Annotated in this window: 205 protein-coding genes, 2 tRNA genes and 1 pseudogene; 128 read left to right on the forward strand and 80 right to left on the reverse strand. The window is 63.7% G+C overall.

Annotation, left to right across the window (positions count from 1 at the left end):
- From LQ956_RS03280 to glgB, 3 genes are all read right to left on the reverse strand, one after another.
- Positions 1-567: type I restriction-modification system subunit M N-terminal domain-containing protein (locus LQ956_RS03280; RefSeq protein WP_238629481.1), on the reverse strand; the 567-nt coding region annotated here is incomplete at its 3' end.
- Positions 568-713: 146 nt separating this feature from the next.
- Positions 714-789: transfer RNA gene (locus tag LQ956_RS03285), tRNA-Ala, on the reverse strand.
- 58 nt (positions 790-847) lie between these two features.
- Positions 848-3,025, reverse strand: a complete 2,178-nt coding sequence (glgB, locus tag LQ956_RS03290) for a 1,4-alpha-glucan branching protein GlgB (RefSeq protein ID WP_238629482.1) — start codon at positions 3,023-3,025, stop codon at positions 848-850.
- 193 nt (positions 3,026-3,218) lie between these two features.
- On the opposite strand from glgB, the gene glgC reads away from it, so the two are divergent.
- The 3 genes from glgC (at position 3,219) to malQ (ending at position 7,803) form a co-directional block, all read left to right on the forward strand.
- Positions 3,219-4,484, forward strand: coding sequence for a glucose-1-phosphate adenylyltransferase (gene glgC, locus LQ956_RS03295; protein ID WP_238623482.1), 1,266 nt, complete (start codon positions 3,219-3,221; stop codon positions 4,482-4,484).
- Complete coding sequence (locus LQ956_RS03300) at positions 4,474-6,225, forward strand: glycoside hydrolase family 57 protein (RefSeq protein WP_238623483.1); 1,752 nt, start codon at positions 4,474-4,476, stop codon at positions 6,223-6,225. Before glgC ends, LQ956_RS03300 begins: the two co-directional genes overlap by 11 nt.
- 66 nt (positions 6,226-6,291) lie before the next feature.
- The gene (malQ, locus tag LQ956_RS03305; protein ID WP_238623484.1) at positions 6,292-7,803 is read left to right on the forward strand and encodes a 4-alpha-glucanotransferase; all 1,512 of its coding nucleotides are present in this window, start codon (positions 6,292-6,294) and stop codon (positions 7,801-7,803) included.
- Here malQ and LQ956_RS03310 read toward each other — a convergent pair.
- The 11 genes from LQ956_RS03310 to bchF form a co-directional block, all read right to left on the reverse strand.
- Positions 7,788-11,402, reverse strand: a complete 3,615-nt coding sequence (locus LQ956_RS03310; protein WP_238629483.1) for an EAL domain-containing protein — start codon at positions 11,400-11,402, stop codon at positions 7,788-7,790. The two genes, malQ and LQ956_RS03310, sit on opposite strands and share 16 nt — an antisense overlap.
- Positions 11,403-11,424: 22 nt before the next feature.
- On the reverse strand, positions 11,425-12,030 hold the full coding sequence (gene bchJ / locus LQ956_RS03315) for a bacteriochlorophyll 4-vinyl reductase (protein WP_238623249.1): 606 nt from the start codon (positions 12,028-12,030) through the stop codon (positions 11,425-11,427).
- A gap of 15 nt (positions 12,031-12,045) precedes the next feature.
- Complete coding sequence (gene puhE / locus LQ956_RS03320) at positions 12,046-12,915, reverse strand: putative photosynthetic complex assembly protein PuhE (protein WP_238623250.1); 870 nt, start codon at positions 12,913-12,915, stop codon at positions 12,046-12,048.
- 52 nt (positions 12,916-12,967) lie between these two features.
- Positions 12,968-13,462, reverse strand: a complete 495-nt coding sequence (gene puhC, locus LQ956_RS03325) for a photosynthetic complex assembly protein PuhC (RefSeq protein WP_238623251.1) — start codon at positions 13,460-13,462, stop codon at positions 12,968-12,970.
- The gene (gene puhB, locus LQ956_RS03330; RefSeq protein WP_238623252.1) at positions 13,459-14,142 is read right to left on the reverse strand and encodes a photosynthetic complex putative assembly protein PuhB; all 684 of its coding nucleotides are present in this window, start codon (positions 14,140-14,142) and stop codon (positions 13,459-13,461) included. The genes puhC and puhB overlap by 4 nt, the downstream gene beginning before the upstream one ends.
- Complete coding sequence (puhA, locus tag LQ956_RS03335; RefSeq protein ID WP_238623253.1) at positions 14,139-14,969, reverse strand: photosynthetic reaction center subunit H; 831 nt, start codon at positions 14,967-14,969, stop codon at positions 14,139-14,141. The genes puhB and puhA overlap by 4 nt, the downstream gene beginning before the upstream one ends.
- 26 nt (positions 14,970-14,995) lie before the next feature.
- Positions 14,996-16,432, reverse strand: a complete 1,437-nt coding sequence (locus LQ956_RS03340) for a BCD family MFS transporter (protein ID WP_238623254.1) — start codon at positions 16,430-16,432, stop codon at positions 14,996-14,998.
- On the reverse strand, positions 16,429-17,148 hold the full coding sequence (gene bchM, locus LQ956_RS03345; RefSeq protein ID WP_238623255.1) for a magnesium protoporphyrin IX methyltransferase: 720 nt from the start codon (positions 17,146-17,148) through the stop codon (positions 16,429-16,431). The genes LQ956_RS03340 and bchM overlap by 4 nt, the downstream gene beginning before the upstream one ends.
- Positions 17,149-17,281: 133 nt before the next feature.
- Positions 17,282-18,889, reverse strand: coding sequence for a ferredoxin:protochlorophyllide reductase (ATP-dependent) subunit B (gene bchB / locus LQ956_RS03350; RefSeq protein WP_238629484.1), 1,608 nt, complete (start codon positions 18,887-18,889; stop codon positions 17,282-17,284).
- Between the two features lie 4 nt (positions 18,890-18,893).
- Positions 18,894-20,156 carry a ferredoxin:protochlorophyllide reductase (ATP-dependent) subunit N gene (locus LQ956_RS03355; protein WP_238629485.1) on the reverse strand — a complete coding sequence of 421 codons (1,263 nt, stop codon included), beginning with the start codon at positions 20,154-20,156 and terminating at the stop codon, positions 18,894-18,896.
- Positions 20,153-20,656, reverse strand: coding sequence for a 2-vinyl bacteriochlorophyllide hydratase (bchF, locus tag LQ956_RS03360; RefSeq protein WP_238622628.1), 504 nt, complete (start codon positions 20,654-20,656; stop codon positions 20,153-20,155). The genes LQ956_RS03355 and bchF overlap by 4 nt, the downstream gene beginning before the upstream one ends.
- A 328-nt stretch (positions 20,657-20,984) precedes the next feature.
- Between bchF and LQ956_RS03365 the strand changes: the two genes are divergently transcribed.
- The 6 genes from LQ956_RS03365 (at position 20,985) to fni (ending at position 27,036) form a co-directional block, all read left to right on the forward strand.
- Entirely contained in the window at positions 20,985-21,905 is a 921-nt protein-coding gene (locus tag LQ956_RS03365; RefSeq protein WP_238629486.1) for a cobalamin B12-binding domain-containing protein, read from the forward strand.
- A 96-nt stretch (positions 21,906-22,001) separates the two neighbouring features.
- On the forward strand, positions 22,002-23,372 hold the full coding sequence (ppsR, locus tag LQ956_RS03370; protein WP_238622630.1) for a transcriptional regulator PpsR: 1,371 nt from the start codon (positions 22,002-22,004) through the stop codon (positions 23,370-23,372).
- A 119-nt stretch (positions 23,373-23,491) separates the two neighbouring features.
- Positions 23,492-24,391, forward strand: a complete 900-nt coding sequence (gene chlG / locus LQ956_RS03375) for a chlorophyll synthase ChlG (protein ID WP_238622631.1) — start codon at positions 23,492-23,494, stop codon at positions 24,389-24,391.
- 117 nt (positions 24,392-24,508) lie between these two features.
- Positions 24,509-25,705 carry a geranylgeranyl diphosphate reductase gene (locus tag LQ956_RS03380; protein ID WP_347402071.1) on the forward strand — a complete coding sequence of 399 codons (1,197 nt, stop codon included), beginning with the start codon at positions 24,509-24,511 and terminating at the stop codon, positions 25,703-25,705.
- A 10-nt stretch (positions 25,706-25,715) separates the two neighbouring features.
- The gene (locus LQ956_RS03385) at positions 25,716-25,979 is read left to right on the forward strand and encodes a hypothetical protein (protein WP_238629487.1); all 264 of its coding nucleotides are present in this window, start codon (positions 25,716-25,718) and stop codon (positions 25,977-25,979) included.
- 4 nt (positions 25,980-25,983) lie between these two features.
- Positions 25,984-27,036 carry a type 2 isopentenyl-diphosphate Delta-isomerase gene (gene fni, locus LQ956_RS03390; protein ID WP_238622634.1) on the forward strand — a complete coding sequence of 351 codons (1,053 nt, stop codon included), beginning with the start codon at positions 25,984-25,986 and terminating at the stop codon, positions 27,034-27,036.
- Positions 27,037-27,201: 165 nt separating this feature from the next.
- Here the strand turns inward: fni and LQ956_RS03395 are convergent, their stop codons facing one another.
- The 4 genes from LQ956_RS03395 to LQ956_RS03410 form a co-directional block, all read right to left on the reverse strand.
- Positions 27,202-28,689, reverse strand: coding sequence for an alpha/beta hydrolase (locus LQ956_RS03395; RefSeq protein WP_238629488.1), 1,488 nt, complete (start codon positions 28,687-28,689; stop codon positions 27,202-27,204).
- On the reverse strand, positions 28,689-29,381 hold the full coding sequence (locus LQ956_RS03400) for an HAD family hydrolase (RefSeq protein WP_238622636.1): 693 nt from the start codon (positions 29,379-29,381) through the stop codon (positions 28,689-28,691). Before LQ956_RS03400 ends, LQ956_RS03395 begins: the two co-directional genes overlap by 1 nt.
- 42 nt (positions 29,382-29,423) lie before the next feature.
- Positions 29,424-30,137 carry a bifunctional 2-polyprenyl-6-hydroxyphenol methylase/3-demethylubiquinol 3-O-methyltransferase UbiG gene (gene ubiG, locus LQ956_RS03405; protein WP_238629489.1) on the reverse strand — a complete coding sequence of 238 codons (714 nt, stop codon included), beginning with the start codon at positions 30,135-30,137 and terminating at the stop codon, positions 29,424-29,426.
- An 84-nt stretch (positions 30,138-30,221) separates the two neighbouring features.
- On the reverse strand, positions 30,222-31,559 hold the full coding sequence (locus tag LQ956_RS03410) for a TRZ/ATZ family hydrolase (RefSeq protein ID WP_238622638.1): 1,338 nt from the start codon (positions 31,557-31,559) through the stop codon (positions 30,222-30,224).
- Positions 31,560-31,661: 102 nt separating this feature from the next.
- Here LQ956_RS03410 and mtnA point away from each other — a divergent pair, with 102 nt between their 5' ends.
- The 17 genes from mtnA to LQ956_RS03495 all read left to right on the forward strand — a co-directional run bounded on the left by mtnA (position 31,662) and on the right by LQ956_RS03495 (position 51,142).
- Positions 31,662-32,717, forward strand: a complete 1,056-nt coding sequence (gene mtnA / locus LQ956_RS03415; protein WP_238622639.1) for an S-methyl-5-thioribose-1-phosphate isomerase — start codon at positions 31,662-31,664, stop codon at positions 32,715-32,717.
- A 196-nt stretch (positions 32,718-32,913) separates the two neighbouring features.
- Positions 32,914-35,484, forward strand: coding sequence for a DNA gyrase subunit A (gyrA, locus tag LQ956_RS03420; RefSeq protein WP_238622640.1), 2,571 nt, complete (start codon positions 32,914-32,916; stop codon positions 35,482-35,484).
- 122 nt (positions 35,485-35,606) lie between these two features.
- Positions 35,607-36,689: a 3-phosphoserine/phosphohydroxythreonine transaminase gene (gene serC / locus LQ956_RS03425; RefSeq protein WP_238622641.1), complete on the forward strand. Its 1,083-nt coding sequence runs from the start codon at positions 35,607-35,609 to the stop codon at positions 36,687-36,689.
- Between the two features lies 1 nt (position 36,690).
- Positions 36,691-37,854 carry a phosphoglycerate dehydrogenase gene (locus LQ956_RS03430; protein WP_238622642.1) on the forward strand — a complete coding sequence of 388 codons (1,164 nt, stop codon included), beginning with the start codon at positions 36,691-36,693 and terminating at the stop codon, positions 37,852-37,854.
- A 29-nt stretch (positions 37,855-37,883) separates the two neighbouring features.
- The gene (gene pheA / locus LQ956_RS03435) at positions 37,884-38,975 is read left to right on the forward strand and encodes a prephenate dehydratase (protein WP_238622643.1); all 1,092 of its coding nucleotides are present in this window, start codon (positions 37,884-37,886) and stop codon (positions 38,973-38,975) included.
- Between the two features lie 84 nt (positions 38,976-39,059).
- Positions 39,060-40,181, forward strand: a complete 1,122-nt coding sequence (gene hisC / locus LQ956_RS03440; protein WP_238622644.1) for a histidinol-phosphate transaminase — start codon at positions 39,060-39,062, stop codon at positions 40,179-40,181.
- A complete protein-coding gene (locus LQ956_RS03445) occupies positions 40,178-41,035 on the forward strand; it encodes a prephenate dehydrogenase (protein ID WP_238622645.1) in 858 nt (285 codons plus the stop codon). The genes hisC and LQ956_RS03445 overlap by 4 nt, the downstream gene beginning before the upstream one ends.
- Positions 41,036-41,064: 29 nt before the next feature.
- A complete protein-coding gene (gene aroA, locus LQ956_RS03450) occupies positions 41,065-42,393 on the forward strand; it encodes a 3-phosphoshikimate 1-carboxyvinyltransferase (protein WP_238622646.1) in 1,329 nt (442 codons plus the stop codon).
- A complete protein-coding gene (gene cmk, locus LQ956_RS03455) occupies positions 42,393-43,079 on the forward strand; it encodes a (d)CMP kinase (protein ID WP_238622648.1) in 687 nt (228 codons plus the stop codon). The genes aroA and cmk overlap by 1 nt, the downstream gene beginning before the upstream one ends.
- Before the next feature lie 99 nt (positions 43,080-43,178).
- The gene (rpsA, locus tag LQ956_RS03460) at positions 43,179-44,864 is read left to right on the forward strand and encodes a 30S ribosomal protein S1 (RefSeq protein WP_238629490.1); all 1,686 of its coding nucleotides are present in this window, start codon (positions 43,179-43,181) and stop codon (positions 44,862-44,864) included.
- A gap of 88 nt (positions 44,865-44,952) precedes the next feature.
- Positions 44,953-45,252, forward strand: a complete 300-nt coding sequence (locus tag LQ956_RS03465; RefSeq protein ID WP_238616609.1) for an integration host factor subunit beta — start codon at positions 44,953-44,955, stop codon at positions 45,250-45,252.
- Positions 45,253-45,292: 40 nt separating this feature from the next.
- Positions 45,293-45,586: a LapA family protein gene (locus tag LQ956_RS03470; protein ID WP_238623311.1), complete on the forward strand. Its 294-nt coding sequence runs from the start codon at positions 45,293-45,295 to the stop codon at positions 45,584-45,586.
- 5 nt (positions 45,587-45,591) lie between these two features.
- The gene (gene lapB / locus LQ956_RS03475; RefSeq protein WP_238629491.1) at positions 45,592-46,788 is read left to right on the forward strand and encodes a lipopolysaccharide assembly protein LapB; all 1,197 of its coding nucleotides are present in this window, start codon (positions 45,592-45,594) and stop codon (positions 46,786-46,788) included.
- Positions 46,789-46,843: 55 nt separating this feature from the next.
- Positions 46,844-47,566 (forward strand): orotidine-5'-phosphate decarboxylase, encoded by a 723-nt coding sequence (pyrF, locus tag LQ956_RS03480; protein WP_238623313.1) that lies wholly within the window; start codon positions 46,844-46,846, stop codon positions 47,564-47,566.
- 110 nt (positions 47,567-47,676) lie between these two features.
- The gene (locus LQ956_RS03485) at positions 47,677-47,961 is read left to right on the forward strand and encodes a ComEA family DNA-binding protein (protein ID WP_238623314.1); all 285 of its coding nucleotides are present in this window, start codon (positions 47,677-47,679) and stop codon (positions 47,959-47,961) included.
- Between the two features lie 156 nt (positions 47,962-48,117).
- Positions 48,118-49,005, forward strand: coding sequence for a UTP--glucose-1-phosphate uridylyltransferase GalU (gene galU / locus LQ956_RS03490; protein WP_238623315.1), 888 nt, complete (start codon positions 48,118-48,120; stop codon positions 49,003-49,005).
- A gap of 238 nt (positions 49,006-49,243) precedes the next feature.
- On the forward strand, positions 49,244-51,142 hold the full coding sequence (locus LQ956_RS03495) for a hypothetical protein (protein WP_238629492.1): 1,899 nt from the start codon (positions 49,244-49,246) through the stop codon (positions 51,140-51,142).
- Positions 51,143-51,148: 6 nt separating this feature from the next.
- Here LQ956_RS03495 and LQ956_RS03500 read toward each other — a convergent pair whose 3' ends face one another.
- The 3 genes from LQ956_RS03500 to LQ956_RS03510 all read right to left on the reverse strand — a co-directional run bounded on the left by LQ956_RS03500 (position 51,149) and on the right by LQ956_RS03510 (position 56,584).
- The gene (locus tag LQ956_RS03500; RefSeq protein ID WP_238629493.1) at positions 51,149-53,113 is read right to left on the reverse strand and encodes a TonB-dependent receptor plug domain-containing protein; all 1,965 of its coding nucleotides are present in this window, start codon (positions 53,111-53,113) and stop codon (positions 51,149-51,151) included.
- Positions 53,114-53,319: 206 nt separating this feature from the next.
- Positions 53,320-53,997, reverse strand: coding sequence for an arylesterase (locus tag LQ956_RS03505; RefSeq protein ID WP_238623512.1), 678 nt, complete (start codon positions 53,995-53,997; stop codon positions 53,320-53,322).
- 76 nt (positions 53,998-54,073) lie between these two features.
- A complete protein-coding gene (locus LQ956_RS03510; RefSeq protein ID WP_238629494.1) occupies positions 54,074-56,584 on the reverse strand; it encodes a sensor histidine kinase in 2,511 nt (836 codons plus the stop codon).
- Positions 56,585-56,611: 27 nt separating this feature from the next.
- Between LQ956_RS03510 and LQ956_RS03515 the strand changes: the two genes are divergently transcribed.
- The 4 genes from LQ956_RS03515 to LQ956_RS03530 are packed head-to-tail and all read left to right on the forward strand — an operon-like array spanning position 56,612 to position 61,119.
- Positions 56,612-56,842 carry a hypothetical protein gene (locus LQ956_RS03515; protein WP_238629495.1) on the forward strand — a complete coding sequence of 77 codons (231 nt, stop codon included), beginning with the start codon at positions 56,612-56,614 and terminating at the stop codon, positions 56,840-56,842.
- 51 nt (positions 56,843-56,893) lie between these two features.
- The gene (locus LQ956_RS03520; protein ID WP_238622879.1) at positions 56,894-58,327 is read left to right on the forward strand and encodes a hypothetical protein; all 1,434 of its coding nucleotides are present in this window, start codon (positions 56,894-56,896) and stop codon (positions 58,325-58,327) included.
- A 13-nt stretch (positions 58,328-58,340) separates the two neighbouring features.
- Entirely contained in the window at positions 58,341-59,390 is a 1,050-nt protein-coding gene (locus LQ956_RS03525; RefSeq protein WP_238622880.1) for a caspase family protein, read from the forward strand.
- Positions 59,377-61,119, forward strand: coding sequence for a hypothetical protein (locus LQ956_RS03530; protein ID WP_238622881.1), 1,743 nt, complete (start codon positions 59,377-59,379; stop codon positions 61,117-61,119). The genes LQ956_RS03525 and LQ956_RS03530 overlap by 14 nt, the downstream gene beginning before the upstream one ends.
- Before the next feature lie 43 nt (positions 61,120-61,162).
- Here LQ956_RS03530 and LQ956_RS03535 read toward each other — a convergent pair.
- Both LQ956_RS03535 and LQ956_RS03540 read right to left on the reverse strand, forming a co-directional pair.
- Positions 61,163-61,238, reverse strand: a tRNA-Asn gene (locus LQ956_RS03535).
- A 57-nt stretch (positions 61,239-61,295) separates the two neighbouring features.
- Positions 61,296-62,480: a pyridoxal phosphate-dependent aminotransferase gene (locus LQ956_RS03540; RefSeq protein WP_238629496.1), complete on the reverse strand. Its 1,185-nt coding sequence runs from the start codon at positions 62,478-62,480 to the stop codon at positions 61,296-61,298.
- A 134-nt stretch (positions 62,481-62,614) separates the two neighbouring features.
- On the opposite strand from LQ956_RS03540, the gene uvrB reads away from it, so the two are divergent.
- From uvrB to LQ956_RS03555, 3 genes are read left to right on the forward strand one after another with little or no spacing between them, the layout of a single operon-like run.
- Complete coding sequence (gene uvrB / locus LQ956_RS03545) at positions 62,615-64,633, forward strand: excinuclease ABC subunit UvrB (RefSeq protein ID WP_238622883.1); 2,019 nt, start codon at positions 62,615-62,617, stop codon at positions 64,631-64,633.
- A complete protein-coding gene (locus LQ956_RS03550) occupies positions 64,630-65,847 on the forward strand; it encodes a L,D-transpeptidase family protein (protein ID WP_238629497.1) in 1,218 nt (405 codons plus the stop codon). The genes uvrB and LQ956_RS03550 overlap by 4 nt, the downstream gene beginning before the upstream one ends.
- Before the next feature lie 57 nt (positions 65,848-65,904).
- Positions 65,905-67,530 carry a methyl-accepting chemotaxis protein gene (locus LQ956_RS03555; RefSeq protein ID WP_238629498.1) on the forward strand — a complete coding sequence of 542 codons (1,626 nt, stop codon included), beginning with the start codon at positions 65,905-65,907 and terminating at the stop codon, positions 67,528-67,530.
- Between the two features lie 277 nt (positions 67,531-67,807).
- Here the strand turns inward: LQ956_RS03555 and frdD are convergent, their stop codons facing one another.
- From frdD to frdA, 4 genes are read right to left on the reverse strand one after another with little or no spacing between them, the layout of a single operon-like run.
- Positions 67,808-68,170: a fumarate reductase subunit FrdD gene (frdD, locus tag LQ956_RS03560; protein ID WP_238629499.1), complete on the reverse strand. Its 363-nt coding sequence runs from the start codon at positions 68,168-68,170 to the stop codon at positions 67,808-67,810.
- Positions 68,170-68,568 (reverse strand): fumarate reductase subunit C, encoded by a 399-nt coding sequence (locus LQ956_RS03565; RefSeq protein ID WP_238622149.1) that lies wholly within the window; start codon positions 68,566-68,568, stop codon positions 68,170-68,172. Before LQ956_RS03565 ends, frdD begins: the two co-directional genes overlap by 1 nt.
- Positions 68,568-69,320 carry a succinate dehydrogenase/fumarate reductase iron-sulfur subunit gene (locus LQ956_RS03570; RefSeq protein WP_238622150.1) on the reverse strand — a complete coding sequence of 251 codons (753 nt, stop codon included), beginning with the start codon at positions 69,318-69,320 and terminating at the stop codon, positions 68,568-68,570. Before LQ956_RS03570 ends, LQ956_RS03565 begins: the two co-directional genes overlap by 1 nt.
- A 12-nt stretch (positions 69,321-69,332) precedes the next feature.
- Positions 69,333-71,093, reverse strand: coding sequence for a fumarate reductase (quinol) flavoprotein subunit (frdA, locus tag LQ956_RS03575; protein ID WP_238622151.1), 1,761 nt, complete (start codon positions 71,091-71,093; stop codon positions 69,333-69,335).
- A 414-nt stretch (positions 71,094-71,507) separates the two neighbouring features.
- Between frdA and LQ956_RS03580 the strand changes: the two genes are divergently transcribed.
- Entirely contained in the window at positions 71,508-72,791 is a 1,284-nt protein-coding gene (locus tag LQ956_RS03580) for a GGDEF domain-containing response regulator (RefSeq protein WP_238622153.1), read from the forward strand.
- A gap of 314 nt (positions 72,792-73,105) precedes the next feature.
- Complete coding sequence (gene hemP, locus LQ956_RS03585; protein WP_238622154.1) at positions 73,106-73,249, forward strand: hemin uptake protein HemP; 144 nt, start codon at positions 73,106-73,108, stop codon at positions 73,247-73,249.
- A gap of 316 nt (positions 73,250-73,565) precedes the next feature.
- Here hemP and LQ956_RS03590 read toward each other — a convergent pair whose 3' ends face one another.
- Positions 73,566-73,862, reverse strand: a complete 297-nt coding sequence (locus LQ956_RS03590; protein WP_238622155.1) for an Lpp/OprI family alanine-zipper lipoprotein — start codon at positions 73,860-73,862, stop codon at positions 73,566-73,568.
- Between the two features lie 420 nt (positions 73,863-74,282).
- On the opposite strand from LQ956_RS03590, the gene nagZ reads away from it, so the two are divergent.
- From nagZ to LQ956_RS03610, 4 genes are all read left to right on the forward strand, one after another.
- The gene (nagZ, locus tag LQ956_RS03595; protein WP_238629500.1) at positions 74,283-75,329 is read left to right on the forward strand and encodes a beta-N-acetylhexosaminidase; all 1,047 of its coding nucleotides are present in this window, start codon (positions 74,283-74,285) and stop codon (positions 75,327-75,329) included.
- Between the two features lie 126 nt (positions 75,330-75,455).
- Positions 75,456-75,824: a DsrE family protein gene (locus LQ956_RS03600; protein ID WP_238622157.1), complete on the forward strand. Its 369-nt coding sequence runs from the start codon at positions 75,456-75,458 to the stop codon at positions 75,822-75,824.
- A 29-nt stretch (positions 75,825-75,853) separates the two neighbouring features.
- Positions 75,854-76,411 carry a hypoxanthine-guanine phosphoribosyltransferase gene (locus tag LQ956_RS03605; RefSeq protein ID WP_238629501.1) on the forward strand — a complete coding sequence of 186 codons (558 nt, stop codon included), beginning with the start codon at positions 75,854-75,856 and terminating at the stop codon, positions 76,409-76,411.
- A 101-nt stretch (positions 76,412-76,512) separates the two neighbouring features.
- Positions 76,513-77,265: an S-methyl-5'-thioinosine phosphorylase gene (locus LQ956_RS03610; protein WP_238622159.1), complete on the forward strand. Its 753-nt coding sequence runs from the start codon at positions 76,513-76,515 to the stop codon at positions 77,263-77,265.
- Positions 77,266-77,328: 63 nt separating this feature from the next.
- On the opposite strand, the gene moeA is transcribed toward LQ956_RS03610, so the two are convergent.
- The 7 genes from moeA to LQ956_RS03645 form a co-directional block, all read right to left on the reverse strand.
- Positions 77,329-78,594, reverse strand: a complete 1,266-nt coding sequence (moeA, locus tag LQ956_RS03615) for a molybdopterin molybdotransferase MoeA (RefSeq protein WP_238622160.1) — start codon at positions 78,592-78,594, stop codon at positions 77,329-77,331.
- A 3-nt stretch (positions 78,595-78,597) separates the two neighbouring features.
- Positions 78,598-79,608, reverse strand: a complete 1,011-nt coding sequence (gene moaA, locus LQ956_RS03620) for a GTP 3',8-cyclase MoaA (protein WP_238622161.1) — start codon at positions 79,606-79,608, stop codon at positions 78,598-78,600.
- A 43-nt stretch (positions 79,609-79,651) separates the two neighbouring features.
- Positions 79,652-80,269, reverse strand: coding sequence for a molybdenum cofactor guanylyltransferase MobA (gene mobA / locus LQ956_RS03625; protein ID WP_238629502.1), 618 nt, complete (start codon positions 80,267-80,269; stop codon positions 79,652-79,654).
- A 47-nt stretch (positions 80,270-80,316) separates the two neighbouring features.
- Positions 80,317-81,216, reverse strand: a complete 900-nt coding sequence (locus LQ956_RS03630; RefSeq protein ID WP_238622163.1) for an AEC family transporter — start codon at positions 81,214-81,216, stop codon at positions 80,317-80,319.
- 13 nt (positions 81,217-81,229) lie between these two features.
- Positions 81,230-82,675 carry a TolC family protein gene (locus tag LQ956_RS03635; RefSeq protein WP_238629557.1) on the reverse strand — a complete coding sequence of 482 codons (1,446 nt, stop codon included), beginning with the start codon at positions 82,673-82,675 and terminating at the stop codon, positions 81,230-81,232.
- A 241-nt stretch (positions 82,676-82,916) separates the two neighbouring features.
- Positions 82,917-86,030, reverse strand: coding sequence for an efflux RND transporter permease subunit (locus tag LQ956_RS03640; protein ID WP_238629503.1), 3,114 nt, complete (start codon positions 86,028-86,030; stop codon positions 82,917-82,919).
- On the reverse strand, positions 86,030-87,235 hold the full coding sequence (locus tag LQ956_RS03645; protein ID WP_238629504.1) for an efflux RND transporter periplasmic adaptor subunit: 1,206 nt from the start codon (positions 87,233-87,235) through the stop codon (positions 86,030-86,032). Before LQ956_RS03645 ends, LQ956_RS03640 begins: the two co-directional genes overlap by 1 nt.
- 413 nt (positions 87,236-87,648) lie before the next feature.
- Between LQ956_RS03645 and pabB the strand changes: the two genes are divergently transcribed.
- Together pabB and LQ956_RS03655 are read left to right on the forward strand one after the other, a co-directional pair.
- Entirely contained in the window at positions 87,649-89,070 is a 1,422-nt protein-coding gene (gene pabB, locus LQ956_RS03650; RefSeq protein ID WP_238629505.1) for an aminodeoxychorismate synthase component I, read from the forward strand.
- A gap of 106 nt (positions 89,071-89,176) precedes the next feature.
- Positions 89,177-90,832: a methyl-accepting chemotaxis protein gene (locus tag LQ956_RS03655; protein WP_238629506.1), complete on the forward strand. Its 1,656-nt coding sequence runs from the start codon at positions 89,177-89,179 to the stop codon at positions 90,830-90,832.
- A gap of 62 nt (positions 90,833-90,894) precedes the next feature.
- Here the strand turns inward: LQ956_RS03655 and LQ956_RS03660 are convergent, their stop codons facing one another.
- Entirely contained in the window at positions 90,895-92,280 is a 1,386-nt protein-coding gene (locus LQ956_RS03660; RefSeq protein WP_238622168.1) for a GTPase/DUF3482 domain-containing protein, read from the reverse strand.
- Positions 92,277-93,794 carry a DUF2868 domain-containing protein gene (locus LQ956_RS03665; RefSeq protein WP_238622169.1) on the reverse strand — a complete coding sequence of 506 codons (1,518 nt, stop codon included), beginning with the start codon at positions 93,792-93,794 and terminating at the stop codon, positions 92,277-92,279. The genes LQ956_RS03660 and LQ956_RS03665 overlap by 4 nt, the downstream gene beginning before the upstream one ends.
- 284 nt (positions 93,795-94,078) lie before the next feature.
- Between LQ956_RS03665 and LQ956_RS03670 the strand changes: the two genes are divergently transcribed.
- Complete coding sequence (locus LQ956_RS03670; protein WP_238629507.1) at positions 94,079-95,080, forward strand: alpha/beta fold hydrolase; 1,002 nt, start codon at positions 94,079-94,081, stop codon at positions 95,078-95,080.
- Here LQ956_RS03670 and lexA read toward each other — a convergent pair.
- The 3 genes from lexA to LQ956_RS03685 all read right to left on the reverse strand — a co-directional run bounded on the left by lexA (position 95,072) and on the right by LQ956_RS03685 (position 97,519).
- On the reverse strand, positions 95,072-95,671 hold the full coding sequence (gene lexA, locus LQ956_RS03675) for a transcriptional repressor LexA (protein ID WP_238622171.1): 600 nt from the start codon (positions 95,669-95,671) through the stop codon (positions 95,072-95,074). The two genes, LQ956_RS03670 and lexA, sit on opposite strands and share 9 nt — an antisense overlap.
- A gap of 128 nt (positions 95,672-95,799) precedes the next feature.
- Positions 95,800-96,579, reverse strand: coding sequence for an ABC transporter permease (locus tag LQ956_RS03680; protein ID WP_238622172.1), 780 nt, complete (start codon positions 96,577-96,579; stop codon positions 95,800-95,802).
- Between the two features lies 1 nt (position 96,580).
- Positions 96,581-97,519 carry an ATP-binding cassette domain-containing protein gene (locus LQ956_RS03685; RefSeq protein WP_238629508.1) on the reverse strand — a complete coding sequence of 313 codons (939 nt, stop codon included), beginning with the start codon at positions 97,517-97,519 and terminating at the stop codon, positions 96,581-96,583.
- Between the two features lie 336 nt (positions 97,520-97,855).
- Here LQ956_RS03685 and LQ956_RS03690 point away from each other — a divergent pair, with 336 nt between their 5' ends.
- The 4 genes from LQ956_RS03690 (at position 97,856) to LQ956_RS03705 (ending at position 100,180) form a co-directional block, all read left to right on the forward strand.
- On the forward strand, positions 97,856-98,758 hold the full coding sequence (locus tag LQ956_RS03690; protein WP_238629509.1) for an NAD(P)-dependent oxidoreductase: 903 nt from the start codon (positions 97,856-97,858) through the stop codon (positions 98,756-98,758).
- A 74-nt stretch (positions 98,759-98,832) separates the two neighbouring features.
- Complete coding sequence (gene ubiG / locus LQ956_RS03695) at positions 98,833-99,636, forward strand: bifunctional 2-polyprenyl-6-hydroxyphenol methylase/3-demethylubiquinol 3-O-methyltransferase UbiG (protein ID WP_238629510.1); 804 nt, start codon at positions 98,833-98,835, stop codon at positions 99,634-99,636.
- Complete coding sequence (locus LQ956_RS03700; RefSeq protein ID WP_008932661.1) at positions 99,621-99,758, forward strand: hypothetical protein; 138 nt, start codon at positions 99,621-99,623, stop codon at positions 99,756-99,758. Before ubiG (LQ956_RS03695) ends, LQ956_RS03700 begins: the two co-directional genes overlap by 16 nt.
- Before the next feature lie 68 nt (positions 99,759-99,826).
- Positions 99,827-100,180: a metalloregulator ArsR/SmtB family transcription factor gene (locus tag LQ956_RS03705; RefSeq protein WP_238622176.1), complete on the forward strand. Its 354-nt coding sequence runs from the start codon at positions 99,827-99,829 to the stop codon at positions 100,178-100,180.
- A 1-nt stretch (position 100,181) separates the two neighbouring features.
- Here the strand turns inward: LQ956_RS03705 and LQ956_RS03710 are convergent, their stop codons facing one another.
- From LQ956_RS03710 to LQ956_RS03720, 3 genes are all read right to left on the reverse strand, one after another.
- Positions 100,182-100,370 carry a hypothetical protein gene (locus tag LQ956_RS03710; protein ID WP_238629511.1) on the reverse strand — a complete coding sequence of 63 codons (189 nt, stop codon included), beginning with the start codon at positions 100,368-100,370 and terminating at the stop codon, positions 100,182-100,184.
- Positions 100,371-100,433: 63 nt separating this feature from the next.
- Positions 100,434-101,261, reverse strand: coding sequence for an ion transporter (locus tag LQ956_RS03715; protein WP_238622178.1), 828 nt, complete (start codon positions 101,259-101,261; stop codon positions 100,434-100,436).
- A 112-nt stretch (positions 101,262-101,373) separates the two neighbouring features.
- Positions 101,374-102,318: an L-lactate dehydrogenase gene (locus LQ956_RS03720; RefSeq protein ID WP_238629512.1), complete on the reverse strand. Its 945-nt coding sequence runs from the start codon at positions 102,316-102,318 to the stop codon at positions 101,374-101,376.
- A gap of 542 nt (positions 102,319-102,860) precedes the next feature.
- Here LQ956_RS03720 and LQ956_RS03725 point away from each other — a divergent pair.
- Positions 102,861-103,286 (forward strand): FHA domain-containing protein, encoded by a 426-nt coding sequence (locus tag LQ956_RS03725; RefSeq protein WP_238621947.1) that lies wholly within the window; start codon positions 102,861-102,863, stop codon positions 103,284-103,286.
- Positions 103,287-103,642: 356 nt separating this feature from the next.
- On the opposite strand, the gene LQ956_RS03730 is transcribed toward LQ956_RS03725, so the two are convergent.
- Genes LQ956_RS03730 through LQ956_RS03740 form a run of 3 tightly spaced genes read right to left on the reverse strand, consistent with a single transcriptional unit; the run spans position 103,643 to position 107,517 of the window.
- Positions 103,643-104,257: a Maf family protein gene (locus LQ956_RS03730; RefSeq protein ID WP_238621946.1), complete on the reverse strand. Its 615-nt coding sequence runs from the start codon at positions 104,255-104,257 to the stop codon at positions 103,643-103,645.
- Positions 104,257-106,080 (reverse strand): sodium-extruding oxaloacetate decarboxylase subunit alpha, encoded by a 1,824-nt coding sequence (gene oadA / locus LQ956_RS03735; protein WP_238629513.1) that lies wholly within the window; start codon positions 106,078-106,080, stop codon positions 104,257-104,259. Before oadA ends, LQ956_RS03730 begins: the two co-directional genes overlap by 1 nt.
- A gap of 18 nt (positions 106,081-106,098) precedes the next feature.
- Positions 106,099-107,517: an acetyl-CoA carboxylase biotin carboxylase subunit gene (locus LQ956_RS03740; RefSeq protein ID WP_238629514.1), complete on the reverse strand. Its 1,419-nt coding sequence runs from the start codon at positions 107,515-107,517 to the stop codon at positions 106,099-106,101.
- 123 nt (positions 107,518-107,640) lie between these two features.
- Here LQ956_RS03740 and LQ956_RS03745 point away from each other — a divergent pair, with 123 nt between their 5' ends.
- From LQ956_RS03745 to pgsA, 10 genes and pseudogenes are all read left to right on the forward strand, one after another.
- Positions 107,641-108,186, forward strand: a complete 546-nt coding sequence (locus tag LQ956_RS03745) for a YceD family protein (RefSeq protein ID WP_238629515.1) — start codon at positions 107,641-107,643, stop codon at positions 108,184-108,186.
- Between the two features lie 80 nt (positions 108,187-108,266).
- Positions 108,267-108,458 carry a 50S ribosomal protein L32 gene (gene rpmF, locus LQ956_RS03750; protein ID WP_238621942.1) on the forward strand — a complete coding sequence of 64 codons (192 nt, stop codon included), beginning with the start codon at positions 108,267-108,269 and terminating at the stop codon, positions 108,456-108,458.
- A 195-nt stretch (positions 108,459-108,653) separates the two neighbouring features.
- Positions 108,654-109,682, forward strand: coding sequence for a phosphate acyltransferase PlsX (gene plsX, locus LQ956_RS03755; protein ID WP_238621941.1), 1,029 nt, complete (start codon positions 108,654-108,656; stop codon positions 109,680-109,682).
- A complete protein-coding gene (locus tag LQ956_RS03760) occupies positions 109,679-110,650 on the forward strand; it encodes a beta-ketoacyl-ACP synthase III (protein WP_347402057.1) in 972 nt (323 codons plus the stop codon). Before plsX ends, LQ956_RS03760 begins: the two co-directional genes overlap by 4 nt.
- A 90-nt stretch (positions 110,651-110,740) precedes the next feature.
- Complete coding sequence (locus LQ956_RS03765) at positions 110,741-111,208, forward strand: CYTH domain-containing protein (protein WP_238621940.1); 468 nt, start codon at positions 110,741-110,743, stop codon at positions 111,206-111,208.
- Between the two features lie 81 nt (positions 111,209-111,289).
- Positions 111,290-111,574, forward strand: a pseudogene (locus tag LQ956_RS03770) (response regulator); the annotation flags it as partial.
- Positions 111,575-111,758: 184 nt separating this feature from the next.
- Entirely contained in the window at positions 111,759-111,932 is a 174-nt protein-coding gene (locus LQ956_RS03775) for a response regulator transcription factor (RefSeq protein ID WP_238630362.1), read from the forward strand.
- 8 nt (positions 111,933-111,940) lie between these two features.
- On the forward strand, positions 111,941-112,591 hold the full coding sequence (locus LQ956_RS03780; protein WP_238621938.1) for a uracil-DNA glycosylase: 651 nt from the start codon (positions 111,941-111,943) through the stop codon (positions 112,589-112,591).
- Positions 112,588-114,423, forward strand: a complete 1,836-nt coding sequence (gene uvrC / locus LQ956_RS03785; RefSeq protein WP_238621937.1) for an excinuclease ABC subunit UvrC — start codon at positions 112,588-112,590, stop codon at positions 114,421-114,423. Before LQ956_RS03780 ends, uvrC begins: the two co-directional genes overlap by 4 nt.
- A gap of 3 nt (positions 114,424-114,426) precedes the next feature.
- Complete coding sequence (gene pgsA / locus LQ956_RS03790; RefSeq protein WP_238621936.1) at positions 114,427-114,981, forward strand: CDP-diacylglycerol--glycerol-3-phosphate 3-phosphatidyltransferase; 555 nt, start codon at positions 114,427-114,429, stop codon at positions 114,979-114,981.
- Between the two features lie 28 nt (positions 114,982-115,009).
- Here pgsA and aceK read toward each other — a convergent pair whose 3' ends face one another.
- Positions 115,010-116,764, reverse strand: a complete 1,755-nt coding sequence (gene aceK, locus LQ956_RS03795; RefSeq protein ID WP_238621935.1) for a bifunctional isocitrate dehydrogenase kinase/phosphatase — start codon at positions 116,762-116,764, stop codon at positions 115,010-115,012.
- A 360-nt stretch (positions 116,765-117,124) separates the two neighbouring features.
- Here aceK and aceA point away from each other — a divergent pair, with 360 nt between their 5' ends.
- The 6 genes from aceA to LQ956_RS03825 all read left to right on the forward strand — a co-directional run bounded on the left by aceA (position 117,125) and on the right by LQ956_RS03825 (position 122,405).
- The gene (aceA, locus tag LQ956_RS03800) at positions 117,125-118,435 is read left to right on the forward strand and encodes an isocitrate lyase (RefSeq protein WP_238621934.1); all 1,311 of its coding nucleotides are present in this window, start codon (positions 117,125-117,127) and stop codon (positions 118,433-118,435) included.
- Positions 118,436-118,554: 119 nt separating this feature from the next.
- Positions 118,555-119,049, forward strand: coding sequence for a ribonuclease E activity regulator RraA (gene rraA / locus LQ956_RS03805; RefSeq protein ID WP_238621933.1), 495 nt, complete (start codon positions 118,555-118,557; stop codon positions 119,047-119,049).
- Between the two features lie 116 nt (positions 119,050-119,165).
- On the forward strand, positions 119,166-121,028 hold the full coding sequence (dnaX, locus tag LQ956_RS03810; RefSeq protein WP_238629517.1) for a DNA polymerase III subunit gamma/tau: 1,863 nt from the start codon (positions 119,166-119,168) through the stop codon (positions 121,026-121,028).
- A gap of 80 nt (positions 121,029-121,108) precedes the next feature.
- On the forward strand, positions 121,109-121,435 hold the full coding sequence (locus LQ956_RS03815) for a YbaB/EbfC family nucleoid-associated protein (RefSeq protein WP_238621931.1): 327 nt from the start codon (positions 121,109-121,111) through the stop codon (positions 121,433-121,435).
- A gap of 3 nt (positions 121,436-121,438) precedes the next feature.
- Positions 121,439-122,035 (forward strand): recombination mediator RecR, encoded by a 597-nt coding sequence (gene recR, locus LQ956_RS03820; protein WP_238621930.1) that lies wholly within the window; start codon positions 121,439-121,441, stop codon positions 122,033-122,035.
- A gap of 25 nt (positions 122,036-122,060) precedes the next feature.
- Positions 122,061-122,405, forward strand: coding sequence for a histidine triad nucleotide-binding protein (locus LQ956_RS03825; protein WP_238629518.1), 345 nt, complete (start codon positions 122,061-122,063; stop codon positions 122,403-122,405).
- 31 nt (positions 122,406-122,436) lie between these two features.
- On the opposite strand, the gene rsgA is transcribed toward LQ956_RS03825, so the two are convergent.
- Positions 122,437-123,324 (reverse strand): ribosome small subunit-dependent GTPase A, encoded by an 888-nt coding sequence (gene rsgA, locus LQ956_RS03830; RefSeq protein ID WP_238621928.1) that lies wholly within the window; start codon positions 123,322-123,324, stop codon positions 122,437-122,439.
- Positions 123,325-123,348: 24 nt separating this feature from the next.
- Positions 123,349-123,687, reverse strand: a complete 339-nt coding sequence (locus tag LQ956_RS03835; RefSeq protein ID WP_238621927.1) for a 4a-hydroxytetrahydrobiopterin dehydratase — start codon at positions 123,685-123,687, stop codon at positions 123,349-123,351.
- A gap of 155 nt (positions 123,688-123,842) precedes the next feature.
- Between LQ956_RS03835 and orn the strand changes: the two genes are divergently transcribed.
- The gene (orn, locus tag LQ956_RS03840) at positions 123,843-124,388 is read left to right on the forward strand and encodes an oligoribonuclease (protein WP_238621926.1); all 546 of its coding nucleotides are present in this window, start codon (positions 123,843-123,845) and stop codon (positions 124,386-124,388) included.
- A 6-nt stretch (positions 124,389-124,394) separates the two neighbouring features.
- Here orn and LQ956_RS03845 read toward each other — a convergent pair whose 3' ends face one another.
- Both LQ956_RS03845 and nadB read right to left on the reverse strand, forming a co-directional pair.
- Positions 124,395-125,219: a sulfurtransferase gene (locus LQ956_RS03845; protein WP_238621925.1), complete on the reverse strand. Its 825-nt coding sequence runs from the start codon at positions 125,217-125,219 to the stop codon at positions 124,395-124,397.
- 15 nt (positions 125,220-125,234) lie between these two features.
- On the reverse strand, positions 125,235-126,869 hold the full coding sequence (nadB, locus tag LQ956_RS03850; protein ID WP_238621924.1) for an L-aspartate oxidase: 1,635 nt from the start codon (positions 126,867-126,869) through the stop codon (positions 125,235-125,237).
- Positions 126,870-127,168: 299 nt separating this feature from the next.
- Here nadB and rpoE point away from each other — a divergent pair, with 299 nt between their 5' ends.
- The 6 genes from rpoE to LQ956_RS03880 all read left to right on the forward strand — a co-directional run bounded on the left by rpoE (position 127,169) and on the right by LQ956_RS03880 (position 131,625).
- Positions 127,169-127,744: an RNA polymerase sigma factor RpoE gene (gene rpoE, locus LQ956_RS03855; protein ID WP_238621923.1), complete on the forward strand. Its 576-nt coding sequence runs from the start codon at positions 127,169-127,171 to the stop codon at positions 127,742-127,744.
- A 26-nt stretch (positions 127,745-127,770) separates the two neighbouring features.
- Entirely contained in the window at positions 127,771-128,403 is a 633-nt protein-coding gene (locus LQ956_RS03860; protein ID WP_238629519.1) for a sigma-E factor negative regulatory protein, read from the forward strand.
- 4 nt (positions 128,404-128,407) lie between these two features.
- A complete protein-coding gene (locus LQ956_RS03865; RefSeq protein WP_238629520.1) occupies positions 128,408-129,406 on the forward strand; it encodes a MucB/RseB C-terminal domain-containing protein in 999 nt (332 codons plus the stop codon).
- On the forward strand, positions 129,403-129,879 hold the full coding sequence (locus tag LQ956_RS03870; RefSeq protein WP_238621920.1) for a SoxR reducing system RseC family protein: 477 nt from the start codon (positions 129,403-129,405) through the stop codon (positions 129,877-129,879). Before LQ956_RS03865 ends, LQ956_RS03870 begins: the two co-directional genes overlap by 4 nt.
- Positions 129,880-129,940: 61 nt before the next feature.
- The gene (locus LQ956_RS03875) at positions 129,941-131,386 is read left to right on the forward strand and encodes a DegQ family serine endoprotease (protein ID WP_238629521.1); all 1,446 of its coding nucleotides are present in this window, start codon (positions 129,941-129,943) and stop codon (positions 131,384-131,386) included.
- A complete protein-coding gene (locus LQ956_RS03880; RefSeq protein WP_238621918.1) occupies positions 131,383-131,625 on the forward strand; it encodes a glutaredoxin family protein in 243 nt (80 codons plus the stop codon). The genes LQ956_RS03875 and LQ956_RS03880 overlap by 4 nt, the downstream gene beginning before the upstream one ends.
- Before the next feature lie 6 nt (positions 131,626-131,631).
- On the opposite strand, the gene LQ956_RS03885 is transcribed toward LQ956_RS03880, so the two are convergent.
- Positions 131,632-132,138, reverse strand: coding sequence for a hypothetical protein (locus tag LQ956_RS03885; protein WP_238621917.1), 507 nt, complete (start codon positions 132,136-132,138; stop codon positions 131,632-131,634).
- A gap of 197 nt (positions 132,139-132,335) precedes the next feature.
- Here LQ956_RS03885 and lepA point away from each other — a divergent pair, with 197 nt between their 5' ends.
- The 8 genes from lepA to acpS all read left to right on the forward strand — a co-directional run bounded on the left by lepA (position 132,336) and on the right by acpS (position 139,147).
- Positions 132,336-134,159 carry a translation elongation factor 4 gene (gene lepA / locus LQ956_RS03890; RefSeq protein WP_238621916.1) on the forward strand — a complete coding sequence of 608 codons (1,824 nt, stop codon included), beginning with the start codon at positions 132,336-132,338 and terminating at the stop codon, positions 134,157-134,159.
- Between the two features lie 56 nt (positions 134,160-134,215).
- Positions 134,216-135,007: a signal peptidase I gene (gene lepB / locus LQ956_RS03895; protein ID WP_238621915.1), complete on the forward strand. Its 792-nt coding sequence runs from the start codon at positions 134,216-134,218 to the stop codon at positions 135,005-135,007.
- Between the two features lie 338 nt (positions 135,008-135,345).
- Positions 135,346-135,717, forward strand: a complete 372-nt coding sequence (locus LQ956_RS03900; protein WP_238621914.1) for a DUF4845 domain-containing protein — start codon at positions 135,346-135,348, stop codon at positions 135,715-135,717.
- A gap of 3 nt (positions 135,718-135,720) precedes the next feature.
- Positions 135,721-136,410 (forward strand): ribonuclease III, encoded by a 690-nt coding sequence (gene rnc, locus LQ956_RS03905; protein ID WP_238621913.1) that lies wholly within the window; start codon positions 135,721-135,723, stop codon positions 136,408-136,410.
- Positions 136,411-136,423: 13 nt separating this feature from the next.
- On the forward strand, positions 136,424-137,332 hold the full coding sequence (era, locus tag LQ956_RS03910) for a GTPase Era (RefSeq protein WP_430733395.1): 909 nt from the start codon (positions 136,424-136,426) through the stop codon (positions 137,330-137,332).
- Positions 137,329-138,030, forward strand: a complete 702-nt coding sequence (gene recO, locus LQ956_RS03915) for a DNA repair protein RecO (protein WP_238621911.1) — start codon at positions 137,329-137,331, stop codon at positions 138,028-138,030. Before era ends, recO begins: the two co-directional genes overlap by 4 nt.
- Positions 138,027-138,776: a pyridoxine 5'-phosphate synthase gene (locus LQ956_RS03920; RefSeq protein WP_238629522.1), complete on the forward strand. Its 750-nt coding sequence runs from the start codon at positions 138,027-138,029 to the stop codon at positions 138,774-138,776. The genes recO and LQ956_RS03920 overlap by 4 nt, the downstream gene beginning before the upstream one ends.
- On the forward strand, positions 138,767-139,147 hold the full coding sequence (acpS, locus tag LQ956_RS03925) for a holo-ACP synthase (RefSeq protein ID WP_238621909.1): 381 nt from the start codon (positions 138,767-138,769) through the stop codon (positions 139,145-139,147). The genes LQ956_RS03920 and acpS overlap by 10 nt, the downstream gene beginning before the upstream one ends.
- Here acpS and LQ956_RS03930 read toward each other — a convergent pair.
- Together LQ956_RS03930 and LQ956_RS03935 are read right to left on the reverse strand one after the other, a co-directional pair.
- Complete coding sequence (locus tag LQ956_RS03930; protein ID WP_238629523.1) at positions 139,134-141,863, reverse strand: response regulator; 2,730 nt, start codon at positions 141,861-141,863, stop codon at positions 139,134-139,136. The genes acpS and LQ956_RS03930 overlap by 14 nt on opposite strands.
- A complete protein-coding gene (locus tag LQ956_RS03935; RefSeq protein WP_238621450.1) occupies positions 141,863-142,765 on the reverse strand; it encodes a hypothetical protein in 903 nt (300 codons plus the stop codon). Before LQ956_RS03935 ends, LQ956_RS03930 begins: the two co-directional genes overlap by 1 nt.
- Positions 142,766-142,948: 183 nt before the next feature.
- Between LQ956_RS03935 and cysM the strand changes: the two genes are divergently transcribed.
- Genes cysM through LQ956_RS03955 form a run of 4 tightly spaced genes read left to right on the forward strand, consistent with a single transcriptional unit; the run spans position 142,949 to position 146,163 of the window.
- On the forward strand, positions 142,949-143,839 hold the full coding sequence (cysM, locus tag LQ956_RS03940) for a cysteine synthase CysM (RefSeq protein ID WP_238629524.1): 891 nt from the start codon (positions 142,949-142,951) through the stop codon (positions 143,837-143,839).
- Positions 143,836-144,636: a 3'-5' exonuclease gene (locus LQ956_RS03945; protein ID WP_238621452.1), complete on the forward strand. Its 801-nt coding sequence runs from the start codon at positions 143,836-143,838 to the stop codon at positions 144,634-144,636. Before cysM ends, LQ956_RS03945 begins: the two co-directional genes overlap by 4 nt.
- 22 nt (positions 144,637-144,658) lie before the next feature.
- On the forward strand, positions 144,659-145,993 hold the full coding sequence (rlmD, locus tag LQ956_RS03950) for a 23S rRNA (uracil(1939)-C(5))-methyltransferase RlmD (RefSeq protein ID WP_238621453.1): 1,335 nt from the start codon (positions 144,659-144,661) through the stop codon (positions 145,991-145,993).
- A gap of 20 nt (positions 145,994-146,013) precedes the next feature.
- On the forward strand, positions 146,014-146,163 hold the full coding sequence (locus LQ956_RS03955) for a hypothetical protein (protein ID WP_238621454.1): 150 nt from the start codon (positions 146,014-146,016) through the stop codon (positions 146,161-146,163).
- A gap of 12 nt (positions 146,164-146,175) precedes the next feature.
- Here LQ956_RS03955 and dapD read toward each other — a convergent pair whose 3' ends face one another.
- The 4 genes from dapD to map all read right to left on the reverse strand — a co-directional run bounded on the left by dapD (position 146,176) and on the right by map (position 151,805).
- The gene (gene dapD, locus LQ956_RS03960) at positions 146,176-146,997 is read right to left on the reverse strand and encodes a 2,3,4,5-tetrahydropyridine-2,6-dicarboxylate N-succinyltransferase (RefSeq protein WP_238621455.1); all 822 of its coding nucleotides are present in this window, start codon (positions 146,995-146,997) and stop codon (positions 146,176-146,178) included.
- 58 nt (positions 146,998-147,055) lie between these two features.
- Positions 147,056-148,255, reverse strand: coding sequence for a succinyldiaminopimelate transaminase (gene dapC / locus LQ956_RS03965; protein ID WP_238621456.1), 1,200 nt, complete (start codon positions 148,253-148,255; stop codon positions 147,056-147,058).
- Between the two features lie 72 nt (positions 148,256-148,327).
- Positions 148,328-151,021, reverse strand: coding sequence for a [protein-PII] uridylyltransferase (glnD, locus tag LQ956_RS03970; RefSeq protein WP_238629525.1), 2,694 nt, complete (start codon positions 151,019-151,021; stop codon positions 148,328-148,330).
- Between the two features lie 10 nt (positions 151,022-151,031).
- A complete protein-coding gene (gene map / locus LQ956_RS03975) occupies positions 151,032-151,805 on the reverse strand; it encodes a type I methionyl aminopeptidase (protein WP_238621458.1) in 774 nt (257 codons plus the stop codon).
- A 257-nt stretch (positions 151,806-152,062) separates the two neighbouring features.
- Here map and rpsB point away from each other — a divergent pair, with 257 nt between their 5' ends.
- The 13 genes from rpsB to lpxA all read left to right on the forward strand — a co-directional run bounded on the left by rpsB (position 152,063) and on the right by lpxA (position 164,859).
- Positions 152,063-152,824 carry a 30S ribosomal protein S2 gene (gene rpsB / locus LQ956_RS03980; protein ID WP_238621459.1) on the forward strand — a complete coding sequence of 254 codons (762 nt, stop codon included), beginning with the start codon at positions 152,063-152,065 and terminating at the stop codon, positions 152,822-152,824.
- 69 nt (positions 152,825-152,893) lie between these two features.
- On the forward strand, positions 152,894-153,769 hold the full coding sequence (gene tsf, locus LQ956_RS03985) for a translation elongation factor Ts (protein WP_238621460.1): 876 nt from the start codon (positions 152,894-152,896) through the stop codon (positions 153,767-153,769).
- Between the two features lie 119 nt (positions 153,770-153,888).
- Positions 153,889-154,617 (forward strand): UMP kinase, encoded by a 729-nt coding sequence (gene pyrH, locus LQ956_RS03990; RefSeq protein ID WP_238621461.1) that lies wholly within the window; start codon positions 153,889-153,891, stop codon positions 154,615-154,617.
- A 5-nt stretch (positions 154,618-154,622) separates the two neighbouring features.
- On the forward strand, positions 154,623-155,180 hold the full coding sequence (frr, locus tag LQ956_RS03995; protein WP_238621462.1) for a ribosome recycling factor: 558 nt from the start codon (positions 154,623-154,625) through the stop codon (positions 155,178-155,180).
- 22 nt (positions 155,181-155,202) lie between these two features.
- Positions 155,203-155,955 carry a polyprenyl diphosphate synthase gene (uppS, locus tag LQ956_RS04000; RefSeq protein ID WP_347402046.1) on the forward strand — a complete coding sequence of 251 codons (753 nt, stop codon included), beginning with the start codon at positions 155,203-155,205 and terminating at the stop codon, positions 155,953-155,955.
- A complete protein-coding gene (locus LQ956_RS04005) occupies positions 155,948-156,772 on the forward strand; it encodes a phosphatidate cytidylyltransferase (protein ID WP_238621464.1) in 825 nt (274 codons plus the stop codon). Before uppS ends, LQ956_RS04005 begins: the two co-directional genes overlap by 8 nt.
- A 79-nt stretch (positions 156,773-156,851) precedes the next feature.
- A complete protein-coding gene (ispC, locus tag LQ956_RS04010) occupies positions 156,852-158,066 on the forward strand; it encodes a 1-deoxy-D-xylulose-5-phosphate reductoisomerase (protein WP_238629526.1) in 1,215 nt (404 codons plus the stop codon).
- The gene (gene rseP / locus LQ956_RS04015) at positions 158,063-159,424 is read left to right on the forward strand and encodes an RIP metalloprotease RseP (protein WP_238621466.1); all 1,362 of its coding nucleotides are present in this window, start codon (positions 158,063-158,065) and stop codon (positions 159,422-159,424) included. Before ispC ends, rseP begins: the two co-directional genes overlap by 4 nt.
- Positions 159,425-159,430: 6 nt before the next feature.
- A complete protein-coding gene (bamA, locus tag LQ956_RS04020; RefSeq protein ID WP_238621467.1) occupies positions 159,431-161,728 on the forward strand; it encodes an outer membrane protein assembly factor BamA in 2,298 nt (765 codons plus the stop codon).
- Between the two features lie 79 nt (positions 161,729-161,807).
- Entirely contained in the window at positions 161,808-162,341 is a 534-nt protein-coding gene (locus LQ956_RS04025) for an OmpH/Skp family outer membrane protein (RefSeq protein WP_238621468.1), read from the forward strand.
- Between the two features lie 15 nt (positions 162,342-162,356).
- Entirely contained in the window at positions 162,357-163,415 is a 1,059-nt protein-coding gene (gene lpxD, locus LQ956_RS04030) for a UDP-3-O-(3-hydroxymyristoyl)glucosamine N-acyltransferase (protein ID WP_238621469.1), read from the forward strand.
- A 209-nt stretch (positions 163,416-163,624) separates the two neighbouring features.
- Positions 163,625-164,071 (forward strand): 3-hydroxyacyl-ACP dehydratase FabZ, encoded by a 447-nt coding sequence (gene fabZ / locus LQ956_RS04035; RefSeq protein WP_430733394.1) that lies wholly within the window; start codon positions 163,625-163,627, stop codon positions 164,069-164,071.
- Positions 164,068-164,859: an acyl-ACP--UDP-N-acetylglucosamine O-acyltransferase gene (gene lpxA / locus LQ956_RS04040; RefSeq protein ID WP_238621471.1), complete on the forward strand. Its 792-nt coding sequence runs from the start codon at positions 164,068-164,070 to the stop codon at positions 164,857-164,859. Before fabZ ends, lpxA begins: the two co-directional genes overlap by 4 nt.
- Positions 164,860-164,960: 101 nt before the next feature.
- Here the strand turns inward: lpxA and LQ956_RS04045 are convergent, their stop codons facing one another.
- The 7 genes from LQ956_RS04045 to LQ956_RS04075 form a co-directional block, all read right to left on the reverse strand.
- The gene (locus LQ956_RS04045) at positions 164,961-165,137 is read right to left on the reverse strand and encodes a hypothetical protein (protein ID WP_238621472.1); all 177 of its coding nucleotides are present in this window, start codon (positions 165,135-165,137) and stop codon (positions 164,961-164,963) included.
- Between the two features lie 10 nt (positions 165,138-165,147).
- On the reverse strand, positions 165,148-166,068 hold the full coding sequence (locus LQ956_RS04050) for a PH domain-containing protein (RefSeq protein ID WP_238629527.1): 921 nt from the start codon (positions 166,066-166,068) through the stop codon (positions 165,148-165,150).
- Positions 166,069-166,117: 49 nt separating this feature from the next.
- The gene (locus LQ956_RS04055) at positions 166,118-166,387 is read right to left on the reverse strand and encodes a hypothetical protein (protein WP_238621474.1); all 270 of its coding nucleotides are present in this window, start codon (positions 166,385-166,387) and stop codon (positions 166,118-166,120) included.
- Positions 166,362-168,224, reverse strand: coding sequence for a Na/Pi cotransporter family protein (locus LQ956_RS04060; RefSeq protein WP_238621475.1), 1,863 nt, complete (start codon positions 168,222-168,224; stop codon positions 166,362-166,364). The genes LQ956_RS04055 and LQ956_RS04060 overlap by 26 nt, the downstream gene beginning before the upstream one ends.
- A 6-nt stretch (positions 168,225-168,230) precedes the next feature.
- Positions 168,231-169,385, reverse strand: a complete 1,155-nt coding sequence (gene lpxB, locus LQ956_RS04065) for a lipid-A-disaccharide synthase (protein ID WP_238629558.1) — start codon at positions 169,383-169,385, stop codon at positions 168,231-168,233.
- A 31-nt stretch (positions 169,386-169,416) separates the two neighbouring features.
- Positions 169,417-170,511: a DegT/DnrJ/EryC1/StrS family aminotransferase gene (locus LQ956_RS04070; RefSeq protein WP_238621476.1), complete on the reverse strand. Its 1,095-nt coding sequence runs from the start codon at positions 170,509-170,511 to the stop codon at positions 169,417-169,419.
- Positions 170,512-170,578: 67 nt separating this feature from the next.
- The gene (locus LQ956_RS04075) at positions 170,579-171,541 is read right to left on the reverse strand and encodes a Gfo/Idh/MocA family protein (protein WP_238621477.1); all 963 of its coding nucleotides are present in this window, start codon (positions 171,539-171,541) and stop codon (positions 170,579-170,581) included.
- A 117-nt stretch (positions 171,542-171,658) separates the two neighbouring features.
- On the opposite strand from LQ956_RS04075, the gene rnhB reads away from it, so the two are divergent.
- From rnhB to recD, 7 genes are all read left to right on the forward strand, one after another.
- Positions 171,659-172,264: a ribonuclease HII gene (gene rnhB / locus LQ956_RS04080; RefSeq protein WP_238621478.1), complete on the forward strand. Its 606-nt coding sequence runs from the start codon at positions 171,659-171,661 to the stop codon at positions 172,262-172,264.
- Positions 172,265-172,629: 365 nt separating this feature from the next.
- Positions 172,630-176,145, forward strand: a complete 3,516-nt coding sequence (gene dnaE / locus LQ956_RS04085) for a DNA polymerase III subunit alpha (RefSeq protein WP_238629528.1) — start codon at positions 172,630-172,632, stop codon at positions 176,143-176,145.
- A 79-nt stretch (positions 176,146-176,224) separates the two neighbouring features.
- Entirely contained in the window at positions 176,225-177,181 is a 957-nt protein-coding gene (gene accA / locus LQ956_RS04090) for an acetyl-CoA carboxylase carboxyl transferase subunit alpha (RefSeq protein WP_238629559.1), read from the forward strand.
- Between the two features lie 85 nt (positions 177,182-177,266).
- Positions 177,267-178,535 carry a tRNA lysidine(34) synthetase TilS gene (tilS, locus tag LQ956_RS04095; protein ID WP_238629529.1) on the forward strand — a complete coding sequence of 423 codons (1,269 nt, stop codon included), beginning with the start codon at positions 177,267-177,269 and terminating at the stop codon, positions 178,533-178,535.
- A gap of 52 nt (positions 178,536-178,587) precedes the next feature.
- Entirely contained in the window at positions 178,588-182,055 is a 3,468-nt protein-coding gene (recC, locus tag LQ956_RS04100) for an exodeoxyribonuclease V subunit gamma (RefSeq protein ID WP_238621493.1), read from the forward strand.
- Positions 182,056-182,069: 14 nt separating this feature from the next.
- The gene (gene recB / locus LQ956_RS04105) at positions 182,070-185,846 is read left to right on the forward strand and encodes an exodeoxyribonuclease V subunit beta (protein ID WP_238629530.1); all 3,777 of its coding nucleotides are present in this window, start codon (positions 182,070-182,072) and stop codon (positions 185,844-185,846) included.
- Positions 185,846-187,963 (forward strand): exodeoxyribonuclease V subunit alpha, encoded by a 2,118-nt coding sequence (gene recD / locus LQ956_RS04110; protein ID WP_238629531.1) that lies wholly within the window; start codon positions 185,846-185,848, stop codon positions 187,961-187,963. Before recB ends, recD begins: the two co-directional genes overlap by 1 nt.
- Positions 187,964-188,133: 170 nt before the next feature.
- On the opposite strand, the gene LQ956_RS04115 is transcribed toward recD, so the two are convergent.
- Together LQ956_RS04115 and LQ956_RS04120 are read right to left on the reverse strand one after the other, a co-directional pair.
- Entirely contained in the window at positions 188,134-188,490 is a 357-nt protein-coding gene (locus LQ956_RS04115) for a 2Fe-2S iron-sulfur cluster-binding protein (RefSeq protein WP_238621483.1), read from the reverse strand.
- Positions 188,491-188,529: 39 nt separating this feature from the next.
- Positions 188,530-188,814, reverse strand: a complete 285-nt coding sequence (locus LQ956_RS04120) for a 2Fe-2S iron-sulfur cluster-binding protein (protein WP_238621484.1) — start codon at positions 188,812-188,814, stop codon at positions 188,530-188,532.
- Between the two features lie 428 nt (positions 188,815-189,242).
- Here LQ956_RS04120 and dacB point away from each other — a divergent pair, with 428 nt between their 5' ends.
- The 3 genes from dacB (at position 189,243) to LQ956_RS04135 (ending at position 193,442) form a co-directional block, all read left to right on the forward strand.
- Complete coding sequence (dacB, locus tag LQ956_RS04125; RefSeq protein ID WP_238629532.1) at positions 189,243-190,673, forward strand: D-alanyl-D-alanine carboxypeptidase/D-alanyl-D-alanine endopeptidase; 1,431 nt, start codon at positions 189,243-189,245, stop codon at positions 190,671-190,673.
- A gap of 291 nt (positions 190,674-190,964) precedes the next feature.
- Positions 190,965-191,240, forward strand: a complete 276-nt coding sequence (locus LQ956_RS04130; protein ID WP_238621486.1) for a late competence development ComFB family protein — start codon at positions 190,965-190,967, stop codon at positions 191,238-191,240.
- Between the two features lie 9 nt (positions 191,241-191,249).
- On the forward strand, positions 191,250-193,442 hold the full coding sequence (locus LQ956_RS04135; RefSeq protein WP_238621487.1) for a YgiQ family radical SAM protein: 2,193 nt from the start codon (positions 191,250-191,252) through the stop codon (positions 193,440-193,442).
- 71 nt (positions 193,443-193,513) lie between these two features.
- Here LQ956_RS04135 and LQ956_RS04140 read toward each other — a convergent pair whose 3' ends face one another.
- Positions 193,514-193,699: a PLD nuclease N-terminal domain-containing protein gene (locus tag LQ956_RS04140; RefSeq protein ID WP_238621488.1), complete on the reverse strand. Its 186-nt coding sequence runs from the start codon at positions 193,697-193,699 to the stop codon at positions 193,514-193,516.
- A gap of 164 nt (positions 193,700-193,863) precedes the next feature.
- Between LQ956_RS04140 and LQ956_RS04145 the strand changes: the two genes are divergently transcribed.
- Together LQ956_RS04145 and LQ956_RS04150 are read left to right on the forward strand one after the other, a co-directional pair.
- Entirely contained in the window at positions 193,864-194,064 is a 201-nt protein-coding gene (locus tag LQ956_RS04145; RefSeq protein ID WP_238621489.1) for a tautomerase family protein, read from the forward strand.
- Positions 194,065-194,071: 7 nt separating this feature from the next.
- Entirely contained in the window at positions 194,072-194,320 is a 249-nt protein-coding gene (locus LQ956_RS04150; RefSeq protein WP_238629533.1) for a hypothetical protein, read from the forward strand.
- A gap of 24 nt (positions 194,321-194,344) precedes the next feature.
- Here LQ956_RS04150 and LQ956_RS04155 read toward each other — a convergent pair whose 3' ends face one another.
- Together LQ956_RS04155 and LQ956_RS04160 are read right to left on the reverse strand one after the other, a co-directional pair.
- A complete protein-coding gene (locus tag LQ956_RS04155) occupies positions 194,345-195,127 on the reverse strand; it encodes a ParA family protein (RefSeq protein WP_238629534.1) in 783 nt (260 codons plus the stop codon).
- Positions 195,128-195,221: 94 nt separating this feature from the next.
- A complete protein-coding gene (locus LQ956_RS04160; protein WP_238623246.1) occupies positions 195,222-196,055 on the reverse strand; it encodes a tetratricopeptide repeat protein in 834 nt (277 codons plus the stop codon).
- Positions 196,056-196,419: 364 nt separating this feature from the next.
- Between LQ956_RS04160 and phoB the strand changes: the two genes are divergently transcribed.
- The 6 genes from phoB to ppx all read left to right on the forward strand — a co-directional run bounded on the left by phoB (position 196,420) and on the right by ppx (position 202,710).
- On the forward strand, positions 196,420-197,112 hold the full coding sequence (gene phoB, locus LQ956_RS04165; protein WP_238623245.1) for a phosphate regulon transcriptional regulator PhoB: 693 nt from the start codon (positions 196,420-196,422) through the stop codon (positions 197,110-197,112).
- 9 nt (positions 197,113-197,121) lie between these two features.
- Complete coding sequence (gene phoR, locus LQ956_RS04170) at positions 197,122-198,480, forward strand: phosphate regulon sensor histidine kinase PhoR (RefSeq protein WP_238629535.1); 1,359 nt, start codon at positions 197,122-197,124, stop codon at positions 198,478-198,480.
- Positions 198,481-198,583: 103 nt separating this feature from the next.
- Positions 198,584-199,264 carry a TIGR00153 family protein gene (locus tag LQ956_RS04175; RefSeq protein ID WP_238623243.1) on the forward strand — a complete coding sequence of 227 codons (681 nt, stop codon included), beginning with the start codon at positions 198,584-198,586 and terminating at the stop codon, positions 199,262-199,264.
- 35 nt (positions 199,265-199,299) lie between these two features.
- Positions 199,300-200,550, forward strand: a complete 1,251-nt coding sequence (locus LQ956_RS04180) for an inorganic phosphate transporter (RefSeq protein WP_238629536.1) — start codon at positions 199,300-199,302, stop codon at positions 200,548-200,550.
- A gap of 34 nt (positions 200,551-200,584) precedes the next feature.
- Positions 200,585-201,115 carry a SixA phosphatase family protein gene (locus LQ956_RS04185; RefSeq protein ID WP_238623241.1) on the forward strand — a complete coding sequence of 177 codons (531 nt, stop codon included), beginning with the start codon at positions 200,585-200,587 and terminating at the stop codon, positions 201,113-201,115.
- A 95-nt stretch (positions 201,116-201,210) separates the two neighbouring features.
- Positions 201,211-202,710, forward strand: coding sequence for an exopolyphosphatase (gene ppx, locus LQ956_RS04190; RefSeq protein ID WP_238623240.1), 1,500 nt, complete (start codon positions 201,211-201,213; stop codon positions 202,708-202,710).
- A 3-nt stretch (positions 202,711-202,713) separates the two neighbouring features.
- On the opposite strand, the gene ppk1 is transcribed toward ppx, so the two are convergent.
- From ppk1 to LQ956_RS04210, 4 genes are all read right to left on the reverse strand, one after another.
- Positions 202,714-204,786 (reverse strand): polyphosphate kinase 1, encoded by a 2,073-nt coding sequence (gene ppk1 / locus LQ956_RS04195; protein WP_238623239.1) that lies wholly within the window; start codon positions 204,784-204,786, stop codon positions 202,714-202,716.
- 25 nt (positions 204,787-204,811) lie between these two features.
- The gene (gene argF / locus LQ956_RS04200) at positions 204,812-205,747 is read right to left on the reverse strand and encodes an ornithine carbamoyltransferase (RefSeq protein WP_238629538.1); all 936 of its coding nucleotides are present in this window, start codon (positions 205,745-205,747) and stop codon (positions 204,812-204,814) included.
- A gap of 10 nt (positions 205,748-205,757) precedes the next feature.
- Positions 205,758-206,936 carry an acetylornithine transaminase gene (locus LQ956_RS04205; protein WP_238629539.1) on the reverse strand — a complete coding sequence of 393 codons (1,179 nt, stop codon included), beginning with the start codon at positions 206,934-206,936 and terminating at the stop codon, positions 205,758-205,760.
- 275 nt (positions 206,937-207,211) lie between these two features.
- Positions 207,212-207,796: a superoxide dismutase gene (locus LQ956_RS04210; RefSeq protein ID WP_238622626.1), complete on the reverse strand. Its 585-nt coding sequence runs from the start codon at positions 207,794-207,796 to the stop codon at positions 207,212-207,214.
- 294 nt (positions 207,797-208,090) lie between these two features.
- Between LQ956_RS04210 and LQ956_RS04215 the strand changes: the two genes are divergently transcribed.
- On the forward strand, positions 208,091-210,010 hold the full coding sequence (locus tag LQ956_RS04215; protein ID WP_238629540.1) for a methyl-accepting chemotaxis protein: 1,920 nt from the start codon (positions 208,091-208,093) through the stop codon (positions 210,008-210,010).
- On the opposite strand, the gene LQ956_RS15085 is transcribed toward LQ956_RS04215, so the two are convergent.
- Positions 210,000-210,110: a hypothetical protein gene (locus tag LQ956_RS15085; RefSeq protein ID WP_430733396.1), complete on the reverse strand. Its 111-nt coding sequence runs from the start codon at positions 210,108-210,110 to the stop codon at positions 210,000-210,002. The genes LQ956_RS04215 and LQ956_RS15085 overlap by 11 nt on opposite strands.
- Before the next feature lie 185 nt (positions 210,111-210,295).
- Between LQ956_RS15085 and LQ956_RS04220 the strand changes: the two genes are divergently transcribed.
- The 3 genes from LQ956_RS04220 to LQ956_RS04230 are packed head-to-tail and all read left to right on the forward strand — an operon-like array spanning position 210,296 to position 213,902.
- Positions 210,296-210,664 carry an arsenate reductase gene (locus tag LQ956_RS04220; RefSeq protein WP_238629541.1) on the forward strand — a complete coding sequence of 123 codons (369 nt, stop codon included), beginning with the start codon at positions 210,296-210,298 and terminating at the stop codon, positions 210,662-210,664.
- Positions 210,661-211,518, forward strand: a complete 858-nt coding sequence (gene hslO / locus LQ956_RS04225) for an Hsp33 family molecular chaperone HslO (protein ID WP_238629543.1) — start codon at positions 210,661-210,663, stop codon at positions 211,516-211,518. Before LQ956_RS04220 ends, hslO begins: the two co-directional genes overlap by 4 nt.
- Before the next feature lie 56 nt (positions 211,519-211,574).
- A complete protein-coding gene (locus LQ956_RS04230; RefSeq protein WP_238622623.1) occupies positions 211,575-213,902 on the forward strand; it encodes a Tex family protein in 2,328 nt (775 codons plus the stop codon).
- 46 nt (positions 213,903-213,948) lie between these two features.
- Here LQ956_RS04230 and metK read toward each other — a convergent pair whose 3' ends face one another.
- Genes metK through LQ956_RS04245 form a run of 3 tightly spaced genes read right to left on the reverse strand, consistent with a single transcriptional unit; the run spans position 213,949 to position 216,794 of the window.
- Positions 213,949-215,106 (reverse strand): methionine adenosyltransferase, encoded by a 1,158-nt coding sequence (gene metK / locus LQ956_RS04235; protein ID WP_238622622.1) that lies wholly within the window; start codon positions 215,104-215,106, stop codon positions 213,949-213,951.
- 45 nt (positions 215,107-215,151) lie between these two features.
- Positions 215,152-215,985 (reverse strand): SAM-dependent methyltransferase, encoded by an 834-nt coding sequence (locus tag LQ956_RS04240; RefSeq protein WP_238622621.1) that lies wholly within the window; start codon positions 215,983-215,985, stop codon positions 215,152-215,154.
- Positions 215,982-216,794, reverse strand: a complete 813-nt coding sequence (locus tag LQ956_RS04245) for a glycine/sarcosine N-methyltransferase (RefSeq protein WP_238622620.1) — start codon at positions 216,792-216,794, stop codon at positions 215,982-215,984. The genes LQ956_RS04240 and LQ956_RS04245 overlap by 4 nt, the downstream gene beginning before the upstream one ends.
- 925 nt (positions 216,795-217,719) lie before the next feature.
- On the opposite strand from LQ956_RS04245, the gene LQ956_RS04250 reads away from it, so the two are divergent.
- From LQ956_RS04250 to ispF, 11 genes are all read left to right on the forward strand, one after another.
- The gene (locus LQ956_RS04250) at positions 217,720-218,262 is read left to right on the forward strand and encodes a flavodoxin (protein WP_238622619.1); all 543 of its coding nucleotides are present in this window, start codon (positions 217,720-217,722) and stop codon (positions 218,260-218,262) included.
- A gap of 230 nt (positions 218,263-218,492) precedes the next feature.
- On the forward strand, positions 218,493-219,251 hold the full coding sequence (locus LQ956_RS04255; protein WP_430733397.1) for a MotA/TolQ/ExbB proton channel family protein: 759 nt from the start codon (positions 218,493-218,495) through the stop codon (positions 219,249-219,251).
- Positions 219,241-219,636 (forward strand): ExbD/TolR family protein, encoded by a 396-nt coding sequence (locus LQ956_RS04260; RefSeq protein WP_238629544.1) that lies wholly within the window; start codon positions 219,241-219,243, stop codon positions 219,634-219,636. Before LQ956_RS04255 ends, LQ956_RS04260 begins: the two co-directional genes overlap by 11 nt.
- A gap of 6 nt (positions 219,637-219,642) precedes the next feature.
- Positions 219,643-220,071, forward strand: coding sequence for an ExbD/TolR family protein (locus LQ956_RS04265; RefSeq protein ID WP_238622616.1), 429 nt, complete (start codon positions 219,643-219,645; stop codon positions 220,069-220,071).
- Positions 220,071-220,829 (forward strand): energy transducer TonB, encoded by a 759-nt coding sequence (locus LQ956_RS04270; RefSeq protein ID WP_238629545.1) that lies wholly within the window; start codon positions 220,071-220,073, stop codon positions 220,827-220,829. Before LQ956_RS04265 ends, LQ956_RS04270 begins: the two co-directional genes overlap by 1 nt.
- A gap of 116 nt (positions 220,830-220,945) precedes the next feature.
- Positions 220,946-222,598, forward strand: a complete 1,653-nt coding sequence (pyrG, locus tag LQ956_RS04275; RefSeq protein ID WP_238622614.1) for a CTP synthase — start codon at positions 220,946-220,948, stop codon at positions 222,596-222,598.
- Entirely contained in the window at positions 222,595-223,434 is an 840-nt protein-coding gene (gene kdsA, locus LQ956_RS04280; protein WP_238622613.1) for a 3-deoxy-8-phosphooctulonate synthase, read from the forward strand. Before pyrG ends, kdsA begins: the two co-directional genes overlap by 4 nt.
- Positions 223,435-223,454: 20 nt before the next feature.
- Positions 223,455-224,735: a phosphopyruvate hydratase gene (gene eno, locus LQ956_RS04285; RefSeq protein ID WP_238622612.1), complete on the forward strand. Its 1,281-nt coding sequence runs from the start codon at positions 223,455-223,457 to the stop codon at positions 224,733-224,735.
- 100 nt (positions 224,736-224,835) lie between these two features.
- The gene (ftsB, locus tag LQ956_RS04290; protein WP_008933031.1) at positions 224,836-225,129 is read left to right on the forward strand and encodes a cell division protein FtsB; all 294 of its coding nucleotides are present in this window, start codon (positions 224,836-224,838) and stop codon (positions 225,127-225,129) included.
- Positions 225,126-225,824, forward strand: coding sequence for a 2-C-methyl-D-erythritol 4-phosphate cytidylyltransferase (gene ispD / locus LQ956_RS04295; protein ID WP_238629547.1), 699 nt, complete (start codon positions 225,126-225,128; stop codon positions 225,822-225,824). Before ftsB ends, ispD begins: the two co-directional genes overlap by 4 nt.
- Positions 225,825-225,922: 98 nt before the next feature.
- Positions 225,923-226,402 carry a 2-C-methyl-D-erythritol 2,4-cyclodiphosphate synthase gene (ispF, locus tag LQ956_RS04300; RefSeq protein WP_238629548.1) on the forward strand — a complete coding sequence of 160 codons (480 nt, stop codon included), beginning with the start codon at positions 225,923-225,925 and terminating at the stop codon, positions 226,400-226,402.
- A 4-nt stretch (positions 226,403-226,406) separates the two neighbouring features.
- Here the strand turns inward: ispF and fdxA are convergent, their stop codons facing one another.
- Together fdxA and mutS are read right to left on the reverse strand one after the other, a co-directional pair.
- Positions 226,407-226,730: a ferredoxin FdxA gene (fdxA, locus tag LQ956_RS04305; protein ID WP_238622609.1), complete on the reverse strand. Its 324-nt coding sequence runs from the start codon at positions 226,728-226,730 to the stop codon at positions 226,407-226,409.
- 102 nt (positions 226,731-226,832) lie between these two features.
- Positions 226,833-229,439: a DNA mismatch repair protein MutS gene (mutS, locus tag LQ956_RS04310; protein ID WP_238629549.1), complete on the reverse strand. Its 2,607-nt coding sequence runs from the start codon at positions 229,437-229,439 to the stop codon at positions 226,833-226,835.
- Between the last annotated feature and the right edge of the window lie 256 nt (positions 229,440-229,695).

Below are 229,695 nucleotides of genomic sequence, written 5' to 3' on the forward strand. Positions count from 1 at the left end.
CAGGGTCTGGACGATGGACGGGGGGGTGAAGAACTCGCCATTGTCGTGGGCGCCCTGCTTGGAGAACTCGGCCAGGAAGTATTCGTAGATGCGGCCGAAGACGTCGCCCGAGGCCGTGCGCAGCGCCTCGGTGTCAAACTTGCGCATCATGCTTTCGAGCAGTTCCTCCTCGAAGCGTTCGTAGTCCTTGGGCAATTGGCCGGCCAGGGGCGGGAAGTGCTCCTCGACGGCTTCCATGGCGGCGGTTAGCGCCGCGCCGAGGTTGCCGTCCTTGGGCTGGTCCAGAATGACGTCGTAGCGGGCAGCTTCAGGCAGCATCATTGCCCGGCGGCGGGTGAAGTCCGCCTCGACCAGTGGCCGATCCGGCATCTTGCCGGCTTCCTGATCCGCCTTGATGGCAGCCAGTGCCTCGTAGTACCGGTTGGTGGCCTGGCGCAGAAACAACAGGCCCATGATGGGCATGAAGTATTCATTCGACGCCAGCCCGGAATTGGCGCGCAGGTCGTCGGCCATCTTCCAGAGGTCGGCGTCGAATTGGGTGATGTCGGTTAAGTGATCAGCAATCACGGTCAGTTCCAGTTATGCGCTGATGCTCCCGCTCTGGTGAGGTGGGCAGGCAGGACAAGCATTTGCAGGATTGTGGGAGGCAGCGTGGGAACGAAAAAAGGCCCGGCCGTAACTTTTGCTGAAACGGACGGGCCTTTTCGTTTGACTGGTGGAGCGGATGGGAATCGAACCCACGACCTCAGCAGTGCGATTGCTGCGCTCTCCCAACTGAGCTACCGCCCCATGGGGTTGAAAGTATACTCCAGGGTTCCGGCTTGTCACCAGAGGCGGTAGCGAGGCCTCAGCCGGCAATCGGTTGGAGCAGGATGCCTGCCAGCGGGGGCAGGGTCAGCACCACGGAGTAAGGTTTTCCCATCCAGGGGATGTCTTCGGCCTCCACTTCCAGGTTGCCCAGGTTGCCGCCGCCGTAGTAGTGGGAGTCGGAGTTGAAGATTTCCCGGTAGCGGCCGGGTGCCGGTACGCCGATGCGATAGCCTTCCCGAGGTATCGGGGTGAAGTTCAGGACGCTCAGGATAAACTGGTTGCCGTCCTCGGTCTTGCGCAGGTAGCTCAGGACCGACTGAGCGGCGTCGTGACAGTCGATCCAGTCAAAGCCCTGCCATTCGAAGTCGAGGTGGTGCAGCGCGGGTTGTTCCCGGTAGAGATGGTTGAGGTCGGCGACCAGGCGCTGAACACCTTCGTGGAAGGGGTACTGGAGCAGGTGCCATTCCATTTCCTGGGCGGCATCCCATTCGTTGCCCTGGCCGATCTCGCAGCCCATGAACAGCAGTTTCTTGCCCGGGTAGCTCCACATGAGGGTGTAGAGCAGGCGCAGGTTGGCAAAGCGCTGCCATTCATCACCGGGCATGCGGTAGAGCAGGGAGCGTTTACCGTGGACCACTTCGTCATGGGAGAAGGGCAGCACGAAATTTTCGGTGAAGGCGTAGAGCAGGCCGAAGGTGAGCCGGTCGTGGTGGTAGTGGCGGTGGATGGGATCCTTGTTGAAGTAGTCCAGGGTGTCGTTCATCCAGCCCATGTTCCATTTCATGGCAAAGCCCAGCCCTCCCAGCCAGGTGGGGCGGGTGACCTGAGGCCAGGAGGTGGATTCCTCGGCGATGATCAGGGCACCGGGATGGCGACCCTGGACATTACTGTTCAGTTCACGCAGGAACTCGATGGCCTCCAGGTTTTCGTTGCCGCCGAACTTGTTGGGTACCCACTCGCCCGGTTCCCGGGAGTAGTCCAGGTAGAGCATGGAGGCCACGGCGTCCACCCGCAGGCCGTCGATGTGGAATTCCTCCACCCAATACATGGCGCTGGAGACGAGGAAGTTTTTCACCTCGTTGCGGCCGTAGTTGAAGATCAGAGTGCCCCAGTCCCGGTGCTCGCCCAGGCGCGGGTCTTCATGTTCGTACAGGGCGCTGCCGTCGAAGCGGGCCAGCCCGTGGGCATCCTTGGGGAAGTGTCCCGGCGCCCAGTCCAACAGCACACCGATGTCGTGTTCGTGACAGAGGTTGACGAAATAGCGGAAGTCATCCGGTTCGCCGAAGCGGCTGGTGGGGGCATAGTAGCCGGTGGTCTGATAGCCCCAGGAGCCGTCATAGGGGTGTTCGGTGATCGGCAGCAGTTCCACGTGGGTGAACCCCATGCGGGTGACATAGGCCACCAGCTCACGGGCCAGTTCCCGATAATTGAGGAACTGGCCGTCTGCATCCCGGCGCCAGGAGCCCAGATGCACTTCGTAGACGGACATGGGACGATGCAACCAGGCCTCGCTGCCGCGATTCGCCAGCCAGGCTTGGTCGGACCACTGGAAGCGGCTGGGGTGGCTTACCACCGCCGCAGTGCGCGGACGCAGTTCGAAGCGTTGACCGTAAGGGTCGGCCTTGAGCAGGATGGCGTCGGTGTCGCGGTTGCGGATCTCGTACTTGTAGAGGGCGCCGGGCGCCATGCCGGGGATGAACAGCTCCCACACCCCGCTGCCGCCGCGTACCCGCATGGGATGGCAGCGGCCGTCCCAGCGGTTGAAGTCGCCGACCACGGACACCCGTTCCGCGGCGGGTGCCCAGACCGCGAACCGGACGCCCTGAATGCCGTCTACTTCATGAAGATGGGCGCCCAGGAATCGGTAGGCGTGCCAGTGGCGCCCTTCGTTGAACAGGTGGATGTCGAAGTCCGGCACCTGGGGGGCGAAACAGTAGGGGTCGTAGGCAATCTGCTCGTGGTCATGACCATCACTCCATCGTATGCGATAGTGTGAGGGCAGGGCGTCGCGGGGGCCGCGCCACTCGAACAGCCCCTGTTTGCCGACGGGCTTCATGGGGGCGTCGAGTTCCACGATGCCGGCTTCACGGGCGAAGGGCAGCAAGGCACGCACCACGCACTGGCCCGCTTCCATGTGACGGCCCAGAAAGGCAAAAGGGTCGTGATGCCGTGAGTCAAGGATACGCTTGAGGTGTTCGTTGTACGATGTAGGCATGGGACGTTCCGTGGCTGGTGCGGCAATGTGGCGGCACTTTCCGTGGCTGTAGAAATGATGTAATAGATTCGAAACAGGGACAGCGCACTATGATAAGTGGGTCATTTGAGGGTCAAAGGTACTTGTCCGAGTCAGACCTTAGCATGGGCGCCATGACCGAGTCCCCCATTCACCCGGGTCCGGGAAAGTCAGCATGAAACCACAATCTCAACGCTTCGTCAGTCGTATCACCCGTGACACCTTGGCATTGATCCTCGCCGGTGGGCGCGGTTCCCGCCTCAAGCAGCTGACCCTCTGGCGGGCCAAGCCGGCGGTGCCCTTCGGCGGCAAGTTCCGCATTATCGACTTTCCGCTTTCCAACTGTATCAATTCCGGGATCCGTCAGGTGGCGGTACTCACTCAGTACAAGTCCCATTCCCTGATTCAGCATATTCAGCGTGGCTGGGGGTTTTTGCGCGGCGAATTCGGTGAGTTCGTGGAACTGCTGCCGGCCCAGCAGCGTATCGAGACCTCCTGGTACGAGGGTACGGCGGATGCGGTCTACCAGAATCTGGACATCATCCGTGACCATAATCCCAGCTATGTGCTGATCCTGGCTGGTGACCACATCTACAAGATGGACTATGGCGACATGATTGCCTACCACGTCGAATCCGGTGCCGACATGACCGTAGGGTGCCTGGAGGTGGATCTGGAAACCGCCAAGGGATTCGGCGTGATGGCGGTGGACGGGGATGGTCGGGTGCGCCGGTTTGCGGAAAAGCCGTCGCAACCCCAGAGCATTCCCGACAATCCGGACAAGGCCCTGGCCTCCATGGGGATCTATGTCTTCAACACTCGCTTCCTGTTCGAGCAACTGATCAAGGATGCGGACACGCCCGGCTCCAGCCACGATTTCGGCAAGGACATCATCCCCAATGTGATCAAGTCCTACCGGGTGATGGCGTACCCCTTCCGGGACGTGCAGACCGGCTCTCAAGCCTATTGGCGCGACGTGGGCACCATCGATTCCTACTGGCAGGCCAATCTGGAACTGATCGGTGTGACGCCGGAACTGAACCTCTACGATATGGACTGGCCGATATGGACCTATCAGGAGCAGCTACCGCCGGCCAAGTTCGTGTTCGATGATGATGATCGCCGCGGCATGGCCGTGGATTCCATGGTGTCGGGGGGGTGCATCATTTCGGGAGCTCAGGTGCGGCATTCTCTGCTGTTTTCCAACGTGATCGTCAATTCCTACAGCCAGGTTACCAACTCCGTGGTCCTGCCCGATGTGGAGATCGGGCGTTATTGCCGGATTCACAAGGCCGTGATCGACAAGGGTTGTCGGATTCCCGAAGGCATGGTGGTCGGCGAAGACCCGGCAGAAGATGCCAAACACTTCCATGTCTCCCAAGGCGGCGTGACCGTGGTGACACCTGAAATGCTCGGTAATATCACCCGCTATGCCCGCTGATTCCCTCCGGAAGGACCCCGTGGCTCTCAGGCTGGTGCTGTGCTGGCACATGCACCAGCCCGAGTATCGCGAGGCAGGCACGGGGCGTTACGCCTTGCCCTGGACCTATCTGCATGCCATCAAGGACTATGTGGATATGGCCGCTCACCTTGAAGCGACGCCCGGCGCTCGGGCCGTGGTCAATTTTGCCCCGGTGCTGCTGGAGCAGATCAGGGATTATGCCGTTCAGGTGGCTGCCTTTCTGCAGCAGGGCAAACCCATCTCCGACCCGGTACTGGCCTTGCTGGGGGCACAGTCGGCTCCTGCCGGTGCCACCGAGCGCATGCAGTTGGCCGAAGCTTGCACGCGGGCCAATCGCAAGCGTCTGATCGAGCCCAATCCGGATTATCGAATGCTGGCCGACATGTTGCCCTGGCTGCGTCAGCAGCCGGATGCCGCGATCTATCTGGGGGATCAGTATTTTTTTGACCTGGTGACCTGGTATCACCTGATGTGGATGGGGGAAACGGTGCGCCGTTCCGATCCCCGTATCGAACCCTTGATGAAGCAGGGGCGGAATTTTACCCCCGGGCAGCGCCGGATGCTGATGGAAGTCATCGGCGAACTGTTGGGGGAAGTGATTGCCCGCTATCGGCGCCTGGCCCATACGGGGCAGGTGGAGTTGTCTTTCACTCCGTATGCCCATCCCATCATGCCGCTGTTGCTGGACCTGACATCCGCGCGGGAAGCGGTCCCGGAAACGGCACTGCCCGAGGCGCCATTCTATCCGGGTGGGGATGAGCGGGTACGCTGGCATGTTGCCCGTGGCATGGCCGTGTTCGAGGAACATTTCGGTCTGCGGCCTGCCGGCTGCTGGCCTTCGGAAGGTGGAGTCAGCGATGCAACCCTGCGGTTATTAGCACAGGAAGGTATCCGATGGGCAGCTTCCGGTGAAGGGGTGCTGGTGAATTCCCTGCGCGCATCGTCCGGGCCGCAGCCCCCGGCAGCGAGTCGCTCCTGGCTGTATCGTCCCTATCGCTATGATGCCGAATCCTTGGCGGTTTTTTTCCGGGATGATGGTCTGTCCGATTCCATCGGCTTTCGTTACGCGGACTGGCATGGCGATGATGCCGTTGCCGACTTCATTCATCAGCTGGAGCAGATCGCCGAGCAGTTGGCCCGTACCCGTCGGCCCGGTGATCCGACGCCGGTGGTGTCCGTCATTCTCGATGGCGAAAATGCCTGGGAATACTATCCCAACAATGCCTTCTACTTTCTTTCCGCCCTGTACCCCAGGTTGGTGGATCATCCGGCCATCGAACTCACGACCTTCAGCGAAGCCCTTGATGAGGGAGGACCGCCCTTGTCGGCATTGTCGCGGGTGGTGGCCGGTAGCTGGGTCTATGGTAACTTCGAAACCTGGATCGGATCCGCGGACAAGAATCGGGGTTGGGACATGCTGATCGATGCCAAGGTCCAGGTGGATCGGGTCTTGGCGGAGGGCCGGTTGACGCCGGCTGAAGAAGCCGCCGTGCTTGATCAGCTGGCGGTCTGTGAGGGCTCTGACTGGTGCTGGTGGTTCGGTGACTATAATCCTTCGTCAGCGGTGGGTCTGTTCGAGCGTCTCTATCGCCAGCACCTGACCCGCCTGTACTTGCTCATGGGCGCTCCTCCCCCTGGTTACTTGTCGCATGCCGTGAGCCGGGGTAGCGGGGAACCGGTCGCAGGCGGCGTCATGCGGACCGGTCAGAAAACCGTATGAAGATGGTTCAAGGTTCTCCTGTTGTCGGTCCAGGCACTTCCGTGCCGCCGGCTGGAGTCAGTCACAATGGACGGAGGCAACGTGTCCGAAACCGTTCCTGAAGCCCGGTCATTTCTGGACCGGCGCCGTGCCGGCATACTGCTGCACCCCACTTCGCTTCCAGGAACCGCCGAGCAGGGCACTCTGGGGCATGAAGCCCATCGGTTCATCGAGTTTCTTGAGGCCTGTGGTGTGACTGTCTGGCAGGTTCTGCCCCTGAATCAGCCGCATGCCGGCGGATCGCCCTATCAGTGCATGTCGGTCCATGCCGGCCATACCGGTCTGATCTGCCTGGATGAATTGCACCATCGGGGCTGGTTGTCCGAAGCATCCTCCAAGTATCGGGAACAGGGGCTGAGAAATCCCTATGGCTGCCCTGCGCTGCAGGAGGCCAGGGTGGGTTTTGAGGCCCATGCCGACCCCGATGAACGGGCCGGATTTGCCGCGTTCAAGTCACATCATGCGTACTGGCTGGAAGACTATGTGCTTTATCTGGGTCTGAAGGCCGAGCAGGGGCAGGCGCCTTGGTGGGAATGGCCCGTGCCCTTGCGTGACCGGGAGGATAAGGCCCTGGAGACGGCCAGGCAACGGCTTGAAAGGGTGCTGGAACAATACCGTTTTGAGCAATTCCTGTTCTATGGCCAGCTTCGGGCAGTGAAGCAGCACGCCAACCGCAGAGGGATTCTGCTGTTCGGGGACATGCCCATCTTCGTGGCCAGCGACAGTGCTGATGTTTGGACCCATCGCCGGCTCTTTGATCTGGACGCACAGGGGCTTCCCAACTGTGTGGCCGGCGTGCCCCCTGACTATTTTTCGGCCACGGGGCAGCGCTGGGGAAATCCTCACTATCACTGGCGGAACATGGCGACTGAAGGGTTCCAGTGGTGGATTGAGCGCATCAGTGCCGCCCTGGAAATGGTTGACCTGATTCGCATCGATCATTTCCGGGGGTTTGAGGCCTACTGGTCGATTCCGGCCGACGAGGAGACCGCGATCAACGGTCATTGGGTGCCGGCGCCGGGCAAGGCCCTGTTCGACACCCTGCGGGAACGGTTCGGTACGTTGCCTTTGGTGGCGGAGGATCTTGGCGTGATCACCCCCGAGGTGGAGGCCTTGAGGGATCAGAACGGCTTGCCGGGGATGAAGATCCTGCAGTTTGCCTTTGAAGGCGGTGCTGCCAATCCCTATCTGCCCCATCATCACGAGGAAAACTCGGTGGTGTATACGGGTACTCACGATAACGACACGACGCTGGGCTGGTACGCCGGCTGTGACGCGGCGCTGCAGTCCCGGGTGAGGGAATATCTTGGGTATCCCGATGAGTCCATGCCATGGCCCCTGGTACGCAGTGCGCTGGCCTCGGTGGCGCGCCTGGCCGTCCTGCCGATGCAGGACGTACTGGAACTGGATGGTTGTCATCGCATGAACACCCCCGGCACCCAGGAGGGTAACTGGCGCTGGCGTTTCTCCTGGGACCAAGTGCCCGACACCCTGGCCGGACACCTTCGGCACATGATGACGCTCTATGGGCGGGAGTGATCCGGGATCGAGTGGTTTATGGTTGTTCCCTCTTTGAGCAGACCACCGATGATGTCTTCCGGCTGTGGGTGACTGAACAGGAAGCCTTGCCCTCGTGTACAGCGGTGGCTGATGAGAAAATCCCGTTGCGCCGGGGTTTCCACTCCTTCCGCGACGACATCCAGACCCAGATTGAGGCCCAGCCCGATCATGGCATCGACGATGGCTGCGGCTTGCCTGCGTCGTGACGGGTCCCGCTCCAGCCCCGCAATGAAGGACTGATCGATCTTCAGCCCATGGACTGGCAGGTTGCTCAGATAGCTCATGGAGGCGTAGCCCGTCCCGAAATCATCCAGGGACAAGGTAAATCCGACCGCTTTCAATTCCGACAGGATGACCTTCGCGTCATCCATGGAGCGCATGGCAGTGCTTTCGGTAATCTCGAACTCCAGCAAGCCGGGGTCGACCTGGTAATGCGACATCGTTGCACGGATATCGGCAACCAGTTCCTGCTTGTAGAGTTCCTGCGTGGTCAGATTGATGGCAACGGGCACGATGGGAATGCCGGCTTCGCGCCAGCGCCGGATTTGTTCACACGCCTTGCGTAGTACCAGGGGTCCAAGACTGAGGATGAGACCGCTGCTTTCCGCTGCCGGTATGAAACGGCTGGGAGGCAGCAGCCCTTGTTCCGGGTGAAGCCAGCGTACCAGCGCTTCAAGGCTCTGGATCCGGCCGGTGGTCATGTCGACCCGTGGTTGAAAATGCAGCAGGAACTCATCGCGTTCCAGGCCCCGGCGCAAGGCCTGCTCCAGCTGAAATTGTTCCTTGAGTTGCTTGTCCATGCTGGGGGTGAAGAAACAGTAGGCGCGTTCCCCGCCGTCGTTCTTGCTGCGGTGCAGGGCGGCATCGCCCCGGCGCATGAGTTCGTCCACGGTATCCGCATCCCCCGGGAAGAGGGCGATGCCGGTGCTGGCGGTGACCACCAGAGACTGGTCATGGATGTTCAGAGGTTGTTCCATCAGCTGATTGATGCGCTCAGCCAGATGCAGGGCATCCTGGGTCTGTGCCATATGCGCCTTGAGCAACAGGAAATGGTCTCCCCCCAGCCTTGCCAGGCTGTCTTCCTTGCCGAGCAGTCCCTTGAGTCGCCCGGATAGAATTCGAAGCAATTCATCCCCGGCGGCATGTCCCAGGGAATCATTGACGCGCTTGAGGTCATCGACATCGATGGAGAAGATGGCCAAATGATGCCTGTTGTGTCGGACCTTGATCATGGCCTGCTGAATGCACTCTCTCATCACGGACCGCTTGGGCAAGCCGGTGAGCGGGTCATAGTGAGCCAGGTAGCTGAGCTGCTCCGACAGGGCCTTGCGATCACTGAGGTCTTCGGACATCTTCACGAAATGGGTGATCTCCCCCTGGGCATTTTTCAGTGGCGTTAATGCCGCCTGTTCCCAGAAACGCTCCCCTGATTTCTTGCGAACGGACAGTTCCCCGCTCCAGATCCTGCCTGCGGACAGGTCATGCAGGATGTCATCAAGGCTGGGGGCCGTTGCTGAAGGTTCATCCGGATGGATCAGCGCAAGGGGATGCCCCTGGATTTCGTCACGACTGAAACCGGTCAGCTGACTGAAACGGGCGTTGATGTATTCGATCCGGGCTTCCCGATCGGTAATCAGCACGATACTGGGGCTTTGCTCCACCACCAGCGCCAGGCGCTGGATGCGACTCTGTTGCCGGTTTTGCTCGGTGATATCGACCAGTCCGCCGTACAGATGGAGGCGCTCAGGTTCATGTGGTGATTGGATGCATTCCGTGGTGGCCCGCACCCAGCGGGGCGGGCCGATTTTGCTGCGCAGGCGCAATTCACAGCAGGAAGCCCGGCCGGGCTCAAGCTCAAGGATTTCCCGCTTGAAGACCGCCTGGTCCTCATCCATGACCAGGAATCCCCAGAAACCTCTGGCATGGATGTCTGCCGTGCCATATCCGGTCATGGACTGGATGGAGTCAGTGATCCAGTCGATGTGCAGCTCACCCTGATCATTTTTTCGGCACGAATAGGCGATGTCACTGGTGACGGCACAGATATGACGATAGCGTGCCTCGCTTTCCTGGAGCTCCTGCTGGGCACGACAGCGGATGATCATGCCGGCCAGATTTTCCGATACGACCCGCATCTGGTCGGGCTGTTCTTGCCAGTGGTGGTCCGGCAGCTGTCCGAAGGTTTCAAGCAGGAGCACGCCAAGGATTTCACCGTCGCTGATCATGGGCACCAGCCGGACCGAGCGGGCGTTGTCAGGGCTCAGCAGTCGATGTTCCCGGGCAAACTCGGGAGGTTGCCCGGGACCTTTTTCCAGCAGCAATACGTCGCGGGCACGCATGCGCTGGGTGGTCCAGGGCAGTTGGGTGGCGTGCAGTTGTTGCGCCGGACCGGGGCCGTGCTCATCGCCTGCCAGGCCGGACCAGTGATGGGTGAGTTCCAGGGCATTTCGATCTGCGGAATATTCCAGGATGCGGCATCGGTCCGCCTGGAAAAAATGCCCGATCTGTTGCAGCGCTTCCACCACGGCTGGGTCGAGGTGTTCAATGCGGGTGTTCACGAACAGGGACGAAATATTGGCCAGCATGGCCTGGAAGCGCAGTTGATGCTCCAGGGAGGCCTGCGCCTTCTGCCGGTCGGTGATGTCCCTGTTGATACCCCGATAACCCATGAACTGACCGTGGGCGTCCAGCACCGGATTACAGACATGCTCGACCCAGCGGGTCTCGCCTCCCTGGGTCAGGATGCGAAACTGCAGCGGGGTATTGGGTGCTTTGTCCGCGGCGCTCCTGTGTGTCTGGTAGCGGGGCAGGTCATCCGGGTGGATGATACGCTCCATCAGTCCGGAATCATTCATGAAGTCTTCCGAGCTGTAGCCGGTGATGCGCGCACAGGCCGGAGAAATATAGCGAAACTCCCCATCATGACCGAGCCAGAAATCCCAATCAGGGGAAAAGGCCGCCAGGATGCGATAATTGTCCTCACTCTCCTGCAGGCGGGCATAGGATTCCAGCAGAGCATCACGCTGCTGTATGAGCAGGGTCTGGTCCACGATACTGCAGATGAAACCGGGCTTGGCACCATCCGGTTCCGGCAGGCGAATCAGCGCAACATCGGCGATCAGGGGGCGGCCGTCGGTTCGCCGGAGGCGCACGGCCTGGCAGTCTGCCCGCCCATCATGGCGTGCCCTTTCCAGGGCGTTTTCCAGGAAACTTCTGTGCTTTGCCTCTGATAGCTGGGTAAACAGTCTTCGGTTGAGTGCCAGACACCGGTGAGCCGCACTGTTGGCGTCCTGCAGAAAGCCGGCCCAGTCGATCCGCAGGACCGGCAGCGGCAGTTCCTGATAGAGGCGGCTGAATCGGCTCAGGGCCAGTTCCGCTGCTTCCTGGCTCTCCAATAATGCCTCCTGCTGAATGCGCAGTTCGGCATGGTAGATATGCAGTTCCTCCAAGAGCGTCTCAACATCCAGGTCACCTCGTTTCAGAGCGAACAGGGTGCTGTCAAAACTGTGATCCCGCAGGATCTGCTTGGCTCGTTCGCGCAGGGTGGTGGCGTTGAGCAGAGGCATCTTGGAGGCCATGAATTATCCAAAGACCGCAGTATCAAAGGTCCCAGGTTACGACAAACAGACAATCGGGCGCACCCATGGCGCAGCAGGCCGTTTCCCGAACGACGGTGTTTTTGTGGACCAGTGATTGGAAAAGATGTTCAAAGGTTGCCGCGTAGTAATCACAGACCGGCTCATGGCTCTGGATTTCCTTGCAGATGGGGCCACCGGTAATACGCAGTTCCAGGGTCCGGCCGTGGTCGACCTGGAAGCGGCCGCTGCCGGTAAAGGTCCAGGCATTGCGTGAAATGGCGGCGAGCAGGATGCGACTCGCCGGTTTGGCGGGCAGTAGCCTGAGCAGTGTCTGAACGGGTTTGGGGATACGGTTGGCCAGCAGATACTCGGCGGTCAGATGCCCCGCTTCACGGGATACCGACCGTGCGTCCTCGGGGGTGAGGGTTTCCCGCATGACTCGATGCAAGGCGGTAACACCTTTTTCGTCCACCATCCGGGTGGGCGGTTCGGATAGATAATGGGCCAGCCCGGCAGTTTCGAAGATCCGCACAGTGACGGAATCCCCTTGCTGGCGGGTCAGTGCCTGGGCCATACGGGTGATGGAGTTGGGGCCGATGGTACCTGGGATATGTGCGTGCGCTGTCATGGATGTTGAGCAGGTTCAGGAGCGAAAACGACTCGGGCCGGCAGCAAGACCAGTCCCTGGAGACTCCTTGTCAGGGTCATTGGCCACCGGGATGTTGGGTCGGATTGGGCGAAAGCAGGGCTCAGGCTGACGGGAGCGTAGTGCCCAGTTCCACAGCGCCTGCGAGGGCATGGGCAGCACCAGAAACCAATGTTCCAGGATAGCCAGAATCATCAGGATGGCCAGAAATGTTGCCATGGTGGCCTGGTGTGCGGAGACTTCGGGGCTCATGGCAGTCTGAACCAGTAGAACCGCAACCACCGTGGACACGGTGACTGAAACAGGGAACAGCAGATTCATGGGGCGCTTGCGGAAGTAACTCTCCAGATAGCGCAGGTGATCCGGCAGCCATTCTTCGTTGAGATTACGCACACCCAGAAAGACATTCAGCTTGGTGCTGGTGCGCATGACCCAGAGAATGAGGAAGGTGTACAGGCCCATCTGATTGGGGCTCCCCCAGGTCACCCATAGAATGGCGGCGGCACTGACCAGCAGTGCCAACTCGTGGTGGATGATGGCTTGGGTGGCATAGAGGAACCGTCGCCGGCCGCGGGCATTGTCCGGGCAGCGGGTGCGTCGGGAGCCTGTGATCAGCCCCATGAGGAAGCTCATTTCCACCCAGCCCCAGATCAGGATGGCGCAGGTGAAGGCGATATAGGCCCCGGCTACGGAAACATCCTGACTGGTGGCAGCCAGGCCGTACAGGGCCACGGCACCGAGGAGGGTGGCGCCGAGCATGCTCCAGCGATAGGTATGACGGGGGAGTCCGTCCAGATAGATGATCGCCCCGGTGCTGAACCACCAGAGGAAGACCACGTAGAGAATTGGCAGGCCGAACTGTGTCACGGATTCAGTTTACCCGGTTTCGCGGCCTTGCGCGCAGCAAGGGCTGCTGTGGTCAGGAATCCCTGGCAGCGTCCAGAAGCTTGCCGAATGCGGCGGCGTTGGTGGAGCCGAAGGCATTGAGTTCGTAGCGCAGGCCGGTGGCGGGATCCTCAAGGGTCAGGCTGCCGTTGGACCATCGTGTCAGGCGCAGGGGCGAGGGATCACGCTTTTCCGCCTCGGTACGGCGATCAAGGGCGATGATGCGGACAACGGTGCGCATGAATCCGCCTTCAGCGGGGCTGAGCACCTGAAGCACCTGATCGTTGGAAGCATCCAGAACGGCCAGGTAGCCGCCGGGACGGTCTTCGGTACGCAGATTCAGGGTTTGTATCGCAGCGCCCCGGGACTCGCTTGAGTCGGTGAGCTCTGCCTGGAGAGGGGCCGACCTGGTGGCGGTGGCGCTGGCGCCGAGGTAGTACACCCCGACTCCCAGCACCACCACCAGGACGCACACTCCGGTGAGTACCAGCGTCTTTCTGGATCGATGGCTCGCCGGATTCTTGCTCATGATGCAGTCTGGTTTGAAGTCTGGTTGGTAACGGTACTGCGTGCGGAACCGGACAGCATGCCCGTCAGCTCCGGTCTGGCAGTGGGATCCGCCGGCACATATTCACCATGGATTGCCTTGCCCAGCAGCTCGGCGACACGCTTGGCATCGGGTATGCAACGCATCATGGGCTGAGGGGTGAGCAGACGCCAGGGGCGAACATGGGGCCACATGATCAGGTAGGACACCCGTTCCGATGGTTCCAGTACCAGAGAAATATCACCCGTCCCGTCGGAATAAGCCTTGAGTGAAGCCGACTGGATTACCCGGTAAGGGAGGTTTACCGACAGCTGGATGGCAACCCCGAAGCGGATGACGATACGACGATTCGTGATGGTATAGACCGTGGCTCGCGCCATCAGCCACGCCAGCAGGTAGAGCAGGGCTACCGCGGTCACGGACAGGGTAAAGACCAGGGCAATGGAACCCAGTGCCTCCGGAATGGAGGCCCCTTGCATCAGGCTGTAGCTGCCCCGGGCGGCAAGAAAGATACCCAGATAGACCATGACCTTTCTGACATGAAAGGCCCGCCGGGCGAGGGCGCCCCACAGGGGGGCGCCTTGCCACAGTATGTGCTCCCCCTCGGGGGGGAGCTCGGGCAGACCACGGATCGGTTCAGGAGCGTGGTCGTCGTGACTCACAGGAAGGCTTCCCTGCGTTCCTTGGAGGCATAGAAGTGACCACCGCCGAAGTAGGCCATGATGCGGTCTTCTTCCAGGCGGGTAACGGACTCGGCGTTACGGATCACAGGGGCGTCGGCAAAGTGATGGGACATCACGGATACCACGCGAACCTCGAAGGGACGACCGTCGATCATGCGTTCACCCAGGCCGGCACCAGCCTTGGCCTTGGCGGCACGGGCCACCTTGGCAAGGAACATCGGCACCAGCACGGTACGGCTGGCGATATCGGAATTGACTTCCACTTCCAGGTAACGGGGCATGGCTTCGGAGCGGTCCACCCAGATGTCGCGCACGGTACCGGCCACCTTGCCGTCGGCCGCATAGACGGGCATGCCGCGGGGATCGGGGTCACGGGAGGGCACACCGAAGCCGTGGCTGGTGACGCGCATGGGGACGATACGGGGCGTGCCGTCCATGGTGACGTCGGGCTCGTCGGCGCGCTGTGCCCAGGAGGCGGGGCCAACACCGTCGATCATGGGGTTGCCGGTGGGCTCCAGCGGGGAACCGGGGAACTTGTTGGCCGGCTTGGCATGGACTTCACGGGTGTCGGGGTTGCCGTTGGCGATGATGATGGCGCCGCCGTCAGCGGTCAGGAATTGCTTGGGACCCGGCGCGGGCGGGAAGCCCTGGACCGTGATGTAGGGGGAACGATCAGATTCCAATGGGTACCCCTCCCGCTTGTTTTCGCGGTGGAGGTAATAGACTAGGCCTGCAAAGAAGAACCAGAAGACGTACAGCGTGACTTGCGCGACATCCATATATTCAGTAATGGCACCGGTTGGCATTGCATTTCCTCCAGGTTTCGAGTGGCTTAGCCGGGGAAGTCGGCCATGCCGAACCTCGATGAAGATTGCTCTCGGGAAACGCTCTTGCTGCGCACGAGCGGTCCGATCGCGATGAGTGTGGCAAACAACAACACTATTTCAATATGGTAGACCACCGCATAGCCAATTTCCGGACCGGTCAGGGACGGACCCAGCAGTTCCCTGCTGGTCATGGCATTGACGACGTCGCGGATCACACCCCCCAGGATGATTCCCAGACCCAGGGCGGTTGCCTGAACGGCGCCCCAGGCACCCAGCGCGATACCGCTTTGTCCACCATTCTCCCGGCTCATGGCCGCAATCAATGTGCCCACGGCGAAAAAGCCTGTACCGAAACCGATGCAAGTGGCACCGATCCGGAACAGCAACGCCGAATCCATGGGTGCTGCAAGGATCACCGCCGTGAACGCACCAATGCCGATCAGTGCGCCCAGGGCCGAGAGCCGATAAGGGTTCCCGCCGCGGTTGAGCCACCAGGCCGCAAGGGCCAGGGAGGCCAGGGTGCCGCCCGCAAGTAAAGCCGTCAGTGTCGTCGTGGCACTGACGGACAACCCCAGAATTTCTCCGCCGTAAGGCTCCAATAATATGTCCTGCATCTGGAAACCGGCCGTTCCCAGCCCCACCACCACGAGAAAGCGCGCCGCATGGCTTTGACTCATGTAATTGCGCCAAGCCTCCTTGAAAGGCTGTCGCGGTGCGTTTTTCGAGGTGCGTGCAGGGTTACGCGCCTCTTGTTTCCATAATGCCAGACAATTTACAAGGAAAGTCACGACAGCCGCGCCTTGTATGACCTGGATCAGTTTCATTTCGCTGAAATCGATCAGGAGGGCACCGAGGGTGAGTGCGCTGATCAGCATGCCCACCAGCAGCATGGTGTAGAGCAGGGCGACCACCCGTGGGCGCTTGTCTTCCGGGGCCAGATCGGTGGCCAGCGCCAGCCCCGCGGTCTGGGTGGTGTGCAGGCCGGCGCCGGTGAGGAAGAAGGCAAGTGCGGCCGCCGCGGGGCCGGCCCATTCAGGCCCCATCTCGCCGCCGGTGGACATGAGCAGCAGGGCAAAGGGCATGAAGGCGAGGCCGCCGAACTGCATCAACGTCCCTATCCAGATATAGGGGACACGTCGCCAGCCCAGGGCGGAACGATGGGTGTCGGAGCGGTGCCCGATCAGGACGCGGAAGGGCGCGACCAGGACGGGCAGGGCGACCATCAGGGCCACCAGGGCCGCTGACATGCCCAGTTCTACGATCATGACGCGGTTGAGGGTGCCGGTCAGCAGGACGATGGCCATGCCCACGGAGAGCTGGAACAGGGACAGGCGCATCAACCGGGCCAGGGGAAGGTCCCGGGTGGCCGCGTCGGCGAAGGGCAGAAAGCGCGGCCCTACACGGGACAACGCCTTGGCGATCTGTCGACTGACGGTTTTCACGTCACATCATTCCTGCCTGTGCTCAGTTCCAGCGCCTGGGAAGTATAGAACCCCTTGGAAATGCGATGGGTCCGCATGGGTTTCCAGCCGTCGAGGGCAGGTTCGGCGGCAATCAGGCGCAGCAGCTTTTTCTCGGAGACGGGCTCGATGGCGGGGGATCGGTCGCTCTTGGGGAAGATCTTGCCCACGGCATGCATGACGGCCAGGGCCGGGGTGCGGGGGGCGAAGGTGAACAGCAGTCCGGCATGGGTGCGTGCGGCCAGGACGGAGAGGGCCTGGACGATGTCCTGAGACTGGTAGTGGATCAGGGAATCCATGGCCACCACGTAGTCAAACTCCCCCAGTTTGGGGTCCAGGTAGTCGCCTACATGGAACTTGATCTCGCCGGTGCCCAGATCCTCGGATTCGGCGCGCTCGCGGGCCATGTCCACCAGGTTCTGGGACAGGTCGATGGCGATCACGTGGGCGCCGCGCCGGGCGGCCTCCACGGAGAGCATGCCGGTGCCGCAGCCCGCATCCAGTACCCACTTGCCCGTGAGGTCCTGGGGCAGCCACTCCAGCAGGGTGTTGCGCATCTGCTCCCGGCCGGCGCGTACCGTGGCACGGACGCGACCCAGAGGGGTGTCGGAGGTCAGTTTTTTCCAGGCATCGACGGCGGTCCGGTCGAAGTAGGTTTCCAGCTGGCCGCGTCGCTTCTGATAAGAGGAAGAGGGCATCAGGCAAATCCGTGTCAGTCAAAAATAGGCAGCGTAGGTCCCGATTATAGTAGCCGACGGGGAAGTCCTCATCCCCGCCGGCCATCTATCCTGATCAGGGACAGGGCATGCATGGAGCTGGTGTCGGTATGCGTCACCGGCCAAAGTGTGCCTTGGCGTCGTAGAGGGTGTCGATTTCGATACGGCTGATCCCCCGTTCCTTGGCGAAGCGTTCGGTATTGCGTCGTGCCTTGCCGCGCACGAAGAAGGGGATCTTGCGCAGTTCCTTTTCCGCATCCGGCGACCAGACCGGCTCGCCGTCCGTCGGCGCCGCCTCAGGCTCCGGTTCCTGAATGTTCGCGGTGGGGCTTGCGGCCGCAGGGGTGGTTCCGACAGTACGGGTTTCCGTTGGCGCACTGGCGCCCAGGTGGGAAGGCCCGGCTTCGGCGTGGAATTCAAAGTCTTCGCGGAACATGCCCAGCAGGTGTTCTTCCAGCCCCATCATCAGGGGGTGTACCCAGGTGTCGAAGAGCACGTTGGCCCCACCAAAGCCCATCTGCGGGGCATAGCGGGCGGGGAAGTCCTGCACATGGACCGGCGCGGAGATGACGGCGCAGCCCACGCCCAAGCGCTTGGCGATGTGCCGCTCCATCTGAGTGCCCAGGACCAGTTCCGGGTGCAGTTCAGCCACCTGGGCTTCCACTTCCAGATAGTCGTCGGTAATCAGGGGCTCGATGCCGTATTGCTTGGCCGCCTCGCGCACCTCCCGGGCAAATTCGCGACTGTAGGTGCCCAACCCTACTACGGTGAAGCCGAATTCCTCGGTGGCGACCCGCGCCGCGGCCACCGCATGGGTGGCATCACCGAAGATGAACACCCGTTTCCCGGTGAGATAATTGGAGTCCACCGAGCGTGAGTACCAGGGCAGGCGGGAATCAGCGTCCCGCAGGGCAGGCTCCGGGTCGACGCCGGCCAGTGCGGCCGCTTCGGCAATGAATTCGCGGGTGGCGCGGACCCCGATGGGCACGACCTTGGTGAAGGGCTGTTTGAACATGCGTTCCAGCCACTTGGCGGCGGTGGCGGCGATCTCCGGGTAGAGGACCACGTTGAAATCGGCTTCGCCCAGGCGTGTGATGTCCATCGGTGTGGCACCCATGGGGGCGGTCACATGGACGTCGATACCGAGGGTGTTCAGCAACCGGGTGATTTCCTGAACGTCATCCCGGTGTCGGAAACCCAGGGCCGTGGGACCCAGGATATTGCAGCGCGGCCGTTGTCCTTCAGGGCGGGCGGGACGCTCGGCGCCCGGTGCGGGGGCATGTGAGCCCGCCAGACCGCGCACGAGCTGGTAGAAAGTCTCCGAGGCTCCCCAGTTTTCCTTGCGCTGGTAGGAAGACAGCTCAAGCGGGATGGCGGGGACAGGCAGGCCCAGACCCTTGGCCAGACCGCCCGGATCATCCTGAATCAGCTCTGCGGTACAGGACGAACTGACCAGCATTGCCTGGGGCTTGAAGCGCGCGCAGGCCTCCCGGGCCGCTTCCATGAACAGCTCGGCCGTGTCCTGGCCCAGATCACGTCCCTTGAAGGTGGTGTAGGTCACCGGTGGACGCTTGTCGCGTCGCTCGATCATGGTGAACAGCAGATCCGCGTAGGTGTCACCCTGCGGTGCATGAATCACATAATGGAGGCCTTCCATCCCGGTGGCCACGCGCATGGCGCCCACATGGGGTGGGCCTTCATAAGTCCAGACCGTCAGTTGCACGACATCAGACTCTCAGTTTGGCCTTCCGCAGCAGCGGACGGGCGAAAAGTTCAGCAAGGTCAGCCGCCTGGTCGTAGCCCTGGATGGGCGTGAAGACCAGTTCGATCGACCATTTGGTGGTGATGCCTTCGGCTTCCAGCGGATTGGCCAGGCCCAAGCCGCAGACCGCCACATCAGGCTGTGCGGCCCGGCAACGGTCGAGCTGGTTGTCCAGGTGCTGACCTTCGCTCAGGGTGATGCCTTCGGGCAGCAGTTCCAATTCTTCCGCCAAGTGCCGGCGGTGCAGGTGCGGGGTGCCGATCTCCAGCAGTTCCATGCCGGCTTCCCGGTGCAGGAAACGGGCCAGCGGAATCTCCAGCTGGGAATCCGGGAACATGAACAGGCGTTTGCCTGCCAGCTGTTCACGCATGCGGGCCATGCCGCGGCGGGCGCGTTCAATGCCGGGAGCGGTCACCTTGTCGAACCGTTCCGCGGCGACACCGAAGGTGTCCGCCACCGCCCTGAGCCAGCGGGTGGTGCCTTCCTCGCCCAGGGGGAAGGGAGCGGCAATGCGGGTGGCGCCCCGCTTTTCCAGGCAGCGCGCGGTATCCGCCAGGAAGGGCTGGGCCAGGATATAGCGGGTATTGGGACCAACGGCTGGCATCTCGCGGGAGTTGCGGGCCGGCAGGAACTGCACCCGGGTGATGCCCATGTCTTTGAACAGGCGCATGAACTGATCTTCCACCACGTCCGCCAGGGTGCCTACGACCAGCAGGTCGGGTGCGCTGTCGGCGGGGGCCTGCGGCAATTCAGGGACCAGCGCCGCCAGGCAGGTATCTTCTCCCTGGGTGAAGGAGGTCTCCAGACCGCTGCCGGAATAGCTCAGGACGCGCACCTGGGGCAGGTGCTGCCGGGTTAGACGAGAGGCGGCCTTTTCCAGATCCAGCTTGATGACCTCGGAGGGGCAGGAACCCACCAGAAACAGCATGCGGATGTCGGGACGCCGTTCCAGCAGGCGGGCCACCACACGATCCAGCTCTTCGTTGGCATCGGCCAGACCGGCCAGGTCCCGTTCCTCGATGATGGCGGTGCCGAACCGGGGCTCGGCGAAGATCATGACCCCCGCCGCCGACTGCATCAGGTGGGCGCAGGTCCGTGAACCGACGATCAGGAAGAAGGCATCCTGGATCTTGCGGTGCAGCCAGATGATGCCGGTGAGGCCGCAGAACATGGAGTTCTGCCCCCGCTCACGGATGACGGGGATGTCCCTCAGTTTCTCGGCACTCATTTGGCGGCCCCTTCGGTCGAAGCAGCGGCCTGCAGACGGGCGGCGCGCAGCTTGATCAGAAACTGGGCGGCGTTGATCACGTAGACGGCATAGGCCACCAGAGCCAGGTACATCTGCTGCTCGGTGCTCAGGAAATTCCAGAACAGGGACACCATGTAGACCGTGTGCAGGGCAATTACCAGCATGCTCACCATGTCCTCCCAGAAGAAGGCCTTGGCGAACAGGTAATGACCGAACACCACCTTTTCCCAGATGGCGCCGGTGACCATGATGGTATAGAGAATGAGTGTCTTGAGGACGATGGAGGCATGCGCCAGCCACAGTCCTTCGCCGGTCATCAGATAGCGCACGACCAACCAGGCGCTGACGATGAAAACGACGAACTGTAGTGGTGCCAGGATACCCTGGACCAGTGTCCAAGGCGTCTCGTCGCGACGCCGACGTTCCTCGGGAGTATAGAGTGGGCGGGGCTTGCGCTCACCGGCTCCAGCATGCTGCATTGCGCCTTTCTCCAGACAGCTCAACGTGGTGGCGTGAGTTTGTACAAGGGTCCCGGGTTTGTCAATTAAAGTAGACGTAAGCATTGGTTGACAATACCGCGGCGGGCAACCATGATTTTCGTGGGTAAAAAAGCGCCTTCGTCCTGCTAGACTGCGCGTTTCAGGTGCCGGGAGAACGATTGCGGTTGCCCGGCATTGACCGACCGTCGCCGCCACGGTGGCTTTCAGACATCCTTGGGAGGGGTTGATGGTGACTGCGAGACGACCGGCCAGTCGCGATGGGGGGGTGCCGACCCGTGGTCCTGTTGGGGAAGTGATGGATGCGCGCATGCTCGACGGACACGGCCCTGACGTGGACGGACGATCCCCGCGGAACGGTGAAACCGCGGATTCGCTGCCGGACCAGGATACCGTGCGGCTCAGAACCGAGCTTTCCCGGGTCATAGAAGGTGAGATCATTCCCCGCCTGATGCTGGCGCATCGCACCCGTGCCAATGGCGACGGGCGCCGCGCGGACGCCTCAAAGGGGCGGGGGTCCGTGACGCTCGGACCCGACGCAGCGCCCATCAACGTACAGTCGGTGGAGGAGTTTGCCCGTCTGGTCATGGAGCACGATACCGCTGCCGCCTCATCCTATGTGGATATGTTGCGTGCACGAGGGGCCTCGCTGGAGATGATCTTCATGCAGCTGCTGGCGCCTACGGCCAAGCGCCTGGGAAGGTTGTGGGAGATCGATCAGGCCGATTTTACCGAAGTCACTGTGGGTCTTTGCCGGCTTCAGCATGTCCTGCGGGAGTTGGGGGGTATTTTCGAGGGAGAACTTGGGCGCGATTCGCCCAGCCAGAAGCGGGTACTGATGACGCCTGTTCCCGGTGAATACCATACCTTCGGTCTTCTCATGGTCTCTGAATTCTTTCGTCGTGCGGGTTGGGAAGTCACCTGTGACCCGGCCATCGGCGCCGCTGAACTCAATCATCTGGTGCATCAGGAATGGTTCGATGTGGTGGCCCTGTCCGTCAGCTGTGGACCGCTGTTGGAACGGGTATCCGGAACGATCAAGGGAATTCGTCGCGCCTCCCGTAACCCCTCCGTCGGGATACTCATGGGCGGGCGCCTGTTTGCGGAGAATCCCCAACTGGTCTCCGTGGTGGGGGCCGACATGACGGCGGCGGATGGGAATGAGGCAGTTCGGCGGGCCGAAGAGATGCTGGTCCGGCGGGTGGGTCGTGTGAGTCAGCAGGTTTACTGACGTGATCCGGATAAGGATTTGATACCGATAAGCGTGGAACGAGTGAAGCAGTTCAAAGCCCCAAAGCAGTCGCTCGGGGAACTGAAGCCCGATCAGATGGCGTCGTTGATTGCGGCGGCGGCGGACGTTTCTCTTGTCCTGGATGACGCAGGCGTCATCCAGGATCTTGCCTTTGGCAGCGATGAACTGTCCATGGAGGGTTACGGCCAGTGGTTGGGCAAGCCCTGGGTCGATACCGTCACGCTGGATAGTCGCAACAAGATTGAAGCTCTGCTGCGGGATGCCGGTGCCGTTGGCAGTACCCGCTGGCGCCAGGTCAATCACCCCTCGGGGCGAGGGGTGGATGTGCCGGTCATGTACTCTGCCGTCAGGGTGGGGGATGACGGGCGCGTGGTGGCCATGGGCAGGGACCTGCGCAGCATTGCCGCTCTGCAGCGTCGATTGGTGGAATCCCAGCAGTTGATGGAGCGGGAATATTCGCGTCTGCGACATGCCGAGACCCGCTATCGTCTGTTGTTTCAGGTGGCCTCCGAAGCCGTGCTCATCATGGATGCCGCCACCCATAAGGTGGTGGAGGCCAATCCCGCCGCCGGTGAACTGCTGGGGGAAAGCCTGGCCAGGATGGTCGGCAAGGTGTTTCCGGAAGGTTTTGATCTGGAAAACACGCAGTCCATCCAGGACATGCTGGCCACGGTGCGTGCCACCGGTCATGCGGCGGATGTCAGTGTGCGTTCCCTGGGGGGAGGGCGCGAATTCGTCGTCGCCGCCTCTCTGTTCCGTCAGGACAACGCCTCTCATTTTCTGGTCCGATTGCGCTGCCCGGTACTGGATGCCCTATCCTCGGTGGGTCCACAGATGCATTCCCAGGTGCTGGCCATGGTGGAGCGGGCGCCCGATGGTTTTGTGGTCACCGATCTCAGTGGCCGCATCCTGACCGCCAATCCGGCTTTCCTTGAGCTGGTCCAGATGCCGACCGAAGACCAGGTGCGTGGCCACTCTCTGGGGCGATGGCTGGGGCGGCCCGGTGTTGATCTGAGCGTCCTGGTCGCTAATCTGCGTGAACATGGTTCCGTGCGGCTCTTCAGTACCGCATTGCGAGGTGAATACGGCTCATCCGCCGAGGTGGAGATTTCCGCCGTGGCGGTGCTGGATACGGATACTCCTTGTCTGGGCTTCACGATCCGCAGTGTGGGGCCGCGCATGTCCCGCGATGCCGTGATTGCCCGGGATGGTCCCCGCTCCGTGGAACAACTCACGGAACTGGTCGGACGCGTACCGCTCAAGGACCTGGTGCGGGAGAGTACCGATATGATCGAGCGGTTGTGCATTGAGGCCGCCCTGGAGCTGACCAATGACAACCGGGCCTCGGCCGCCGAGATGCTCGGACTGAGCCGGCAGAGCTTCTATGTGAAACTCAGGCGTTACGGCCTGGGGGATCTGGCCCCGGAAAATGAAGACAAGCCATAGCTGCGAGAATGGGCCCGCGGACGGCTTGATGCGAGTGTCCATCATTCATTACTTATGGCGCCTCCAGGCAGTGTAAATGAAGCTTGACGATCCTGTTGGCCGCGTATAATTTACCCGCCATGTCGATTCCAGCACCCCGCGCAGTCCTTGAACTGCTCAAGCCCGTCACCTGGTTCCCGCCCATGTGGGCCTTTGCCTGTGGCGTCGTCTCATCCGGTGTCGCTCTGCAGGAGCGATGGTGGCTCATCATCGTCGGTGTGGTCCTGGCGGGTCCTCTGATCTGCGGCACCAGTCAGGCGGTCAATGACTGGTTTGATCGTCATGTGGACAAGATCAACGAACCCCATCGTCCCATCCCCTCGGGGCGGATTCCCGGACGCTGGGGGCTTTACATCGCCATCATCTGGACCATCCTGTCCCTGCTGGTGGCCACGGTGCTCGGCATCTGGGGTTTTCTGGCCGCGCTCTTCGGCATGATCCTCGCCTGGGCCTACAGTGCCCCGCCCACCCGTCTCAAGCGCAACGGCTGGTACGGTAACTCCGCCGTGGCCATCTGCTATGAAGGGGTGCCCTGGTTTACCGGCGCGGTGGTCATGACCGTGGGTACGGCTGCCGCCGGCTTCCCCGACTGGCGCATCGTGGCGGTGGCCCTGCTGTACAGCATCGGCGCCCACGGCATCATGACCCTCAACGACTTCAAATCCGTGGAAGGGGATACCCGCATGGGTCTGGGGTCCCTGCCGGTACAGTTGGGCGTGGAGCGTGCCGCTCGCCTGGCCTGCTGGGTCATGGCCCTGCCGCAGGTGGTGGTGATCGCGCTGCTGTTCTCCTGGGGTGCCATGTGGCATGCCCTGGTCATCGCCGTATTGCTGGCCGTTCAGGGCGGACTGATGCTGCGCCTGCTCAAGCAGCCCAAGGCGCTGGCACCCTGGTATAACGCCACCGGTGTCACGCTCTACGTGAGTGGCATGATGATCACTGCTTTCGCCCTGGGCAGCATGAATCTGATGGCATCGTGATCAGCGCCTTGCCAGGGTAGTTTTCGGGGGGGAGTCGAGGCGGACGGGTTCGCCGGACTCCCCTTTTTTTGTGACTTTTTTCCGTGGTGCGGTAGCTAGCCGCGGAGCCGGACAAAGGTGAATCAAATGGCTGAAATGGAAACCTATGATGTGGTCGTGGTCGGTGGCGGTCCCGCGGGGGCGACGGCCGCCACCGATCTGGCCAAAGCCGGACGCAAGGTCCTGCTGTTGGACCGGGAAGGGCGTATCAAGCCCTGTGGTGGCGCCATTCCACCCATCCTTATGACCGAGTTCGACGTGCCGGAAGAGGTGCTGGTGGCCAAGATTCGCTGCGCCCGCATGTTCTCTCCCTCGGATCGCAAGGTGGACATGCCCATTGATGGCGGTTACGTGGGTATGGTGGACCGCAAGACCTTTGACCCCTGGCTGCGCGAACGGGCCGAGCAGGCCGGTGCCGAGCGCCGTGTGGGTACCTACGAGAAGATCGACCGCGACGCCGACGGTACCGCCGTGGTGCGTTACAAGAATGCCGACGACGAAGTGGTGGGTGTGCGCGCCCGGGCCGTGATCGGTGCCGACGGCGCCCGCTCTTCCGTGGCCCGCCAGGAAGTCCCCGGTGCCGACAAGATTCCCCACGTGGCCGCTTATCACGAAATCATCAGCCGCCCCACCAACCCGGAGGCGGAATATGATCCCGAGCGCTGCGACGTCTATTATCGCGGTTCCCTGTCTCCCGATTTCTATGCCTGGGTGTTCCCCCACGGCGATACCGTCAGCGTGGGGGTCGGCTCCGCCCATCGCGGCTTCTCCCTGAAGGGTGCCGTGGATGAGTTGAGAAAGGCCGCCGGCATGGAAGACTGTGAGGTTCTGCGCCGTGAGGGTGCTCCCATCCCCCTGTACCCCATGAAGTGCTGGGACAACGGTCGCGACGTGCTGCTGGCCGGCGATGCCGCCGGTGTGGTGGCTCCCGCCTCCGGCGAGGGCATCTACTACGCCATGCTGGGCGGGCGTCTGGCGGCGGAGGCCGTCCACAGCTTCCTCGCTTCCGGCAAGCCGGCGGACCTGAAACTGGCCCGCAAGCGCTTCATGAAGCTGCATGGTCAGGTTTTTTGGGTGCTGGGGATCATGCAGCGCTTCTGGTACATCAGCGACAAGCGCCGCGAGCGGTTCGTGGCCATCTGCCGCGACAAGGATGTACAGGATCTGACCTGGCAGTCCTACATGTACAAGAAGCTGGTACGGACCCGCCCCCTGGCCCAGATCCGTATCTTCTTCAAGGATATGGGCCATCTGCTGGGCCTGTCCAAGGTCTGAGGGCTGATCCATGGCCCAGTGGTTTGCTTCCGGTCTGGTTGTCGATCTGATCATCCTGGCCATGGTCCTGGAGGCAGGCCTCTTGGGCCTTTGGCACCGCCGTACCGGGCGGGGGATTGCCTTTGCCCGGCTCTGGTCCTTCCTGCTGGCCGGCGTGACCCTCATGCTGGCCCTGCGGGCGGCGCTGACCGGCGCGGAGTGGTACTGGATTTCCTTCTGGCTGCTGACGGGGTTCGTGGCCCATGCGGCGGATCTGTGGCAACGCATGCGGTGAACCCATGGATGCCAGGACACTCAAATCCGCCTCGTTGCGTGACCCTCGTTCCAAGGGTCGGCACATCAAGGCCTGTCTGACCGAACGGGTGCTTTACCGCAGGACTACCGGCCTGGAACGCTTTGACTTCGTGAGTCAGGCCTTGCCTGACATCGCTCTGTCGCAGATCGATCTGTCCGCCACCCTGGCGGGGCACACCCTGTCCGCCCCGCTGATGATTGCGCCCATGACCGGTGGCGATCGCCGTGCCCTTGTGATCAACCACCGTCTGGCCCGGGCGGCGCAGCGTTGGGGCCTGGCCATGGGTGTGGGGAGCCAGCGGGTGGCCATCGAGGACGGCAGTCGGGCGCGTTATTTCGAACTGCGCAGCCAGGCGCCCACCGCCCTGTTGTTTGCCAACTTGGGGGCGGCCCAGCTGGTGAAGGGGTGGGGCAGGGACGAGGCCCTGCGGGCGGTGGAAATGATCCGTGCCGACGCCCTGTTCATCCATCTCAACCCCATCCAGGAAGCCATTCAGGGGGGGGATCTGGATTTTCGCGGTGTCGGAGAACGGTTGACCCGACTCTGTGAAGCCCTCAAGGCCGCCGGTGTGCCGGTGTTCGCCCGGGAGGTGGGCTTTGGCATCAGTGAGCCGGCCGCCCGACAATTGCTGGCCTGCGGCGTGTCCGGTATCGACTGCGCCGGGGCCGGCGGTACATCCTGGGCACGGGTGGAGTCACTCTGCGCGGATTCCGAGCGGGAGCATCTGATGGGAGAGCGTTTCGGTGAATGGGGGATTCCCACCAGCGACAGCATCCTCAATGTGCGGCGGGTTTCCCGGAGCCTGCCCCTGATCGCCTGCGGCGGCTTGACCAACGGCATCGAGCTGGCCAAGGCCCTGGCCCTGGGGGCGGATGTGGGGGGCATGGCTAGGAGCATGCTGGTGAAGGCCTGTCAGGGGGAGGACGCCCTGAACCGTTTCATTGCCGACACCCTGGACGAACTGCGGATCTGCATGTTCGGTACGGGGGCCGCCACCGTGGCGGCGTTGCGGGGCACGGTAGTGCCCTGTCGATAGTTCCTTGGTGCATACCTGCGGGCACAATCCCCGCAGCGGCTCACCGGCTGGTCAATGTTTGAGGTCTTTCAGGACTTCATGCGGAAGGAGCGGGAAAGGGAACGCAAGGCTGCGGTGTCCCGAAAGTGGTTCTAGACGCTCGGATTTCAGCCGGAGTGGGGTGGGTCAAATCAGCGGAAACATCATGGTCAGGGTCCAGCCCAGGAAGGCGGCCATGGCCAGCCCCCCCGCCCATGGACGCTGCACCGGCAGGCTTACCAGCAGGGGCAGGGCCAGCATCACCGGCAGCAGGGGCAGGATGATGAGCAGGAACATCATGCCGTCCACCACGGCGGCGGCGACGCCGACGGTTACCATAGTCACTAGGGTGATGCCCAGGCCAACACCGAAGCCCCGAATGCCTTCCTGTCCCAGCAGGGCGGTGGACAGGGCCACGGCCCAGGGCAGGATCAGCAGGGTCAGTATCGGCAGATAGGGTAGGCGGTGCAGCGGTGGCCACCAGGCCAGCCAGACCTTGGCGCCGAGCACGCCGAAGGCCAGCATCAGCACGCCGAACAGGGCCACCCCCCAGCCCAGGTCCGACCACTCCGGGCGGGGCGGGCGGGTACCCAGGGCCAGCCAGAAGAGCCCGGCCAGGGCCAGCCAGAGGGCGAACTGGGGGCTCACCAGGATGCCCCCCAGTCCATCCAGATAGATCACCTCGCCGATACCGATCAGGGCCACGCTGGCCCCGATGCCGCTCAGGGCGGCGCGCAGCAGGGGACGGCGGGTGTGATCCAGCCAGTCCGGATGCATGCCCAGCAGGGAAGGGGATTCCCGGCGTGTGAACAGGGGGACCAGGGCGCGCCACAGGATCAGGACCGCCAGCAGGTGCAGTAGCCACCAGGCCAGGGTGGGGTTGGGGTCGGCGGCTGGGAGCGAAAGATCCCAGGCCTGGGCAAACCACCCCAGGGAGGCGGTGTGGGCCTCATGGCGGAACAGCACGCCGATGTGTTCGGCATGGGGGATGACGGTGAGGGTGCGGGCGGTGCCCTGCAGGGTGTCGCCACCCTCGCCGCCGGCCTGTTCCAGCAGGGTCCGGGCCGCTGCCAGGAAGGGGCCTTCCCAGGCGCCGGCCATGAGCATCAGGTTGCGGGGGCTGTCCGGGCCGACCTCGCTCTGACCGGGGGAGACGGCCACCACGGCACTCACATCGTTCAGGCGAAGCTTGCCGGCATCAATGGTGGCCCCGGCACCCAGGGAGTGGCCCAGCAGCCCAAGATGTCGGTGATCCACTTCCGGCCGGCTCAGCAGCAGGTCCAGGGCCGTCTGCACGTCCCGCTGGAACTGCTCGGGATCGTTCCACCAATCCAGCGGTGTCTGGTTGCGGCCATGGCCGCTCAGGTCCGGCAGGGCCACCACGACCCCGGACCGGGCCAGGGTCAGGGCCCAGTGACGCATCAGACGTTCGGAACCGGCAAAGCCGTGGGCCATGACCACACCCGGGGCCGGTTCGCTCACGGCGGGCAGCAGCAGGGTGACGGGGACGCCGTCCCGGGTGAGGGACAGGCTCTGCACGCCCCGTTCGGCGGCCAGTACCATCCACCAGGCCAGGGCCATGAGCAGCACCGCCATCAGGGCGGCGCCCAGACGCAGGGGGCGATGCCCGTTCATCACGAGATAGCCCCGAGCCGGGACGCGGCAGGGAGCCAGGGGAGGATCTGTTCCGGGTGATCGATGGCGGCATCGGCGCCCCAGGTGGTGGGCGCCTGGGTCTCATCGATATAGCCGTAAAGGGCGATGAGGGTGTGGGTCCCGGCGGCGCGACCGGCCTGAATGTCCCGCTCTGCGTCACCCACGTAGAGGCACTGGGCTGGTCGGCAGGCGGCCTGTTCGCAGGCCAGCAGCATGGGCAGGGGGTGGGGCTTGCGCTGCGGCGTGGTGTCGCCGCTGATAACGGTGACGGCGCGCCGGTGCAGATTCATGGCGCGGACCAGGGGATCGGTGAGCCAGGCCGGCTTGTTGGTGACGATGCCCCAGTTCAGCCCCAGGTTTTCAATGGCCTGGAGCAGGGCATCCATGCCCGGGAACAGGCGCGTCTCGTGACACAGGTGGTGTTCGGAATAGAGGATGAGGAAACGCTGCCTGAGGGTTTCGAACTGATCGCCTTGGGCGTCGGGAAAGGCCAGTCTGACCAGGGCCGCACCGCCGTGGGAGACCTGGTTGCGGACGACCTCAAAGGGCAGTGCGGGCACGCCCTGTTCCCGTTGCAGGGCGATCAGGGCGGCGTACATGTCGGGCGCGGTGTCCGCCAGGGTGCCGTCCAGGTCGAACAGCACGGTACGCAGGGGTTCGCGGCTGGGCATGGGCTGGTGTTCCCGGTTGGGCTTGGGCTGGATTGCTTCGGCTTATGCCGTGCGGATGGCGTGGGCCAGATAGTTGACGTCCACGCCGGGACCCAGGCGGTAGGTGCCGGAAAGCAACTGGTAGTGCATCCCCATTAGTTCCTTCAGGGTCAGACCGGCCTCGCGCATCCACTGTTCCATCTCCGAGGGGCGGACGAAACGGGCGTATTCATGGGTGCCCTTGGGCAGCATGCGCATGAGGTATTCCGCGCCCAGGATGGCCATGGCAAAGGCCTGGGGGGTGCGGTTGAGAGTGGCGAAAAAGACATGACCACCGGGTTTGACCAGGCGGGCGCAGGCGTGGATCACGGAACCCGGGTCGGGGACGTGCTCCAGCATTTCCATACAGGTGACCACGTCGAAGGCGCCGGGCATGGTTTCCGCCAGCACCTCGGCGGAGGTCTGCCGGTAATCCACTTCCAGGCCGGATTCCAGCAGGTGCATGCGGGCCACGCCCAGACCGGCCTCGCTCATGTCGATACCGGTGACCTGGGCGCCGCGCTGGGCCATGGCTTCGGAGAGCAGGCCACCGCCGCAGCCCACGTCCAGGACCTTGAGTCCCTTGAGTCCGCCGCAGCCTTCGTCGACGTAGTCCAGGCGCAGGGGGTTGATCTCGTGCAGCGGGCGGCATTCACCGTTGGGGTCCCACCAGCGGTGGGCCATGTCACCAAACTTGGCGATCTCGGTGGCGTCGACGTTGTGATGGGTCTCGGACATGGGATATCGGTCTAGTGGGATGATGGGGCATTGTACTCACGGCGGCGATGTTTTATCCACACGGGCCTGCCCGCCGGCAACGGATCATCCCGAGGTGGCCTGATGATCCGCCCGGGCGATCTTCTCCTGCCAATCCCCGATCCGCCGGTGCAGATCGGTTTCGTCAATGGTGGTGAGCTGCCGATCCCGTAGCAGGGGCCGTCCCGACACCCAGACATCACTCACCTGATGGCGGCCGCAGGCGTAGATCAGGTGGGACACCGGATCGTAGACCGGCCGACATTCCAGGTCCTCCATGAACACCGCGGTGATATCCGCATTCTTGCCGGGGACCAGCGAGCCGATCTCATCGGCCAGCCCCAGGGCGCGGGCACCATGGAGGGTGGCCATGCGCAGGGCGGTGTGGGCAGGCAGGGCCGCGGCGTTGCCACTGACTCCCTTGGCCAGCAGGGCGGCGGTACGCATCTCGCCGAACATGTCCAGGTCATTGTTGCTGGCGGTGCCGTCAGTGCCCAGGGCCACGTTGACCCCGGCCTCCAGCAGGGCCTGTACCGGGCAGAAGCCGGAGGCCAGCTTGAGATTGGATTCGGGGCAATGGACCACGTGGGTGCCGGCCTGCGCCAGGTGAGCGATCTCCGCCGGTTCCAGCTGGGTCATGTGAACGGCCATGAGATTGGCGCCGCTCAGGCCCAATCGGGCCAGCCGCTCCAGGGGGCGGACGCCGAAGCGGGCGGTGGCCTCGTTCACCTCGTGGGCGGTTTCATGGACGTGCATGTGGATGGGCAGGTCCAGCTCATTGGCCAGGGTGACCAGCCGCTTCAGGGGTTCGTCGGAGACCGTGTAGGGGGCATGGGGGGCAAAGCAGAAGGAGAGCAGGGCATTGCCTTTATGGCGGTCATAGATCTCCAGGCCCTTGGCGATGTATTCGTCGCCGTTGGCGGCCCAGCTACTGGGGAAATCGATGACGATGAGGCCGATGGCGGCTCGCAGCCCTGCCTGTGAGGCCACCTGGGCAGTGGTCTCCGGGAAGAAGTACATGTCATTGAAGCAGGTGGTGCCGCCGCGGAGCATCTCGGCGGCGGCCAGCAGGCTGCCGTCGCGGACGAAGTCCTCGCCCACGAAACGGCCTTCGGCAGGCCAGATGTGGTTCTGCAGCCAGTCCATCAGGGGCAGGTCGTCGGCCAGGCCCCGCAGCAGGGTCATGGGGGAATGGGTATGGGCATTGATCAGGCCGGGGATGAGGGCATGCCGGCCCAGGTGCCGATGGGTGTCGGCCTGGTAGCGTTGCTCCGCCTCCGAGGTGGGCAGCAGATCGAGGATGCGGCCCTCGTGGATGACCAGGGTATGGTGATCCAGGACCTGATTGTCCGGTTCCACCGGGATGATCCAGCGGGCGGAGATCATTTTTTCGACGTTTTTCATGTCCGAAAAGATAACTTCACCCTGCAACGGCGGGCAAGCGGCACGTGGGTATTGATCCAGCGCACTGGCAGCAAAAGCGTGCCGGACATACAATCCCGCCCCATGAACACACACTCCCACGACTCCATTCGTGCCGTGCAGTGGACCGGCACCCACCTGCGCCTGCTGGATCAGCGGCGTCTTCCCCATGAATCCGTCTATCTGGATATGGATACGGCCCCGGAAGCCGCCGTGGCCATCCGCGATATGGTGGTGCGCGGCGCCCCGGCCATCGGCGTGACGGCAGCCTATGCGGTGGTCCTGTCGGCCCGCCAGGCCTGGGCTCGTGATCCTTCCCGCTGGCGGGATGCCATGCAGGCGGACCTGCAGACCCTGGCTGCCTCCCGGCCCACCGCCGTGAACCTGTTCTGGGCCCTGGCCCACATGCGTCGCCTTATGGACCGTCTGCCCGACGGCGTTGACCCTACCGCCGAGTTGCTGCTGGAGGCGGAGCGCATCCATCACGATGACATCGAAGGCAACCGTCATATGGGCGAGCTGGGTGCCGCCCTGATCGAGCCCGGTAAGGCCGTATTGACCCATTGCAATACCGGATCGCTGGCCACCGGCGGGTACGGCACCGCCCTGGGCGTGATACGCAGCGCCTATGCCAAGGGGCTGATTCCCCATGTCTACGCCGATGAAACCCGCCCCTGGCTGCAGGGTTCACGCCTGACCGCCTGGGAGCTGGTGCAGGACGGCATTCCGGTGAGTCTGCTCTGCGAGGGCGCCGCCGCCAGTCTGATGCGGGAAGGCCGGGTGAGCTGGGTGATCGTGGGCGCGGACCGCATCGCCGCCAATGGGGATGCCGCCAACAAGATCGGTACCTACGGACTGGCCGTGCTGGCCCGCCACCATGGGGTGCGTTTCATGGTGGTGGCCCCCACCTCCACCATCGACATGGACGCGGCCGACGGCAGCGCCATTCCCATCGAACAGCGGGGTGCCGAGGAGGTGCTGGAGCTGGCCGGGAAGCGAGTGGCGGCTGAAGGGGCGGGGGCCTGGAACCCGGCCTTTGACGCCACCCCCGCCGAGCTGATTGATGCCATCATCACCGAACGCGGCGTGGTGGAGCAGCCGAATCGGGAGAAGATGCAGGCATTGATGGGCGGGTGTTAGTTGCCGCGCCCATCCCGGCATGATTGCCCCGGTGTCGTTTCCTGTCGGCCCGGCCGAGCCTGGTCGATGTCGCCGGATTTCAGACCTTGAACGAGAACGGGAAAGGGCCGGCAGACCACTAGCCGGCCCGGCGTTGTGGTATGATCGCCCGCTTGTTCTGACCCATTTTCCGCCCATCATCACGCCCAGAGACTGAATGGCCGAATTCGCCAAAGAAATCCTCCCCGTCAATCTCGAAGACGAGATGCGCCAGTCCTATCTGGACTACGCGATGAGTGTCATCATCGGGCGCGCCCTGCCCGACGTGCGGGACGGACTCAAGCCGGTTCACCGCCGTGTCCTCTTCGCCATGCGCGAGTTGGGCAATGACTGGAACAAGCCCTACAAGAAATCCGCCCGCGTGGTGGGTGACGTGATCGGTAAATATCACCCCCATGGTGATTCCGCCGTCTACGACACCATCGTGCGCATGGCCCAGCCCTTCTCCATGCGGTACATGCTGGTGGACGGGCAGGGTAACTTCGGTTCCGTGGACGGCGATGCCCCGGCCGCCATGCGATACACCGAAGTCCGCATGGCCCGGATTGCCCATGAAATGCTGGCGGATATCGACAAGGAAACCGTCGATTTCGTCGACAACTACGACGGCTCCGAGTCGGAACCCTCGGTCTTCCCCGCCCAGTTGCCCAACCTGCTGATCAACGGCTCGGCCGGTATCGCGGTGGGCATGGCCACCAACATCCCGCCCCATAACCTCAATGAGGTGGTGAACGCCTGCATTGCCCTGATCGATGATCCGGAGCTGGCCATCGACGGGCTGATGGAGCACCTGCCGGGGCCGGATTTCCCCACCGCCGGTACCATCAACGGCGATCGGGGCATCCATGAGGCCTACCGCACCGGCCGCGGCCGCATTTATGTGCGTGCCCGCACCGAGATCGAGACCGATGAACGCACCGGGCGCCAGTCCATCATCGTCACCGAGCTGCCCTACCAGGTGAACAAGGCCCGTCTGCTGGAGCGCATCGCCGAGCTGGTCAAGGAGAAGAAGCTCGAAGGCATCAGCGAGCTGCGGGACGAGTCCGACAAGGACGGCATGCGCATGGTAGTGGAACTCAAGCGCGGCGAAGTCCCCGAGGTGATCATCAACAACCTCTACCAGCACACCCAGATGCAGAACGTGTTCGGCATCAACATGGTAGCCCTGGTGGATGGTCAGCCCCGTCTGCTGAACCTCAAGCAGATCCTGGAGGCCTTCCTGAGCCACCGCCGCGAGGTGGTCACCCGGCGCACCATTTATGATCTGCGCAAGGCCCGTGAACGGGCCCATGTGCTGGAAGGCCTGGCGGTAGCACTGGCCAATATCGACGAGGTCATTGCCCTCATCAAGGCCTCCGGTAGCCCCGCCGAAGCCAGGGAAGGGCTGCTGGCCCGGGCCTGGCATCCGGGTGCGGTGACCGGCATGCTGGAACGCGCCGGTGCCCTGGCTTCCCGTCCTGAGGATTTGGCCTTCGAGCTTGGCTTCAAGGACGACGGCTACCATCTGTCCGAGGCCCAGGCCCAGGCCATCCTGGACCTGCGTCTGCACCGCCTGACCGGGCTGGAGCAGGACAAGATCGTCGCCGAATATCGGGAACTGCTGGATCGCATCCATTACCTGCTGGAGATCCTCGGCAGCCCGGACCGTCTGATGTCGGTGATCCGCGAAGAACTGGAGGCGATCCGTGAGCAGTACGGGGATACCCGCCGCACCGAGATCCTGAGCACCCAGCTCGACCTGACTCTGGAAGACCTGATCACCGAGGAAGACGTGGTGGTCACCCTTTCCCATGCCGGTTACGCCAAGTATCAGCCCCTGAGTGCCTATCGTGCCCAGCGCCGGGGCGGCAGGGGCAAGACCGCCACCACCTTCCGCGAGGAGGACTTCGTGGATCGTCTGGTGGTGGCCAACACCCATGACACCATCCTGTGCTTCTCCAGTCGCGGCAAGGCCTACTGGCTCAAGGTCTATGAATTGCCTCTGGGCAGCCGCATCGCCCGGGGCCGCCCCATGGTCAATCTGCTGCCCCTGGAAGAAGGGGAGCGGATCAACGCCATCCTGCCGGTGCGCGAGTACCGTGAGGATGTCTACGTCTTCATGGCCACCAGCGAAGGTGTGGTGAAAAAGACCCCGCTGGTGGACTTCTCCCGGCCCCGTTCCAACGGCATCATCGCCGTGGGCCTGCGGGATGGGGACTGGCTGGTGGACGTGAAGATCACCGATGGCCAAAAGGACGTCATGCTGCTCACCTCCGCCGGCAAGGCCATCCGCTTCAACGAGGATTCCGTCCGTGCCATGGGGCGGACCGCCAGCGGTGTGCGTGGTGTGAAGCTTGCTGAGGACCAGCAGGTGATTTCCTTGATCATCGTCGATCAGGGCACCATCCTGGTGGCCACCGAGAACGGCTACGGCAAGCGCACCCCGCCCGAAGATTTCCCGCTCCACGGCCGTGGTGGTCAGGGCGTAATCGCCATCCAGACCGGCGGCCGCAACGGCAACGTGGTCGGCGCGACCCTGGTGGGTGATGAGGACGAGGTCATGCTCATTACCAACGGCGGCACGCTGGTGCGGACCCCTGTGGCCGAGATCTCCGTGCTGGGCCGCAACACCCAGGGCGTGAGACTCATCCGTCTGTCCGATGACGAGAAACTGGTGGAACTGGCGCGGGTGGAAGGTCTCAATGGGGAAGGCGAGGATGAGGCCGCGCCCGAGGACGCCGATGTCTGAGCCTGGTAAAACTCAAGAAACATGATGCAGGGGCGGCCCTTGGCCGCTCCTGTGGTGAGTGCCGCCCCCCATCCGGGCGCCGGCACCCTGCATTCTGTTGTGATCCAACCCTGGAGCAAACCATGACACGTGTCTATAACTTCAGCGCCGGCCCCGCCGTGTTGCCCGAGCCGGTGCTGGAACGCGCCCGCGAAGAAATGCTCGACTGGAACGGCACCGGCATGTCGGTGATGGAAATGAGTCACCGTGGCAAGGCCTTTGTCTCCATTGCCGCCCAGGCGGAACAGGATTTGCGGGATCTGCTGCAGATCCCCGCCAATTACAAAGTGCTGTTTCTGCAGGGGGGGGCCACCGGACAGTTCGCCGCCATTCCCATGAACCTGTTACGGGGCAAGACCCGGGTGGATTACGTGAACACCGGCGCCTGGTCCAAGAAGGCCATCTCCGAGGCCAAAAAATATGCGGACGTGAGCGTGGTGGCCACCGCCGCCGACAGCCACTTCTCCACCATCCCGGCCTTCGAGACCTGGCAGCGCAGCAGCGATGCCGCTTATCTGCACTACACCCCCAACGAGACCATCGGCGGGGTGGAGTTCCACTGGATCCCCGAGACCGGCGACGTGCCCCTGGTGGCCGACATGTCCTCCAACATCCTGTCCGGCCCCCTGGATGTCTCCCGCTTCGGCCTCATCTACGCCGGCGCCCAGAAGAACATCGGTCCTGCCGGTCTCACCCTGGTGATCGTGCGTGAAGACCTGTTGGGTGAGGCGTTGCCCTCCACCCCCAGCATCTTCGACTACCAGGTGCAGGCGGAAGCCGAGTCCATGTCCAACACGCCGCCCACCTATGCCTGGTACCTGGCCGGACTGGTATTCCAGTGGCTCAAGGAGATCGGTGGTCTGAAGGTGATGGACGAGATCAATCGTCGCAAGGCCGAGAAGCTCTACAAGGCCATCGACAACTCCGCCTTCTACACCAATCCGGTGGACGTGGCCGCCCGTTCCCGCATGAACGTGCCCTTCACCCTGGCGGATCCCGATCTGGACGGCCTGTTCCTCAAAGAGGCCGAGCAAGCGGGGCTGACCACCCTCAAGGGCCACCGCTCCGTGGGTGGCATGCGTGCCAGCATCTACAATGCCATGCCCGAGGCCGGTGTCGATGCCCTGGTGGAATTCATGGTGGACTTTGAACAGCGCAAGGCCTGACATGTACAAGATCCTCACCCTGAACAACATCTCCCCCAAGGGCCTGGACCGGTTCGGCCATGAGCGCTACGAAGTGGCCTCCGAGATCAGTCAGCCCGACGCCGTCATGGTGCGTTCCTTCAACATGCACCCGATGGAGATCCCCGCCGGTCTCAAGGCCGTGGGCCGGGCCGGTGCGGGGGTGAACAATATCCCCCTGGAGGCCATGACCGAGCGGGGCGTGGCGGTCTTCAATGCCCCCGGTGCCAATGCCAACGCGGTGAAGGAACTGGTGCTGGCGGGCATGCTGCTGGCGGCCCGCAACATCTGCCAGGCCTGGGACTACACCCGCAATCTGGCCGGGGATGACGAGACCCTGCACAAGCAGGTGGAGGCGGGCAAGAAGCAGTTCAGCGGCTTCGAATTGCCGGGCCGGACCCTGGGCGTGGTGGGTCTGGGGGCCATCGGGGTGCTGGTGGCCAACGCCGCCCGCGCCCTGGGCATGAACGTCATCGGCTTTGACCCGCACATCACCGTGCGCGCTGCCTGGCAGCTGGACGCCGGCGTGCAGCAGGCCCTGAGTGTGGATGACCTGCTCGCCCGCTGCGACATGGTGACCTTCCACGTCCCCTTGAACAACCATACTCGCCACCTGCTGAACCGGGAGCGGCTCCACGCCATGAAGGATGGGGCCGTGGTCCTGAACTTCGCCCGTGAAGGCATCGTGGACGAGGTTGCCGTGCTGGAGGCCCTGGAGGCGGGCAAGCTGCGCAGCTATGTGTGCGATTTCCCCAGCAACACCCTCATGGGCAAGGCCGGGGTGATTGCGCTGCCGCACCTGGGGGCTTCCACCCTGGAGGCAGAGGAGAACTGCGCCGTCATGGTGGCGGACCAGTTGCGCGAGTACCTGGAACACGGCAATGTGCGCAATTCCGTGAACCTGCCGGAGGTGGTGCTGCCTCGGGCCGGCAGGGCCCGCTTGGCGGTCATCAACCGCAATCTGCCGGACATGGTGGGCCAGATCTCCCATGTGCTGGGGCAGAACAACATCAATATCGTCCACATGGTGAATGAATCCCGCGCCGGGGTTGCCTACAATCTCATAGACGTGGAAGACGAGATCGGTGAAGAAGCGGCCCGTGCCATCGCGGGCATTGACGGCGTGTTGCGGGTCCGCGTCCTGTAACAGGTCCCACGAGTAGAACGGGTCAAGACATGAGTGGTCAGGACGGGGAGACGCTGGACGGTATTCGCCGGCGTATCGATGCGCTGGACGATGAGATCATGCGTCTGATCAGTGAGCGGGCCGACTGCGCCCAGGAAGTGGCCCGCATCAAGCGGGCCGCCGACCCCCGGGCGGAGTTCTACCGTCCGGAGCGGGAGGCCCAGGTGTTGCGCCGGATTCAGGCGGCCAATCCCGGCCCCCTGAACAGTGAGGAAATGGCCCGTCTGTTTCGGGAGATCATGTCCGCCTGCCTGGCCCTGGAACAGCAGTTGTCCATTGCCTTCCTGGGGCCGGAGGGGACCTTCACCCAGGCCGCCGCCCTCAAGCATTTCGGGCATTCGGTCAACACCGTGCCCATGAATGCCATTGATGAGGTATTCCGGGAGGTGGAATCCGGCAGTGCCCACTACGGGGTGGTGCCGGTGGAGAACTCCACGGAAGGGGTGGTGACGCACACCCTGGACCGCTTCATGCAGTCACCCCTGAGCATCTGCGGTGAGGTGGAACTGAGGATCCATCACCATCTGCTGTCCGTTGTCGGCGAACTGCCCCAGGTGGAGCGGATCTATTCCCATCAGCAGTCCCTGGCCCAGTGCCGGGAGTGGCTGGATGCCCGTTTGCCCCATGCCGAGCGGTTGCCCGTGAGCAGTAACGCCGATGCGGCCCGGCGGGCGGCCAGAGAGCCGGGGGCCGCGGCCATTGCCAGTGAGGCGGCGGCGGAACTCTACGGTCTTAACGTGCTGGCGGCCAATATCGAGGATTCGCCGGACAACACCACACGGTTCCTGGTGATCGGCCCCCGTTCCAGTGGCCCCTCCGGCAATGACAAGACCTCGCTGCTGATATCGGCTCGCAACCGTCCGGGCTCGCTCCACGGCCTGCTCTCACCCTTTGCCGACAACGATGTGAGCCTGACCCGGATCGAGTCCCGACCTTCTCATTGCGTGAACTGGGAATACGTCTTTTTCATGGACATCGAGGGTCATGCCCAGAATGCCCACGTGGCCAAGGCCCTGGTGGAACTGAAGCAGGAAGCGGAACTGGTCAAGGTGCTGGGTTCCTACCCCAAGGCCGTCCTGTAGGTCCCGTATTCGGGAGTCGGAAGCACATCATTCCACGGCCGGTTAATCTTGTGACGGCCGCCAAGAATCAACTCCGGAGACAACATGAGCTGTGACTACCGTGCCCTGGCCAATGTCGGGGTTCAGAGCCTGATGCCTTACCAGCCCGGCAAGCCGGTGGAGGAGTTGGAGCGGGAACTGGGTATCCGCGAGAGCATCAAGCTGGCCTCCAACGAAAACCCTCTGGGTCCCAGTCCTCGTGCCATCCAGTCCCTGGGGGGGCTGCTGGACGGCCTGGCCCTGTATCCGGATGGCGGCGGTTTTGCCCTGCGTCGGCGTCTGGCCGAGGTGCTGGGGGTGGAACCGGCCTGCATCACCCTGGGCAACGGCTCCAACGACGTGCTGGAACTCATCGCCCGGGCCTACCTGTCCCCCGGTCGCAATGGGGTCTTCTCCGCCCATGCCTTTGCCGTCTACCCGCTGGTGGTGCAGGCAGTGGATGCCGAGGCCCGCATCGCCCCCGCTAATCCCGTGGGCCATGCGATGCCCTATGGCCATGACCTGGCCGCCATGGCGGACCGGGTGGATGCCCATACCCGAGTGATCTTCGTGGCCAACCCCAATAACCCCACCGGCACCTGGCTGGACAGTACCGTGCTCAAGGCCTTCATCGCCGCCCAGCCGCGAGAAGCCCTGGTGGTGGTGGACGAGGCCTATTTTGAGTATGTGGAAGAGGCCGAATATCCTGATACCACCCGCTGGCTGGCGGAATTCCCCAATCTGGTGGTAACCCGCACCTTCTCCAAGATCCACGGCCTGGCGGGCCTGCGCATCGGCTATGCGGTCTCCAGCCCGGCAGTGGCGGATATCCTTAACCGGGTGCGTCAGCCCTTCAACACCAACACCCTGGCGCAAGCCGGTGCCCTGGCGGCCCTGGAAGACGACGCCCACGTGCGAGAATCCGTCAAGGTGAACCGGGAAGGCCTGGCCTTCCTGACCGAGGCCTGTCGTGAGCGGGGCCTGGGGTTCATCCCTTCCGTGGGCAACTTCCTGTGCATCGACGTGGGCCGGGAAGCCGGGCCGGTGTATCAGGCCCTGCTCCACCAGGGTGTGATCGTGCGCCCCGTGGCCGGTTACGGCCTGCCCGATCACTTGCGGGTGACGGTGGGACGTGCCCACGAGAACCGGCGTTTCATCGACGCCCTGGATCAGGTGCTGGCCCGGTGATTCGTCGTCTGACTATTTTCGGTGTCGGCCTCATCGGCGGCTCCCTGGCCCTGGCTCTGCGTCAGGCCGGCACCTGCCGGGAAGTGGTGGGGTGTTCCCGTTCCGAGGATCATCTGCGCCATGCGGTGGAACTGGGCGTGATCGACCGTTACAGCCTGGACCCGGCAGAGGCGGTGGCCGGCGCCGACATGGTGGTGCTGGCGGTGCCCTTGGGGGCCATGTGTGGTGTCTGCGCCTCCATCCGCGACCATCTGGACCCGGAGGCCGCCATCACCGATGTGGGCAGTGCCAAGGGCAGCGTGGTGGATGCGGTGCGGGAGGGGTTTGGTGAACTGCCCCATGGGTTCGTGCCCGGCCACCCCATTGCCGGTACCGAGCGCAGCGGCGTTGCGGCGGCCTTCCCGACCCTGTTCCAGGGGCGGCGGGTGATCCTCACCCCGCTGGAAACCACGGATATCAGCGCCTTGGCCAAGGTGCGCACCATGTGGGAAGAAACCGGTGCCGTGGTGGAGAGCATGTCCGTGGCCCACCATGACGAAGTCCTGGCCGCCACCAGCCATTTGCCTCATCTGCTGGCCTTCGGCCTGGTGGACAGCCTGGCCCGTATGGGGGAGCGGGACGAGATTTTCCGCTATGCCGCCGGTGGTTTTCGGGATTTCACTCGCATCGCCTCCAGTGATCCGGTGATGTGGCGAGATATCTGCCTGTCCAACCGGGAAGCGATCCTGTCGGTGATGGCCCATTACCAGGAAGACCTGAGCATGATCACCGAGGCGGTGTCCCGTGGGGATGGCGATCGGCTGCTGGAGATCTTTCAGCGTGCCAAGGCGGCTCGGGATCGGTTCAGTGAGTGAGTGTTTTTTGATGGATTTGGGGTGACTAGATGACACACAGCAGCACGATGGAATTTCTGGTGGAACCGGGCGGGCGGCTTGAGGGCCGTTGCCGTGTTCCGGGTGACAAATCCATCTCCCACCGGTCCATCATGCTGGGCGCGCTGGCGGAAGGCATCACCGAAGTGAGTGGTTTTCTGGAGGGGGAGGACTGCCTGGCCACCCTCAAGGCCTTTCGCGCCATGGGGGTTCGGATCGACGGCCCCGAAGCCGGACGGGTGACCATCCACGGCGTGGGCTTGCAGGGTCTGAAGACGCCCGACGCCCCTCTGGACTTGGGCAATTCCGGGACATCCATGCGCCTGATGGCCGGCCTGCTCGCCGGGCAGTCCTTCGACACCGTGCTCACCGGCGATGCGTCCCTGAGTCGTCGGCCCATGCGCCGTGTCACCGAGCCGCTGTCACGCATGGGTGCCCGCATCGACACCGGCCCCGAAGGTCGTCCACCCCTGACCATCCATGGCGGGCAGTCGCTGGAGGGCATTGACTATGAGATGCCCGTGGCCAGTGCGCAGGTCAAATCCAGTCTGCTGCTGGCCGGTCTTTACGCCCAGGGTCGGACCTGCGTGACCGAGCCGGCACCGACTCGGGATCACACCGAGCGCATGCTGACAGGCTTTGGCTATGGTGTGGCCGGCGACCAGGGTCGGGTCTGCCTGCAGGGCGGGGGACGTCTTGGAGCCACGGCCATCGATGTGCCCGCGGATATCTCTTCTGCGGCCTTCTTCCTGGTGGGGGCGAGCATCGCGCCCGGCTCCGAACTGACTCTGGAGCACGTGGGTGTGAATCCGACCCGTACCGGCATCATCGACATCCTGCAACTGATGGGTGCCGACATCCGCCTGGAAAACCCTCGCGAAGTGGGGGGGGAGCCGGTGGCCGACTTGCTGGTGCGTGCCGCGCCCCTTAAGGGGATCCGCATCCCCGAGGCCCTGGTGCCCCTGGCCATTGACGAATTCCCCGCCATCTTCGTGGCAGCCGCCTGCGCCGAGGGGGAAACAGTACTCACCGGTGCCGAGGAACTGCGGGTCAAGGAAAGCGACCGTATCCAAGTGATGGCGGACGGTCTGGCCGCCTGCGGTATCCGGGCCCGACCCACGCCGGACGGCATCGTGATCCAGGGTGGCCGGTTTCAGGGTGGTGTGGTGCAAAGCCACGGCGATCATCGTATTGCCATGTCCTTTGCCATGGCGGCATTGCGCGCCCAGGGATCCATCCGTATCCAGGATTGCGCCAACGTGAACACCTCCTTCCCGGGGTTTGCCCAGTTCGCCGGTCGGGCAGGGCTGAACATCCACGTCATGGGGGAGGTCGCATGATGTCCGTGCCCGTGATTACCCTGGATGGTCCCGGTGGCTCCGGCAAGGGGACGGTGAGCCGTCTGCTGGCCGAGCGGCTGGGCTGGTCCTTCCTCGATAGCGGTGCCCTGTACCGTCTCGTGGCCCTGGGCGCCCTGCGTCGGGAGATTGCGTTGGATGATGTGGCGCAGGTGTCCGCGCTGGCCCGTCATCTGGATGTGTGCTTCGAGTTGGATGACACCGGCACCCCCAGGGTGCGTCTGGACGGCGACGTGGTGGGCGGCGAGCTGCGGACCGAAGCCTGCGGCGATGCCGCCTCAAAAGTGGCCGCGATCCCTTCGGTCCGACAGGCCCTGTTGGACCGACAACGGGATTTTCGCAGCGCCCCGGGGCTGGTGGCCGACGGCCGGGACATGGGCACGGTGGTCTTTCCGGATGCGCCATTGAAGGTTTTCCTGACCGCGGACACACAAGAGAGGGCCCGGCGTCGCTACCTGCAGTTGAAGGAGCAGGGGCTTAGTGCTAACCTGCCAGCCCTCATAGAAGAATTGGCCGAACGTGATCGGCGCGATGCGGAGCGGGCCGTGGCCCCGCTCAGGCCCGCAGAGGATGCCATTGAGGTGAACTCCACCCACATGAGTATCGATGCGGTCCTGAACGAGATCCTCGCATTGGCGGCGAAACGCGGCCTGGTGACAGCTGTGTGACCACGGTCCGGGGCAGGCAAGCCCGGGATCCTTTTTGAATAACCGGTCTGCAACGGGATTGTGCAGGCCTAAATACTATTTTGCAGGTTCAACCAACCCATGACTGAAAGTTTCGCGCAACTGCTCGAAGAGAGCTTGTCCTCCATCGAGATGCGGCCCGGCTCCATCTTGAATGGCACCGTCATCAACATCACCAACGATATGGTGGTGGTGAATGCCGGCCTCAAGTCCGAGGGCGTCATCCCCATCGAGCAGTTCTACAACGAAAAGGGTGAGCTGGAAATCCAGATCGGCGATCTGGTGGAAGTGGCCCTGGAGTCCCCCGAAGACGGCTTCGGCGAGACCCGCATGTCCCGCGAGAAGGCCAAGCGTGCCAAGGCCTGGGAACGCCTCGAAGAGGCCATGGAGAAGGACGAGACCATCGCCGGTATGATCAGCGGCAAGGTCAAGGGCGGCTTCACCGTGGAACTGGGTGATATCCGCGCCTTCCTGCCGGGCTCTCTGGTGGACGTTCGCCCCGTGCGCGACACCGCCTACCTGGAAGGCAAGGAACTGGAGTTCAAGCTCATCAAGCTGGACCGTCGCCGCAACAACGTGGTGGTGTCCCGCCGCGCCGTGGTGGAGAAGGAATACAGCGCCGAGCGCGAAGCCCTGCTCAAGAACCTGCAGGAAGGCATGGTCCTCAACGGTATCGTCAAGAACCTCACCGATTATGGTGCGTTCCTGGATCTGGGCGGTATCGACGGCCTGCTGCATATCACCGACATGGCCTGGAAGCGGGTCAAGCATCCTTCCGAAGTGGTCAACATCGGCGACGAGATCCAGGTCAAGGTCCTCAAGTTCGACCGTGAGCGCAACCGCGTCTCCCTGGGCCTGAAGCAGCTGGGCGAAGATCCGTGGGAAAACATCACCCGTCGCTATCCGGTGGGCACCCGTCTGTTCGGCAAGATCACCAACATCACCGACTACGGCTGCTTCGTGGAAGTGGAGGACGGCGTCGAAGGTCTGGTGCACGTCTCCGAGATGGACTGGACCAACAAGAACGTGAACCCCGCCAAGGTCGTGGTCGTGGGCGAAGAAGTGGAAGTGATGATCCTCGACATCGACGAGGAGCGTCGCCGCATCTCCCTGGGCATGAAACAGTGTCAGGCCAATCCCTGGGACGAGTTCGCCGCCATGCACAACAAGGGCGAGAAGGTCTCCGGTGTGATCAAGTCCATCACCGACTTCGGCATCTTCGTGGGCCTGGAAGGTGGTATCGACGGTCTGGTTCATCTCTCCGACCTGTCCTGGAACATGCCCGGCGAAGAAGCCGTGCGCAACTTCCGCAAGGGTGAAGAGATTGAGGCCGTGGTGCTGTCCGTGGATCCCGAGCGTGAGCGTATCTCCCTGGGCCTGAAGCAGATGGACAAGGATCCCTTCTCCAACTTCGTGGCCGAAAACGCCAAGGGCTGCATCATTAAGGGCGTTGTGAAGGAAGTAGACGCCAAGGCTGCCGTGGTGGATCTGGGTGACGGTGTTGACGGCATCCTGCGTGCCTCCGAACTGTCTCGTGACCGCGTCGAAGATGCCCGCTCCGTGCTGACCGTCGGCGAGACCGTGGAAGCCAAGTTCGTGGGCGTGGATCGCAAGAACCGCACCGTGACCCTGTCGATCAAGGCCAAGGAAAGCGACGAAGAAGCCGAAGTGATGCAGGACTACAGCGGCTCCTCCGCAGCCACCACATCGCTGGGTGCGCTGTTGAAGGAACAGCTGGCCGGCAGCGGCGATTCCGAGAAGAAGTAAGGCTCGCGCCATCATCCCCGGATGCAATCCATCCGGGGATCTTTGCGTGCAGAGAGTCATGGTCGTGTAACATGCAAAGGGCAGGACGATGACGAAATCGGAACTCATCGATATACTGGCTCGCAAGCAGAGCCATCTTGCGTACAAAGATGTTGAGTTATCGGTCAAGACCATACTCGAACAGATGAGCCAGGCACTGGCCACCGGAGACCGGATCGAGATTCGCGGTTTCGGCAGTTTCTCGCTGCACTTCCGGCCGCCTCGGGTAGGGCGTAACCCCAAAACGGGTGAGACCGTGTCTCTGCCGGGGAAATACGTGCCTCACTTCAAGCCTGGCAAGGAATTGCGGGAGCGGGTCAATGAGCCGGAAAAGGCCGGGATCCGCTGACGTGGCAACACACTAATGTCCACAATCGGGAAAGCAGCCCATGAGTCGAGTCATTCTTCCGTTGGTTCTCATCCTGGCCGTTGTTCTGGGGGCCAGTTTTACGATTCTTAATGCCGGGGAGGTGGATGTACACCTGTACCTGGAAAGTTTCCAGGTGCCGCTGTCCATCGTAGTCTTCGTCAGCATGCTGCTGGGGGCCATACTCGGGGGTTTGGCCTGCAGTGGTCTGGTGATGCGCCGCGGTCGTGATGCGCGCTTGCTGCGCAAGCGCTGCAAGCGTGCCGATGATGAAATCGCCAGACTGCGTGCACTGCCCAGCAACAGCAAGGTGTAATTTTCATGATGGAACTCCTGTGGCTGCTGCTGCCGGTAGCGGCAGCCTCGGGATGGTTGGCGGCCCGTCGTACGGCTCGGCAAGACTCCGAGCCCGAGCGGGCCGTTGCCTTTTCCAGCCATTACATCAAGGGCCTCAACTACCTGTTGACTGAACAGTCGGATCGCGCCCTGGAAGTGTTCATCGACATGGTGGATGTCGATCCGGAGACGGTGGAGACCCACCTGATCCTGGGTAGCCTGTTCCGCCGCCGAGGGGAAGTGGACCGGGCCATCCGCATCCATCAGAACCTGGTGGAGCGTGAGAACCTGGACCCGGCACAGCGTGCCAATGCCCTGATGGAACTGGGACGCGATTACATGAAGGCCGGTCTGCTGGACCAGGCCGAATCCCTGTTCAAGGAACTTATCCAACTGGGTTTTCTCCAGGCGGAGGCCTACCAACGCCTGCGTGCCCTGTATGAGCGGGAGCGGGACTGGGCCAACGCCATTTGGGCCAGTGAGCAGTTGTGTGAATTTTCCACCGATCCGCAGAACCGTCACATCGCTCAGTACCATTGTGAACTGGGCGAGACGGCGCGATCCAAGGGCGACGCCCCTGATGCGGGTCGGCACGCCCGCAAGGCTTTGAGCTTTGATCGGGATTGCGCCCGCGCCGGCATCCTCATGGGCGATCTGGCCCTGGATGATGCCAATCCGCGACTGGCGGTGGAGCACTACGGTCGTGTGATGCGTCGCGATGCCGGATTCACCTCCCTGGTGCTCCCGCGTATTCGGGACGCCTTCATCCGGCTGGAGGATGCCGAAGGTCTGGAATCCCTGCTGACGGAACTGCGCGACCAGCATCCGTCGGAGGCCACGTCCCTGGCGCTGGCCCAGGCCCTGGAAGCACGGGGACGTCTGGATAGTCTGGACACGCTGCTGCGGGAAGAAATGGCCCGGGATTCGGTACCCTTGAAACTCTTGCCGGTCTATCTTCGCCTCAAGGCACAGCGTAATGGCACTGCGGCTGATGCCTTGCCGGTGGCGATCCAGGTGCTGGATCGATATCTGGAAGGGCATGTCCGCAACACCTGTACCCAATGCGGATTTCAGTCCCGTACCCATTTCTGGCATTGTCCCAGCTGCCAGGGCTGGGCCACCATCCGCCCCATCGACAGTGTGATCGAACAGCGTCCGGAAACCTGTCTGACGCCCTCTTGAGCTGGGTGGCGCACTGTCCTGTTTTCCGTTTTTCATCACGAGGTTTGTCTAGATCATGTCCCAGATTTCCTCCGGCCCGCGGGTCATCGTGGCCCTGGACTATCCCGATGCCGATGCCGCACTGGCCGTGGCGTCCCGGCTTAACCCGTCACAGTGTCGGCTGAAAGTCGGTTTTGAGCTGTTTGTCAGTGCCGGTCCGGCCCTGATCGAGCGTCTGCATGCCCTGGATTTCCAGGTGTTCCTGGACCTCAAGTTCCATGACATCCCCAATACCGTGGCCGGTGCCTGCCGTGCCGCTGCACGCCTGGGGGTCTGGATGGTCAACGTGCATGCCGCGGGTGGTCGGCCCATGATGGCGGCGGCGCGGGAAGCACTGGAATCCGTGGTGACCACAGGGCAGCGTCCGCTGCTGATCGCGGTGACGGTGCTGACCTCCATGGATGAGGCCGATCTGGCCGGTTGTGGCGTGAACCGCACGGTGCCGGAGCAGGCCCATTATCTTGCGGCCCTGACCCACGCGGCCGGACTGGATGGGGTGGTCTGCTCCGCCCATGAAGCCGGTGCACTCAAGTCGGCCTTTGGTGAGCCATTCCTGCGCGTGACGCCGGGGATCCGTCCGGCGGATGCGGCACTGGGCGATCAGAAGCGGGTGATGACCCCGGGAGAAGCCATTTGTCTGGGGTCCAGCCATCTGGTGATCGGTCGTCCCGTGACCCAGGCTCACGACCCTGCTGCCGTGCTGACGGCGATCAATCAGGAGATCGCCGCCGCGGCTTGAACCCGAGGGGGAATTGGGCGATAGTGTCGTCGCGGGTACAACGGATTGCAGGAACACACGACCCGCTTTGAACCATGGAACGCCAAGGAAATCCTCAAGGAGGCAACGGTATGAAACGTCTGACGTCCCTGATCGTCCTTTTCTCCCTGCTGTTCACCGCCACCGGCGCTTGGTCCGCCGGGCCGGTGAACGTCAACGAGGCGGATGCCCAATCCCTGTCCCGTACCCTGACCGGCGTGGGACTGACTCGGGCCGAGGCCATCGTCGCTCATCGAGAGCAGCACGGCCCTTTCACCTCCGTCCATCAGCTGATGCAGGTGCCGGGTATCGGCCCGCGTACCGTGGAGCAGAACCTGGACCGGATCGAGTTGGGTAGCCACGCGCAACAGGATTGATCCTGCCCGCAGCGCCGGGATCATCCGCGCATCTGCCGGGAAGCACAGAGAAGGGGCGGCCATTACCGCCCCTTCTCTGTTTTGTGTCATCTCATCCACCTATACTGAGTAATTCCGGAACTGAATCCATACAACTCGACCAACGAAGACGTGCTTATGCAAAAAAAGATAAGGAAGGCAGTTTTTCCCGTGGCCGGGATGGGCACTCGCTTCCTGCCCGCCACCAAGGCCAATCCCAAGGAAATGTTGCCCGTGGTGGACAAGCCCTTGATCCAGTATGCCGCTGAAGAGGCGGTGGAGGCGGGCATCGATGTACTGGTATTCGTCACTGGACGCAACAAGCGCTCCATCCCCGATCACTTCGACAAGGCCTACGAGCTGGAGAAGGAACTGGAAGAGCGTGGCAAGGAGAAGATGCTGGAGGTCGTGCGCAACATCCTGCCTGCCGGCGTGACCTGCGTCTATATCCGCCAGGCGGAGGCCCTGGGCCTGGGGCATGCGGTGGGCTGCGCCCGGCCGGTGGTGGGGGATGAGCCCTTTGCCGTCATCCTGGCCGACGACCTCATCGACGGCGCGGGGCAGGGGGCATTGAAGCAGATGGTGGAAGTCTACGAACAGCATGGTTGCAGTGTCCTGGGCGTGGAAGAAGTCCCGCCCAGTGAGACGCAGAAATACGGCGTGGTCACGCCTGAGCCGTTGTCTGAACGTCTGTGGAATGTCAAAGGTATCGTGGAAAAGCCTGCCCCTGAAGTGGCGCCTTCCAACATGGCCGTCGTAGGGCGCTACATCCTGACCCCCCGTATCTTCGATCTGCTGGAAACCACCCAGAGAGGGGCCGGCGGCGAGATCCAGCTGACCGATGCCATCTCGGATCTGCTGGCCGAGCAACAGGTACTGGCCCATCGGTTCAACGGCACCCGCTATGACTGCGGCAGCAAGCTGGGCTACCTGCAGGCAACGGTGGAATACGCACTGAAACATCCTGATCTCAAGGATGACTTCCGGGAGTATCTGCTGGGGACTGTCTGTAGTCGGGGAATCTGAATTCAGGAATCAGGCCACACGCCGGTCGATGTCCTTCAGGAAACACTGAACAAGTCCGCTGCCCTCACTCCCGCTCCGCTGCCGTCACTCCCGCGGAAGCGGGAGTCCGGAATTTTCGGTAGTCTGTGGCCGAATTCCCGCTTCTGCGGGAACGACTTGTTCAGAACATCCTTATCCGTGAATTATCAAGCCATGAGGGCGGTACGGCGTGCCGCCCTCACCAAGCATCGGTCGGGAAGTGAGCTGGTTCAGATTTTTGCAACGATCCACCCGGTCCAGGGAAAACACCGTCTCCCTGGGTCGACGGGATGATGAGCGTTACGAGCGCTGGTCCAGGGCCGTCAAGCGTACGCGTGTCTCCCGCAACCTGCTGAACATTGCGTGGACGGCAGGCCCGGTGACCGTGCTGGGTCTTTCCGGCGGTTACTACATCGGCTATGGCCGCCCCCCTTCCATCGAGTTGGTGACCTATTTCGTCAGCTTCACCGTGCTGTCCGGCCTGATCGGTCTGATTGCCAAGATCGTCTATGACAGCGTTCACGGTTCCGCCAAGGAACAGGCACAGGCCGATGTCATGGAGGCCGTCGACAAGCTGGGGGATCTGATCCTGGCAGTCCGGGACCTGGCCATGGAGGGGCTGGATCCTGAAGTCCGCCGCCGCGAGGCCGCCGTGCAGTTGCTGCAGCGGGTGGATCTTTCGCCCGAAGGGGTGGCCTTTGCCTGCGAAGAGCTCACCGGCAGTCAGCCGCTGGGACGCTGGCTGGCCCAGATCGATACGTTTCGTCGGGCAGGCCTGTATTCCCGTATCCGCGACATCCATCAGGAAAGGGGCGAGGCCTTTGAGAGTATCGTCACCGATCTCAGGCAGATTGCCCCTGTCGCCGCGGGTATCCTGAGAGAACGCTATCTGGGCAGCGCCCCTAAGCTGCAACAGGGTGTGCCTCGGGATGAATTCTTTCTGGAAAGGGTCATGGCTGCCATCGAGCAGGACAATCCCCTGCTGATGACCACCGCCGATGTGGAAGCCATGCTGGTGCTGGCGTTCGAGCTGATCAACGGGCGCGAGATTCCCATGCTGATGTTCAGCTATACCGGCAAATGGCGCCTGGCGGGGGCACTGGATCAGATGGAAGCGGCCCGCAGTCGTTACCGTATTGCCCAAGCAGCCGCCAGCAATCGAATTCGTGCCCTGGCTTCCTGGTTGGTGGAGGTGGACCTGCTGGCCTACGAGGAAGTACCCGAGGGGTTGTCGTCCCATCTGCTGGTGGAGCGGGTGGTTCAGGCACTGGATGAGCTGACCACGCTGGTGGATGATCTGAGCAGGGTCCTGCTGGAGAACCACCTGGAACCCCGGGGTGATCTACGACGCCTGGCGGAAAATCTGGCCACGGCACTGCGCCTGTACCGGACCGCCTATGAGGCGTTTCAGGAGGTGGGGCGTGTCCACGCGGAATTGCTCAGGGCGTCGGAGTCCTGGGAGACACTCACTTCCCGTGACCTGGATGATTCGGAACAGCTTCGCGTAGGGCCGGGTCGTCGCGGGCTTCGTATTGTGGAGAGGGTGGTCAGTCTGGATGAGGACGCTCGCGAGGCGGTCTGCCAGCATCTGGTGAGTTATCTTCACGGCGAGCATCTGGAAAAACGGGGTCGGCGTTTCTTTACCCGTCGGGATGGCCGGCGGCGGCTCCTCACCCTGGATGGTGCCAGGCAGTTGGCGGTTGAGGTGGCCCTGGCTCTGGAGCCGCACATCGGTCTGTCTCGTCCCGAGATACAGCGGGGTGTGGGCGCGACCCAGGCCAGCTACCTGGGCAGTTTGGAACCCGGCATGAGTGCCCAGGAAAAACGCGTCCTGGGCGAGGCCATGGTCCTGGAGGTGGAACAGGACATGAGTCGGGCCGCGGAGCGTCTGGCCTTGGCACTGGTGAAACACTACCGGGTGAGGTTGACGGATGCGGCCCGGGAGTTTCTCATCGAGACCTACGGCGCCCGCCCCCAGGTACTGAGCATGATCTCCCAGAGCCACCTGGATGAGATGCCCCGGATCAGTCTGTTGAGCCTGCGCCCGCCGGTGGTATCCAGTCCGCGACGGGACTGGTATCGCGGTCTGGTAAGGGCGCGCAGAGTGTTGCCGGACTGATCACCATTAGAAGTTCAGCTGGAGCGACACGGCACCTCGTGTCTCCCGGCGATTGGCAGGCCAACTGGGGCTGTCAGCACCGCGACCGGTAAAGCCGCTTGCAAGCAGATCGTCCACGTGCAGCCCGATCTTCGCCTGCTCTCCCAGCGATCTTTGCAGACCCAGACGCAGGAAGCCGTCACCGGCGCCTAGAGGCGCGGCCAGTGGGTCATCCAGCCATTTCACATCGGCATGGTGGTAGTACTGGAACGACAGGGTCCAGGCATCGGCGGGTGTGTAGTAGCCGGCAAGATTGAAGATATGGTCCGGAACCGAGTCTGCATGGAGCCTGGTATCCGGTCCGGCGCTGCGGCTGTCCAGCAGGGACAGTCCCCCGCTCAGGCGAAAGTGGGGGTTGAATCGGTAATCGATCTGCATCTCCACCCCCTGGATAGTCAGTTTGCCCAGATTGCTGATGACGGCGGTGAAGTCCGCGGGCATCTGCCCCAGGGGGATCTGGATCAGTCGATCCACCTCGTTGTGAAAGGCCTTGATGTCCAGGCTGCCCCGACCATGATCAAACAGCAGGTGACCGCCCAGTTCCAGGGATTGGATGACCTCGGCCCGGATATGCTCATCCGCGATGAAGGTCAGACCGCCTTCGCCGGGCCGAATCCCGATCGGGGTGGGGAAGACGGCCTCGATCTCCGACTCGATGAGGCTCGGGGTGCGTATGGCACGGGAGGCCACCAAGCGCAGGCTCAGGTCACTGGTGGGGAGGAAGATCAGGGCTGCCCGCGGCATGAATTCATCCCGGATCAGGTCATTGGCCTCATACATCCCGCCCAGATTCAACAGCCAGCGTTCCGCAGGCATCCACTCCAGGTTGGCGAACAGACGCTGGATGCGGTTTTCCACGGCACCGGCCGTCCTGAAATAGTAGGCAGAGCGGGCGGCGTCCTCGCGCAGTCCGCCTCCCCATACCATCCGGATCCGGGGATCCAGTTGACGATGCCATTCCACTTCCAGATCATGCCGCCGGTTGCGCACGCCCTGATCCACATCGACCCACAGGCCCGAGGCAGGGTCACGCAGTGGGTATTCATCGATCAGGTCATACTGTTCAAAGTAATACTGCAGGCGATAGCCTGCATCGGGGTCGGCATGGCCCTCCAGAACGGCATGAAGGTGTCCGTACCTGAAACCGAGATCTCTGGAGGGAATCAGCAGGTTGTTGCCGGTCTCCAGGCCCTTGTCCACGTGCGTCAGGCCGGCGTTCACCGTCAATGACCGGGAGCCCGTCAACTCCCGGTCCAGCCGCCCCTTCAGGGCCGTGCGCTCCCACTGGTCGCGGTTGCCGGGAAAGCCGTCATCCTCCGCATGGGACAAGGACAGACGGTAATGTTGCCTGTCCCCCAGGCTGCCCCCCTGACGCAGGGAGACATCACGGACACCGTGGGTGCCGATCCGGGTCCGGACCTGCGTCCCCGGGGTATCGGCGGCGTGGCGGGTCAGGATATTGATGATCGCAAAGAAGGAATTGGAGCCATAGGCGGCGGAATTGGGGCCACGAACGATCTCGATGCGTTCGATGTCATCCAGAGGCAGGGCCAGGTCACCCCACTGGGCACCGCCGTTGGTGGGGCTGTAGATGGAGCGGCCATCCACGAGCACTTGCAACTGGCGAACGAACATGCCCCCCAGTCCATGGTAACTGACGATGCGTCGATTGCCGTCGTGATGGCTGACCAAAAAACCGGGCACCATGCTTAGAACATCGGCAATATGCCGGGCATTGCTGTGTTCCAGCCAGTCCCTGTCAATAATGGTGACCGTCGCCGGGGCCTCGATCTGGGGTTGCTGCATGCGCGTGGCGGTGAGTGCCACGGGCAGTTCCATGAAAAAGTCCTGTTCCGACAATGTCCGAGTGTCGGCCGGTACGCCCGTGGGGAGCAGTAGCGCGATGCACAGGAAGCGCTGCATCTTGGTCATGAGGCAAGTTCCTGATCTTTCCTGAGCCGTTTTCGTGGGGATGCGCACTTGCCATTTTGGGTTTATTTTGTGATGCGCTTCTCAAAAACTCGGATTATAGCTTTTTTATGCCCGATGAAATGGGCTGCCATGGGCCGCGGGCCCCATGCTGGCTCCGAGGTTTGGTGGTGCAGGCGAGGTGTCTCCGCTCGCTGCAATGGCAAGTCTCAGAGACCGCCGGCTCCGGTCAAAGTCTGCTTGATGTATTCGGCCAGCACTCGATAGCCATCCCCATTGGGATGAATGGGATCGGCCTTGAGATCATCCCGGGACAATATATGAGCCAGTGCACGGTTTTCCAGAGGAATCCCGAATTCCGCCGCCAGCGTTTCGTAGGTCTGGGCATTTCGCAGACGCAGCAGGGTAGGGGCGGGCACGGCCACCAGCATGACCTGGATACCCCGTTCCTGGGCTGAGTGGATCATGGTGGCCAGGTTACCCTGTTTCTGGTCCATATCCATGCGGCGGAGCATGTCGTTACCGCCATGGATCAGTACCAGCAGATCCGGTCTGTGGTCGTCCAGCAGCCGTGGCAGCCGTTCACGTCCCTGACGACTGACTTCGCCGGGCACACCGGCATTGATGACCTCAAGGCCCGTCAAACGGGCCAGATGGGCGGGATAGCTTCCATCTCGCGGGGCGCCGGTGCCGAAGGTGAGACTGTCGCCGAAGGCCAATATCACCGCATCCTCGGGCAACGGCAGCATGGCCGGCGGGGCAGGGGAGCAGGCTGCGAGGAGGATCGCAAGGAGCAATGCCGGCAGGTAGCCTGAACGGCGGCGCGGGTTACAGGGAATTCGGGCTTGGCGCGCGGTGTTTTCCGGGGAGTGGCGAGGATATGTCATGGGTTTTTGCCTTGGGTAATGACGAGACTATGCCTCGGGCGGGAAAACCGCAACCCGCCGTAGAGGAGTCCGACCGCTACGCCCCCTGAAGTGCCTTGACGGATACGGCCGGCTCGGTGCATTTTGCCGGCGCCGTGCTGTCCGCAGCGGGAAGTTCGATCCAGAACAGGCTTCCCCGTGGTTCCCGATGGGCGGCACCGACCCGCCCGTTCATGAGTTCGATCAGCTGTTTGCAGATGGCAAGGCCGATACCTGTGCCCTTGATATCGGGTGCTTCCCTTTCATGAAGCCGGGTGAAGGAGTGGAAAAGGCTATCGAGCCGCTCCGGGGGGATGCCCAGGCCCGTATCGGAGACCGTGATTCGGACCATGCGGCGGTTCGTATCCGCCTCGGCATGAATCCACACCTCCCCCCGGGAGATATTGTATTTGATCGCGTTGGAGACGAGGTTCAACAGCACCTGCTTGAGACGCATCTGGTCCGCCAGCACGCAAAGGGGCTGGGAATCGTGATGAATCCGGATATCTTGCGCCTTTGCCAGAGGACGCATCAGCGCAATACATTCTTCGATGAGGATATCGAGAGACTGTGGAGACAGGTTCACCCGGATTGCACCGGATTCGATGCTGGAAAGGTCCAGAACTTCTTCGATGAGGCTCAGGAGGTGTTTTCCCGCGCCAAGAATTTCCTGCACGCATTGCCTGTGATCCTCCGTCAGATCGGGATCGGTTTCCAGCAACTGCGAGAAACCCAGCACCACGTTCATGGGGGTGCGCAGTTCATGGCTCATGCGGGACAAGAACTCGGATTTTGCCTGACTGGCCTTTTCCGTCCGGGCCTGACTCAGCGCCAGTTCCCGAGTGCGCAGCGCCACCAGTCGTTTGACGTAGAGTTGTCGTGAACGCAGGACAAAGGCCATGAAGGCAGCCAGCAGGCTCATGAGGGCTCCAAGCAGACCCACTGCCCAGATCCCATAGTTCTGATGGTTCAGGAAAAACTCTTCATTTGGCCTGGCGACCAGCACATAGCTCTGATCATATTCCAACAGGGGATAGGTCCTGACGAAAGGGGTGCTGAACTGAATATGGCCCGGATCCGGGGCGCGGTTTTCCGTGGCGGGATGCTGGGCCAGCAGGGAGGGGGCAGCGTCCTGATCCAGGGCCATCAGTTGCAGCGTCATTTGTGCCACCGTGGTGTCGTGCATGCCGATGACCTTCTCCAGCGCGTCCTGGAAAAGCATGGCGGCGGCCACAACCCCCTGAGGGTCTGAATCGGCCTCGCCGCCCTGATGGGTTCGGTGATTGACCCGCTTGAATATCAGGCTGCCCCGTTCATCCTGAGCAGAATCCAGGTACAGCAACGAGACGGGGTGGGTGCCGATGACCCTGCCTGTACTGACTGCGCGCATCAGGGCAATGCGATGACTCCTGTGGGAGCCCATGTCAAATCCCAGGGTGGACCAGCCTTTGCCCGGCGGCTCAATATAGAGTGCCGGATAGTGGATTCTCAATGAATCCTCGGGCACCAGACGAATGCCGTCCACAGGGTTGTATTCATGGAGCCGGAATCCGGGCAGTCCATTGATCCGGGCCTGAGCCTCCGTGAGGAGGCGGGTGTCCGGCGTGACCCTGGGTACCCACATGTAGGCCTGAAGCGGGGAACGTTCCGTCAGCGGGCGAACGTAGTCAATAAAATCGAGGCGACCGTCCGCACCGTGAACTTCCATGAAACGCGCCAGTACATGCAGATCGTCCGATGCCCTTTGAAACACTTCGCGGAGTCGCTGCGCATACTGCGAGGCTTGCCGATCGAAGACTCGGAGCTGTTCCTGTTCGGTGATCTGTCGCGCCAGAAGCGTGCCAAGGGCCGTGAACAGGAGGCCGATGATCAAGGTGGTGACGACGATAGCTGCCAGTTCCCCCTGTTCCTGGTGGTCTTGATTCTGTTCGACCGGCCTGAGTGCCCGGACGATCGCCACGGCAAAGATGAGCAGAAGCAGGCCGGCAACGCCCAAGCCGGGCAGCCATGTCCGCATCAGGTTGCGATCCCGCAGATCCGTGGGGATCTCCAGGCTGACGATCAGCAGGACCTCGCCGGTACGGGGATGGAGGATGGGCGCCAGGGCGCGGGTGTAATGGCCGTATTCGTCCGCATGCCTGTCGGTAAAAAGCGCTTGACCGGTGTTGATGATGGTCTGCAGATCGTCTGATGATCCCTTGTAGGGTTCTCCCTGCCGCCCGGCATCGGGCGGGGCATGGCTTTCCGGTCCGTACAGGAACATGCCTTCGCGGGGGATGATCGTGACGATCCTCAGGTGTGAGTGCAGCGCCGCAAACGATTTCAGCTGTCTTGTGATGCCGTCCAGTACCGGGGTGCGTTGTCGCAGATTCCCCCTTGCCATGGCTTCGGCATCTTCCCAACCCAGCGCCGCGGCAAGTTGGGTCACCTGGTTCAGAAGGCTTTCCTGGAGGGTATGAGTCGCAATGTTGGCCTGCCACAGGGAGAGGGCCAGCACCAATATGATCAGTGCGCCGCCGACCAGTCCCAGGGACAGGGCCACTCCCCTGCGCTGTGAAAACCAATCCATGATGGTGTTTTTTTCCTGGAATGCTCGATGGAGGGCACGATTACACAAGATATATTTTTTGACTGTAAAAATAAATTCAAAAAATTTGCAGCAGTGGTTTCCAGTTCTATTCGCCGCTTTTTAAGTAATATTGAGATTTCAAAAATGGAGATGTCGCAAATGATCAGTCAGCGCATTGTGGTGGTCTGCCCTACCGGAAATGGGGCAGGGCGGGGTGGCGTCCTTGACAGTGGGCCGGAGGGCAACTTAACTCAGTAGAGCAAGCGGATCGTGAGTCAGTCCCATGTGTCTTTCGACGGGTACGCAGCCATGCCCATATTCAGCGGATTGAACTACGTCAATGTGGGTCCCCGTGGGCACTTCACGCCCAGTGGGGCGATCAGGACCACGCCCGACGACATCGACGCCATCTTCTCTCATCTGGCGACCCATCAGATCAATAAGCTGGTCATCCACTTCCACGGCGGTCTGGTGCGGGAATCCGCAGGTCTGGAGGTGGCCCGCAAGCTGACACCCGTCTATACCCGGGCGGAAAGCCACCCCGTGACCTTCATCTGGGAGACGGGCCTGCTCGAAACCCTCTCCCGCAACCTGACCCGGTTGCACGAGACCCGGCTCTTCACGAATCTGCTTACCTATGTGGTTCGGCATGTGGCCAAGCGACTGGGTGGCGGTATCGGTGCCAAGGGTCCGGGAGAGGTCATGAGCGATGAAGAAATCCTGGCGGAATTGTTGCGAGACGATGCCTTCGACCGCTTCGATGCCGGTGCCCGGGGCGGTGCCCGGGGGATCCGCGTGGAGGATCTGCCCCTGATCCAGGATGAGATCGAAGCGGAAGTGGCCCTGGAGATGGAAGCCGATGCCACTTTGGTTGATTTGCTGGACAGCGGCATGGCGGAGACCGAATACCTGAAGCCTGACGTGATGGGCGCCCCCTCCACCGGTGCCGCCAAAGGGATCGTCAGCACTGCCCGCCTGGTCAAGGCCGTGGCGGTGGTTTCCTTCCAGGTGCTGCGACGTTTTGTGCGGGGCACGGATCACGGTCTGTACCCCACCGTGGTGGAGGAGATCCTGCGGGAACTCTACTTGGCCGATTTCGGTGCCTGGGTGTGGGGCGGAATGAAGCAGGTCGCCCAGGACATGTGGTTACCCAATGGGGCGGCGATCACCCAGGACAGTCACGTGGGGACCTATTTTCTTGAAAAACTATCCGCTTATCAGCAGGCCCATCCGGGATTCATCGTCGATCTGGTAGGTCACAGCGCCGGTGCCATCGCCATCTGTGAGATGTTCAAGGCCGGCGTGCGGAGTCAGTTGCCGTTGACGGCGCGCTGGCTGATCTTCCTGGCTCCCGCCTGCCGCACGGATCTGTTCCTGGAAGAGGTGGTCATGCGCCCGGAGCGGTTTGCACATTTTCGCATGTTCACCATGAAGGACGCCCTGGAGACCCAGGACAGGCTGGTGCCCGGCATCTACACCCGGTCTCTGCTGTATTTCATCGCCGGAGCGCTCGAAGACGAGCCGGGAGTCGGGATCGCGGGACTGCACCGGCAGTCATCGGGACAGGCGCCCTACGATGAAGGCATGTACCGGCAGGTCCGGACATGGCTGGATCAAGGGCACCGGCGGGTCCTTTCCTCCACCGGCCAGGTCCCACCCGGGCTGATCAGTCATGCAGCCCGACACGGGGATTTTGACGACGACGAAGCCACCCGGGACAGTCTGGTGGCGCTGATTTCGTGACGAGGCCGGTCTCGTGTCCCGACAGCCCCTTGACTATGCACTGGTGATCGGCATCAATCATTACCCCTGGTATGGCGATGGTAGCCGTTCTTTGCAGGGGGCCATCCAGGATGCGGAAGACGTGGCCGAGTGGCTGCTGGACCAGCAGACCGGAGGTGGATTGGCGGCGCATCACCTGAAACTCGTCACTTCCCGCCTGGATCCTCTGGCACCGGCCAAGCAAGATATCGACGACGCCCTGCAAATCCTGGTGAAACAGGCCAGGGACGAGGGTGCCCGCCGTTTCTACTTTTATTTCAGCGGCCATGGTCACGTGAGTGGCGAGGTTCGCCACGATGTGGCGCTTTGTCTGCCAAGCTGGTCCCGGGACCGCCGTCATGCCGCCCTGAGTTCCTGCCGTTATCTGGATTATCTTCTCAAGTGCACCCCCTTCACCGAGATTGTCGTCATGCTCGACTGCTGCCGGGTGCGCCAGGTGGCGGCCATCGGCAATGCCTCCGATCTGGATTGCCCCCTGCCGGCTGGGCTGCCGCGCAGCGTTTTCGTGGCCTATGCCAGCGAATTTCTCAAGGCGGCCTTTGAGGGTGGTAGTACCGCGCGGGGTGATGAGTCCGGGGCAGAGGAGGACGATGAGGTCATGGAGGTGCGGGGCTATTTCACACGGGCACTGCTCTCAGGTCTGCTTGCCGGGGCCGCCCGGCCGGAGGGCGGGGTGACCGCCAGGGGGCTCAAGCAGTACCTGGAAGTCCACGTGGAACGGATGAGCGATTTCAGGCAGCGGCCCCAGATCCCCCTGGACATGAGTGAGGATGTGGCAGACAGCATGCTGTTTGGCAGCGCGCTTCCCGAATCCAATGTGGAGATCCATTTTGCCGCGGACCGACATGGCATGATCGAACTGATCGGTCCCACCGCCGAGGTGCTGAAACGGGACGATGTGTCCACGGGGCCGTGGCAGGTGCGACTTGAACAGGGGCTGCATGTGCTGCGGGAGGTGGACACGGAACAGGAGCAGTTGTTGCGATTCATGCCCACGTCCGGAGTGACCCATGTGCAGTTCTGAAACCAATGGCCTGTTCCAGTCTCTGCGCGCCTCAAGTCCTGATCCCGGTGACGTTCATGAACTTGGAGTGCGGGTGGTGGATGCCCGTGGACAGATATCCATGGATACACGCATCACCCTTCTCAATGGCTGGGATGTGTCCACTGCCCAGGGACAGGGACAACTGAAGGCCACCCTTCCTAAAGGGTTGTATACCCTGCGTCTGGAGCGTGCCGGTGCGGTGCGGGAAAAGACCCTGCAGCTCACTGCGGAACTGCAGCTCCAGGAGCATGAACCGCGACGGGAGTCCGGGTTGCCCGCCTTCGACACGGTCGATGTCCACGAATACTACGCCTATACCGCCAGAGATCTCAGCCATCGGGATACCGATAGCAAAGGTGTCTTGCTGGCCGGGCATGACGGTAGCGACAGGGGCCGGTTGTTCCTGTTCGTCCGGGCCGCTCGGCGGGGCGCCCATGGCGGCAGGGATATTGCGGCCGCTCTGTCCCTGCACGCGCTGGACGGCCGGTTGCTGACCGATTTCGGCGCTGAGGTGATCGTCAAGGATGAGAACGATGGCTGGATGGCCTTTTCAGCCCCCGTTGCATCGGGAAGCTATGTTCTGCGTTTCAGTGGGCTGGGGGCCATGGAAATGCTGGTGACGGTATTTGACGGCTGGGAGACTCAGCTTTTCATCCCCTTTGAACATCGGCCGCGCCTTGAGCGTGGCAGCCTGCTTCTGGCCCGGGCAGGGCAGGGCTTCGATCCCGATGACCGTGCGGCACAGGCCGTCGACGCCGGGCTGGCGGGTCTGCGGGATGGTGTAGACCTGCTGCCCCGGACAGAACGGGACATGCTGCTGATGGGCAAGTTCGACAACCCCATGCTGGGCCTCATCGGTGCCCATCTGCTGTTGCTGGATTCTGCGCCGGACTGGCCGCTGTTCCAGACCGTGCTCGGCAATCTGGAGGGGCTGTTGCCCGGAGCCATGGACGTGCACGCCCTGCGCCTGGCGGCCACCCTGCGACAAGGTGGCGATTTGCCGGATCTGGCCGTGATATCCCCGCCCATGCTCAGCCGGGGACTGGCTGCGATCCTGGAGGCCAGCGGTGTCAGGCCCGAGATCGTCCCCGAGGGTGGCTTCATCGAGAGGATTTCCCCCTATCTGCAGTCGGGGTCCAACTGGACCAACTGGAGCCTGGAGGGAGGCGGGGATCCCCGGCAGTTCAGTCGCCTGGCCGATGCCGAACTTGATTCAACACTGACCCCTGAAGTGGAGCAGGGGGTGGGATCTCCGGGAGTCGCCGTCGCCATGGAGGCGCTGGTGGCCATCGGTGCCGCAGGACGGGTGCTGCCCTCGGTACTGTCGAATATCGCTCCGGCCACCGGCGCCGGCCTGTCAGAAGTGTTGACCGAGATCGCGCGGCCGGGGGTGAAACAGGTCCTGGAATGGGCTCACACCCGGGGAGGCGCAGTAACCCGCAAGGTGGCCCATCAACTGGTCATGGACGGCATTGACGCTGCGTTGCGCAAGGCCGTGCAACGATCACCGCTTCACGCCCCAACAGCTGATTTGCCCCCGTGGGTCCTGTCGCTGCTGGCGGAGATCCATGGGCGGGGCGCACCGGTGGATCTGGCGGCCGTTGCCCGCGAGGCGCATTTGCCCCTGGGCCTGCTGCAGCGGGCCCTGGACAGGCCGGCAACGGTATCCGGGCAGACGCCGGGCGGTGTGCCGCCGGAAGGGAAGTAGAATAAAAAAAAGCCCGGACGATTGTCTGGGCTTTTTTTATGCCTGGCTCCCCGGGACGGGCTCGAACCGCCGACCTAGTGATTAACAGTCACCCGCTCTACCGACTGAGCTACCGGGGAATTGCTTTGGAAGCCCGGCATAATACGGATCCTGCCGGGCTTCGTCAACACCTTTTGTTAGCCTTCCACCGCGCGGGCGATTCTTTCCACCGCCTGCTTCAGGTTGTCCATGCTGGTGGCGAAGGAAATGCGCACGTGACCTTCGGCACCGAAGGCGGAGCCGGGCACCAGGGCCACGCCCACCTTGTCCAGCAGGTACTCGGAGAACTTCACGTCGCTGTCCATGCCCAGCTTCTCCATCGCCCCCTTGACGTTGGGGAAGGAGTAGAACGTGCCGTCGGAGGGCAGGCATTCCACGCCGGGGATGGCGTTCAGGGCCGCCACCAGGTAGTCATGACGCTGCTCGAAGGCCTTGCACATCTCGCCCACACAGCCCTGGTCGCCGTTGAGGGCGGCCTCGGCGGCCTCCTGGGCGATGGAGGTGGGGTTGGAAGTGCTCTGGGACTGGATCTTCTTCATGGCGGAGATCAGGGCCTTGGGGCCGCCGGCATAGCCGATGCGCCAGCCGGTCATGGCATAGGCCTTGGAGACGCCGTTGAGCACGATGGTGCGTTCATACAATGCCGGGCAGGCCATGAGGATGTTCACGAAGGGCGCGCCCCGGAACATCATGTGCTCGTACATGTCGTCGGTGGCCACCAGCACATGGGGATGACGCAGCAGCACTTCGGCCAGGGCGGCCAGTTCCTCGCGGCTGTAGGCCACGCCGGTGGGGTTGGAGGGGCTGTTGATCACCACCAGGCGGGTGCGCGGGGTGATGGCGGCTTCCAGCTGCGCGGGGGTCATCTTGAAACCCTGGGACTGATCGGCGGAGACGATCACCGGCTGGCCGTCGGCCAGCAGCACCATGTCCGGGTAGGAGACCCAGTAGGGCGCAGGGATGATGACTTCGTCGCCTTCATTCAGCAGTGCCTGGGCCAGGTTGAAGAAACTCTGCTTGCCGCCGCAGGAAACCAGGATCTGGTCGGGTTGGAAGTCATGACCGTTGTCACGCTTGAATTTGTCGATGATGGCCTGCTTCAGGCCGGGGGTGCCGTCCACCGCGGTATAACGGGTCTTGTTGTTGCGGATGGCGGTGATGCCGGCTTCCTTGATGGGATCCGGCGTATGGAAATCGGGCTCGCCGGCACCCAGGCCGATCACGTCGCGGCCCTGGGCCCGCAGCTGGGCGGCAAGGGCGGTCACGGCCAGGGTGGGGGAGGGCTTGATGCGCTGAACGCGGGAAGAGAGCTTGATGTCCAAGGCGATGTCCAGGGAATGCGTGTGTGGATGGGGTTCTGCGTGTGCACACCCGGCGGGGGTGCAAGGGCGCGTACAGGAAAGACGCGCCGAGTCAAGGTAGGATGATACTGAAACCCGGTGGATAAGATAAGCCCATGGACTCATGTTTCCAGCTCAAGACCCCATACACCCCGGCCGGCGACCAGCCTGCCGCCATCGCGCAGTTGCTTGATGGCCTGGACGCCGGACTGGCCCATCAGACCCTGCTGGGGGTGACCGGCTCCGGCAAGACCTTCACCATTGCCAACGTCATTCAGCGCGCCCAGCGTTCGGCCATCATCCTGGCTCCCAACAAGACCCTGGCGGCCCAGCTCTATGGGGAGATGAAGGAGTTCTTCCCGGACAACTCGGTGGAATACTTCGTCTCCTACTATGACTACTACCAGCCGGAGGCCTATGTCCCGTCTTCGGACACCTTCATTGAGAAGGACTCCGCCATCAACGATCACATCGAGCAGATGCGCCTGTCCGCCACCCGCGCCCTGCTGGAGCGCCGTGACGCCATCATCGTCGCCAGTGTGTCCGCCATCTATGGCCTGGGTGACCCCCGCGCCTATCTGCAAATGGTGTTGCACCTGAAGCGCGGCGATGTCATCGACCAGCGCCTGATCCTGCGCCGCCTGGCGGAACTGCAATACACCCGCAACGACCTGGAGCTCAAACGGGGCACCTATCGGGTGCGGGGCGAGGTCATAGACATCCACCCGGCGGAGTCGGACCGGGAGGCGGTGCGCATCGAACTCTTCGACGAGGAGATTGAGCAGCTCTCCTATTTCGATCCCCTCACCGGGGAGGTGCTGCGTCGGGTGCCGCGCCTGACCATCTACCCCAAGACCCATTACGCCACCCCCCGGGAGACCCTGCTGGCGGCCATCGAACAGATCAAGGACGAACTGCGGGACCGCCTGGAGGTGCTGCGCCGGGCGGATCAACTGGTGGAGGCCCAGCGCCTGGAACAGCGGACCCGCTTTGATCTGGAAATGATGCTGGAACTGGGCTACTGCTCGGGGATCGAGAACTACTCCCGCTACCTGTCCGGACGCAACGCCGGGGAGCCGCCGCCCTGTTTCCTGGACTACCTGCCCGATGATGCCCTCCTGATCATCGACGAGAGCCACGTCACCGTGCCCCAGCTGGGGGCCATGTACAAGGGGGATCGGTCCCGCAAGGAGACCCTGGTGCAATACGGTTTCCGGCTGCCCTCCGCCCTGGACAATCGGCCCTTGCGCTTTGAGGAGTTCGAGGCCCTCTCGCCCCAGACCATCTTCGTCTCCGCCACGCCCGGCTCCTATGAGCAGGAAAAGGCCGGCCAGGTGGTGGAGCAGGTGGTGCGTCCCACCGGGCTGGTGGACCCGGCCGTGGAAGTGCGCCCCGCCGCTACCCAGGTGGATGATGTACTCTCCGAGATCCGTCTGCGGGTGAAGGCGAACGAGCGGGTCCTGATCACCACCTTGACCAAGCGCATGGCCGAGGATCTCACCGATTATCTGGGTGAGCACGGGGTCCGGGTGCGCTACCTGCATTCGGACATTGACACCGTGGAGCGGGTGGAGATCATACGCGACCTACGCTTGGGAGAATTCGACGTGCTGGTGGGGATCAACCTGCTGCGGGAGGGGCTGGACATGCCGGAGGTGTCTCTGGTGGCGATCCTGGACGCGGACAAGGAAGGCTTCCTGCGCTCGGAGCGTTCCCTGATCCAGACCATTGGCCGGGCGGCCAGAAACCTCAACGGCAAGGCCATCTTGTACGCGGATACGATCACCGGCTCCATGCGTCGGGCCATGGACGAGACGACTCGCCGCCGGGACAAGCAGATTGCCCACAATCAGGCCCATGGCATCACCCCCAGGGGGGTGCAAAAGCGCATCGCCGATATCATGGAAGGGGCCTATGCCGGCGGTGCCATGGCCGCGCCGAAACGCCATGCCAAGGTGGCCGAAGAAGAAGTACGCTATGCACGGCTGTCAACCCGGGACATGCTCAAGGAGATCAGTCGCCTGGAGGCGCGCATGCTGGAACATGCCCGTAATCTGGAATTTGAAGAAGCGGCCCGTCTGCGGGACGAGGTCGCACGTCTGCGTGAGGGGATGTTGGGGGTGGTGGAATCATGAAGTCCAGGATCTTGTCTGTCCTGACCCTGCTGGGGGCATGGGCATGGAGTCTTTCCGCCGGTCTGGGAGCAACGACCCTGTCGCTGCAACCGGGCTCGGATCTGGTGGGCGAGTTGCGGCATGTGGAGGCCCGCCATGAGCATACCCTGATCGACATCGCCCGCAGCCATCAGGTGGGGTTCGAGGCCATTCGCAACGCCAACCCGGACCTCAACACCTGGATCCCCGGCGAAGGGGCCAGGGTGCTGCTGCCGCTGCAGTTCGTGCTGCCGGATGCGCCGCGGCGGGACATCGTCATCAACCTGCCTGAGATGCGCCTGTACTACTTTGCCGCGGACGGCAAGCAGGCAATGTCCTATCCCGTCAGCATCGGGCGCATGGACTGGGACACCCCCCTGGGCACGCTGAAGATCACCGAAAAGCGTGAAAATCCCACCTGGACCCCCCCCCAATCGGTGCGGGAGTCCTACGCGGCCCAGGGCAAGAGCCTGCCGGCGGTGGTGCCGCCGGGACCGGACAACCCCATGGGTGAGTTCGCCATGCGGCTGAGCCGCCCCAGTTACCTGATCCACGGCACCAACTGGTCCACCGGCATCGGCATGCGCGCCACCCATGGCTGCATCCGCATGGACAATAACGACATCCGCACCCTCTATGGCCGGGTGCCGGTGGGGACATCCGTCAATATCGTCAATCAGCCTTTCAAGGCTGGCTGGAAGGGGGATGTCCTGTACCTGGAGGCCCACCCACCCCTGGAAGAGTTCAAGGCGGATCACAGCCTTACCCCGGCCGTCCAGCGCATCATGGCCGCGGTGGGAGAAAAACCCGCCCGGGTGGACTGGGAGCGGGTACGCCAAGTGGCCGAGGCCGCCACCGGTGTGCCTCAGCCCGTGGGCTATCGGGGCGAGCTGACGGCCTTGCCCGAGCTGCGTCTGGGGCAGCGTCCCGCGCCGGCGCCGGCACCGGAAGCTGTCGCCGGGGACTGGTTCGTGCAGATGGGCAGTTTCAGCGAAGCCGACCGCGCCCGGATGCTGGGCACCCGGCTGGAGCAGGATGGCTTTGCCGTGAGTGTTTCCGAGTTCAGAAAGGGAGAACGGCGGATGTACCGGGTGCTGCTGGGGCCGGTGGAAGACCGGACAGCCGCCACTGCGCTGGGTGAACAAGTGGCCCGCCGAACGCTGATCGAAGGCATGGTGATACAGCTGCCGCGCTGATTCAGTGGTAATTTGTAGCCCCTGCCCACCAAGTAACACTGAACCGACGGAAACCTGATGACGGCTTCTCAACTGACCATTGGTCGCAAGCTCGGCTTGTCTTTTGGCATGGTGCTGCTTTTATTGCTGGGTATTGCCTTGATCGGTTGGAACGGGCTCCATCGGGTCAGCGAGGCCAATACCCATGCGGCCGAGATCTACGAGCAGGCCATCTTCCAGGTGCAAAAGGAGGTGGATCACCTGGTCTGGGTCAACGGTTTGGCCAATGTCTTCGTCCTGGGTAGCCGCTTTACCGGTCAGCTCGATCACACCCGATGCGATTTCGGGCAATGGTATTACGGTTTCAAGGACAGCGCGGCCTATCAGGCGGCAGCAAGTGATTTTCGCCGTACCTTTGATGCCATCGAAATGCCCCATATCCAGCTGCATCAGACCGCGTTGCGCATCCTGCGCACGGTGGAGAACGGCAATACGCAGGCGGCCCTGGCAGTTTACCAGGACCACACGCTGCCTCATCTGGAGACCCTGCGTCGCCTGCTGACGGAGCTTGGTCAGGCACTGGAACGGGAACGGGACCAGGCCATGGAGCAGGCCCGGACTGCGGCATCGACAGCAACGTTCATCATGGCTGTGACCGTCTTGGCGGCCTTGCTGGCGGCGGTGTTGCTGGGCTTCATGCTCACCCGCGGTATCGTGAATCCCCTTCGGCAAACCACGCATCATCTGCGTGCCATCGCCGAAGGTGACGGGGATCTGACCCGACGTCTGCCCGTTTCTGGCAAAGACGAGATCACGGATCTTTCTTCCGCCTTCAACGCCTTTGCCGATCGCATTCATGCCCTGGTACGGCAGGTGGTCGGGGCCTCGGCACAGCTGGCGTCCGCGGCGGAGCAGCTATCGGCCTCCAGTGAAGAGACCCGGGAACAGGTGCAGCGCCAGCAGTCGGAAGTGCAACAGGTGGCCACCGCCATGAACGAGATGGCGGCCACGGTGCAGGAAGTCGCCCGCAATGCCGCCGAGGCCGCCGTCATGGCTCGAACCTCCGATTCCCAGGCGCAGGCCGGGGGGCGTGAGGTGGATGAGTCCATTCGTACCATCCGGGAGTTGGCCGCGGAAGTGGAGCGTACCGCCGTTGTGATTGGACGGCTTTCCAAGGACAGCGACGAGATCGGCAAGATCCTGGATGTCATCCGGGGGATCGCCGAGCAGACCAACTTGCTGGCCCTCAACGCCGCCATCGAAGCGGCCCGGGCCGGCGAGCAGGGGCGGGGATTTGCGGTGGTCGCCGACGAGGTCAGGACCCTGGCTTCCCGCACCCAGGCTTCCACCAACGACGTCCAGGCGATGATCGAACGCCTCCAGAGTGGAGCCGGCGAGGCGGTTCAGGTCATGGAGCAGGGGCGCGGCAAAGCCCGCCAGGGGGTGGAGCAGGCGGGCAAGGCGGGCGAATCCTTGAACGTCATCACCCGCTCCATCGGCACCATCAATGACATGAATGCTCAGATCGCCAGCGCTGCGGAAGAACAGTCCGCCGTGGCCGAGGAGGTCAACCGCAACGTGGTGAACATCAGTGACGGCGTTGAGCATGCCGCCACCGGTTCCAGACAGATCGCCGCCGCCAGCGATGAGCTGGCCCGGCTGGCCGCTGAGCTGCAGGAGCGGGTCGGGCAATTCAAGGTTTAGTTTCGTCCGCTTGCCGAAAGCTGTTGTTCTTTGTCACCACGCCCGCTCTTTGCCATGACTCCCGCTCTCCTGCCGGGGTACTCCCGCCCCTTGCCATGACTCCCGCCCTCTTGCCGTCACTCCCGCGAAGGCGGGAGTCCAGGGGTTTCACTCCGTGGCCTGGATTCCCGCTTTCGCGGGAATGACGTGTTGGGGGTGTCTCCGGGGATGACGTGTCTGGGGGGCGTCTCCGGGCATGACGTTTTCGGAAGTGGCGTTCGTAAAGTGCTTGCCGCCCTCAGAACACCACCAGCATTCCCGCCAGCAGCAGGGCCGCCCCGGAGCCGGCGGCGGCGCTGCCGTAGCAGGCCAGCATTATCTTTTTCGAGGCGGGGATGCCAAGGTCATGCAGGGTGTGGTAGATGCGGTGGGCGCCGTGGAACAGGAACAGGCTGATGACTACCGCCAGGCCCAGGGCCGGCAGGGGATGGCCGAACAGGCTGCGCAGGGTGTCGTAGTGCATGGCGTCGGGACCGAAACCCAGGCCCATGGGGACGAGGATGCCGATGATCAGGACCAGCATGGTGCCCAGCAGGGCGGCGAAGACGCCGCCGGCGCCGAACAGGGACCAGACGATGGGTTCGTGGGAACGGGTTCTCATCACAGAAACCTCATGGCAAGCACCAGCAGGATCAGGGAGGCGATGCCCCAGGCCCAGAGGGCGGCGCGGAAAATCATCCGGTCAGGGACCGATCGGCCTCGGAATCGTATCGGGGGGGTGGTCAGGGGCATGACCTTGAACCAGGTCCAGGCATGGAAGGCGAAGGCCGCCAGGGCCGCCAGATGGAAGATCACCGACACCGGCGACTGCAAAAAGCCCCGCCACAGGTTGAAGGCGGCCTCTCCCAGCACCAGGCAGACCATGCCGGCGAGCAGGAACAGGGCGTAGGCCGCCACCATCACGCTGGTGCCTTCCCGCAACAGGTAGCGCCGGTAGGCGGGATGGCGCATCCACCAGCGGTTCATGGGACGGACGTAGGTCTTGGGTGCAGGCGTCATCACGAACCCCTCCCGAAGGGCGCCAGGAAGCGCAGGAAGTAATCCTGGGTGCTATTGATCTTGTTGCGGTTGATGGCCCGGGCCGGGTCCACGTGCTTGGGGCAGACCTCCGAGCACAGCCCCACCAGGGTGCAGCCCCAGACGCCTTCCTCGGCATTCACCACCTCCATGCGGGTTTTTTGTCCGGCATCCCGGGAGTCGGCGTTGTAGCGGGCCAGCAGGGCCAGGGCGGCCGGTCCGGTGAATTCATTGTTGAGGCCGTACTGGGGGCAGGCGGCGTAGCAGAGCAGGCAGTTGATGCACTGGGCATACCCCAGGTAGTCCTCGATCTGCCGGGGTGTTTGCAGGTTGGGGCCGTCCTCCGGGGTGAGCGGCTGGGCCGGGACCAGGTAGGGCGTGACGGATTCCAGCTTGCCCAGGAAGTCGCTCTGGTCGATGACCAGGTCCTTGACGATGGGAAAGTGTTCCAGGGGTTCCACCCGAATGCGGGCCGGATAGTAGTCCCGCAGGAAGCTCTGGCAGCTCAGGATGGGCTGGTGATTGACCATGCAGCCGCAGCTGCCGCAGATGGCCATGCGACAGGACCAGCGGAAGGTGAGGCTGCCGTCCAGGTGGTCCTTGATGTATTGCAGCCCTTCCAGTACCGACATCTCGTCGGTGAAGGGGACCTCATAGGTCCGGTAATGGGGGGCTTGGTCCTGCTCGGGATCATAACGCAGGCACTCGATCATGATGGTGCGGGTCTGGCTCACGGTATCCCCCGGTTATGACTGGTTCTGGGCGGCGCCGCCGTAGACCCGCGCCCTGGGTTGGGAGCGGGTGATGGTGACCGGGCTGTGGGTCACACGGGGCGGGGCGTCGCCCTGGCTGTGGATGAGGGAATGACACAAAAAGCGTTCGTCGTCCCGGGCCTCGAAACCGTCGATGCGCATGTGGGCGCCGCGGGATTCCTGTCGCAGCAGGGCGGCATGGGCCATGGCCTCGGCCACCTGCAGGGTATGGCTCAGTTCGATGGCGGTGAGCCATTCGGTGTTGAAGGCACGACTTCGGTCATCGAGGGCCACCCCGGCCCGGAACTGTTCCCGCAGCTCCGCCAGTTGTTCGCAGGCCCGTGCCATGCGCGGCCCTTCGCGGACGATGCCGACGCCGGCTTCCATGATCTCGTGCAGACGTTGGCGCAGCCGGGCCACCCGGGTGCCGCCTTCCCGGCGCAGCATGTCCAGGTGCACGGCGGCCCGGCTTTCGGCCTGGGCCTGGAGCGCGGCGGAGGCGGCATGGGTTTCACGGGCATGGCGGGCGGCGGACAGGCCGGCGGCGCGGCCGAAGACCAGCAGTTCGGCCAGGGAGTTGGAGCCCAGACGATTGGCGCCATGGATGCCTACGCTGCTGCACTCGCCGGCGGCGTAGAGGCCGGGCAGCGGCGTGGCGCCGTGGACGTCGCAGAGTACGCCGCCCATGGTGTAGTGCACGGCGGGCCGCACCGGAATGGGGGCGGTGACCGGGTCCACGGCGGCAAAGGTGCGGGCCAGTTCGCAGATCATGGGCAGGCGCTCCATGATCTTCTTCTCCCCCAGGTGGCGCAGGTCCAGATGGACCGCGGTGCCGTGGGGGGTCTGCAGGGTCCGGCCGGCCTGATCCTCGTGCCAGAAGGCCTGGGACAGACGGTCCCGGGGACCGAGCTCCATGGCGCGGGGACGGGGCCACGGGTCCAGGGGACCCAGGCCGTAGTCCTGCAGGTAGCGGTGGTCATCCTTGTTGAGCAGGATGCCGCCTTCGCCGCGGCAGCCTTCGGTCATGAGGATGCCGCTGCCGGGCAGGGCGGTGGGGTGCCATTGCACGAACTCCATGTCCCGCAGGGGGACGCCCTGGGCGTAGGCCATGCCCATGCCTTCGCCGGTGACGATGCCGGCATTGGTGTTCTGGCCGAAGACCCGGCTGGCGCCGCCGGTGGCCAGTACCGCCGCCTTGCACTGGAACAGGACCGGTTCGCCGGTGGCGATGCACAGGGCCAGCACGCCCTGCAGGCGACCGTCTTCCACCAAAAGGTCGGTGCAGAAGAACTCGTCATGGCGCCGGATGGCGGGGAATTGCAGCGAGGTCTGGAACAGGGTGTGGAGGATGTGAAAGCCGGTCTTGTCCGCCGCAAACCAGGTACGGGGGGATTTCATGCCGCCGAAGAAGCGCACGTTGATGCTGCCGTCGTCCCGGCGGCTCCAGGGGCAGCCCCATTGTTCCAGCTGGATCATTTCCCGGGTGCACTGGCCGACGAAGTAGTCCACCACATCCTGTTCGCAGAGCCAGTCGCCGCCGGAGACGGTGTCGTCGAAATGCTTATCCAGGCTGTCGTCCGGGTGGATCACCCCGGCGGAGCCGCCTTCGGCGGCGACGGTGTGGCTGCGCATGGGGACGACTTTGGAAACCAGGGCCACGGAAAGCCCCGGGGCTTCCTGTGCCACGGCGATGGCGGCCCGGAGTCCGGCACCTCCGCCGCCGATGATGACCACGTCGGACTGGATGACCTGCATGGATGAATCCCGTTGTGGATGGTGTGCAAGCACTTTAGCAGGATTCCTCGCGGTCACACTTCCTGACAGGTCAAAAAGGCGCGAGATTCCGCCGACCACCTCCTGTTCTTCCAGCCTTGTGCCGAAGGAGCAGTTGTCCGCCCTGGTCTTGGTCTAATATATGGGGCTAAGTTTGCCTGGTCCCTGATGCCGTGAGCGGCAAGGGAAACCCTGAACAAGTCTCCTGTCGTCACTTCCGTGAAGGCGCGAATCCGGAATGTGGAGTCTGTCGCTGGATTCCCGCTTTCGCGGGAATGACGTATTCAGAACACCCCAAGGTGATTCATGGCAAGTCGGGAATGACGTATTCAGAACACCCCAAGGTGATTCATGGCAAGTCGGGAATGACGTATTCAGAACACCCCAAGGTGATTCATGGCAAATGATGTAGGCAAGCGGGGCCATACCCTGCTGATCGTGGAAGACAGCCGCTCGGTGGCGGGCCTGCTGGCGGATCGCATCGGCCTCATCAATGGGGTGACGGTTCTGGTGGCCGGTACGCTGGAAGAGGCGCAACAGATGGTTTTGGCACGCAAGGACGAGCTGTTTCTGGCCGTGCTCGACCTCAATCTGCCCGATGCCCCGGATGGCGAGGTGGTGCCCTGGGTGCTGTCCCAGGGGGTGCCGGCCCTGGTGCTGACCGCCGGTCTGGATGACAACGAGCGCGATGGCCTCATGGACATGGGCATCGTGGACTATGTGAATAAGACCAACCCCTCTGAAATCGAGCATGTGGTGCGCACGGTGGAGCGCATCTATCGCAATCGCCATGTCAGTGTGCTGGTGGTGGATGACTCCAACTCCGCCCGGGCCTATCTGATGGAGCTGCTGCGCCGCTACGGTTATCGCCTGCGGGAGGCCCGGGATGGGGTGTCCGCCCTGGCACAGTTGGCGCAGCATGAGGACATCCGGCTGGTCCTGTGCGACCAGAACATGCCGGGTATGGATGGTGTCACGCTCATCGGCCGTATCCGTCAGCGCTACTGCCGCAGCCATCTTTGCATCATCGGCATGTCCCATTACGGTTCGGGCATGCTCTCCGCCCGCCTGCTCAAGGCGGGTGCTAACGACTTCATTAACCGCCCTTTTCTGGAAGAGGAGTTCTTTGTCCGTGTGAATCAGAACGTGGAGCTGATCGAACTGATCCGCAGCATGGAGGAGAGCGCCAACCGGGACCCACTGACCGGTCTGTACAATCGCCGTTATCTGGCCGATGCCGGCGGGATGCTGTTCGATGCCGCCACTCGGACGGGCCATGGTCTGGCGGTGATCCTGATGGATCTGGATCATTTCAAGAGCGTCAACGATCGCTTTGGTCACTTTGGCGGCGACGAAGTGCTCCGCAAGGTGGCTCACCATTTGACGGACATCACTCGCAGTTCCGACATCGTGGCCCGTTACGGGGGAGAGGAGTTCTGTGTCGTGGCGCAGGATATGGATAACCGCAAGGCGCGGGTGCTGGCCGAGAAGCTTCGGGCCGGGATTGCCGGCCTGTGCCTGACGATCAAGGGACAGGCCGTGCCGCTCAGCGCAAGCCTGGGGATGGCGGTACATCTCGGCAGCGGACTGGAGGACATGCTGACCCGGGCCGATCGACTGCTCTATGAGGCCAAATCCTCGGGCAGGGATCAGGTACGTATGGAGCAAGAGAACCCGTGACTGCAATCAGAATTCTTCTGATCATCCTTGCGTTGCCATCTTGGTCCCGGGGCGGGATGCCCCTGAGGAAACACTGAACAAACCCTTGCCGTTGGATTCCCGCGTGCGCGGGAGTGACGCATTCAGAGTACGTTCACGAGCGCGATAGAGTTTGACAGTAATAACGATTATCAATAACAATTCTCTGCCAGTTGATTGAACATCGGTCCTGCAGTCGCGCGCGGCTGCCTGGATTCTGACGCAGAGAGAGTGTCCTGATGCAGCAGGAGCAAAAACACCGCTTGACCGGGGGGAAGAGGACGCCGGAGGACGGCGTGGAACCGGTATCTTCCCAGGGGGGCAGGCTGCTTTCCAGCAGGGACCTGCTGGAGGGCCGGCGTCAGTTGCAGATCGAGCACCAAGGGGCGGTCTATACCCTGCGGGTCACCAGCAAGGGGAAGTTGATTCTCACCAAGTGAGGTGTCCGGCCCTTGCTCACATGAATCAAGGGCCGGGGTGGATCTCAGGATCGGCCTAGAAATCCACGTTCATGGCAACCCGCAGCCCGCGAGGTTCCAGCAACTGGTTGTAGACGTTGCTGAAGGCCGTTTGGCCGTATTGTTCTTATTCTCATTTATTGTTTTTTGATCCGTCAAATTGTGTTCCAGGCACTTGCACCGCCCTGAAACGGTTTTGGTGGGGCACAAAAGGAAAGCCCGCCATGAGGCGGGCTTTCATCAGGGGCAGGCAGTCGCGGCCGGCAAGAGGGCCGCGCTGTGAAATCCGGGGCGGGAATTACTTGCCGGGGCGCTGGTAGGTACGCTCCATGCGCTCGATCATCTCGCGCAGGCGGGCATTTTCCTGCAGGGCGCGGTCAGCCTTGCGGTTAGCTTCGTTGGCGGTGCGGTTGGCCTGGTCGGCGCCGGCCTTGGCGTCGTTGGCGGTGCGCAGAGCCTGGTCGCTGGTGACCTTGGCGTTGTCGATCAACTGGCGGTTTTCTTCCAGATTTCTGGTCGTGGCACAGCCCGTGGTCAACACCAGCGTCAGGACCGCTGCTGAAGCCATGGCCACTTTGAACATTCCTTTCTGCATTGGAACCTCCGGTCAAGCTGGGTTGTAGGATTGGGAATTGAATTCTAACAGGAGGCTTTAAGTATCCATAGTATCCCCTCGAAAGATATTTAATCGGTCACAAAATACCGGACTAAAAGAAAGTGGTCTTTGCACCACGTTGGGGCGTTATTTGCAGCATTGCCTGAAAAAAGAGCATTTCATTCAATGTGTTGGCATCAAAATGGAACTGCCGCGCCATTTTTTTATGGCATGCTTTGTGCTTTTCTTTCAAGCGTCTGACATCCGGTTCTCTTGGCCATGTCGGTCATCGTTTACTCCTCCTGCTTGCGGGGTGCCTCGGCACCCCGTTTTTTTGTCTTCGGCTTTCTTGTCCAGTGACGTGAAACCCGTGGGGATTTGGTTACAATTCCCGCTTTCCGAGCCGGGAGAGTGTGCGTCATGCCCCTTGGGCCTGTGATGGTGGATCTGGAAGGCACGTCCATGACGGCCTGGGAGCGGCAGTTATTGAAGCGCCCCGGGGTGGGGGGCGTGATCCTGTTTACCCGCAATTTCGAATCCCGCGAGCAGCTCACCGCCCTGGTGGCCGAGATCCATGCCGTGCGGGATCCCCATCTGCTGGTGGCGGTGGACCACGAGGGTGGCCGGGTGCAGCGTTTCCGCCGGGGATTCACCCATTTGCCGGCCATGGCCGCCCTGGGCGCTCTGCACGATCGTGATCGGGCGGCTGCCCGCCGTGCGGCCCGGACTTTGGGTTGGCTGCTGGCGGTGGAGCTGCGCGCCGCGGGTGTGGATTTCAGCTTTGCCCCAGTGCTGGACCTGGCCCACGGCTGCAGCGGCGTGATCGGTGACCGGGCCTTTCATCGCCGGCCCGAGGTGGTGGGAGAACTGGGCCATCAGGTCGTGGCCGGCATGCGGGCGGCCGGGATGGAGGCCGTGGGCAAGCATTTCCCCGGACACGGGGGGGTGCAGGCGGATTCCCACCTGTCCCTGCCTGTGGATCAGCGGCCGTTCGACCGGATCCTGCATGATGATCTGCAGCCCTTCGAGCGGCTAGTGAGGGAAGGTATTGCCGGCATCATGCCCGCCCACGTGGTGTATGACCAGGTGGATGGGCTACCCGCCGGTTTTTCCCCGATCTGGTTGCAACGCGTGCTGCGCGGCAACCTGGGCTTCAAGGGGGCCATCTTCAGCGACGATCTGAGCATGGCCGCCACCGACAGTTTCGGCGATTTTCCCCAGCGTGCCCGGCTGGCCCTTGAGGCCGGTTGCGACATGGTGCTGGTCTGCAATCACCCTGAAGGCGCGGTGAAGGTACTTGATGCCCTGGAGGGGCATGCGGACCCGGTTTCCATGGCCCGCCTGGCCCGCCTGCATGGGCGTCGTGCCCCGACCTGGGACGTGCTGGAGGCAGACGCGGAGTGGGCGGCGGCGGTGCGTATTGCCCGGGCGTTGGATGACGATCCGAACCTGGAATTACCGGTCTGAGATGCCGGTGACAGCGGCCTTTTCTGATCCCGGAATAAGCGGCTCTTATACATTGTGGGTCCTGGAAACCGGTGCCTATAATGCCTTTGCAACATAAGGCTGCACCACCTGAGGAGACACACGATAATGGCCGATAAATTACTCATCATCATGGTCAACACCGATCCGAAAAACCCCTCCGAGCTGGGGGCGCCCTTTTTTCAGGCCACCGTGGCCGCCGCCATGGAGTACGAGGTGGAGGTGGTCATGACCGGCCGCGCCGGCGAACTGGCGAAGAAGGGCGTGGCCGAGAACCTGTTTGTGCAGGAGGGAAGCACCAAGTCGGTGTATGATTTCATCAAGGACGCCCATGAGGCCGGGGCGCACTTCAAGGTCTGCACGCCTACCCTGGATCTGTGGGGGGACGATCTGATCCCCGAGATCGAAGAAACCGTGGGCGGCGCCTATGTGATCGGCCAGGCCATGGACGACGATACCGTAACATTCACTTACTGATCTTTGCGTCAAAACCAGAAAGGGTTGCCATGTCTGTTACCCCCGAGCATGTGAAACAGGTTCTGGCCGAGGCTGACTGCCTCGTGCCGCGTGAACAGGTGGAGGCGGCCATGGACCGCATGGCTGAGGCCATCACCCGGGACCTGGCAGATGGCAACCCCTTGATACTGTGCGTCATGACCGGCGGCGTGGTGGCTGCCGGTCACCTGTTGACCCGACTGCACTTTCCCCTGCAGGTGGACTATCTCCATGCAACCCGTTACCGGGGTGCGCTTACCGGGGGTGAGGAACTGCACTGGTTGGTGAAACCGCAGACCTCGCTCAAGGACCGTACCGTCCTGGTGCTGGATGACATCCTGGACGAGGGCCATACCCTGGCTGGCATCCTGGATTATTGTCGTCAGGAGGGGGCACGCGAGGTCCTGTCAGCGGCGCTGGTGCTCAAGCATCATGACCGTCGGGTGCCGGGCCTGGAGGCCGATTACCTGGGCGTGGAGGTGGAAGACCGTTACGTCTTTGGTTACGGGATGGATTACAAGGAATACCTGCGCAATGCCCCCGGCATCTATGCCGTGAAGGGTTGCTGAAGCCCTGATAGCGTGCTTTCGCCGCTCTTATGACCTCCATATCCCCACGGACGGTATCCTGAACGGGGGTACTGTCCGGCCTGTTGCATCAAGAGGACCTAATGACTGATACCACCATCGCCATCATCGGCGGCACCGGACTGACTTCCCTCAAGGGCCTTGAGATCACCCGCCGTGAGGTGATGCATACCCCCTATGGTGAGCCTTCCGGCCCCATTACTCATGGCGTGCTGGCCGGCCGTGAAGTCATGTTTCTGGCCCGTCACGGGTATGGACATACCATCCCGCCCCACCGGATTAATTATCGTGCGAACCTGTGGGCGCTGAAGAATGCCGGTATCCGTCGGGTGGTGGCCGTGGCCGCGGTGGGAGGCATCACGGCGGAGATGGCGCCGCCCCGGCTGGTGTTCCCCGATCAGATCATCGACTACACCTGGTCCCGTGCCCATACCCTGTTCGAGGCGGACCTGAGTCACGTCACCCATGTGGATTTCACCTATCCCTACTGCGAGGAGTTGCGTCATGCGCTGATCCAGGAGGCCCGCAGGATCGGTCTGGATTTCGTGGACCGGGGTACCTATGGGGCGACTCAAGGGCCGCGGCTGGAGACGGCGGCGGAGGTGAATCGTCTGGAGCGGGACGGCTGCGACATCGTGGGCATGACGGGCATGCCCGAGGCGGCCCTGGCCCGGGAGTTGGAGCTGTGCTACGCCACGTGCGCCGTGGTGGCCAACTGGGCTGCCGGCCGGGGCGAGGGCCAGGGTGAGATCACCATGGAGGAAGTGGATCGCAACGTGGCCGAGGGCATGGTGAATGTCCGTACCCTGTTGGAGAACATCATTCCCACCCTGTGAAGCGCTTCCTTACCCCAGCCCCTCGCCCGCAAGGGGAGAGGGGCTTGCCTGGGTCATGCGAAGTCAGATCAGCCCCTGAAATGGCTGTACCTTGACCAAGCCGCCGGCCGCTACCGGACCCTGTTCCAGGTCCAGCACGATGAAACAGTTGGCCTCGCTCATGGCGCTCAGGACCCCCGACCCCTGTGAGCCGGTGGCCCGGACGACCCATTCTCCGTCGTCCTCCAGACTCAGCACGCCCCGCTGGAATTCCATCCGGCCGGGGCGTTTTTTCAGATCCGACAGGCAGCGCACCGGGAAGCTGGGCGGCAGTGACACATCGGTCTCGCCCATCATGCGCCGCAGGGCCGGTTGGACGATCTGGTAGAAGGTCACGGCGGCGGATACCGGATTGCCGGGCAGGCCCATGAACACGGTCTGCCCCAGGTGGCCGAAGGCCATGGGACGGCCAGGCTTGATGGCCACCTTCCAGAAGCTGATCCGTCCCAGTTCCCCCAGCAGTTCGCGCACGAAGTCCGCCTCGCCCACCGATACCCCACCGGTGGTGATCAGCACGTCGGCACAGCGGGCGCCTTCCTCAAATGCCTCCCGCAGGTGCCGGGGTTCATCCCGCACCACGCCCATGTCGATCAGTTCCACCCCCAGCCGCGCCAGCATGCCGAACAGGGTATGGCGATTACTGTCGTAAATACCTCCCGCCGCCAGCGGCCTTCCCAGGGCGGTCAGTTCATCGCCGGTGGAGAACAACGCCACCCGCAGACGGCGATACACGCTTACTTCCACCCGGCCCAGGGAGGCCAGCAGGCCCAGGCGAGCCGGGGTGATGAGGGTTCCCGCTTCCAGGACGTTCTGACCGGCACGGATATCCTCCCCGGCGGGCCGGATGTTCTCTCCCGGCCGGTGGCCGGTGGTGACATGCACGCGTCGGCCTTGGACTTCCACGTGCTCCTGCATGATCACCGTGTCGCAACCGGACGGGATCATGGCGCCGGTCATGATGCGCACGCACTGCCCCTGCCGGATGGACTGCAGGAAGGGCCGTCCGGCCCAGGCGGTGCCGATGATCTCCAGGTCGGCCGTCCCTTGCCGCGGGAGGTCGGCGCCCGCGAGGGCGTAGCCGTCCATGGCGGCATTGTCGTGGGCCGGGACCGGGCCGGGGGCGATGACCGGGTCCGCCAGCACCCTGCCCAGCGCAAGGCGCAGCATCAGGCATTCCCGGCCCTGGACCGGGCCTACCTGGGTCAGTGCCTGGGCACGGGCCTGCTCCAGGCTCAGGGCGTCGGGATCGTGATCATTGCAGCAGGAGGGAAGGGAGGGGGGGTTGGCCATGGATCAGCCGCCTGTGCGGTTCATGTGTCGAAAGATGAGAGGTTGTGTGCCCAGTTGGAATTCATGGCCCCAGGGTTTGATCGGCATGCTTTGCCGGATCGCCGTCTGCAGGGCCTGCCGGTCACCGGGGTTGGCCCGGATCACCCGTTTGAGATCCACGGCATGCTCCTGGCCCAGGCACAGCAGCAACCGACCTTCTGCGGTGAGCCGCACCCGGTTGCAGCTGTCGCAGAAATTATGACTGTGGGGAGAGATGAAACCCACCCGGATGGACGCGCCATCCAGCCGATAGTAGCGTGACGGGCCACCGGTATGCTCGGTGGTGGGAATGAGCGCATGCCTGGCTTCTATGTCGGCCCGGACCTCGTCGCTGGAATAATGGACTTCGGCCCGGTCATGATCGCCGATGAGGCCCAGGGGCATTTCCTCGATGAAGCTGATGTCCAGATCCCGGATGCGGGCGTAATTCACCAGGTCCAGGATCTCGTCCTCGTTGCGCCCCTTGAGGATCACGCTGTTGAGCTTGATGCGGGCAAAGCCGGCATCCATGGCCGCCTCGATGCCCGCCAGTACCTGGTCCAGGTTACCGGTGCGGGTGAGGCGGCGGAATCGATCGGCCTTGAGGCTGTCCAGACTGATATTGACGCGGCTGACCCCGGCGGCCCGCAGATCCCCGGCATGGCGGACCAGCTGGGAGCCGTTGGTGGTCAGGGAGAGGTCCTTGAGTCCGTCGAGGGCACCGAGGGCTTCAAACAAGGCCATGATGCCACGCCTCACCAGAGGCTCGCCGCCGGTGAGGCGGATCTTGGTGACGCCCAATGCGATAAATGCCTGGGCGATCTGGGTGATCTCCTCCAGGGTGAGGAGCTGCTGGCGGGGCAGGAACCGCATCTCTTCGGCCATGCAGTAGACGCAGCGAAAATCACAGCGGTCCGTGACGGAGATGCGCAGATAGGTCACCTGGCGGCCGAAACGGTCGACCAGCAGGGGGGGCGGCAGGATCGGCGGGTTCATGGGCTGCACTCCTCGGTGATGGGGTTGCCTTTGTGGCTTATCGTTATATCAACCTGTCTGCGTCCAGGAATCCGGCGGCCGCAGTCCGGTCTGCGGGGGTGTTGATGTTCAAAAAGGCCTCGGGGCAGTCCGAGAAATCGGTGATGGCCGCCCCCTGGTGCTCAAACCATCGGCCTGCCCTGCGGTTTCCATTCACCAGCCAGTGTTCCAGATCCTGCACCAGACGGGTGGGTACCAGGGCGAAGAGGGGCTGCAGGCGTTCGCCGTCGTGGACCACGCTCAGGTCGGCCGACTGCTCATGGGCTACCTGCATCAGTCTCGATACCAGGTCTGTCGGCAGCAGCGGCGCATCACAGGGACAGGTCACCACCCAGGGATGCCGGCTGGCCCGCAGGCAGGCCGCCAGCCCGGCCAGCGGACCGGCAAAGCCGCCGATGCCGTCTCCGATCACCGGCAGACCCAGGTCGGCGTAGAAGGTCTCATTCCGGTTGGCATTGAGCAGCATGTCCGACACCTGGGGGCGCAGCCGGGCGATCACCCGTTCCACCATGTAACCGCCGGCCAGGGGGATCAGTCCCTTGTCCCGGCCGCCCATGCGCGTCCCCCTGCCGCCGGCAAGGATGGCCCCGGTCACGGTGATCTGATGGTCCGGACTATGCATATGGTGACTGATTCTATGTCATTGACCGGGGGGCGGCCAGTTCCCGGTCAGGCACCCAGCCCGACATAGATCCAGAACGGCAGGGTGAGGGCGGCGGCGAGGGTGCTGGTGGCGATGATGGCGGCGACGATCTGTCCGTCTCCGCCCATGCGCACCGCCAGGATATAGGCGGACGAAGCGGTGGGCAGGGCCGCCAGGATCAGGGCCGAGGCCAGATAGGGGCCGCTCAGGCCGAACAGGGTGGCTGCGGCCAGGGCGACGGCCGGGACCAGCAGCAGCTTGACGATGCTCAGGTAGGTCACCGCCGGCAGGCGGCTGCCCAGGCCAGCCAGCCGCAGGCCCGCACCCACGGCGATCAGGCCCAGGGGCAGGGCGGCCTCGCCCAGAAAGCGCAGGGTGGTGTCCGCCATCTCCGGCAGGGGCCAGCCGGACAGGGACCAGGCCAACCCGGCGAAGGTGGACAGGACCAGGGGGTTGCGGGCCAGCTCCCGCAGCAGGCCCTGATTGCCGTGGCGCGCCAGGGCCCAGACCGCCCCCAGGTTGGCCAGCGGCACCATGAACCCGGCCAGGATGGCGAACACCGCAACCCCTTCGGCGCCATACAGGCCGCCGAGGATGGCAAAGCCGATGTAGGTGTTGAAGCGGAAGGCGCACTGGAATGAGGAGGCGAACTCGGTCTCCGTCAGCCTGAGCAGGTATCGTCCCAGGTATCCCAACAGCATCCCTGCCGTCATGAAAATGACCCCGGTATAGATCATGCCCGCCGCGCTCTGCAGTTCCAGGGGACGGCGGGCCAGGGCGCCGAACAGCAGGGCGGGGAAGAGGACGTAGTAGATCAGCCATTCCAGGTCCGACCAGAAACCCGGGCTGAAACCGGCATGACGACGCAGCAAATGGCCCAGCACCACCAGGGCGAAGGTGGGCAGCAGGATGTTCAGTGGATTCATGGATGAAAAGTTATCAAAGATCGACCCGTTCCGCGCCCGGCGCCTCGATACCCCGTCGCAGCAGCAGGGTACCGCTCTGGCGGTAGAGTTCGGTCAGGGCCTGACGGTGACGGATCAGGGCCTCGACCTCTTCCAGTTGGCTTTCCAGCAGGTCCCGCTGGGCCTGGGAGACGGCTAGGGCGGTACCGGTACCCACCCGGAACCGGACCTGTTCCGTGCGTAGCACTTCTTCCTGCAGTTCCCGGGTGAGACGGGTGGCCTGGATCTGTTCCCGGGTGCGGTTGGCCTCGAACCAGGCATTTTGCACGTCCAGGGCGGTGAGTTGTTGGAGATTGCCCAGGGCCTCCATGGATTGCTGACGGGTCAGGCCCGCCCGTTGGGATTCCGCCCGCGCGGCGCGGTTGCCCAGCGGGTGTTCCAGGCGCAGACCGGCGCTGTAGTCGTAGCCGGGGCCGTCGAGTTCCCGCCAGGCCTCGCCGAAGGCGGCGGCATAGCCGGTCTGGCCCAGGGTGATGAACAGATCCAGCCGGGGCAGCAGGCCCTGGCGGGTGCGGATCACCTCCAACTCTCCCCGCTGCACCCGCAGCCGGGCCTCGTTCAGATCCGGACGATGGTCCCGGGCCAGGGCCAGGTGCAGGTCCACCGGCTCCATGGGGGGAACCTGGTGATCCGGTTGATCCAGGTGGGTGACGGCGGTGCCCCAGTGGGCATGCCTGGGGTTGATCAGTTGCAGCAGCCGGATGCGGGCACGGGCCTGGTCGGAACGGGCATTGATCAGTCCCTGGCGGCGCAGGGCCTCTTCGGCCCGGGCGGCGGTTTCCTCGGTTTCCGGCCGTTCTCCCACCCGGATGCGCTGGCGGGTCTCTTCCAACTGCCGGCGGGCCACCGCCAGGGATTCCTCGAAGATGGTGGTACGGCGGCTGGCCAGGACATAGTCCCAGTAGGCCGCTTCCACATCGGCCACCAGGCTCTCGGCAAAGCCGCGAAATTCGTACAGGGAGCTTTGGGTATCCAGGCGGGCCTGCCTTAGACGGGCCAGGTTGGAGTCGATGCGTGCGCCCCGCAGCAGGGCCTGGGTCAGGGTCAGGCCCGCCCGTGTGGTGAACTGTTCAGTGGTCTGGGTGGAGTCACTGCGCACCGTCCGCAGGGAGAGTTCCAGGTCCGTGCCCGTGGGCAGGCTCTGGCGCAGGCCGCCCTCGAAGATGTCCCGGTCGGAGCGAGTGATCTGATCGGGAAAATCGGGGCGTTGGTCGAACTGGCGGACGGTTTCATCCCGGCGCAGGCTCATCTCGGCGAACAGCACCGGGTCGAATACCGCCCGCTCCACCGCCTCGAATGTCCCGGTGATCAGGGGCTGGAGCTGCTGGACCGCGAGGGAGCGGTTGTTTTGCAGGGCGAGGAACACGGCTTGTTCCACCGCCAGGAACAGGGACTCCGGCGTCAGGGCGTCCGGGTCCATGGCGCCGGCGGCGGAAGGGGTGACCGAGGGCAGGTGATCGGGGACGGGCAGATCGTCGGGCAGGTGGGCATCCAGGCGTTCATCCAGCCAACCGGGCGGGGTGTAATGGGCGGGCATCTCCTGCCGGGCCTGAGCACCGCTACCGAGTATGAGCGCCACCAGGCCGGTGGCGAGGATGATCCCGGCTGGACGCCGTCGGGTCGCCGGTTCGGTGTGGTTCAGGTCTCGTCGATGCGGGCGATCAGGCTGGGGCATGGGTCAGGGGTCCGTCAACGGTCTGCCGGGAGGGCCTGTCCCGGTGGAATAGGGTGTACAGGGCCGGGATCAGCAGCAAGGTGATCAGGGTGGAACTGATCAGGCCGCCGATTACCGCCCGGGCCATGGGAGCCTGGGCCTCGGCGCCTTCGCCGAAACCCACCGCCAGGGGGATCAGGGCCAGGATGGTGGTCAGAGAGGTCATGAGGATGGGGCGCAGACGTCGCCGCGAGGCCTCGCGGACCGCCTCGCGGACCTTCAGCCCATCACGGCGGTGCAGGCGGGCACTCTGGTCCACCAGCAGGATGGCGTTGTTTACGGAAATCCCGGCCAGCATGATGATGCCGATCAGGGACTGCACGTTCAGCGTGGTGCCGGTGACCAGCAGCATGGCCACTACCCCGATCAGCGCCAGGGGGACGGCGAACATGACGATGAAGGGGTCGCGCAGGGACTCATACAGGCTGGCCATCACCATGTAGACCAGGGCGATGGCCATCAGCAGGGCCAGCCCCAGTTCGGTGAAGGCCCGCTGCTGTTCCTCCACATCGCCGGCAAACAGGATCTCTACGTTGCGGGACAGGGGCATCGCCGCCAGTTCGGCACGCACGTCGGCGACGATGGCGCCCAGGTCCCGGCCGGAGATGTTGGCGTTGACGGTGTTGACCCGTTGTTGCTCCTTGCGCTCGATCTGCAGGGGGGCGACGGAGGCCTCGAGGGAGACCAGGTTGCGCAGGCTGACCGGTTCCCCGTCCCGTCCCGGCAGGGTGATGTTGAGGATGTCGTCCAGGCTCAGGTGCTCGGCACCCTGCAGCTGGACCCAGATGCGGGTCTCGGTGCCGCCGTCCCGAAACTGGCCGGCCATGCCGCCGCTCAGGGCCGTTTCCAGGGTCCGGGCCACCTGGGCCACGCTGATGCCCAGGTCGGCGGCCCGGGCCCGGTCGATGCGCACCAGCTGTTGCTGTCGCCCGTCCTCCCGTCCCAGACGCACGTCGGTGATGCCCTCGATAGCCCTGATGCGGGTGGCCAGGTCCCGGGCGACCAGGTCGATGGTCTCCAGGTCGAAGCCGCGGACTTCGATGCTCAGCTGTTCCCCGTCCTGCCCGCCCCCCATGCCTCGCATCATCATGCCCTGGCTGGCGCGGATACGGACCGTGATGCCGGGGATCTCCGTGACCTCCCGGCGCAGGGCGGCAGCAATCTGTTCAGTAGAACGGCTGCGTTCCGCCAACGGCATCAGGGCGATGTTCAGATTGGCGGTGGAGGGGGAGGTGGCCCGGAAGCCCGAGGCCCCCACACTGGCGATCATGCTGCTCACCTCCGGTACCTCGGCGGCGACGATGGTTTCGATCTGCCGGACGGCGTCATCCAGGACCTCGATGCGGGTGCCCGGCTCCATCTCGATGCTGATCCGCAGCTGGCCTTCATCCGTGGCGGGCATGAATTCGGTGCCCAGGCGGGGGATCAGGGCCATGGCGCCGATGAAGAGTCCAAGGGTCACCGCGATGACCACCCAGCGATGGTTCAGTGCCCGTTCCAGTAAGGCCAGATAGCCCCGCTCCAGCGCGCCCACCAGGCCGCCGGCCGCCGTCCCCAGCCGCCGGATGCCGCCGGGGGTGGCGCGGGTCTTCACCGTCGCCTCCCGCCCCATCAGCATGGGGACCAGGGTCAGGGCTACTAGCAGGGAGCAGAATAGGCTGAAGGCCACCACCAGGGCCAGTTGCTTGAACAGGATGCCGGCCAGCTCCTGGGCAAAGAACATGGGCAGGAAGATGGCCAGGGTGGTGAGGGTGCTGGCGGTGATGGCGGCGGCCACATCGCCGGTGCCCCGGGTGGCGGCTTCCACCGCGCTCATGCCGTCTTCCTTGCTGCGGCGGGCGATGTTCTCGATCACCACGATGGCGTTATCCACCATCAGGCCCACCCCCAGGGCCAGACCGCCCAGGGTCATCAGGTTGAGGGTGAAGCCGCCGAAGTAGATCAGCCCGAAGGTGGCGATCACCGACACCGGAATGGCGGTGGCGGCCACCAGGGTGAAGCGCAGGTGGCGCAGGAAGAACAGTAGCACCAGCACCGCCAGGCTGCCGCCGTAGAGGATGGAGCGGCCCACGTTCGCGATCGAGCGTTCGATGTGTCCGGCGGTGTCGATGGCAGTGGCGATGTTGAGCTGGGGGAAGTCCCGGTCCAGGCGCAGGATCTCTTCTTGCACCGCCCGGGAGACCTGGACCGTATTGGCATCCGACTGTTTCTGGATGGCCAGGCGCACGCCGGGGGCGTCATCGATGCGAATGATGCGGGTGAGGCGTTGATGGGTATCGCGCACCTCGGCCACCTGATGCAGATGGATGGGGGCACCGTCCCGCATCGTCACCACGGTGGCGCGGATCTGGTCCAGGTTTTCGAACTCGCCGGGGGTGCGCAGACGCAGGTCCATGCGGCCCCGCACGATCTCGCCGGCGGGGTAGATGACGTTGGCATCCCGCAGGGCCTGGCGGATCTCGTCCAGGCCCAGGCTCAGGGCCTGGAGACGGTCCGGGTCCACTTCTATCCGGATTTCACGCTCCAGCCCCCCCCAGACATCTACCGCTGCCACGCCCGGCACACGCTCCAGGCGGGGACGGATGCGGTCGTCGATGAGTCGGCGCAGGTCGATGGGGTCCAGGTTGCCCCCCACGCCGATCATCATGATCGGGAAGGCGGTACTGTCGAAACGTCTGACCAGAGGGCGCCCGGCCTCTTCGGGCAGGGCGTTGATGATGCGGTCGAGACGGTCGCGGACTTCGTTGGTGGCGGCGTCCAGGTTCGTGCCCCAGCCGAAGGAGACCCGCACGTTACTGGAGCCTTCCGATGAGGTGGAGGTGACTTCCTCCACCCCGGGTACCGCCGAGACGGCCTCTTCCACGGGCCGGGTGATGAGCTGTTCGATCTCGTCGGGACCGGCATTGCTGTAGTCGGTCATGATCGAGACGGTGGGAAAACTGATCTCCGGCATCAGGTCGATGGGCAGACGAAACAGGGACATCAGCCCCAGGGTGACCACGATGGCGGTGACCATGGCCGTGAAGATGGGGCGCGTGACGGTGAAGCGGGCCGGATTCATCAATGGTTGCTCCCGGTCTCCACATCATCCAGTTCATCCCGGTCAACCGGACGCAGGCGGGTGCCGTCGCTGATCAGGTGATGGCCTAAAGTGACCACCCGCCCCTCCAGGGTCGGGGTGATGATCTGGACCCGGTCCCGTTCCTCGATACCGGTTTCCACCGGGACAAATCGTGCCGTGGGTCCGGTGTCCGTGGTTTCCACCAGGAACAGGCCCGGCCGACCCTGGCGCTCCACCAGGGCATCCACCGGTACCAGGGTGGCATCGGACAGGGTGCGGGTGATGATGCGGGCCTCCACGAACATGCCGGGCCGCAGGCGCTGATCCTGGTTGGGCACATGGATCTCCACCCGTGCCTGGCGGGAGGCCTCCCTGAATTCCGGGGATAGCCGCTCCACCCAGCCCGGGAAGGTCTCTCCCGGGTAGGCGATGGTGGTCAGGGTGACCGGCTGGCCCGGTGACAGGCGGGCATAGTCCCGTTCCGTGACGAACACCCGGGCGCGCAGGGGGGTGAGGTCAACCAGGGCCAGGATGGGCGTATTGGCCTGCAGGATGCTGCCCCGGTCCACGAAACGATCCGCCACCAGCCACCGGGTGGGTTCCGCCTTGGCATCGGCGTGGATGCGGGTATAGGCCAGCCGGATTTCCGCATTGCGCACCGCCGCCTGGCGCTGGTCGATCTGGGAGCGGGCGAGCGCCACCCGGGCCTGCTGGGCGTCCAGTTCGGTCTGCGCCGCTTCCAGTTCGGACTGGGAGGCGATGCGCTGGGTGCGCAATTCCTGGGTGCGGACAAGGACCCGCCGGGCGGCGGCCAGGGCGGCCTGAGATTCCCCCAGGCCGGCGCGGGCCACGGCCAGCTCGGCCCGGGCCTGCTCCAGGCTCTGCCGGACCTCGTCATCATCCAGTTCCGCCAGCAGGGCATCGGGTTCGACGGCGTCGCCGATGTCCACGTGCAGGTGTTCCAGACGTCCGGCAATCCGGGTGGCGATCTCTACCCGGTGGGCGGCCACCAGGGAGCCGGTGAAGATCACCTGTTCGGTGATGTCGCCGCTGGCGATCGGGGCCACGGCCACGGGCACCGCCGTCTGGCCGCGCTGAGCGGCGGCGGGCTGGGCGGCGTCATCGTCGCCCAGTCGGAATAGGAGCAGGATGAGTAGCACGAGGGCGGCGGTGGCGGCAGCGGTAAGCAGGTGTTTCTTTTTCATCAGCGGCTAATTGTCCTGAAACGGGGGCAATGCATTCAAGGGACCACAATCCGATCATCGGGTTCGTGAAACACTGAACAGGCCTCCCGCCGTGATGATGCGTCAAGGTGGGAGCCAGGGGTCTTGAGCCTGTGGCTGGATTCCCGCTTTCGCGGGAATGACGTTCTGATGGGTGTCACTTCCGTCTTGTTGCCGTCATTTCCGCCCCCACTCCCGTCACTCCCGCGAAAGCGGGAGCCCAGCGGGCCGCTCACTCTGTCCGGAGCTGCTCCCGGATCACTCCCGCGAAAGCGGGAGCCCAGAGGTTTCGGCAACCTCCTCTTGGGCTCCCGTCTGCCCGGAAATGACTCATCCGTAATATCCTTCGGTAGAATGCCGGTCTTTTCCTTATCTTCCCATGGATTCATCATCTGATGTGCGCCGTGTCCCTGGCACCCCTGCCGTATCCCGAGGATTCCTCCCATCTGTTTGAGTGTCTTCTGGAAGAGCCTTGGGCGGTCTTTCTGGACAGCGCCCGTCATGGCCGCCCCCTGGGCCGCTTTGACATCCTCGCGGCCGATCCCTTCATGACCCTGGTGACGGAGGGTGAGTGTACCCGGGTGCTGAACCGGGAGGGTGGGCTACTGGAAGAAACGCCGGCGGACCCCTTCGAGGTCCTGCGCGCCTGCCTGGGGGCGCCCGGCCCTTCGGCGGCCGGACTGCCGTTTGTCGGCGGGGCCATCGGCTATTTCGGCTATGATCTGGCGCGGCGCCTGGAGCACTTGCCCTGTCTGGCGCGAGATCGTGAATCCCTGCCGCAGATGATGCTTGGTGTCTATGACTGGGCGGTGGTGGTGGACCACGCACGGCGTACCTGTGTGCTGGTGGGGCAGGGCAGGGATCCGCGCACCGCCAAGCGTTGGGAGGCACTGGTGAGGCGTTTCCGCCGCCCTGCGCCGCCGTCTGCCCGGGGTGGTTTTGTCCTGCAGGGACCATTGCGTGCCAACCTCTCGCCCGCTGAGTACCGGCGGCGGTTCATTCAGGTGCAGGATTTCATTCGCGAGGGTGACTGTTACCAGGTCAACCTGGCTCAGCGTTTCGAAGCGCCTGCCGGGGGCGATCCGTGGGCGGCGTTTCGTCGGTTGCGTGAACTCAGTCCCGCCCCCTACGGGGCCTTTCTCCGGTTTCCGCAAGTGGCCATCCTGAGCAACTCGCCGGAGCGCTTCCTGCAGCTTCGAGATGGGTGTGTGAGTACCCGCCCGATCAAGGGCACCCGTCCCCGGGGGGCGACGCCCGCCGAGGACGCGCAACTGCGGCGGGCTCTGGCGGCCAGCGACAAGGATCGGGCCGAGAACGTGATGATCGTCGATCTATTGCGCAATGATCTGGGCAAGACCTGCGCCACCGGCAGTGTGGCGGTGCCGGCACTGTTTGCGGTAGAGAGTTATGCTACCGTACACCATTTGGTCAGTACCGTGACCGGGCGACTGGCGCCGGGACGGGACGGCATTGATCTGCTGCGGGGTTGTTTTCCTGGAGGGTCCATTACCGGGGCTCCCAAGCTGCGGGCGATGGAAATCATTGAGGCACTGGAGCCGCATCGCCGGGGGGTTTACTGTGGTGCCATCGGCTATGTGGGTTTTGATGGTGCCATGAATACCAATATCGCCATCCGTACCCTGATCCACAGCCACGGCATGTTGCGGTTCTGGGCAGGCGGAGGTATCACCGCCGGTTCACGGGCGTCGCACGAGTATCAGGAGACGCTGGACAAGGCATCGGCCATGATGCAGCTTCTTGATGTGAGCGGGTTCGGTGGTCATGGGATTCAAGAAACCACCCCGGACGGCCGATAAATGTCCTGTGTGCAGGCAGGTGCCTTTCCATCCTTGATGCGCTCCTGCCTGTCCACCCCCCCCAGGCGTTGGCAGCGTTGCCTTTTGTGATACCCGAGGACAGCCCATGTTAAACAACATCACCATCCGTGTTCGACTGATCCTTCTGGCCGTCGTAGGTCTGACCATGGTGGGTGGGCTGCTGTCCGTGGTGTCTTACCAGGCTGCGGGCGATACCGCCCGCAGCCTGGTGGAGCACAGCCTGCTGGTCAAGGCGGATGGCGATCTCAAGGCTGCCCGGGTTTATGTCCAGCAGTATTACGGCGAGCTGAGGTTGCAGGATGGCCGGCTGGTGGATGCTCAGGGGGTGCCGCTGGAAGGGCGCAACGACATGGCTGATGCCATCGGCCGTGATCTGGGGCTGGTGTTCACCTTTTTTGCCGCCGACCGCAATGAATTCGTCCGGGTGTCCACCAGTTTGATCGGCGCCGATGGGCGTCGGGCTATCGGTACGCCGTTGGGACGGGATACTCCGGCCCACCAGACGGTGGCCAGGGGGCAGCGTTACGTGGGGGAATCCGTCATTCTCGGCAACCCCTATCTGACCGCCTACGAACCCATTTTCAACCAGCGCAATGAGGTGATCGGGATCATGGGGCTGGGCATTCCCCGGGCTCAGGCCGACGGCATCGTGGCCGCCGGCATGTCCAGTCTGTTGGGCCGGATGGTGTTGACCCTGCTGGTGATTCTGGCCTTGGGCATGGTCGGCGCGGTGCTGTTTGCCCGTTCCATCGTCAATCCGATCAAGGAAGTGGGGACCACCCTCAGGGACATTGCCGACGGGGAGGGGGATTTGACTCGTCGACTCAAGGTGACCGGAAAGAACGAACTGGCCGATCTGGCTTCGGCGTTCAACGCCTTTGCCGAACGCATTCACGAGCTGGTGCGCCAGGTCTCCGTGGCCACGTCCCAGCTGGCCTCCGCTTCGGAGCAGCTTTCCACCACCTCCGAAGAGACCCGGCAGCAGGTGCATCACCAGCATTCGGAGACGGATCAGGTGGCCACCGCCATGAACGAGATGACCGCGACCGTGCAGGAGGTGGCCAGGAATGCCACCGAGGCGGCCCACGCGGCCCAGAAAACCCAACACGAGACCCATGCGGGCGGTCAGGTGGTGAAGCAGACCATCACCGCCATCGAGGCCCTGGCGGGTGAGGTGGAAAATGCCGCCGAAGTGATCGGACGCCTGTCCACCGACAGCGAGGAGATCGGCAAGGTACTGGACGTGATCCGCGGCATCGCCGAGCAGACCAATCTGCTGGCGCTGAATGCGGCCATCGAGGCGGCCCGGGCCGGCGAACAGGGACGGGGATTTGCCGTGGTGGCCGATGAGGTACGTACCCTGGCCAGCCGGACCCAGTCATCCACCAAGGAGATTCAGGCCATGATCGAACGGCTGCAGAGCGGTACCAGCGGGGCGGTCAAGGTGATGGAGCAAGGCCGCGGCAAGGCCAGGGAGAGTGTGACTCAGGCCGCCAAGGCAGGCCAGTCACTGGCGACGATCAATCAGGCCATTGCCGGCATCAACGACATGAACGCCCAGATCGCCAGCGCGGCGGAGGAGCAGTCTGCGGTGGCGGAGGAGATCAATCGCAATGTCTCCAATATCAGTCACTCTGTGGATCAGACCTCCCGGGGTGCCGCCCAGATTGCCTCGGCCAGCGATGAACTGGCCCGTCTCGCCGCTGATCTCCAGGGTCGGGTCGGTGGTTATCGCATTTGACTGGACCCGATCGTGCCCCACCCCCTCGCCCCCCCTCCGGAGAGGGGTGAGGCTGCCCTGAATCAGGGGGGGGCGGCATCTCCGGCCAGGACGCGGGTCAGGGTGTCCAGGGCCTGAGCACGGGCACGGGATTCGGTGCCGCCCGTGTTGGGATTCAATCTTGACCACTCCGGATGCAGCCGCGCCTTTTGCACCGGTTTGGGCAGTGAGCCCTTGCGCCAGGTCTCGTCCGCCGGTGCGCCCAGTTGCAGTGCCTTGTCGGCTCCGTGCCCCCGGTGGATCAGGGCCTGCACCAGCTGGTGCTGACGCAGGGCCAGGAGCCGAAGGGTGTTGTTGTTGACCCGTAATTCCCGGTGTCCCTGCAGCCGCTGCACGAGCCGCCGCCCCAGATCCAGCGTGTTGCCCAGCAGGGCACCGGTTGCCGCCCCCACCGCCGTCCCGGCGCCCAGGGTGGTGCCCAGGGCCATGACATCCACCGCCATCCCCATGGCGCCGCCGACGGCGGCCCCCTCGCCGGTGCGCAATCCGTAGTGGCGCAGCGCCTCGGCGGTGAACAGGTCCAGCCCCCACTGACCGTCCTCCAAGGGCAGGCGTTCGCCCAGGTAGTCGCTGGGGCGAAACCGGAACAGGTTCAGCAGGGCGTCCACGCAGGTCTGTTCCCGCTCCCGTACCCGGTTTTGCAGGGTATCCATGGCCCTTTGGGTGTCTTCCCGTCCGCCACCTTCCACCACCATCATACAGGCGGCCACATCGATGAGCATGTCGGCCACGGTTTCCGCCGCCGCCTGCCGGAGCCAGCGGGCTTCACGCTCCCGTGCCTGCATCAGCCTTTCCAGAGGGGCACGCCAGGCGTCCAACAGACTGCGCAGCTTTTCGTACAGACGCAGTTCGCCCTGCAGGTCGTAGACCACGGAATCGAAGGTGATGACCGCGTGCAGGCCCAGCCGCCCCAGGGCCTCCCGCCATTCCTGGGCCCGGTTATGGGGACCGGCGACGAAATTCAGCACCGGTAGCAAGGGACGGGCGCACAGTCCCAGCACGGCCAGTTCGTCCCGGTACTTGCCCAGCACCGGCTCCCGGGCATCGATCACGTATAAACCTACCTGAGAGGCCCGCAACTGGCGCAGTACCTTGGTCTCCTGATCGAACCGACCGGCCGCATCCGGGGATTCCAGAAAGCGTTCCAGGTCATCCGCCCCTACATGGCGTCCACCGCCGGCCTCGTCGAGCCAGTCCAGAATGCCGGGGGCATCTTCCAGGCCCGGGGTATCGTACAGGGCCATGAGAGGTTCCCCTTCCACCAGCAGCTGGGTGCCCTCCACATGCCGAGTGGTGGCGGGGGCATCACAGACTTCGCCGAATTCCGTATCCCGCGACAGGGTACGCAGCAGCGAGGTCTTGCCGGTATTGGTGTGGCCAACCACGGCCACCTGCAGGATCGAAGTCATGGGGTTGCATCCTCCGCTGAAGCAAAGGCCGCCAGCAGGATGTCCTGGGCTGGCCGATCACCATCCGCCGGTCGCTCCGGCAATAGCCGATCCACACCGGCCTTGTCCACCAGCTGCTCCCAGGCCGTGCGTCGGGCTCGAAGGTCGATGCCGCGGGCCTGTGCCATGTTCTGCTCGTCCAGCAGCACCCAGACAGGGGCACGGGTCCGGGAGCGCAGTTCGGTCAGGAAGCCCTCGGTGCTGCGATCCGGGGTGCGGGCCAGGGAACAGACGGCCACCACCACGGCGGGGTCCGGCTGCAGGCTCTGCGCCGCGGCCAGGACATCCCGCCGCGTATGCCGGTCGTCCACCTGACCCAGGGGGATCCAGTCCGGTCGTCTGTGATGCTGGATCCAGTGGCTGTCGGCTTTCTCCAGTTCAAAGCCCAGCAAGGCCAGGGCGCCCCCCCCATGTCGCTCTCGATGGCGGAGGGGCTCGGGGGGGTGGATCAGGGTCAGCGGCGGCGGGTCCACGACCCCCAGGCGCTGGGAGTTGGGCAGCAGTCGGTGCGCGAGGCGGGCATAGCCCGGGCTGGCCAGGTCCAGCCGCAGGCTTCGGCGGGCTCGGCGTGCCATGAGGGCGCACCACAGGCCCAGGCCCAGTCTGGGCAGCAGGCCATAGAACAACAGGCTACCCAGCAGCCAGCTTGACCACTGCACCCGCCCCAGGGCGTCTTCGGTGACGCCCAGCCGGCTGGCGCGGATCAGTGCCTCATCGGGCATGGGCAGCCCCAGCCAGCCCGGCAACAGGCCCAGGGCGGTGATCAGGCCGACGAAATGATCTTCGGCCAGCAGGGTGGTGCCCCAGACAAAATCATACTGGCGTACGCTCAGGGCCCACAGGCACATGAACAAGGCTCCGGCGGTGAAGGCCGACCAGATGAGGTGGGTGAGGGTGCCTGCAGACCAGCGTCCCAGGCCATTGCGGCTCATGAGCTGGAGCAGGGCGCGGATGGCCAGCACCGGTGCCTGACCCCGGACAATGCGCCGTGCCAGTCCCCCGCCCAGGCCCAGCACCCCCTGACCCAGCAGGCCGCCGCCGCCGCGGGGGCGGACCAGCATGATCAACGCCCACAGCAGCAGCATGAGAAGCTGCACGCCCAGCAGGCTGCCCAGGGTCCAGAGGATGTTGATCTGGGAACTGCCCGCCACCAGCGGCGCCGCCAGGGCCGCCCCCGCCGCCGCCATGCCGCTCAGGCCCGTGAGCAGCAGGATCAGCGCCAGTATCCACCCCGCCAGGGCGCGGGCGCCGCTGAGGGATTCATGCACCTGGATCCCCAGGCGCGTGGCCCCCGCGCGTACCAGCACACGATGTTCCAGATCTCCCGCGGCGTCACGCCCTGCCTGCCAGGCCGGCGTCTCATCGATCACGCGGCCGGCACTATCCTCATGCAGGCGCACCGCCTCGGCGACGAGACGGTCGGTGAAGCGGTCATGGGGGGCTGGGCTCGCCCTGTCGGAAATATGGGTATTCATTGCCGGCACACTATAAGGCCAGGTCCCCTGGACGCCAACCTGAGCGCAAGGCAATTCGGCACGGTGTCGTCCCCTAGGACAGGCAGAGGCCATGATTATGTCATTGATCGACCGGGTCGCGTCAGTTGCCCGCTTGGGGCCGGTAATGTTTAGATGCCTCTCTCTCCCAGTCCCCTGCCGTCACTCCCGCGAAGGCGGGAGTCCGGGATTTTCAGTCCGTGACTGGATTCCCGCCTTCGCGGGAATGACGTATCCAGAACACCCCTTATGAAATGGAAGCCGATATGTTTCGATGGTTGCTGATCCTGTTGGGCGGGTTGCTGTCCCTGGTGCTTGTGGCGGGCCTGTTGGGACCTTTTCTGGTTTCGCCCGGGCCGCTCCCCGGGCTGTCTTCGGCAGCGGAGGCGGCCCTGCCGGAGAGTCGTTTCCTGACCATCCCCCATGACGGCACGGACGGTCTGCAGATCCACTATCTGGCTCGGGAACAAGAGGGCGTCGAGGGACCCGTCTTGGTACTGCTTCATGGCTTCACCTTCAACGCCTTCACCTGGAACCAGGTGATGGATGATCTGGGCGAGGTGGGCAGGGTGCTGGCCTATGACCAGGTGCCCTATGGACTGAGCGCCAAGCCGGTGCGGGGGGAGTGGTCCGCCGGCAATCCCTTCACCAAGGCCGCGGCGTTGGAGCACTTGTTTGCCTTTCTGGATGCCAAGGGGGTGGAACAAGCGGTGCTGGTAGGTAATTCCTCCGGCGCCACCCTGGCCATGGAGGCGGCCCTGAGCCGGCCCGAACGGGTAAGCGGGCTGGTGCTGGTCAATCCCTGGGTCTATGTGAACCGGCCCAGCTTTCCCGCCGCGGTGGCGGAGCTACCTCAGCTGCGGCGTCTTAATCTGTTGTTGGCTCGCCGGATGGGGGGCAGCGGCGCGCTGCTGGACCTGTCCTACCATGACCCGGACCGCATCACCGACGAGCGCCGGGCACTGACCACCTTGCACACCCGGGTGCGGCACTGGGATCTGGCCTGGGGGGAACTGTTCGTGCGCGCCATGTCCAGCCCGGTGGATGTCAGCGCCCATCTGGCCGACATCCGTCAGCCGGTCCTGGTGATCATCGGCGAGCAGGACCGGGTGGTGGCCCCGGAGGACTCCCGCCGCGCCGCCCTGGCCCTGCCCGCAGCGACCTGGGTCAGGGTGCCCGACTGCGGTCATGTGCCCCAGGAGGAATGCCCGGAGGCGGTGGTGTCGCTGGTGCGCCGGTGGCTGCAGGCCCCGGCGACCTCACCATGAGCCGCTGCGGATGACCCCCACGCCGATGCCCTCGATGTCCAGGAACTGGCTGCGCAGGTCCACGTCAATGGGCCGGTAGTCGGGATTTTCCGGCTTCAGCCGGACCCGGTGACCTTCCCGTTCAAAGCGTTTCACCGTCACCTCGTCTTCCAGGCGGGCCACTACGATCTGGCCGTTGCGGACCTCGCTGGTGCGATGGACCGCCAGCAGGTCCCCGTCCAGGATGCCCGCCAGGCGCATGCTGTCACCCTGGACCCGCAACAGATAATCCGGGCGGGGACGAAACAGGCGCGGGTCCAGCTGGTAATGATCCTCGATATGCGCCTCGGCCAGAATGGGTTCTCCGGCGGCCACCCGTCCTACCAGGGGCAACCCCGGTCCTTCCCGGAGCCGGATGCCTCGGGAGGTGCCGGCCAGGATCTCGATGGCGCCCTTGCGCGCCAGGGTGCGCAGGTGGCACTCGGCGGCGTTGGGGGAACGAAAGCCGAAGGCCCGCATGATCTCTTCCCGGGTGGGCGGCATGCCGTTGGACTGCAGGCAGTCCCGGATGAAATTGAGGATTTCCGTCTGGCGGGGGGTGAGCTTTTCCATGACACAGCTTCTCGTTCACTGGCCCTGGGATCCCGGGCTGACGGGTCACGGGTTCAGGCGCCTTCGGTCGGTTGGCGGGAGTATATCTTTGCACAGTAGGCCAAGCCCCGGTCCCTTGCAAGTCGTGATCAGCACATCAGTCGCTTGCGCAGCAGTCTCGTGGCCACGGCCAGCCCCACCAGGCCATAGACCAGCATCACCGACAGGTGCAGCACTACCTGGTTCGGCCAGGCCCCGGTCAGCAGGGGGCGCACGATCTCCACCACATGGACCAGGGGCAGAATCCAGGCCAGGGCCACCACGGCGCCGGGGAGCTGTTCCAGGGGAAAGAAAACCCCGGAGAGCAGCAGCATGGGGGTGACCGCCAGGGTGAAATAGTAGAGGAAGAAGTCGTAGCTGCGGGACACGGCGGTGACGATCATGGCGCAGGCACCGAAGCAAAAGCCCGCCAGCAGGATGACCGGCAGGGCCAGCAAGGCGCGCAGATCACTCACCAGACCCAACACGGCGGCCACCAGCAGGATGGCGCCGCCACTGAAGAGGGCCTTGGTGGCGGCCCAGACGATCTCGCCCAGCACGATGTCGTCCAGATTGAGGGGGGCGCCCAGCATACCGTCCCAGGTCTTTTGTTCCGACATCCGGGTATAGGCGGAGTACATGCCCTCGAAGCTGGCGGTGTACATGGCGCTGGAGCAGACGATGCCCGAGGCCAGAAAGACCATATAGGGCAGTTCGCCCAGATCCCCCACCAGACGACCGAAGCCGTAGCCGAAGGCCAGCAGGTAGAGTACCGGCTCGCCGAAATTGCCCAGGATGGAGGGCACCATGATCTTGCGCCAGACCCGCAGGTTGCGGCGCCAAACCGGGATGAATCGCAGGCTGAGCCTGGGCAGCGGATAAGCAGGCATGTCAGTCCCTCAGTTCATGGCCGGTGAGCTTCATGAAGACGTCTTCCAGGTTGGCGGGGCGGTGCAGGTACCGGATGCTGGCCTGTTCCAGCGCGGCGGTCAGGGGCGCGGCCTGCAGGGTATAGATCAGGGCCAGGTCCCCCATGCGCCAGAGCCGCGCCGACAGATCCTCGGCCTGTGCCTCCAGCCAGGCCATTGCCGCCGGTCCATTGAGTTCCAGCACATGGGGTTCGATATGGGCACGGATCAGGGCCTGGGGCGATCCCTGGGCCACCACGCGGCCCTGGTCGATGATGGCCAGGCGATCACACAGCCGCTCTGCTTCCTCCATGTAATGGGTCGTGAGGATCAGGGTGGTGCCGCCCCTGAGCAGTCCGCGCAAGCATTGCCAGATATGGTGCCGGGCCTGGGGATCCAGGCCCGTGGTAGGCTCGTCCAATACCACCAGCTCGGGGCGGTTGATGAGGGCGCGGGCCAGGGTCAGGCGCCGCTTCATGCCGCCGGAGAGGGCAGTGATGGGGGCCTCCCGGCGCGACTCCAGGCTGGCGAATCGGAGCAGTTCCTCTACCCGCTCACGGCGGACCTGTCCTTTGAGACCGAAATAGTCGGCGTAGGTGTGGAGATTTTCCCGCACGGTGAAGTCCGGATCCAGGGTGTCGAACTGGGGCACGATCCCCAGTCGCCGGCGGGCCTCCCGCGCCCGTTCGGGGATGGGTTCACCAAGCACGGACAGCGTGCCCCCATCGGGCGGCGTCAATCCCAGCAGCATGCGCAGGGTGGTGGTCTTGCCGGCGCCGTTGGGGCCCAGTAGGCCGAAGCATTCGCCTGGCTGGACCGTGAGGTCGATATGATCGACCACCGTGCGGCCGTCATAGCGCTTGACCAGCCCTCTGGCTTGGGCAACGGGGGCGGGGATAGAGGGGGGATTGAGCGGGTCCATGTGGGGCAAGGCAATCCTTACGGGTCTTGGGGCGTTGGACAGGCTAACCTATCGGCGGACATTTTTGTCGGTCCCGCCCCGGTGAAGGGGGGATGTCGTCAGACAGCAAACCCTGGGGGAAATATCCAGGGAGAGAGAATATCCAGAGATGTTCTGAATCCGTCATTCCCGCGTAAGGGGAATCCAGTCACGGGCACAGGCCGACACGCTTTGACTCCCGCTTTCGCGGGAGTGACGGTAAAGGGAGTGACGGTAAAGGGAGTGACGGGAGCGACGGCACAAGGATGTGTTCGGTGCTTCTCCCGGTTTTTTCAATAACGCTGAGGGAGTTTTTCAATGACGCTGAAAATCGGCTGTATCGGTCTGGGCATCATGGGGCGCCCCATGGCGGGGCACTGGCTGGCGGCGGGGCATGACGTCACCGTCTGGGCCCGTCGCCCGGAGACCGTGACCGCCCTGGTGGGGCAGGGTGCCCATCTGGCCGACAGTCCTGCGGATCTTGCCCGGCAGGTGGATGTGGTCTTCACCAACGTATCCGATACACCGGACGTGGAACAGGTCCTGCTGGGGCCTGAGGGCGTGGCCGCCGGTGCCCTTCCGGGCCTGATCGTGGTGGACCACAGTACCATCTCGCCCACGGTCACACGCCGGCTCGCCGGCACCCTGGCCGCACAGGGGATTCATCTGCTGGATGCGCCGGTGTCCGGCGGTGAGCGCGGGGCCGTCGACGGCACCCTGACCATCATGGTGGGTGGCGAGGCCGCCATCCTGGAGCGGGTACGACCGCTGCTGGAAGTGGTGGGGCGGACCATCACCCATGTGGGTGGTCATGGTGCCGGTCAGTTCACCAAGGCCTGTAATCAGCTCATCGTCGCCCAGACCATGGTGGCCGTGTCCGAAGCCATCAGTCTGGCGGAGGCGGCCGGGGTGGACCCGGCGGCCATGCGCGAGGCCCTCATGGGCGGTTTGGCCTATTCCCGGGTGTTGGAGGTGCACGGGGAGCGCATGATCCGGCGGGAGTATCCCCCGGGCTTCAAGGCCCGCCTGCACAACAAGGACATGGCCATCGTCCTGCAGGCGGCGGCGGATCTGGGTCTGCCCCTGCCGGGCACCGCCCTGTCCGCCCAGTGGATCAGTGCCGCTGTGGGACTGGGGCATGGGGAGGAGGATTCTGCCGTGGTGGCCGAGGTACTGCGACGGCTGGCGCCGCCGGGACCCGTGAACGGCGGCGGGCACTGAACGCGCCGTGACACAGCCGAACCGGGATGGGGATACAATGTCCATTGAGCAGATGATCAGATATCGGAGCGAACGTGACCCCGCCTGAAGCCCCCCAGCCGTCTTCCATCGACCCGGAGGAGGTGGCCCGTTATACCGCACTGGCGGATCGCTGGTGGGACGAGAGCGGTCCCTTCTGGCCTCTGCATACCCTCAACCGGCTGCGCACCGACTACATTTGCGACCGGCTCTGCGCCCACCTGGGCCGCGATCCGTCGGTGCCCCGTCCCCTGGAGGGCCTGCGCCTGCTGGACATCGGCTGCGGCGGCGGCATCCTCAGCGAGTCCATGGCCCGTCTGGGCGCCCGGGTCGAGGGGGTGGACGTGACCGAAAGGAACATTGCCGTGGCCCGGCTGCATGCCGAGCGTTCCGGACTGGATATCCATTACGAGGCGGTGCCGGTGGAGACCCTGGCCGCCCGCAAAGAACAGTACGACGTGGTGCTGAACATGGAAGTGGTGGAGCATGTGGCGGATCTGCCGGGCTTCATGGCTGCCTGCAACCGGCTGGTCAGGCCGGGGGGACACAGCTTTATCGCGACCATCAACCGCAACCCGGTGTCGTTCATCGTGGCCATCCTGGGGGCGGAATACATCCTGCGCTGGTTGCCCCGGGGCACCCATCAGTGGCGCCGCTTTCCAAAGCCCTCGGAACTGGAGGCGCTGCTGGCGCCGTACGGCCTGCAGGTACTGGAGCGGACCGGCGTCAGGGTCAATCCCTTCAACCGCGGCATGCACCTCACCGGCTACATGGGGGTGAACTACATGCTGATGACAACCCGGACTCCCGCTTTCGCGGGAGTGACGGAATTGAGGAGTCGCACATGTGGTGGTTCGTGATCGGATATGCTCTGGGCCATGTGGGTTTCCTGCTGGGGTCCATGCCCGTCATCGTGGCGGGCGGCGTGCTGTTTCTCTACGGGGCCTACGTGGTGGTCTACGGCCGGGACGGGCGGGAGTGACCTTTCCTGGACGGTGATCGACGGGGCCGGCTTGTTCCCGGGTTGGCCCATGGCCTATATTCACCTCCATGACGATCTCGCCGGAATCCGTGTTCAAGGCCCTGTCCGACCCCACCCGCCTGCGGTGCCTGGTCCTCCTTACCGAGGAAAATTCTCTGTGCGTGTGCGAGCTTACCCACGCCATCGGTGTGCCGCAGCCAAAGATGTCCCGACATCTGGCCCTGCTGCGGGAAAGCGGCCTGGTGGCCGATCAGCGCCGGGGGCAGTGGATCTTCTACCGCATCAACCCCGCGTTGCCGGTCTGGGTGCGGGAAGTGCTGCGGCAGACGGCCCAGGCCTGTGCCGACAAGGGACCCTACACCGGCGACCGGACGCGCCTTGACAGCATGGGCGGCCGCCCCGAGAAAGGGTGTGCCGCCTGAGCTAGAAATCCCGTCTTTCCCAGAGATCCCGTCGGTCCTTGCGCCGGTCCCTGCCGGACCTGCGCGGATCTTTTTCGAGTTCGAAACGGATCATTTCCCTGCGATCAGGCTGTTTGCGCCGCTCTCCCCGGCGCCGTTCGGGGCCGGTATAGGGTTGCGGGTTGTCCGCGGACGTGGGTTCCTCGCTCACTGATCACCTCCTTCGGGACAAGGCCCGCCCCAAGGGCGGGCCGTGGATGCTTGAGGGCCTGGCTTATGCCTTGCCGCGTAACTGCGAGATTTCCTGCCGCAGGGCCGAGATCTCATGGCGCAGGGCCTTGAGATCTTCGTGAAGCTGCACGTTTTCCGCATGGACCACCTCTTCAATGGCGTCATGCTCGAATTTCTGCTGTTCTTCCTGCATGGACTGCATGGTGTTCACGATGATGGCGATGAACAGGTTAAGTATGGTGAACGTGGCAATCAGGATGAAGGGCACGAAGAACACCCAGGCCCAGGGGTAGGTTTCCATCACCGGACGGGAGATGCCCATGGACCAACTTTCCAGGGTCATCACCTGGAACAGGGTGTACATGGAGCGACCCAGATGACCGAACCAATCCGGGTAGGAATAACCGAACAGGCCCGTGGCGATCACCGCAAACACATAGAACAACAGGATCAGCAGCCCGAAGATGGACAGGATGCCGGGAATGGCCTTGAGCAGTGCCTCGACGATGAAGCGCAGCTTGGGCACCATGGAGACCAGGCGCAGCACACGCAGAATACGCAGCACGGCCAGCGGGCCGGTGGTGGGGATCAGGGCAATGGTCACCACCAGGAAATCGAACACGTTCCAGGGGCGCCGGAAAAAGCCCAGGCCCTGGGCATAGAGCTTGAGCAGGATCTCCACCACGAACACCCCGAGGATGACCCGGTCGGCACCTGTGAGCCAGGGACCTGCCAGTTCCATCAGTGTAGGTGAGGTGGCCAGGCCGAGTATCGCGGCATTGATCAGGATCAGGATGATGATCAGGCGCTGAATGGGCGCAGATTCGATGAAGGCGCCCACTCGGGCGCGAAGGCCGGCCTCGGCTTGCATGTTAGAGTACTCCCGGGTACTGTGTTGCGGCTGGAAAAACGGGCCGGGGCGGCCCGAGCGTGGGGCAGATTAATGAAATCCGCCCTCCGGCACAATCATCAGGGGCATGGAATCAATCCAGTTGCATGCCTTGCAGGCTGTGCTTGAGCACGTCGGCGGAGTCATGCATGCCCTTGAGTTCTTCTTCATTGATCAATGGGGCAACCTGGGCCTCGATCCCCTCCCGGCCAACGATGCAGGGGATGCTCAGACAGACATCCGCCAGGCCATAGGTCCCGGCCGGGTTGACGCTCACCGGCAGGACGCTTTTCTGATCCTCCAGGATCACACTGATCAGGTGGCTGATCACCAGGCCGATGGCGGTGTTGGTGTAGCCCTTGCGTGCAATGATGTCGTAGGCGGCATTTTTCACCCCCTGGAACAGGCGCTGCATGGCTTGGGCATCGAAATCCCGACCGTTGATGGTCTGCTGATGGATGCTCAGTCCTCCTACCCTCGCGGTGCTCCAGACCGGGACTTCCGAATCACCATGTTCTCCCATGATATAGGCGTGGACGGAGCGGGGGTTCACCCCGTAGTAATCCCCCAGGGCCGCCCGGAAGCGGGAGGTATCCAGCATGGTGCCGGTGCCGATGACCCGTTCCGGAGGGCGCCGACTCAGGTGCTGCATCACGTAGGTCAGGATATCCACTGGATTGGTGGCAATGACCAGGACCGCGTCGGGGGCGTGTTGATCCAGATGGGCGGCGATTTCCCTGAACACGGCGGTATTGCGGTTGAGCAGTTCCAGGCGGGACTCCCCCGGTTTCTGGCTGACCCCAGCTGTGATGACGATCACGCCGCACTCGGATAGATCCGGGAAGTCTCCCGCCAGGACCGAAACCCGGCCCACCAGGGATTGCCCGTGCATCAGATCCATGGCCTCACCTTCGGCCCGCCGCCGATCCCGGTCCACCAGGATGATGCGGCCGGTGATCTGTTGCTGGAACAGGGAGTAGGCGGCGGCGACACCCACGTTACCCGTGCCAATGATACCCACGTTGCTGAGTCTGCCCATCTGCGATGCCTCCAAAGATGCTTTACACTCTCAAAACGTCGACGATTTGCCTTTTATCGACATGGTGCGGGTCTTCCACGACCCACGGCCGGGAAGGTGCATCCCGGCGTGGCTCTTGACCAGTTGCGCGACAGGCCCCGCCGTTCAGGGCGGGGAAGGATAGCGCGCGGCGCGGGAATCTCCCTTGTGGAGATTTTCATAGCGCCACTATACTGGCCATGTTCTTATGAACCTACGGTCGGGCGGACCGAAAGTCACGCCTGTCAGATACGAGAATGTGAGTCCTGGGGAGCATGGGTGGTTCGCCGCCGTAAAAGCTCCCGCGTGGAGCTTAGCGGCGATAACCAAGCCATCTCCTTGGGCGGTCTCGGGGCAGGAACCCACCGAAGCGAGGACAACCTCGCCGTAGGAATCATCTTCCTTCTGGGAGAGGAAGACGTCAAAGCTAGTCTGGATGAATTCAGCAGGCCATCACAGAACCTTTTGCAAAGTCGATGTAGAATCCTTATAAAAATATTTTGCAGAACAAGGGTGGTTCGCAGATGAAGTCTGTTCCCGGCATTCCAGATGATGAGCATGAAGAAGGCTCTCCGACTCAGCGCATCAGTGCTGAGGCGGTGCGTGCGCTGTACAACCTCGACGCGGTCATGGCCTTCTCGGTGCATGGGGATAAGCATGAGTTCAAGGCTGGGGCGCGGGTCTTTGTGGTCGGCCGCAGTGCCGACTGTGACCTGGTGGTGAATGTGCCCGTTGCCTCCCGTCACCATGCGCGGGTGATCTACCGCAAGGGCAAGTTCGTGTTGGTGGATCAAAGCACCAATGGCACCTATGTCCGCATCCACGGCATGGACGAGATCTGTCTGCTCAATGGTGAGGAGCTACCGCTGGTGGGGGAGGGGGTCATCAGTCTCGGGCGCCCCGTGACGGAAGGCGATGTGGATCTGGTGACGTTTTCCGTGCCCCACTAATACCAACCCGGCAATCAAAAGTCTTTGATTGAATATTTTAAGTCATTGGTTTTTATGTTTAAATTTGAAAAATTCATGGTTGTTTGATTGCCGCCTCAATAGCAGCGAATATCACTTTTCAGGCAAATTTCAGATAAAGCCTACCGAGCCAGTGGTGAAGGGCTCTTGCCGGCACCCTTGGGGGGCCTGTCATCACTCCCGCGCGGGAGTCCAGGGTTTCCACGCCGTGACTGGGTTCCCGCTTTCGCGGGAATGACGCCCAAAGCCGCAGGAATGATGCCCAAAGCCGCGGGAATGACACCCAAAGTTGCGGGAATGACACCCAAAGTTGCGGGAATGACTCATCCGGAACATCCTCAGGGGCAGTCGGCTGCCGGGTTGCCCAGGACCGGGATCCCGGCCCGGGCCAGCATCCGGCATAAACGGATCAGGGGCAGACCGATCAGGGCCGTGGGGTCATCGCCTTCCAGGCGCTCGAACAGGGCAATGCCCAGGCCTTCCGACTTGAAGCTGCCGGCACAGCCGTAGGGCTTTTCCCGGCGCACGTAATCCTCGATCTCTCCCCGGCTCAGCGCGCGGAAATGCACCCGGAAGGGCACCACTGCCTCCTGTCGTTCACCGCTTCCGGCATCCAGCAGGCACAGGCCGGTATGAAAGGCCACGCTGCGTCCCGAGGCTGCGCTCAGTTGGGCCACGGCCCGGTCATGGCCGCCGGGCTTGCCCAGGATGCGACCATCCAGTTCCGCGCACTGATCCGAGCCGATGATGAGGGCGTCGGGGAAGCGGTCCCGGACCGCTTCCGCCTTGGCCCGGGCCAGGCGGGCCACCATGGCCTCGGGAGATTCTCTCGACCGGGGGGTCTCGTCCACGTCGGGGGCGCAGGTCGCAAAAGCCAACCCCAGCCGCTCCAGCAGTTCACGCCGGAACGGCGAGGTGGAGCCCAGGACCAAGGTGCGGGGTGCCCGGTCCATCAGGCCTCCTCGATTTCCACCAGGGCATCGTCCGGGTTGACGCTATCGCCCTTGGCCACGTGAATGGCCTTGACCACGCCGCCCACCGGAGCCTGAACCTCGGTTTCCATCTTCATGGCCTCCAGGATCAGCACGCCGTCACCGGGCTTGACCGTATCACCTTCCTTCACCAGCACGTCGATGATGGTGCCCGGCATGGACGTGGTGACGTGGCCGGGCTTGGTGGCCCGGGGGCGTCCACTGCCCTGCCCCCCCCCGCGCCGGGCGCCACCTTCTCCGTCCACCAGGATCTCGTCCAGGGTCTCGATGACGATCTCTTCCGGCATGCCGTCCACGGTCACGTAGAAGGGACGCATGTGATCACGCTTGTGGCCGGTGCCGGTGAGCTTGATGTGGTAGGTCTCGCCGTGCAGAGTGGCCTTGAATTCCACCGGGGCGTTCTTTTCATCACCCTGGCCGCCCAGGGGTTCCAGGGGCTCGGGGACCAGCTTGCCATCCCGGCGCTGTTGCAGGAACTCCCGGCCGATTTCCGGGAACATGGCATAGATGAGGACGTCTTCCTCGGACTGGGCCAGTTCACCGATCTGGTTGCGCAGGGCATCCATTTCGTCGTCCAGCAGGTCCGCCGGCCTGCATTCGATAACGTCGGCGTGACCGATGGCCTTTTGCCGCACCACGCTGTTGACGTGGCCGGGGGTGCGGCCGTAGCGGCCCTGCAGGTAGAGCTTCACTTCGTTGGTGATGGTCTTGTAGCGGGACTCGGTGAGGACGTTCATCACCGCCTGGGTGCCCACGATCTGAGAGGTGGGGGTGACCAGCGGCGGGTAGCCCAGGTCCTCGCGTACCCGCGGGATTTCGGCCATCACCGCGTTCACCTTGTCCAGGGCGCCCTGGGCCTTGAGCTGGCTGATGAGGTTGGAGATCATGCCGCCGGGGACTTGGGTGGTCTGCACCCGGGTGTCCACGCCGGTATATTCACTCTCGAACTGGTGGTATTTCTTGCGAATCTCGTGGAAATAGAAGCCGATCTCCTGCAGCAGGTTCAGGTCCAGGCCGGTGTCGTACTCGGTATCCCGCAATGCCGCCACCATGCTCTCGGTGGGCGCATGGCTGGTGCCGCCGGCAAAGGCGGACATGGCGGTGTTGATGTTGCTGCAGCCGTTTTCGATGGCCTTGAGGTGGCACATCTCCGACAGACCGGCGGTGGCGTGGGTGTGCAGGTGTACGGGCACCTTCACCGCATCCACCAGGGCGGCGGTGATCTCGCCGGCGGCCCGGGGGGTAAGCAGGCCCGCCATGTCCTTGATGGCGATGCTGTCGCAGCCCATCTCCACCATCTCCCGGGCCATGGTCACGAACTGGTCCAGGGTGTGCACCGGGCTGGTGGTATAGCTGATGGCGCCCTGGGCATGCTTGCCCGCCTTTTTCACCGCCTCGATGGAGACCTGCACATTGCGGGTATCGTTCATGGCGTCGAAGATGCGGAAAACGTCCATACCGTTGTCGGCGCAGCGGGCGACGAAATCCCGCACCACGTCATCGGCGTAATGGCGATAGCCCAGTAGGTTCTGGCCCCGCAGCAGCATTTGCAGTTGGGTGTTGGGCAGGGCCTCGCGCAGCTTGCGCAGGCGTTCCCAGGGGTCCTCCTTGAGAAACCGCAGGCAGGTATCAAAGGTGGCGCCGCCCCAGACCTCCAGGGACCAGAAGCCCACCGCATCCAGCTTGTCGCAGATGGGGAGCATGTCTTCCGTGCGCATGCGGGTGGCGATCAGGCTCTGGTGGCCGTCACGCAGGGTCAGGTCAGTAATCGTTACCTTGGACATCTATCAATACCTTTTGTCTTAAAGACCCTTGTGAGCCGTGATGGCGGCGGCGATGACGGCAGCCAGTTCGCGGGTCGGTCTGCGTACGGAGTAGTCGGTCAGTTCGGGGTGGGCGTCCACATAGCCGGTGTCGAAATTGCCCCTGCGGAAGGCCTCGCTGTTGAGGATTTCCAGGTGGTAGGGGATGGTGGTTTTCACCCCGTAGACGCCCATGTCGCCCAGGGCGCGACGGGCACGGCGGATCAGGCTCTCCCAGTCCATGGCCCAGACGATGAGCTTGGCGCACATGGAGTCATAATGGGGCGGGATGTGGTAGCCGGTGTAGATGGCACCATCGGTGCGAACCCCCGGTCCGCCGGGGGCGAAGTAGCGGGTGATACGGCCGAAACTGGGCAGGAAGTCGTTCTTGGGATCTTCGGCGTTGATGCGAAACTCCACCGCAAAGCCCCGGCGGGTGACCTGACTCTGGGTATAGGTCAGGGGTAGCCCGGCGGCGACCCGCAGCTGTTCCTGGACGATGTCGATGCCGGTGATCATTTCCGTGACCGGGTGTTCCACCTGCAGGCGGGTATTCATCTCCATGAAATAGAAACGCCCGTCGGCATCCATGAGGAATTCCACCGTGCCGGCGTTTTCATAGTTCACCGCCCTGGCCGCCCGTACCGCCAGTTCCCCCACTTCATGGCGCTGGGCCTCGGAGAGCTGGGGGGAAGGGGCGATTTCCACCAGCTTCTGGTGGCGGCGCTGAATGGAACAGTCACGCTCGAACAGATGGATCACGTTGCCGTGGCGATCGGCCAGGATCTGCGCCTCGATATGGCGCGGATTGATGATGGCTTTCTCCATGAAGATCTCGGTGCTGCCGAAGGCCTTGGTGGCCTCGGAGCGCACCCGCTCATAGTTGCGGCGCAGGCCGGCCTCGTCATCACAGCGGCGGATACCGCGGCCACCACCGCCGTTAGTGGCCTTGAGCATGATCGGGTAGCCGATCTCCCGGGCCAGGACGGCGGCTTCCTCCACATCCTTGAGGTTGCCTTCGCTGCCGGGAATCACGGGGACGCCCGCGGCGATCATGGCCTCCCGGGCGGCGACCTTGTCGCCCATGCGCCGGATGATGTCTGCGTCCGGCCCCACGAACTGAATCCCCCGCCGGGCGCAGGCCTGGGCAAACTGGGGATTCTCCGACAAAAAGCCGTAGCCGGGATGGATGGCGTCGCAGCCGGCGCTACGGGCCACGTTCACCAGGCGATGGACATTCAGATAGCCGGAGAGGGAGTCGGGGCCGAGAGAGTAGGATTCATCGGCCTTCTTGACATGAAGGCCGTGACGGTCGGCGTCAGTGTAGACCGCCACCGAGGTAATCCCCATTTCCGCGCAGGCCCGGATGATGCGAACGGCGATCTCACCACGGTTGGCAATCAGTAACTTATTTATCACGCAAGCATCCCGCACGTTATAAGCAAAGTACTCAGTATCCTTGAACAGGGCAGGGGTTTTCAAGCAAAAGGCGGCAGATTGCTTTTGACACTGGTGCGAGAAGGCCTTTAGAATTGCGCGCTTATGTCCGACAGCCTGCTGCCCGAACTGGTCGATCCCTTCCGTCTTGCGGACAAGTCCCGTGTCCTGGACGGCGTACTTGATCTTACCGCCATGGAGCGTCTGGCGGAGGCAATGGGCCGATCGGCTCACGGTCTGTGCCGGGTGGTGTTGTGCTTTGACCGGGGAGCATCCGGCAGGCCCCGGGTGACCGGACATGTGGTGGCCGAACTGGCGCCCCTGTGTCAGCGTTGTCTGGAACCCATGGCCCTGCCCGTGGACACCCGCTTCGAGATGCGGCTGGTGCAGGAAGATCGTCACACGGCCGGCGCCCTGGACGAGGAAGACGTGCTGGTGGTCGGTGACGAACGGCTTAACCTGGCGGCGCTGGTGGAGGACGAGCTGATGCTGTGCCTGCCGGTGGTGTCCCTGCACCCGCTTCAGGACTGTGCCGTACGGTTCCAGCCTGAGTTCAGCAGCCGGGACGTGAAGGCCGCACACAAAACAGAAGAGAACAACCCGTTTGCCGTGCTGGGTCGCCTCAAGGGCGAACAGGATGGCGACAGTTGAAACACCCCATGCCCCCCGGGTTCCGGTCGGGACCCGTGGGGCATTAGATGAATCCGTATGTATAGATTGGAGATGACACCATGGCTGTTGCACAAGGTCGCACCACCCCTTCCCGCCGGGGCATGCGTCGTTCTCACGACGCGCTGAAGGGTCCCACCCTGTCCACCGAACCCACCACCGGTGAGATCCATCGCCGTCACCACATCAGTGCCGACGGTTTCTACCGTGGCCGCCAGGTGATCAAGGCCAAGGAAGAGCAGGACGAAGAGTAAGACGTTTGCCGACCTGATCGCAGATCCGGTCGGCAGTCTGCCTCGTCAGGGGCAGCGGCTCGCATTGGGCCGGCGCGTGTGTCATCCTGCCCGCGTCGTGCCGCCTACCGGATGGAGCCGCGGGCTGTATTCCATGGGCATCGTGGATGCTTCGTCCACGATGCTTATTCGCGCTTATTCAAAGCAGGTTATCCCATGAGCGGAATCTTTACCATCGCACTGGATGCCATGGGCGGTGATCATGGTGCCCACGTGGTTGTCCCTGCGGCAGTCAAGGCCCTGGAGGAGTTTTCCGACATCCACCTGATCCTGGTGGGTGATAAGGAGCGTGTCGGGCAGGAACTGGCTACCTGCGGAAAGGCGCCTTCCGACCGGCTACGCCTGCATCACGCAGGCCAGGTGGTGGGCATGGATGAGCCGCCTTCCCAGGCCCTGCGCAACAAAAAAGACTCATCCATGCGGGTGGCCATCAACCTGGTCAAGCACCAGCAGGCCGATGCCTGCGTCAGCGCGGGCAATACCGGAGCCCTCATGGCCACTGCGCGCTATGTGCTCAAGACCCTGCCGGGTATCGATCGGCCCGCCATCATTACCGCCATTCCCGCCATCAAGGGCCACACCCACATGCTGGATCTGGGGGCCAATGTGGACTGCACCGCCACCCATCTCTATCAGTTTGCGGTGATGGGGTCCGAGCTGGCCAGTGCGGTGGACAATATTGTCTCGCCCCGTGTCGGTCTGCTGAACATCGGCGAGGAGGAGATCAAGGGTAACGATCAGGTCAAGGAGGCGGCGCGGATGCTGGAGGCCAGCCACCTGAACTATATCGGCTTCGTGGAAGGCAACGACATCTATTGTGGCGATGTGGACGTGGTGGTCTGCGATGGTTTCGTGGGCAACGTGGCCCTCAAGACCAGTGAAGGGGTGGCACGCATGGTGTCACACTACATGCGCAACGAGTTTTCGGGCAGCCTGTACAGCAAGCTGGCCGCGCTGGTCGCCATGCCGGTACTGAAGGCCTTTCGCAAGCGCATTGACCCTCGCGCCTATAACGGCGCCAGCCTGTTGGGGCTGCAGGGGGTGGTGATCAAGAGTCATGGCGGTGCCGATGCCGTGGCATTCGAGAATGCCATCCGTATCGCCCGCCTGGAGGCACAGAAACGGGTGCCGCAACGCATCGACAAGCGGCTGGAAGAACTGCTCAAAGAGGCGAACCAACAGTGATCTACTCCCGGATTACAGGTACCGGGAGTTATCTTCCGGAAAAAGTGCTGACCAATCACGATCTGGAAAAGATCGTGGAAACCTCCGATGAATGGATCCGTGAACGCACCGGCATCGGGCAGCGCCACATCGTCGCCGCCGACGAGACCACCTGCGATCTGGCGGCGCAGGCGGCGCTTGCCGCCCTGGCCATGGCGGGACGCCGTCCGGAGGATATTGATCTCATCATTGTCGGCACCACGACGCCGGATCAGGTGTTTCCCAGCACCGCCTGCCTGCTGCAGCAGCGGCTGGGTGTTCACAACGGCTGCGCCGCCTTTGATATCCAGGCGGTGTGTACCGGTTTTGTCTATGCCCTGGGCGTGGCCAACCAGTTCATCCGGTCCGGCAGTGCCCGCTGCGCCCTGGTGGTCGGTGCCGAAACCATCTCCCGTATCCTGGACTGGAATGACCGGGGCACCTGCGTCCTGTTCGGGGATGGTGCGGGGGCGGTGATTCTGGAAGCCTCGGAAGAGCCGGGCATCCTGGCGACCCACCTCCATGCCGATGGTCGTTACGAGAGCCTCCTCAGTGTGCCCCGCGGCGTCGGCAAGGGCTATGCCGATATGGTGGCCGGTGAGGCCTACCTGCAGATGAAGGGCAATGAGGTCTTCAAATGGGCGGTCAATACCCTGGGGCGCATCGTCGAGGAAACCCTGGAGGCCAGCGGTATCGAGCAGTCCCGGGTGGACTGGCTGATCCCCCATCAGGCCAATATCCGGATCATTCAGGCGACCGCCCGCAAACTCAAGATGCCCATGGACAAGGTGATCGTGACGGTGGAAAAGCACGGTAATACCTCCGCTGCCTCGGTGCCGATGGCGCTGGATGTTGCGGTGCGTGACGGGCGGATCAAGCGGGGTGACCTGGTGCTCATGGAGGCCTTCGGCGGCGGCTTTACCTGGGGATCGGCACTGCTTCATTTCTGATTGTTGCGTTGCGTCATCCGCCATCCGAAATCCTTGCAAATCGTGGTAGCATGATCCGCATATCCACCGAAGGGGTGTCCGCCGATCGCCATGGGACAGGAAATCGAAAAAAAATTCCTCGTGGTTTCAGACGTCTGGAAAGACCAGGTGACCAAGAGCGTGCAGTATCGCCAGGGCTATCTCTGCGGTAACGAGCGGACCTCGATCCGGATCAGGGTTTCCGACGACACGGCTCATCTCAATATCAAGAGCGCCACCCTGGGGATCCAGCGCCAGGAGTTCGAATATGCCATCCCGGCTCAGGATGCGCGGGAACTGCTGGACACCCTCTGCATTCATCCTCTGATCGAAAAAACCCGTCACTACGTGCCCCATGGGGAGCATGTATGGGAGGTGGATGTCTTCGAGGGCGACAATGCGGGGCTGGTGGTGGCCGAAGTGGAATTGCAGCATGCGGGCGAGTCACCCGGGTTGCCGCCCTGGGCGGGAGCAGAGGTCTCCCATGATGTCCGCTATTACAATACAAGCCTGGTCCGGCATCCCTACAAGGACTGGTGAGACATGCCTTCCTCAACCGGGATTTGTGCCGCAGGGGAAGCCATGGACAGCACTGAAAATCCCTCCCTCATGGTGGACGTGATGCTGGTGGATGATCATCTGCTGGTGCGTCGCGCCATTCGTGGACTGCTGGAAGCGCAGACGGAAAGGACCGGTATCAAGGTGGTCGGTGAGGCCGCCTCCGGTGAGGAGGCCCTGGAGCAACTGGTACGTCTGCGGCCGGACGTGGTCCTGATGGACCTCAACATGCCCGGCATGGGCGGGCTTGAGGCAACCCGCAAGGCCTTGGCGTTGCGGCCGGGTCTCAAGGTGATTGCCCTGACCGTGGAAGAGGAGGGGCCTTATCCCCGCTGGATGCTGGACACGGGGGTGGCCGGCTATCTGAGCAAGGGGTGTCAGGAGGATGAGCTGCTCCAGGCCATCCGTCTGGCCATGCGGGGCGACCGGCATGTCACGCCCAGGGTCGCCCTGGCAACTGGCGGAAACCGGCGGTGGGGCCGTCGATCCCCTGGCCCGGCTCTCCCATCGGGAACGCCAGATCCTGGTGCTGATGGTGGAGGGCCATCGGCCTCAGGAGATCGCCAACCGGCTGGGTCTGAACGTGAAGACGGTCAGTACCTACAAGGCGCGTTTGCGTGAAAAGCTCGGGTGTGCATCGGACATGGAGCTTTTCCGCATGGCCATCGACCGCGGTATCATTAGCCCTTCCCCATCCTCAGATTGATGAATCCTATGTATCCCGTTCCTCCGGACTGCTTTGCTCCGGCTTGCGCCCGTTGTCCTCGGCTGGTGGATTTTCTGAGCCGGGTGCGTGCCCGTCATCCCGGCTACCACACCGCCCCTGTGCCCCCGTTTGGTGATCCCGATGCCCGGTTGCTGATCGTGGGACTGGCTCCGGGGATGCATGGCGCCAACGCCTCCGGGCGACCATTCACGGGCGATCATGCCGGTATCCTGCTCTATCAGACCCTCTTTGACATGGGTTTCGGCAGTGCGCCCGAGTCAGTCCGCTGCGATGATGGATTGGTGCTGCGGGACTGCCGCATCACCAATGCCGTCAAGTGCCTGCCGCCTGAGAACAAGCCGCTAATCAGCGAGGTGCGGGCCTGCAACGATTACCTGGCCCGGGAGCTGGCCCTGCTTGCCCGGGGCAGTGTGGTGCTGGCCCTGGGTACTCTGGCCCACAATGCCGTGCTGCGTGCCCTGGGGTTGCGCCAGTGTGCCCATCGGTTTGGTCACGGCCGTGAACACGCCCTGACCGGCGGGCTCACGCTGGTGGACTCCTACCACTGCAGTCGATACAACACCCAGACGGGTCGTCTGACGGCCCCCATGTTCAGGGCGGTCTTTGAGCAGGTGAAGCGGCATCTGGATGGTTCATGATCATCAGCGAAGGCTCACCGTCCGAGGCATTTGATCCACGCCGCTTTCTGGCCGACCTCACTACCCAGCCCGGGGTCTACCAGATGCTGGGGGAGGGCGGGGTCGTGCTTTATGTGGGCAAGGCAAAGAACCTGAAGAAGCGGGTGTCCAGCTACTTTCGCCGCACGGTGGCCAGCCCCCGGATTGCCGCCATGGTGGCCCGGATTCGGGATGTCCAGGTCATTGTCACCCGCAGCGAGGCCGAGGCCCTGTTGCTGGAAAACAACTTGATCAAGGAACAGCGCCCCCGCTACAACATCATCTTTCGGGACGACAAGTCCTACCCTTATATCTTCATCTCCCGTCACGACTATCCCCGCTTGGCCTTTCACCGCGGCGCCCGTAAGGCACCCGGACGGTATTTCGGACCCTATCCTTCGGGCCGTGCGGTCCGCGAAACCATCCATCTGCTGCAGAGGCTGTTCCTGATCCGTCCCTGTGAGGACAGTTTCTTTCAGAACCGCTCCCGGGCCTGCCTGCAGCATCAGATCCAGCGTTGCAGCGGCCCCTGCGTCGGCCTGATCGATCCGGTGGCCTACGCCGCGGATGTGGCGCATGCAGTGGACTTTCTGGAGGGGCGCAGTGAACAGGTCATCGCGGACCTGGTGCAGGCAATGGAACGGGCCGCCGCCGCCCTGGACTATGAGCACGCCGCCCGGGTCCGGGATCAGATTGCACGGCTGCGGCAGCTGTCCGAGCGTCAGTACGTCAGCGGGGAAGGCGGCGATGTGGATATCATCGCCATCGCCCGGGAGGCCGGGGAGGTCTGTGTCCAGGTGTTCTCCATTCGTGGGGGGTTGAATCTGGGTAACCGCTCGCTGTTTCCTCGCGTGCCGGAAGAAACCGCCTCCGAGTCATTGATGACCGCGTTTCTCGGGCAGTTCTATCTGAGCCGTGAAGTGCCGCCCCAGGTCATTCTCAGTCATGAGCCCGAGGACCGCGCCGTATTGCAGGATATGCTGACCCTGCGGCGTGGGCAGAGGGTGACGCTGTCCTGGAATGTGCGGGGGGATCGTGCCCGCTGGCTGGAGATGGCAACGCGCAATGCGCAGATGACCTTGGCCACCCGTCTGGCGGGGCGGGCCGGCATGCGTGAACGCCTGGAGGCCCTGCAGGATGTCCTGGACTTGGACGAGCCACCGCAGCGAATGGAGTGCTTCGACATCAGTCACACCCAGGGTGAGGCCACGGTGGCCTCCTGTGTGGTCTTTGACGGGGAGGGGCCGGTCAAGTCCGACTACCGCCGCTTCAACATCAAGGACATCACCCCGGGGGACGACTATGCCGCCATGCGCCAGGCCCTCATGCGCCGCTATACCCGTCTCAAGGCCGGAGAGGGCAAGTTGCCGGACATCCTTTTCATTGACGGTGGCAAGGGGCAGGTGCGTCAGGCCCTGGAGGTGCTGGAGACGCTGCAGGTCAGTGGTGTCATGGTGGTCGGGGTGGCCAAGGGCGAAGACCGGCGGCCCGGAACGGAAACCCTGATCTTGAGCGATGCGGCCCGGCCGTCTATACTGCCGCCGGGCTCCAGGGCACTGCATCTCATCCAGCAGATTCGTGACGAGGCCCACCGCTTTGCCATTACCGGGCATCGGCAGCGCCGGGCCAAGGCCCGCAGTACCTCACCGCTGGAGCAGATACACGGCATGGGTCCCAAGCGACGCCAGCAGTTACTGAAGCACTTCGGCGGACTTCAGGGTGTGTGCCGCGCCGACGTGGAAGCGCTCGCCAAGGTTCCCGGCATCAGTCGCAAGCTGGCGCAGCAGATTTTCGATTCGCTACATGACGACTGATCCATGACATTTTCGATTCCCAATCTTCTCACCTGGATGCGTATCGGCCTGATCCCTCTGATCGTGGTGGCCTATTACTATCCGCACCCCCTATCCGGTCCGGTGAGTGCCATGATCTTTGCCCTGGCCGGCATCACGGACTGGCTGGATGGTTATCTGGCGCGGCGTCTGGGGCAGACCTCCAGCTTCGGCGCTTTCCTGGACCCGGTGGCGGACAAACTGATGGTGGCCACGGCCCTGGTGTTGCTGGTGGATAACCCGGGCGGCATGCTGCTGGCGGTGGCCGCCGCCGTCATCATTGGTCGGGAGATCGCCATTTCCGCCTTGCGGGAATGGATGGCCGCGCTGGGGCAGCGGGGCAAGGTGGCCGTGTCCTGGATCGGCAAGCTCAAGACCACGGCACAGATGGTAGCCATCTTCCTGCTGCTCCATGCCCAACCCATCCTGGGGTTACCCACCTTCACCCTCGGTCTAGTGCTGCTCTACGTGGCCGCGGCGCTGACCCTGTGGTCCATGTTCCATTATCTGCGGGCGGCCCTGAGCGTCGCGGAAAACTGATTCCGCTGGTCACCTTCTGCCGCTTCCTCTAAAGGGAACTGGCCGCCTGCGCTTCCGGGCGCAGGCTGGTGTCAAACCGCACGCCCTGGGGATAGGGAAACACATCCCCATGAATCCCCTTCTTCACATCCTCCTGCCTGCGCTGCCAGTAGCGGTAGTCGAACAGGTCCCGATGCAACTGCATCAGTAGCCGCCGTATCCGCGGGTCGGTGCTCAGAAAGGTCGGGAATTCCTCGGGAAAGATCTCGTTGGGACCGGCTGAATACCAAGCATCAGAACTGAGTTCGTCTTCCGGAAACGGCGAGGGCGGGATCTTGCGGAAGTGGCACTCCGTCAGATAGCAGATCTCGTCGTAGTCGTAGAACACCACCTTGCCGCTGTCGGTCACCCCGAAGTTCTTGAACAACAGGTCCCCGGGAAAGATGTTCACGCCGATCAGCTGCTTGATGGCCAGCCCCCATTCCTCCAGGGCGGCACGGGTGCCGGCCTCGTCGGCCTGTCCCAGGTAGACGTCCAACGGCAGCATTCGTTTCTCGATATAGAGGTGCTTGATGACCAGGTTGCCGCTGCCGATTTCCACCTGAGAGGTCACCTCGTTCTTGAGCACCTCCAGCAGCCCGGGTGAAAAACGCGCCAGGGGAAAGGCGACCTCGGAGAATTCCAGGGTATCCGCCATCCGCCCCACCCGGTCATGCATCTTCACCTGCAGGTAGCGGCGCTCGATCAGTTCATGGGTGACGTCCTTCTGGGGTGGGAAACGGTCCTTGATCACCTTGAACACATAGGGGTAAGAGGGCAGGGTGAAGACCACCATGACCAGCCCCGGGGTGCCGGGAGCGATGGAAAAATGATCGGTGCTGTTGGCCAGGTGGCGCAGGAAATCCCGGTAGAACTCGTTCTTGGCCTGCTTGTGAAAGCCGATGCTCATGTAGAGCTCGGCCACCGGCTTGTCCGGCATCAGGTCCTGCAGAAAGACCACGGTGGCGGCCGGTACCGGGGTTTTCACCACAAAATAGGCCCGGGCAAAGCTGAATACCGCCTCAGCCTCTTCCTCGGTGGTGAGCAGGGCATCTGCCACCAGACCGGTGCCCTCGATATTGTTCAAGGGAATGATGAAGGGATGGCTGCGACCTTCATGCACCACCCGGCCGATCAGGTAGGCCGCCTTGTTGCGAAAGAAGGGGAATTCCAGCACGTCGATGCGCAGGTCCCCCATGGCCTCGGGGCCGAATTTGGAGCGGGCCTCCAGGGCGCGGGCGATATTGTGTACGTCTTTGGCCAGGTCCGTGTGGGGCAGGTTGAAGTAGAAGGCCGAGAGGATTTCCCAGATGCAGGTGTCCACGCCGCCATCCCGGGTGTGGAAAGACAGATAGCCCCGGTAGCGCTCTGCCAGTTCCTTGCGATTGGCCACCGACTCCAGGAAGATCATGTCATTGTTGTAATACTTCCGCTCAAACAGCCGACAGAACACGGAATTGTAGAAGGTCTCGGCCAGCTCCGGCCGGGAGTGGTGCTGCAGCAGATCCATGTACGCGATCTTGACCAGTTGCCATAGTCCCTCCTCCAGACCATTGATGCCGAAGGTGGCGCGAACCTTGCCGAGGGTTTCCTGCACCCGCTGGTCATAGGAGCTGATGCGCTTGACCGAGGCCGCCCGAACCGCGTCCCAGTCCGCGTGTTCGAAGCGCTCCCGGGCGCTGCTGGTGATTTCCTGGAAGAACGAAAAATGACGCTCGAAACCGGTCAGGATGGAGCGGGCAATCTGCCGCGCGCGTTCATTCATCAGTCTGGCTACCTGTGGTCGCTGGGCGGGTGACGATCGGCAATGGACGAAATCTACTACATTCTTACCCTGGTCGGGCGCCCAATTTCGCCGTGCGTCGTGAGTTGCGGGGCATCGGGCAGCCATCAGTATTTAACCGGTTTGCCCCAAAATTCGATAAGCATTTAATTATTTAATATTGAATATTGAAATTTATTTTACGCATACAGTCATTTCTGGACTACGCTTGCTGCCTTCGCGCTGAATGGTTAACTGGAATGCTGGGACTTGAGCCCAACCATCGGCACAATGCATGTTCCGAGCAGTATCGCCTGTTCAAACGGGCAAAACGACTCAGAGATCACAGAGGACCAAGGCAACATGAACAGAGAAGAACAGATCAAGGCGCTCGAAGCGGACTGGGCCAACAATCCGCGCTGGAAGGATGTGAAGCGTGGTTATACCGCCGCTGAAGTGGTGCGCCTGCGTGGCTCCGTTCAGCCTGAGTACACCCTGGCCCGCATGGGCGCCGAAAAGCTGTGGAAGCGGGTCAACGGTGAGGCCAAGAAGGGCTATGTGAATGCCTTCGGTGCCATCACCGCCGGTCAGGCCATGCAGCAGGCCAAGGCCGGTCTGGAAGCCGTGTACCTGTCCGGCTGGCAGGTGGCCGCCGACGGCAACACCTCCGAGACCATGTATCCCGACCAGTCTCTGTATGCCTATGATTCCGTGCCGACCATGGTGCGTCGCATCAATAACACCTTCAAGCGCGCCGATGAGATCCAGTGGTCCCGCGGTATCAACCCCGGTGACGAAGGGTATGTGGACTATTTCCTGCCCATCGTGGCCGATGCCGAGGCCGGTTTCGGCGGCGTGCTCAACGCCTTCGAACTGATGAAGAACATGATCGCCGCCGGTGCCGCCGGTGTGCACTTCGAAGACCAGCTGGCCGCCGTGAAGAAGTGCGGTCACATGGGTGGCAAGGTGCTGGTGCCCACCCGTGAAGCCATTGAGAAGCTGATCGCCGCCCGCTTCGCCGCCGACGTCATGGGCGTGCCCACCATCGTGCTGGCCCGTACCGATGCCGAAGCCGCTAACCTGATCACCTCCGATCACGACGAGAATGACAAGCCCTTCCTCACCGGCGAGCGGACCCAGGAAGGCTTCTACCGGGTCAAGAACGGCCTGGAGCAGGCCATCAGTCGTGGCGTTTCCTACGCCCCTTATGCCGACCTGGTGTGGTGCGAAACCGGCACCCCGGACCTGGGCTTCGCCCGTGAGTTCGCCCAGGCCGTGCACGCCGAATGCCCCGGCAAGCTGCTGTCCTATAACTGCTCCCCGTCCTTCAACTGGAGGAAGAACCTGGACGACAAGACCATCGCCAAGTTCCAGGATGAACTGTCCGCGCTGGGCTACAAGTACCAGTTCATCACCTTGGCGGGTATCCACGTCAACTGGTTCAACACCTTCAACTTCGCCTACAACTATGCCCGCGGCGAAGGCATGAAGCACTACGTGGAAATGGTGCAGGAGCCGGAGTTCAAGGCCCGCGAGCGTGGTTACACCTTCGTGTCCCACCAGCAGGAAGTGGGTGCCGGTTACTTCGATGAAGTCACCACCGTCATCCAGGGCGGTTCCTCCAGCGTCAAGGCGCTGGCCGGTTCCACCGAAGAAGAGCAGTTCCACGGTTGATGTCATCCGTCCCGGATGCCCTTCAAGGGCGTTCCGGGACACGCCGTGAACCGGCCGGGCCGTACTCGCTTCATGGCGGTACGGCCTTTTTTTTACACTTTCGCAAAGGGTGATGGGCAATGGCTTCCGAAATGGCAAGTTTTCAGGGGACGGCGGACCTGTGCGATGAACATGAGGATCATCCGGGTCTGCAGGTGGCAGAGCCGCTGTTCAGGGATTTTGGCGGCGAGCGGGCCTTTTCCGGCGAGATCGTGACCCTCAAGTGTTTCGAGGACAACACCAAGGTCCGGGAGATGCTGGGGGAGGATGGGCGCGGCAAGGTGCTGGTGGTGGATGCCGGCGGTTCACTGCGCTGCGCCATGCTGGGGGATCAGCTGGCGGTGCTGGCGGTCAAGAATGGCTGGGCAGGGGTGGTGATGTATGGTTGTATCCGTGATTCCCGTGCCTGCGCTGGTCTGCCCCTGGGGGTCAAGGCCCTGGCTACCCATCCCCTCAAGAGTCGTAAGCTGGGGGTCGGCCAGGTGAACGTGCCGGTGAAATTCGCCGGGGTCGGCTTCAAACCCGGTGACCGCCTGTTCGCCGACGAGGACGGCATCGTCGTGCTGCCCGCCTGATGCCGGCCCCCATCGCCGCACCACCTGAGGCCCCGGCTGCGTTATCATGGCCGCTCGTACCCGCTGCCTTTGGCCGGTGCGGCGTATGACCCTTTCCGGCAACCGCAACGAGATTCATGAGCTATCAGGTCCTGGCCCGCAAGTGGCGCCCCCGTAGTTTCGAGGAACTGGTTGGGCAGCCCCATGTGGTGCGTGCCCTGTCCAACGCCCTGCGCGAGGACCGGCTGCACCATGCGTACCTCTTCACCGGCACCCGGGGGGTGGGCAAGACCACCATTGCCCGGGTTCTGGCCAAGTGCCTCAACTGTGAAACGGGCGTGACTGCCACCCCCTGTGGTCGGTGCGGTGCCTGTCGTGAGATCGATGCCGGACGCTTCATCGATCTGATCGAGGTGGATGCGGCCTCCCGTACCAAGGTGGAGGATACCCGGGAGCTGCTGGATAACGTGCCCTATGCCCCCACCCGGGGCCGCTTCAAGGTCTACCTGATCGACGAAGTGCACATGCTTTCCACTCACAGCTTCAATGCCCTGCTCAAGACCCTGGAAGAGCCGCCACCCCATGTAAAGTTCCTGCTGGCCACCACTGATCCCCAGAAGTTGCCGGTCACCATCCTGTCCCGTTGTCTGCAGTTCAACCTCAAGGCCATGCCGGCGCAGATGATCGCGGATCACCTGCAGCAGGTGTTGCAAAGTGAGGCCATCGAGGCCGAGCCCGCCGCCGTCCTGCAGGTCGCCCGTGCCGCCTCGGGCAGCATGCGCGATGCCCTGAGCCTGCTGGATCAAGCCATCGGTTTTGGTGATGGTGCCTTGCGGGCGGAGGAGGTGCGGGAGATGCTCGGGTCCATGTCCCGGGATCATCTGCTGCGGCTGCTCCAGGCCCTGGCCGCTGCCGATGTCCGGGCGGTGCTGGCCGTGGTGGATGAGCTCTCCTCCCACTCGCCGGACTACGGGGCGGTACTGGCCGAGCTGATCACCCTGCTGCATCATCTGGCCTTGGCCCAGCAGGTGCCCGAGGTACTGGACAACCTGCCCGATGAACGGGAAGCCCTGGCAGAACTGGCCCGGTGTCTGACCCCGGAAGACCTGCAGCTCTACTACCAGATCGCCCTGATCGGCCGCCGGGACCTGCCCCTGGTGCCTGAGCCCCGCAGCGGCCTGGAAATGATCCTGCTGCGCATGCTGGCCTTTCGTCCGGTCGAGGTTCAATCCGACCGGCTACAGACACCGGTCGTAAAACCGATGTCGCCACCCCGGGCCGAACCGAAGGTGTCGGAGCCGCGATCCGTGCCCCGACGCCCCAGTGATATCCTGGCGCAACTGGAAGGTGGGTCTGCGGCCGGCACACCGGCACCGGCTGCCGCGGCCGACCCCGTCGCTGCGGTCCCCGTCGCTGCGGTCCCCGAAACGATACCGACGCCCCGTCAACGCAGTGCACCGCCAGGGCCGGTCGAGCCGGACATGCCCGAGCCGCCACCCTGGCTGGACGAGGAGGGCTCATCCCCGGCGGCCGTGGTGCCGCCCGCTCCGACAGAGGAGGCACCGGTGCCGACAGCGCCCGTGCCGCCGCACCCTGCGCAGGCCGATGCCGCACAGCATCTGGACTGGGGGGCTCTGGTGCCTTCGCTGGGCCTGGGTGCGGTGGCCGGGCAGCTGGTGAGTCATTGTGCCCTGGAAGGCTACGACGGTCAGGAGCTGCTGCTGAGCCTGGAGCCCAAGTATGATCATCTGAAGACGGCGATGTCCCAGCAGCGGCTGGAGACCGCCGTGCAGTCCCGGCTGGGTCGGCCTGTCAGGGTGCGCATCCGGCTGGGTCGGCCCGCTTCGGATACGCCGGCCGCGGCGGCGGCCCGTGCCCGTGCCCGGCGGCAGCAGGCCGCCGAGCAGGATATGGATGAAGACCCCGTGGCGGGAGCCATCAAGGCCCGCTTCCATGCGGAGCTGGTGGCCGGCTCCGTACGCCCTGTGGAGGGAGATTGAGCGCAGGCGCGTGTTTCATGCACCGGGAGGCTTTACACTACGCCTCCCTAGATTAACTGAACCCTAGAAAGGTGATTGATATGCTCAAAGGCGGACTTGGGAACCTGATGAAACAGGCCCAGAAGATGCAGGAAGATATGGCCCGTGCCCAGGCCGAACTGGCCGAGATGGAAGTGACCGGTCAGGCCGGCGGCGGCATGGTCAGCGTGGTCATGAGCGGCAAGCATTCCGTGAGCCGGGTGACCATCGATCCCAGCGTACTGGAAGAAGATCGCGACATGCTGGAAGACCTGCTGACGGCCGCCATGAACGACGCGGTACAGAAGGTGGAAGACATGACCCGCGAACATCTGGGTGCCGTCACCCAGGGCATGGGTTTGCCGGGCGGATTTAAGCTGCCGTTCTGATCCATGGACGGGGCGCCCCTTCTTGATCGACTGGTGGAGGCACTGCGCTGCCTCCCCGGTGTGGGTCCGAAATCGGCCCAGCGCATGGCCCTGCATGTGCTGGAGCGGGACCGTGAAGGGGCGCTGCGGCTGTCCGAACTGCTGAAACAGGCGGCCGAGCGTATCGGCCATTGTCGGCGCTGCCGCACCCTGACCGAGGATGAACTCTGCCGGGTCTGCGCCGATACCCGGCGGGACCCAGGCTCAGTGTGTGTGGTGGAGACCCCGGCGGACCTGCTGGCGATCGAGCAGGCCACAGGCTTTCGCGGTCAATACCACGTACTGCTGGGCCAGCTTTCTCCCCTGGACGGTATCGGTCCGGAGGAGCTAGGCCTGGACCGACTGGAGGCCCGTCTGGCCGAAGGCGAGATCCGGGAACTGATTCTGGCTACCGGTACCACAGTGGAAGGGGAGGTCACCGCCCACTATATCGCGGACATGGCTCGGGCTTGTGGGGTGCGTGCCACCCGTATTGCCCACGGCATTCCGCTGGGCGGCGAACTGGAGTACGTGGACCGCGGTACGCTCTCTCATGCGTTTTCAGGCCGGCGTGATCTTTAGGTCGGCCATCAACGAGTTGAAGGACATGACTGATTGCATCTTCTGCAAGATTGCCGATGGCAAGATTCCGGCGGACATCGTTTACCAGGACGATCGGGTGGTGGCGTTTCGTGACCTCAACCCCCAGGCCCCGCTGCATGTGCTGGTGATTCCCAGGCAGCATTTCGACACCATTGCCGACATGGCCCAGGCCGATATGGCCCTGGTGGGTCACATGCAGTGGGTGGGGCTTGAAGTGGCCCGCCAGGCCGGGGTGGTGGAAGACGGCTTTCGCACCGTCATCAACTGCAATGCGGACGGCGGTCAGTCGGTCTATCACCTGCACATGCATGTGCTGGGTGGCCGCCAGATGGCCTGGCCTCCGGGCTGATCGATGATGCCGCGGCGGGGGGGCTTGGTTTCTAGGCCTCGGCCGCCTCCAGCAACGCCCGGTAGCTTTCATATCGCCGCCGGTCGATCTTTCCTTCGTCCAGGGCGGTCTTCACCGCGCAGCCCGGCTCCACCGTGTGGCTGCAGTTGTGAAACCGGCACTCCGGGGCCAGGGCTCTGAGTTCCACGAAACCTTCCGCCAACTCCCGTCGGGGGGCCGGGCCGGGGGTGAAATCGCGTACGCCGGGTGAATCGATCAGGGCGCCGCCGCAGGGCAGGCGGTAGACGGTGGCGTTGGTGGTGGTATGGCGGCCTTCGCCGCTGAGTTCGGACAGGGCGCCGATGCGGATCTCAAGGTCCGGCAGCAGCGCCTGGATCAGGGAGGACTTGCCCACTCCGGACTGGCCCACCAGTACGCTGGTGCCCATGGCCAGGAAGGCCCTGAGGGCCTCCATGCCCTGACCATTTGACACACTGGTCCTGAGGACCGGATAACCCAGTGCCTCGTAGCCCTTCAGGGCCGCTGCCGTGCCGTTCGGGTCCGCGTCAGGCCGGTCCGCCTTGTTGTAGAGGATCAGCGCCCGGGCCGGTAACCGCTCTATGGCCACCAGATAGCGGTCCACCAGGGGCCAGCTCGGGGCCGGGGCGGCGGCGGTGACGACCACCACCTGATCCACGTTGGCGGCGATGTTCTTGCGCTGCCCGCGGGGATCGACCCGTTCGAGCAGGTTGCCGCGGGTGCGGATGTCGGTGACCACGCCCACCCCGCTGTGCTCCGGGTGCCAGGACACGGCATCGTTGCAGACCACATGTTCCAGCTTGCGGCGGGGAGTGCAGCGGTGGACGTGGCCGTCCTCGTCTTCCACCAGCACTTGTGAGCCAAAGCGGGTGATGACCCTGCCGGGTCTGGATGCTTTCATTGCCGTCCCAGGTTGATGTCCGATTCAGTCTTCCAGCAAGCGGTCCACCCGGGCGGCGCAGATGAAGTCGTTTTCCGACAGGCCGCCGATGGCATGGGTGGTGAACCGCACCAGACAGCGATCATAGCCTACCTGAAGGTCCGGGTGGTGATCTTCCCGGTGGGCCACCCAGGCGGCGGCATTGACGAAGGCCATGGTCTGATGAAAATCGGGAAACCGGAACGTGCGTTCAATGGCATGGCCTTCGTCAGCCACCCGCCAGTCCGGGGACAGGGACTTCATGAAACTCTGGATGTCCACCTTGTCCATGGGTGGGGTGCTACCCTCGCAGGGGACGCAGTGTCGGTCATGGAGCTGGCTCATGGGGGATTCCTCCTTTCTCGGCGGCGGGCAGGCCCGGCCTCGAAAATGCGCTCATGTACAGTGTAGACTGTGGCCGCGCTACCGGCGTTCCCCCCCGGCGGCGAGCCTCTTGCAATGAACGCTCAGAGCGTGCCGTCACGGCACAAAGGAAGCCCATGAATCCCAATCCGGAGAATCTGGTCTGGATCGACCTGGAAATGACCGGCCTGGACCCGCAGTCCGACTACATCATCGAGATTGCCACCATCGTGACGGACAAGGAGCTGAACCTGCTGGCGGAGGGCCCCGTGATCGCCGTCCACCAGACCGAAGAGATCCTGAGTCGGATGGATGACTGGAACCGCAATACCCATGGCCGCTCCGGCCTGCTGGATCGGGTGAAGATGAGCCTGTACAACGAGGTGGAGGCGGAGCAGGAAACCCTGCGGTTTCTGAAGCAGTTCGTGCCGCCGCGCTCATCCCCCATGTGCGGTAACAGTATCTGTCAGGACCGGCGCTTCTTGTACCGCTGCATGCCCGACCTGGAGGCCTTCTTTCATTACCGCAATCTGGACGTGAGTACCCTGAAGGAACTGGCCCGCAGATGGGCCCCGGGGGTGCTTAACAGCCTGTCCAAGGATGCCACCCACAAGGCCCTGCAGGATATTCGCGACTCCATCGCCGAGCTGCGCCACTATCGTGAGCACATGCTCAAGGTGTAGGCGGCTTCAGGTTTCGATGGGGGTATCGTCCCGGTTGCCCCAGTCGGACCAGCTGCCCGGATAGCCTCTCACCCGCTCATACCCCAGGTGCTCCAGCACCAGCCAGTTCAGGGCGGAGCGGTGGTGGGTGTGGCAGTAGACGACGATCTCCTTTTCCGGGGTGATGCCCTGCTCCAGCAGGGCCTGTCGCAGTGTCTCTTCAGGACGCAGACGACGGTGATGCTCCAGATCCAGGCAGCGGACCCAGTCGAAGGAGATGGCGCCGGGAATGTGGCCGCCCCGGGCCGCGTAGGCCACCCGGCCGGTAAATTCATCGCTGCTGCGGGCATCCATCAGAATCACTTCCTCATCCCGTAGATGGGCCATGATCCAGTCCCGGTCGGCAACCCGCACATTCCCGTAGGCGAGAGGGTATTCCAGATTCAGCGGCGGTGCCTCCGGGGCGGGCTGGGTGGTGGTGGACAGATTCGCCGCTGACCAGGCCGCCAGTCCGCCGCTGAGCAATGACAGGTCTTCATGGCCGCACACCGCCAGGGTCCAGAGAAAGCGGGCGGCCTTGCCGCCGCCTTCCTCGTCGTAGCACACCACGTGGGTATCCGGACCGATGCCCAGTTCCGCCAGGATGGCGCGCAGCGTGGCGACGTCCGGCAGCAGTCCCATGACCGGTCCGGCGGCGGTGACGATGCGTCCGTAATCCAGGTGAACGGCCCCCGGTACGTGGCCGCCGGCGTAGAGGTCGGCCTGGCTCAGGTCAACGATTCGCAGACGCTGATCCTGCAGCCTGGCCTCAAGGGCCAGGGGTTCGATGATGCGCGGCGTATCCTCGCTCATGGCATGTCTCCTGATTCAGGCAGTGGAATCCGATGGACCGAGCACGGTGGGCTTGCCGGCCAGGGCCGGGTCGGTCTGCGGGTAGTCCAGGGTGTAGTGCAGGCCACGGCTTTCCCGGCGGCTCTGGGCACTGTGGATGATGATCTCCGCCACCAGCGCCAGGTTGCGCAGCTCGATCAGGTCATTGGTGACGCGGAAGTTGCTGTAGTACTCATGGATTTCACCCTGCAGCAGTCCGATGCGTCGCTGTGCCCGCTGCAGTCGCTTGCTGGAACGGACGATGCCCACGTAGTCCCACATGAAACGGCGCAGCTCCTCCCAGTTATGGGCTACCACCACTTCTTCGTCCGAATCGGTGACCCGGCTCTCGTCCCAGGCCGGGATCCGGTCCACCGGCACCGGTGCCGGACGCTGCCGGCCCATGTCCTGGGCGGCGGAGCGGGCAAATACCAGGCATTCCAGCAGGGAGTTGCTGGCCATGCGGTTGGCGCCGTGCAGGCCCGTGCAGGCCACTTCACCGATGGCATAGAGTCCAGCCAGATCGGTGCGGGCCGCCAGATCGGTCATCACCCCGCCGCAGGTATAGTGGGCGGCGGGCACCACCGGCAGGGGGTCCCGGGTCATGTCGAAGCCATATTCCAGGCAGCGTTCATGGATGTTGGGGAAGTGGGACTTGATGAAGTCCGCCGGCTGGTGGGAGATGTCCAGATAGACGCAGTCCGCGCCCAGGCGTTTCATTTCATGGTCGATGGCCCGGGCGACGATATCCCGCGGGGCCAACTCCCCCCGGGGGTCGAAGCGTTCCATGAAGGGGGTGCCGTCGGGCAGCAACAGCCTGCCGCCTTCGCCCCTGACCGCCTCGGAGATGAGGAAGGACTTGGCTTTAGGGTGGAACAGGCAGGTGGGATGAAACTGCATGAATTCCATGTTGGCCACCCGGCAGCCGGCCCGCCAGGCCATGGCGATGCCGTCACCGGTGGAGCCGTCCGGGTTGCTGCTGTAGAGATAGACCTTGCTGGCACCGCCGCTGGCCAGGACCACGAAGGGGGCGGCAAAGATCTCCACCTGGTGTGACCTGAGGTTGAGCACATAAGCGCCCAGGCAGCGTCGTGGGCCTTCCAGGCCGAGCTTGTGACTGGTAAGCAGGTCTACCGCGATATGGTGTTCGAACAGCGTAATGTTGGGATGGCGCCGGACCTGTTCCACCAGGGTGTTTTCGATGGCCTTGCCGGTGGCGTCGGCGGCGTGGACCACGCGGCGGTGGCTGTGGCCGCCCTCCCGGGTCAGGTGCAGCTGTACCCTGCCGTCATCTCCGGGTTCCCGGGTGAAGGGGACGCCCAGATCCAGCAGCCACTGGATGCTCTCCGGCCCGTGCTCCACGGTATGACGCACGGCGGCTTCGTCGCACAGGTCGGCGCCGGCATCAAGGGTGTCGCGGACATGGGCCTCCAGGGAGTCATGGCGGTCCAGCACCGCAGAGACGCCGCCTTGGGCATAGTAGGTGCTGCCCTCACTGAGGGGGCCTTTGCTCAGCACCGCCACGCGCTGCTCCGCCGCCAAGTGCAGGGCCAGGCTCAGGCCGGCGGCGCCACTGCCGATGATGAGGACGTCCATGGATTTGCGGACCCCCGCCTGGGGCGAATCTTGCATTGATGGTTTCTCCGGAAAAGCCTCAGCCCGGGAGGGGACGGTCGGATGGGTTTTGGTAAGAAAAGCCGGTGTCCGAGTGGGGGGCTCGCTTGAGGCGATGTCTCGATCTGAGTTATTTTGTCACGGTTTTTTGCAGTGTTACACGCACCGGGCAGACTGACAAATTGACCTGTGCCATGAATTCCCGGGAATGTCGGGAGCATGGTGTAGTTTGGGCGTCATTTGCAAGAACTTAACGAGGGTTTTCATGTCCATCGCAGTTAGGGTACAGGACGTGCCCTCAGAGGGGGAGTGCCCGAATGGGCAATAAAGTAACCGACGAGGAACTGGTCAAACGTGTTCAAGCCGGAGACAAGAAGGCCTTCGATGTGCTGGTGCAGAAATACCAGCACAAGATCGTCAACCTGGTCTCTCGCTATGTGCACGAGCCTGCCACGGCACTCGATGTCGCCCAGGAGGCCTTCATCAAGGCCTATCGGGGCATGGCCAACTTCAGGGGCGAAAGCGCCTTTTATACCTGGCTGTACCGGATCGCCATCAATACGGCCAAGAACCATCTGGTCTCTCAGAGCCGCCGGACGCCCGATGTGGAGGTGGATGCCCAGGATGCGGAACAGATGGTGGGAGAATCCGCCCTCAAGGAATATGCAACCCCGGAAGGGGAATTGCTGTCCGAGGAAATACGCTTGGCCGTGCAGAGCGCCATCAGCACGTTGCCGGATGACTTGAGGACGGCCATCACCCTGCGTGAACTGGAGGGGATGAGCTACGAGGAGATTGCGCAGACCATGGGATGCCCCATCGGTACAGTGCGCTCCAGGATTTTCAGGGCGCGGGAGGCGATCGATCGCGTCTTGCGGCCATTGCTTGATTAAATGTGCTTTCAAGAGCGAGACGTATCATGACAACCACGAAAGAGGAACGACTCTCTGCGCTGGTGGACGACGAGGCCGAGGCCTTTGAATCCCGCCGGTTGCTGGATGAGCTTGCAAAGAACCCGGAGGATCTTGCCCGCTGGGGTCGCTATCATCTGATCGGCGACGTCATGCGGGGTAATCTGGATCGCACTGCGCCTCCCGACTTTTCCGCACGCATCATGGCCGCTGTGGCCGAGGAACCGCAGCCGGCAGCCCATGTCTCCCGGACCTTGCAGGGGCGCCTGCTCAAGCCGGTGGCCGGCATGGGCATGGCTGCCGCGGTGGCCGTGGCGGTCCTGGTGGGTCTGCAGAACTTCACCGGCGATCCCGCCGACCCGGCCATGGAGCCCGTCCTGGCGGGTTCCGAACCGACCATCCGTGCGGCCCAGTGGGATGCCGGCCAGCGCAATGCCCTGCAATCCATGCTGGATCCTGATCTGCGGGCGGCCCAGGTGCAGCACTCGCCGCTGGAGTATGGCGGGCAGCAGATCCTGCGCATCGACATGGGTGACGCCCGTTTCAGCAGCTATCTGATCAATCATGCGGAGTCGGCAGTGGGACGGGGGCCGGTACCGCCCTATGCCCGTACGGTCGGGCACGGCTTCATGGGTGACTGAGTCCATGTTGCGGCGCCTGCACCTGATGTGTCTGGTGGCGGCGCTGCTGGCCACCGCGACGGCGGCCGCCTCGGAGCAGGCGGCCCACGCGCTGTTGGAGAAGATGGCCCGGGCCGTGGACGAACTCAACTACGAGGGAACCTTCGTCTTTGCCCACGACCAGCGCATGGAAACCATGCAGATCATCCATGCCCGGGACGAGCGTGGTTCCCGGGAACGACTGGTAGCGTTGACCGGTTATCCTCGTGAGATCATCAAGGACGCGGACAGTATCATCTGTGTTCGCCCCGATGATCTGGACCCTGCCCTGTGTCTGGACCCGGGCAAGAGTTTGTTGGGCCTGCCCGGGGTGCTTCCCATCCGCCAGGGGCTCGATGGTCTGAGCGAGAGCTACCGCCTGCGTCTGGGGGACCGGCAGCGGGTTGCCGGCCTGCCTTGCCGGGAATTGGCCATCCTGCCGCAGGACCATCTCCGCTATGGGCGGCAGTTGTGTATCCACGAGCCCACCGGAATGCTCTTGCAGTCACGGCTGTTGAGCCGGGAAGGGCGCATCTTCGAGCAATTCATGTTCACCCGGATCGAGTTTCCCGCCCGGGTGGCCGATGATCGCCTGCGGCCCCGCATGCAGGGGAAAGGGGTGACTGCGCGGCCCATGGAGACGCCCCCTGCCGAGACCCATTTCATGGAGCCGGATCCCCGCTGGCACGTGGGCGAGATGCCCCCGGGCTTCCGCGTTACCGGCGTGAGCAAGCGGCTCATGGCGGCCGGCCCCCATCCGGTGCAGCACATGATCCTGACCGACGGTCTGGCGACGGTGTCCATCTTCGTGACGCGCACGGATCGCTCGGAAGAGCGCCTGCGCGGCGTGACCCGTTCCGGCGCCCTGCATGCCGCGGTCCTACCCTGGAAAGAGTATCAGGTGACGGTCCTTGGAGAAGTGCCCGAAGCCACCGTGCGGCTGATTGCAGAATCGGTATTTCATGATGGGGAGGATGGCCGGTGATCGAAGAGAATGCTCGCGTGATTGCGGTAGATGAGGCCGGGTTTGCCTGGGTGGAGACCCAGCGCAAGACCGCCTGTGGAAGCTGTTCCGTCCAGCAGGGCTGCGGCACCAGCGTGATCGCCAAGCTGTTCGGTCAGCGGCGCAGCCAGGTGAGGGTCATCGATCCTGTCGGGGTCAGCCTCGGTGATGAGGTGATCGTCGGGCTGGAGGAATCGGCCCTGGTGCGCGGTTCGCTGGCGGTCTATATCCTGCCCCTGCTGTTCATGCTGGTGTTTGCCGCCTTGGGGCAGTGGCTGTGGTCCGGCCAGAGTGAACTGCCGGTGGTGGCGGCCGGTTTGCTGGGTTTGCTGGCGGGGCTGGCTGCCGTCGGCTGGTTTACCCGGCGCATCCGCAGGGATCCCCGCTATCAGCCGGTGGTGGTTCGCCGTCTCGGGCCACCGGCCATCCGGATCCATGGTGTGCTTGCTCCTTGAGCCCATCTCCATTTTCCGCGACCGGCGTATGGAAGCGGTCCCTCACATTCGCGAGTTCGATATGAAGACAACAAGCCAACGTCTGCGTGCCTTTTTGCTGATCCTGCTTGTGTCCCTGTGCACGGCCGCAAACCCCATTCACGCCCGCGGGCTTCCCGAGTTCGTGCCCCTGGTGGAGGCCAACAGTGCGGCGGTGGTCAATATCAGTACCTCGCGGGCCGTGGAGCTGCCCAGAGGTCATCCTCCGCTGCAGTTGCCCGAAGGCCTGCCGGAGGATGGCCCCTTCGGCGATCTGCTGCGCCGATTCTTCGGCGAACGGGGCGGGAGTACACCGCTGCCACGGGGCCTTGACAGCACCTCGCTGGGGTCGGGATTCATCATCTCGGCGGACGGTTACGTGGTCACCAATCACCATGTCATCCAGGGCGCGGATGAGATCGAGGTGCGACTCAGTGACCGGCGCACCTTCATCGCCGAGTTGATCGGTTCCGATCCTCGTACCGATGTGGCGGTCCTGCGCATCCAGGCCCAGGACTTGCCGACCCTGACCCTGGGCGACTCCGAGCGTTTGCGGGTGGGTGAGTGGGTGCTGGCCATCGGTTCGCCCTTTGGTTTTGATCACTCGGTGACGGCGGGGATCGTCAGCGCCAAGGGGCGTAACCTGCCCAGTGAAAGCTATGTCCCCTTCATCCAGACCGACGTGGCCATCAACCCGGGCAACTCCGGCGGTCCGCTGTTCAACATGGACGGGGAGGTGGTGGGTATCAACTCCCAGATCTACAGCCGGACCGGTGGCTTCATGGGGCTGTCCTTCGCCATTCCCATCGAAGTGGCCCTGGACGTGGTCAATCAGCTGCGGGACAAGGGTTATGTGAGTCGTGGCTGGTTGGGGGTGATTATTCAGGAAGTGACGCGGGAGCTGGCGGATTCCTTCGCCATGGAGCGTCCCACCGGGGCGCTGGTGGCGCGCGTGCTGCCCGACAGTCCGGCCCAGGCTGCGGGACTGCGTACCGGCGATGTGATCCTCAGCTTCAATGGCGTCGAGGTCCCCCGGTCCTCAGCGCTGCCTCCCATTGTCGGGCGGGCGCCCATCGACGGACCGGCCCAGGTGGAGATCCTGCGTGACGGCAAGCCCATGACCGTTGAGGTGGTGATCGGCGAGCTGCCGTCGGAAGAGGATCTGGCCCGGTCCGGGACCCCGCCCCCGGTTCCGGAACAGCCCGGGTTCAAGCCGTTCGGCATGCATCTGGAGGACGTGCCTGATGAACTGCGTGAGCGTCTGGAACTGGCCGAAGGGGGCGTGCTGGTCACCGAGATCGAGTCCGGGCCGGCCCAGCGTGCCGGTATCCGCCGGGGCGATGTGGTGTTGATGATCAACAGCCACGCCATCCAGTCCCTGGAGCAGATGCGGGAAGTCGTGGAGGCATTGCCCCCGGGGCGCTCCGCCCGGGTGTTGGTACAGCGTGCCCAGGGGCCTATCTGGCTACCGCTGGATGTGCCGGAATGAGGCCGGAAGTCATCCTCTATCATCGGGAAGGCTGTCATCTGTGCGAGCGCATGTCCTTAGAATTGCGCTCGCTGCAGGATGAGCTGGGGTTTGACATCCGTGAAGTGGATATTGATGCAGACACGGCGTTGAAACAGCGTTTCAACGCCAAGATCCCCGTCCTCGCCGTCGGCGAGGAGATCCTGTGCTGTCACTTCCTGGACGAGCAGGGACTGAGGCTGGAGCTGGCGGGGGACTGAGCCGTTTCAGTAAGGCCAGTAGATCAGCTTGTAAGTCCCGATGGCGCCCACCAGGGCCAGGGCGATGAACCCCATCACCGCCATGCGCTCGGCCCTGTTCCGATGCACGATACGAAAGCCCGGTTCCAGGTGGTAGCGTAGGGCGAAGACCCCTACGTACCCCAGGATGCCTGCGGAGGGCACGAAGAAGATCCCCATCAGGACCGACCACGCCACGAACGGGAAGGGGTACTGGGCCAGGGTGAAGAGGATGCTGATCACCAGGGCGATCAGACCTGGGAGGATGGCACCGATCAGCGGGTGTTTCCAGGTCGGGTCCGGGCGCCGTGACTGGGCTTGCGCCTCGAGCTCGGCCGCGAATACGGCGGTGGCCTCTTCCAGATAGGCCGACCGGGCCGCGTCCGCATCCTGATCCGCCATCAGCAGGCACCGTTGCCAGAGGATGTCGTCGCGGTCTTGTGCAAACGCCCGCAGGGCGAGTTCACGGGCCTGAGCATGGTGCTGTGCTGTCATGAAGGTCTCCATTGATTCCGTGAGTGCCGGGTTTACCGCATGTGGCGCTGCAAGGCAATGGTTGCGGCGATCCGGTACGGTCCTTGCTGTTACTGCCCCGGCCGAGCCTGTACAATGCGCAGTCCAATCTTGATCAACCCGGTGGATACATGGCGGGACCCTGTGCGTCAGCGTCCCCCATATTCCGAGCAGGCCCCATGAGTAGTCAATCCAGCGATTGCAAGATCAGCAGAATCAGAAACTTCTCCATCATCGCCCACATCGACCACGGCAAGTCCACCCTAGCAGACCGTTTCATCCAGGTCTGCGGCGGGCTTGAGGACCGGGAGATGTCCGAGCAGGTGCTCGACTCCATGGATCTGGAGAAGGAGCGCGGCATCACCATCAAGGCCCACAGTGTGTCCCTGATGTACACCGCCCGGGATGGGCAGGAGTATCAGCTCAACTTCATCGATACTCCCGGGCACGTGGACTTTTCCTATGAGGTGTCAAGGTCCCTGTCCGCCTGTGAGGGCGCCCTGCTGGTGGTGGATGCCTCCCAGGGCGTGGAGGCGCAGAGCGTGGCCAACTGCTATACGGCCATCGACCAGGGTCTGGAAGTGGTCCCGGTGCTCAACAAGATCGATCTGCCCGCCGCGGAACCGGAGCGGGTGGCCCACGAGATCGAGGAGATCATCGGCATCGAGGCCCGGGACGCGGTGCACGTCAGCGCCAAGACCGGCGTCGGCGTACCTGATCTGCTGGAGGCCCTGGTGGCCCGCATCCCGCCCCCTCAGGGTGATCCGGATGCCCCCCTGCAGGCCCTGATCATCGACTCCTGGTTCGACAACTATCTGGGCGTGGTGGCCCTGGTGCGGGTGATGCAGGGCACCCTTCGGCCCAAGCAGAAGATCGTTGCCATGTCCACCGGTCGCGCCCACCTGGTGGATCAGGTGGGGGTCTTCACCCCCAAGCCCACCCCGCGGGAGGCCCTGGGTGTGGGACAGGTGGGCTTTGTTATCGCCACCATCAAGGACATCACCGGCGCCAAGGTGGGGGATACCCTCACCGGTGCCGACCGTCCCGCCGACAAGCCGCTGCCGGGCTTCAAAGAGGTCCAGCCGCGGGTGTTCGCCGGTATCTTTCCGGTCAGCGCCGATGACTACAACAACCTGCGGGAGGCCCTGGATAAGCTGAAGCTCAATGATGCCTCCCTGCAGTACGAGCCGGAGACCTCACAGGCCCTGGGGTTCGGTTTCCGCTGCGGTTTCCTGGGCATGCTGCACATGGAGATCATCCAGGAGCGCCTGGAGCGGGAATACGACCTGGACCTGATCACCACCGCGCCCACGGTGATCTACCAGGTGGAGACCACCGCCGGCGAGGTGTTGTCCATCCATAATCCGGCGGAACTGCCGCCGGTGAATACCGTTGCGGAGATCCGCGAACCCATCATCAATGCCAGTATCCTGGTGCCCCAGGACTACGTGGGGGCGGTGATCACCCTGTGCATCGAGAAGCGCGGGGTGCAGACCCGCATGCAGTATGTAGGTAATCAGATCTCCTTGGGCTATGACATGCCCATGTCGGAAGTGGTGCTGGATTTCTTCGATCGTCTGAAGTCGGTAAGCCGGGGCTATGCCTCTTTTGACTACGTGCTGACCCGTTTCCAGGCGGCCCCGCTGGTGAAGCTGGACGTGCTCATCAACGGCGACCGGGTGGACGCCCTCTCGCTGATCACCCACCGTGATCAGGCCCAGTACCGGGGCCGGGATCTCACCGAACGCATGGCGCAACTGATTCCCCGGCAGATGTTCGAAGTGGCGATTCAGGCCGCCATCGGTTCCAAGGTCATCGCCCGTTCCACGGTCAAGGCCCTGCGCAAGAACGTGACCGCCAAGTGTTACGGTGGTGATGCCAGCCGCAAGCGCAAGCTGTTGGAAAAGCAGAAGGCAGGCAAGAAGCGCATGAAGCAGATAGGACGTGTGGAAGTGCCTCAGGAGGCCTTCCTGGCGGTGCTCCAGGTGGATCAGAAAAACTGATCAGTGAATGGGATTAAGCTTGAGCAAAGGATTCGGGTGCCGACAGGGGAGGGCACATGACGTTTGATCTGGAATTGATTCTGGTCCTGGGAACACTGGTGACCGGCCTGATCTGGCTGGCCGATCTGGTCTGGTGGCGCAAGGCCCGCAGGGCCCGGGGCGTCGGCGAGGCGATGGTGCCGGCCGAGCCCTGGTATGTGGACTATGCCCGTTCCTTCTTTCCCGTGTTGCTGATCGTGCTGGTGCTGCGCGCCTTCGTGGCCGAGCCCTTCCGCATTCCGTCCGGCTCCATGATGCCCACCCTGCTGGTGGGAGACTTCATCCTGGTGAGCAAGTACAGCTACGGTATCCGTCTGCCGGTGCTGCGGACCCGCGTCATCGATACGGGCCTGCCGGCGCGGGGGGATGTGGCGGTGTTCCGGTATCCCGAGAACCCGCGGGAAGACTACATCAAGCGGATCGTGGGTCTGCCCGGCGACAAGGTGGCATTTTACGGCAAGCAGCTCTATATCAATGATGTGCCGGTTGAGCAGGTCTTCAGCGAACGCTACGAGGGCAGTGGCTCCGGCGCCGTGATGACCGGCGCCCATCTCATGCAAGAGCGAATCAACGGGGTGTCCCATCAGGTCCTGTTGTGGCCGGAGCGGCCTTCGGTGGAAGGTGAGATCACTGTTCCCGCCGGGCATTACTTCACCCTGGGCGATAACCGGGACAACAGCAATGACAGCCGTTTCTGGGGCTTCGTGCCCGAGGCGAACCTGGTGGGCAAGGCGCTGTTCATCTGGATGCATTGGGATCATGGTGCCAGGGAAATGGATTTCAGTCGCCTGGGTACCCGCATTCGCTAGGGATGTCCTGAACCCGTCGTTCCCGCGAAGGCGGGAATCCATGGGGTGATGGTCGTGTTTTGCCTCGATCATCGTCATTCCCGCGAAGGCGGGAATCCAGTCGCGGACTGGGGATTTTGGCTCCCGCTTTCGCGGGAGTGACGGAATAGGGGCGGGAGTGATGGAATAGGGAAGTGATGGAACAGGGAAGTGACGAAATAAAGATTGGTGAGTGACGAAGGACGGTGAGTGGCGGCGGTCGACTTGTCCAGTGTTACCCTTGGTGGTGATTTACGCAGGCAGTTCCAATCAAGCTAATCTGATGGCACTACAATAGATACCTTCAACGGGGGCTCATCATGAATCGCATGAACAGACAGTCGGGGATCGGTCTGATCGGTTTTCTGGTCATCGTTGGTCTGCTGGTGGTCATCGGGACCGTGGGGCTGCGGCTCTTTCCGGTCTATACCCAGTACATGACGGTGATTTCGGTGATGAAGGACGTCTCTGCGGAGTCCGGTGCCGCCGGCAAGAACATCCGCGTGCTCTGGGGTGAGATGGATCGCCGCTTCCAGATCAATGGCGTGACCCATGTCACCCGTGATGATGTGACCATCGTCGAGCAGGGCGGTGTACGCAGCCTGCGGGTCAGCTATGAGGTACGCACGCCCATGATCGCCAACGTGGATGCCGTGGTCGGTTTTGATCGCAGCTTCACCCTGTCGGAGTAGGGCATGGCGGCAAAGGGGTTGGAGGCACTACTGCCGGCATCACTGCAGGGTTCGGATCTGCTCCGGCAGGCGCTGACCCACCGCAGCGCCGGCCAGTGTCACAACGAGCGTCTGGAGTATCTGGGCGACAGTGCCCTGAACTTCATCGTTGCAGCGCATCTTTTTGCATTGCGTCCGCAGGCCCCCGAAGGCGAATTGAGCCGACTGCGGGCCGCGTTGGTGAACCAGGACAGCCTGGCGCAGATCGCCCGTGACCAGGGTATGGGCACCCTGCTCAGTCTGGGGGACGGGGAGCGAAAGAGCGGCGGCCACCGGCGGGATTCCATCCTGGCGGATGCGCTGGAAGCCGTCATCGGTGCCGTTTACCTGTCCACGGACTTTGTCACCACCCGTGATTTTGTGGTGCGTCTGTACGCCCGCCGGTTTGCGACCCTGCCCAGTGCTGAGTCCCTCAAGGACCCCAAGACCCGGCTGCAGGAATGGTTGCAGCGCAAGAATCTGGATATCCCCAGCTACCAAGTGCTGGAAGTCACCGGCAAGCCCCATGATCAGCATTTCAAGGCGGCCTGCCATATCAAGTCCCGCAACATCTCGGTAATCGGGGAAGGCAGTAGCCGTCGCCGGGCCGAGCAGGCCGCTGCGGTCAAGGCCTTCGAGGCACTGACCCATACCGAGGAACAGCAGTTTGGTTGAAGAATCCGAAACCATGGCAGCGGACGAGACGCCCTCCCGCTGCGGTTATGTGGCCATTGTTGGTCGCCCCAATGTGGGCAAGTCCACCCTGCTCAATCAACTGGTGGGAGAGAAGATCGCGGCGGCCAGCCGCAAGCCTCAGACCACCCGGCACCGCATTCGCGGCATGGTCACCCGGGGTGCGGATCAGCTGGTGCTGGTGGACACCCCCGGGGTGGACCCGTCCACGCCGAAACTGTTGGGCAAGGTGCTCAACCGGACCGCCCGTGCCACCCTGGACGATGTAGATGCAGTGGTGTTCGTGATCGAAGCCGGTCGCTGGGAGCCCGGGGACGAGCAGCTGGCCGGCTGGTTGGCCGGCAGCCGTCGCCCCGTGGTGCTGGTGATCAACAAGGTGGACAGGCTCAAGGACAAGGACACCTTGCTGCCGTTCATCGACCAGGTGCGCGGCAAGCTGGATTTCCATGATGTCGTACCCCTGTCCGCCCTGCGCGGGGTGAACGTGAACCCGCTGGTGGATACCCTCATCGCGCTGCTGCCGGAAGGGCCGCATCTATTCCCTGACGATGAGATCACCGATCGTAGCCAACGTTTCCGGGTCTCGGAAGTGATCCGCGAGCAGTTGCTGGAGCGCCTGGGTCAGGAAGTTCCCTACGCCACCTCGGTGGATGTGGAAACCTGGGAAGACACCGGCACCGCGATTCATATCGGGGCGGTGATCTGGGTGGAACGGGACAGCCAGAAGTCCATCGTCGTCGGCAAGGGCGGCCGCATGATCAAGGCCGTGGGCACCGGTGCCAGGCATGAACTGGAGGACTTGCTCCAGCGCAAGGTGATGCTCAAGCTTTGGGTGAAATTGCGAGAGGGCTGGCAGGGCGATATCGACGGCATCCGCCGCATGGGGATCGATGTGGAGCCGTGACGACAACCGGCACCCTCGCCTACGTGCTGCATGCGCGCCCGTACCGGGAGACCAGCCTGCTGCTGGAACTGCTGACGGCCGCGGAGGGGCGGATGGGGGCGGTCCTGCGCGGCGTGCGCGAACGCGGCCGCCGGCCGCCTCTGTTTGTGCCCCTGGAAGCGGCCTGGCGCGGCCGCGGTGAACTCCCCACCCTCACGCGCTGGGAAGATCTGGGCGGCGTGTCCCTGGCTGGCAACCGCGCGGTCTGCGGCCTGTATGTCAATGAGTTGGCGGTGAAGCTGTTGCCCCGGCGGATTCCGCAACCGGAGTTTCTGGCCGCCTACGCGCGGACCCTGTCCGACCTGAGTGATCCGGCCCAGGCCCTGGAACCGGTGCTGCGGCGTTATGAGCTGGCGCTGCTCAAGTTGCTGGGGGAAGGGCTGGAGTTCGTGGCAGCCGAGGCCCTGGAACCGCAGCAACTCTACCGGGTCGATCCCCGGTCGGGAGTGCGGCGGGCCAATCCCCACGACACCCCGGCGTCTCCCCAGACCATCCAGGGGGAGGCCCTGGCGGCCCTGCTCACGGATCGGCTGGATACGGTGGCCCATCGCCGCCAGGCCAAGCGCCTGCTGCGCGGGCTGCTGGATTATCATCTGGATGGAAAACCCATCATGTCACGTCAACTCTTCGCCCGCGGGCGATCGGATGCTTCACCATGACTTCAGTCCTTCCCCACCTGCGCCTGGGCGTCAACATCGATCACATCGCCACCATCCGCCAGCAGCGTCACACCGTCTATCCTGATCTGGCCGAGGCGGTGCGCCTGATTGAGGCCGCCGGCGCCGATATCATCACCCTGCATCTGCGCGAGGATCGGCGTCATATCCAGGATGCGGATGTCTACGGTTTGCACTCCGTGATCAAGACCGCCATGAACCTGGAAATGGCTTCCACCGCGGAGATGCATGCCATTGCCCTGGAGATCCGTCCCCGGGCCTGCTGTCTGGTGCCTGAACGTCGGCAGGAACTTACCACGGAGGGCGGACTCGATGTGCTGACCCACGAAGCACGTCTGCGGGACTACTGCGCGGGCTTGATCGAGGCGGGCATTGAGGTATCACTGTTCGTGGAGCCGGATCCGGCCCATCTGGATGCGGCAAGACGCATCGGTGCCCCGGTGGTGGAACTGCATACCGGGGCCTATGCGTCGGAGGCCGATCCGGCAAGACGGGAAGCACTGCTTGACCGGATCCGCCAGGCAGCCGCCCATGGGCAGGATATCGGTCTGACGGTCAATGCCGGGCACGGTCTTGACTACCACAATGTGGGGGCCGTTGCTGCCATTCCGCAGCTCCATGAACTCAATATCGGTCATGCCATCATCGCTCAGGCCCTGTTCTGCGGCATCCGCGAGGCGGTGGCGCAGATGCGGGCCGCCATGGACGCGGGACGGACATGCAGCTGATCGGTATCGGCACCGACATCACCAGCATCGTGCGTATCACGTCCATGCTGGAACGCCATGGTGACCGCTTTGCGCGGCGTATCCTGCACCCTCGGGAATATGCCGGTTTTGAAGGCTCGGCCCATCCCGCCGCCTATCTGGCGCGGCGGTTCGCCGCCAAAGAGGCTGCCTCAAAGGCCCTGGGGGTGGGAATTGGGGCCCACATGCGCTTTGAGGATGCCTGCGTGGATCATGACGAGCGGGGGCGTCCTCTGTTGGTCCTGTCCGGACCTGCAGCGCTCACCGCGGAACGGCTCGGGGTTCGGGATATCCAGATCAGCCTGTCCGACGAGCGGGAGTACGCCTTGGCGTTCGTGGTTATGGCGGGCTGAGGATCTCTTCTTCCAGCGAGAGCAGATCCTCCACCTCCTTGAGCAGTGACAGCCGGAGCCTGGGGATGGCGGTTTCCTGTCCGTCGCGCAGGGCGCTTTCCAGAGCGCTGGCCGCGGTTTCCAGTCTGGGCGTGGCACAGTAACGGGAAGCCCCTTTGAGCTGATGGGCCAGCTTGAGCAGCACCTGCCGTTTGAGGCCGCTGTCGCCGAGCTGACGGCGTGCCCGCTTCAGATCCCTGAACAGGAGGGTCGCCAGTTCATTGGCCAGTTCGGCGGAGTCACCGGCCATGCGCAAGGCGCGTTCCGGATCATGGAGTTTTTCCTCACTGTCGGGTGGAGGCAGTGTTTGACGCGCCTGCAGATCACGGGGGAATCGGGTCAGGCAGTTGATGACATCGTCCTGGGAGGCCGGTTTCGTCAGTATGTGGTCAAAGCCGTCGGCCATGAGGCTCTTGTGTACTGATTGCCGGGCATCGGCGGTGACCACAATGATTCTGGCGCCGGGATCTTCCCGGCGAATTTCCTTGAGCGCCGTGACCCCGTCCATCACCGGCATATGCATGTCCATCAGGATCAGGTCATGATGGTCCGCCCGATAACGATAGAGGGCTTGCTCCCCGTTCTCGGCTTCATCCACCTGAGCGCCGCAATTGGTGACGAACTCACACAGCAGCCGCCGGTTGGTGGCATTGTCATCGGCCACCAGCACGCGAAGTCCGGAGAGTTGCTCATTCTGCGGTTTGGCAGGCGCGGTTTCCGCGGGTTCGGGATCAAGTCCTGCCCGCAAGCGCCGTTTCAGGTGGCCGTGGAGCATGTCCAGGCTGAGGTAGGGCGGGATCAACAGGACGCCCTGGCGCCTGAGCTGCTGGAGCTGGGGCTCTGGAATGGTGCCGAATGCCGTCATGATCACCCGCCTGGCCACATGCTGGTGCCGCAGGAGGGTTTCGATCAATTCCTGGTAGGGTTGGCGAAGCCAGATCAGACCGATGGTGCCCCGCCGGCTTTCCAGCCCTTTGAGAAAGGCGGTGCCCCGCAGCACGTTCTCGGACGTCACACCCAGCGTTTCCAGGCAGCTCTCGGCAATGAAGCGTACTTCGGCATCATCAATGAGCAGGATGATCCGCTCCGGGCCGTGATCGGCCACGACCTCGGGGTGCTGGACCGGCCCGGAGATGATCGGGAGGTGCAGATGAAAGATGCAGCCCTCGCCCGGTTCGCTCTCCACCACCAACTCCCCCTTGAGAATACTCACCAGGCCGCGGGCAATGCTCAAGCCCAGACCGGAGCCTACCTGCAGGGCATTCTCTTCCCGACGGATCTGATAGAACGGCTCGAAAATCTGTCCCAGGTACTCATTCTCGATGCCCGGCCCGAAATCCTCCACCGACAGTGACAGGACTCCCGGCTCATCCGGATGGGGGCCGACGCGCAGGATGACATGGCTGTTGCTGGTGAACTTGACGGCGTTGGTGAGTACGTTGGTCAGCAGTTGCTTGATGCGCAACGGGTCACTGTTGATCCAGCCCGGGGTGGCCGGATGCATGAGCAGTGTGATGTCTACATTCTGCCTTCCTGAACCCTTGCGACAGAGGCCGATGACCTCCTGCACCATTTGCCTGAGATCAAAACGGGTGTGGTGGATGGCCACGGTACCCGCCTCGATGCGGGAGATGTCCAGCAGGTCGTTGACCAGTTTCAGGCTGTCCCGGCTGGCATCTTCGATAATATTGACCCAGTGGCGTTCCTGTTCATCCAGATTGCCGTGCTGGCACAACAGCTCGGAATAACCCTTGATGGCACTCAGGGGCGTACGCAGTTCATGGCTGATGCTGGCCAGGAACTGGGTCTTGCGCCGGTTGATGAGTTCTGCATCTTCCTGGGCCTGAACGAGGGCCTGATTCTTCTCGTCAATGAGCGCCAGTTTGTCTTGCAGGCTGACAGTGGCGGCATTGATGCGCTCAATCATCAGCTGGTGGGAGCGTTCGATGCTCTCCGCCATGTTGTTGACGCCCCTTTGCAGTACCCCGATCTCACCGCCCACCCGGGCGCGGCTCCGGGACGCCAGATCACCCCGCTGAATCCTGGCGACGGTGGCGGCCACCTTTTCCAGTGGACGCGACAGTGACAGGCTCCAGTGGGGAATGATGATCAATATGCCGATCACCACCGCAGCGATCAGTGCGATGCTCTGCAGCATCCACTGGAACTGCTGGATGCTGGTGGGCAGGTTGCTCAGGCTGATCTGTACGCTGCCGATCAGGCGGGGGTCCTGGGCCTGCGAAGTTTCTCCCTCCGGCAACGGCAGATCCTGCAGGTCCAGCGCGCTCAGCAGGATATTTTGATGGAAAAGGCTGGTTTTTTCCGGGAACAGGCGGGTCGCCATGTGGTATTGCCAGCGAGGGATATCTGCCGGTTGTTGCTGATTCCGGTATGTGTAGATCGGGTGGCCCTGATGGTCCTGGATGACGATACTCGACACATCCGGCTGCGACTTGGCCTTGGCGGTAATGGCGTCCAGATAGGGCTGGTTGCCGGAGATGATCCCATACTCGGCGGCGGGTCCGAGGAAGGCCACCAGGGTTTCGCCGCGTTCCTGAATCTGCCCTTCCAGTTCCAGCACCTTGACACTGCCCCAATAGGTGGTCAGTACCACGGCAACCAGCAGGGTGGGCAGCAGCGACAGGGCCAATACGCGGTGGCGGATGCGCCATTGCATCACGGCGTCTCCACGGTGATGCGCAGAGAGCGGGCCACCTGATGGTTGATGGACACCTGGTAGCGCTCGGTATGACGTCGCAGTGTCTGCCAGTCTTTGATGTCGCCGGTGCGAAGCAGGGTCAGGGCTTCTTCGCCGAGCATCTGAGGATCGGCGTAGATGGAGATCAGGGCGCCGGCGCGATGCAGTGCCTCCGAATGACCGATCAGCGGCGTTCCCAGCCGGTAGGTCGTCATCATGATGCTGACGATGGTCCTGGAATTGTAGATTTCGCGGTCCGGCAGGGTGAGTATGGCGTCGGAGTGCCTGGCCGCCTGAACGAAAACGTCCAGCAGATTCTGATTGGATCCTTTGATGAAAAGACGCAGGCTCGGTGGCAACGGGTCGCTCGGTGCACGGCCCTGGGGGGGGCTTTTCACCACACCAAAACGCCTGAAAGCCGGTACATGGCGGCTGGCGATCTGCATTCTCTTGTCCAGCGGAATGTCCATGAACAGGGCTGCAAAACGTGCCTGGTCCGTTGCGGAGCGGAGCAGGCGTTCATGGCTTTCCATGGGGATCATGATGCTCAGCACCCGCGCCTGGCGCGTCGAGTCGCTGACCAACTGGAGGGCCGCCGTGCCTGAGGTGATGATCAGACATTGCGCACAGTCGAAATGGCGCATCCAGTGTCCTGCATCGGGTGCACCGACAGAGATGAACAGGGGCGAAGGATGGGCCAGGCCGCGGCGCAGGGGCTCGTAGGCGCGCTGGTGGATTTCGTTGTCCTGGCTGGCTACAAAAAGGAGGCGGGGGAGTCCTTCCTGAAAAACATCCATGGCATGGAGGCGGGGCGTGCAAAGCATCAGCCCGGCCAGCAGGGTCATCGTCAACAGTGTGTGAAGCGGGGCAATCCTTGTCATGGGTGCGGCAGATTCGGAGCGGGATCGAGCCCGTCGGCAGCAGGGTTCCGTGCAGTGGCAACATGCGCGTGGGTGCTTGAAGCGTCAACGGTCGCCGTCCGGGTTCCAGAATCACGTCGGCGTGTTTCTAACTGCAGGGACAGCGTGTTTATAATGGGGTCCGTCTCGTGAGGTTGTTTCTGCATGAATTATCCAACCCTGGAATCTTTCGTAGGCAATACGCCCCTGATCCGTCTGCAACGTCTGCCAGGGCAGACCACCAATACCATTCTCGCCAAGCTGGAAGGGAATAACCCGGCCGGCTCCGTCAAGGATCGTCCGGCCCTGCACATGATACAACGGGCCGAAGCCCGAGGTGACATTCGCCCCGGCGATACCCTGATCGAGGCCACCAGCGGCAACACGGGTATCGCCCTGGCCATGGCGGCAGCGATCAAGGGGTATCCCATGATCCTCATCATGCCGGCGAACATGAGTGCGGAACGCCGGGCCGCCATGAAGGCCTTTGGAGCACAAATCGTCCTGGTCAGCAAGGATGAGGGCATGGAGGGCGCCCGCGACCTGGCCCAGCAGATGCAGGCCGAGGGCAAGGGGCGGGTGCTGGACCAGTTTGCCAACCCGGACAATCCCCAGGCCCACTATGAAACCACCGGGCCTGAGATCTGGCGCGATACCCAGGGCCGTGTGACCCATTTCGTCAGCGCCATGGGGACCACCGGCACCATCATGGGGGTCTCTCGCTATCTCAAGGAACAGGATCCCGGGGTGCGGATCGTCGGTGTGCAACCGGCGGAAGGTGCTGCCATCCCCGGCATCCGGCGCTGGCCGGAGGCCTATCTGCCCAGGATCTTTGATCCCGCCCGGGTGGATACGGTGCTGGACGTCGATCAGGTCGAGGCGGAAGACACCATGCGTCGCCTGGCCACGGAGGAGGGCATCTTCGCCGGTGTCTCCTCCGGCGGAGCTGTAGCCGCGGCCCTGCGTCTGTCGGCCGGTCTGGAGAATGCGGTGATCGTCGCCATCATCTGCGACCGGGGGGACCGCTACATCTCCACCGGGGTCTATCCGGCATGAGTGTCGCGCTGTCCGAGCCGGTCATGGTCTTCGACATCGAGACCATTCCCGATGTGGCAGGGGGGCGCCGGCTCCTGGGTCTGGAAGGCCTGGGGGATGCCGAGGCCGCCAAGGCGATGTTCCAGCTGCGGCTGCAGAAGACCGGGAGTGAATTCCTCGCCCATCACCTGCATCGGGTGGTGGCCATCTCCGTGGTGCTCGCCACCCGGGATCACCTCAAGGTCTGGTCCCTGGGCGGGCCGGAGTCCGACGAGGCCGAGCTGGTCAGGCGCTTTTTCGAAGGCATCGAGCGCTATGCGCCCACCCTGGTGACCTGGAACGGCGGTGGTTTCGATCTGCCGGTGCTTCATTACCGCGGCCTGCTGCATGGGGTGTCGGCCCCCCGCTACTGGGATACCGGCGATGATGATCGCAATTTTCGTTACAACAATTATCTCTCCCGTTACCACTGGCGCCACCTGGATCTGATGGATGTGCTGGCGGGCTTCCAGATGCGGGCCAATGCCCCCCTGGACGAGGTGGCCACTTTGCTGGGCTTTCCCGGCAAGATGGGCATGAGCGGCGCCCACGTCTGGGATGCCTGGCTGGCCGGCGATATCCAGGGCATCCGCCATTACTGCGAGACGGATGTCCTCAATACCTATCTGGTTTATCTGCGCTTCGAGCATCTGCGCGGTCGCCTGAGCCCGGAAGGGCTGGCGCGCGAACAGGCCCGTCTGACCGACATGCTGACAACCGCATCCGAGCCTCATCTGCATGAGTTTCTGGCGGCCTGGCAGGGCGCTTCCTCCACCTGAATCGATCAAGTCAAATCCATCCATGAGCTCCAGACGCCGATCCCGACTGCCCCAGGAGGCAGTCCAGACCCGTATCGACACCATCACCCACGAGGGGCGAGGTGTTGCCCGCATTGAGGGCAAGGCCGTCTTCATCGATGGTGCCCTGTCCGGAGAGCGTGTCACCTTCCGGTATCACAAACAGCATCGCCGCTATGACGAGGGTCGGGTGGAGGCTGTACTGGAACCCTCGCCGGACCGGGTCGAACCCCGTTGTCCCCATTTCGGCCTCTGCGGTGGCTGTGCCCTGCAGCACATGGATCCGGCGGCCCAGGTGCGGGCCAAACAGCAGGTCCTGCTGGATGATCTGCGGCACATCGGTGATGTGAGCCCCGCAGAGATCCTGCCCCCCATTACCGGCCCGGTCTGGGGCTATCGTCGCAAGGCCCGGCTGGGGGTGAAGCACGTACCCAAGAAAGGGGGCGTACTGGTGGGCTTTCGGGAAAAGGGCAGCCCCTATCTGACGGAGCTGACCACCTGCGAGGTGCTGCACCCGGCGGTGGGGCATCGGATTTTGGTGTTGCGCGAACTGATGGGACGGCTGCAGGCACGGGACCGCATTCCCCAGATCGAGGTGGCCGTGGATGACGCCGATCAGGTGGCCCTGGTGTTCCGCAATCTGGATCCACTGAGCCTGGGTGATCAGGAGATCCTGACCGACTTCGGAAAGGAGACGGGGCTGCAGGTCTGGTTGCAGCCGGGGGGGCCTGAAACCATCACCCCGCTCTGGCCGGCGTCACCCCCGGTGCTGACCTATGGCCATCCTGGGTACGGCACCCGGGTGCCGTTCGCCCCCGTGGATTTCTTCCAGGTAAACACCCCCATCAATCGGACCATGGTGCCACGGGCATTGTCACTTCTGGAGGTGGCACCGGCACACCGGGTGCTGGACCTGTTCTGTGGTCTGGGCAATTTCACCCTGCCTCTGGCGGGGCTGGCCCGGGAAGTCATCGGCGTGGAAGGGGATGCGGCCATGGTGGAACGGGCCCGGCTTAATGCGGTCGAAAACGGTATCGACCATACCCGTTACCATGCCGCCGATCTGGCCGGGGACCTGAGCAATGCCCCCTGGCTGGATGGTCCGGTGGATCGGGTGCTGCTGGATCCACCCCGTTCCGGTGCCCGCGAGGTGCTCGCACCGCTGGCCCGTCTGGGCGCCGAGCGGATGGTCTATGTCTCCTGCAACCCGGCCACTCTGGCGCGGGACGCGGGTGAGCTGGTCCATCGGCACGGGTATCGTCTGATGGCCGCTGGTGTCATGGACATGTTTCCCCACACGGCCCATGTGGAGTCCATGGCACTGTTTGTCCGGGCCTGAACAACGGAGGCAGTGCCGCCATGATCGATACCACCACCCTGGTCCTGGGCAAGGGACTGCTGACGGCCGCCGTGCTGCTGGGCCTGTGCGGCTGGCAGGTCCTGTCGGTGCGCCGCGCCCTGGCGGCGCGACGGCGGGAACGGGAGTCCCCGCCGTCGGACCCGTCCTGATGCCGGCCCGGATCAGATGTCCCGCAGCAGTTCGTTGATGCCCACCTTGGAGCGGGTCTTTTCATCCACCCGCTTCACGATCACGGCGCAGTAGAGGCTGTACTTGCCGTCCTTGGACGGCAGGTTGCCGGACACCACCACCGAGCCGGCGGGGATGCGGCCGTAGGTCACTTCGTCCTTCTCCCGGTCGTAGATGCGGGTGCTCTGGCCGATGTAGACCCCCATGGAGATCACCGAGCCTTCCTCTACGACCACCCCTTCCACCACTTCGGAACGGGCGCCGATGAAGCAGTTGTCCTCGATGATGGTGGGGGAGGCCTGCAGGGGTTCGAGTACACCGCCGATGCCCACGCCGCCGGACAGGTGGACGTTCTTGCCGATCTGGGCGCAGGAGCCCACGGTGGCCCAGGTATCCACCATGGTGCCGGCATCCACATAGGCGCCGATGTTCACGTAGGAGGGCATCAGCACCACGCCGGGTGCGATGTAGGCCCCGCGCCGGGCGGTGGCCGGCGGCACGATGCGCACGCCGCTTTCCCGCAGTTCACGGGAATTACTGTCGGCCCACTTGGCGTCCACCTTGTCGTAATAGTGGGTGAACCCCCCCTTCATAACCTGGTTGTCATTGATGCGGAAGGACAGCAGTACCGCCTTCTTCAGCCATTCGTTCACCACCCACTGACCGTCACGCTTTTCGGCCACCCGGGCGGAACCCCGGTCCAGCATGTCGATGGCCTCCATTACCGCATCTTTGAGGCGGGTGTCGGCATTGCGTGGGTTGATCTCGACGCGTCTTTCAAAAGCGTCTTCGATGAGGGTCTGGATGTCGGTCATGGAAAAACTCCGCTGATACGGTGTGATGAGGGTAATTATAGGCCGCAGAGCGGCAGGTTCAGTGATCCGCCAGCAACGCCCGGATGCGCTCCGCGGCTTCCACGCATTCCGCCAACGGCGCCACCAGGGCCATGCGCACCCGGTTGCGACCGGGGTTGCCGGCAGCGGTCTCCCTGGACAGGTAACTACCGGGCAGGACGGTGATGTTTTGGCGGACAAAGAGTTCGCGTGCGAAGTGCTCGTCATCCATCGGGACTTCCGGCCATAGATAGAACCCCGCATCGGGGCGGCTCACGGGCAGGACATCTCCCAGGATCTCAAGGACCGCGTCAAACTTGCGGCCGTAGAGGTCCCGGTTTGCCTGCACGTGGGCCTCGTCATTCCAGGCGGCGATGCTGGCGGCCTGGGTGGGCGGCGCCATGCTGCAGCCATGATAGGTCCGGTACTGATGAAAGGCCGCCATGATGCCGGCGTCACCAGCGACGAAGCCCGAGCGCAGCCCCGGTAGATTGGAGCGCTTGGACAGGCTGTGGAAGACCACCACTCGGGCAAAGTCCCGGTATCCCCGACGGGCCGCTACTCCCAACAGGCCCGGCGGTGGCGGCTGGTCGTTGAAATAGATCTCGGAATAGCACTCGTCCGCGGCGATGATGAAGTCATGGCGATGGGCCAGTTCCAGTACTCGGGCCAGGTAGTCCTCCGGCATGACGCTGCCACCGGGATTGCCCGGGCTGCAGAGGTACAGGAGTTGGCAGCGGTCCCATTCCGCGGGGGTGATGCGATCCAGGTCCGGGAGAAAGCCGTTCTCCGGCAACAGGTCCATGAAGCGGGGTCTGGCACCGGCCAGCAGGGCGGCCCCTTCATAGATCTGGTAGAACGGGTTGGGCATGAAGACGTCCGCCGGCTGCCTGCCGCGATCCACCACGCACTGGGCCAGGGCAAACAGCGCCTCCCGGGTGCCGTTCACGGGCAGGATATGCCGATGCGGGTCGAGCAGACCTTCGGGGAGATCGAAACGACGGTCGGCCCAGCCGGCGATGGCCTCGCGCAGGGCATCCTCACCCCGGGTGAGGGGATAACCCGACAGACCATCCAGATGGTCGATGAGGGCATCCCGGGCCACGGCGGGCGCCGCGTGCCGGGGCTCGCCGATGGACAGGGCGATGTGCCCGAGTCCGGCCGGCGGCGTCACCCCCTGCTTGAGGGCGGCCAGCTTCTGGAAAGGGTAGGGTTGCAGTCGATCCAGATCGGGGTTCATCAGGGCCGTGTCGTCGATGGTCTGTTAAACGGCGCGACAGTATACGCCATTCCGGCACGGTCCGGCCGGGCGTCATGCAGTCTGGGCGGCGGCCGGATCCTGCAGCGCCTCCCGTAGGCGCTGCGCGATCCGTTGCTGGCGTTCCGGGTCCTGGATGGGCTGGTCATCCAGGTCGGTGACATAGAATACGTCATCGGCCTGTTCCCCGGCGGTGGCGATCTTGGCATTGTAGACCTTGACGCCGCAGTCCATGAGGGCGATGCCGATCCGTGACAGCAGACCCGGCCGGTCAGCGGTGGAAATGGACAGCACCGTGCGGTTGTGGTGGGGCTGGGGGGCGAAACTGACCTGGGTGGCCACGTCGAAATGCTTGAGCCGGCGGGGGGTGGTGCGCCGGATGACCCCGGGGCGTTTGTCCGGGTCATTGAGTCTTTCCCTGAGCAGTCGGCCGATCTCCTGGACCCGGAATGCGCTGGCGATGGGCTGGCCGGTATCTTCCAGTACCAGGAAGGTGTCCAGGGTGCGATCGGTACGGGTGGTGATGATTCTGGCGTCCACGATGTCCAGCCCCAGCTGGGTCAGGGCGGTGGCGGTCAGGGCAAAGAGATGGGGGTGATCCCGGGTGTAGAGGAATATCTCGGTACTGCCGCGGGCGGTTTCCTGGCGCACCAGGACCAGGGGCAGGTCCGTTTCATCCACCTCATGGATGGCGCGGGTATGCCAGGCGATCTCGTCGGCGGAATGGCGCAGAAAGTATTCTGCATCGAAATGACCCCAGATCCGCAGGCAGTCGGACGCTTCCAGTCCCTGGGCCTTGAGCAGCTCCAGGGCATGGGTCTGTACCTCGCCCACCAGTTCGTCCTGCCCCGGCGGGTTGTCCAGGCCGCGACGCAGCATGCGCTGGGTGGAGGCGTAGAGGTTGGAGATCAGCGAGCTTTTCCAGGAATTCCACAGTTGTGGATTGGTGCCCTGGATGTCCGCCACGGTCAGCAGGTAGAGGTGGTTCAGACGCATGCTGTTACCCACCTGGCCGGCGAATTCCATCACCACCGCCGGATCGGAGATGTCGCGCCGCTGCGCGGTCAGGGACATGAGTAGATGGGCCTTCACCAGCCATGCCACCAGGTTGGCGTCATGGACCGCCAGGCCATGATGCAGGCAGAAGGCGTGTGCCTCGTCGGCACCCAGTTCGGAATGATCACCGTCGCGCCCTTTGGCGATGTCATGAAAGAGTCCCGCCAGATAGAGCAGTTCGGGTTTGGGAATCTGGCGAAAGATCCGCGCGCATTCGGGCAGTTCGCTCTCATGCTCGGGCGCGGCGAACCGCCTGAGGTTACGGATCACCCCCAGAATGTGTTCATCCACGGTATAGATGTGGAACAGATCGTACTGCATCCGGCCCACGATCATGCCGAAGGCGGGCAGATAGGCGGCCAGTACCCCGTAGCGGTTCATTCGCCGCAACTGCCGGGTGACTCCATGGGGCTGGCGCAGGATTTCCATGAACAGGGTGCGGCAGGCGAGGTTGTGGCGAAAGTCATCGTCGATCAGATGGCGCTGGGCGCGGATCTCGCGGATGGTGGACGCCCGGATGCCCTTGAGTTCCGGGTGTTGCTGCAACAGCAGGAAGGTCTCCAGCAGGGCCGGGGGGTACTGGCGGAAGACCTGCGGGTGGGTGATCTCCAGAAAGCCTCGCCGGGCCTGAAAGCGGCGATTGATGGGTACCACCTCGTCACTATGGTCCTCCAGCAGGATGGCCTCGCTGAAGTGCTGCAGCAGCATTTCATTCAGACGTTCCAGCCCCATCACCGTGCGGAAATACTGCTGCATGAACTGCTCCACGGCCAGATTGTGGTCCTGGTCGGTGAAGCCCAGCAGGTTGGCAAGGCGGCGCTGAAAATCAAACAGCAGACGGTCTTCCTTGCGGCCGCTGAGCATGTGCAGGGCAAAGCGCACCCGCCACAGACAGCTCTGTCCGGCCACCAGATCGTGACATTCCGCTTCGGTGAGAAAGCCATGGGAGACCAGTTCTTCCAGGGCGCTGGCGCCGAAGTGGCGCTGGGTCACCCAGCCGATCATCTGGATGTCCCGCAGGCCGCCGGGGCCTTCCTTGAGGTTGGGTTCCAGGCGATAGGCGGTTTCGCCGAAGCGCTGGTGCCGGGCCTCCTGTTCCGTCAGCTTGGCGGCGAAGAACGCGCGGCTGTTCCACATGCGCTCCGGGGCGATCCGCTGCCGTAGGGCCTCGAACCGGCCTGCCGGCATCAGCAGGGGGCGTGACTCCAGCAGGTTGGTGGCGACGGTGATGTCCCGGGCGGCTTCCCGGGTGCAGTCATCCAGGGTGCGCACGCTGTGCCCCACTTCCAGGCCGATATCCCACAAGAAGGTGAGGAACTGCCCGATCCGCTCTTCCTGTTCCTGATTCAGGGGCGTATCGAAGAGCACCAGGATATCGATGTCCGAGCCGGGGTGAAGCTCGCCCCGGCCGTAGCCGCCTACGGCCACCAGGCCCAGGCCGGTTTGCCGGTGCAGCGACAGGGCTTCCCAGGCCGCCACCAGCAGGCGATCCATGGCAGCCGCGCGGGCATGAACCAGGTCGGTGACGTCAACCCCGTCCGTGAAGGCAGTTTCCAGGTCCTTGCGGATCCGGGTGACCAGGGCCGCATAGTGCTGACGGTCCGGCGGTTGCCGAGGGCGCAGGGTCTGGTATGCCGCCTCCCAGCCCAGGCGGTGGGCGATATGGTCCGGCAGGGGGATCAAGGGGCTCATGCAGATCGGCTCAGCGAAGTGGGGTCTCGTCCCGGCGCAGGGTGAGGACCTCATGACCGTCTTCGGTCACGAGGAGGGTGTGCTCCCACTGGGCGGACAGGCTGTGGTCCTTGGTGACGACGGTCCAGCCGTCGGCCAGGAGGCGGGTATGACGCTTGCCCACGTTGACCATGGGTTCGATGGTGAAGGTCATGCCGGGTTTGAGTTCCACCCCTTCGCCGGGGCGTCCGAAGTGCAGCACCTGGGGATCTTCGTGGAACTCCCGGCCGATGCCGTGACCACAGTATTCACGCACCACGCTGAAGCGCTCTCCCTCTACAAAGGTCTGGATGGCATGGCCGATGTCGCCCAGGCGGATGCCCGGCGCCACCATGGCGATGCCGCGCCACAGGGCTTCATGGGCCACATCCACCACCCGCTGGGCCTGAACGGAGGGTTTGCCGACGATGAACATGCGGCTGGTGTCCCCGTGGTAACCGTTGCGGATCACGGTGATGTCGATATTGATGATGTCGCCGTCCTTGAGGCGGCGGTCACCGGGAATGCCATGGCAGACCTGGTGGTTGATCGATGTGCAGATGGACCGGGGAAAGCCGCGGTAGTTCAACGGGGCGGGGACGGCCTTCTGCACCTGGGTGATGTGTTCGTGGCAGAGCCGGTCCAGTTCACTGGTCGTGATGCCCACCTGCACGTGGGGGGCGATCATGTCCAGGACCTCGGCGGCACAGCGGCCGGCCAGACGCATTTTCTCGATTTCTTCCGGGGTCTTGATGATGACGGGCATGCTTTGGGAGGGTCCAGGGGTAAAACGCCTCGGCCGGTGCCGGTTTCGCTGGGCGGGCCGCGCTATGCGTTTGTTGTGAAAGACCGTTTATGGTATAAAGCGCCCGCGCTCCATGCAAACCAAACTGCGGAGCGCAGTTCATCCGACCTTTACGTTTTATGAATCCACACATGCGCCGACACGTTCAGCGGGGTGCCCCTGAAAGGGGTTGCTGATCGGGGCGCATGGAGGCCCAACCCTGAGGAGATCTTCTCATCATGCCTAACGTGACCATGCGTCAAATGCTCGAAGCCGGTGTCCATTTCGGTCACCAGACCCGTTACTGGAACCCCAAGATGGATCAGTACATCTTCGGGCATCGTAACAAGATTCACATCATCAATCTTGAAAAGACCCTGCCCCTTTTCAATGATGCCATGAATTACCTGGGTAAAATGTCTGCCAACGGCGGCAAGATCATGTTCGTCGGCACCAAGCGCTCCGCCCGTGACCTGGTGGCCGAGCACGCCCAACGCTGCAAGATGCCCTACGTCAACCACCGTTGGCTCGGTGGTATGCTGACCAACTTCAAGACCGTGCGTGAATCCATTCGTCGTCTCAAGGAACTGGAGACCATGAAGGAAGACGGCACCCTGAACCGCCTGAGCAAGAAAGAGGCCCTGATGCGCACCCGCGAGATGGAAAAGCTCGAGCGCAGCCTGGGCGGCATCAAGGACATGCCCGGTCTGCCGGACGCCATGTTCGTAATTGACGTGGGCTATGAGCGCATCGCCATCAGCGAAGCCCGCAAGCTGGGCATCCCCGTGGTGGCCGTGGTGGACAGCAACAACTCCCCTGAAGGCGTTGACTATGTCATTCCCGGCAACGACGACGCCATGCGTGCCATCCAGCTCTATCTCGCCGCGGCGGCCGAAGCCGTGACCGATGGTCTCAACGTCGCCCGCACTACCGCCTCCAGCGAGTTTGTCGAGGTGGAAGGCGCCTCCGCGCAGCCCGCGGTAGAAGCTGCCGACAAGTAACACGCTGCCGGGACTGCTCCGTGCATCGGGGCAGTCCCGGCGACACAGATTTGATTCAGGAGTGACCCCATGCAGATTACCGCATCCATGGTTAAGGAACTGCGCGAGCGTACCGGCGCAGGCATGATGGAATGCAAGAAGGCGCTGACCGAGGCCGGTGGTGATATGGACGCCGCCATCGAGCAGATGCGCATGTCCGGCGCCGCCAAGGCCGTAAAGAAGGCAGGCCGTGTGGCTGCCGAAGGCCAGGTGATGGTGGCCGCCGGCGAAGACGGCCGTCGTGCCGCCATCGTGGAAGTGAATTGCGAAACCGATTTCGTGGCCAAGGATGACAATTTCCAGGCCTTCGTGCGTCTGGTGGCCGACACCCTGGTTGCCCAGGCGCCCGCCGATGTGGAGGCCCTGATGGCCCTGTCCACCCCGGAAGGCACCCTGGAAGAGGTCCGTGCCGGCCTGGTGGCCAAGATCGGCGAGAACATTCAGGTGCGTCGCTTTGAAGTGATCGATAGCGAAGGTCGTCCGGGCCATTATCTCCACGGCACCCGCATCGGTGTGCTGGTGGACATGACCGGCGGTAACGAAGATCTGGCACGTGACGTGGCTATGCACATCGCTGCCAGTCGTCCGGTCTGCGTCGATGAGTCCCAGGTGCCCCAGGAACTGCTGGAGCAGGAAAAGAACATCTTCCGCGCCCAGGCCGAGGAAAGCGGCAAGCCTGCCGAGATCATCGAGAAGATGATCGGTGGCCGCATCAAGAAGTATCTGGCTGAAATCACCCTGGTGGGCCAGCCCTTCGTCAAGGAACCCGACAACACCGTGGGCAAGCTGCTGCAGGATGCCGGCGCTCAGGTGAGCCGTTTTGTCCGCTACGAAGTGGGTGAAGGGATCGAGAAGAAGGTGGAAAATTTCGCTGAAGAAGTGATGGCCCAGGCCAAGGGCGCTTGATATCTTCTGTATCCTGATGGCGGTGGCTCCGATCATGGGGCCACCGCTGTTTGCATGAGTGTTCCGGTTCGCCGGCGGCACCCGGTTACAGGCTCCACATAATACAAACAAGGTTTCCCATGAGTGACGACAAGCGTCCCGCCTATAAGCGTATCCTTCTGAAGCTGAGTGGCGAGGCCCTGATGGGTGACCTGGATTTCGGCATCTGTCCGAACATCCTGGCCCGGGTCGCTCGCGAGGTGTCTGAGCTCAGTCGCCTGGGCATTGAGGTGGCCATCGTCATCGGCGGCGGCAATATCTTCCGCGGCGCCGGTATGGCGCAGGGTGGCATGGACCGGGTCACGGCCGACCACATGGGCATGCTGGCCACGGTCATGAATGCCCTGGCCATGCAGGATGCCCTGGAGCGGGAAGGCAAATTCTGTCGCGTCATGTCCGCCCTCAAGATCAACCAGGTCTGCGAGGACTACATCCGTCGTCGTGCCGTGCGTCATCTGGAAAAGGGCCGCATCGTGGTCTTTGCCGCAGGTACGGGTAATCCCTTCTTCACCACCGACACGGCGGCCAGTCTGCGGGCCATCGAGATGAACACCGACGTCATGATCAAGGCCACCAAAGTGGATGGCGTCTATGACTCGGATCCCATGACCAATCCTGATGCCCGGCGCTATGAGCGTCTCACTTATGAAGAAGTGCTCAGCCGCCGTCTGGGCGTCATGGATGCCACGGCCATCGTGATGTGCCGGGACAATGACATGCCGTTGCGGGTCATCAACATATTCAAGGAAGGGGACCTGATGCGCCTGATCATGGGCGAGAACGTCGGTACCCTGGTCGAGAGAGGTTGAACAGCATGATTGAAAGTATCAAGAAGGATGCCGCGACCCGCATGGGTAAGAGCATCGATTCCCTGCGTCAGGAAATGGCCAAGATCCGTACGGGCCGTGCTCATACCAGCCTGCTGGACCACGTGATGGTGGAGTATTACGGCAGCGAGGTGCCCATCCACCAGGTGGCCAACGTGGGCGTGGAAGATTCCCGCACCCTGACCGTGACCCCCTGGGAGCGTCCCATGGTGACCAAGGTGGAGAAGGCCATCATGAACTCCGATCTGGGCCTGAATCCCTCCACCATGGGTGCCGTGATCCGTGTTCCCATGCCGGCCCTCACCGAAGAGCGCCGCAAGGACCTGGTGAAGGTGGTTCGCCATGAGGCGGAAAACGCCCGCGTGGCCATCCGCAACATTCGTCGTGATGCCAACAACGAACTCAAGAACCTGGTCAAGGACAAGTCCATTTCCGAGGACGAGGATCGCAAGGGCCAGGAAGAGGTGCAGAAGCTGACCGACCAGTACATCGCCGAAGTGGACCGGGTGCTGGCGGAAAAAGAAAAGGAACTGATGGCTGTCTGAGCCTCGGGATGAATCGCAGATAGTGACTCAACCGCCCGCCAGTGCATCGGGTATACCGCGTCATGTGGCCGTTATCATGGATGGTAACGGTCGCTGGGCCCGTGCCCGTCATCTCCCCCGCACCGAAGGTCATCGTCAGGGCGTCAATGCCGCCCGCATGGTGGTCCGTGCCTGTGCCTCCCGTGGGGTCAAGGTGCTCACCCTGTTTGCCTTCAGCAGCGAGAACTGGCGTCGCCCCCGTCACGAGGTGGGGACCCTGATGGAGCTGTTCGTGGGCTCGATCCGGCGCGAGTTGCCGGAGTTGGAAGAGAAGGGCATTCGCCTGCGATTCATCGGTGATCGCAGTGCCTTCTCGGCCCGGCTGCAGGAACGCATGGCGGAGGCGGAGCATCGCACCCGCGACAATACCCTGATGGACCTGGTGGTGGCCGTGAGCTACGGTGGGCGGTGGGACATTACCCATGCCGCGGCCGCCGTGGCGGAAAAGGTCCTTACCGGTGAGCTGACACCCGAACAGATCACGCCGGAGATCCTTGAGGGGCATCTGTCCACCGCGAGCCTGCCTGACCCCGATCTGTTCATTCGTACCGGGGGCGAAAAGCGGGTGAGCAATTTTCTGCTCTGGCAGCTGGCCTATACGGAGCTGTTCTTTTCCGACGTGCTCTGGCCGGATTTCAGTGAGGATGACCTGAACCAGGCCTTTGCATGTTTTGCCGGCCGTCAGCGCCGTTTCGGGTACATCGAAGAGCAACTGGCCGGAGGCGGTGGTGCTTAAACAGCGAGTGATAACCGGCCTTTTGCTGGCCGTGGTGGTGTTTTCGGCAGTCCTGTTGCTGCCGTCCTTCTGGTTCGGCCTGGCGGTGTTTGCCGTGTGTCTGGGCGGTGCCTGGGAATGGGCCCGCCTCTGCGGCCTGGAAACAGGCCGGCAACGGGGGCTTTATGTGGCCGGTGTTGCCGCCCTGGCCGGGCTGGGTGCCCTGCTGGCCTTCGGTCTGGAGCAGATCTGGCCGGTGGCGCTGGGGGTGTTGTGGTGGGTGGGGGTGCTGGTGGTGCTGGCCGCCTATCAGCCGGTTGCCCGGGGCGACCGTACCCTGCTGCGGCGCTATGGTCTGGGTAGTGCCGGAATATTGACCCTGGTGCCGGCCTTCATTGCCCTGGTCTGGTTGCATCAGGTGCAGCCGGCGCTGGTGCTGTATCTCATGCTGCTGACGGCCACGGCCGACAGCGCGGCCTATTTTGCCGGGCGTCGTTTCGGTCGCAACAAACTGGCGCCCCGGATCAGTCCCGGCAAGACCCGTGAAGGCTTGCTGGGGGCCTTGATCGCCGTCGTCCCCTTCGGTTTGCTGGGCGCCTGGTACTTTGGCGTGATCCCCACGCTGTGGTTCTTCTTCGTCTGCCTGTGTCTGGTGACGGCCCTGGTGTCCGTGGCGGGGGATCTGTTTGAAAGCGTGCTCAAGCGCGAAGCCGGCGCCAAGGACAGCGGCAGCCTGCTGCCCGGTCATGGCGGTATTCTGGATCGCATCGACAGCCTCACTGCGGCAGCCCCCGTCTTCCTGATGGGCCTCCTGTGGGGCGTAATTATGGCAAGATAGTCCTGCAGACGGCGAAAGCGGTCTTGGCCGGGTCCGGCTTGCCGTTTCACCCCAAGATCAGTTTACCGGGAGACTTCCAATGAGTGCTTCACCAAAGGGCGTCACCGTCCTTGGCGCCACCGGAACCATCGGCGTCAACACCCTGGACGTCATTGCCCGCCATCCGGACCGCTATCGTGCCGTGGCCCTCACCGCCAACGGAAATGTGGAACGGCTGCTGGAACAGTGCCGGACCCATCGCCCGGACTATGCGGTGGTGGCTGACCCCGAACATGCCGGTGTACTGGAGGCTGGCATTCGCGCCGCCGGCCTGTCCACCCGGGTGATGGCCGGCCCCGAGGCCTTGGCCGAGGTGGCCGGCCTGCCGGAAGTCGATTACGTCATGGCGGCGATCGTCGGCGGGGCAGGGCTGCTGCCGTCCCTGGCCGCCGCCAAGGCGGGCAAGCGGGTGCTGCTGGCCAACAAGGAGGCTTTGGTGATGTCCGGGCGCCTATTCATGGATCAGGTACGGGCCTCGGGTGCCCGGCTGCTGCCCATCGACAGCGAGCACAACGCCATCTTTCAGTGCATGCCACCGGACTTTTCCCGTGGGTTGCCCGAGGTGGGGGTGGAAAGGATCCTCCTGACCGCCTCCGGCGGCCCCTTCCGGCGCTTGCCCGCTGAGGATCTGGAGGATGTCACGCCGGATCAGGCCTGTGCCCATCCCAACTGGGTCATGGGCCGCAAGATCTCGGTGGATTCCGCCTCCATGATGAACAAGGGCCTGGAACTGATCGAGGCCTGCTGGCTGTTCGACACCACCCCGGAGCGTGTCGAGGTGGTGCTGCATCCCCAAAGCGTGATTCATTCCATGGTGGCCTACACCGACGGCTCCGTGCTGGCCCAGTTGGGCAACCCGGACATGCGTACGCCCATTGCCCATGCCCTGGCCTGGCCGGAACGCATCGCCTCCGGGGTGGCGCCGCTGGATATCATGGAGATCGCCCGCCTGGACTTCGAACGGCCCGACATGGACCGTTTCCCCTGTCTACGCCTGGCCTACGAGGCCTTCAGCGCCGGCGGTACCGCCACTGCCATCCTCAATGCGGCCAACGAAGTGGCCGTGGATGCCTTCTTGTCGGCGCGTATCCGCTTCACCGATATCCCCCGCCTGATCTCCCATGCCCTGGAGACCCTGCCTCACCAGGAGGCCGATTCCCTGGAGCGGATCCTGGAGGCGGACCGGGAGGCCCGTGAGGTGGCGGCGGCCGCGGTGCGTGAAGGCCGATTTCGTGAGCGTTCGCTGAATTCATGAGCATCCTGATCAGTATCCTGGCCTTCATCGTCGCCATCGGTTTGTTGGTGACGGTGCATGAATTCGGCCATTACTGGGTGGCCCGGCGCTGCGGCGTCAAGGTTCAGCGCTTTTCCATCGGCTTCGGCCGTCCCTTGTGGACGCGGGTGGCCGGTCGGGATCGCACCGAATATGTCATTGCCGCCATCCCCCTGGGCGGCTACGTGAAGATGCTCGATGAGCGGGAAGAGCCCGTCTCCGACGCCGAGCGTCATCGCGCCTTCAACCGTCAGACCGTGGGGCGGCGCATGGCCATCGTCGCCGCCGGTCCGGCAGCGAATTTCCTTTTTGCCATCCTCGCCTACAGCCTGATGTTCATGGTGGGGGTCAGCGGCATCAAGCCCGTGGTGGGCCATGTGGAGCCCGGTTCTCTGGCGGCCGAGGGTGGCTTTGAGGCGCGGGACCTGATCCTGCGGGTGAACGACGCCGAAACAGCTACCTGGGAACTTGCCGCCCTGAATCTGCTCGAACAGGGCCTGGATGGCCGCCGTGTGGACGTGCTGGTGCAGGATGCCGAGGGCAGGGAGGTGATCCGCTCGCTGGACCTGAGCGATCGGCGCCGCCTGCTGGACGAAGGGCCCTTGCTGGACAAGCTGGGCATCGTCGCCTGGCATGCCTGGTCGGAGCCGGTGCTGGGCGAATTGGTCCCCGCCGGCGCCGCAGCCCGTGCCGGACTATGGACGGGGGACCGGATCCTGCAAGCGGACGGCGTTCGCATCGACAGCTGGCAGTCCTGGGTGGCCCATGTTCAGGCCCGCCCCGAGCAGTCGATCGAGCTTTGGATCGAACGTGAAGGCCGCAGTGAGTTCCTGGTCATCCGCACCGACAGCCGTGCGGTCAATGGCGAGCAGGTGGGTCTGATCGGCGCCTATCCCCAGGTGGACGAGGCGGCCGCCGAGGCCATGCGGGCCCATGTTCGCCATGGCCCCTGGATCTCGTTTGCCCGGGGGGTGGAGCGGACCTGGGACATGAGTGTCATGACCCTGCGTGTCATGTGGCGTCTGCTCACCGGTGAGGCGGCGGCGAGCAATATCGCCGGACCCATCAGTATCGCCGAATATGCCGGCGTGACCGCCGTGATCGGGGTCTCGGCATTTCTGGGCTTTCTTGCCATCGTCAGCATCAGTCTCGGGATCATCAACCTGCTGCCGATCCCCATACTCGACGGCGGTCATCTGCTGTACTACTGCGTGGAGCTCATCAAGGGCAGTCCCGTGTCACCGACGGTGGAGGCCATCGGTCAACGGGTCGGGATCGTGCTGATCGGTCTTTTGATGACGCTCGCGTTCTACAACGATTTCATGCGAATCCTGGGTTGAAACCGAATGTCTCGTGAGTCACGACGTCTGCTCGCCGGTCTGGGCCTTGCCGCCATCCTTGGCTGGTCAACATCGGCCCTGGCCGGAAACGGCTTTGTGATCCAGGACATTGAGGTCGAGGGTCTGCAACGCATTGCCGCCGGCACGGTGTTCACCTATCTCCCGGTGGCCGTGGGAGATGCCTTTGATGACGGTCAGGCACCGGAGGTCATCCGGGCCCTGTTCCGCACCGGTTTCTTCTCCGATATCTCCCTGCGCCGGCGTGAGGACGTGCTGGTGGTGGTGGTGGAGGAGCGGCCTGCCATCAACGAGATCCGCATCAGCGGCAACCGGGACATCAAGACCGACCAGCTCATGGACGCCCTGCGTCAGGTGGGCATGGCCCGCGGACGGGTCTTCAACCGCACCGTGCTTGAGCGCATGGAGAATGAACTCCTGCAGCAGTATTTCGCCCGCGGCAAGTACAACGTGCAGGTGGACGTGGAAGTGGAACCGCTGCCCCGCAACCGGGTGGATGTGGTCATCGAGATTGCCGAGGGGCGCGTGGCCCGGATCCAGCAGGTCAGGGTGGTAGGAAACGAGTCCTATTCCGAGCGGGATCTGACCCGTCGTTTTGACTCCGGTGTACCTCGCTGGTATGCCCTGTTCAGCCGCCGTGACCATTATTCCAAGCAGCGCCTGGCGGGTGACCTGGAAAAACTGCGCACCCGCTATTTGGATTCCGGTTTCATCAACTTCAACGTGGATTCCACACAGGTTACCCTGACACCTGACCGTCGGGACATCTACGTCACCGTCAATATCGACGAAGGTGAGCAGTATCGGGTGAGCGAGGTCAGCCTGGCGGGCAACCTCATCGTGGATGAGCGGGAGCTGAAGGATCTGCTGGCCATTGCCCAGGGAGATACCTTTTCCCGCAGTCTGATCACCGAGACCTCCAACCGCATCACCCGCCGTCTCGGGGATGAAGGTTACGCCTTTGCCAACGTCAACCCGATCCCCCAGCTGGACGAGGCCAATCAGGAGGTCGCCCTGACCTTCTTCGTTGATCCCGGCCAGCGGGTCTACGTGCGTCGGATCAATTTCACCGGTAATTCGCGCACCCGGGACGAGGTCTTCCGCCGCGAGATGCGTCAGATGGAAGGGGGCTGGTACTCCGCCTCTCACGTGGACCGTTCCCGGGTCCGGCTGCAGCGCCTGTCCTACGTGGAGGACGTCAACATTGAGACCCGCCGGGTGGCGGGGACCGAGGACCAGGTGGACCTGGACATTACGGTATCCGAGCGTATGTCCGGCAGTTTCATGATCGGTGCCGGTTATTCCCAGAGCCAGGGCGTGCTGTTCAATACCAGCCTGTCCCAGGAGAACTTCTTCGGCACCGGGAACAGGGTCTCCCTGGCGTTGAACAACAGCCGGGTGAGCACCCTCTACAGCCTCTCCTTCACCAATCCTTACCACACCCTGGACGGGGTCAGTCGCGGCTTCAATATCTTCTACCGGGAGACGGATGCCTTCCGGGCGGATATTTCCCGCTATTCGTCCAACCGGCTGGGGGCCAACATCACCTACGGCATTCCCCTCACCGAGTACAACACCTTCCGCATCACACCCGGTTATGAGCGGGTGGAGATCCTCACCTCCGACAATACTCCGGATGAGATTTTCCAGTATCTGGATGACAACGGTGATCGCTACGATCTCTACACCCTGGCCACCAGCTTCATCCATGACACCCGTAACCGCACCGTGTTCGCAGAGCGGGGCAACCTGCAGCGGATCAGTCTGGAGGCCGCCCTGCCGGGCAGCGATCTTGAGTACTACAAGGTGGATTACCGTAACCAGCTCTTCATCCCGTTGCGGCCCGGGCTGACCTTCGCCCTGTCCGGGGAAGTGGCCTACGGGGATGCCTACGGGGATTCCACCGATCTGCCCTTCTTCGAGAAGTTCTTCGCTGGCGGCACCCGCTCGGTGCGTGGCTATCGGGACCTGAGCCTGGGCCCCCGGGATAGTCGTGATGATCCCTTCGGTGGGAACTTCCGGGTGCTGGGCAGTGCCGAACTGATCTTCCCGCCGCCGTTCATGGACCAGGCCCCCAATGTGCGCATGAGCCTGTTCCTGGATGCCGGTCAGGTCTTCGAGACCTATGACGATTTCGAGACCGGAGAGATCCGTGCCTCCATCGGCGCCGGCATGACCTGGTTGTCCCCGGTGGGCGCGTTGACATTCAGTCTGGCGCAGGCGTTAAATGACAAACCCGAAGATCGCCTGCAGTCGTTCCAGTTCAGTATCGGCGCCTCGTTCTGACGGGGTCCGCCGAGCTTGGGAAGGGTTGTTGAACGGGCCTGTCCTGCCCCTTAGTCTGTCCAAGTTTTGGAGAAAAGGTTTGAAGCGCAATGTCCTGAGAATCACCACCGGCCTGCTGCTGGTGTGTCTGTTGGCGATCTCCGGTGCCGCTGTGGCCAATGCCAAAGTGGCCTTCGTCAACATCAATCGTGTCATGGAGCAGTCGCCCCAAGCCGAAGCCTCCTTGCGGGCGCTGGAAGAAGAGTTTTCTCCCCGCGACTCGGAGCTGGTGGCCGAGCGGGATGCCCTGCGCCGGATGCAGGAGCGCCTGCAACGGGACTCGGAGGTGATGGGTGCGGATCAACGCGCCCAACTCGAACGTGAATTCCGCAATCGCTCCCGGGAATTCACCCGTGCCCAAGACATGTTTCAGGAAGACCTGAATGTGCGGCGCAACGACGAACTGGCCAGGCTCCAGCGCCTGGTGCAGAGCGTGATCCTGGACATTGCCCGGGCCGATAACGTGGACTTGGTGGTTACCGAGCGCACGGTCCTGTTTGCCAGTGACCGGATCGACATGACCGGCAAGGTCCTGGAAGAGCTTCGCCGTCAGCATCAAAGACCCCGCCGCTGATCCGGGGCGCGGGTGATGTCGGTTTCACTCAACACGTTGGCACAGGCCATTGGCGCCGACCTGCACGGCTCAGGCGCCGATGTGGGTGCCCGTATCCTTGACGGCGTGGCTGCATTGGAGAATGCCGGACCCCGCCAGCTGTGCTTCATGACCCATGATCGCTATCTCCCGCAACTCCGGCAGAGCCGGGCGGGTGCGGTCATCCTGAAGTCCAGGCACCTGTCGGCGTGCCCGGTGCCCGCGCTGGTGTGTGACAACCCTCATCTGGGATTCGCCCGCGCGGCGGGCCTGCTGCATCCCGAGCCTGTGCCCGCATCCGGTATTCATGACAGTGCCGTGGTCAGCCCTGAGGCCTGGATTCACCCCTCGGCCAGCGTAGGACCCCAGTGCGTTGTCGCGGCGGGCGTCCGGCTGGGTGCCCATGTGGTGCTGGGTCCGGGCTGCATCATCGGCGAAGACGCCCATATCGGGGAAGGGACCCGGATGCTGGCCAGGGTGACGGTGGGGGCCGGTGTTTGCATCGGTCGCCGGGGACTTTTGCACCCCGGGGCGGTGGTGGGTTCCGAAGGTTTCGGCTTCGCGAAGGATGGCGAGGCGTGGATCAGGGTACCGCAGGTGGGTACGGTGATCATTGGTGATGATGTGGAGGTGGGGGCCAACACCACCATCGATCGTGGGGCGCTGGAAGATACCGTGATCGAGGATGGCGTGAAGCTGGATAACCTGATTCAGGTTGCCCACAACGTCCATATCGGCGCCCACACGGCCCTGGCCGGCTGCGTGGGGATCGCCGGTAGCGCCCGGATCGGCAAGCACTGCTCCATCGGGGGTGGCGTGGGCATTGCGGGCCATCTTGAAATTGCCGACGGGGTGACGGTGACGGGCATGACCCTGGTCAGCCGTTCCATCCCTGAACCCGGCGTCTACTCCTCGGGCGTTCCCTTTTCACCGGCGCGCGAATGGAATCGCAGTCTGGCTCATCTGCGGCGTCTGGACACCCTGTCGAGACGGGTTAAATCCCTGGAGGAACAGGCATCACACCAGGGCGTTCGGGATGATCCTGATAACGAATAATCAGTGGTTTGCAGGTATTGCGCAGGGTAGAACCCTGCAGGATGACTGTGAACGAATGGCCATATAAGGGGTGTTCTGAATAAGTCGTTCCCGCGCAAGCGGGAATCCAGTCACAGGCTGAAAATCCTGGACGCTCGCCTTCGCGAGGGTGGCCTCAGGGGACTTGTTCAGTTTTCCTAACACACATAAGGAATGACAACTTGGATTCCATGAGCATACATGAGGTGCTGCGTTACCTGCCGCATCGTTTTCCTTTTTTGATGGTGGATCGGGTCACTGACCTGAAGCCCGGGGAATATCTGGAGGCTATCAAGAACGTCTCCATCAATGAGCCCTATTTTCCGGGCCATTTCCCCGTTCGTCCGGTCATGCCGGGTGTGCTGATCCTGGAGGCCCTGGCCCAGGCCACCGGCCTGCTGGCCTTCAAGACCCAGGAGCATCGGGGCGAGACCGACAAGCAGCAACTCTATCTCTTCGTGGGCATCGACGAGGCCCGTTTCCGTCGTCAGGTGGAGCCGGGTGATCAGCTCCACCTGCGGGTGGAACTGCTGCGCGTGGTACGGGGAATCTGGCGCTTCAATGCCGTGGCCAGGGTGGATGGTGAGGTGGTGGCCACCGCGACGCTGATGTGTGCCGGGAAGGATCTGGAGTCATGATCGATGCTCGTGCCGTCATAGACCCAGAGGCGCGTATCGAGGAGGGAGTCCATATCGGGGCCTTTACCGTCATCGGCCCGGGTGTGAGTATCGGCAAGGGGACCTGGATCGGGTCCCATGTGGTGATCACCGGCACTACCCATATCGGCCAGGACTGCAAGATCTATCAGTTCGCGTCCCTGGGGGAAGCCCCCCAGGACCTGGGGTATCGGGATGAGGAAACGGCCCTGGAAATCGGTGATCGCACCGTGATTCGGGAGTACGTTACCATCAGCCGCGGTACACCCAAGGGCGGCGCTGTGACCCGGGTGGGGACCGATAATCTCATCATGGCCTATGTCCACATCGCCCATGATTGCCTCGTCGGCAATCACGTCGTATTTTCCAATGCGGCTTCACTCGCCGGACATTGCCAGGTAGGGGACCGGGCGGTGCTGGGCGGGTTCACCCTGGTCCATCAGTTCTGCCGTGTGGGGTCCCATGCCTTTACCAGCATGGGTTCCGCCCTGAATCGGGATCTACCGCCTTACTGCATGGCCTCGGGCAATTACGCCCGTGCCATAGGCATCAATAAGATAGGGCTCCGGCGTCGCGGTTATTCCGGGGAGACCATCCGTGCCCTGCAACGGACATTCCGCCATCTGGTGGACGGTCGTAACCGGGAGCAGGGCCTGGCCGCCGTGGCCCCGTTGGTACAGGCCTACCCGGAGGTGGCCGATTTCGTCGCGTTTGTCCGTGAAAGTCCCCGCGGCATTCTGCGCACCGACCGGCGCCGTTCCACGGACTGATCGGCGCCGCCTTCGCGGGCAAGGCCCACTCCCAGGGCCTGTGTTGTACCTTTGTGGGAGCGGCCCCGGCCGCGAATCAGCGCAGGCATGCGCTGACACATTCAGAGCTGGGAGTCCCCGGACCCGGACTCCCGTTTCAACGTCACGTCTACGATCCGCACCTGCCTGATCGCCTCGATCTGATGATCGGCGAACAGCTGCTCCGCCAGCCTGCGCATGTCACCCAGGCTGACCTTGGACAGGGCGATGTCCAACTCCACGGTCACTTCAACCTTCATCAGAAAAACCTCAGAATGAACTGGTAACCACGCGCCCGGACGGGTCCAGCATGTCCCGCAATGTCTCCGGATCCGCAATCCCGGGCAGTTTCAGACTTTGCCCGCCATGGCAGATGATGCCCACCTTGCCGTAGCCGAGCAGACGACCCAGCCAGCTGCGATAGATGCCCGCCGCCTTGATCTCATCCAACCTCATGACCCGGGTCCGACGCAGCAGCGTACCCGTCACGGTGATCATGCGCCGGTCCGTAATGGAGACTTCCGTGTTCAGGAATATGGCCAGCGCTCGTGCCATGATGCCGGGCAGCACCGCCAGGTAGATGATGGCGGCGATGACCTCGCCGCCCAGACCAAAGGGACCCAGCACCAGCAGCAGGCAGAGGGTGACGAGTTGGATGGGGGGCAGGAAGATGGCCCAATGGGTATCCGCCTGAAGTATCAGATGCTCTTCTTCCTCCAGCACGGTCTGGGTTACATCCGTTCGACCCAGGGAAAAGGAGAGGATGGCCATGATGATGGCCACCGGCAGCAGCAGGGTACCGGCCACCAGCAGGGTGGTTCCCATTGGGGTGCCAAAGAAATTCACCCCTGCGAACAGGTTGATCCCGGCCGCGACCATCACCCCCGTCGCGGTGAAGTTGAGGCGGCGTTTCCAGCGTTTCTCGTTGCGTATGCGTTCGCAGCGTTGTCTGGGCCACCAGCGCACCAGCAGGTTGATGAGCGTGAGGGGAAACAGGATGACGAACAGGGTCAGAGAGATCAGTGCCCCCTGCCCAAGCAGAACCATGGAACCCATGAGGCTGGCCAGTGAAGTCAGGGCCAGGGTAATGGGGATCCAGCGGGGAGATCGGGAGGTGTCCTTCGATGTCGTACTCAAGTTGAGGCTCCAGTTAGGCACGATGGGACCCCGGACCGGGTCGAGAGCCTTCATTTTGCCTGATATCCGCCCCTGATGCCCATGCCGGCACAGCATCCGGTGATCAGGGCGACGGTTGTTCCTTGTTGCGTCCCTTGATTTCCCGCACTCGCTCGATCCCCTTGCGGCGTTGGGCGTAGATCACCTGCAGCTTCTGTGAGATCTCCTCGTACTCATCGCCGGGCGGGGTCTCTTCAAGCTTGGTGGTTAGATCCCGTTCCTTGGCCTTGAGTTTTTTGAGGACCTTGCGGATGGATTTGAGTTCTTTGCGCTGGGCGGTCTGATCCGCGTTGAGAAAACCGGCCAGCCTAGCCAGCAGTTTTTTCGTCTTCATCAGTGTGCGTCCGCGTCCTGGGATTGGAATTGCCCCCGGCCATTCGCGCGATGTCCTGTTCATCCAGTGCCAGTTGATCTTCAGCGGACTGTTCCGCCCGGGTGGGTGGGAGCAGCAGCGCATGGCTGGCCTCGATCAGGTTCGAGCAGATCTCGAAGGCGTAGTTCTCATCGTTCATCATCGACGTGGCGATGGAGGAAGACAAGCGTCTGCCACGGATCAGCGCGTTGAGGTCTGCCGTGAAGCTGCGGCCGGATTTATTCACCGACAGCTTAAGGGCATCCAGTGACAGACTTGTGACAGTCTCCGGGTCCTGGGATCGGAGTTGGCGGATTTCTCGCAGCACCTTGGCAATCTGCAGACGGATGGTGTCATAGCGCTCCCGGATCAGCGGATTGCCGGAGACGCCATGGCGGGAGAGGTTCTTTTGCAGGTGCTTGGTGGCCTTCACCGCCTCGACGATATCGCGGCTGGCCTGCTGCAGGACGTAGAGCTGTTCCACCGATTGCTGGGACAGCTCACGGCCCTGGATCTCGCTGATGAAGGCAACGATGTCGCTGTGCAGGCTCTTGATCCTTGCCTCATAGAGGTCGTCCACATCCAGCGGGATGATGCGGCGGGTATTTTTCACGGCGTCCACCAGCGATTGGTCGGAGTCGATCACCGAACGGCGCAGGCTGACCCCGTGGGCGATCAGATCATGGGCATTGTCATAGAGATGTCCCACTTCCTTGCGCAGGGCGCTGATGGCCGCGGCCGGTGTCTCCAAGGCGCCGGGATAGAGGTACAGGGGTTTTTCCCTGGATTTCGGGGCAAAGTTCACATGTTTGAGCAGCGCCCGCTCCAGCACGCCGGTGAAGGGCGCCAGCAGGATGACGCCCAGCAGATTGAACAGGGTATGGAACAGGGCCAGCTTGAGCAGGTATTCGTCGTCGGCAAGTCCCATCAATGCGCCCAGATAGTCCACCGCCCAGGCCATCTGCCCGATGAAGGTGATGGCCACGGCAGCAGTCATGACATTGAACAGTACATGGGCGATGGCCAGGCGCTTGCCGCCCAGGTTGGCGGTCATGCCGCCGATGGCAGTGGTGATGGCGCTGCCCAGGTTGGCGCCGATGGCCAGGGCGAGGGCGCTGTCATAGCTGATCTGACCGGTGGCCAGGGCGGTGATGATCACCAGCAGGGTGGCATGGCTGGACTGCATGATCACGGTGATCAGCATGCCGATGCCGGTATAAAGCAGCACCCCGAGGACGCCCGGAATCACATAACCGGAAAGATCGAAGGCCCCCTGGAAGGCCTCGAAGCCTTCTTTCATGTAATGGATGCCCAGGAACAGGAAGCCCACCCCCAGGGTCGCGTAACCAATACCCTGGAGGATCTTCGAGCGCTGCAACAGCAGGATGACGCCGATGACCAGAGCGGGCATGGCATAGCCGGCGATGTCCACCCGCAGACCCAGGCCGGCGATCAGCCAGGCTCCGGTGGTGGTGCCCAGGTTGGCTCCCATGATGACGCCGATGCCGGCCGCCAAGGTAATCATCTCGGCGCTGACGAAGGAAATGGTGACCAGCGACACCAGGGTGCTGGACTGCATCAGGGTGGTGCTGGTGATGCCGAAGGCGATACTCTTCCAGAGCCGGTTGGTGCATGTCCGCAGCACCTGTTCCAGGGCGCCCCCGGTGAAGCTCTTGAAGCCCTTTTCCAGCGACAGCATGCCGAACAGGAATAGCGCCACCCCGGCGGCGATTTCCTTGAAATCCGGACTGATCCAGAAGCCGTAGCTCAGGATCAGCAGGAGCAGGGGCAACGGGGCTTGGCGCCAGAACCTGAGCACAGTGGGTCAACCCTCCCGATCGGATGTGTTCAGCAGGTGTCCGTGCTCAATCAGCTCCAGCGCCATCCTGGCCACTTTTTCCGATCCTCCCCCTTCTCCCAGGCGTTCCCGGACCTCGATCAGGGCCGCCACCACCGAGCGGTGATAATCCTCATCCGCCAGCAGGCGTTCCACCTCCTCACCGATATTCTGCGCCGTGGCGGCATCCTGCACGAACTCCCGTACCACTTCCCGGCCGGCGACGATATTGGCCAGGCCGATATGGGGAATCAGGATCAGACGGCTCAGGATGGCGTGGGTGATGGGGGCGACCCGGTAGATGATGGCCATGGGGGTCCTGAGCAGGGCCGCCTCCAGGGTGGCCGTGCCGGAGGCGATGATGAGGGCGCGGCTGACCGACATGACGTCATAGGTTCGCCCGCTCACCTGCAGGATGTCCAGGGACGGGTCCAGATAGGGTACCACGTCGCCGGCCACGTCCACCCCCGGGGCCAGGGGCATCACGAAGCGGATCTGCGGATGCCGTTGTCGCAGCCACCGGCAGGCCTCCATCATGATGGGTAGGTGGCGGCGCAGTTCCCCGCTGCGGCTGCCGGGCAGCAGTGCCACCGGGGGGCGGTCCGGGTCCAGGCCCAGGCTTGCCCGGATCTCCTGCGGCGTGGCGGAGGGGAGTACCACGTCCACCAGGGGATTGCCCACATAGCGGACCGGGATGCCGTAACGCCGGTAGACGTCCACCTCGAAGGGAAACAGCACCGCCATGGCATCGATGACCCGGCCGATGCGCTTGACCCGATGGGGCCGCCAGGCCCAGATCTGGGGGCTGACATAGAACAGCACCCGGATGCCCAGGGCCTTGGCGGCCTTGGCCAGGCGCAGGTTGAACTCCACATAGTCCACCAGCACCAGCAGATCCGGCGGGTCTGACTGCAGGTGCTGCTTGAGGGTCTCCAGGGCCCGGCGGATATCCCGGTACTGGGCGATCACCTCCCACAGGCCCACCACCGCCAGGCGCCCGGCATCCACGACCAGTTCCACCCCCGCCTCACGCATGGCGCCGCAGCCCATGCCGGTATAGCGATTGCCGGGACGCAGGCCTTCAAGGGCGCGGACCATGTTGGCGGCATGCAGGTCGCCGGAGACCTCGCCGGCGACGATCATGACATGCAGCGGTGCCAGCGGTGCGCTCGAGTCAGTCAAGGGCCCCCCGGATGATATCGGTGATCCGCACCAGGTCCTCGTCACGGATCTCGGGATAGATGGGCAGGGACAGGCAGCGCTCGGTGACGGATTCGGTCACCGGCAGGTGGACCTGGGCGCAGCTATCACCGAAGGCCTTCTGGCGATGCAGGGGGATGGGGTAGTACACGGCGCAGGCGATCCCCGCCTGCTGCAAGGCCTGCATGACGGCGTCACGGCGATCCGTCAGCAGGGTGTACTGATGGAACACGTGCACACCCAGGCCGTCCTCGAAGGGCGTGGTCACCGGGGTGTCGGCCAGCAGTGCGTTGTAGCGGTGGGCGGCCCGGCGCCGTTCCCGGTTGAAGCGGTCGATGTGCTTGAGCTTGACCCGCAGGATGGCCGCCTGGATCTCGTCCAGCCGGCTGTTGTAGCCGATGATGTCGTGGTGATAGCGCACCCGGCTGCCGTGGTTTCTCAGGGTCCGCAGCCGGTCGGCGTGTGCATCGGAGCCGGTGGTGATCAGACCACCGTCGCCGTAGCAGCCCAGGTTCTTGCTGGGGAAAAAGCTGAAACAGCCGAAGGCCCCGGTGGTGCCGGTCTGGGTGCCGTTCACGGTGGCGCCGAAGGACTGGGCGCAATCTTCCACCAGGATCAGGTCATGGGTCTTGCTCAGGGCCTGGAGGCGGGACAGGTCCGCCGGCTGGCCGAAGAGATGGACCGGCATGATGGCCCGGGTGCGTTCGTTGATGGCCGCTTCCACCTGAGCCACGTCGATGTTGAAGGTGCGCGGGTCGATGTCCACGAATACCGGCACGGCACCCACATAGCGGATGGCCTCGGCGGTGGCGATGAAGGTAAAGGCGGTGGTGATGACCTCGTCCCCCTCGCCGATGCCGGCGGCGGCCAGGGCCAGGTGCAGGGCATCGGTGCCGGAGGCGCAGGTGATGGCATGGGGTGTCCCCAGGTAGTCGGCCAGTTCCTGTTCCAGGGCCTGCACGTTGGGACCCAGGATGAACTGAGTATTTTCCAGGACCTGGGCGATTCCCGCGTCGATCTCGTCCTTCAACTGGTGGTACTGGGCCTTCAGGTCGACCATTGGGATCATGGTGTGTTTTTTCCTTGCTTGGCTGGCTTGCTTGAATGAATGCGGTCTGTGCGGGAGGGGGCGGGCGTCAATCGCGCCGGTCGCGCATGGGGGAGCCCTGCCGGACCAGTTCGCTGATGCGGATGGCCGTTTCCAGGGCCCGCTGGCCGTCTTCGCCGGAAACCACCACCGGGGCGCCGTGCTGGATCGCATCCAGAAAGGCGATGATCTCCGCCTTGAGGGCATCGCCTTCCTCGAAAAAGCTCTCTTCGCTGATGACCTCGGGAATGCCCGGGAACATCTCCCTGTCGCCCAGTCGATGCACCGACAGCCCCCGGTTCTGGAAATCCACCGAGACATAGGCGTTTTTCTGGAAGATGCGCATCTTGCGCTCGGTCTTGAGGCTGACCCGGCTGGAGGTGACATTGGCCACGCAGCCGCTTTCGAACTCGATGCGGGCGTTGGCGATGTCGATGGCGTCGGACAGGACCCGGGCGCCGCTGGCGGCCAGGGATTTCACCGGCGAGCGCACCATGTCCAGGATGATGTCGATGTCATGGATCATCAGGTCCAGCACCACGTTCACGTCCGTGGCCCGGGGCTTGAAGGGGGCCAGGCGGTGAGATTCGATGAACAGGGGTTCGCCGCGCCGGTCCGCCAGATCCATGAGGGCGGCATTGAAGCGCTCCAGGTGTCCCACCTGCAGGATCACACCCCGCTCCTGGGCCAGCCGGTTCAGGGCGGCGGCTTCTTCCACGGTGGAGGTGATGGGTTTTTCCACCAGCACATGGGTGCCGTGTTCGAGGAAATCCCGGGCTACGGAAAAGTGCAGGGTGGTGGGCACGGCGATACTGACGGCGTCCACCTGCCCGAGCAGTTCGCGGTAGTCGGTGACGGCGCGACATCCGCATTGTTCGGCCACGGCGGCGGCGGTCTCGGCACTGGCGTCGGCCACCGCCACCAACTCTGCATTGGGAAGGGCGGCGTATTTCCGGGCGTGGAATTTGCCAAGATAGCCGACGCCGATCACGGCGCATCGTGTGGAGGTCATGGGCGGTCCGGGGGCTTGCGGTGAACGGCGCGGCATGAGCCGATGGCCCTGATGGGGTGCGCCTTGGTAGCATGTCGTGCTGGCATTTTACTCCAAGCGTGGCGAGAACGACATCTGATGCAACCTGATCTGGTGAACCTGGGCCTGCGGCCGGATGTGGCGGGCGTGGACGAAGTGGGCCGCGGTCCGCTGGCGGGTCCGGTCGTAGCGGCGGCGGTGATCCTGGATCCGGCCCGTCCCATCGACGGATTGAAGGATTCCAAGGCCCTGAGTCCGGCTCGGCGAGAGGCCCTGGACGGACTGATCCGGGAACGAGCACTGGCCTGGTCCATTGCGATCTGTTCGCCGGCGGAGATCGATGCGTTGAATATCCTGCAGGCCAGCCTGCTGGCCATGCGCCGGGCGGTGGAAACCCTCGCCACCCCGGCCGGCCTGGCCCTGGTGGACGGCAATCGCTGTCCGGAGGCGATGCCCTGTCAGGTCCTGGCGGTGGTGCAGGGGGACAAGACCGTGGCGGCCATCAGCGCGGCGTCCATCATCGCCAAGGTCTATCGGGATGCCCTGATGGTGGCCCTGGATGCCGAGTATCCCGGCTACGGGCTGGCGGGCCACAAGGGTTACCCCACCCCCGTGCATCTGGAAGCCCTGGCCCGCCTGGGGCCGAGCCCTTGTCATCGAATGAGTTTTGCCCCGGTACGGCGGGCGGCCTGCAAGACGTCCTGAACCCGTCATTCTGCCCTGGAGGGATTTTCTGTAGGGTGTCTTGACCCCGTCACTTCTGCCCGGAGGGGCGGCTTTCAGGGTGTTTTGGGCCCGTCATTCCCGCGCAAGCGGGAACCCAGCGGCTGGTAACGGACTGAAAGTTCCGGACTCCCGCTTTCGCGGGAGTGACGCCAGGTGTGTTTCTGCGGGAGTGACGGCGATATGCTTTCACGGGAGTGGCGCCAATGTATATTCGTGGGAGTGGTGACATTAATGCGCCTTCGCAGGAATGGTGACGCCAGTGGACTTTTTCAGAAATACCTTTAACACCCTTCCCCTGCTATCTTGTCCCCCCTGCCTGCTTCAAGCCTTCAGATATCACTGCGATGACTCAGCCTTTCGTTCACCTCCACCTGCATTCCGAGTTTTCCCTCGTGGACGGCCTGGTCCGCGTGGGGCCGCTGGTTGCCGCCGTCAAGGGGGCGGGGATGCCCGCCTGCGCGGTGACCGACCAGACCAATCTGTTCGCCATGGTCAAGTTTTACAAGGCGGCACTCAAGTCCGGAGTCAAGCCCATCATCGGCACGGATCTGTGGGTGACGTCCGGCGAGTCCGGCGAACCGCCCACCCGACTGGTGTTGCTGTGCCAGAACGACCCGGGTTACAAGCGCCTGACCCGTCTCATCAGTCGGGGCTATCAGGAAGGCCAGCACAGCGGCTCTCCGGTCCTGGAGCGGGACTGGTTCACCCGCGAAGCCTGCGAGGGACTGATCGCCCTGTCCGGGGGCCGGGAAGGGGAAGTGGGCCGGGCCCTGCTGTCCCGACAGCCCGAGAATGCCGGGCCGGCCTGCGATTTCTGGTGCGAGATCTTCCCTGACCGCTTCTACCTGGAGCTGATCCGCACCGGCCGGGAAGAAGAGGAGGATTACCTGCACGCCGCCGTGGCCCTGGCAGGGGAGCGGGGGCTGCCGGTGGTGGCCACCAACGACGTGCGCTTCATCAGCCCTGACGATTACGACGCACACGAGGCCCGGGTCTGCATCCATGAGGGCCGGGTCTTGGACGACCCCCGGCGGCCTCGGCTCTACAGCCCTCAGCAGTACCTCAAGACCCCGGAGGAGATGGCGGAACTCTTCGCCGATATCCCCGAGGCCCTGGCCAATACCGTGGAGATCGCCCGACGCTGCAATCTCGTCCTGACCCTGGGGGAGAACTATCTGCCGGAGTACCCCATCCCCGCGGGCATGACCACAGACGCGTATTTCCGCCAGCTCTCCCATCAAGGGCTGGATGAGCGCCTGGTGCGCCTGTTCCCACCGGATACTCCGGCCCGGGAGGAAAAGGAGAAGGCCTACCGGGCCCGCCTGGACCTGGAACTGGACGTGATCTGCCAGATGGGATTTCCCGGCTACTTCCTCATCGTGGCGGACTTCATCCAGTGGGCCAAGGACAACGGTGTGCCGGTGGGTCCCGGGCGTGGCTCCGGCGCCGGTTCCCTGGTGGCGTATGCGCTGAAAATCACCGATCTTGATCCGATCCGCTACGAACTGCTGTTCGAGCGCTTCCTCAACCCGGAGCGGGTGTCCATGCCCGACTTCGACGTGGACTTCTGCATGGAGAAGCGGGACAGCGTGATTGAGTACGTGGCCCGGCGCTATGGCCGCGACAAGGTCTCCCAGATCATCACCTACGGCACCATGGCCGCCAAGGCGGTGGTCCGTGACGCCGGTCGCGTACTGGGCCATGCCTACGGGTTCGTGGACCGTATCGCCAAACAGATCCCGTTCGAGATCGGCATGACCCTGGACAAGGCCCTGGAGCAGGAGGAGGACCTGCGCCGCAGCTATGAGGAGGATGAGGAAGTCCGGGGCCTCATCGACTTGGCCCGCAAGCTGGAGGGGGTGGCCAGAAACGCCGGCAAGCATGCCGGAGGCGTGGTCATCGCCCCCACCACCCTGACGGATTTCTCCCCCCTGTTCTGCGAACCGGGCGGGCAGGGGGTGGTGACCCACTTCGACAAGGACGACGTGGAGGCTATCGGCCTGGTGAAGTTCGACTTCCTGGGTCTGCGCACCCTCACCATCATCGACTGGGCGGTGCAGACCATCAATGCCCAGCGGGCCGAGGCCGGTGAGCCGCCCCTGGATGTGAGTGACGTGCCCCTGGATGAGGACGGCACCTTCGGTCTGCTCAAACGCCAGGAAACCACGGCGGTATTCCAGCTGGAATCCCGCGGCATGAAGGACCTGATCAAGCGCCTGCAGCCGGACAACTTCGAGGACATCGTCGCCTTGGTGGCCCTCTATCGGCCCGGCCCCCTGCAGTCGGGGATGGTGGATGACTTCATCAACCGCAAACACGGCCGTGCCAGGGTGGAATACCCCCACCCGGCCCTGGAGGCCATCCTGCGTCCCACCTACGGGGTCATCCTCTATCAGGAACAGGTGATGCAGATCGCCCAGGTGCTGGCGGGGTACAGCCTGGGCGGCGCCGACCTGCTGCGCCGTGCCATGGGCAAGAAGAAGCCCGAGGAGATGGCCAAGCAGCGGGAGATCTTCCTCACCGGGGCTGTGGCGCAGGGGGTGGAGGAGGCGACTGCCAGCTATATCTTCGACTTGATGGAGAAATTCGCGGGGTACGGCTTCAACAAGTCCCACTCCGCCGCTTATGCCCTGCTGTCCTACCAGACCGCCTGGCTCAAGCACCACTACCCGGCCGCCTTCATGGCGGCGGTGCTCTCCGCGGACATGGACCACACCGATAAAGTGGTGAATCTGATCGAGGAATGCCGCTGCATGGATCTGGCGGTGATCCCGCCGGACGTGAATGCCTCCAGCTATGAGTTCACCGTACGTGATGATCGGACCATCGTCTACGGCCTGGGGGCCATCAAGGGGGTGGGGGAGTCGGCCATCCAGGTGTTCATCGACAGTCGCCGGGGCGACGGCCCCTTCGCCTCCCTGGATGATCTGTGCGCGCGGGCGGACTCCCAGAAGATCAACCGGCGCACTCTGGAGGCCCTGATCCGGGCCGGCGCCCTGGACTCCATCGGCCCCAACCGGGCCACTCTGATGCACAATCTGCCCCTGGCCATGTCCCGGGCTGAGCAGCACCGCCGCGACCAGAACGTGGGGCAGGGGGATCTGTTCGGCATGGCGCCACCGCCGGAGGTGGCGGCGGTGGCGGCGCCGACCTTGCCGGAATGGGATGAGGAGACCCGGCTGCTGGCGGAGAAGGAGACCCTGGGGCTGTATCTCACCGGCCATCCCATCACCCGTTATGAGTTGGAACTGCGACGCATCACCGGCAAGCGCATCGCCGATCTGTTGTCGGACCTGGCGGACAGCGCCCCCGGTCAGGGGAGCGGTGAGGGGCAGGGTCGGGGCCGGCAGCGGGAGCAGACCGCCCTGATCGCCGGTCTGGTGGTGGGTATCCGCCTGCGCAACGCCCCGTCCGGGCGGATGGCCTTTCTCACCCTGGACGATCGTAGCGGCCGCATCGAGGTGGGGCTGTTCGGTGACGATTACCGCCGCTTCCAGGGCCTGTTGGTGAAGGATCGCCTGCTGGTGGTGGAGGGCGGTGTGGGCATCGACGAGTTCAGCGGCAACGTGCGCATGCGCGGTCGTCAGGTGATGGACCTGGACCAGGCCCGGGAGCAGTTTGCCAAGCGGGTGGATCTGACTCTCAACGGCGGCACGGACCCGGCACTGGTGGGGGCACTGGAGGAAAGCCTGTCTCCCTTTCGGGATGGACCCTGCCCGGTCTTCATCAACTACAGCAACGGCCGCGCCCGTGCCCGCTTCCGGCTGGGTGACGCCTGGCAGCTGCGCCCCACCGAGGAACTGGTACAGCGACTCAGGGGCCTGCTGGGGGAAGAGGCCGTGCAGATTCACTACCGTTAGGTTCATCCCACGGTTACAGGTTTACCCACACCGCCGGCCGTGTAGAATGGCCCTTTCCCAACCGACCCAGACCCCGCCGATGAATCCGGATTTCCTTGAATTTGAGCAACCGATCGCCGAACTGGAAGCCAAGATCGAAGAGCTTCGTTATGTCAGTGATGACGCCGAGGTCAACATCCAGGACGAGATCACCCGTCTCGAGTCCAAGTGCAAGAGTCTGACCGAGTCCATCTTCGCCAAGCTCAGCCCCTGGCAGATCTCGCAGCTGGCGCGACATCCCCGACGTCCCTACACCCTGGACTATATCGCCCACCTGTTCACGGACTTTGAGGAATTGCACGGCGACCGCGCATTTGCGGATGATCCGGCCATCGTCGGCGGCGTGGCCCGGTTTGAGGGGCGTCCGGTGATGGTCATCGGGCATCAGAAGGGGCGCGACACTAAGGAAAAGATCCATCGCAACTTCGGTATGCCCCGGCCCGAGGGCTACCGCAAGGCCCTGCGACTGATGCACATGGCCGAGCGGTTCTCCCTGCCCATCTTCACCTTTATCGACACCCCCGGCGCCTATCCCGGCGTGGGTGCGGAGGAGCGCGGCCAGAGCGAGGCCATTGCCCGTAACCTGCTGGAGATGTCCAAGCTGCGCACGCCCGTCATCTGCACCGTGATCGGTGAGGGCGGGTCCGGTGGTGCTTTGGCCATTGGCGTGGGTGACAAGGTGCAGATGCTTCAGTACGGCACCTATTCGGTGATCTCGCCGGAGGGCTGCGCCTCCATCCTCTGGAAGAGTGCGGAGAAGGCCGCCGATGCCGCCGAGGCCATGGGCATCACCTCCGGCCGTCTCAAGGAACTGGGTCTGATCGATGCGATCCTCTCCGAACCCTTGGGTGGTGCCCACCGCGACACGGCGGCCATGGCCGATACCTTCCGGGCCAACCTGCTGGAAGGCCTGGATGAGCTGCAATGCATGGACATCAATGCCCTGGTGGCCCGCCGCTACGAGCGGATCATGAAATACGGGCAAGTGAAGGAATAGTGCCCTTCCGGCCCCCATCCCTCTCCCGAAGGGAGAGGGATGGGGGCCGGCACAGTGCCCGCCTACCGTTGAAACCGATTCTCCCATGCTGGACACCCTCGCCGCCGCCCTGCAACGCTTGCCGCCGGCCCCCCGCTGGCTGATCGGCCTGAGCGGGGGCCTGGACTCCCATGTCCTGCTCCATGGCCTCCATGGCCTTGTCCGGTCGCAGGCCTTTCCCCCTCTGATCGCCGTCCATGTCCACCACGGCCTGAGTCCCCACGCCGATCAGTGGCAGGCCCACTGCGAATCCCTCTGTCGTGATCTGGGCATCCCCCTGCAGGTCCTGGGGGTGGATGCCGGTCCCGCCGCCGGTGAGAGTCCGGAAGCCGCGGCCCGGGCGGCCCGCTATCGGGCCATCGCCGCCGTCATGCAGTCCGGCGAGGTCCTGCTCACCGCCCATCACCGCCGCGACCAGGCCGAGACCCTGTTGCTGCAACTCCTACGTGGGGCCGGTCCCGCCGGCTTGGCCGCCATGCCGCGACTCAAGCCCTTTGGTCCCGGCTGGCAGGCCCGTCCCCTGCTGGATCTGGACCGGGATACCCTGGCCGATCATGCCCGCAAGGCAGGTTTGGTCTGGGTGGAAGATGACAGCAACACGGATCCGCGGTTTGACCGCAATCTGCTCCGCCAGGCGGTCATGCCCCGGTTGCGGGCACGCTGGCCGTCCGTGGATGTCACCCTGTCCCGGGCCGCCATGCTGCAGGCGGAGGCACAGGATCTGCTGGCCGAGCGGGCCAGGGAAGACCTGGAGCAGGTAAGGGGGCGCGCGTCGGGCACGCTCTCGGTGGTCGGTCTGGCCGGGCTGCGCCGTCCCCGGCTGCGCAACGCCCTGCGGGGGTGGTTACAGGACAAGGGTCTGCCCATGCCGGGCCGGGCCCGACTGGAGAGCCTGATCGAACAGATGCTCAAGGCCGGTCCCGATGCCTGTCCCCGGGTGGCCTGGGCGGGGGCCGAGGTGCGCCGTTACCGGGATGATCTTCATGCCATGCGGCCGCTGGTGCCTGTGGATGTGGGGCAGGTGTGGCAGTGGACGCCCACCGCGCCGCTGCAGCTGCCCGAGCTGGGCATCACCCTCGATCCCGCCGTCCTGCGGTCTATCTGGGGATTGGATCCGTCCATCCTGACGGTGCCGTTGACGGTGGGTTTTCGGCGGGGTGGGGAGGTGATCCGGTGGCGCGGAGAGACCCGTTCACTGAAGAAGCTGCTCCAAGAAGCGGGCATCCCGCCCTGGGAGCGTGATCGGTTGCCGCTGATTCATGTCGATGAGCAACTGGTGGCGGTCTGGGGTATGCTGCCCGGACCCCAGGACTGAACCACGGCAACGGAGTCTCGCCTTGACCGCAGCCCCCATCTCCCCTGGTTTCATGGTGGTCCACGGCAATCGTCTGGAAGATCTGCGCGCCCTGGCCGTGGAATGGATGCGCCGCCACCCCCCGGCGCCGCTGGAGAACGAGACCATCCTGGTCCAGAGCAACGGTATCGCCCAGTGGCTAAAGCTGGCCCTGGCGATGGACCCGGAAGGCCCCGAAAGCGGTCTCGGCATCGCCGCCGCCCTGGATGTGCAGTTGCCGGCCCGTTTCCTCTGGAATGCCTACCGGGCCGTCCTTGGCCCCGAGGCCGTGCCCACCGAATCCCCCTTCGCCAAGGACCCGCTCACCTGGCGGCTCATGCGCCTGTTGCCCGAGTGTCTGGAACAGACCGCCTTCGCCCCCCTGCGCCGGTTCCTGACCGACGATGCGGACCTGCGCAAACGCCACCAGCTCGCCCTGCGCCTGGCAGACCTGCTGGACCAGTATCAGGTCTACCGGGCCGACTGGCTGGTCGACTGGGCCGAGGGGAGGGATCAGGTGCGTGATCCCCGAGGCGTGCTGCGGCCCCTGGATACGGAAGAAAGCCGCTGGCAGCCGGCCCTGTGGCGCGCCCTGATCGGGGACATGCCCCCCGATGCCCGCAGTCTGAGTCGTGCTGGGGTTCACGCCCGTTTCATGGAACGGGTCCGCAGCCAGGAAGCCGGCCCCCCCGGGCTGCCTCGGCGGGTGATCGTGTTCGGCATCTCCTCCTTGCCGGCCCAGACCCTGGAAGCTTTGGAGGGACTGGCCCGCTTCAGCCAGGTGTTGCTGTGCGTCCACAATCCCTGCCGGCATTACTGGGCCGACATCATCAGCGACAAGGATTTGCTGCGTGCCCGGCGCCGCCGTCAGTCCCCCAAGGCCGGCATGCCCGAGGTCATCGCCGAGGAAGACCTGCACAACCACGCCCATCCGCTGCTGGCGGCCTGGGGTAAGCAGGGGCGGGACTACATCCGCCTGTTGGACGAGCACGATGATCCCAGTCACTACCGGCGTCTGCTGGAGTCACTGCCCTGGCAGCGCATCGATCTGTTCGAACCCCAAGGGGGCCGCACCCTGCTGCAGCAACTCCAGGACGATATCCTCGATCTGCGCCCCCTGAACGAGACCCGCGACCATTGGCCCCTGGTGGACTCGGCCCGGGACGACTCCATCCGTTTCCACGTGGCCCACAGTCCCCAGCGGGAAGTGGAGATCCTGCATGATCAGTTGCTGGCGCGGTTTTCCCGGGATCCCGATCTGCGCCCCCGGGACGTCATCATCATGGTGCCGGATGTGGACCGTTATGCCCCTCATGTCCAGGCGGTGTTCGGCCAGACCCGCCCGGAGGATCCGCGCCACATCCCGTTCTGCTTCTCCGACCAGGCCCGGCGGGGCCGTGATCCCCTGCTGGTGGTGCTGGAACAACTCCTGCGCCTGCCCGAGTCCCGCCTGTCGGTGAGCGAACTGCTGGATCTGCTGGATCTGCCGGCCCTGCGCAACCGCTTCGATATCGATCCGGGCGATCTGCCTCGTCTGCGGGCCTGGATCGAAGGGGCAGGCATCCGCTGGGGCATGGATGCCCGGCAGCGGGCCGCCCTGTCCCTGCCGCCAGGGCTGGAACAGAACACCTGGCGTTTCGGCCTGCGGCGCATGCTCCTGGGCTATGCCGTGGGTAATCCCGGCCCTTGGCAAGACATCGAGCCCTACGACGAGATCAGCGGTCTGGATGCCGCCCTCATCGGCCCTCTCCACACCCTGCTGGAGGCCCTGGACCAGACTTGGCAGGGGCTCTCCGAGCCGGCTACACCCGCCGGCTGGGGGGCGCGCTTGCGCACCCTGGTGCAGACCTTCTTCGCTCCCGTTGACGAGCGTGAACAGCTCATGCTCCGGCGCATGGACGAGGCCTTGGAGCACTGGGAGGCCCTTTGCCAGGCTGCCGGTATGGCGGAGTGCTTGCCGCTCACTGTGGTGCGGGAACACTGGCTCAGTGCCCTGGATGAATCCCACCTGTCCCAGCGGTTCCTGTCGGGGGCGGTGACCCTCTGCACCCTCATGCCGATGCGCGCCATCCCTTACCGGGTGGTCTGCCTGCTGGGCATGAACGACGGTGACTATCCCCGCCGTCATACCCCCATGGACTTTGACCTCATGGCCGGAGAGCATCGGCCCGGCGACCGTTCGCGCCGAGAGGATGACCGTTACCTGTTCCTGGAGGCCCTGCTGTCGGCCCGGGCGCATCTCTACATCAGCTGGGTGGGGCGGGGCATCCGCGACAATGCCCCATTGCCGCCGTCGGTACTGGTGAGCCAGTTGCGAGATCACCTGGCCGCCGGCTGGCGCCCGCAGGGGGGAGGGGATGGAGAGGACCTGCTCCAAGCCCTGACCACGGCATACCCGCTGCAGCCCTTTGGACGGGCGTATTTCCAGGGGGATGACGACAGACTGTTCACTTATGCCCGGGAGTGGGAAGCCCTGTACGCCATCTCCACGGGCGCAGACTCTGCCCGCGAACAGCGGCATCCCCACGGGCAGGAAGCCCTCTCCCCCCCGGTGCCGGAGGAGGCACTGACCGCCGAAGACCTGGCGGCCTTTCTCAAGGACCCGGTACGCAGCTTCTTCCAGCGCCGCCTCAAGGTCCATTTGGATGCGGCTCCGGCCGCCGGCGAGGACCAGGAGCCTTTCACCCTGGATGGCCTGGACCGCTGGCAGGCCCTGGATCATCTGCTGGGGGCGGCCCTGGCGGACAATGAAGACCCGGAACAGAGCACCGAACGCCTGGAGGCGGCCCTGACCGGCTGGCAGCGCAGTGGACGGCTGCCTCTGGGGGAGATCGGGCGGCAGCAGGGCGCCGCCCTCAGGGCCGAGGCCATGAATCTGGTCATGGCCTGGCAGGAGGCCGTCCGCACCTGTCCGCGGCGGCTGCCGCGGGCCGAATTGCTACGGTTCGAGCACGACGGCTGGGTGGTGGAAGGCTGGCTACCCCGGCTGCGGCTGGATGAAGCCGGAGAGAGGGTCCATCTGCACTATCGGACCGGCACCCTGCGGGCAAAGATCAACCCCTTCAAGCGCCTGGACAAGGCCTGCCTGGCCTGGGTCCAGCACCTGATGGCCCATGCCCAGGGTCTCAGCCTGCGCACGATGCTGGTGGGGCTGGACGATACCCTGTGCATGGACCCGTTGCCGACGGCAGAGGCCCGGGATCACCTGCGCACCCTGCTGCAGGCCTGGGCAACGGGGATGACCCGCCCCCTGCCGGCCTACTGCCGGGGCAGCAGTGCCTGGCTGGATGCCCTCGACCGGGATGGCAAGGATCCGGAAGATGTCCTGACCCAGGTCCACGCAGGGGACGGGTTCAGGGGCGGGGCGGTGGACCAGGATCCCTGGCTGGCCCGGGCCTGGCCGGATACCCGGTCACTGCTGGCCCAGCCGGATTTTGCCGCCTGGGCCAGGGACCTCTACGGCCCCCTGAGCCGAGCTGCCTACCTGCTGGACAAGGATTGAGGAGAAGGCGCCCTATGCCCCATGCCCAGGTTCTGGATCCCTTGCGTTTCCCCCTCCACGGCAGTCGTCTGATCGAGGCCAGTGCCGGTACCGGCAAGACCTTCACCATTGCCGCCCTCTACGTGCGGCTGGTGCTGGGCCATGGGGCGGACAACGCCTTCCCCGAGCCCCTGCTGCCGCCTCGTATCCTGGTGGTTACCTTTACCGAGGCCGCCACCAAGGAACTGCGGGAACGGATTCATGCCCGCCTGATGGAAGCGGCCCGGGTCTTCCGTGATCCCGCCGAGCGGTCGCTGGATCCCTTTCTGTCGGCCCTGCTGGCGGATCATCCCGACGCCGCCGGGCGCGCCCTGGCCGCCCGGCGTCTGGAGCAGGCAGCCCAGTGGATGGATGAGGCGGCGGTATCCACCATCCACAGCTGGTGTTACCGGGTATTGCGGGAACACGCCTTCGACAGCGGCAGCCTGTTCACCCAGAACCTGGCGACGGACCAGGCTGAACTGCTGGCCGAGGCGGTGCGGGATTACTGGCGCACCGTGGTCTATCCCCGGGAGCCGGTCGGCCTGGGTCTGCTGCGCAATGTCCTGGGCGATGGGCCCGAGGCACTTCGGCCCATTCTCTTGAGACTGTTGGCGGGAGATCCCCCGCAGGATGAGCCGGGTTGCCTGGACGGGATCCTGGCGGCGCGGGTGGCCCTGTTGGAACGCCTCAAGGCCCCCTGGCGGGATGAGTTCGATGCCCTGGCGGATCAGTTCCGCCAGGGCCTGTTGCCGGTGCTCAACGGCAACAAATACCGCAATCCCGAACGTCTGCTGGCGTGCATGCGGCAATGGGCGCTGGACCCGGCCCGGATCCGTCCGGATCCCCCCGGCAGCCAGGATCCGCTGGAGCAGCTCAGCCGGTCCGGTATGGCTGCCAGGCTCAAAAAGGGAGGCAACCTGCCCGATGACCTGCATCCGGCTTTTGGCCTGCTGGAACAGGCCCACGATCTGGATCGGGATCTGGGGGCCGAGGTCCTCGGTCACGCGGCGGCCTGGGTTCACCACCGGTTCCGCCAGGCCCAGGGACGGCTGGCCCAACTGGGCTTTGATGACCTGCTCACCCGTCTGCGGGATGCCCTGGAGGGGGCCGGCGGTGACCGCCTGGCCGACACTTTGCGGCGCCAGTTCCCGGTGGCCCTGATTGATGAGTTCCAGGATACGGATCCGGTGCAGTACCGCATCTTTGAGCGGGTATACGACCTGGAGGCGGGTACCCCGGACGCGGGGCTATTCCTCATCGGTGATCCCAAGCAGTCCATCTATGCCTTTCGCGGCGCCGACATCCATACCTACCTGAAGGCCCGTCTGGCCACCCACGGACGCCACTACACTCTGGGTGTCAACTTCCGTTCCACCGTGGCGGCGGTGGCGGGGTTCAACCGGCTGTTTGCCCTGGGTGAACGGCAGCATCCCCGGGGGGCGTTCCTGTTCCGCCCCGGCCCGACATCGGATAACCCGGTGCCTTTCCTGCCGGTCCAGGCCCGCGGGCACGAAACGGCCCTGCAGGTGGATGGCCGGCCTCAGCCGGCCCTGACCCTGTGGCATCTGGAAGGGGATAATCCTTTGGGCAGGCAGGCCTATATCGACACCATGGCGGTGCGTTGCGCCGGGGCAATGGCGGATCTGCTGGCGGCCGCTCGCGCCGGCCGGGCCGGCTTTATCGACCCTTCAGACCCGGACAACCCCATTTTCACCCCCCTCAAGCCCCGGGATATGGCGGTGCTGGTGCGGGACCGGGGGGAGGCCCATGGGATCCAGGCGGCCCTGCGCGCCCAGCAGATCCGCAGCGTCTATCTCTCGGACCGGGAGTCGGTCTATCTCAGCCCGGAGGCGGACGATTTGCTACGTTGGTTGCGGGCCTGTGCGGAGCCGGAATCCGACTGCCTGTTGCGGGCGGCCCTGGCCACCCCGGTGTTGGACCTGTCCTTTTCGGCGCTGGAAGCCCTCAATCAGGATGAGCTGCACTGGGAGCGCATGGTGGAGCAGTTCCGCGGCTATCGCCGGTGCTGGCGTAACCAGGGTGTGCTGCCCATGCTGCGGCACCTGATGCATGATTTCGAACTGCCCCGGCGATTGTTCGGCCGGCCCTTCGGCGAACGGCGGCTCACCAACCTGCTGCACCTGAGCGAGTTGCTGCAGTCGGCTGCCACGGAACTGGAGGGGGAGCATGCCCTGATCCGCCACCTGGTGGAGCACCGTCAGGCGGCGCGCCAGGCCGGTGATGAACAGATCCTGCGTCTGGAAAGCGATGAGGACCTGGTGAAGGTGGTCACCATCCACAAGTCCAAGGGGCTGCAGTACCCCCTGGTGTTCCTGCCCTTCATCGCCGGCTATCGGCCCGGGAATGGGGGTAAACCGCCCCTGATCTATCGGGATGGGACGGGGCAGCGCGTCGTCAGCTTCACCCCCGACGAGGACGATCAAGCACGGGCCGATGAGGCCCGGCTGGCGGAGGATGTGCGTCTGCTCTATGTGGCGATGACCCGGGCCTGCCATGCTTGCTGGCTCGGGGTGGCCTCGGTCAAGGACCGCAGTAAGGACGGCGGTTTTCATCGCAGCGCCCTGGGCAGCCTGCTGGGGGGCGGCAAGCCCATCTCGCCGGCAGCGCTGCGCGAGCGGCTCGATGCCCTGTGCGCCGATGCCCTGTGCGCCGATGCCCCGCCGCCTTCCGCGCTCGCTGTGACCCATTGTCCATCCATCGATCCGGTGATTCAGGTCATACCCGCCCCGCCGGAGCCGGAGACCGGTCCCAGCGTCCCGGGACAGACACCGCCAACGGCGTCATATGGCTTGGCCCGTCGTCCTCTGCGGCCGGCCCGTGAACACTGGTGGATTGCCAGCTACAGCGCCCTGAGAGCGGTCGGTCGGGACCATCCGGCGGCTCAGCGGCCCGATCCGGAATCGGCCCAGGAAGAGCGTCTGCGGGAGGCCGTCGACGATGCGGGGACGCAGCCTGCTGCGTTCCCATCGCCCGATGCATCCTCCACCGCGCAATCCGCATCCCTCGTGGTTGCGCCACCGGCGGATTTCCCCCGCGGCCCCGAACCCGGCACCTTTCTTCACGGTCTGCTGGAATGGATGGCCCGCGCCGGGTTCGAGACACTGGCCCGGGATCCGTCGCCCTTGCGGGAGCTGGTGGCCCGGCGCTGTCATCACCGTGGCTGGGACCACTGGATCGATCCACTTTACCAGTGGCTGCAGGCCCTGCTGCAGATGCCCCTGCACTGGGAGGGGGGCGGCACGCCCCTGGTCTTGGGGCGGCTCGCCACCTGTCAGGCGGAGATGGATTTCTGGTTCCAGGCCGGACACGTGGACACCCTGACCCTGGACCGGCTGGTGACCGCCCATACCCTGGACGGCCAGCCCCGGCCGGCCCTGCTGCCGGATACCCTCAACGGCATGATGAAGGGTTTCATCGACCTGGTGTTCGAACACCAGGGGCGCTATTACGTGGCCGACTACAAGTCCAACTGGCTGGGGGATATGCCCGGTGCCTACCGGGCCGAAGCCCTGGTCACGGCGGTTGTCGCCCGCCGTTATGACCTCCAGTACAGCCTCTATTGCCTGGCCCTCCATCGACTGCTGCGGGCGAGATTGCCGGACTACGACTACGAACGACACATGGGCGGTGCCCTGATCTTCTTCCTGCGGGGGCTGGATCTTGATGGCGGCGGGATTCATTTCGAACGCCCCGGCGCCGGTTTCATGCACGCCCTGGACGGACTCTTTGCCCAGCGGGAGCAGATCTGATGCCCATCACGCCGGATACATGGCTGACCCGTTGGCCGTCGTTGCGGACATTGCTCGACCAATGGACCGAACGGGGGTGGCTGCGGCCCCTGGATCGGGCACTGGCCGCCTTCCTGCAGGAACAGGCCCCGGATACGCCACCGCTGGTGCTGCTGCTGGCGGCTCTGGCCAGCCACCAGCTGGGCCGGGGCCATGTCTGCCTGGATCTGCCGGTCCTCCTGGCGGATCCGGACCTGAGCCTGTCCCTGCCGCCGGAATCGGACGCCGGGCTGCTGCCGCCTCCGCGTCCTTCCTGGTGCCTGGCGGGGCTGGATCTGCCGACTCTGCATCAGGCCCTGGCGCAGGCCCCGGCGCTGGTGGGGGAGGGCCTGGGCACCACTCCGCTGGTGCTGTCCGGTCAGCGTCTTTACCTGCGGCGCTACTGGCAGTACGAGCAATGTATCGGCCGAGCCATCCGCGAGCGGTTGCACCAGGGGGCGGTCCTGCGGCAGGGGCTGTCCAGCAAGGCCATGCGTCACTGGCTGGACCGACTCTTCGGCCCGGTGCGCCCCGACGAGCCCGACTGGCAACGCATCGCCTGCGCCCTGGCTGTGGGCGGGTCCTTCGCGGTCATCACCGGTGGGCCGGGCACCGGCAAGACCACCACTGTGGTGCGCCTGCTGGCCCTGCTGCAGGCGCTGCATCTGTCGGCGGGGACGGACCGCCCCCCTCTGCGTATCCGCATGGCCGCCCCCACGGGCAAGGCGGCGGCGCGGCTCAACAGCTCTGTGGCCGGCAAGGTGGGGGAACTCTCCCTGCCGGACGACGATCTGGGCCACCGCATCCGCGTCGCCATCCCCACCCAGGTGACCACGGTCCACCGGTTGCTGGGCAGCCGACCCAACAGCCGGCATTTCCGCCATCATGCCCGCAATCCCCTGCCGGTGGATCTGGTGGTGGTGGATGAGGCCTCCATGATCGATCTGGAACTGATGGCCCAGTTGGTGCAGGCCCTGCCGCCGGAGGCGCGTCTGATCCTGCTGGGGGACAAGGATCAGCTGGCCTCGGTGGAGGCGGGGGCGGTATTGGGGGAACTCTGTGCCCGGGCAGACGGCGGCCATTACCGGCTGCAGACCCGGGACTGGTTGCACGGGGTCAGCGGGGAATCACTGCCGTCTTCAGGGCTGGACACCGGCGGGCAGCCTCTGGATCAGCACATCATCATGCTCAGACAGAGCCATCGCTTCGGTGCCGACAGCGGCATCGGGCGTCTGGCCCGGGCGGTGAACGCGGGGGATCCGGCCCAGGTCGCGGCGGTCTGGGAGGGCAGGGACCTACTGCCGGACCTGGCCCGGGTCCTGTTGCAGGGCAGCGGTGACAAGGCCCTGGAGCAGGTGCTGATCATGGGGGGAGGGCGCCTGTTCCAGGATGCTCCGGCAGGGCGGGAGGGGCGGCCCCACGGCCACGCCCATTATCTTTCGGTGATGCGCGCGTCCGATCCCGGAAACGGGGCCTGCCGTGAGGCGGTGGATGACTGGGCCAGACGCATCCTGAGCGCCCAGGGCGGTTTTCAGTGCCTGTGTGTGGTCCGCGGCGGGCCTTGGGGCGTGGAGCAGATGAATCAGCGTATCGCCCAGGCCCTGGGCAGGGCGGGTTTGCTGGCGCCGGAAGGGGTCTGGTATCCCGGACGGCCGGTGATCGTCACCGGCAATGATTACGGTCTGGGGCTGATGAACGGGGATATGGGCATCACCCTGTCCATGCCCGACCCGGAGGCCCCGGGTGGGCGGGTGTTGCGGGTTGCCTTTCCGGCGGCGGACGGTAGCGCTCGGGTACGGTGGATCCTGCCCAGCCGCCTGAGCCGGGTGGAAACCGTGTTCGCCATGACGGTCCACAAATCCCAGGGCTCCGAATTCCGCCACACCGCCCTGGTTCTGCCGGACGCCCCCAGCCCGATCCTGACCCGGGAACTGATCTACACTGCCGTCACCCGGGCCAGCCGTTGGTTCAGCCTGCTGATGCCCAGGGCGGGGATTCTGGAAACGGGCGTGAAGCGTCGGGTGCTCAGAAGCAGTGGTCTGAGGGCCGCGCTGCTATCCACAAAACCTGTGGAAAACTCTGTGGAAAGGATGTCATGAACCCGTCAAAACCCCCGTCAGGGCATGGGTTCAAAACAGATTGGCCAGAAAATGATCAGCGTGGAAATTGAAACGACTCAAGCAGTTAGCATTTCCGTAGGTGTCGTTAATGTCAAGTCTTGACAAAGGGGAAGCCCCGGAAAAATCCCCGGGGCTTGTGAATAATCCCTTTAGCTGACGCCGTATTCCACCAGCAGGTCCTCATCCCTGACGATCATCTGGCAGGCCAGCCGCCACTGGGAGGGGATGTCATCCACGGACATTTTCTCGATGTCATCATTGCTGAGTTTGCCAAGCTGCTGCAGTACCGTCTGTTCCTTGGCGGTCAGCGGTCCTCCCTTGGGTGTCTTCTTGTCCAGATGCGTGACCTTGACCAGACAGGTCCCGCATTCGCCGTCCTGGCAGTCGAAGTTGATGGGCAGCTTGTTTTCTCGGGCAATTTTCAAAATGGTTTCCGTATGGCTTCCGGCGACCGCGTACACGGTCTTGTCCTTGTAATCCGGATGGGTGAAGGTGATGTTGGGCATGGATGAGATCTCCTCAGAAAAGTGGAACGGAATCCGGGGTCAGACCGGGCGCACGGTGGCGTCGCCGAGCACCTGGGTCTGGCAGGCCAACCGCTGATGCCGGCCGGCGTTGTTTTCCCGCAGTACTTTGTGCTCCACCACGGAGGGCTCGGTCAGATTGTTCCAGCCTTCCTCCACTTCCATCAGACAGGTGCCGCAGTCGCCTTCGCGGCAACCGTAGATGATCCCTGAGCCCACCTTTTCCGATATCTCGATCACCCGCACCCCGACCGGGGCATTCACGGTGAGATTGATATCCTTGAACGTCAGTTTGGCCTTGGCCACGGTGCATTCTCCTCAATTGTCGTCATGTCATGGCGAATCACTCGCAGCCGGGTTGAAGCAATATTCGTACCGTGGTTTGATTGTTGTATCTTGTTTATTATTTTCATTCATTTTCAATGTGTTATGTTTTTTTTGGTGAGCCCGTGCAAGGCCCGGTGTATGTGAGCTTCAAGACAACCTGGGTGTTTGTCAGTGTTCTGAACCCGTCATTCCCGCGCAGGGGGGAATCCAGTTATTGCTGTCATTCCCGCGCAGGCGGGAATCCAGTCGCGGTTTATCCCCTGGGCTCCCGCTTTCGCGGGAGTGACGATGGGGGTGGGGAGTAACGAGGGGTGGGAGTGGGGAGGAGGAGATGTAGTTGCACTGCACAAGACAGTCCATATACGCTCCGGCTCATGTTCCCTCCCCTGCACCGAAGATCCTCCACCATGTCGCTTGCCCGTGTCCTGGTATCCCTGTGTCTGTGTCTGTTCATGATGGCGGAGGCGACGGCCCAGTCGCTTCCGCCCCAGGTGCAGCGTCTGCTGGAGCAGTACCGGATTCCCGCCGAGGGCATCAGCGTCCTCGTGCAGCCGGTGGCAGGAAGCGCACCGCTGCTGGCGCACCGGGCGGAGGTGCCGCGCAATCCCGCCTCGGCGATCAAGCTGGTGACCACCTTTGCGGCCCTGGAGGTGCTGGGCCCGGCCCATACCTGGCAGACGGAAATCCATACCTTTGCCCCGGTAGTCAACGGCACCCTGCAAGGGGATCTCTACATCCGCGGCGGGGGGGATCCCTTCCTGGTGGCGGAGGAAGTCTGGAAGATGGCCGGCACCCTGCGGCGTACCGGTATCCAGCGTATCCAGGGCGATCTGGTCTTCGACCTGAGTCATTTCGACATCCCCCGGGAAGATCCCGGCGCCTTCGACGGCCAGCCCTTCCGGGCCTACAACCAGCCGCCCCATGCCCTGCTGATGAACTTCAATGCCATCAGCTTCCAGTTTCGTCCCGCCGAGGACGGGCTTTCCGTACAGGTGGCAGTGGATCCACCCCTGGCGGATCTGCGCCTAGACAATCGTCTGCATCTGGGTGGGCAGTCCTGCGGTAGTTTTCCCCAGGGAGTGGGCTTTCATGTGGCCCGGGAACAGCCGGTGCCCCGGGTGCTGCTGGAAGGGGAGTTTCCCAGGGGGTGTGAAGATGTGAGCCTGCTGCGCACCGCCCTGCCGCCGGAAGAATACGCCTATAGCCTTTTCACGGAACTGTGGGGACAGTGGGGGGGCGTACTGGACGGTGGCTGGCGGCTGGGCCGTATCCCTGATCCCACGGCTCGCCCCCGAGTGGTGCATCGGTCGCCTACGCTGGGGGATCTGATCCGTCCGGTGAATAAGCATAGCAACAACGTTATGACCCGCCACATGAAGCTGGCCCTGGGTGCGCAGATGTACGGCAGTCCCGCGACCTTGGAAAAGGGCTATGCCGCCATCCTCGCGGTCCTGCAGCGGGAGGGGATCGACACCCGCGGATTGATCCTGGACAACGCCGCCGGTCTCTCCCGCACCAACCGGATCACGGCCCATCAGCTGGCGGCAGTACTCATGGCCGGGCGCAAGAGCCCTTACATGCCGGAGTATGTCTCGTCTTTGGCGCTGTCGGGCATGGACGGCACCCTGCGGCGCCGGTTTGTGGGTCAGCCGGAGGCGGGGCGGATGCACCTGAAGACCGGTTATATCAACGGTGTGTCCTCCGTGGCGGGGTATGTGCGCACCGCCGGCGGTCGCGATCTGGTGGTGGTGGTGCTGATCAATCATCCCAATGCTCATCGCTGGGCCGGTCTTGAGATCCAGGATGCTCTGCTGCGCTGGGCGTATCGTCAAGGTTAGTGAAACGCTGAACAAGCCCCATTTCGTCACTCCCGCGAAGGCGGGAGTCCAGGATTTGCAGCCCGTGATCGCCCCTGGATTCCCGCTTGCGCGGGAATGACGTCGATGAGGGCATCACGCATCGTGACCCTGGCCCGGATTCCCCTTGCCCGTGAATGACGCATTCAGAGCATCCTTGGGATGGGCGCGTGCACGGGACGATATCTACGCCGTTGAAGCTGCGATACTATCCGGTTAACCGGCGGATACCGGTTCGCCCCATGCCTGGTTGTGTTTCTGGAGGAACTCCCAATGATCGGCGGCATTCAGAACTATTATGAACACCTGGTATATGACCGTATCCGGCATGTCTTGTTGGAGTCCGGTGACCCGCTGGATACCGTACATATGGATGACTTGGCCTGCGTGGCACTCAACCGCCTGCCGCCCCGCTACCTGAGATTTTCCGTGGATCTGACCACTCGCCTGACCGACGAGGACTGGGAACTGATCAACCGCCAGGTCAACGAGGCCGTAGACTATGCCTTTCGTACTACCCACCGGCGCCGGGAATTGCGCGAAACCTGACTATCCTTGATGAACGCCGCTTCCGTATTCAGACCGCTGTTTTCCCACCGCCCCTACTGGGCTGCCCGTTTCGGTGTCGCTCCTTTTCTACCCATGTCCCGGCATGAGATGGATCAGCTGGGCTGGGACAGCTGCGACGTGATCCTGGTCACCGGTGATGCCTATATCGATCATCCGAGCTTCGGGGTGGCCATCATCGGCCGCCTGCTGGAAGCCCAGGGTTTCCGGGTGGGGGTCATTGCCCAGCCCGACTGGCGTTCTCCTGAGCCTTTTCAGGCCCTGGGCCGGCCTAATCTGTTCTTCGGTGTGACCGCAGGCAACATGGACTCCATGGTGAACCGTTACACCGCAGACCGCCGCCTGCGCAGTAACGATGCCTACAGCCCCGACGACGCGGGCGGCCGGCGCCCGGACCGGGCGGTGATCGTCTACAGCCAGCGGGTGCGGGAGGCCTTTCGCGACGTGCCCGTGATCATCGGCGGGATCGAGGCCAGTCTGCGACGGGTGGCCCACTACGACTACTGGTCCGACAAGGTCCGCCGTTCCGTATTGCTGGACTCCCGGGCCGACCTGCTCATCTACGGCAACGGGGAGCGGGCCCTGGTCGAGGCGGCCCATCGCATCGCCAAGGGTGAGCATCCTCGGGACATGAAGGATCTGCGCGGCACGGCCTTTTTGCTGGATACCCCGCCCGGAGACTGGCATGTGCTGGACTCCACCCTGGTGGACCGGCCCGGGCCGGTCCAGCGACATCGGGACCCTTACTGCGAGGAGATCCCGGAGCAGTGCGGCCCGGGTCAGGCCGTGGCCTGGGGCAAGGCCGCGGGCACCCAGGTGATTCGTGTCCAGCGGCGCGCCCTGGCGGCCCATCCCCGGGAACGGACCGTGATCCGTCTGCCGGACTGCGATACGGTGCAGGATGACCCGGTGCTCTATGCCCACGCCTCGCGCCTGATCCATCTGGAGACCAATCCGGGCAACGCCCGGGCCCTGGTGCAGGGGCATGGAGACAAGGACCTGTGGATCAATCCGCCACCGGTTCCCTTGAGCACCATCGAACTGGACCAGCTGTTCGATCTGCCCTTTGCCCGCGCGCCCCATCCGGCCTACCGGGAGGCACGCATCCCAGCCTGGGAGATGATCCGGTTCTCGGTGAACATCATGCGCGGTTGCTTCGGCGGCTGCACCTTCTGTTCCATCACCGAGCATGAAGGGCGCATCATCCAGTCCCGTTCCGAGGACTCCATCGAGCGGGAGGTGGACGAGATTCGGGACAAGGTGGAGGGATTCACCGGGATCATCTCCGACCTGGGCGGACCGACGGCCAACATGTACCAGCTCGGGTGCAAGGACAAGGTCATCGAGGCTCGTTGCCGTCGTCTGTCCTGTGTCCATCCCCGCATCTGTCGCAATCTGGATACCGATCACGGGCCGCTGATCCGGTTGTATCGTCGCATCCGCAAGCGTCCCGGGGTGAAGAAGGTGCTGATTGCCTCGGGACTGCGTTATGACCTTGCCCTGGAGTCGAAGGAATACATCCGCGAACTGGTGACCCACCACGTGGGGGGATATCTGAAGATCGCCCCGGAACATACCCAGCCGGGTCCGTTGTCACGGATGATGAAGCCGAGCATTGAGGTCTATGAGCGGTTCCGCGAGCTGTTCGAGCGCTTCAGCCGCGAGGCGGGCAAGGAACAGTATCTGGTGCCGTATTTTATCGCCGCCCACCCGGGCACGACCGATGAGGACATGTTGCACCTGGCCCTGTGGCTCAAGCACAACGGCTTTCGTCTGGATCAGGTTCAGGCCTTTCTGCCCGGTCCCATGGCCTTGGCCACCGCCATGTATCACGCCGAGCGGGACCCGCTCAAGCCGGTGACCCGGGGCGGTGAACGGGTGTCGACCGCCAAGGGGCTGCGTCAGCGCCGGTTGCACAAGGCATTCCTGCGCTATCATGATCCGGAAAACTGGCCGCTGCTGCGTGAAGCCCTGCAGCGCATGGGCCGGGCGGACTTGATCGGCAACGGCAAGCGTCACCTGGTGCCCCGGTTCCAGCCGGCGGGTACCGGCGTTTCCGGGGAAGGGCGCCGCCGACCGGTGCAGGCCGCCGAGCGCCCTGCGTCGCGGCGCAATACCCCTCGCGGTCCGGCTGCTCCGGATCGCGGCGCGGTGGCCGGGCCACGTACCCGCAGGCGGCGCTGATTCCCCCTCATCCCCGGCCCTTCTCCCCTTAGGGGAAAAGGGTGTATCCGTGGCTTAACCCGGTTTTTGCGCTAACGCCCCGCCTTGGGTCCCAGCAGCAGCCAGAGGATGAAGCCGATGACCGGCAACAGCAGCAGCAGGACGATCCAGAGCACCTTGGCCCCGGTACCTGCACGACTCTGAATGGTACTTACGACCGCCCAGATGACTGCAATCAGCAGAATCAGGCCCAAAAGACCGGTGACTTCAAAGCCCATGAAACACCTCCCTTGCATGGATGGAATGGATACGCGACGTTCACCGCCACCATACCCCGGCCTTGCCCCTGTGGCCAGTGCCCGCAGCCATTGGCATCATGGCGCAGAGCCGGTATCCTCGCCCGGGACCGGACTTTGGTAAATGACGCAACGGAGCCCCGCCCATGCCTTATGTCAATATCAAGATCACCCGTGAAGGCGCCACCCCCGAACAGAAGGCCGAACTGATCCGGGGTGCCACCCAGTTGCTGGTGGATGTCCTGGGTAAGAATCCCAAGACCACAGTGGTGGTCATCGATGAGGTGGAGACGGACAACTGGGGTGTCGGTGGTGAGACCGTGACCGTACTCCGTCAGCAGGGCTGAGCGGGCCATGCAGCACTCGTTCAAACGGCCCGGCAGGACACCGGGGCCCGGGCGCCGGAAGAAGACCGACATGGGCCTGGTGATGGTGGGGCTGCTGCTGATCGGTGTAGGCCTGTTCAGCCTGCTGGGGGGCGAGATCTGGATCAGCCGTCTCACCGTAGGGGAGGGGCAGGGCATCGGCGGGACCGCCGCCCTGGTGGTGGGCGGCATCTTCATCGGCCTGGGGGCCTTCTTCCTCAAAGAGTCCCGCAAGTAGCGTGACCCGGTGCACGACCTGCCTTCAGGCGTGGCCGTTCAGCAGCCGGTACAGGGCCTCGTACTCGGCAGTCAGCTTGTGGGTGGGCGCTAGGTGGATCATGGGGCGGGCATGCTGATGGGATTCCCGGATCTTCACCGAAGCCGACAGGTAGGTGGCCAGTACCGGCAGGTTCTCGCTGATCAGTTCGTCCACCAGCGCCCGCGGCAGGTTGGCACCGGACTGGAAGTGATTGACGATGATGCCCTCCACCTGTAGCCGGTCGTTGTGGTCTTCCTGGATCTCCCGGACGTTTTCCAGCAACTCGTACAGGGCGCGGCGGGAGAAGTCGTCGCAGTCGAAGGGGATCAGACAGCGTTCCGAGGCGATCAGCGCGGAACGGGTGAAGAAGTTCAGTGCCGGCGGGGTGTCCATGTAGATGCAGTCATAGTCCTTGGCAATGGCGTCCAGGGCATCGCGCAGCTTGTAGATCTTGTAGCGGGACTCCAGCTTGGTCTGCAGGTTTTCCAACTCCCGGTTGGCGGGCAGGATGCTCAGGTTGTCGAACGGTGTGGGACTGACGAATTGCTCCAGCGCGGCGCTGCGACCGGTGAGCCGGAACAGGCCCAGGGTGGAGGCAAAGAAGTCCGCCATGGTGTGCTTGCAGGTATCGGCGGCCTGGCCCATCAGGTAATGGCTGGAATTGCCCTGGGGGTCCAGGTCGATGACCAGCGTCCGCAGGCCGTGACTGGCGCTGATGGCCGCCAGGTTGCAGGTGATGGTGGACTTGCCCACCCCCCCTTTCTGATTGAAGATCACGCGTCTCATCTGACTGCTCCCAACCGGTAATCCGCATGGACAGGGTGTCCACGCCTCAATGGGTGAGGCAGTTTAGACAAAGGTTTCCTCGGGGTCGAGGTTGTCAGTCCGGCTGTCCATGGGACAGCGCCCACGCCACGGCCCGGCCCCGGCCCTCCTGGATCTGCTCGGGCGTGGCTCGGGACTCCAGTGCCCGGTGCAGTTCCATCCCCAGTTCATCGCCTCCCGCCGCGGCCAGATTCGACCACTGGATGGCGGCCACGGGGTCGGCGGCCACCCCCCGGCCGTCGGCATGCATCATGGCCAGCCAGGCCTGCATGCGGGGATGTCCTTCCTGCGCACCTCGGCGGGTGTAGTGGAAGGCCTTGTCATCATCCGCCGTCACGCTGCCGATACCTTCGATATAAAGTCGGGCCAGGAAATACAGGGCCAGGGATTCGCCGGCCTCCAGGGCCGACAGCAGCAGGGCCTCCGCCTCCAGCGCCAGATCCGGATCGCGCCCGCCGAGGGCATCGGCGATCCGGATGGAGGCCAGCGCCACCTGGGCGGGTGCATGCCCCCGCTCAATGGCGTACCGGAACCAGCCTTCCGAGGCCTCTCGGTCCCGTGGGATCAGTTCTCCCTTGAGATGGATCCAGCCCAGATGCATGGCATAGGGCAGGGCACCCGCCCGGGCGGCCCGGCTGTACCAGTACACCGCTTGCTCACCATCGGGTGCCGTCCCATGACCGTGTTCGAACAGCCAGCCCAGGTATGCCATGGCGGTGGGTGAGCCTTGCTCGGCCGCTTGCATGAACAGGGCTCTGGCCCGGTCATGGGCCGGCGGGTCCTGCGCCAGATACCGGTGGGCCTGTGCCTCGGGATCCGGAACCGGTGCCGGATTTCCCGCCACGGCGCAGGTCGACAGCAGCAACAGGGTCAAAAGCAGGATGCGCATGGCGTTCTCTTGATGGTCTGATAATGTCGTTTCGTGTCGGACTGAAGATCTCTGGACTCTCGCCTTCGCGGGAGTGACGGCGTGGGGCTCGGAATGAGGCATCATTCCCTCACCGTCGGGAGTCCGGTTCCGGGGCCACGATGCAGGCGCCCCATCCGATGTCATTCCCGCGCAAGCGGGAATCCAGTGCCGGCCAAGGACTGCAAACCCTTAACGGATTCGTCACTTTAACCTTGCAATGTGTCCGTGGCATGACGGCCCGGGCAGGCGTATGGGACGGTTGCAGTCATTGCAATGTCACCGCCATGTCATAAATCTTCGTTGTAATAGCGGCGTCAAAGACAGGCTGCAGGATCATGAACACATGAGTGAAAAGACCATATTGCTGGTCGAGGACGAACCGGCCATTCGCGAGATGGTGGGCTTTGCCCTATCGCGGGCCGGTTTTCGTATGGTGGAGGCCGCTGATGCCAACGAGGCCCATACCCGGCTGGCGGAGCGGCTACCGGATCTGGTAGTGGTGGACTGGATGCTGCCCGGCACCAGCGGTATCGACCTGGCTCGGCGTCTCAAACGCGAGGAGTACACCGCCGAGCTGCCCATCATCATGCTCACGGCCCGGGGCGAAGAGGACGACAAGGTGGGTGCCCTGGAAGCCGGGGTGGATGACTACATCACCAAGCCCTTTTCCCCGCGGGAACTGGTGGCCCGGATCAAGGCGGTACTGCGGCGCAGCATCCCGGAAGAACAGTCCCGGCCCATGACCGTGGAAGGTCTGACCCTGGACCCGTCCAGCCACCGGGTGACCGTCAACGGCGAGGCTCTGGAAATGGGGCCGACGGAGTTCCGGTTGCTGCATTTCTTCATGACCCATCCCGAACGGGTCTACTCCCGCTCCCAGCTGCTGGATCGAGTCTGGGGACGCAACACCTATGTGGAGGAACGCACGGTGGATGTCCATATCCTGCGTCTGCGCAAAGTACTGGCGCCATCCGGCTGTGACCGTTTCGTGCAGACGGTACGCGGTGCCGGCTACCGTTTCTCGCAGCAGACCTAGGCCCGCCCCATGCTCCTGGATTCCCGTTCAGGCAGTCCGTGGAAGGTGGAGTTCTGGCGCCTTGCGGGTTTCATCATGGCCGGTCTGGTGTTGGGCGCCCTGTTCGGCCACCCGGCCTGGATGCTGGTGGCCGCGCTGTCCGCCTATGTGGCCTGGCAGTTTCGCCAGCTGCGCCGCTTTCATCGCTGGATACAGGTGGGCAAGCGATCCGATCCTCCCCGTGCCGGTGGCGTCTGGGGGGATCTGATCCACGAGCAGTACCGGCTCTACCAGCGCAGCCGCCGGCGCAAGAAGAAGATTGCCAAACTGCTTAATCGTTTTCATGAGTCCAGTGCCGCCATGCCGGACGCCACGGTGATCCTGGGCAGCCGCTTCGACATCGAATGGTTCAATGGCGCCGCCATCAGCCTACTGGAACTGGAATCCCCCCGGGATATCGGCCGTCGAATCACCAATCTTTTGCGCCATCCGGCATTTGTCCGTTACATGTACTCCGGGGATTACAGCGAGGCGGTGGAGTTTCCCCGCGGGCCGGATGAAAGGGTCATGCTGTCGGCCCGCATCGTGCCCTACGGGGACAAGCAGTTCCTGCTGTCGGTGCGGGATGTCACCCGTCTGCACATGCTGGAGTCGATGCGTCGCGACTTTGTCGCCAATGTCTCCCATGAGCTGCGTACCCCGCTCACGGTGATCGCCGGCTATCTGGAGGCCCTGGCGGACGAGGCATCCCTGGAGCCTGAGATCCGGCGCTCCCTGCGCTCCATGGAATCTCAGGCGGCCCGCATGCGCCGCATCATTGAGGACCTGCTGACCCTGTCCCGGCTGGAAACCCGCGACACCACGGCCACCGCACAGTCTCCGGTGAGCGTCCCCGCCCTGATACACGGTATCGAGGAGGAGGCACGCATGCTCATGGGGGAGCGGGGGCAGTCTTTGTCCCTGGATGTGGATGAAACCCTATGGTTGCGAGGCTCCAATACCGAACTGCACAGCGCCTTCTCCAATCTGGTCACCAACGCCATCAACTACACGCCCGACGGGGGCACCGTCAGTGTGCATTGGCATGAAGATGACCAAGGGGCCCATTTCCAGGTCCGGGATACCGGGATCGGTGTGCCGCCTCAGCATATCCATCGTCTGACGGAGCGCTTCTACCGGGTGGACTCGGATCGCAGTCGCAACAGCGGCGGCACCGGGTTGGGGCTGGCTATCGTCAAGCATGTGCTGCAGCGTCATGGTGCCCGTTTGCAGATCGAGAGTACGCCGGGGGAGGGGAGTACCTTTACCTGCCATTTCGGGCGGGAGCACATCGTGCGACGCGGCGGCGAGGGATCCCGGGCAGGCCGGGTCAAGGGGGCGTCAGGCTGATTAATATGAATATTTCATGACAACCGCGTGAATGGCGGGTCTGAATCTCCCGTCCAGCGTCATAATTCCGTTACAATCGCGGTTTTCCAGGTCTGGTTATCCCATGCCTCCAAAGAGTTATTTCTTCGATCTGTTCGGTAAGTCGCCGGTTCGTCCTCTGCAGCTCCACGCCGAAAAGGTGCAGGCCTGCGTGGCGGAACTGCCCGCCTTTATGGAGGCGGCCATGGCTCAGGATTGGGAGCAGGCCGAAGCCCGGCGCAACCGTATTGCCGAACTGGAACACGAGGCGGACCTGCTCAAGAAGGATCTGCGCCAGCATCTGCCCAAGGGTATGATGCTGGCCATGTCACGCCGGGATGTCCTGGAAGCCCTCACCGTCCAGGACGGCATCGCCAATACCGCCAAGGACATCGCCGGCCTGATTCTGGGCCGCCGGATGACATTCCCCGACAATCTCCATTTCCTGCTGAGGGACTTCCTGGGCCGCAGCACCGAGGCCACCCGCAAGGCCTCCCAGGCCGTGCATGAGTTGGAAGACCTGGTGGAGACCGGCTTTCGGGGACATGAAGTGGATGTGATGGAGTCCATCCTCAAGGAACTGGACACCATCGAGCACGATACCGACCGGATCCAGATCAAGGTCCGTGCCGAACTCTTTGCCATGGAACGCTCCCTGCCGCCGGTGGATGTGATCTTCATGTACCGGATCATCGACGAGATCGGTGACCTGGCCGACCTGGCACAGCGGGTCGGCAGTCGCCTGCGACTCATGCTGGCCCACTGATCCTCCCCACAGACCCATAAAAAACTGACAATCCTATGGAATACGCGACGCTATTCATCGTCCTGGCGTGCATCTTCGGCTTTTTCATGGCCTGGGGTGTGGGCGCAAACGACGTAGCCAATGCCATGGGCACCTCGGTGGGATCCCGTGCCCTGACCATTAAACAGGCAGTGATCATCGCCGCCATCTTCGAGTTTGCCGGTGCCTGGCTGGCGGGCGGGGCGGTGACCCAGACCATCCGCTCCGGGATGCTGGATGCCAACCTGCTGTCGGGGACACCGGAGATCCTGGTCTTCGGCATGCTGGCGTCCCTGCTGGCGGCAGGGACCTGGCTGCTGGTGGCGTCCATCTTCGGTTGGCCGGTGTCCACCACCCATTCCATTGTCGGGGCCATCATCGGCTTTGCCATCGTGGCCATCGGCATGGAAGCCGTGCAATGGGGCAAGGTGGGGGCCATTGCCATCAGCTGGATCCTGTCGCCTGCCCTGTCGGGGGTGGTTGCCTTCGTCCTTTTCCGCAGTGTCCAGATCCTGATTCTGGATACACCCAATCCGTTGGAAAACGCCAAGCGCTACGTCCCCTTCTACATCTTCCTCGCCGCCTTCTTCACCGCCCTCATCACCCTGCTCAAGGGTCTGACTCACCTGGGGCTGGATTTCTCCGCGATTCAAAGTTACGGCATCGCCGCCGTCTTTGCCCTGATCACGGCGGGTCTGGGGCTGATGGCCATCCGTCGCTTGCGGTTCGATCCGGCCGATGACCGGGACTTTCACTTCAGCAACGTGGAAAAGGTCTTCGGCGTGCTGATGCTGGTGACCGCCTGCGCCATGGCCTTTGCCCACGGTTCCAATGACGTGGCCAATGCGGTGGGTCCGCTGGCGGCGGTGGTCAGCGTGGTGCAGACCGGCGAGGTCTCGGTCCATGCCGCCATGCCCATGTGGATCCTGCTCCTGGGCGGGGCCGGCATCGTGCTGGGTCTGGTGACCTATGGTCACCGGGTGATTGCCACCGTGGGCACGGGGATCACCCAGCTCACGCCCAGTCGCGGCTTTGCCGCCACCCTGGCGGCCGCCATGACCGTGGTCCTGGCTTCCGGCACCGGACTGCCCATTTCCACTACCCATACCCTGGTGGGGGCCATCCTGGGCGTGGGCCTGGCGCGGGGCATCGCGGCCATCAATCTCAGTGTCGTGCGGGCCATCTTCATGTCCTGGATCATCACTCTGCCGGCCGGGGCCCTGCTGTCCATCATCTTCTTCCTCATCCTCCGGGCCGCTTTGGGCTAGGCTCCTGGTAGGTACTTGTACAGGAGATCGACCCATGCCGCAGAAGACAGGTCATCCGCTGCGGAGTCTGGTCCTGGTGCGTCACAGCCAGGCGGGGGATGCCGCCGAGTTTGCCGCCGGCGGCCGGGAGGATCATCTGCGCCCTCTGACAGATGAAGGTGTCAGCCGCATGCGGCGGGCTGCCCGGGGGCTTCACCGCCTGGTGGAGGGGCCGGTGTACATCGTCACCAGTCCGTATGTCCGGGCGGCCCAGACCGCTCAGATCCTCAAAGAAGTGTTTCCCGGGGCTGAGATCGCGTCTACGCCGGTCCTGGTCCCTGAGGCGGACCCCCAGTCTTTCCTGGACTGGCTGCGGGGACAGCCTGCCCGGCAGACCCGGCTGGTGGTGGGGCACGAGCCTCACCTGTCTTTGCTGGCCGGTTGGTTGCTGGCCGGGGAGCGGCGGTCGCTGGTGCGAATGAAGAAGGGCGGGGCCTGCTGCCTTGACCTGATGCGCGGCCCGCAGCCGGGAAGCGCCATGCTCCGCTGGCTGATGACCCAGGGGCAGTTGCGCAAGCTGGCGTGATGGGGTCGCCGGCCTGTTATCCTCTCGACATCTTACCTTGCTAGACTCGGCCCCTTGAGGGCCGATATCCCGCCCCCCGAGAGAGGCAAAGTTTCATGTTCCGACGCCGCAAGCCCCCCGAGACCGTCGCCGCCGTCGATCTGGGCTCCAACAGCTTTCACATGATCGTTGCCCGCGTCCGTGACGGTGAGGTTCACATGCTGGACCGGCTGCGGGAGTCCGTGCGCCTGGCCAGTGGCCTGGATAACCGCGGATTCATCGGCCCCGAGGCCGTAACCCGGGCCCTGGACTGCCTCAACCAGTTCGGCCAGCGGGTGCGTGACCTGCCCGTGGGCAGTGTGCGTGCGGTGGGCACCAACACCCTGCGCAAGGCCCGCAATGCCGATGAGTTCCTGGAGCTGGCCACCCGCGCCCTGGGGCATCCCATCGAGGTGATCGGTGGTCGTGAAGAGGCTCGTCTGATCTATCTGGGGGTGGCCCACAGTCTGGCGGACGACGGCGGACGGCGGTTGGTGGTGGATATCGGCGGCGGCAGTACGGAGCTGATCCTTGGGGAGCGCTTCGAACCCAGCCACACCGAAAGCCTGCACATGGGCTGTGTGAGCATGGGGCGGCTCTATTTCCCCAAAGGCATCATCACCGAGACCGCCTGGCGTGCCGCCGAGATCGGCGCTCGCCTGGAACTGCAGCCCATCGAGGAGACCTATCGGCGGGTCGGTTGGCAGGAGGCCCTGGGGGCGTCCGGAACCATGCTGGCGGTGGACAAAATCATGCGGGAGCAGGGTTGGAGCCGGGAGGGCATCACCCTGGAAGGACTGCACTTGCTGCGTCAGACCCTGATCAAGGCCGGGGACATGGCCAAGGTGGAACTCAAGGGCCTGAGCGACGAGCGCCGCCCGGTGTTGCCCGGCGGGGTCGTGGTGCTGCTCTCCGTGTTCGAGGCGCTGGGCATCGGGCAGATGCGAGTATCGGATGGGGCTTTGCGGGAGGGGCTGGTCTATGACCTGTTGGGGCGCATCAGCCACGAGGATGTGCGCACCCGTACCATCGACGGCATCATGAAGCGCTTTCAGGTGGAGCCGGATCACGCCCGGCGAGTGGAGCAGACGGCCCTGCTGTTGCTGGACCAGGTGGCGGAGACCTGGGGGCTGGATCAGGACCATGCCGACAGCTTGGTCTGGGCGGCGCGTCTGCATGAGTTGGGGCTGTCCATCTCCCACAGTCAGTTTCACAAGCATGGTGCCTATATGGTGGAAAATGCGGATCTGTCCGGTTTCACCCTGGAGGGGCAGCGCCGCATCGCCCTGCTGGTGCGTGCCCATCGGCGCAAGTTTCCCGTTAAGCTGTTTGACGATCTGCCGATCCTGGAACGTCGTCCCATGCTGCGTCTGGCGGTGTTGCTGCGTCTGGCGGTGCTGCTGCACCGTTCCCGCACGGATGCCGTACCGGCCCTTGAGGGTCTGAAGTCGAAGGATCAGGGCCTCAAACTGCGGTTCGCGCCCGGCTGGCTGGAGGCCAACCCCCTGACCCGCGCGGACCTGGAGCGGGAGTCAGGTCATCTGAAGGCCGCTCAGTTCAAGCTCAAGGTGGAGTGAAGCTCAGCCGGTGAGCTTGCCCAACAGCTCATCCTGGGCCGAGCGGGGCTTGTGGTTGGAGGCCGCCTTCAGACGGCGATAACTGCCGTCCTGTTGTAGCGTCCAGGCCTGGGTGTTGTCCGAGATGTAGGCCAGCAGGGACTCCTGCAGCACCCGGTCCCGCAGCTCCGGCACTTCCACCGGGAAGGCCACCTCCACCCGCCGGAAGAAGTTGCGCGGCATCCAGTCGGCGCTGGACAGGTACACCTCGGCCTCCCCACCGTTCTGGAAATAGAACACCCGGGAGTGCTCCAGGAACCGCCCCATCACCGAACGTACCCGGATATTGTCCGAGACCCCCGGCACCCCGGGCCGCAGACAGCACACCCCGCGCACCACCAGGTCAATCCGTACCCCCGCCTGGGAGGCTCGATACATGGCCTGGATCAACCTCGGTTCGATCAGGGAATTCATCCGTGCCAGTACCCGCCCCGGCTTGCCTGAGCGCACATGCTCGATCTCCCGTTCGATCCGCTCCAGCATCCCGGAATGCAGGGTGAAGGGGGCCTGCAGCAATTTCTTCAGCTTGGACACCTTGCCCAGGCCGGTGAGCTGCTGGAATACCTTGTGTACGTCTTCGCCGATCACCTTGTCGGCGGTGAGCAGACCGTAGTCCGTATAGGCCCGGGCGGTCCCTGCGTGATAATTGCCGGTACCCAGATGCACATAGCGCCGGATCCGGTCCTTTTCCCGGCGTACCACCATGGCCAGCTTGGCGTGGGTCTTGTAACCCACCACGCCGTAGGTCACATGGGCGCCGGCATCCTGCAGACGATTGGCCAGCTGGATATTGGCTTCTTCGTCGAACCGGGCGCGCAACTCGATCACTACCGTGACCTCCTTGCCCGCCTGGGCGGCCTGCACCAAAATATCCACCAGCTGGGAACGTACCCCGGTGCGATAGAGGGTCTGCTTGACGGCCAGCACGTCCGGATCCCGGGCCGCCTGGCGCATGAACTCCACCACCGGCACGAACGACTGATAGGGATGATGCAGGAGTACGTCTCCGCGTCGGATGGTGTGGAAAATGTCCGCAGCCCCGGTCAGGGCCGGGGGCAGGGCGGGTACGAAGGAGGGATATTTCAGATCAGGCCGCTCCACCAGTTCGTGCACGGCCATGAGCCGGTTCAGGTTCACCAGGCCATTGACCTGATAGAGGTCGTCAGGTCCTAGCTTGAACTGGCGCAGCAGGAACTCCGCCACCTTGGTCGGGCAGTTATCCGCCACCTCCAGCCGCACCGCTTCGCCGTAATTGCGCTGGGGCAGCTCCCCCTCCAGTGCCATCAGCAGGTCGTCTATCTCCTCCTCGGAAACGAACAGGTCCGAGTTGCGAGTGAGCCGGAACTGATAGCAGCCGGTCACGGTCATGCCCTGGAACAGTTCACCCACATGGGCGTGGAGGATGGAGGACAGGAAGACGAAATCGTAGTCACCCTTGGCCAGTTCCCGGGGCAGGCGGGCCAGTCGGGGCAGGGAGCGAGGGGCCTGGACCACCGCCATGCGGCTTTCACGGCCGAAGGCGTCCTTGCCCTCCAGGGTGACGATGAAATTGAGACTCTTGTTGAGGATGCGCGGGAACGGATGGGCCGGGTCCAGACCCAGAGGAGACAGCACCGGCAGCAGTTCACGGTCAAAGAAGTCCTTGACCCAGGCGGTCTGCTCATCGCTCCAATGGGTGCGGCGAACAAAGTGGATGTTCTGCTCGGCCAGGGCGGGGATGAGTATCTCGTTGAGGGTGGCGTATTGATCATCCACCAGGGTGTGCGCCAACTGGCAAACCCGGGCAAGCTGTTCGGTGGCACTCAGGCCGTCCGGCCCGGGGGTGTTGACGCCCAGTTGCAGCTGCTGCTTGAGTCCCGCCACTCGGATTTCGAAGAATTCATCCAGGTTGGTGGACGAGATGCACAGAAACCGCAGCCGTTCCAGCAGCGGAATCGTGTCCTGCTTGGCCAGTTCCAGCACCCGCTGATTGAAGGCCAGCAGGCTCAGCTCACGGTTGAGATAGAGTTCCGGGTTGGTCAGGTCGATGTCGGTCATCCCCACAGTCTATACCACCCGGATGTCACTCCGGTGACGCCGCCTGTTGCCGACCATGGCCCACCAGCAAGAATTCCATCAGGGCCTTCTGGGCATGCAGGCGGTTCTCCGCCTCGTCCCAGACCACGCTTTGCGGGCCTTCCAGCACCTCGGTGGAGACTTCTTCCTCCCGGTGGGCGGGCAGGCAGTGCATGAATAGGGCATCCGGCGCGGCCTGCGCCATCATGGCGGCATTGACCTGATAATCCCCGAAGGCCCGGCGGCGGGCGGCCTGTTCCTGTTCCTGTCCCATGCTGGCCCAGACGTCAGTGACGATCAGATCGGCCCCCGCCGTCGCCGCCATGGGATCCCGCACGATGGCTGCGCTGCGACCGGCCGCGGCCAGGATCACCGGGTCCGGGTCATAGCCTTCCGGACAGGCAATGCGCAGCTCAAAGCCCAGGCGCTCGGCGGCATGGATGTAGCTGTGGCACATGTTGTTGCCATCTCCCACCCAAACCACGGTGCGACCGGCGATGTCACCCCGCAATTCGAACCAGGTCTGCAGGTCCGCCAGCAGCTGGCAGGGGTGCTCCAGGTCGGTCAGACCGTTGATCACGGGCACCTTGGAGTTGGCGGCGAACCGCTCCACCTTCTCGTGCTCAAAGGTACGGATCATGACGATGTCCACCATGCGCGAGAGCACGCGCGCCGAGTCCTCGATAGGCTCGCCCCGCCCCAGCTGGGTATCCTTGGGGGAGAGGAAGATGGCATGTCCTCCCAGTTGCTGCATGCCCACCTCGAAGGAGACCCGGGTGCGGGTGGATGATTTTTCGAAAATCATCGCCAGGGTCTTGCCCTTGAGGGGTTCGTAGGCCTCGCCCTGTCGCAGTTGCGCCTTCATCTGCATGGCGCGGTGGATCAGGTGACGCAGTTCTTCCGCGGACAGGTCCAGCAGGGACAGAAAGTGACGCACAGCCATGGGCATTTCCTCAGGCGGCCTGGGCCGCAAACCGTTCCACCAGGTCAGAGACGGTATCCACGATCTGGTCCGCCTCGGCCCGCTCGATGATCAGGGGCGGCAGCAGACGGATGACCCGCTCCGCAGTGACGTTGATGAGCAGGCCCGCCTCAAGGGCCAGGGCCACCAGTTCGGCGCAGGGCCGGTCCAACTCGATGCCCAGCATCAGGCCCTTGCCGCGGATGTCCCGCACGGCGGGATGCTTGCCGAGGCGAGCCCGGAAAGCCGCCACCAGATACTGTCCCATGGTTTCGGCGCGGGCCGGGAGGGCATCCTGCTCCAGGGTGTCCAGCACCGCTAGGGCGGCCCGACATACCAGCGGGTTGCCACCAAAGGTGGTGCCGTGGGTGCCGGGGGTGAACAGGTCGGCGGCCACGCCCGCCGCCAGGGTGGCGCCGATGGGGACGCCGTTGCCCAGGCCCTTGGCCAGGCTTAGCACATCCGGAGTGATGCCTTCGTGCTGGAAGGCGAACCAGGTCCCGGTACGGCCGATGCCGGCCTGGATCTCGTCCAGCATCAGCAGCCAGCCGGAGCGGTCGCAGATCGCCCGCAGTCCCTGGAGATAGTCGGCGGGTGGGATGCGGATACCCCCCTCCCCGGTGATGGGTTCCACCAGAATGGCCACCACGTCCGGGTGATCGGCCAGGGCTTCCACCGCCGCCGGATCACCGTGGGGCACGCGGATGAAGCCTTCCACCAGAGGGGCGAAACCTGCCTGGATGCGGGCATTGCCGGTGGCGGTCAGAGTCGCCAGGGTACGGCCATGGAAACTGCCTTCCATGACGATCACGGTGGGGCGGGAGATGCCCTTGTGGTGACCATGCAGGCGGGCCAGCTTGATAGCGGCCTCATTGGCCTCGGCGCCGGAATTGCAGAAGAAGGCGCGATCCATGCCGGCCAGCGCGGTCAGGCGCTCGGCGAGCCGGGTCTGCAGAGGGATCTCATAGAGATTGGAGGTGTGGATGAGTTGCCCGGCCTGCTCGCACAGGGCCTTGGCCACGGCTGGATGGGCATGGCCCAGGCCGCAGACGGCGATGCCGGACAGGGCGTCCAGATAGCGCCGGCCCTGATCGTCCCACAACCAAGGACCCTCTCCCCGTACGAAGGCAACGGGCTGTCGCTTGTAGTTCTGCATGAGGGCGTCTGACATTCGGTTTGCTCCCCTCCAAAAACGAAAAAAGGCAGCCCATGGCTGCCGGCTGTTCACGGGCGCACTGGGCGCCGGTTAGGAAATGACACAAACGCTCATCATACGACGCCCCGCAGCGGGGCGCAAAGGGCCTTCAATCTGTAATGGATCTTGAGTCGGCGGCAAGCTGCCGTGGGAGTCGGCCTGTCGGCGAATGGGGTGGCCTCACAGGCATTGCCGTTCGCGGCCGAGGGCCACTCCCACGGTACTCGTTCCCATGGGGTGTACCTGGGAATTCAGCCGAAGTTGTCGGCGACGAAGTCCCAATTCACCACATTGAAAAAGCCCTCGATGTACTTGGGCCGGGCATTGCGGTAGTCGATGTAGTAGGCATGCTCCCACACATCCATGGTCAGCAGCGGGGTCTTGTCGGTCTCGGTGATCGGGGTGGCGGCGTTGCTGGTATTGACGATCTCCAGGCTGCCGTCGGCATTCTTCACCAGCCAGGTCCAGCCGGAACCGAAGTTGCCCGCGCCGGAGGCGGCGAACTTCTCCTTGAATTCGGCAAAGGAACCGAAGGCGGCGTTGATCGCCTCGGCCAGGGCGCCGGTGGGCTCGCCACCGCCGTTAGGGCTCAGGCCGTTGAAGTAGAACGTGTGGTTCCACACTTGGGCGGCATTATTGAAGATGCCGCCGGCAGGGGCCTGTTTGACGATCTCTTCCAGAGACAGGTTTTCGAACTCGGTGCCGCTGATCAGTTTGTTCAGATTGGTGACATAGGTTGCATGGTGTTTGTCATGGTGGAACTCCAGGGTTTCGGCGGAGACGTGGGGTTCCAGGGCGTCCTTGGCGTAGGGCAGTTCTGGCAGTTGGTGCGTCATGGCGATGTTCTCCTTGTGGCTGCCTCGGGGCAGTGCATATTTTTGGAAATGTTCTAAAGATAGAGCACGATAGGGGTGCAATGCAAACCTTGACCGTTTGTGCCGGGTCATGCAAGCCCGGGGGCGATGTGACCGAGGCCGGAACCTGCGTTGCCGTGCGTCGGGACGGGTGCACCAGTCGTGAATCCGTCTCGATGGTTGACTGGCGGGTTGCGCCTTGAATGCATATCATAAATTTAGAATTATTTTAAATTTTGCAGATGTTTCGGCAGGGTCGAGAGAGGGGAGAGGGATATGAAACGCCTGATGGCATGGCTGGGGTTTGGCAGGACGATCACCGCCATCCTGGTGGTGCTGGTGCTGACGAGCATCCTGGTGGTTTCCAGCGTGGTCTATTTGCAATACCGGGCCGCCTTCAGCGAGGCGGTGGAGACGGAACTTCAGGGTATCGGTGAAATGAACACCGATGCTTTCACCAGTTGGCTGATGGTCCGCCAGGACGAGATGAGATTCCTGGCGGGTATTGAGGCTGCGCGTAACATGGATGTCGAGGCACTGGAACCGCTGTTGCAGGCGATGGCCCAGTCCGGTTTCTATGACACCATCATTGTGGTCGATCCCCGTGGTCAGGGCATCGCCGGTGCAGCCCGCAGTCGGGTCATGTCACACAGAGAGGTCAGTGACTTCCGGGTGGCGGATCGTGACTGGTTCCGGCGTGCCGTTGCCGGGGAGGACGTGTTTTCCCGTCCGGTGGTCTCCAGGGCCACCGGTAATCTGGTGAGCACCGTGGCGATCCCCATTCGCGACGGGGGGCGCCTCGTCGGCGTCATGCGGGGGGCCGTTCAGTTGCAGACCATATTTACCCAGGTCAGCGCCCTGAGCGTGGGAGGGTTTGTGGAGGTCTATCTGGTCAATGGCGCCGACGGCATGCCGCTGACCCCGTCGGCGTCCATCGGTCAGGCAGGCACCCCGCTGGATACTCAGGCCGTGAGGGCGATTCGTCAATCGCAAAGCGGTCTTGGGCACTATCTCAACGCTGCCGGCGTGCCGGTGATCGGCAGTTACAATTACATTCCGACGCTGGGCTGGGGACTGATCCTCGAAGAAGAGGAATATCATGCCTTGGCCGAGGTGAGGGAGATGTTGCGCAATCTGGTCATCATTGCCGGGACCATGGTGGTCATCGCCGTTGCCATCGGCCTGTTCGTGGGACGTTCCGTACGCGGCATCCTGGGCGGTGAACCTGTCTACGCAGCGCAAATGGTGCAACGGGTGGCCGAAGGCGACCTCACCAGGGAGGTAACGCTGCAGCCAGGGGACAACGACAGTCTGCTGGCCGGCATCTCCAGAATGCAAGGGCAGTTGCGCGGCATGATGGGGGATGTCGCCAACTATGCCAATGAAGTGGCGGCAGCTTCCACTCAGCTTTCCCAGATCAATGGTGAAACGGAACGAGGAATGGAGCAGCAGGCCCTGCAGATGGACAGTGCCGCGGTGGCCATGAACGAGATGACCGCCACGGTGGAGGAGGTGGCGCGGAGCACGCAGTCCACCGCGGATAGCGCCACTCAGACCCTGGCTGAAGTCAGATCCGGCAAGACGGTGGTTGATCACACGGTCACCACCATCGAAAGGTTGGCGGCTGATGTCACCCGCACGGCGGCGGCCATGGAGGCCCTGCGCAAGGATACCGAAAGCATCGGCTCGATCCTGCAGGTGATCCGGGATGTGGCGGAACAGACCAATCTGCTGGCACTCAACGCGGCCATCGAAGCCGCCCGGGCCGGAGAGCAGGGCAGGGGATTTGCCGTGGTGGCCGATGAAGTCAGAACCCTGGCCAGTCGTACCCAGAAATCCACAGCGGATATCCAGAGCATGATCGAAAGGCTTCAGACCAGCGCCAGTTCTGCCGTGTCCGTGATGGAAGAAAGTCGCAACGGGGCCGTGCGCAGTGTGGAGCAGGCCGGCGAGGCGGGCAGCACCCTGGACCGTATTACCCAGGCGGTGACCCATATCAATGACATGACCCAGCAGATCGCCAGTGCTGCCGAGGAACAAAGTGCCACCGTGCACGACATCAATCAGAGCATTCATCGCATTAACGAGGTGGCCCAACACTCCAAGGATAATGTGCTGCAGACCACCCAGGCCAGCCATGATCTTTCCAGGCTTGCGGAAGAACTCCGGTTGGTTGTGGGGCGATTCAGGGTTTGATGGGCGCAGTGGCCGGTCTTTGCTTGGCTTCATACATGGCCGCGTCCGCCCGGGTCAGCAGTTCGCTGGGTGTCGTGCCGTGCTCGGGATAGACGGCGATTTAGCGGCGCTTTGCGAGTCCCCGCAAGGGAAGCTCCTGTGCCGCGCGCTATCCTTTCAGGACGAGCGCTCTATCGGGCTTTTGATTCACCAGCGGGCTTCGACAGGCTTAGCCCGTCCCACAGATGGATCTGCTCCCGCTAGAATAGGCCCTTCGTTTCACTCATCAGGAGCTTGTTCGGGCACATGTCAGGTTTTAATGCACCGCATCCGTGTCGCCTCTACGGCATCAGGCATTGCGACACCATGAAGAAGGCCCTGGTCTGGCTGGACAATGCCGGGATTGCCCATGAATTCGTCGATTACAAGCAGGCCGGTATCGTGGCCGACAGGCTGCCCCACTGGTGCCGCCAGGCGGGTTGGGAGGGCCTGATTAACCGGCGCGGCCTCACCTGGCGCCGTCTGGACGCCGCTGCGCGGGAAGCCTTGGACGAGCCCCGGGCCTGTGCGCTGATGATGCAGCATCCCACCCTGATCAGGCGTCCGATACTGGAGTGTGGAGAGCGGGTTCTGGTGGGATTTGATGTCGATCGTTATCGGGAGGTGCTGGCATGAACGAGGATGTACTACAGCGTTTTCTGCTGGACGAACTGGACATTCGAGGGGCGGTCGTACGCCTGGGGCCGGCATGGCGGCAGATCGTCGCCGACCGTCACTATCCGGAGCCGGTGAGCCGGCTGCTGGGCGAAATGTGCGTCACCTCCCTCTTCATTACCGAAGCCCTGAAACAGTCCGGTCGCGTGACATTCCAGCTGCGGGGTACCGGTCCCGTTTCGTTGCTGGTGGTGGACTGTGACGAGCGCCTTAACCTGCGCGCCCTGGCCCAGTCCGTGGAGGATATCGAGCAGGGTACGGCCAGGGCACTGTTGGGGGACGGACAGCTGGTGCTGTCCCTGGATCTATCCAGCATGCGCCAGCCCTGGCAGAGCGTGGTCCCCCTGGAGGGGGAGGGTATCGGCGACATCTTCGAACACTACCTGGGCCTGTCCGAACAGCTGCCCTCAAGACTGTTCCTGACCGCCACGCCCGAAGGGGCCGCGGGCCTGTTCCTGCAGAAACTGCCCTCGGCGGACACCCGTGATCCCGATGGCTGGAACCGTGTCGAGCAACTGGCTACCACGGTCACCGATGACGAACTCATCAGTCTATCCCCGGATGCGCTACTCTCCCGCCTCTTCCCCGAAGAGACCGTCCGGGTGTTCGAAGCCCGCAGCGTGATTCACGATACCCCGGAGGATTGGGACAAGGTGCGTGCCATGCTGCGTTCCCTGGGGCGCGAGGAAGTCGAGGCGGTGCTGCGGGAACAGGGTGCCGTCATCGTCCGGGATGATCTGGCCAACCGGGAATATCGGTTGGATCGGGATGCGATCGCCACCATCTTCGATGAGACGCCGCCAACGCTGCATTAGGCGCACGGCAACGTCCTTCGCCCATACTTATCCCTTTGAGTGGACCGATTCATTCCATGACTGACATCTCCCATCGTATCGCCCAGGAGCTGGGCGTCCGTCCCGATCAGGTCAAGGCTACCGTGGAACTGCTGGACAGCGGCGCCACGGTGCCGTTCGTGGCCCGTTACCGCAAGGAGGCCACCGGCGGTCTGGATGATGCCCAGCTGCGCAGCCTGGAGGAACGCCTGGGCTATCTACGGGAGCTGGATGCCCGTCGGGAGGTGGTGCTCAAGGCGATCGAGGAACAGGGCAAGCTCACCGACTCCCTGGGCGCGGCCATCCGCGAGGCGGATACCAAGACCCGCCTGGAAGATCTGTACCGCCCCTACATGAAAAAGCGCCGCACCAAGGCCCAGATCGCCCGGGAGAACGGCCTGGAACCGTTGCTGGATGCCCTGTTGGCGGATCCTGCCCTGGTGCCCGAGGCGGTGGCCGCCGGTTACGCCACCGAGGACATCACCGTGGAGGCCGCCCTGGAAGGGGCCGGGCACATCTTCATGGAGCGCATTGCCGAGGACGCGGACCTGATCGATGAATTGCGCAATTTCGGCTGGGAACGGGGCTTTCTGGTCAGCCGGGTGGTGCCGGGCAAGGAGCAGGCGGGTGCCCGCTTTCGTGACTATTTCGATCACGTGGAGCCTCTGAGCAAGGCGCCTTCCCATCGTGCCCTGGCCATGTTCCGGGGGCAGGCGGAGGAGTGCCTGCGACTGGAGGTGGCCTGGACCGAGGCTCAGGCCCGGGGTGAGGAGGAGACCGCCACCTCGCCCGGCGAGGCGGCCATTGCCCGACGTTTCCGGCTGTCTGACAAGGGTCGGCCGGCGGATGCCTGGCTGGCTCGACACGCCCGCCTGGCTTGGCGGGCCAAGCTGTCCATTCATCTGGATGTGGCCCTCAAGCGCCGGTTGCGGGATCTGGCGGACGAGGAGGCCATCCGGGTCTTCGGCGCCAACCTGCAGGACGTACTGCTGGCCGCCCCGGCCGGTTCTCGCACCACCATGGGTCTGGACCCGGGGGTGCGCACCGGCGTGAAGGTGGCAGTGATCAACGGCCAAGGTGCGGTAGTGGAGACGGCCACGGTCTATCCCTTCCCGCCCCGCAACCAGGTGCAGGAGACCCTGGAGACCTTGTCCGCCCTGGCCCGTAAGCACCAAGTGGACCTGGTGGCCATCGGCAACGGCACCTATTCCCGGGAGACGGATGCCCTGGTGGGGGAACTGATGCGCCTGAACCCCAAACTGGGGCTGACCAAGGTGGTGATTTCCGAGGCGGGGGCCTCGGTGTATTCCGCCTCGGCCTTGGCCTCGGCGGAGCTGCCGGACCTGGACGTGTCCCTGCGCGGGGCGGTGTCCATTGCCCGGCGACTGCAGGACCCCTTGGCGGAGTTGGTGAAGATCGAACCTAATGCCATCGGCGTGGGCCAGTATCAGCATGACGTCAACCAGGGGCAGCTGGCCCGCAAGCTGGAGGCAGTGGTGGAGGACTGCGTGAACGGGGTGGGGGTGGATGTGAATACCGCTTCGGTGCCGCTGCTGGCCCGGGTGTCGGGCCTGGGGCCCACGCTGGCGGAGAATATTGTGGCCTTTCGCAGTGCGCAGGGACCCTTTGCCAGCCGCAGCGCCCTGAAGGCTGTGCCCCGTCTGGGGGCCAAGGCCTTCGAGCAGGCGGCAGGCTTTTTGCGCATCCCTCGGGGCAAGGATCCGCTGGATGCCTCGGCGGTGCATCCGGAGGCCTATCCGGTGGTGCGGCGGATCGTGGCAGAGACGGGCCGGGACGTGCGCGAGCTGATCGGTGACGAGGCCTTCCTCAAACGGCTGGACCCATCCCGGTTCACGGACGGGACCTTCGGCGAACCCACGGTGCGGGACATCCTGACCGAGCTGGCCAAACCGGGCCGGGACCCGCGGCCGGAGTTTCGTACCGCGGCCTTCAAGGCGGGGGTGGAGCGCCTGCAGGACCTGCAGCCGGGGATGGTGCTGGAGGGCACGGTGACCAACGTGGCCAACTTCGGTGCCTTCGTGGACGTGGGGGTTCACCAGGATGGACTGGTGCACATCTCGGTCCTGTCGGACCGTTTCATCAAGGATCCCAGGGATGTGGTGCGGGCCGGTGACGTGGTGAAGGTGAAGGTGATGGAGGTGGATCTGGAGCGCAAGCGGATTGCCCTGAGCATGCGTCTGGACGATGAGCCGGGAAGGGAGGCGCCCGGCCGTCCGTCCGCGCGGGAGGCCCGGGGTGGTCAGGGGCGCAAGGGTGGCGCGGTGCGCAAGGAGACGGCCCGTACCGAGCCGCAGCCGGAAGGGGCGCTGGCGGCGGCGCTCAAGGCGGCGGCGGGCCGCAAGTAGGGTGGCGGGGTCCTGCTCCCCTTATGGGGAGCAGGATGACACGGCATCAGCCTGCCGCCGCCCGGAGCGCCTCGGCCCGATCGGTCCTCTCCCAGGTCACGTCCAGGTCCTCCCGGCCGAAGTGGCCGTAGGCTGCGGTGGGCCGGTAGACCGGCTGTTCCAGCGCCAGCATGGTGAGGATGCCGTAGGGCCGCAGGTCGAAGTGTTCCCGTACCAGTTCCGTCAGCCGCTGCTCATCAATCCTGCCGGTACCGAAGGTCTCCACGGCGATGGAGGTGGGTTCGGCCACACCGATGGCATAGGAAACCTGGACCTCGCAGCGTTCCGCCAGCCCGGCAGCAACGATGTTCTTGGCCACGTAGCGGCAGGCATAGGCAGCGGAGCGGTCCACCTTGGACGGGTCCTTGCCGGAGAAGGCACCACCGCCGTGGCGGGCCATGCCGCCGTAGGTGTCGACGATGATCTTGCGGCCGGTGAGACCGCAGTCCCCCAGCGGGCCGCCGGTGACGAAGCGGCCGGTGGGGTTGATGTGAAAGCGGGTGGCCTTGTGCAGCCACCGGGACCCCAGCACCGGCTTGATGATCTCTTCCATCACCGCTTCCTGCAGGTCCTGCTGGGAGATCTCCGGGGCGTGCTGGGTGGAGAGCACCACGGCTTCCGCAGAGACCGCTTTGCCGCCTTCATAGCGGAAGGTGACCTGGCTCTTGGCATCAGGACGCAGCCAGGGCAGGGTCCCGTTCTTGCGCACTTCGGCCTGGCGGCGGACCAGCTGGTGGGCGAAGTGGATAGGGGCGGGCATGAGGACATCGGTCTCGCTGCAGGCGTAGCCGAACATCAGGCCCTGGTCACCGGCCCCCTGGTCCTCGGGGCGGCTGCGGTCCACGCCCTGGTTGATGTCCATGGACTGGGCGCCGAGGGTGTTGAGGACGGCGCAGGTGTGGCCGTCAAAGCCCTTGTCGGAGTGGTCATAGCCGATGTCCAGCACCACCCGGCGTACCAGTTTTTCCAGGTCGATGGTGGCGGTGGACTTGACCTCGCCCCCCACCAGCACCATGCCGGTCTGGGCGAAGGTCTCGGCGGCGACGCGGGCCTTGGGGTCCTGGGCCAGGTAGGCATCCAGGATGGCGTCGGAGACCTGATCGCAGAGTTTGTCCGGATGGCCTTCGGAGACGGATTCAGAGGTGAACAGGTAGGTTTTGTTCATAGGGATGTCTGTGGATTGTCCTTGGAACGGATTGAGTGGAGGGGTTCAGGCCTTGCGGAAGCGGAAGATGCCCCAGCACAGGTGCCCGGCGTGGCCGCCGTCGATCCAGTGCTGCAGACCCTTCTTCATGCGCGCCAGATAGTCCGGCGAGATGCTGCCGGCCAGATCCGCTTCCCGGGCCTCGGTCTCCCGCAGGACCCGGCTGTAATGGCGTGGCAACTGGTGGCTGTGATTCTCAAAGCCGATCTCCTTAAGCCCGTGCCGCCCGGCGGTCTCCCGGTAGAAACCTGGGCAGCCCAGGGTCTCCAGATGGATGCGGTCCAGGATGGGTTGCAGGACCCCGCCCGGGCAGTCGTCGGTGGCCATGGGGTCGGTGAAGATGAAGACCCCGCCGGGCTTGAGGACCCGGGCGGCCTGCTCCAGCACCCGAGCCCGACGGCCGCTGTGCAGGATGGCATCCTGGGACCAGACTACGTCGAATTGAGCATCAGGGCAGGGGATGTCCTCGAAGCTGCCGTCCACCACCTCGATGCGATCGTCCAACTTCTGGGCCCGGTTGGTCTGGCGGTTGCGGGCGTTTTCCACCTCGCTCAGATTCAGGGCGGTGACATGGCAGCCGAAGTTGCCGGCCAGGTAGCGGGCAGCACCGCCGTAGCCGGCGCCCAGATCCAGGATCCGGTGCTCGGGGGTGATATCTCCCAGCATGTCGCCCATGTGGGCCACCGTGCGGCGGCTGGCGTCGCCGATGGGTTCGTCATCGGTTTCGTAGAGGCCGATGTGAATGTCCTCGCCACCCCAGACCCGGTGGTAGAAGGTATCGGCGTCATCGCTGTTGTAGTAGTCGCGGGCGGTGGCGACGGCACCTTCGTAGTGGCTCATGCCTTGTCCCCTGTGTAGCGCTTGTCGGCGACGTGGATGAAGAAATCCGGCTCCTTCTCCTGGTAGGTCTCCTTGAAGTCGCCGTAGGTCTCGATGCCCTGGAAGCCCACCTCCCGCATCAGGCGGCGCACATAGGCCTTGCGCAGGGGATACATGTTCAGGTGGTAGACCGACTGGTCGGGAAAGGCATAGCGAAAACGGGTCAGCCCCGGGTCCACGTGCTCGGGGTGGACCGAGACGTTGTCACCGCAGTAGTAGAAGGTGTGGGCGCTGGAGTAGCCGTGATCCAGAATGGCGTCGTAGTTACGCTGGTCCAGGATCAGCAGACCGTCGTGGTTGAGGGCGGAGTAAAACTCGGCGAGGGCCTTGCGGCGGTCGTGTTCATTGAACAGGTGGGTGAAGGAGTTACCCAGACAGACCACGGCGTCATAGCGGCCGTAGATGTCCCGGTTCAGTTCCCGCCAGTCCGCCTGGGTGGTGCGTAGGATGTGGCCCCGCTTGCGGCCGTTGTCGAAGGCCTTGGCCAGCATCTGGGCACTGCCGTCGGCACTGACCACGTCAAATCCCGCCTCCCGCAGCAGGATGGAGTGAAAACCGGTGCCGGTGGCCACGTCCAGGACCCGTTTTGCGCCCCGTTCCTTGAGTACCTGGATGAAGAAATCCCCTTCGCTGGCGGCCCGACTGTCCCAGTCGATGAGTTCGTCCCATTTGTCCACGAAGGGTTCGACGTATTCACGGACGTAGTTGTCCGTCTCCCGGCGTTCCACCGGCTTGGTTCCGAAATCCTGCTTGGTCATGGTGATTGACATCGAGGTCTCCCGCCATCTGATTGGATGGACGTTGAAACGCGGGGCGCTGTGCACCCTCACGATGTGGATGACAGACGCGGCCGAATGCCCGAAGTGGGTGCGCGCTGTCCGGCCCGTGTTGAGCCGCTGGTGGTGTCCGCGAAGCCTGTCGGCTGATTCGGGACCATGAGGTGGTCGTCGTAACGACCCTTGATGCCGTCCTGGGGAGAAGCCCCCGGGATGCAAGGGACGCGGTAGCGTCCGGTGGGCAGGTAGGGCGCTTATTGGAATGCCCTGAACAAGCTAATCCCGCAGTCCTTGCGTTTTATTGCCGTGGCCTTTGCATTATTGCAGTAGGCCTCTTCCGTCATTCCCGCGAAAGCGGGAATCCAGCGATAGACTCAAACCCCTGGACTCCCGCCTTCGCGGGAGTGACGACAAGGCAGGCTCGGCCCTCCGCGGGCCGCATGCAGCGACTACTCGTCGTTTCGGTGCATCTTTCTACCTTGAGCAAGTTGAATCAGAATTTCAAGGGGTTATCCCGCATTTTAATACGTACCCATGGGGATTGAGTGTTCAGGTTGAGCTTCGAGTTTGTCGTATATGCGCTTTTTTTGTCGCAAAGTCGACAACGAAAGCTGGCATGAGCGATGGATCCGGGATGGCTTGATAACCCCTGTAAACAGCAGGTTAAACGGTTTTTGGGCGAGCCATCCTAACTGGCACCGGATTTGCTTTGAACTGATGTAAGGGCGGTTTTTAATCAGTCATTCCCGCGGGAGCGGGAATCCGGTCAAAGGCTGAAAATTCTGGACTCCCGCCTTTGCGGGAGTGACGGAAGCGGACTTGGCCAGTGTTTCCAAGACTGTTCCCAGGGAGGTGTTCGTCCCATGACGGATGCATCGGGAACGGCATGTTCATCCATTCCAATAAAGAGGGCATTTCCATGGCGCGCATTGGGATCTTTTTCGGCACCACTACCGGCAATACCCGCAAGGTGGCCAAGATGATCAAGAAGAAGTATGACGATGAGACCATGGCCAAGCCGCAGAATGTGAACAAGGTCGGCGCCGATGAGATTGCCGCCTATGACTATCTGATTTTCGGTACGCCCACCATGGGTTCCGGCCAGTTGCCCGGTCTGTCCGCCGACTGCGAGGAAGAGAGCTGGGAGGAGTTTCTGCCCAACCTGGAAGAGGTGGATTTCACCGGCAAGACCGTCGCTCTGTACGGGCTGGGGGACCAGGTGGGCTATGCCAATGAATTCGTCGATGCCATGATCGAGCTCTATGATCTGGTCACCAGCCGCGGTGGCCGCGTGGTGGGTGCCTGGCCGACCGATGGCTATGAGTTCGAGTCTTCCCAGGCGGTGGTGGATGGCAAATTCGTCGGGCTGGTGCTGGACCAGGACAATCAGAGCCAGCTTACCGAGGAGCGTCTTGAGACCTGGCTGGCCCAGATTGCCCCGGAGTTTGGCTTATCGGCCTGACGCAGACGCCGGGGCGGGTGCTCCGGCGTTTTTTTTGATCATGCGTTGATAATGATTAGCAATACCACTACCATGAGCGATCGCTGAAACCAACGCAGTTCTGACATGCATCAAGGAGTTGCTTTATGAATTCACCGGACGCTGCTGAAGCCGATATTGCTGCACCTGGTCTGGCGGATCCGGGTGCCGTGGAATCCTCCGGTCTTGTAGATACGGGGCTGGGGGAAACGATGATCTCACAGGGCGGTGTCGCGGATGTGGCGGAGGCCGGGATCGTTCACGCCCTGCAGGGAATGATCGACCTTGGTGGTCCGGTGGTGGCTATCCTGCTGGCCATGTCCGTGGTGGCCCTGACCATCATCCTGGTCAAGATCGGCCAGTTCCTGTGGTGGCGTCTGGGTGACGAGCGCAGTCTGAATACGGCCCTGGCGCACTGGCGTGACGGTCGAGTGGAACCGGCCCTGGAAACCCTCTCCCGCAGCCGCAGTCCCGCCGCCCGCGTGATGGAGGTGGCGATCCAGGGGCGGCGCGATAATGTCTGCCCCGAGCCGCTGGTACGCGAAGAGGCCACCCGGGTGGCGGTGAACTGGCTGGAGCGGTTGCGGGGGCAGTTCCGCATGCTGGAGGTGATCGGCACCCTGGCACCGCTGCTGGGCCTTTTGGGTACGGTGCTGGGCATGATCGCCGCCTTCCAGCAACTGGAGGCGGCCGGCAACCGGGTGGACCCGGCCATTCTTTCCGGCGGTATCTGGGTGGCCCTTTTGACCACGGCGGTGGGGTTGGCGGTGGCCATCCCGGTGGTGGCGGTGCTCAACGGCCTCGAGCGCTGGGTGGAGCGGTTCCGCCATCGCATGCAGGATGCCGTCACCCAGGTTTTTACCCTGCCGCCGCCGGCGGCTGAACGGCAGCACGAGCCGACGCCCATCACGTCGGCCCAGAAGGGCCACATCAAGGTCTGGAAAGAGCGGGCGGCGGGCGATGCACATTGAGGCACCGGCACCGCGCCGACGGGCACTCATCAGTCTCACGCCCCTGATCGATGTGGTGTTCATCCTGCTGATCTTTTTCATGCTGGCCAGCAGCTTTCTGGACTGGAGCGCGGTGACCCTGAGTACCCCTTCCCCACAGTCCAGCGCCACCGACGACCAGCCGCCTCTGGCGGTGCGCATCCTTCCGGGCGGCGAACTGCGGGTAGCGGGTGAAGCGGTGACGGGGGAACACCTGGTCAGCGTCCTGCGTGAGCACCTGACGCAGGAGCCTTCGCGTATGGTGGTGGTCCAGCCGGCGGGGGAGGTTCCCCTGCAGACCGTGGTCAATGTCCTGGACCGGGTGCGGGAGGCAGAGCCCGTGTCCCTGCGTCTGTCACGGGAGTAAGGCCCCATGCAGTTACCCGAGTATTCCGGCAAGCCCCCGGAAGAGAATCTGATTCCGCTGATCAACATCGTCTTTCTGCTGTTGATCTTCTTTATGGTGGCCGGTGCACTGACTGCCCAGGATGTCTTTGAAGTGGAAGCTCCTGATTCCCATCACGAGGCCGGCGTCGATGATGAAGGCTGGCTGGTGTTGCTGGGCCGGGATGGGCGGCTGGCCCTGGACGACGAGGAACTGGATGCCGATACCCTGAAACTGCGTCTGCAGGCAGGGATGGAGGCGCGAGGCGAGTCCCCGGGCAAGAAGGGGGAGCCGCTGGTGCGTATCAAGGCAGACCAGGCGGCTTCCACCGATGAACTCATGGACCTGATGGAGCTGCTGCGCGCCGCGGGTGTGGATGAGGTACGTCTGCTGACGGTCCTGGCGGGGGATCGCTGATGCCTTTGAGAAGCATGGGTTGGTTGCTGGCCCTGATGCTGGCGATGGGCTTGCATCTGTCGGTGTTCTGGTGGCTGGCCCGCAGTGACGACGTGAAGGCGGAGGCTGCCCAAGCACCCGGCGAGGCCGGGGTGGTGATCGGTCTGGGGCCTGCCGGGCAGCTGGCGGGACAGCCCGAGCCGGTCACCGAGTCGGTGCCGGAACCCGAGCCTGAGCCAAGACCGCAACCTGAACCTGAACCTGAACCAAAATCCGATCCAAAACCGGAGCCACGACCCAAGCCTGAGCCCAAGCCCCGGCCGCCCGAACCAAAGCCCAGGCCCCAGCCCCAGCCGGAGCCGGTCGCCGAGGCTACGACTACGACCGCTCCCGTGGCCAAGCCCCGGGGACAGTCGAGGGAGGATGCCCGCGAAAGCGCATCCAACCAGCCCGGTCGGCAGGCGGGTCAATCCGCCGGTGGTGATCCGGCGGCGACTCAGGATTATCTGCAGGTAGTGCGTGCCTGGTTGGAGCGGCACAAGGAATATCCCCGTCAGGCGCAGCTGCGTCGCCAGGAGGGGGTGGTCTATGTACGTTTTGTGATGAACCGAAATGGTGAAGTGCTGTCACACAGCATTGAACGCAGCTCCGGGCATACGCTGCTGGATCGGGAAGTGACCAGCATGCTGCAGCGGGCGCAACCCTTGCCCCTGATGCCGCCGGAACTGCCTCAGCACAGATTGGAAGTGGTTCTGCCGGTGGCCTTCAATCTGCGTTGAGTCTCCGTTCACACGCTCAGCATGGCTGTGATTGAGGGGGGATACCCCCCTCTGGTATCCTCTTCCCCCGTCCGGCGCCTTTGGCGCACTCATTCTCCAATCCCGACGAAAATCTCATGACGCGATACGTGTTCATTACAGGGGGCGTGGTATCTTCCCTGGGTAAAGGCATTGCTGCTGCTTCCCTGGGGACGATCCTTGAGGCCCGTGGTCTCAAGGTCACCATGCTCAAGCTGGATCCCTACATCAATGTGGATCCCGGCACCATGAGCCCGTTCCAGCATGGCGAGGTCTTCGTCACCGAGGACGGGGCCGAAACCGATCTGGATCTGGGCCACTATGAGCGCTTCGTGCGCCTCAAGACCACCCGGCGCAACAACTTCACCGCCGGCCAGATCTACGAGAACGTCATCCGCAAGGAACGCCGGGGGGACTACCTGGGCGGTACCGTGCAGGTCATCCCCCATATCACCGACGAGATCAAGCGCTCGGTGCGGGCCGGGGCCGAAGGGGCTGATATCGCCTTGGTGGAGATCGGCGGCACCGTGGGCGACATCGAATCCCTGCCGTTTCTGGAAGCCATCCGCCAGATGGGGGTGGAGTTGGGCAGCGAGAACGTCCTGTTCATCCATCTGACCTTGGTGCCCTATATCGCCGCCGCCGGCGAGATCAAGACCAAGCCGACCCAGCATTCGGTGAAGGAACTGCGCTCCATCGGCATCCAGCCCCATATCCTGTTGTGCCGCTCCACCCATCCGCTGCCGGAAGGCGAGCGGCGCAAGATCGCCCTGTTCACCAATGTGGAGGAAAAGGCGGTCATCTCCTCGGTGGACGTGGATAACATCTACAAGATTCCCCTGTGGCTGCATTCCCAGAAGCTTGACGAGATCGTCCTGCGCAAGCTGCATGTGGAGGCCCCGCCGGCGGATCTGTCCGACTGGAAGCATGTGGTCAACGCCATGGAGTTTCCCGAGGCCGAGGTCACCATCGGCATGGTGGGCAAGTACGTGGAACTCACCGAGTCCTACAAGTCCCTCAACGAGGCCCTGACCCATGCCGGGATCCATACCTCCACCAAGGTGAATATCCGTTATATCGACTCCGAGCGCCTGGAGTCGGCAGGGACCGACTGCCTCTCGGAGGTGGATGCCATCCTGGTGCCTGGAGGGTTTGGCGAGCGGGGCGTGGAGGGCAAGATCGCTGCGGTGCGTTATGCCCGTGAACACAAGGTGCCCTACCTGGGTATCTGCCTGGGGATGCAGGTGGCGGTGATCGAATATGCCCGTAACGTGGCCGGCCTGGCGCAGGCCCACAGCACCGAGTTCCGTCCCGAGACCCCCCATCCGGTGATCGCCTTGATCACCGAGTGGCAGGACCGGGAAGGGCGTGTGGAGCAGCGCAGCGGCGACGACGATCTGGGGGGCACCATGCGCTTGGGCGGCCAGCAGGCCCGCCTGGCCCCGGACTCCCTGGCCCAGCGTGTCTATGGCGCCGAGGTGGTCAGCGAACGCCATCGTCACCGCTACGAATTCAACAATCAGTACCTTGAGACGCTGCAGGGGGCCGGACTGGTGGTCTCCGGCAAGTCCATGGATGGTGCCCTGGTGGAGATGGTGGAACTGCATGACCATCCCTGGTTCCTGGCCTGTCAGTTCCACCCGGAATTCACCTCCACCCCCCGGGATGGCCACCCGCTATTTGCCGGTTTCGTCAAGGCGGCCCGGCTGCAGCATGATGAGATGCTCAACCTGAGTGAAGAATCCCGATGAAACTTTGCCACTTCCAGGTGGGCCTGGATCAGCCGGTATTTCTGATCTCCGGTCCCTGCGTCATCGAGAGCGAGCAGCTGGCTCTGGATACGGCGGGCTGCCTCAAGGAGATGACCGATCGCCTGGGCATCCCCTTCATCTACAAGTCCTCCTTCGACAAGGCCAACCGTTCTTCCGGCCGGAGCTTTCGCGGCCCGGGCCTGGAGCAGGGGCTGCAGATCCTGGAGGCCGTCAAGCGGCAGATCGGTGTGCCGGTGCTCACGGATGTGCATGAGGACACCCCGCTGGCCGAGGTGGCCGCTGTGGTGGACGTTCTGCAGACCCCGGCCTTCCTCTGTCGCCAGACCAATTTCATTCATAACGTGGCCGCCCAGGGCCTGCCGGTGAATATCAAGAAGGGCCAGTTCCTGGCTCCCTGGGACATGAAACACGTGGTGGACAAGGCCCGTGAGACCGGTAATACGCAGATCATGGTCTGTGAACGGGGCGTGTCCTTTGGGTACAACACCCTGGTTTCCGACATGCGCAGCCTGGCTGTGATGCGGGAAACCAGGTGTCCGGTGGTCTTCGATGCCACCCATTCCGTGCAACAACCCGGCGGCCGGGGCACCAGTTCCGGCGGCCAGCGGGAATTCGTGCCGGTCCTGGCCCGGGCCGCCGTGGCCGCCGGGGTGGCGGGCCTGTTCATGGAAACCCACCCGGACCCGGATCAGGCCCTGTCCGACGGACCCAATGCTTGGCCCTTGCCCCATCTGGAGGCATTGTTGAACACCCTCAAGGCCCTTGATGACGTGATCAAGGCCCAGGGTTTTATCGAACAAGAGTTCTTGAATTGAGCAACAGGGGATCCTTACCCATGACCGAGATCGTCGATATTCTGGCCCGCGAGGTGGTGGACTCTCGCGGCAATCCCACCGTCGAAGCCGATGTGAAACTGGGCTCCGGCGCGGTGGGACGTGCCGCGGTACCCTCCGGCGCCTCCACCGGCTCCCGCGAGGCACTGGAACTGCGGGACGGTGACGCGCGCTACCTGGGCAAGGGCGTGCGCAAGGCCGTGGCCAACGTGAACGGCGAGATCCGCGAAGCCCTGCTGGGCCTCAAGGCCTCCGATCAGGAGGCCATCGACCGGCGCATGATCGAGCTGGACGGCACCCCCAACAAGGGCCGCTTGGGCGCCAATGCTCTGCTGGCGGTGTCCATGGCCCTGGCCCATGCCAATGCCCGCGATACCGGCCTGCCCCTGTACCGACACCTGGGGGGCGAGGGGGCGACCCTGTTGCCCGTGCCGATGATGAACATCATCAACGGCGGCGCCCACGCCGACAACAGCGTGGACATGCAGGAATTCATGATCCTGCCGGTGGGCGCCGACAGCGTCGCCGAAGCCGTTCGCTATGGTGCCGAGGTCTTTCATGCCCTGAAGAAGGTGCTCCATGGCCGCGGTCTGTCCACCGCGGTGGGTGACGAAGGGGGATTTGCCCCGGACCTGCCCTCCAACGAGGCCGCCATCGAGGCCATCCTGGAGGCCATCCATCAGGCCGGCTTCACTCCGGGCAAGGAGATCTTCCTGGGGCTGGACTGCGCCGCTTCCGAGTTCTACAAGGACGGTGCCTATGTGCTGGCCTCCGAAGGCAAGCGCCTGGATGCCGCCGGCATGGTGGAATTCCTGGCGAACTGGGTGAAGCAGTACCCCATCATCACCATCGAGGACGGTATGGACGAGGGCGACTGGGACGGCTGGAAGCTGCTCACCGAGCGTCTGGGCGACCAGGTACAGCTGGTGGGGGATGACCTGTTCGTCACCAACACCGAGATCCTGCGCGAGGGCATCGACAAGGGGATCGGCAACTCCATCCTCATCAAACTCAACCAGATCGGTACGCTCACCGAGACCCTGGAAGCCATCCGCATGGCCCATGACGCCGGCTACACCGCCGTGATCTCCCACCGTTCCGGCGAGACCGAGGATGTCACCATCGCCGATCTGTCGGTGGCCACCGGCGCCGGCCAGATCAAGACCGGTTCCCTGTCCCGCTCCGACCGGGTGGCCAAGTACAACCAGCTGATTCGCATCGAAGAGCTACTGGGGTCCTCCGCCCGCTATGCCGGCAAGGCGGCATTCAAGCGCCTGGGCTGATCGGCCGCGTCCGGCCTGGCCCGTCTTTCTCCGGGTGGGAGAGGCGGGTCCGGTCCGGGCATGCTGACTTCCCTTGGTCCCACTCGCTGGACTCCCCCGGATGAAATGGCTCATCACCCTGTTGTTGGCACTGTTCCTGGGGCTCCAGTACAAACTCTGGTTCGGCGAAGGCAGCTTGGTCGAGGTCTGGCAGTTGCGTCAGGAGTTGGAGATCCAGCGGGCGCAGAACCAGGAACTGCGTGGCCGTAACGAGGCGCTGGAAGCGGAGGTGATCGACCTCAAGACCGGCCTGGAGGCCATCGAGGAACGGGCCAGGCGGGAGTTGGGGATGATTGCCGAGGACGAGATCTTTTTCCAGGTGGTGGATCGCCACCGCTTTGGCGGACAACGATGACGAAGACTTCCGGATTCTGGGCGGTGATTCCCGCCGCCGGTGTCGGCAGCCGTATGCGTGCCGACCGTCCCAAGCAGTACCTGCCCCTGGCCGGGCGCACGGTGCTGGAACATACCCTGGACATCTTTTTCCGGCACCCGCGCATCAGTGGCGTGGTGTTGGTGATCAGTGCCGATGATGACTGGTTCGGGGACCTGGGTATCGAAACCAACAAGCCCCTGTGGGTGGTGGACGGCGGCGCCGAACGCTGTCATTCCGTGCTCAATGGGCTCACGGCACTCAAGGCGCACGCCGATGCACAGGACTGGGTGCTGGTGCATGATGCTGCCCGGCCCTGTCTGAGCGACGCGGACCTGGATCATTTGCTGGATACTCTGCATGACGATTCTGTGGGCGGCATCCTGGCCACACCGGTACGGGATACCAAGAAGCGGGCCGGACCCGATGGGCGCATCGTCGCCACCGTGGATCGCGGGGCCATGTGGCGGGCCTTCACACCGCAGATGTTCCGGCTGTCGGCCCTGGAATCGGCCCTGGAACAGGCCCTGGCCGATGGTTTCCTGGTCACCGACGAAGCCTCGGCCATGGAGCATGTCGGGCAGGCGCCCCTACTGGTGGAAGGTAGCGCCCGCAACATCAAGATCACCCAGCCGGAAGACCTGTCCCTGGCGGAGTTCTATCTGTCCCGGCGATGACTTGCCGGATGTGGGAGGGGGGATCTTTCCCCTGAACTTTCTTTCCTGCCCACGGGTGTCTCACCTCGGGGGCTCTCTTCGGACCAGAAGGAGCGGCAATGAAGTTTCGTATCGGTCACGGGTATGACGTCCATGCCTTCATGGAGGGCGATCACCTCATCATCGGCGGCGTGCAGGTGCCCCATCACAAGGCCTTCAAGGCCCATTCCGATGGGGACGTGCTGATGCATGCCGTCTCGGACGCCATCCTGGGGGCCGCGGCATTGGGAGACATCGGCCGTCACTTCCCGGACACGGACCCCGCCTACAAGGGGGCCGACAGCCGCGCGTTGCTGCGGGAGGTCCTGGCCAAGGTACAGGCCCTGGGCTGGCAGGTGAGCAATCTGGATGCCACCCTCGTTGCCCAGGCCCCCAAGATGTCCCCCCACGTGGAACAGATGCGGGCCAACCTGGCGGCGGATCTGCAGATCGATCTTGCCCAGGTGAACGTGAAGGCGACAACCACCGAGCGACTGGGCTTTGCCGGCCGGGAAGAGGGTATCGCCGCCCATGCGGTGGTCATGTTGGTGTCCCTGTAATCTGCTACTTCTGCAGGTGCTTGAGCTTGTCGGGCTGTCCATCCCAGGACGCCGCATCCGGCGGGGGATCCTTGCGCCGGGTGATGACCGGCCATTGCCGGGATAGTTCCGCATTGAGTTCGATGAAATGCTCCTGGCCTTCGGGGACCTCGTCTTCCGGCACGATCGCCTGTACCGGGCATTCGGGTTCGCACAGGGAGCAGTCGATGCACTCATCCGGATCAATCACCAGGAAGTTGGGGCCCTCGTGGAAACAGTCCACGGGGCAGACCTCCACGCAGTCGGTGTATTTGCAGCGGATGCAGTTCTCAAGGACGACGAATGTCATGGGTGGTCTCCCTATGGGCGGATCAGCGATGCTTTCCTTAGGACATCATAATCGGCATTGAAATCCCGCTAAACGCCGTAGAAAACAGGGTTTCTGCCGGCGCTACTCCCGCAGCAGCGCCGCCAGTTCCTTGAGCCGGTACAGGGCCACCAGGGCCTCTCTGGGCGTTATTCCGTCCGGATCCAACTCATCCACCGCCGTGCGCAGGGCGTGGCTGGTGGTGTCGGGACCGTCCTTGGGTGCCTCTGGCTCTTCCTCGGGCAACGGTGCGGCAAACAGGCTCATCTGCGGGCCCTGTCCCGGTCCTGTCAGGCTTTGTTGCTCCAGGGCATTGAGGCGCTGGCGGGCCCGCCGGATCACCGCCTTGGGGACGCCTGCCAGGGCGGCCACGTGCAGCCCGTAACTCTGGTTCGCAGGCCCTTCCTTGACCGCATGCAGGAACACGATCCGGTCCCCGTGCTCCACCGCGTCGATATGGACGTTGGCAATGGTGGGGTACTGGTCCGGCAGGGCGGTCAGTTCGAAATAATGGGTGGCGAACAGGCAGAAGGCCCGGTTGCGGGTGGCCAGGTGCTCGGCGCAGGCAAAGGCCAGGGACAGACCGTCGAAGGTGCTGGTGCCTCGGCCGATCTCATCCATCAGGACCAGGCTGTGCTCGGTGGCATGGTTGAGGATGTTGGCCGCCTCGGTCATCTCCACCATGAAGGTGGAGCGGCCGGAGGCCAGGTCGTCACTGGCGCCGATGCGGGTGAAGATCCGGTCCACCGGACCGATCAGGGCCCGCCGCGCCGGCACGAAGCTGCCCACGTGGGCCATGAGCACGATCAGGGCCGCCTGGCGCATGTAGGTGGACTTGCCCCCCATGTTGGGGCCGGTGATCACCAGCATGCGGCGCTTGGGGTCCAGGGTCAGGTCATTGGGAACGAAGGGTTCGTCCAGCACCCGCTCCACCACCGGATGGCGCCCGTCCTCGATGCGCACACCCGGCTGATCGCTCAGCTCCGGCGCGGTGAGATCCAGGCTGTCTGCCCGTTCCGCCAGGTTGGCCAGGACATCCAGTTCCGCCAGGGCCTCGGCGCTGCGACGCAGGCCGGGCAGGGGGGCATGCAGTTGTGCCAGCAGGGCCTCGTAGAGTTGCTTTTCCCGCGCCAGGGAGCGCTCCCTGGCGGAGAGGACCTTGTCTTCAAAGCGCTTGAGCTCCGGGGTGATGAAGCGCTCCGCCCCCTTGAGGGTCTGGCGTCGGGTGTAATCGTCCGGGGCACGATCCGATTGACCGCGGCTGATCTCGATGTAATAGCCATGCACCCGGTTGTAGGCCACCTTGAGGTTATGGATGCCGGTGCGTTCCCGTTCCCGTCGCTCCAGATCCAGCAGGAACTGATCGGCGTTTTCCGACAGGGCGCGCAGTTCGTCCAGTTCGGCATCGTAACCTTGGGCGATCACACCGCCGTCGCGGATGAGAACCGGTGGCTGATCGATCACCGCCCGGCGCAGCAGATCCACCACCTGCGGGTGCTCGCCGATGGCCTCGGCCAGTTCCCGCAGCCGCAACGCCCGCAGCGGGTGCAGGGTCTGCTGCAGGTCGGGTAGCTCGGCCAGGGAGTCCCTCAGGGTGGTCAGGTCCCGAGGGCGGGCGGACCCCAGCGCGATCCGGGTGAGGATGCGCTCCAGATCGCCGATGCCCCGTAGCTGGGGCTGGATCTGTTCGAAGGCCCGGGTATCCAGCAGGGCACTGATGGCGCCGTGGCGTCCCTTGAGGATCCGGCGCTCCCGCAGGGGCTGGTGCAGCCAGCGGGCCAGCAGGCGACTGCCCATGGCGGTGGCGGTCTGGTCAAGGACATGGGCCAGGGTATTGTCGCGGCTGCCGGATAAGTTGGTGGTCAGTTCCAGGTTCCGGCGGGTGGCCGCGTCCAGGATGATGCCGTCGTCCCGCCGCTGGACGCACAGACCGTCGATGTGGGGCAGGGCGGTCTTCTGGGTCTCTTGGGCATACTGCAGCAGGGCTCCGGCGGCACCGATGGCCAGGGGCATGTGATCGCAGCCGAACCCGGCCAGGTCCCGGGTGCCGAACTGACGGGTGAGCAGGGTGCGGGCGGCTTCGGTCTCGAAGTGCCAGGGGGCACGGCGCTTGACGCCGCCGCGTTCCGGCCCCGGCAGGCGCATGTCCTCGGGGATCAGGATCTCGGCGGGTTGCAGCCGTTCCAGTTCCCCCAGCAGGGGCTCCTCTCCCTTGAGTTCCTGGACCTGGAAGCGACCCGATGCCAGATCCAGGATGGCCAGACCGGTCTGTTCACCCCGGGACTTGAGGCAGACCAGCAGATTTTCCCGGCGCTCCTCCAGCAGGGCTTCGTCGGTGACGGTGCCCGGCGTGACGATTCGCACCACCTTGCGCTCCACCGGTCCCTTGGCGGCCGCAGGATCTCCCACCTGCTCGCAGATGGCCACCGACTCGCCCAGTCGCAGCAGTCGGGCAAGGTAGGACTCCGCCGCATGCACCGGGACACCGGCCATGGGGATGGGCTCCCCGGCGGACTGGCCGCGGCGGGTGAGGGTGATGTCCAGCAGGCGGGCGGCCCGGGTGGCATCCTGAAAGAACAGCTCGTAGAAGTCGCCCATGCGGTAGAACAGCAGGATATCCGGATGATCGGCCTTGATTCGGAGGTACTGCTGCATCATCGGGGTGTGGGAGGACAGGTCGCTGGTGGTCATCAATCGTCTATTGGATCCTTTGACAAGCGGCGAAGATTACCATGACCGGGTCATCGGAACCTCCCGGGCGGAAATCGTCTAAGCTCTTAATGAATGCGTCAGGGAATTTTACAGACGGTTTTGGTTGGTGACACAGGTCAACGGTTCTGAACATGGCATACCAAACTCTGAACACGTCATGCCCGGCCCCGAGCACGTCATGCCCGCGCAAGCGGGAATCCAGCCGCGGAGTGAAAGCCCTGGACTCCCGCCTTCG

This window comes from Ectothiorhodospira lacustris (assembly GCF_022227845.1).
Taxonomy (GTDB): Bacteria; Pseudomonadota; Gammaproteobacteria; order Ectothiorhodospirales; family Ectothiorhodospiraceae; genus Ectothiorhodospira; species Ectothiorhodospira lacustris.

Bases quoted from the DNA above. Each gene is read 5' to 3' on its own strand.
- LQ956_RS03365 (WP_238629486.1), top strand. From the start codon at position 20,985: ATGCTCGACGGACACGGCCCTGACGTGGACGGACGATCCCCGCGGAAC.
- bchJ (WP_238623249.1), bottom strand. From the start codon at position 12,030: ATGACAGCGCACGCACATATCCCAGGTACCATCGGCCCCAACTCCATC.
- LQ956_RS04220 (WP_238629541.1), top strand. From the start codon at position 210,296: ATGTCAGGTTTTAATGCACCGCATCCGTGTCGCCTCTACGGCATCAGG.
- LQ956_RS03300 (WP_238623483.1), top strand. From the start codon at position 4,474: ATGCCCGCTGATTCCCTCCGGAAGGACCCCGTGGCTCTCAGGCTGGTG.
- aceK (WP_238621935.1), bottom strand. From the start codon at position 116,764: ATGAATGAACGCGCGCGGCAGATTGCCCGCTCCATCCTGACCGGTTTC.
- ftsB (WP_008933031.1), top strand. From the start codon at position 224,836: ATGAAATGGCTCATCACCCTGTTGTTGGCACTGTTCCTGGGGCTCCAG.
- rpoE (WP_238621923.1), top strand. From the start codon at position 127,169: ATGGGCAATAAAGTAACCGACGAGGAACTGGTCAAACGTGTTCAAGCC.
- LQ956_RS03705 (WP_238622176.1), top strand. From the start codon at position 99,827: ATGACGATCTCGCCGGAATCCGTGTTCAAGGCCCTGTCCGACCCCACC.
- ubiG (WP_238629489.1), bottom strand. From the start codon at position 30,137: ATGTCCGAGACCCATCACAACGTCGACGCCACCGAGATCGCCAAGTTT.
- LQ956_RS03685 (WP_238629508.1), bottom strand. From the start codon at position 97,519: ATGGACCCGCTCAATCCCCCCTCTATCCCCGCCCCCGTTGCCCAAGCC.
- bchF (WP_238622628.1), bottom strand. From the start codon at position 20,656: ATGCAGCATGCTGGAGCCGGTGAGCGCAAGCCCCGCCCACTCTATACT.
- serC (WP_238622641.1), top strand. From the start codon at position 35,607: ATGACACGTGTCTATAACTTCAGCGCCGGCCCCGCCGTGTTGCCCGAG.
- LQ956_RS03935 (WP_238621450.1), bottom strand. From the start codon at position 142,765: ATGACAAGGATTGCCCCGCTTCACACACTGTTGACGATGACCCTGCTG.
- LQ956_RS03520 (WP_238622879.1), top strand. From the start codon at position 56,894: ATGCCCATATTCAGCGGATTGAACTACGTCAATGTGGGTCCCCGTGGG.
- LQ956_RS03640 (WP_238629503.1), bottom strand. From the start codon at position 86,030: ATGAATCCGGCCCGCTTCACCGTCACGCGCCCCATCTTCACGGCCATG.
- LQ956_RS03465 (WP_238616609.1), top strand. From the start codon at position 44,953: ATGACGAAATCGGAACTCATCGATATACTGGCTCGCAAGCAGAGCCAT.
- malQ (WP_238623484.1), top strand. From the start codon at position 6,292: ATGGACGGAGGCAACGTGTCCGAAACCGTTCCTGAAGCCCGGTCATTT.
- LQ956_RS03395 (WP_238629488.1), bottom strand. From the start codon at position 28,689: ATGAACGGGCATCGCCCCCTGCGTCTGGGCGCCGCCCTGATGGCGGTG.
- rpmF (WP_238621942.1), top strand. From the start codon at position 108,267: ATGGCTGTTGCACAAGGTCGCACCACCCCTTCCCGCCGGGGCATGCGT.
- LQ956_RS04150 (WP_238629533.1), top strand. From the start codon at position 194,072: ATGCAGCACTCGTTCAAACGGCCCGGCAGGACACCGGGGCCCGGGCGC.
- pyrG (WP_238622614.1), top strand. From the start codon at position 220,946: ATGACGCGATACGTGTTCATTACAGGGGGCGTGGTATCTTCCCTGGGT.
- LQ956_RS03630 (WP_238622163.1), bottom strand. From the start codon at position 81,216: ATGAATCCACTGAACATCCTGCTGCCCACCTTCGCCCTGGTGGTGCTG.
- pgsA (WP_238621936.1), top strand. From the start codon at position 114,427: ATGACATTTTCGATTCCCAATCTTCTCACCTGGATGCGTATCGGCCTG.
- LQ956_RS03930 (WP_238629523.1), bottom strand. From the start codon at position 141,863: ATGCAATGGCGCATCCGCCACCGCGTATTGGCCCTGTCGCTGCTGCCC.
- LQ956_RS03725 (WP_238621947.1), top strand. From the start codon at position 102,861: ATGAAGTCTGTTCCCGGCATTCCAGATGATGAGCATGAAGAAGGCTCT.
- kdsA (WP_238622613.1), top strand. From the start codon at position 222,595: ATGAAACTTTGCCACTTCCAGGTGGGCCTGGATCAGCCGGTATTTCTG.
- era (WP_430733395.1), top strand. From the start codon at position 136,424: ATGGCAGCGGACGAGACGCCCTCCCGCTGCGGTTATGTGGCCATTGTT.
- LQ956_RS03580 (WP_238622153.1), top strand. From the start codon at position 71,508: ATGGCAAATGATGTAGGCAAGCGGGGCCATACCCTGCTGATCGTGGAA.
- LQ956_RS03765 (WP_238621940.1), top strand. From the start codon at position 110,741: ATGGGACAGGAAATCGAAAAAAAATTCCTCGTGGTTTCAGACGTCTGG.
- LQ956_RS03885 (WP_238621917.1), bottom strand. From the start codon at position 132,138: ATGACAGCACAGCACCATGCTCAGGCCCGTGAACTCGCCCTGCGGGCG.
- nadB (WP_238621924.1), bottom strand. From the start codon at position 126,869: ATGCAAGATTCGCCCCAGGCGGGGGTCCGCAAATCCATGGACGTCCTC.
- LQ956_RS04260 (WP_238629544.1), top strand. From the start codon at position 219,241: ATGCACATTGAGGCACCGGCACCGCGCCGACGGGCACTCATCAGTCTC.
- LQ956_RS04070 (WP_238621476.1), bottom strand. From the start codon at position 170,511: ATGATCCCAATGGTCGACCTGAAGGCCCAGTACCACCAGTTGAAGGAC.
- LQ956_RS04250 (WP_238622619.1), top strand. From the start codon at position 217,720: ATGGCGCGCATTGGGATCTTTTTCGGCACCACTACCGGCAATACCCGC.
- rsgA (WP_238621928.1), bottom strand. From the start codon at position 123,324: ATGAAAGCATCCAGACCCGGCAGGGTCATCACCCGCTTTGGCTCACAA.
- LQ956_RS03900 (WP_238621914.1), top strand. From the start codon at position 135,346: ATGAATCGCATGAACAGACAGTCGGGGATCGGTCTGATCGGTTTTCTG.
- pyrF (WP_238623313.1), top strand. From the start codon at position 46,844: ATGTCCCAGATTTCCTCCGGCCCGCGGGTCATCGTGGCCCTGGACTAT.
- hisC (WP_238622644.1), top strand. From the start codon at position 39,060: ATGAGCTGTGACTACCGTGCCCTGGCCAATGTCGGGGTTCAGAGCCTG.
- recR (WP_238621930.1), top strand. From the start codon at position 121,439: ATGGACGGGGCGCCCCTTCTTGATCGACTGGTGGAGGCACTGCGCTGC.
- LQ956_RS04245 (WP_238622620.1), bottom strand. From the start codon at position 216,794: ATGTCAATCACCATGACCAAGCAGGATTTCGGAACCAAGCCGGTGGAA.
- glgC (WP_238623482.1), top strand. From the start codon at position 3,219: ATGAAACCACAATCTCAACGCTTCGTCAGTCGTATCACCCGTGACACC.
- LQ956_RS03880 (WP_238621918.1), top strand. From the start codon at position 131,383: ATGAGGCCGGAAGTCATCCTCTATCATCGGGAAGGCTGTCATCTGTGC.
- LQ956_RS03505 (WP_238623512.1), bottom strand. From the start codon at position 53,997: ATGACATATCCTCGCCACTCCCCGGAAAACACCGCGCGCCAAGCCCGA.
- hslO (WP_238629543.1), top strand. From the start codon at position 210,661: ATGAACGAGGATGTACTACAGCGTTTTCTGCTGGACGAACTGGACATT.
- LQ956_RS04160 (WP_238623246.1), bottom strand. From the start codon at position 196,055: ATGCGCATCCTGCTTTTGACCCTGTTGCTGCTGTCGACCTGCGCCGTG.
- frdA (WP_238622151.1), bottom strand. From the start codon at position 71,093: ATGCAGGTCATCCAGTCCGACGTGGTCATCATCGGCGGCGGAGGTGCC.
- lexA (WP_238622171.1), bottom strand. From the start codon at position 95,671: ATGGAAAAGCTCACCCCCCGCCAGACGGAAATCCTCAATTTCATCCGG.
- fdxA (WP_238622609.1), bottom strand. From the start codon at position 226,730: ATGACATTCGTCGTCCTTGAGAACTGCATCCGCTGCAAATACACCGAC.
- LQ956_RS04215 (WP_238629540.1), top strand. From the start codon at position 208,091: ATGAAACGCCTGATGGCATGGCTGGGGTTTGGCAGGACGATCACCGCC.
- cmk (WP_238622648.1), top strand. From the start codon at position 42,393: ATGTCCGTGCCCGTGATTACCCTGGATGGTCCCGGTGGCTCCGGCAAG.
- LQ956_RS03470 (WP_238623311.1), top strand. From the start codon at position 45,293: ATGAGTCGAGTCATTCTTCCGTTGGTTCTCATCCTGGCCGTTGTTCTG.
- pyrH (WP_238621461.1), top strand. From the start codon at position 153,889: ATGAGTGACGACAAGCGTCCCGCCTATAAGCGTATCCTTCTGAAGCTG.
- LQ956_RS03605 (WP_238629501.1), top strand. From the start codon at position 75,854: ATGTCTGTTACCCCCGAGCATGTGAAACAGGTTCTGGCCGAGGCTGAC.
- metK (WP_238622622.1), bottom strand. From the start codon at position 215,106: ATGAACAAAACCTACCTGTTCACCTCTGAATCCGTCTCCGAAGGCCAT.
- rseP (WP_238621466.1), top strand. From the start codon at position 158,063: ATGAGCATCCTGATCAGTATCCTGGCCTTCATCGTCGCCATCGGTTTG.
- recB (WP_238629530.1), top strand. From the start codon at position 182,070: ATGCCCCATGCCCAGGTTCTGGATCCCTTGCGTTTCCCCCTCCACGGC.
- glnD (WP_238629525.1), bottom strand. From the start codon at position 151,021: ATGAGCCCCTTGATCCCCCTGCCGGACCATATCGCCCACCGCCTGGGC.
- LQ956_RS04265 (WP_238622616.1), top strand. From the start codon at position 219,643: ATGCAGTTACCCGAGTATTCCGGCAAGCCCCCGGAAGAGAATCTGATT.
- LQ956_RS03355 (WP_238629485.1), bottom strand. From the start codon at position 20,156: ATGAGTGCCGAGAAACTGAGGGACATCCCCGTCATCCGTGAGCGGGGG.
- LQ956_RS03610 (WP_238622159.1), top strand. From the start codon at position 76,513: ATGACTGATACCACCATCGCCATCATCGGCGGCACCGGACTGACTTCC.
- LQ956_RS03955 (WP_238621454.1), top strand. From the start codon at position 146,014: ATGATCGATACCACCACCCTGGTCCTGGGCAAGGGACTGCTGACGGCC.
- LQ956_RS04185 (WP_238623241.1), top strand. From the start codon at position 200,585: ATGCCGCAGAAGACAGGTCATCCGCTGCGGAGTCTGGTCCTGGTGCGT.
- LQ956_RS03875 (WP_238629521.1), top strand. From the start codon at position 129,941: ATGAAGACAACAAGCCAACGTCTGCGTGCCTTTTTGCTGATCCTGCTT.
- aroA (WP_238622646.1), top strand. From the start codon at position 41,065: ATGACACACAGCAGCACGATGGAATTTCTGGTGGAACCGGGCGGGCGG.
- LQ956_RS03920 (WP_238629522.1), top strand. From the start codon at position 138,027: ATGACTTCAGTCCTTCCCCACCTGCGCCTGGGCGTCAACATCGATCAC.
- ppx (WP_238623240.1), top strand. From the start codon at position 201,211: ATGTTCCGACGCCGCAAGCCCCCCGAGACCGTCGCCGCCGTCGATCTG.
- LQ956_RS03745 (WP_238629515.1), top strand. From the start codon at position 107,641: ATGTCCGACAGCCTGCTGCCCGAACTGGTCGATCCCTTCCGTCTTGCG.
- fabZ (WP_430733394.1), top strand. From the start codon at position 163,625: ATGAGCATACATGAGGTGCTGCGTTACCTGCCGCATCGTTTTCCTTTT.
- LQ956_RS04075 (WP_238621477.1), bottom strand. From the start codon at position 171,541: ATGACCTCCACACGATGCGCCGTGATCGGCGTCGGCTATCTTGGCAAA.
- LQ956_RS03825 (WP_238629518.1), top strand. From the start codon at position 122,061: ATGACTGATTGCATCTTCTGCAAGATTGCCGATGGCAAGATTCCGGCG.
- LQ956_RS03400 (WP_238622636.1), bottom strand. From the start codon at position 29,381: ATGCCCAGCCGCGAACCCCTGCGTACCGTGCTGTTCGACCTGGACGGC.
- LQ956_RS04210 (WP_238622626.1), bottom strand. From the start codon at position 207,796: ATGACGCACCAACTGCCAGAACTGCCCTACGCCAAGGACGCCCTGGAA.
- mtnA (WP_238622639.1), top strand. From the start codon at position 31,662: ATGAACACACACTCCCACGACTCCATTCGTGCCGTGCAGTGGACCGGC.
- pheA (WP_238622643.1), top strand. From the start codon at position 37,884: ATGAGTGGTCAGGACGGGGAGACGCTGGACGGTATTCGCCGGCGTATC.
- moaA (WP_238622161.1), bottom strand. From the start codon at position 79,608: ATGAACCCGCCGATCCTGCCGCCCCCCCTGCTGGTCGACCGTTTCGGC.
- orn (WP_238621926.1), top strand. From the start codon at position 123,843: ATGAATCCCAATCCGGAGAATCTGGTCTGGATCGACCTGGAAATGACC.
- puhA (WP_238623253.1), bottom strand. From the start codon at position 14,969: ATGCCAACCGGTGCCATTACTGAATATATGGATGTCGCGCAAGTCACG.
- chlG (WP_238622631.1), top strand. From the start codon at position 23,492: ATGTCGATTCCAGCACCCCGCGCAGTCCTTGAACTGCTCAAGCCCGTC.
- LQ956_RS03780 (WP_238621938.1), top strand. From the start codon at position 111,941: ATGTATCCCGTTCCTCCGGACTGCTTTGCTCCGGCTTGCGCCCGTTGT.
- LQ956_RS03635 (WP_238629557.1), bottom strand. From the start codon at position 82,675: ATGGACCCGGACGCCCTGACGCCGGAGTCCCTGTTCCTGGCGGTGGAA.
- phoB (WP_238623245.1), top strand. From the start codon at position 196,420: ATGAGTGAAAAGACCATATTGCTGGTCGAGGACGAACCGGCCATTCGC.
- acpS (WP_238621909.1), top strand. From the start codon at position 138,767: ATGCAGCTGATCGGTATCGGCACCGACATCACCAGCATCGTGCGTATC.
- recC (WP_238621493.1), top strand. From the start codon at position 178,588: ATGGTGGTCCACGGCAATCGTCTGGAAGATCTGCGCGCCCTGGCCGTG.
- LQ956_RS03680 (WP_238622172.1), bottom strand. From the start codon at position 96,579: ATGCCTGCTTATCCGCTGCCCAGGCTCAGCCTGCGATTCATCCCGGTT.
- LQ956_RS03700 (WP_008932661.1), top strand. From the start codon at position 99,621: ATGTGGTGGTTCGTGATCGGATATGCTCTGGGCCATGTGGGTTTCCTG.
- accA (WP_238629559.1), top strand. From the start codon at position 176,225: ATGAATCCGGATTTCCTTGAATTTGAGCAACCGATCGCCGAACTGGAA.
- LQ956_RS03835 (WP_238621927.1), bottom strand. From the start codon at position 123,687: ATGAGCCAGCTCCATGACCGACACTGCGTCCCCTGCGAGGGTAGCACC.
- rnc (WP_238621913.1), top strand. From the start codon at position 135,721: ATGGCGGCAAAGGGGTTGGAGGCACTACTGCCGGCATCACTGCAGGGT.
- tsf (WP_238621460.1), top strand. From the start codon at position 152,894: ATGCAGATTACCGCATCCATGGTTAAGGAACTGCGCGAGCGTACCGGC.
- LQ956_RS03550 (WP_238629497.1), top strand. From the start codon at position 64,630: ATGAAGTCCAGGATCTTGTCTGTCCTGACCCTGCTGGGGGCATGGGCA.
- LQ956_RS03670 (WP_238629507.1), top strand. From the start codon at position 94,079: ATGTTTCGATGGTTGCTGATCCTGTTGGGCGGGTTGCTGTCCCTGGTG.
- LQ956_RS03860 (WP_238629519.1), top strand. From the start codon at position 127,771: ATGACAACCACGAAAGAGGAACGACTCTCTGCGCTGGTGGACGACGAG.
- aceA (WP_238621934.1), top strand. From the start codon at position 117,125: ATGAACAGAGAAGAACAGATCAAGGCGCTCGAAGCGGACTGGGCCAAC.
- LQ956_RS04130 (WP_238621486.1), top strand. From the start codon at position 190,965: ATGATCGGCGGCATTCAGAACTATTATGAACACCTGGTATATGACCGT.
- puhC (WP_238623251.1), bottom strand. From the start codon at position 13,462: ATGAGCAAGAATCCGGCGAGCCATCGATCCAGAAAGACGCTGGTACTC.
- uvrB (WP_238622883.1), top strand. From the start codon at position 62,615: ATGGACTCATGTTTCCAGCTCAAGACCCCATACACCCCGGCCGGCGAC.
- lpxD (WP_238621469.1), top strand. From the start codon at position 162,357: ATGTCGGTTTCACTCAACACGTTGGCACAGGCCATTGGCGCCGACCTG.
- galU (WP_238623315.1), top strand. From the start codon at position 48,118: ATGCAAAAAAAGATAAGGAAGGCAGTTTTTCCCGTGGCCGGGATGGGC.
- fni (WP_238622634.1), top strand. From the start codon at position 25,984: ATGGATGCCAGGACACTCAAATCCGCCTCGTTGCGTGACCCTCGTTCC.
- plsX (WP_238621941.1), top strand. From the start codon at position 108,654: ATGAGCGGAATCTTTACCATCGCACTGGATGCCATGGGCGGTGATCAT.
- rpsB (WP_238621459.1), top strand. From the start codon at position 152,063: ATGCCTAACGTGACCATGCGTCAAATGCTCGAAGCCGGTGTCCATTTC.
- rlmD (WP_238621453.1), top strand. From the start codon at position 144,659: ATGAGCTCCAGACGCCGATCCCGACTGCCCCAGGAGGCAGTCCAGACC.
- pabB (WP_238629505.1), top strand. From the start codon at position 87,649: ATGTGCGCCGTGTCCCTGGCACCCCTGCCGTATCCCGAGGATTCCTCC.
- LQ956_RS03865 (WP_238629520.1), top strand. From the start codon at position 128,408: ATGTTGCGGCGCCTGCACCTGATGTGTCTGGTGGCGGCGCTGCTGGCC.
- LQ956_RS04180 (WP_238629536.1), top strand. From the start codon at position 199,300: ATGGAATACGCGACGCTATTCATCGTCCTGGCGTGCATCTTCGGCTTT.
- LQ956_RS03690 (WP_238629509.1), top strand. From the start codon at position 97,856: ATGACGCTGAAAATCGGCTGTATCGGTCTGGGCATCATGGGGCGCCCC.
- LQ956_RS04205 (WP_238629539.1), bottom strand. From the start codon at position 206,936: ATGTCAGACGCCCTCATGCAGAACTACAAGCGACAGCCCGTTGCCTTC.
- dapC (WP_238621456.1), bottom strand. From the start codon at position 148,255: ATGAACCCCGATCTGGATCGACTGCAACCCTACCCTTTCCAGAAGCTG.
- LQ956_RS03600 (WP_238622157.1), top strand. From the start codon at position 75,456: ATGGCCGATAAATTACTCATCATCATGGTCAACACCGATCCGAAAAAC.
- argF (WP_238629538.1), bottom strand. From the start codon at position 205,747: ATGGCTGTGCGTCACTTTCTGTCCCTGCTGGACCTGTCCGCGGAAGAA.
- rraA (WP_238621933.1), top strand. From the start codon at position 118,555: ATGGCTTCCGAAATGGCAAGTTTTCAGGGGACGGCGGACCTGTGCGAT.
- LQ956_RS03485 (WP_238623314.1), top strand. From the start codon at position 47,677: ATGAAACGTCTGACGTCCCTGATCGTCCTTTTCTCCCTGCTGTTCACC.
- recD (WP_238629531.1), top strand. From the start codon at position 185,846: ATGCCCATCACGCCGGATACATGGCTGACCCGTTGGCCGTCGTTGCGG.
- dnaX (WP_238629517.1), top strand. From the start codon at position 119,166: ATGAGCTATCAGGTCCTGGCCCGCAAGTGGCGCCCCCGTAGTTTCGAG.
- LQ956_RS03775 (WP_238630362.1), top strand. From the start codon at position 111,759: ATGGTGGAGGGCCATCGGCCTCAGGAGATCGCCAACCGGCTGGGTCTG.
- LQ956_RS04135 (WP_238621487.1), top strand. From the start codon at position 191,250: ATGAACGCCGCTTCCGTATTCAGACCGCTGTTTTCCCACCGCCCCTAC.
- bchM (WP_238623255.1), bottom strand. From the start codon at position 17,148: ATGCCCTCTTCCTCTTATCAGAAGCGACGCGGCCAGCTGGAAACCTAC.
- dnaE (WP_238629528.1), top strand. From the start codon at position 172,630: ATGACTCAGCCTTTCGTTCACCTCCACCTGCATTCCGAGTTTTCCCTC.
- LQ956_RS03310 (WP_238629483.1), bottom strand. From the start codon at position 11,402: ATGGCCTCCAAGATGCCTCTGCTCAACGCCACCACCCTGCGCGAACGA.
- LQ956_RS04255 (WP_430733397.1), top strand. From the start codon at position 218,493: ATGATCTCACAGGGCGGTGTCGCGGATGTGGCGGAGGCCGGGATCGTT.
- lapB (WP_238629491.1), top strand. From the start codon at position 45,592: ATGATGGAACTCCTGTGGCTGCTGCTGCCGGTAGCGGCAGCCTCGGGA.
- glgB (WP_238629482.1), bottom strand. From the start codon at position 3,025: ATGCCTACATCGTACAACGAACACCTCAAGCGTATCCTTGACTCACGG.
- lepB (WP_238621915.1), top strand. From the start codon at position 134,216: ATGACGTTTGATCTGGAATTGATTCTGGTCCTGGGAACACTGGTGACC.
- LQ956_RS04145 (WP_238621489.1), top strand. From the start codon at position 193,864: ATGCCTTATGTCAATATCAAGATCACCCGTGAAGGCGCCACCCCCGAA.
- LQ956_RS03530 (WP_238622881.1), top strand. From the start codon at position 59,377: ATGTGCAGTTCTGAAACCAATGGCCTGTTCCAGTCTCTGCGCGCCTCA.
- frr (WP_238621462.1), top strand. From the start codon at position 154,623: ATGATTGAAAGTATCAAGAAGGATGCCGCGACCCGCATGGGTAAGAGC.
- frdD (WP_238629499.1), bottom strand. From the start codon at position 68,170: ATGAGAACCCGTTCCCACGAACCCATCGTCTGGTCCCTGTTCGGCGCC.
- dapD (WP_238621455.1), bottom strand. From the start codon at position 146,997: ATGACCGACATCCAGACCCTCATCGAAGACGCTTTTGAAAGACGCGTC.
- oadA (WP_238629513.1), bottom strand. From the start codon at position 106,080: ATGTCCAAGGTAACGATTACTGACCTGACCCTGCGTGACGGCCACCAG.
- LQ956_RS03945 (WP_238621452.1), top strand. From the start codon at position 143,836: ATGAGTGTCGCGCTGTCCGAGCCGGTCATGGTCTTCGACATCGAGACC.
- LQ956_RS03720 (WP_238629512.1), bottom strand. From the start codon at position 102,318: ATGGGCAGACTCAGCAACGTGGGTATCATTGGCACGGGTAACGTGGGT.
- tilS (WP_238629529.1), top strand. From the start codon at position 177,267: ATGCTGGACACCCTCGCCGCCGCCCTGCAACGCTTGCCGCCGGCCCCC.
- rnhB (WP_238621478.1), top strand. From the start codon at position 171,659: ATGCAACCTGATCTGGTGAACCTGGGCCTGCGGCCGGATGTGGCGGGC.
- LQ956_RS03510 (WP_238629494.1), bottom strand. From the start codon at position 56,584: ATGGATTGGTTTTCACAGCGCAGGGGAGTGGCCCTGTCCCTGGGACTG.
- LQ956_RS03410 (WP_238622638.1), bottom strand. From the start codon at position 31,559: ATGAAAAACGTCGAAAAAATGATCTCCGCCCGCTGGATCATCCCGGTG.
- uvrC (WP_238621937.1), top strand. From the start codon at position 112,588: ATGATCATCAGCGAAGGCTCACCGTCCGAGGCATTTGATCCACGCCGC.
- ispF (WP_238629548.1), top strand. From the start codon at position 225,923: ATGAAGTTTCGTATCGGTCACGGGTATGACGTCCATGCCTTCATGGAG.
- rpsA (WP_238629490.1), top strand. From the start codon at position 43,179: ATGACTGAAAGTTTCGCGCAACTGCTCGAAGAGAGCTTGTCCTCCATC.
- LQ956_RS03715 (WP_238622178.1), bottom strand. From the start codon at position 101,261: ATGCAAGCCGAGGCCGGCCTTCGCGCCCGAGTGGGCGCCTTCATCGAA.
- LQ956_RS03565 (WP_238622149.1), bottom strand. From the start codon at position 68,568: ATGACGCCTGCACCCAAGACCTACGTCCGTCCCATGAACCGCTGGTGG.
- LQ956_RS03555 (WP_238629498.1), top strand. From the start codon at position 65,905: ATGACGGCTTCTCAACTGACCATTGGTCGCAAGCTCGGCTTGTCTTTT.
- mutS (WP_238629549.1), bottom strand. From the start codon at position 229,439: ATGACCACCAGCGACCTGTCCTCCCACACCCCGATGATGCAGCAGTAC.
- cysM (WP_238629524.1), top strand. From the start codon at position 142,949: ATGAATTATCCAACCCTGGAATCTTTCGTAGGCAATACGCCCCTGATC.
- LQ956_RS03660 (WP_238622168.1), bottom strand. From the start codon at position 92,280: ATGACTTCGATCCTGCAGGTGGCCGTGGTTGGCCACACCAATACCGGC.
- LQ956_RS03655 (WP_238629506.1), top strand. From the start codon at position 89,177: ATGTTAAACAACATCACCATCCGTGTTCGACTGATCCTTCTGGCCGTC.
- lpxB (WP_238629558.1), bottom strand. From the start codon at position 169,385: ATGATCGTCGCCGGCGAGGTCTCCGGCGACCTGCATGCCGCCAACATG.
- nagZ (WP_238629500.1), top strand. From the start codon at position 74,283: ATGCCCCTTGGGCCTGTGATGGTGGATCTGGAAGGCACGTCCATGACG.
- moeA (WP_238622160.1), bottom strand. From the start codon at position 78,594: ATGGCCAACCCCCCCTCCCTTCCCTCCTGCTGCAATGATCACGATCCC.
- LQ956_RS03385 (WP_238629487.1), top strand. From the start codon at position 25,716: ATGGCCCAGTGGTTTGCTTCCGGTCTGGTTGTCGATCTGATCATCCTG.
- lepA (WP_238621916.1), top strand. From the start codon at position 132,336: ATGAGTAGTCAATCCAGCGATTGCAAGATCAGCAGAATCAGAAACTTC.
- LQ956_RS03515 (WP_238629495.1), top strand. From the start codon at position 56,612: ATGGAGGGCACGATTACACAAGATATATTTTTTGACTGTAAAAATAAA.
- gyrA (WP_238622640.1), top strand. From the start codon at position 32,914: ATGGCCGAATTCGCCAAAGAAATCCTCCCCGTCAATCTCGAAGACGAG.
- LQ956_RS04055 (WP_238621474.1), bottom strand. From the start codon at position 166,387: ATGAAGACGAAAAAACTGCTGGCTAGGCTGGCCGGTTTTCTCAACGCG.
- LQ956_RS03665 (WP_238622169.1), bottom strand. From the start codon at position 93,794: ATGAATACCCATATTTCCGACAGGGCGAGCCCAGCCCCCCATGACCGC.
- LQ956_RS04115 (WP_238621483.1), bottom strand. From the start codon at position 188,490: ATGCCCAACATCACCTTCACCCATCCGGATTACAAGGACAAGACCGTG.
- ispC (WP_238629526.1), top strand. From the start codon at position 156,852: ATGAGTGCTTCACCAAAGGGCGTCACCGTCCTTGGCGCCACCGGAACC.
- LQ956_RS03730 (WP_238621946.1), bottom strand. From the start codon at position 104,257: ATGGACCGGGCACCCCGCACCTTGGTCCTGGGCTCCACCTCGCCGTTC.
- dacB (WP_238629532.1), top strand. From the start codon at position 189,243: ATGTCGCTTGCCCGTGTCCTGGTATCCCTGTGTCTGTGTCTGTTCATG.
- LQ956_RS04240 (WP_238622621.1), bottom strand. From the start codon at position 215,985: ATGAGCCACTACGAAGGTGCCGTCGCCACCGCCCGCGACTACTACAAC.
- LQ956_RS04140 (WP_238621488.1), bottom strand. From the start codon at position 193,699: ATGGGCTTTGAAGTCACCGGTCTTTTGGGCCTGATTCTGCTGATTGCA.
- LQ956_RS04270 (WP_238629545.1), top strand. From the start codon at position 220,071: ATGCCTTTGAGAAGCATGGGTTGGTTGCTGGCCCTGATGCTGGCGATG.
- LQ956_RS04155 (WP_238629534.1), bottom strand. From the start codon at position 195,127: ATGAGACGCGTGATCTTCAATCAGAAAGGGGGGGTGGGCAAGTCCACC.
- ispD (WP_238629547.1), top strand. From the start codon at position 225,126: ATGACGAAGACTTCCGGATTCTGGGCGGTGATTCCCGCCGCCGGTGTC.
- mobA (WP_238629502.1), bottom strand. From the start codon at position 80,269: ATGCATAGTCCGGACCATCAGATCACCGTGACCGGGGCCATCCTTGCC.
- LQ956_RS03845 (WP_238621925.1), bottom strand. From the start codon at position 125,219: ATGAGCGAGGATACGCCGCGCATCATCGAACCCCTGGCCCTTGAGGCC.
- LQ956_RS03430 (WP_238622642.1), top strand. From the start codon at position 36,691: ATGTACAAGATCCTCACCCTGAACAACATCTCCCCCAAGGGCCTGGAC.
- ppk1 (WP_238623239.1), bottom strand. From the start codon at position 204,786: ATGACCGACATCGACCTGACCAACCCGGAACTCTATCTCAACCGTGAG.
- LQ956_RS03590 (WP_238622155.1), bottom strand. From the start codon at position 73,862: ATGCAGAAAGGAATGTTCAAAGTGGCCATGGCTTCAGCAGCGGTCCTG.
- LQ956_RS03645 (WP_238629504.1), bottom strand. From the start codon at position 87,235: ATGAAAAAGAAACACCTGCTTACCGCTGCCGCCACCGCCGCCCTCGTG.
- LQ956_RS04230 (WP_238622623.1), top strand. From the start codon at position 211,575: ATGACTGACATCTCCCATCGTATCGCCCAGGAGCTGGGCGTCCGTCCC.
- eno (WP_238622612.1), top strand. From the start codon at position 223,455: ATGACCGAGATCGTCGATATTCTGGCCCGCGAGGTGGTGGACTCTCGC.
- LQ956_RS04045 (WP_238621472.1), bottom strand. From the start codon at position 165,137: ATGAAGGTTGAAGTGACCGTGGAGTTGGACATCGCCCTGTCCAAGGTC.
- LQ956_RS03500 (WP_238629493.1), bottom strand. From the start codon at position 53,113: ATGACCAAGATGCAGCGCTTCCTGTGCATCGCGCTACTGCTCCCCACG.
- lpxA (WP_238621471.1), top strand. From the start codon at position 164,068: ATGATCGATGCTCGTGCCGTCATAGACCCAGAGGCGCGTATCGAGGAG.
- LQ956_RS04175 (WP_238623243.1), top strand. From the start codon at position 198,584: ATGCCTCCAAAGAGTTATTTCTTCGATCTGTTCGGTAAGTCGCCGGTT.
- LQ956_RS03815 (WP_238621931.1), top strand. From the start codon at position 121,109: ATGCTCAAAGGCGGACTTGGGAACCTGATGAAACAGGCCCAGAAGATG.
- phoR (WP_238629535.1), top strand. From the start codon at position 197,122: ATGCTCCTGGATTCCCGTTCAGGCAGTCCGTGGAAGGTGGAGTTCTGG.
- bamA (WP_238621467.1), top strand. From the start codon at position 159,431: ATGTCTCGTGAGTCACGACGTCTGCTCGCCGGTCTGGGCCTTGCCGCC.
- LQ956_RS04050 (WP_238629527.1), bottom strand. From the start codon at position 166,068: ATGAAGGCTCTCGACCCGGTCCGGGGTCCCATCGTGCCTAACTGGAGC.
- map (WP_238621458.1), bottom strand. From the start codon at position 151,805: ATGCCCGTCATCATCAAGACCCCGGAAGAAATCGAGAAAATGCGTCTG.
- ppsR (WP_238622630.1), top strand. From the start codon at position 22,002: ATGGCGTCGTTGATTGCGGCGGCGGCGGACGTTTCTCTTGTCCTGGAT.